The following is a 230,686-nucleotide window of genomic DNA, read 5'->3' on the forward strand; positions in this document are numbered from 1 at the left end:
GAGCGCTCATTGTAAATTGAAATTTTCAAATCTTGTAAGATGGTTTTGACTACCTGTGTTACATGGTTAGTACTTTTATGCTGGACCATACAATCCGACAAATCGATTAACGCATGTGAGTTCATTCCATATAAACCAGCAATTACCTTTTGCTTATCCAAACCGACCTGCAGCTGACTTTTATTTCGATAATTCCAAGGCTCTTCCATCCCAATCGTTTGCCTAACCTCTAGCTGATCCATTGGAATTTTCGTGTAACGTTCAAAGGCTTGGATAACAATGTCTCTTTTCTCACGTAGTTGTCCTTCATATGCAAGATGCTGAAGTTGACATCCGCCACATTGGTCATATATAGGGCATGGTGGAGCTACTCGATCAGGAGACTTTTTACGAATCTTTTTTATTTTAGCTTCAATAAGAGAAGGCAGTACTTTAGTTGCCTCAGCTACAATTTCTTCTCCTGGCAATGCTCCTGGTACAAAAACAACCTTTCTCTTAAAAAAACCCACGCCTTCGCCATTAATTCCTAGTCGTTTTATTGTTAAAGGAAAGGCTTGTCCTAATTCAAGGATGGCGCCTCCTGTTTGTTGCTTATTCTTCAATCCAATCCGCTCCAATTATTTTTCTCTTAGTTACAGTATTTCCTACTGTCATTCAATCATTCTTATGTATAAATGCAATTTCTCCGTATTATATCATGAAAAGTGGTCATTCTAAATTATGGTAGCTTGGTTAATCAACTAGCACTTGGAATCACACAATTATGCATACCTTTTACATATTGAATTAGTGGGTAAGTAAAGCTTATATACAATTTATATCCATAAAAAAATAGGCGCTCTATTACATAGAACGCCACAGGATCATGAATTAATCATATCTGATTCATAACTAAATAACCAAGGGTGTGGAAGGATTTTTTCCATCATTAAATCGTCTAAGCTTTTGAATTCATATCCCTGTGCTTCGAGGTCTGTTATAATTTTTTCTAATGCTTCTGCATTGTCTTTTGAAACGGTATGAAGAAGCAAGATAGATCCAGGATGAATTTGCTTCATTACCTGATCATATGAATATTTCCATCCCTTTTGTTGATCTGTATACCAATCAACAAATGCCAGTGACCAAAAGACATTCGTGTAGCCTAGCTTTTCTGAGAGAGCAAGCGTTCGTTCACTAAATACACCTCTTGGGGCACGCAAATATGTCATACCTTTTTTTCCAGTGAGTGTTTCAAATTCTTCTCTAACTAACTCGAGTTCTTTCTTAAGACGAACATCACTTACCTCGGTTAAATCTGGATGGTGATAGGAATGATTTCCAACAATATGTCCTTCATTGACCATTCGTTTAACTAGCTCTGGCTGATCCTTTAAATAATAGCCTGTTACAAAGAAGGTTGCAGGAACCTTTTTCTTTTTTAAAACATCTAAAATAGGTCCCGTATATCCGTTTTCATAACCGTTATCGAACGTTAAGTAGATTTCTTTTTTGGAGGTATCTCCTAGATAAAAGCTATTGTACTCTGCTAAGAGTTCATCTAATTGTTTCCCAGCAGAAGGAGGCTTATGATCTACGCTTTTCTTAAAGCCCCAATGTGTTTTAGCGTTTGAATAGGTGGTCGCCTGAACTTGCGAGAAGCTCGGAACTAAGATTAATGCAAGCACAAAGAGAATACATCCAGTTTTCTTGATCATGGTTCCATCTCCTTTCTTTCATGGATCATCTATAGTAAATACCATTTATATTTTCTTTACTTGTAGTTTCTGTATTACTTTCAAAATCATGCTGAGAAAGGTTTTCCAAAACAAAGCATTCCTTTTGGTCCCGAACAAGGGAAAGGTAACTTTTAGACACAAAAAAGTCGGAGGTGACAATCACCTTCCGACTTAATGTATCTAGACTTATTTAAATACTGGTTCTTTAAATTCGGCAAGCTTTTCAAGAGAGCTTTTTTCAACATCTTGATGAAGACTATTTCCATGTGAATCCATGGTTACAACTGCTTTAAATTTGTTCACTTTCAGGTGCCACATGGCTTCTGGAATACCAAATTCCATTAAATCTACACCTTCTACTGACTGAATACAGTCTGCATAATATTGTGCTGCACCACCAATTGCGTTTAGGTAAACACCACCATGGTCTTTTAATGCAGCTAGAGTATTAGCACCCATTCCACCTTTTCCAATTACAGCACGAAGTCCAAATTTCTTCATGATGTCACCTTGATATGGCTCTTCACGAATACTAGTTGTTGGTCCTGCAGCTTTTACATGCCATTTACCTTCATCGTCCTTAAGCATAACCGGACCGCAATGGTAAATAATCTGTCCATTTAAATCAATGGGAGCTTCATTTGTAGATAAATGTTTATGAATGGCATCACGACCCGTGTACATCATTCCATTGATTACTACCACGTCGCCAACCTTTAATTCACGGATTTGCTCTTCAGTAATAGGAGCTTCTAATACAACTTCTCTTGTTTCTTCTGTTCCTTCTTCAATTGGTGTTGTCTCTTTCGAGAAGTCAATTTTTTCTCCTTCTTGGTACATCCAGTCTTGGATTGCTCCTGTTTCTGGATCTAGTTTAACTCCTAAGCGACGGAAGGCCCAACAATTATAGGCCACTGATACAAAGAAACTAGCCGGGATTCGGTGCATGACACCAACTTTACAGCCTAGTAAGGTAGTTTCTCCTCCAAAGCCCATTGTTCCAATTCCTAGTTCGTTGGCATTGTCCATTACGTACTCTTCTAACTTGCGAAGATCTTCATTGGGATTAACATCATCAAGCGAACGGAAAAGCTGTTCTTTTGCTAAATCATACCCACTCGAACGATCTCCACCGATTCCAACCCCGATGAAGCCGGCACTACAGCCTTGCCCTTGCGCTTGGTATACAGAATGCATAATACATTTACGAATACCATCAAGATCACGACCTGCACGTCCTAATCCATCTAATTCACATGGTAGGCTGTACTGGATATTTTTATTTTCACATCCGCCACCCTTTAATATAAGGCGAACATCAACATAGTCCTTTTCCCATTGTTCAAACTTAATCACTGGGACTCCATCACCCAGATTATTTCCACTGTTTGCACCTGTTAGTGAATCAACTGAATTTGGGCGCATTTTGCCATCTTTTGTTGCTTCTACCATTGCTTCTTTTATAGCTTCTTTTATCTTTAATTGGTTCACACCAACTGGAGTCTTAACCTTAAATGTTGGCAGACCTGTATCCTGACAGATTGGTGAAACATTTTCATCTGCCATCGTGATATTATTAGTAATCGTGGCAAGAGACATAGCCGCACGAGTACCTGAATTCTCTCTCTCTTTAGCTGCTTTAACCGCACGACGAACGTCCTTAGGTAAGTTTGTAGAGGTTTCAACAATAAGCTTGTACATACTTTCTTTAAGCTGTTGCATGATTTTGGCTCCCTTCCCCCGTAAATCCATATTGGGTGACGCAGTTCCCCTGCGTCTTTATATATATTTACCACTTCTATTATACGACTTATCGTGGTTACAGTCACCATCCTGAATTTAACCAAATTCAAATCAAATAAAAGCACATAGCCTTTTTAGCCATGTGCTTACTTATCTTTTTTGAATTGTTCAACCTTTATTTCCATATCATCTAGTATTTGGATTAATCGATCAATATCATCGACCTCGGCATTTTCAGGATCTAGATGGTCAATGACATCCATGAACATTTCTAATCGGTTTTTCAAGTAAGATAACTGTGATTCCTTATCTGTAGTGGCTTTGCCCATTTTTGTTTCTCCTAACCAATCTATTTTAGTCCATATATAGTATGCCCAATTTTTCACAATGTGTACATAGTTTTAATCAAATTACCCACAATTAAACTATAACATTTGTTAGAAAGAAGAGATAAAAAATGGAAGTACTAAATGCTATATGGGAACACCCTTTATCCCAATTCGTGATTGTTCTAAACTTAACCTTCATAGCAGTCTTTTTTATTAATCGAAGTATTCAGCAGTTTTTCAAGAGAACCAACTTGATTGAAGAACGGAAAGAACGAACAATTGAAAGCATGATTAAATCTCTATTACGATATACGGCAACCATCGGCCTTCTTCTCTATGGCCTTTCCTTTATCGTCGATGACTTTGGCAAAGTACTTGCAGGAGCAGGTATTGTTGGTATTATAGTGGGGTTTGGGGCCCAAAGCTTGATAAAGGATATCCTTTCTGGGCTATTTTTAATTTACGAGAAGCAACTACATAAAGGGGACTTTATAACGGTCAACAATACTTTCAATGGAACAGTTGAGGATATTGGACTTCGCTTTTTAAAGGTCAGAGAATGGAGTGGAAAGCTACTCACAATTAGTAATGGTGAAGTTAAACAGATTCAAAATTACAATATCGATCGGATGAGAGTGATCGAAAGAGTTGTCATTAGCTTTCGAGAGGATCCTGAGCGTGTTTTCACTGTTTTAAACGAGGTAAGCCAAGAGCTCAATCAGCAATTAGCTGCGTATTTAAAAAAGGATATCCATCAACAAATAATCGAACCATTTCAAGTCTTTGGCATTACTTCATTGAATGCCAGCTTCCGAGGACATGAATATACAATTACTGGACTTGTCGATGATCTCCATTATTGGGATGCCTCCAAACTAACTCGAAAAGTAATCGCCCAAGCACTTTTCAATCACCATATTGAATTTGCTGAAGACAGAATCTTTCTAAGCCAGGACTCTTCAACACAGTAAAGCGGTGGGGGCCAGGCCCCCACCGCTTTACTGTGTTAAAGTACTCATTTTTTATCTTGGTTGTTCTGATACGACGAAACCGAATGAGACATGGTCCTGAATCGGTATCCATGCACCAATTCCTTGCGAAGTAATGTTCTTAATGACGAGACTGCGTTTGTTACCCTTTAATACTAGGTACACTTCCCCGAAGGTGACCTTTCCTTTTTCATTAATGGCAGGGGCATACCCATATAGATACCCTAGGCGTTTCGGTGCTACATTGTAGACCTGATCCTTTTTAGTTCCTCCACCAATAATGGTTTGGAATGATAATGGAAGGTTCGTTTTTTGCATTGCCTTAAGCAACATCATTTTCTTCACATCTTCAGCACTTTCAATTTTAGCAGTTAGCCCACCTTTAACATGCTTTTCAGCTTCCTGTTGATAGTGGATTTGATGATTAGCTTTTCCACCACGGTTATCATACATATTGGTGTTAATCTTTTGATACTCCCAGTTTGCACTTGTCTCACTCGATTCATAATGCAAAGGCCACTGTCCCATATAAATGGTTGCCCGGTACCCAAATGCTAAAGGTGCATCGGAAATCGTGGTTTCATTTAGCATTCTAATTAAGTCTGGGTTTTCAATGGGTACATCTGACGTATCAATAAGTTGTTGTGCAAGATCACTTGGCTGTAAATACGGTAAGTCCTGTGTTGGATTAGGATAGGTGTTTTCTTTCGTGATATTCATAACCGAATTCGGAATCTTAAACTTCTCATCTACTTGGTTCTTCTCTTCTTTTTCCTCAGCTTTTTCTTCTGCATAAGAGATGAGTCCATTAGTAAATAGAAGGAGACATGATAATAATGCTGTAAGTACTGCCTTCATGTTTATAAATTGCCCCTTTCAAGATATTATAAATTTGTTCTTAGTCTTCTCATGAAAACAAGATTTATCCAGAAACCGGCTATTTTTATGCAGACTTTACTCAGAAATAATATAATTTGAATATTTACAACATTCAAAATTAATGTTACAATCATCTCAACCCTAAAGCTTTTCATTCCTTAATTCCTAAAGATGAAAATATTAAAGCGCCTTGTCTAATCCACAAGGCGCTTTAATATTTATACTATACCAAGTCAAATGTCTCTTCTATTTCTATACTACCTTTTACCGACTGTGCCATTGGGCAGTTTTTACTAGCTAGATGAATAGCCTTTTCAATTTGCCCCGCATCTAATTGTTCACCCTTAATCGTGTAGTGAATATATATCTTTTCAATCCGGTTTGCCTCTTTCTCGTTTCGATCTACTTTTGCATCAATTGATAGATCCTCGATGACTACTTTTTTCTTACCTAATATAGTCCGCAGAACACCACCACTACAAACAGCAATGGAAGCAACCATAAGCTGATACGGACGAAATCCATACTCCTCATTACCTGAAACGTGCAATTCACCAAATTCTAAGCTTGTCTTAAAGCCTACCTCTTTCATCTCAAACTTCACTACGATCACACCCTCTGTTATTTATATTCTTATTATACCTGCTTACAAAATTATCGACACTTATATGCATGATAATTAATAGTGGAATCCCCTTAAAATCGATGGTACCATCGGATAGGTAAGAACTTAAAAAGCTACTGAAGAATCGAGGAACATAATGAGTAATCGTTTTAGATTTTGGGTGCTAGTTAGCACCATTGCTATTTCTGGCTTTTCACAAGGAATGCTTTTGCCTTTAATTGCTGTAATTTTTGAAAATAACGGAGTTAATTCAACTCTTAATGGCTTAAATGCAACTGCCCTTTATATTGGAATTCTACTAGCCTCACCATTCATGGAAAATCCTTTAAGAAAATATGGTTATAAGCCGATTATCATGACCGGTGGTTTAATGGTTGCTGTTTCTCTAGCTTTATTTCCTATTTGGAGTTCATTTTGGTTTTGGTTTGTGCTTCGATTTATTATAGGAATCGGTGATCATGCTCTCCATTTCGCCACACAAACATGGATTACATCTTTTTCAACAAAACACAATCGAGGACGTAATATTTCATTTTACGGTTTATTTTTTGGAATTGGTTTTGCAGTTGGCCCCTTGATGACTCCTCTTGTTGAGGTTAGCGAGGCATTGCCATTTATGATTTCGTCCCTATTATGCTTAATAGGATGGGGCTTTCTATTCTTCTTAAAAAATGAGCTACCTGAGCAAGATTTACACATGAATTCCTTTTTTGATACGATGAGACGCTTTAAAGAAGCTTGGAAATACGGCTGGGTTGCCTTCCTACCTACATTAGGTTATGGGTTTTTAGAATCCTCAATAAATGGAATCTTCCCAGTTTATGGACTCCGGATTGGCATTGATGTTACAAGTGTTTCAATCCTACTCACATCATTTGCCGTAGGGGGTATTATTACTCAGCTTCCACTTGGAGTGCTAAGCGATCGGCTTGGAAGACGCAATATTCTTCTTATTGTTTTATTCTCCGGAATGAGTGCCTTTTTGGCTGCAAGTTTATTTGAAGACTCTTCAGTCATTGGTTTAGTTATATGCTTTAGCCTTGCTGGAATGATGGTTGGTTCCACCTTCTCCCTTGGAATCAGTTATATGGCAGACTTAATGCCTCAAAAATTGTTACCTACTGGGAATTTGTTATGTGGTGTTTCCTTTAGTCTTGGTAGTTTAGCTGGACCATTTCTAGGTGGAGTTTTCATTCAATGGTTTGAACAAATCAGTTATTTTCACATTATTAGCTTTGTCTTACTAATCATTTTTTTAACCATTTTCCGTTTTGGAAAAAAGGAATTACAAACTATACAGCAAACATAAGGTGGTCAATTGACCTCCTTTTTTTGTTGCAACCACCTATTTTTCAGAATTTTGAAAAACAGTATTGCACATTCAAATTATACTGTTATATAATAATATTAACAAAAACAATAACTGTATTAAAACAGTGAAGGAGGATTATAAAAATGAGTCGTCAAGAACGAAAAAACATGATTGAATTCATTCAAAGAACAAAAGGAATTTCTGAGGGGATGTTACTTTATATGACTGATGTAGAGATTGAGCATATTTACGATAGTGCTTACTACCAATTTGAGCTCGAACGTATTCAGGAATAACCTTATCAAAAAAAAAGGGACCAGTTGCTGGTCCCTTTTTTCAATGATAGTTGTTATGGCCGTTGGCACTACTACTTGTTTTATGCTTAGGGCTATTTCCCTTATGATGATCATTTTTTCGTTTTTTCTTTTTGCTCATGATAAATCCCCCTAAAATACGAAGTAAAGGCTTGTTGCCTTCCTTACTATTGTTTCCGAGTAGCTGAATTCTAGAGGAGGAAATATCATGTAAGCTTCTTTTCACGCTTACAATTAATTATGGCGTTGATTTCGCCTCCAAGCAGGATGATCATACCGGTTAAATAAAACCAAATCATTAATACAATGATTCCACCTAAGCTTCCGTATGTAGCAGAATAGTTACCAAAGTTCCCGACATAATAGGAGAAAGCATAAGAAACTACGATCCATCCTACAGTGGCAAAAGAAGCACCAGTAAAGACTTCCTTCCAGTGTAAATGCTTATTAGGTGCAAAATAATAAAGACAACTAAATACAATTAGTAAAATAAAAAGCTAATTACCCACCTTGCAGCATTCCAGACAAGTAAAAACGTATCGGACAAACCAAGCGCTGAAAAGATAAACACTCCAATTTGTCTCCCAAACACAGGCAATAATAACGCAATAATGATGACAATAATCATAGCTAAAGTTAATAGTATTGACATTAAACGAGCTACGATAAATGATCTAGTTTCCTTCACATCGTACGCTCGATTAAAGGCACGAATGACGGCATTAAGTCCATTTGAGGCAGACCATATGGTAGCGATGATACCAAATGATAAAAGCCCTCCGTTATGTTGTGTAATAATTCCACTCAAGGTATTTTCAATTAAAGCCATTGCTTCCCCCGGGGCATATTGCTCTAAAAATCCAAACACCATTTCTTGATTAATCGGAAGGTACCCTACTAATGTAACCAAGAAAATCAGAAACGGAAAAAGTGATAATAAGAAGAAATAGGCTAATTCTGCCGACAAGCCAGCTACTTCATCTCGTTGGAATCTTTTGAATAGATCCTTTAGACCTGATGGATCTATAATTTTTAGCATCTTTGCATCTCCTCTTCCTCTCTTTTTATTTGACTCTTTTCTTAGCTGTACCAACAGTCTTATAAGTAAATTAAGTATTATTAGAAAAGAGCAACTCCCTTTTTGTACAGCACCATTTTGATACTAAGGTGAAAATCCGTCTTATAGGATATTTACGCAAAGCAACAATCTAACTAAACTATATGAAAACAGCCTTTAATTTAGTTTACCTCCTTTGTGCAGTAATAAACTATATGTAGACAATCTGTCATCCATCCTATTTTTTTTGCTCCTTTAAGCTATTACCTTTTTTCGTGATACAATAAGAAAAAGTACATAGATAAAATTAGGAGGTATTCATATGGATTTAACTGTAAAGAGCACTGAAAATATTGAGTTTATGGTGAACGAAATAATGCAAAAGCTGAAAGTACTAAATATGGGTGTACTAAAATCATCCCATTTTAGTGAAGAAGCTTATGAGGAATTAAAGGATATATACATGCTAGTAAAAAGTAAACCTACTTTTTCAATTAGTGAAATGCAAGCCATTGCTGAAGAATTAGGTAATTTAAAAAAGTAGAAATCAAAAAGAAGCTTCTCCACAATAGGTGGAAAGCTTCTTTTTTTACTCTGCTGTGAGCATGCCCGTAATCATTAGCGTATAGTCCTGTTCAAGCGATACCTCTTCATTATTGTCCAAGTATCTAACAATCGGTCGCTGCATGAGAGAATGAATTTTAGTCACAATGGCTTCCTTGCCATTATTAAGAAGTACCTTTGTCCCAGGTGTATAACTAGGGATACTATTAATAAAAGCCTGTACAATTTCAGGGCTAAAACCACTACCACTTTTGGTCATAATTAATTCCATCGCCATATGGGGGGGAATATTTTCTTTTGAAATCATATTTTCATACAAGTTACAGATTCCACATATCTGTGCAAAGTCATGAAATTCTTTCCCGGTAATTCCTCTTGGAAAGCCTTGTCCGTCTAGCTGTTCATGATGCTGGTAGGCAACATGTGCTGATAAAAGACTGATCTCTCTTTCTTTCCGCAAATACTCAAAACCTTGCTGCGGGTGAAGCTCATCATTAGAAGTAATTGCTTTACCAATATCATGTAGTAAAGAACCTATTGCTAAGTCTTTTAACTGCAATTTATTAATAGTTAGCTTTTTTGATACCTGCAGGGCTAGTAAGGTTACATTTACAGCATGTGCAAATTTTCGTAAATCCTCCGCAATAGAAGTTGTTGGAATAAGAATAATTGCTTTTCGTTTTTCTACTTCCTCTAGAAGCTTTTTTACGATTTGCTTTAACTCCTTTATTTCTAATCCTTTTTTTAATTCTGCTGATTGAAATTCTTTTTGAACCACTTCAATTGCATCCATCCAGGTTGGCATATCGACCATCTCATCTAATGTGATTCCTTCAGAAACAGCATCCTCTACAAATAAATATCGGATATCCATATCCTCTAGTCTCTCTAAATATTTGGGATGAATCGAACGTCCAGCTGCTAACAAAATCCGTTTTTGGCGGTCGTATATAGGTTTTGCTAACTGCATCTTCTTATGGTCATATTCTGAAATACTTATTAATCTCACGCGAGTTACTCCTTTTGCTCTTTGGGATAACTACCTAGTATGATTGTACCACTTTATATAAGTAACCAAAAAAACTAGGTCTTTTTAAAGTCCTAGTCCTACACATTTATGAAAGTTTTTCCCATTTTGTCCATAATTCTTTTGGGTTCAGTTCATATACTGATTCTTCACGGTACATAAATTGGTGCATAATAAACTCTCTTCTTATTGTAGCAAAATCTTCATGAAATTGCTTGATAAATTGATTGATTTCTATTTCCTGATATTTCTTTCCCTTCTCTAATTTCCCAACTAACCATTCTAAGATGATAACCTTTTTCTTCAGCTGTGAAGGGATTTGTTTAATCTTCCCATCCTTTGTAATAAAGTTTTGAATGACTGTATCTCTTACCTTTAGTTGCTCTTCAGTTAACATTTCTTCTCCCACCTCACCCTTAGCTTGTTCAATTAATTTCATAATGGCATGATTACTTTGCTCTATTGTCTTTTCATCTAAAGAAAAATAAATCGTATTCTTTTCTCGACGCTGTTTAAGCAGACTAACTTCTCTTAGTTTATTAGCATGATGGGTTACGGTTGGGGTTGAAATATTCAAATGATCGGCAAGTTCCTGACCATTTAACTGTCCCTTTGCTAATAATAAAATCATTTTAATCCGTGTAGGATCTGCTAATACCTTATAAAATTTTACGACCCTTGATAGTTGCATGATATCTCCCCATCACCTAATTATATATATATCTAATTAGATGATAATTAAATTAGTTGTATTTGTCAATTAGTAGTATCGTGTTAATTTTCGTTCAGTATGTCGGATTGTGTGCATATAAGTGATTAAGGGGGGATTCAAATGGTTCAGTTATGGCTTACTTTAATTGGATTATTCGTCATGCTTTTATTAGGGATTGGCGTATTTCTATATGTTATTCGAATTGGGGTTCACTCGGAGGATGCAGAAACAATTGATCCGCTTCCTAAGGATGTTGATGATAAATAACGAACCTTTACTTTCCAACCTATTAAAAAACAGCTACCACTAGAGGGTAGCTGTTTTAGACTATATAATTGGTTTGACCCTCAGGGCCTTTTTTCTACTTTAACCGATCGTATATTTTATTCCCATAATCCTTGAATGCAGAGGAATTATTGATTTGACGTTTCTTAATGATACTATTTAAGCGGATTGTTTTTTCATTAAGCTGTTTTCTAAACAGACCAATTTGATGTTCATCCTTACTAACCTCAATTAAATCCTCAATCGTTTTAATCTCACTCTTTAGCTTTACCTCTTCTGGATCATAACCACCGTTTTTTAACATTTTATAAGCCATCCGAAGCTCCTGTGGAATAGCAGATAAATCTTCTAACACTAGTGGCTTACCTAAACCAGGAAGAGCTTTAAACTCTCCATCTTCATATGCTTTACGAATCTTATCCTCTGAGGCCACATAAGAAAAGTCCATTCTTTCCTACCTCTTCTCTATTAGATTTCAGTTATATCTCTAGTATACCGTAAAATCACAACCTAATTTCTTACAGTTTTTTGAATTCTTTTGGAAAAATCACTTATAACGTTTTGTACATAAAAAAACTAAAAAGAATAGAATCCTTTTTAGCTTTTACGTGTTACATTATTTTATATTCTGCAATTCTTCAGAAATGTCTTCAAAGGTTTGATCTAATTGCTCTCCCCAATGATCATTTTGTTTAGTTAAGACCACATTGCCTTCCTGGTCTAAAATTGCGTAACCTCGGTAAGCAACCTCATTGTTTTTCATACCCATATTATCGATTAAAACCAATTCCGGGTCAGCAATGAATGTTACAACATCATCATAACTTTCTGCTAATGCATTATATAACTCTTTTTGCTGTGCAGGTTGATCCGCACTGACAATGTACAAGTTAACACCTAGATCCCTAAATTGTTCAAGGTTTTCATGCAGCTGAACCAGCTGCTGTTGACACAATGTTCAGGTATAGGTTGTCATAAAAAAGAACACAACAGGCTTATCAGACGGGAAAGTAACCTCTTCACCAGTTTGATTTTGCAAGGTAATGGATTCATCTATTGATGGGTTTCCGCAAGCAGCTAATAATAGAAAACAAACACTAAGTATACATGCATATAGTTTTTTCAGATTAATCACCCCAGCTCTTTTTGCTCCCATTATATCCTTAATTAAGTGTCTTTCCTAATAATTACACTTCACGATATTAGTATTTTTTTATAGGTTCCCTTAACCACACTGATATTCCAATTCGTTGACATATCGTTAAATAGTGAAGCATCATGATTAACATGGCCCCAAAATTCATTCCGATAATAACTCCTTGCATTTGCAAGTGTGTCGAGCCTAAAAGGTACATTAAAATAAATTGAAAGACTGTTGCCCAAACTGAATGGAAAAAGGCATCCTTTACAAGACCTAACCCAATTAAATAGGCTTGCATTGGAATAACAAAAAAATGAAGCAAGAAATAAGGCCATAAAATCTGCAAATAAAGAGTAGCAGATGATGATTGGAAGAATATATGGGTTAGCGGTTCCGCAAAGAAATAAAACAAACAAACCGCCGGAATCCCATATAATGCCGTGATTAGAATCACCTGCTGTAGTATTTTCTGTAGTCTACCAAATTCCTTCTTCTCGTAAGCCTCTGAGACGGTTGGAATGAGGGCAATCAATAAAGAATGAGCAATAAAGGCAGGGAAAAACCCGATACTCATAGCAACCCCCGTCATTAATCCAAATTGTTCTGTTGCCATCTCTTCTGTTACTCCAGAGCGCAATAATGCTGCCTTTATAAGAAAGGGCTGATATGCATGCGTTAATGCATGAAATAGTCTCATTCCTGTAGTAGGTAGAGAGACGGACAGCAAATTCTTATGAACCTCTTTTTTCGTAAGAACGGTATATTTCCCTTGTTTAACAACCTGCCATTGTATATAGAATGCATGTAATAAATAGATACAGACGACAAGCTCGCTACCTATAAATGTGCAAAGCGCAATTAGAATGGCGGTATTGAGGTCAAATGAAAACAACTGATAAATAACAACTAATAACAGTAATTGCACTGCTTTTCTCATAAAATTAGAAAGGGCAATTTTACTCATATCTTGCTTGCCCATAAAATAACCCCTAGTTAAGGAGGTAAACGCAACAATCGGAATCAACGCAATAAACAACCATTTTACCATGGGATGATAAAGTGCAAATATGGGTACATTCGGCACAATAAAAATACCAATTGCAATAAACACAAACATCAGCTTAATGACAAACCTTGCAGCATGTTTCATCATACTTTGGTGATATTGCTCTTTTTTCTCTGCAATAAATTTTGAAATGGAAATGGGTAGCTCTAAACTTGCTAGAATGACGACCAGAAAAATGGAAGGCAAAATGGTCATATATAAACCCATACCATGTTCACCTAGCTGCCTTGCAAGTACTAGGTTTATAAAAAACTCAACACATTCACCGATGAAAGCTGCTATCACAAGAAAAATTAATCCCTTTAAAAACGTATTCATGTACTAAGTCTCCTTGTCCTCACATGTTTTGTACTATATACATATGAGACAAGACCTTAGAATATCTATGAAAGAAAAGAAAACCATAATTTCAACAAAAAAAAATGATCCACTAGAGTTTCTAGTGAATCGCTGAAATATATAATAAGGGGGAATACCTTACATTCTCCATGATTGCCAGGTTCATGTAAATTTATACATTTATTTTGTTTAAGATGCTTGTTTTTCTACCTCAGGCTTCTTTTTACCTGATAAGAACCATCCACCCACTGCAATTAGAATTAACACAACATAGAAGCTTATTTTCCATTCTGGTGATTTAGCAAACGTATATGGTAGAACTCCTAATTCTGGGTGTGACAGAGTATAAACAGCAAGCTTTACACCTACCCAACCTACAATCATAAATGCTGCAATCTCTAATCCTGGACGAGACTGTAATAGACGTACAAAGTAGTTTGCCGCAAATCTCATAATGATTAACCCAATTAACCCACCCGCAAAAATGACTAGGAACTTCCCACCATCAAGCCCACCAATTGTCGGAAGATTAGTATTCGGTAAAGTCACAGCTAACGCGACAGCCGCTAAAATAGAATCAATCGCAAATGCAATATCCGCTAATTCTACTTTCAATACAGTCATCCAAAAACCTGATTTCTTCTTTTCTTTTTCTTGTTTTGGTGTTTTCTTAACAATCAATTTTCTGGTAATATGGTTAATTGCAATAAACAGTAAATAAAGGGCCCCAAGCGCCTGAACTTGCCACACATCAACGAGGAAGGAAATCGCAAAAAGGGATGCAAATCTAAATACAAAGGCACCCGCTAAGCCGTAAAATAATGCTCTTTTTCTTTCTTCCTCAGGTAAATGCTTAACCATAATAGCTAGTACTAACGCATTATCAGCAGCAAGTAATCCTTCTAATGCTATTAATAATAGGAGAACCCAACCGTATTCAAATAATATTGATAACTCCATTCCATAATAACCTCCTCATACCATTACTCTTAGTTTTATTAGGTTTTGTTATACTTGTTATTCCTTACCTAGTTTGCCAATATCGTGATGATATCTTGGTCTAGGCTTTTTGCGCCTTCTTGGAAGACGAGTCTCGTTTTAAAACGGTAGGTTAAACCTTCTGACGAAGGGTGTATATCAAGTGGAATATAGAAAGAAAACGGAATCTCCCTCTGATCCTCAGAGTCAATACTATTACTGGTTAAGATAGTTGTCGTTTCTACTACTTCTTCTTGTACCTTGTCAGTTTTGACCAAATCACATTCAATTCTTTTGATTTGCTGTTCAATGGTTCCACCATTTATATAAATTGCTCCACTTATACTTTCTCCAAGCTTCGCCTCTGTTTTTTCAAGAACTAAATCAACCTTTGCTGAGCCAATTCCTAGTAAGGACATATATTTCCTTAACAGCATTTCTTCTCTCCCTTTCGTATTTATTAGGTTCTTTTTTCTTCAATTTTCTTTTCTATTTTTTCAAGTTCTTCTCTTGACTTTAGTATCTCTTCTTTATTCTTTAAAATTAAATCTCTAAAAGAAAGTCGCTCTTTTTTTACGTTTTTGATTCGATTCACTTTCATCCCTCTTTTCCCTTACAAACAAAAGACCTCTACCGGAATCGGTAAAGGTCTAAGAAAAATAAATAAAAGACCTTTACGATTGGTAAAGGTCTTGCTAACAACGTACGTTGCCACTATAGCCGAGGGATTTGTACCCTGAAATGACGACTATAATGTAAAAGCTACTCCCCTTTAGGAGATCTATTCGTTTTTGATATCCTTATTCTATAAGATTATAGCCAGAAGTCAATAGGCAATTTATTAATTATCTCCATTTAGAAAACTTCCTAAAATTCCTCCTTCACCAGTAGAGCGACCTCCACCTTGTGGAGCATTCGCATAAATTCGATCAGCCAATCGGCTGAATGGAAGCGATTGTACCCATACTGTTCCAGGACCTTTGACTGTCGCAAAGAACAGGCCCTCTCCTCCGAAAAGAGCTGTTTTCACCTTACCAACATATTCGATGTCATAGTCAACATGTCGCGTCATTGCAACTAAACACCCTGTATCAATACGTAGCTTTTCTCCTGGTTGTAAGTCCTTTCTATAAATAGTTCCTCCTGCATGAAGAAAGGCTAGACCATCACCTTCTAATTTCTGCATGATAAACCCTTCACCACCAAAAAAGCCTGCTCCTAGCTTTCGCTGAAAATCAATTCCAATCGAAACCCCTTTTGCCGCACAAAGAAAAGAATCTTTTTGACAAATGACCTTACCATCTAACTCACTCAAATCCATTGGTATAATTTTCCCAGGGTATGGAGCAGCAAAAGAGATATGCTTTTTACCATATCCTTTGTTAGTGAAAACCGTCATAAATAAACTCTCACCCGTAACAATTCGTTTTCCTGCCCCTACAAGCTTGCCAAGTAATCCTTTACTTTGAGAGGTCCCATCTCCGAAGATAGTTTCAAGATCAACACCATCCTCCATCATCATCATTGCTCCTGCTTCCGCAATTGCACTCTCTTCAGGATCCAATTCAATCTCAACAAATTGCATATCATCACCATAAAGCTTAAATTCAATCTCGTGTGAATTTTTCATTATGCCCCATCCTTTTGTTCAAATTTTATCTACAAAATCATATACGAATGAATTATCTAATTAGTTTCAAAAATTCCTTTCTAGCTTGCGTTAAGAATAAAATAAACTAACATGGTTACCAAAATCCCACCAAATAATAAAATCGATAAAATAATATGTACCAGGTGTAACCATTTAGGTTGTTCTTGGTTTTTAGGCTTCATGAAAACCACTCCACTCAGATTTTTTATATTAGACGAAAAAAACTGATTAATTGTTTCAAATTTTTGGAAAATATTCCGTATGATAAAGGATAAAGTGACGGTATCAATTTTCAAAGGTGTCCATCTAAAATATTGAACATTGTGTATACAACAATTAATAAAGTTGGACAAAAATGGAGGTTTTAATAAATTTCATATTTTAAAATAAACGAAAATGCATTATGTTTAATTTAGTACTTTATTCGAGGTGGGATTTTATGGAAAAGGAAATGATTAAGTCCATTCGTGTGCACTATAATATGACCCAACGAGAATTTGCAAAAGCCATTAATTGCAGTTATTCCCTCATTGCCTTGGTAGAACTAGGGAAAAGAAGAATTACAGATAATTTAGAGAATAAAGTAAAAGAGAAGTTCCGTTTGAATGATGACCAGATTTCTTATATAACATTTTTAGTTGAAGAAATCGGAAAAGGCATGACACCTTTTATATAAAATTGCTGCCATAATCTATTGAATAAAAGCCATTTTTCTTTAGTTTAGCCAAAATAAAAAAGCTAGCCTAAACTAGCTTTTTACTAAATCCTGTGTGGAATCTAAGAGTGCATCTATATCAATCGTAAATAGGCGTTCCTTTTCTACTAGCTCTTTCTCAATCTCTCTAGTTGCTTCAAGCATCTTATCAATATCTTTAAAAAGGCTTTTCATGTATTATCCTCCCCATTGATGCTACCAAGCACCTGCTTTTGCAAGGTCCTGTCTTCTATACACTTCGCAAAAGGATTAGTTTATCTGGGGGTATTTTGATTACTCCTACTCACTCATTATTTTTATACTCTTATCAATTAACTCTTTTCCTGAGATCATATTTTCACCTCCACCTTGTGATAATCGCTCATTCCCGCCACCTTTTCCGTTAATGTACGGAAGTACTTCCCTGATAAGAACATTCATTTTTACATTCGTGTTTTCACCAGAAGAAAAAACAAGTTGAAGTCGATCATCGTTCTCTGTCACAAGAAGTGCAATAACTCCCTGATCAGCAGAAGTTAACATTTTAGCCATTTGCTGAAGCTCTTGAATACTTCGATTTTGAAAAACATAAGCAATAATTCCTGAGTCTTGCTTATTCTTCAAGAGCTCACTTACTTCATATTCCGTTAACTTATCCTTCATCTCTTTGATTGTTCGATCAAGTTCACCGTTTCTCAAAAGTAAATTTTGAATAGTCTCTACCATTAATTGCTCGGAAGAACTAATCATCTTTCCTACTTCTTTAAGGACCTGGTTTTTTTGATGAAGCTGCTTCCTTACTCGATTCCCGCATACAAATTGGACACGTGTTTTACTTTTTTGACGCTCCCAATCCAAAATTTTAATTGATGCTACCTCGCCAGTCGATATAGGATGCGTTCCTCCACAGCCGTTATAATCAAAATCAGGTATGATCACCAGTCTAATATTTTCTGTTACGGAGGTTTTTTTCCTTAAGGGGTACTGTTCAATTTCACCTTCTGTTACCCATTTTATTTCGATTCGTCGGTTTTCTAAGATAATTGCATTAGCTAGCTCCTCAACTTTCTCCACCTCTTCTAGACTAAGCTCTTCAGTATCAAGATCAATAGTTAGAATGTCCTTCCCTAAATGGAAGCTAACGGTTTCATAGCCTGTTACCTCAACAAAAGCAGCAGATAAAATATGTTGACCTGCATGCTGTTGCATATGGTCATAACGTCTATTCCAGTCAACTCGTCCCTTTATCGTTCCTTGATGATTTTCCATTCTTAAATTCAGATAGTGACGGATTTCCCCATTTACTTCTTCTACATTCAAGACAGGGCTACTATTTAGAAAGCCCATATCATTAGGTTGTCCACCCCCTGTAGGATAGAAAGCAGTTTGATTGAGAATTACATACCAATTCCCAGCCTCATCCTGGTTTTGACTTATAACATTTGCAGTAAATTCAGTTATGTATGCATCCTGATAATATAGCTTATTTTCTTTCATCACTTTACCTCATTTCTCCAATTACTATTACTAGTTTAACTAATTCCATGTTGAAAGAGAAATGATGAATCACAAAAATAGAGACCCTATTGACAGGGTCCCTTTTGCTATTCTTGATCATCATCTTGATCTTCTTGATCTTCTTGATCATCTTGATCTTCTTCATTTTCATCATCATCATCTTCTTCTTCGTCATCCTTATCTTTCTTACCCTTTTGACGATTTTCCTCTGCTGCTTTTTTAGCAGCTTCACGCTTTTCTTCTGCTGCCTTCTTAGCCGCTTTACGTTTTTCTTCTGCTTCTTTCTTTGCAGCTTCACGCTTCTCTTCTGCTTCTTTCTTTGCAGTTTCACGTTTTTCCTCTGCTGCTTTTTTAGCTACTTCACTTTTAAGATTTTCTTCCGTTTCTTCATGATCATCTTCTTCTGTAGCTTCAGTGATTTCTTCTTCTATCTCTTCAATTTCTTCTTCAACTTCCTCTACCACTTCTTCATTACTTTCTTCAAGCTCTTCTTGAAGCTCTTCCATTTCCTCTTCAGCCTCTTCCTGGGAAAGTTTCCCTTCGTTAAGCTTAGTTTGGATTTCAAGTATTTTTGCTTCAATCTTTTCTACCTTTTCATTTCTCTTACCTAATTTTTTATTTAATTTTTCAAATGACTTTTGGATGTTCTTTGCAAGTGCTTCTTGTGCTTTTGGATTTTCAACCTTCTCTAAAGCCATTAACAAAGCATCTATATTAGCTGCAAGCTTTCCTTGAACTAGATCAACAGTCGGCAGAGTTTCTTCCTCTTCTTTTGTTTCTGTTTGAATTACATTCTCTGTTGATTCAGTTGGTTCCTTACCCTCATCTTCTAGTTCCACTTCAGGTAGCTTTTCCTCTGCTAGTTCTTGAGTAGTAATAGCTTCTTGTAGTAGCTCCTCCGCTTCCTCTGACTTGCCATCAGCAATTAAGGCATTTGCCTCTTTAATCCGTTCAGCTGCAAATTCTGCTAACAGGGCTGCTTCCTTATATTCATCAAAAGTTACAGCTAATCTAATTTTTTCAGCCATTAGTTTAACGAAATAAAAGAAATCTCCAGGAATTAAGGAAAGTTTTTCTTTTTGTTCATCCTCACCGTCTTCAGTTGACCCTACTTCTGGTGATGTTACTGTAGCGTCTGTTGTCTCTTCTGTGACAGGAACTGTAGTCAGTTCTGTTGAATCTGTTGATGTCTCTTCATTTACAACCGGATCCGTCACTTCAGTATTAGCAGACGCATGAGTGGTTCCACTTGCAAAAACTAAAGTAGTCGCTAAGGCTCCACTAGTTAATAGAGTAATAAGTTTATTAGTACTTTTCATTCATTTCTCTCCCTTTGATGGTTAATGTATTTTTCTGGCTGCTAAATGTTTCGACAGTTCTTTTACTTTTATGTCCCTATTATAATTTTTTGAAATTTTAAGAAGATTACTCGTTAACTGTTTGAAAATTCTAAAAAATTTACTGTTAATTAAAAGGAAATTATTGCTTATTTTACAATTGGTTACTACAATAGGAGTAGATAGTAAGAGTAGGGAGTATTGACAAACAGTAGATCTTGTAGTTTACCAATATAATAAATATCGTTGGAACACCGTAGACGCTGCTAAGGGAAAATTGGCTTGGCCAATGATAGTTTGACGGGGAAAGGGACTGATTAGAAAGAGATGAGCAGTTCAAATACTATAAATCATGATGAAAAACGTGTCCTCTTACAACAGCATATTGAAGAGATTTTACCTAAGTATGAAAAACTTTATAACTCAAATATGGATGCATTATTTATACTAGATTTACAAGGCTTCTTCGTTAAGGCAAATACTGCTTTTCAAGAGCTCTCCGGATATACAGAAGAAGAATTAACACGACTTACATATAATCAATTACTATCTAAAGATGATCAAAATGAAATAGAACTTTATTTTTCGCGTTCCATAAAAGGAGAGTTTAAAAATTTTGACTGCAGCTTTATTAAGAAGTCAGGGGGGAACATCAACCTAAATATTTCCAATATACCTCTTTGTAGAAACAGTGAAATGGTTGGAATAGCTTGGGCTGTGAAGGATGTTACCCATTTTAAACGTCAACGGGAAAAATACAAAAGGGATCAAGAAATATTCCAGATTGTTACAGAACATTCTTTAGATATAATTATCCGAGCTACTACAAATGGGGAGATTCTCTATATTTCTCCGGCATGCGAAAAGATACTAAACTATACGGCTAGTGAATTAGTTGGTAAAAACATATCAACCTTAATTCATAATTATGATGCTAATAGAGTAGAAAAGTTCCGTGATGACATTCTAAAGCAAAGAAAAAATAGTAGAGAGTTGTTTAAGATGCTGAATAAGCATCAAGGCTACGTTTGGGTTGAAGCCCTTTGCAAGCCCATTTTAAGTGAGACAACAAGCGAAGTGACGGAAGTTGTTTGTACCATTCGTGACATATCCGAACAGAAAAAAGCTGAACTTGAACTAAAAGGAAGAGAAGAAACCTATCGTAACCTTGTTGAGTATTCACCAGATGCCGTAATGGTCGTTCGAGGAAATGAGATATTATTTATTAACGACACTGGAATGAAGCTACTTGGTGCACAATCAAAAGAAGAAATTTATCAAAGAAAGATAAGTGATTTTGTACATTCGGACTACATAGAGCTTGCCTTCAGGAGAATTAACATTGTTAAATCTGGTTCGGCTACTCAATTTACAGAATATAAGCTATTTCGATTAGATGGATCAACGGTTGAAGTTGAAATTATGGGAATTCCAACAATTTTTGAGAATCAACCTGCCAATCATGTCATCATCAGAAGTGTAGAAGAAAAAAGAAAAACCCAAGAGCTCATTCTCCATTCTGAAAAGCTAGCAACAGCTGGAAAACTAGCGGCTGGTATTGCGCATGAAGTAAGAAATCCGCTTACTGCTATAAAAGGCTTTCATCAGCTAATGCAATCTGAATCCGATACGAATAAAAAATATTACGAAATCATCAATGCAGAAATAGATAGAATTGAACTTATTTTAAATGAGTTATTAGTCCTCTCTAAACCACAGGAGCTGAAGGTTGCTAATATTGAGCTCATTAGGCTTGTAGAAGATATCAAAACCTTGATTGAAACAGAAGCTAATATGAAGGGGATTCAAATAAGGACGCATTATGATTATAAAAAACTAGCTTTAAAAGCTGATAAGAATCAGTTAAAACAGGTCTTCATCAATATCCTTAAAAATTCTATTGAAGCCCTTGAAAAAAATGGGGAGATTACACTCGAGGTTAGAAGTCATGGTACTTCAAAAATTAAGTTATTATTTAAGGATAATGGATGTGGAATACCAGAGCATCTATTAAAGAGAATCGGTGAGCCGTTTTTCACAACAAAGGAAAATGGTACTGGCTTAGGAATTATGATTTCTAAACAAATTATTGAAAACCATAATGGGAATTTTTACATTTGGAGTGACCCAAAAGGTACAATTATTGAAATCATCCTACCTGTTACAATTTAACTCACTGTGGACCTCGAACCTAAGTCTCTATATCAAATAGCAATCATTTTACTAATCCTATACATTCTAAACTTTATAATTTCTTTTGCACTAAATATATAATCCTTACTAAAAAAATGGATCCAAAATGGATCCATTTTTTTATTTCGCTAACGTATTTGTTAATACTGGTACTACCTGTTTTTTCCTTGAAACAACACCTTTTAGTGTCGCAGTTTGATCTACTAACTTCACGTTAAATGCTTCTTCAACAGCGGAAGTCTTTTCACCTAATGCTAAACCAACCGAATCATTTGTTAAAATATCAGTGACAACTAATAAAAATAAGTCTAGTCCTTTTGCATGAATAACCCCAGTTAATGCTTCTACAATTTCAGCTTTACGTGCTAAAACATCATTTGTATCAACCGCATTAACCTGTGCGATTTCGACCTTATAGCTTCCCATTTCAAATTCCTTCGAATCTAATGATATCAGTTCCTGTACAGTTTTATCACTTAAGTTGGCTCCTGCTTTCAGCATATCAAGACCATATTGATCTACATCAACCCCTGCTATTGCAGTAAGCTCACGTGCTGCTGCAATATCTTCTTCTGTACAAGTTGGTGACTTAAACAACAAGGAATCTGAGATAATTGCAGATAACATAAGTCCCGCAATCTCCTTACGTATGGTCACCCCTTTTTCCTTGTATAGCTTGTTAAGGATAGTAGCTGTACATCCTACAGGCTCTGCACGGAAATATAAAGGATCACTTGTTTCAAAGTTTGCAATTCGGTGATGATCAATTACTTCTAGCACTCTTACTTGGTCAAGATCATTAGCACTTTGTTGACGCTCATTGTGGTCAACTAGTATAACTCCATTTACTTCATTCGCTACCGTTTCAACAAGCCGAGGTGCATCAGCATTAAAGTAATTAAGTGCAAATTGAGTTTCCTCATTAATCGCACCTAACCGTACTGGCTCAACCTCTTGTCCTAAAGCCTTCTTGAGCTCCGCATAGGCAATTGCTGAACAAATTGAATCTGTGTCAGGGTTTTTGTGTCCAAAAATAAGTACCTTTTCCATATTCAAACTCCTTTTACTATGTAATCAATCATCTAATTATAAGGCTGTTTTTGTTGACATGAATTTTAGTAAAACAACCAATTACAAAATGAGCATATTCCATAAGTCAGTATATCAAAAAATGACTATAAATATCTATATGTCCGTATAGGTTGTATAGGCTCTTTTCGGAAATATTGTTGCCAGGCATTAAAAAAGGAAAGCTTATCGCTTTCCTTTTTGTACTCTTACCAGAATGGACGGCGTACAGGTCCCAGTGGTCCAGGTCCTGGAGCATGAACATGTTGATGTGTAACAAAATTCTGAGCCGAAGTAGTATGAGGGTAATAATGAACATGAACAAATTTTTGATGGTGATTAAAAACGGTGTGAGAAGGATGAATATGTGGTACCTTCACTACGTTTGCTGTATTTACCGGATTTACTTGCGTTGGATAAACTACTGGACGTACAGGCTTTCTGCAAAATGACATACACTCTTCCTCCTTTTTTTATGATTACGTAATATCATATGTAAAGTGAATCATAAAGGAATAGACATCTATCTTATTTCTAAAAGCCTAATCGTTGCTGGTTTCTTACCACTTTATAGAAAAAACAAACAAAACAAAAAACCCTGATCCTATAATCAGAGTTTCTCATGAATTATATTTTTAATGGCCATTAAGTAGCAATGGGCTAAGGAAACCTACTAAAACCATTAAAAGCCCACCAAGAGTAAATAAGCCAGGGAAAAACGGTAAATAGGAGCCTGCTCTTTTCTCATCTGCTTCATTAAGATGTGACCAGATTAATGTCATAAGACCGAATGCCATTAGCAATGCACCTAACATTACGATAAGTTCATAGTTCAAAAGTTCCACCTACCCTTCATGCCTATTTTAACATATTTCGACAGATTGATAGAATTATTTAATCTCCATTTTTACCAACATACTCCTTATGGAATGAATAAAAGGCTGTGTTAAATCATGGTGTTGATTTTCGTTACAGGACACTCGCTTTCCGCGGGGCGTGCGGTGAGCCTCCTCAGCTTCGCTTCCGGGGTCTCACCTGTCACGCTGCTCCCGCAGGAGTCTCGCATCCTTCCACTACAATCAACTCTGCTAAAAATTAACATTGTACTTTAACAGGCCAAATTAAAAAGCCCCTCGTAGCCGAGGAGCTTGGTGTTATCGATTATAGTACTTCGATCTCATTATCATTTCTAAGCTGTTCGATAATTTCACTGATCTTTTCTTGTCTCTTTTCTAAAATTGCTTGTTGTTCTAACTGAGCTTTAATTACATCAAGTTCTTGTACTTCTTGCTCCTGTGATTCCATTGCTTGTTTATATTGATCATAAACCGCATTAACTTCTTCGTCAGAAACGGTGATTTCACCCATTGATGTTTCTAAATATGAGGTGATTTGTAATTCGTCTTTAATTCTTGCTTTCAAGCTTGCTTCAGTTAGATTATTTTCCTCAAGTGCTTGAGTAAATTTCTCTTCATCCTCAAATTGCGCCTTCATTTCATCGAATTGCTCATTTACCGTTGCTTCTTCAGCCTCAACACCTTCGTTTTTAGCCTGCTGTAAAAGAAGCTCCGTATTTATAAGTTGATCTAAAATTTGAGTTTTCAGCTGTTCTTTCATCGTATCATCAAGGGTCTCAATATCGACTCCCTGCTGAGCATAAGATGCTTTAGTATCTTCAAATAATAAATCATATTCAGACTGAAGAATTTCTTCTCCATTTACTGTTGCCAGTACTTTACCTTCTTCTGTATTTTCTGTTGTTTCATTACTTTCGCTATCATTATTACAAGCACCTAATATCATTAGGCAGGTTAGAGCTAACATCATTACTAGAAATCGTTGCTTCATTTGCTATCATTCCTTTCCATTTGCTCGTCCACCATTCTAACATAACTTGTATAAAGAATAATAGCCAAAACCCTACCTGTTACAGGATTGACATAAAAAGCTTTTCGACAAAAATCGGGTGATGACAGGGATCACCCGATTTATTTATATTTCAATTAGCTCAATTACCTCTTGGTTTAGACCTTTGTAAAATACGATTTTCCAACCATTCTCTGTAGAATACGGACCTTCAGTAGCTACCATTCCTTTAGTTGCTAAAGAATCGATGACATGCTCTAGACAATCAACGGACCAAGCAAGGTGGATAAATTCCTGATGCTGTATGATTCCTTCAGCCTGAATCAGTTCAAGTCGAGTATCTCCTTTTTTCATAAAAGTAATCATTTCTCCACATGCACTGATTCTTTGTTCAACTGAAAATCCAAACATATTTTCATAAAACAATTCTGTTTGTTTTAAATCTGTAACATATAGACCAATATGATGCATCTTCATAGAGGGTTCCTCATGGGTAGAATTAAGTTCATATCACCAAACTCATGCCAGAGATATCCTTTTTCAATAGCAAGATGATAAGCCTTAAATAATAATTTTTTTTCTATAAAGGCACTTAGTAAATCTAAATGGCTTGCTTCTGGCTCATGAAGACCTGTTAATAGTCCATCTACGGTCTTAACTCTTGTATCCTCGTTAATATAAAGTGTCGTTACTCCACTACCTGGATTGATATTTCCACTTTCATCTGCAACTGTCTCTAGTGCACGGACGACTGTTGTTCCGACAGCTATTATTCTTTTTCCGTTTTGTTTTGCTTTATTAATCTTATTAGCTACATTTACTGGGACATGGTAAGGTTCTGGATGCTGACTTGGGTTTGGCCATTGGTCGTTTCCATAATAGCTTAAACCTGCATGGAGTTGTAGGAAGGCAAGTTCAATACCCTTCTCCTTTAACAGATTTAACAATTTCCAAGAAAAAGCTCTGCCTGCGGATGCCATCTCAACCGAACCTGGAATAGACGCATAAACAGTTTGGTAGGAGTCTAGAGTCCATGGCTCTTTTATATATTCATAACGGATGGGCTCACCATATTCATATATAAAATCAAAAAGCTCCTGACCCTTTATTGAGAAATGAAGTTTAACTAATGGTTTTTCATTCCCACTGCCCGCTACTTTTGCCTTTATTCCATTGGGAAGTGAAATACATTCTAAACTAGAGAATAAACCACCCACTATTAAAGCTTCCCAATGATTTTCATTTATTTGTCTTGATAATCGTATCTCCACATCACGGTTACTTTGTGTACCTTTTAATACAGCTGGAATGGTTCGACTATTATTTAAGACCAGTACGTCCCCTGGCTCTAAGAAATGAAGTAGATCCAAAAATTCCCCATGAACGGTATTTCCTGTAGTTCGATCTAATACCATTAATCTAACATCATCCCGCTTCTTACCCAAATGTTCAATGGGCTGATCAGCATTTAAATAGTTAGGTACTTGAAAGGCTTGAGGTGCAGAACTCATAAACCATCCACCTCCTCTTTATTAAAACGTTGAGCCTCAAATCGTCTTCCGTTTATATGAGAAGATTGGTCAGAGCCTAGATACAAAAAGACATCCACCACTTCCTCAGGCTTCGTTAAAGAATAATCACATTCTGGTACGGCAATTTTATGCATACCTGTATCCATCTCCCCTGGATCCACCATGTTCATTCGAACTCCAGATTCACTTAATTCATCTGCCCATGTTTGTGTTAACCCTTCCACCGCAAATTTGGATATTCCATAAGCTCCCCATTCTGCGTAACCAGTACGCCCTGCTTCTGACGTAACATTTATAATTGAGCCAGAACTTTTCGTTAACATACCAGGTAAAACCCTTTTCGTGACTAGGAACGGATTCATCAGATTGACTTTTAGAACCTCTTCAAATTGTTGATTGGAAAAATCAAGTAGCAGGGAAGGTCCAGGACCAAAGATAGAAGCATTATTGATAAGAATATCAACTTTACCGAACATATTCTCCACGACTGAAACAAACCGGTCTACATCTTTTTCATTAGCTACATCTGCATTGACAGCAACTACTTCCGCACCCGTTTGTTCAAGTTCAACTTTGATTTTCTGTATTTCTTCTTCATTTCGAGCACATATGGCAATTTGGTAGTCCTCCTTTGCAAACGCAAAGGCTAAAGCCTTTCCTAACCCTCTTGTTCCACCTGTAATCATAACCACCTTTTTAGTATTCATAGGTACATCTCTCCTCATCTCTTTTAATCTGCCTTCATTATAAAAAAGATAAGTACCTAATCCATCGTATACACGATGGATTTCTATATCCTAAAAATGGAGGAGCATTCTCTACAACTTTAGACTGAGAAAATGGCAATTTGATCCTTTTGAATGTGCTTATTATTGGTTTAAGTAGCAAGGGACAAGCGTATTGGTATAAACTAAATAAAAAAAATCGTTTCACCCGTATCCTTTTCGGATTGCTATTCGTTATAAGGGTAGAGACGTGTAAAGGAGTGTTTGTGGTGCAGAGTAAGGTAAGGAAAATTGAAGTAAAGGAAGCGAATGATATAGAGAAGGATATAGAAGAGCTGTATCCGAAGATTCAACGGTATTGTCAGATTCTTACTCAAAACTGTTGGGATCGTGATGACCTTTCACAGGAAGCCTTGTTAAAACTTTGGTCTCATTATCGTCATGCTCCCGTTGTGAATCCCGCCCTTTTAAACAAGATGGCTCATAATAAGTGGATGGATATACTTCGAAAACAACAACGGGAAACCATTGATGAAAGACCAATTAATGAAAAAGCTATCGATGACTCTGAAAATATTCACGCTCGAATGGAAGTGATTGATCTACTTACCAGTAGACTTACTCCAAAGCAGGCTGTCATCTTTACGCTAAAAGAAGGCTTTCAATATCAAATAAATGAAATTGCACAGGTTCTCCACACAACAGAAGAAGCGGTAAAAGCAGGACTTATTCGTGCAAAACAGAGACTGGAAAAATATCATCAACAAATTAATGAAAATCAGCGTGGTCAATATTGGGATGAGGGAGAGCGTGATTTCTTTTCTACCTTATTATACAAAAGCCTAATGGAACAAGACCCTTCTGAGTTAATTCAAGCTCTTCCATTCCTTCCATCACTTATTTCTAAATCAAAAAGCTCGCATTCACACACACGTCATAACATCACTCCTTCTAACACTGTCTACATGGCGGCTTAAAAGCCAAGGAGGTAGGTTTTATGGTAACAATTCCTTATGTCATCGAACAATCCAGTCGTGGAGAACGGTCGTACGATATCTACTCTAGACTATTAAAGGATCGAATTATTATGGTCGGTGATGAGATTAATGATACGGTAGCCAATAGCGTCGTTGCTCAACTTCTTTTTCTTGCTGCAGATGATCCTGATAAAGATATCTCACTTTATATTAACAGTCCTGGGGGCTCAACTACTGCAGGCTTTGCTATTTTTGATACGATGCAATACATCAAGCCAGACATACGAACTATTTGCACGGGGATGGCTGCATCTTTTGGAGCCATGCTCTTACTTGCAGGAACAAAGGGGAAGCGATTTGCTTTACCTAATAGTGAAATCATGATTCATCAGCCACTTGGTGGAGCCAGAGGGCAAGCCACGGAAATTGAAATCTCTGCCAAAAGAATACTCAAGCTCCGAGAGCATATTAATGAAATTATTTCAGAGAGAACAGGTCAGGCTGTAGAAAAAGTAGCGATGGACACAGATCGTGATTACTTTTTGAATGCTGAAGAGGCAAAAGAGTACGGCATTATTGATGAAGTCATCAAGACTAGTTAGTAAACGGATATTCGACTTCTTAACAAGTATACGTTAAAATAAAAAAGGTCATGTGGTATAAGCCACATGACTTTTTTGTAGAAGTCAACAAACTACTTACCATATAGACACGATAAAGGAGTAATTTTGATGATTTTATATGCCACACTTTTATTAACGATACTGGCGACACTTTCGATTATTTTAACTTCCATGATGAATAGGATTTCACCTACACCTACCCCTTACATGGTTAAAAAGTCTCTGTTAAAACTATTAGAACAGGAGGCCCCTAAAAAGATTGTTGATTTAGGTGCAGGCTGGGGAACTCTTGTGTTCCCTATTGCGCGGCAACACCCAGATGCAAAAGTTGTAGCCTATGAAAACTCCCTTATTCCTTTTTTATTTATGAAGCTTAGACAGTTGATTACACGAGCACCAAATTTATCTATTGAGAGAGCAAATTTCTATAAAGAGGATCTTTCTTCTTTTGACCTAGTTGTTTGTTACTTATTTTCACGGGGAATGAAGAAACTTAAAGGTAAATTTGCAGAGGAACTTGCCCCTGAGTCTAAAATATATACCCATACCTTTGCGATCCCAGGTTGGGAGCCTGCTCAAAAATGGAAGGCCAAGGACTTGTTTAGATCTCCTATCTACAAATATGTAATTTCCCAAAAAAACATCAAAAAAAACCACTAATCTATTAAGGGTGTGGACCATTTATCGGTACCTCGTCCATACCCCACTATCTTTAAAACCCTATTGTTTATAGCTTTTCCCTTTCTCGGGATTTGCATAAGACAAGCATTAGCTTTTACCTCTTCCTTACCTCTTCTTCAGTTAACACCTTATTAACTAACCCTATTTAACAATTTAAAAAAATCATCACCATCATAATCATTCCACATAGGCTATCATGTAAAAGCCATTAGGAGGTTTGTAATGAGAAATGTAAACTGGAATCCATATCAAAGTAATCCAGCTGGAACAAATTATGTAAATGGAATGATGAACTCTGGTTATCCAGGTTCCTTAAATCCATATTCAACACCGTCTTTTCCTGGTTACCCGAATTTTGAAGGGCCTCTACCTGGGCCAAACCATAACATGCCTTATCCAGGTTACCCGAACTTTGAAGGGCCTCTACCTGGACCAAACCATAACAACCCTTATCCAGGTTACCCGAACTTTGAAGGGCCTCTACCTGGACCAAACCATAACAACCCTTATCCAGGTTACCCAAACTTTGAAGGGCCACTGCCTGGACCAAACCATAACAACCCTTATCCAGGTTACCCAAACTTTGAAGGGCCACTGCCTGGACCAAACCATAACAACCCTTATCCAGGTTACCCGAACTTTGAAGGGCCACTGCCTGGGCCAAACTCTAACTTTTCTTATCCAGGTTGGTCCCAAAATATTGGTGACTAACACAGCATATATGGGTAGATTCTCAGCCAACAATTTCTGTTGGCTGGAGATCAACCATAATATGTTAAAATTAATGCCCCTAATAACCCCAAAGCAGAAATAAAACCTACCATAGGCCCACCTTCCTCAAATGCTTCAGGGAGCATTGTTGAAGATACCATTGCAAAGATTCCTCCAGCAGCGAAAGCACCAATGGTGGTAATTAGGACCTGAGAGGATACATCGATTAACACATATCCTAAAAAAGAGCTAATTGAGGATAGAGCCATTACAATTAACCACAATAATAATATTCTCCCCTTTGAATACCCATCCTTTTTCATTCCTATACTACTGGAAAGACCCTCAGGGAAATTACTTATGAAAATCGCAATTACAATTAACCAACTGACAGAATGATTTTCAAGAAGACTAACCCCAATTATGACAGACTCAGGGATTGCATCAATGATTGTTCCTATAAAAATAGCTAGTCCAGAGTGACCAACAGGGCTAGTTTTTGATCGTTTCCTTTCATGGCCACCTTTTCTCATAATTAATAGTTCAGCTATAATAAATGCCGAAGCACCTAATAAAAAACCGATGGAAGGATATAGAATTCCGCCATCTCTTACAGCATCGGTTAGTAGCTCAAAGGTAGCTGCCCCAATAAGAACGCCAGTACCAAACGCCATAATAAAGGCAGAAATCTTATCAGGTATATTCTTATAGATACCTAGGACTGCTCCTAGTAATAAAGATGAACCAGCAATGCCACCCCAAAATAACGCTTGTAACATTTAATATAACTCCCGCTTTTTTATGGTTAATATACCCAACTAATATCTTTTAATAAGCCTACATTTCAACCTAACCGGTCTTTCTATGTGAAAATTAATGTAAAAGACCCCTCGACCGCCTTTTCGTTCCTACGAATTTTCTATTGTAATATTATCCAACTTTGATAAAATTTTCTTATATGCATTTCAAGGGGGGACGTCATTGTCAATTATAGCTAAGGATATCATTGTTAATCTGTTCCTTTTTATCAGTCTCCTTTTCATTTATATTATTAAAGTCAATATTACTTCTAGATTTAAAAGTTACTCTAATTACCGTAAGACACTACTGGTAAGCATCTGTATTTTAGGCCTATTTCTTTGCTATTTTTTCCCTATGCAAAAAACAAATGGCATTACAATAAATCTCGGATTAATTCCCATTATGATTGCTGGTCTTTATGGTGGGTGGATTGGTTATATCGCATTGTTAGCATGCACTAGTCTGCTCGTGCTTATCGCTAACCAAACAATTTCCCTTTTCATATTATTTCTTAGTGTTTTACTTATAGTTTTCTTTTATTTTTTCTCACCTATTTACTTAAAAATGAGATTAAGAATTAAGCTTCTCACATCTGTTTGCTTAGGCTCCCTTCTAATGGGAGTATTATTGTGGAATCAGGGGATATTTTCATTCTCTTGGACTACAAGTTTACTATTCTTATTTGCTATTTCTTTTGGGACAGGCCTAATTGTTTATACATTAGAATTCTCCCATAATCATTTTTTAATATTAAATCAATTGCAGCGAGCCGAAAAAATGAATGTAGTAAGTCATTTGGCAGCTTCTATCTCACATGAAATTAGAAATCCCCTCACATCGTCTCGGGGATTCCTACAATTGTTACAGCAAGGCTCCGTGACTGATGAACAAAGAAAATCTTATTCAGAGATCGCGATTAAAGAGCTTGATCAGGCAGAGCGAATTATTAGAGACTACCTAACATTTGCTAAGCCGGCTCCTGAAAAAAGTGAAAAACTTAATGTGCAGGATGAGATTTTAAATGTCGTATCACTAGTGAATCCTCTAGCTAAAAACACGAATGTACAAATTAACGTTAGTATGACACAAGGATGGATTGAGGGTGAAAAGTCTAAGTTTCAACAATGCCTTATTAACTTAGTGAAAAATGGAATTGAATCCATGCCAAAAGGTGGATATTTATTTATTAATGTTAGTAAACAAAAGGATTCAATGATTATCCAAATTGAAGATCAGGGTTACGGAATGAATCCTGCTCAGATAGCCAGGATTGGGGAGCCCTATTTCTCAACAAAGGTTAAAGGCACAGGTCTTGGGATGATGGTAGTTTATCGTATAGTAGAGTCAATGAGAGGAACTATTTCAGTAAAAAGTGAAGTAGGAAAAGGGACACTCTTCAGGTTGTCCTTTCCTTCTATATAAATACTATTCTTGTATGTAAGGGCCAGTTATGGTCCTTTTTTATATTCCATTTAATATGTTCAATCAACGGGAACTAAGAACCTCAGGACGCAATTAAATCCACAAAAGATCCTATGAATACAATTATAATCGTTAAAGTAAAATGGTATTTTTTTACTTCATACTACCTTCCTATCAAAAATAAGATATATTCGCCTAATTTACATGATTTTCATGACATCTATATCTTATTACCCAAGCTTTATAAAAAACATCTCGACATTTAATTTAAAAAACTTACATGATATTACTTCAGTCCATATACCCACATCCTTTAATACCCTACAAAACTACTGTATTCAGGAGTTTATAGGACTTTTTTAACATTTCTACTAACAATCATTCATATTAAATTGAAATATTTGTAAGATTATAGGGTATTTTAATTCGTTTCTCTCGACATCCTTCAACACCTAGTTTTTAAATGTTTTCATATAATTCAGACATAGGACATTCGTAATATATTTTTCTATACATAAAGTTATATACATAGAGTTTTACACATATAAATTTTATCAGAAAAAGGCAAACCTATTGAAAAATAGGGACGCAAAGTCACGGGTCTAAAATTGGATTTTTTTCTAATGATGACGGCTGGTCTGCCTGAAATACGACTAGTATTTTAGGAGGGTATATGATGATTACAGATCTTACAAAAGGGTTAGAAAAGCTTGACCAAGAGTGGGTAGACCTTATTTTAGCCGCGTTGGATATGGGACTTAGTGTGCAGGAAATCCAAGCCTTTTTAAGAGAACCTCTTACTTTTGAAAAATAATTCTGTCTTCAACGTTCTTCAAATGGAACATTTTCTTCGTTATATGTTATAATCATAGCGAAGGAAGGTGACAAAAGTGATTGGGCAACGCATAAAACAATACCGTCTTCGTAAACATCTGTCTTTATCAGAGTTAGCTGAGCGTGCAGGAATTGCGAAATCATATCTAAGTTCGATAGAAAGAAATCTTCAATCTAATCCTTCAATACAATTTTTAGAGAAGATTTCAGTAGTACTAGGTGTCTCCGTTAATACTTTATTGAATGACCAGGAATCCGAATTTTCAACTGATCGATCACTAGATTCAGATTGGGAGAATTTAGTTCGGGATGCTATGAATTCAGGAGTATCCAAGGAGCAGTTTCGAGAGTTTTTAGAATTTAATAAATGGAAGCAACAAAAATAAAAGCGTTTAGATGGCTAAACAGTCATCTTAAACGCTTATTTTCATTTTTTACAAGTCACTGGTACTTCTTATAAATGCGAATTTAAATATAAGTTAAAAACCTTATCTTTCTTTTCTTGAGACCTTCTTTGTTTTCTTGATAAATAGGAATTACCTTCTCTATTTTATGAACTTCAGCCTGTCTGTGTCTTAGATGAGAAATATCTTTATAGCAAGATGGACATATCCACTTACCTGTCTCACTACTACTATAAGAAGGCCTTATACAACGATCACATGTTTTTTTATACATTTTCATATCCTCCAGAAAATTGTTAGTAATCCACAAAACAAATCTAGTTTATTTATATGACTGTGATCTTGCATTTAGAATTTGCTAGACATTAATTCTTTATAAAGAACAACTAGAGAAAGTAGTTCCTAATATATGTAATTTATTTTAGAATCTTGATTAATTGTCGAAGCTTTTCTTTATCAATTTTAGATTGGCTCATCTCTAGTGCTAAATCTATGATTTCTTTATCTATTAATGTTACATCTCGATCATCATCATTTTTCCCAGATATTAAAAAGTGCACCTCGATTTTTAGTGCATGGGCTAGCTTTTCCATTACTTCAATACTTGGATTATTTTGTTTTCCTCTTTCTATGAAGCTTAAATATGATTTTGAAACTCCTGATACATTTGATAGTTCTGTTAATGACATTCCCCTTTTTAAACGAAGTTCCTTAATTCTTTTACCATCCATAGTATGATCTCCTTTTCCGCTTAGATAAATCCCCCTTACTTATGTAAAGAATAAATGTTTTCAAATGATCCATTGGTTCTTTATTGAGAACGTGTATTTATAGTATACTAAGCTTATTCTAAAAAGTAAAGCAAGCGCAACTGTAAGGGAAGACAATCTCAATTAGTTGAAAATAATAGACCTATACAATTAGGAAAATAAATTAACCTTATCGACATTATTTAACACATTTTTCCAAATAAGTTCCATATAATATGAATATTGAAATGACAAATGGCTCACCAATTATTATTAATGCCGAAATAAAATTAGGCATATGGACTTATTTTAACTAATTGATTGAGCAATTGAATCGGAGGGTCAATATGAATAAAATCGAGAAGCTGCAAACCAAGAATTCTTTAGAGGATGAGTTAGATTTAGAATGGGTTGAACTTATTTTAGAAGCAATACAGCTAGGGTTAACTCAGCAGGAGATTCGTGAATATTTATTAGCTAATGGCCCCTTCTTTCAAGCATTGTAAATTTTCTTTTATAATTCTTACTAGTTGTAGCTACTACATAAATAACATGACTTAAGGACCTATTCGTATTCACGACAGGTCCTTAAGTCAATACTCCGTATTCTTTATAAACAACTATTTAAGCCTTCCCCTTGCATCTACCCTCCAAGAGTCAATCACAATCCCATCTTTATGAACCACATATTCCTCGAACATATTTGCTACTGTACATGCATGGTTCGGTATGATTTGAACCTGATCATTCACTTTTAAAATGGGTACTTCTTCAAATACTCCTACTCCATGCTCTTCAGATAAACGTTCAATTGTTAACTCTTGATGGTTCTTTACAATTCCAAAGCCTTTAACGGTTTCATTCCCATGAGCACCTTTATCTAGGCAAAGTGATTTACTGCCAGTATCAAAAACGATCCGATTCGTATAAACACCTACTACTGAAGCTAAAACAGTTAGAGCACACTGCTCAATAGTTGTTACACCTAATCCTACTTGGATGGCATCATAAAAGACCGCATTTCCCGATCTAACCTCAGTTATACCTTTTATACTGCCAGCTTTTTTATAGGTAGGTGTTGAACCAACACTTCTTACTACTATCGGTATACCCGCTTTTTCACAAGCATTTGCACTTTCCAAAACTGCGTTAGCCTCTTCAACAGCTATTGTTTCAATTTCATCCAATGATTCGGCTGCATAGGAATGACCAGCATGGGTGAAGATGCCTCCGAGCTTTAATTTCGGCCGGTTAAGGATTGCTTTCGCTAAGGTTAACGCAGCTTCACCAGGTTCTACTCCACAACGATTTAAACCTGAGTTCACCTTAATCCACACCTCGAGCTGAAAAGGGGTGTTCATCAGTTCTTTAGTTAAACAATCAAGCTGAATTTCTTGGTCAACCGCAATCTTTAAGTGAATTCCTTGTTCAAGCAAATGTATCAGTCGTTTAATTTTCAACTTACTAGAAATCGGATAAGCAATTAAAATATCTTTTATTCCGCCTTCGGCCATCACCTCAGCCTCACCAACTTTTGCAACAGTAATTCCGACTGCCCCTGCGTCTATCTGCATTTGTGCAATTTTAATAGATTTATGTGTTTTGATATGGGGACGTACCGAAACTCCCATTTCGTTTGCAAACCTTGCTACCTCATTTATGTTTCTATTTAATTGATGATAGTCTAGTAGGAGAGTAGGCGTGTCTAAATCTTGTATTAAGGTCATCTTTGGCCTCCACATTAAAAAATAAGACAAGCCTATAAAAATAGGCTCGTCATTCTTTACATTATTCTATATATCTAATGATTTATCCTTTTTTGAAGGTTTAGAATCGGGCTCATATTGATAATCATTAACCCAATAGTCTGCATTTTTAATACCTAGTTTTTCTGGATTAAAGACAGGATCAACTCCCTGTTTCAATTGCATTTCATAATCCTTAAACACTGCTAGTGCTGGCTTCGCTAAAATTAGTATGGCGATCATGTTTAACCATACCATCAATCCTAGACCAATATCACCAAATGCCCATGCTAGCTTTGCTTCTTCAACTGCTCCGTAATAGGTAGCAGCCAGTAAAACAAGCTTCAGGATAAACATGGCTTGCTTAGCAAACCTACCTTTTGTTAAATAGGCTATATTAGTTTCAGCGATATAATAGTATGCCATTATTGTTGTAAAAGCAAAGAAGAAAAGGGCAACTGCTACAAATGCTGCTCCAAATCCAGGTAAAACGGATTCAATTGCAGCCTGTGTGTATTCTGCTCCTGCTTCTACCCCTTGAAGGTTATTAACAATAAATGTACCATCTGGTGCTTCCGTATTATACATTCCTGTGAAAAGAATCATGAAGGCTGTAGCTGAACAAACTAGTAATGTATCAATATACACAGAAGCTGCTTGAACTAAGCCTTGTTTTGCAGGATGAGAAACCTCTGCTGCAGCTGCTGCGTGTGGACCTGTACCTTGACCCGCTTCGTTTGAATAAATTCCACGCTTAACGCCCCACGCAATGGCCATCCCGATAATTCCACCAAATGCAGAATCGAATGCAAATGCACTTCTAAAGATTAATCCAAGTACAGCTGGAAGCTGATCTATATTCATTCCAATAATAATGAGGGATAATAGAATATACGCTATCGCCATGAAAGGAACAATATAAGAAGCTGCTTTGGCAATCCGTTTTACCCCACCAAAAATAATAAGTGCAATTAAAACAATAATAATAATAGCTGTAATATTAGTACTTAAACCAAATGCATTCTCCACCGCAACTGCGATTGAATTTGATTGAATACCAGGCATTAGTATACCAACTGCTAAAAGAGCAGAAAGTGCAAAAAGTACAGCATACCATTTCCAGCCAATCCCTTTTTCTATGTAATAGGCTGGACCACCACGGTACTCTCCGTCCTGCTTTGTTTTATAAACCTGCGCAAGAGTCGATTCAATAAATGCACTCGAAGCACCTATGAAAGCAATTGCCCACATCCAAAATACAGCCCCAGGACCACCAAAAGCAATAGCAGTTGCAGTCCCCGCAATATTACCGGTACCTACACGACCTGAAAGGGATAATGCCAAAGCCTGAAAAGAAGAGACCCCTGCATCTGAGCTTTTCCCTTTAAACATTAAAGAAAACATCTCTTTGATATACCTTACCTGTAAAAACCTAGTTAATATTGAGAACAATAATCCAACAGCCAAGCACCCATAAATCATTGGAGAGCTCCAAAGTATTCCCACTAACCAATTAACAAATTCCTCCATAATTTACCTCCCGTTTTCAGAATTTTTTAAACAGTACAAGAAAATTATATGTTAATATCACCAAGCTTACAATACAATTTTTACCAAACGACAAACAAAAAGGAAATACTCTTCCTCTATCATTAGACATCGCTCTGTCACAATTACTAACTTTATTTTAGAGAACTAATTGACTTTATACTTTTGAGATTTACAATGGTAATCATATACAGCGCTAAAATAAGCCCTGCTATAATGCAGAGAATCAAACCGTATATTTTATTTAATTATTACCCTTGGTTTTTTCGGGAATAATAATAGCAACGTCCCTTTGTATTGTGAGAGTAAGGATTAAAAGGAGAGAATGTAAGGATGAAAGACAAAGTATATGTACCTGTCACTGTTGGGATTCTTAAAATTATGGTTACGGTATACGGATTTGTATTAGCTGCTGGAATCATCATTAACATCATGAAAGAAGAAGGTTTAGAAGGCATTTTATCTCTAATTGGTTTTAGTAGTCTCTATATTATTGCTTGTACCCTTCTTTATTTTGCAATTAAGAGTCAAAGAATCATATTAACGAACAAGGGTTTTATTTTAAAACAGCTCGGGATGGTTCGCCATCGGATTAACTACAAAGATATACATGAAATCCGTAAAGGGAAAATGAGCGGCTCACCCATTATGCATATTGAAGTTAATATAAATGACAAAAAGAAGGTCTATCCTGTCCCCTTCCTTCCATTTGAAAAGGATTGGAACGAAATACTTCTTCATTTAGAAACAGAATGCGGAAGGCCGATAGTCGGAGAAATGACATTGAAGAGGGCGCCAGGAGAGCTTAGAACCTGGGTTAACACATAAAATAAGGAGAGCTACTCTAACTGAGTAGCTCTCCTTTTCCTTTCACACTTAAACTGCATCATCCTCTACCTTACTATGATACATTTCATAGTAGAAGCCATTTGCATCTAATAGCTCCTGATGTGTTCCTTTTTCGATGATCGTTCCGTCCTTTAACACTAGAATGACATCCGCATTTTGAATGGTATTAAGCCTATGGGCAATGACAAAGCTTGTTCTTCCCTTCATAAGTCTTTGTAAGGCCTCTTGGATTTTCAATTCTGTAATAGTATCAATACTACTAGTTGCTTCATCTAAGATAAGAATAGTCGGGTCAGCAAGAATCGCTCTAGCGATAGAAAGTAACTGTCGTTGACCTTGGCTAATTCCGCTTCCATCTTGCTTCAGAAACATATGATACTGATTAGGGAGCTTCTTAATAAAGGAATGGGCATTAGCAAGCTTTGCCGCCTCAATTACTTCTTCATCAGTTGCATCCAATCTACCATACCGGATGTTTTCTAAAACCGTTCCTTCGAATAAAAAAGAATCCTGTAATACAAACCCCATATGCTGACGAAGACTAGAACGTTTGATTGAAGAAATATCTTTTCCATCAACTAGAATACTTCCATGGTCTAGCTCATAAAACCTAGATAATAGGTTTATGACAGTTGTTTTTCCTGCACCTGTTGGTCCTACTAACGCCACTGATTGACCTGGCTGTACATAGAAGGATAGTCCACTAACCGTATCCTCACCTTTTTCGTAGGAGAATGAAGCATCCTTAAATTCTACCTGTCCTCTTACATCTGTAAGCTCTCCTGCATTCTTTTCGTCGTTCTCTTCTTCTTCATGATCTAGAATTTCAAATACACGCTCAGCTCCTGCAACTGCTGATAATAATGTGTTAAATTGGTTGGCCAGATCATTTAATGGCCTTGTAAATTGTCTAGAGTATTCAGCAAAGATCACAATGGCTCCAATCGTAATCCAACCATTTAAGGCAAAAATTCCCCCAATCCCAGCAATGATCGCAAAACTAAGGTTATTTAGAACATTCATGACTTTTGGAATAAAGCCAGTAAAGGTTTGTGCCCAAAAAGCAGATCCTTTCAGTCGCTCACTTTTCACCATAAACTCTGAGATTACCTTTTCTTCCCGAGAAAAGGTTTTTACAATTCGTTGTCCTGAAACTGTCTCTTCAATAAAGCCATTAAGGTCACCCAGATTCTTTTGGGTTTCTTTAAATAGACTCCCAGTTCTTCTTGTAATCCACCGAATTCCCCAAAACATTGCTGGTATGATAGTTAGTGTAATAAACGTTAATAAAGGACTCAACCAAAGCATGACCGATATGGTCCCTACTAACGTAAGAATACTAGAGAATATTTGAATAACTGAGCTATTCAAGGTCGTACTAACATTTTCAATATCATTGGTAATTCTACTCATCAGTTCCCCGTGCTGACGCTTATCGAAAAACGGGATAGGCAATCGGTGTAAATGGCGGAATAGCTGATTCCTCATCGTTTCAACGGTCCGTTGCGCAATACCAATCATCCAAACATTTTGTAGCCAAAGGGAAATGGAATAAAAGATATAGATGACAACTAAGCCTATTAATAATTGAACCAATCCATTAGGATCTTGATTGACAATATAATCATCGATTGCCATCCCAATGAGAAAGGGTCCTAATAAACCTAACCCGGAGCTAATAAACACCATGAGTAAAACAAGCGACAAAAGACCTTTCCGTTCGGATAAATAATGCCATATTCGCTTAATTGTCCCCGACCAGTTTTTAGCTTTAGGTTTCTTTTTTGAAGGTTCATTTTGTGGGTCTAGTTGAATATTTAGTTTCTTGTAACGGAATGGCTTAGTCAGCTGCTCGAACATGGTCTTTTACCTCCTCTCCGTACTGAGAGAAATAGATCTTTTGATATAATGATGAATGTTCTAAAAGCTCTTCATGGCTACCTTCTGCCAACAGTGTTCCTTCATCTAAAAGAAGAATTTTATCAGCTTCAATAGCTGTGCTAATCTTTTGGGTGATAATTAAGGTCGTACATGTATACCCTCTAATTGCCTTTAAGAGTTTTGCTTCTGTTTTAAGATCCAAGGCACTGGTACTATCATCTAATAAGAGGATTTTCGGCTTTCTAATAAGTGCTCTAGCAATCGAAAGTCGTTGCTTCTGTCCACCTGATAAATTGACCCCTTTTTGCCCTAGCTTTGTTTCATATTGTTTAGGAAGCTTTTCAATCGTCTGATGAATTTGAGCGTCCTCCGCTGCCTTTATAACTTCTTCCATCGTTGGATGATCTTTTCCCCACTCAATATTCTCTTTGACTGAACCGGTGAAAAGCAAAGCTTCCTGCGGGACATACCCAATTTTTTTGCGGACTGTTTCCATCTTCATGGAAGCTACATCCTGCCCATCAATTAAGACTTGCCCTGAGGTCACATCATACAGTCTTGGAATAAGTTGGAAAAGGGAAGTCTTCCCTGATCCAGTTGCACCTAAAATGGCTACTGTTTCACCTGATTTTACTTTAAACGATAAATCCTCTAACACAGTGGCTTCTGTTCCTGGATATTTGAAAAATACATTCTTGAATTCAATTTCACCTGCGGCTACTTTTACGGATTCATTCGTCTCTTTTGCATCATTTAGATCAATTTCTGTATCTAATACGTCCACGATCCGATCCGCCGAAGCTCTTGCTCTAGAGAACGCCATGACAATCCATGAAAAGACAGATAAAGCAGATGTAATTCTCATTGAATAGTTGACAATCGCAACCACCTCTCCGACCTGTGCATTACCATTATTGACATCTACACTACCTACCCAGAGAACTGCTATAATACTTGCATTCATCAGCAATAATAGAAGAGGCATCGTCGTTTCCATAAGACGTAAGGCTGAAACGGTCTTTTCACGAAGAGCTTCGTTAGCTTTTGTAAATCGTTTTACTTCATGAGTTCTTCTCATAAAAGCTTTAATGAGTCTCATCCCAATTAAGTTTTCACGCATTACACTATTTACCGCATCCAATCGCCCTTGTACTAAACTGAAAAAGGCACCTCCCTTATTCATCACCCAAATTAGGAAGAAAAATAGAACAGGGACAGTTACCACTAAAAATAGTGCGAGCTTGACGTTCACAACTAGTGCCATTATCACTCCACCAATAATTAAGAGGGGAGCTCTTAGCATGATTCGCAGACCCATAAAAATAGTGTTTTGAAGCTGGGTGACGTCGTTCGTCATCCTTGTAATAAGCGATGACGTTGGGAATTTGTTAAAATTAGCAAACGAAAACATTTGGGTCTTTTCAAACAGACTTTTCCTTATGTCAAATCCATAGCTTTGACTAACATGGGCTGCATAAAAGGAATTCGTGATCCCTGCTAAAAATGCTAGCAAAGACATTCCGACCATTACGCCTCCCCACATCATTACGACTCCCATATCTTCTTGCAAAATGCCATCGTCAATGATCTTTGCCATCAGTAATGGATGAAGTAATTCTACAACTAACTCAGTTAACATTAAGATGAGTGCAATGGTTACTTGAACACGATATGGTTTTAGAAACGATAATACTTTCAACATCACTATGCCTCCAAACATGCTGTAACAAATCTTTAGTTAAACTAATATCTCGAACTGAATCTACTTATCTAGTATTATAATACTCTTTTTGTTTATATTTTCAATTAAATTACAGAACATTCTTATTTTTACTACACTACTTAGAAAAAAGAAGTCTCCTATTGGAGACCTTCTTTAAGATGCAGCTTGATGCTCCCCAACTCTGTTTTTGCGCCCCTCTATTATGGTCAATACAACTGCAATAAGAAGAAAGAAGCTAGAGATTTGAAACAAGGTTCCGATTTCAAGAAATTGGGCAAGAATCCCGAATACTAATCCACCTAATCCAATTCCAAGATCTATGGATGAATAGAACATCCCATTTGCTACGCCTCTTCTGTTCATTGGGGTTTTTGATAGTGTCCATGATTGTAGAGTAGGGAGTAATGAACCAAATCCAATCCCAAACAACGCACCTGCGATGATAATAAATAAATCAGAGTGAGCAAATGATAAAACCCACATTCCAATAAACGTAATGCATGAACAAAGTAAAATTAGTCCTTTAGGTCCTTTCTCATCAAACCATTTTCCAGCAATGGGTCTTGCTAAGGAAGCCATAATTGCATTACTTAAATAAAATAAAAAGATGTGTTCTATTCCTCGCTCTTCACCGAAAATGACGATAAAGGTAGCGATCGACCCATATCCAAAGGTTGCCATCATCGTAATAAATGCTGGATACCAACCGGCTCTTTCGACTAGTGAACCAATATATGAAAACTTTAAATCTTTTTTATTTGTCTTCTGTACTACTTCGGGTGTGATGTAATTAACGAGTGCAAATAAAATAATCGCAATAACTCCTAGGATTCCCGAGAAGATGATGAGATTTGAAAATGTCGTGACTTGATACAGATAAATTCCAAGACTTGGTGCAATGATCATCCCAAGTGTTACCGAAAGGCCGAAATAGCCCATTCCTTCACCTAATCTTGAATTAGGTACAACATCGACTGCAGCAGTTCCGTTAACAGTTGTTGACCATCCCCAAGCCAATCCATGAATAAATCGAAATGCTAAAAAGAGAATGACTATTTGTGAAATAGGATATGTAAAAGTGACTGCCAATAACGCGACAGCCCCAATTAATACTAGTGGTTTTCTGCTCCTGTACTCAAGCATATATCCTATAAAAGGGCGGCTTAAAATGGCTCCAATAGAAAACAGGCTTGTCACTAGTCCTATCTCTAAACCAGTTGCCCCTAGTGATTTTATATATGGAGGCAGAGTTGGAATCAGCATCTGAAATGACATAAATATAAATAAATTTCCAACCATTAACAAAATAAAGGACTTACTCCATAATGCTTCCTTCATTTATAGCTCCTCCTCTACTAAACCCGTTACTTAATTAATATTTCGTCTTACTAAATAATACCACAAATTTATAGGTCCTGGTGCTCTTTCTTTCATTAGTTTTTGCTAAGCCTTTTAGGTTTTTGAATACAGTTATAATAGATATTTTGGGTAATAGGTTGTTTCTGAGGAGTTTCTGCATTCATTAGGACATTTATTCTATTGTGGAGTAGTAGATTATTTACACAATCTAAAAAAGCCAACATATAGTTGGCGAATTTCATGCGGCCCATGAATTAGAGACCACCTAATCTTGTCGTAGCTTGTGCTCCCATTTGATTTGCATACTGTAAATACTCGGTGAGTGTTACCACACTATTAGGATACCCTTGCTTATGAAAGCAATACAAGATTGCCGCCATAAAGGCATCGCCAGCCCCAGTTGTATCTACCACATTTACCTTAACCCCTGGAACTGTAATCCTTGAACCTTCCCAAACGGCCATTGCCCCCTTTGCTCCCAAGGTGATCAAGAGGTAAGGAATATTCAAATCCTCCACTCTCTGAAGTGCCTCTTCTAAGTAAGAAGAGTTGGTTAAGAACAAAAGCTCCTCCTCACTCATTTTCACAATGTCAGCTTTTTTAAAGAAGGACATGATGGTTGTTCTACACTCTTCTTCCGATCCCCAACGCTTTATCCGGATATTAGCATCAAACGCTATCATTAAATTAGACTGCCTGGCCATCTCCAAAGCTTTAATAGTTGTTGATTTAGCTAGATGGTGAAACAATGTACCCGAACCAAAATAAAACAATTTGGCATGATTAAAGACATTCTGATTTAGCTCTTCAGCCATCAACCATTCATCAGGAGTTTCATTCAGATATGAATGAAAAACTCTTTCTCCATTTTCATCTAACTGAATCGTCACCTTACATAATTTCTTATTTAAAGATTGACTACTGTAAGTGAGATCGACTTTCTGCTTTACTAATTCCTCTTTTGCAAACTGACTCGTTTCATCTACTCCTATTTTACAAAGGTAGTAGGATGGAATCCCTTGTTTACTAACACCAACAGCAACATTAATAGTAGCCCCACCAAGATATGGTTGGTAATTTAAATTCTGCCTATCTACAGATATTAAATCCACCATAACCTCTCCAAACGATATGACCCCATCCTTTTTCAAAAGTTCACATCCGTTTCATTTGTACTTTTCCTCATCTTAAAGAAAAAAGTATGTAATTTATAAACTACATACTTTCTTTTATACAGTCTCAACAATTGGGAACTCAATCACAAACACGGTCCCTTCTTCTGAGCTTGATTTTAATATAATGGCTCCATCATGATTTTCTAAAATTCGATGAACAATTGTTAAACCTAGGCCGGTTCCTTTTTCTTTAGTACTCGAAAATGGCTCAAAAATAGAATGTTGGAATTCCATCGGTATTCCAGGACCTGTATCCTTAATATATACCCTGTAAATGGATCCCTCCACTTCTGAATAAATCGAAATCATGCCTTTTTCACCAATTGCTTCTAGACTATTTCGAATTAGATTATGAAAAACTTGTTTAATCTGAATAGAATCAACATATAGCGGAACCCTTTCCAGTTTAACGGAGAGCTCGATTTCTTCTGGACAGATGGTTTGTGTTATTAATGGTTTAATTTCCTCCACAATATCCTTGAGGTAGCTTTCCTTCTTTATAGGAGCTCCTGGTTTGGATAATAGAAGCATTTCTTCAATTATTAAATTGATTCTCTCTATTTCTTTTAAAAGTAGTTCTAGTTGAAATTGTCCCTGATCACTTTTTGATAAGGATTGATTCATAAGTGTAATAAATCCATGAATGACAGTTAATGGATTTCTAATTTCATGAGCTGCTCCAGCTGCAATCTCACCAACTACCGCTAGTTTTTCAGTTTGATGCATTCTATTCTCGAGTTTTTCTGTTTCAGTTATATCCACAAAGTAAAAGATACTTCCAATTACCATCCCAAACTGATCTACTAATTCAGATTGTGAGATTAAGAGCTGTTTTACATCTCCATCTGCAGTAGTAAATGCCAGCTTTATATTTCGGACATTTTCTCTTTTAACGAGTAGTTTCCAAAATTCCTGGTTACCAATTTCAGAAACGACTTTCTCTAAATCATGTAAGTTTCTCTCCTTCAGCTTTAATAACTTATCAGCCGAACTGTTAAGCGAAATATCAGATGTACGATTATCAATGGTGATAATTCCAACCGGCAGTGAATTCAAAATCTGTTCCCGATAATTTTTATCTAAAGTAATTAGCTTAAACGAATCTTCTAAACGAATGGACATTTTATTAATGGCTGTCGTTAATGATTGAAGTTCTACTTGGTTTGCTTTTTCAATCGTTAAACCGTACTTACCACCCGCAATTAAATCGACCTTTCGAATCATATTCTCAATTGGTTTCGTTAAGCTTGCACTCATTCGATAAGAGAAAAGAACAGATAAAATAATGGCGATTGCTACTAGCGACAGTAGTAGCCATAGAGATTCCTTTATAATCATGTTGAACTGATTAGAGTGATGGTTTAAAGTCGTTAAGCTTTCTCTCTTATAACCAGAAACCTTTTCCTGTAACTCCACAAGTCTTGGTAAATATACTTCAGTAATATACTTTTTGGCTGCTTCTTGATCTCCGAAGTAAACTAAGCCTTGGACATTATTTAAAATAATAAAGTCTAGGAGTTCTATTTCACGATTTAACTGCTCTAATGTTTCTGGTAAATCACCATGATGCTTTATTTGATTATGATAGCTTGTTGAATACGTATTATACTCTTCTATAAAATCACAACAAAATTCACCTTTTAAATCGTGGTTAATAATATACTTCTTGAAATGAAGCTCTTCCTCCCAATGTGAAAGCCAAACCATTTCTGGGATGGAGGTTTCTTCTATGGCTTTACTTACCCCGTTAATCTCTTCAATAGATTGCACTAGGAAAAACGAATAACTGGTAAGAAGCATAGTAATAAGTAGAAGGATGGTTAGTATTTTACTGCGGAATGACATCCTATTTAACAGATTTTTCATAAGCCTTCACACACCACTTTACTTACCAAATTGTAATTCTCCTTTTTCAAACTTCTGTATCTCAGATTCGATATAAGCAATTTCCTTTTTAGAAAACATTGGGCCAAAGGGTGCTAATTTATACACACCATCCTCTTTTGTTAAAAGCACTTTACCCGAGGGAATTCCTTCCTCACTAAAATAATCTTCCATGATTGATACATACACTTGAGGAACATCATTTAACACACTGGTCAGGACTACATCATGTCCCATATATGATTGATCATCCAAATAACCTATTACATAAACCCCTTTTTCCTTTGCTAAATCAATGACATTTTGATTATAGGCATTGCCTCTTGAATAAATAACATCCACTCCCAATGTTAATAATTCCTTCATTAATTGCGTGGCTTTTTCTCCATCATCTCTAGTTCCTACAGCACGGTAATGGAATGTTGCTTCAGGTAGGTAATACATTAATGCACTTGAAAATTCTATTAAATCCTCTTCCTGTGGCTTTGAGTCTATAACTGCAACCTGCTTACTTGTTGTTTTTAAGGCTGCTGTTAATCCTGCAAAATGCTCTATGACACCTTGATCAAACGTATATACAGTTTGATTTGATTGTGTTGAATGACCGTGGACGGTAATGAATCTGACATCCTTATACTGAGAGGCTAAGGTCGAAAACATTTCTGAAAATTCTCGTCCATGTCCTATAATTAGTTTAGATTCCGATTCAATCGCAGTTTCCACAGTTTCTTTAATCGCCTCATCCGTTTTAACTTCACTAAATAAGAAGACGTCAACTGGAAAGCGTTCCTCTATTTTTAACATTCCTTTATATGCAAGACTTCCCCAACTTTGGTCATTAAGATGATCAGCAGTTAAAATGGTTACCTTTTCCTTAACAGATACATCCGCATCCTTCTGTCCCTTTAATATTCCTATCACTTCAGTAGAAATAGCGAATAACAAAACACCTACAACGAAAATAGTAATATATAAAATGAAACGAGCTTGTTTGAATTGTTGCATACATTCGGCCCCTAACCTTGTAAGCTTGTACTCTCATTATATGAAACTATGTCCATCATTGATATAGAAAAATCTACAAAAACCACGATGAATCGACAAAATCCCCACCAGTTATAGGTCATTAGTCCTTATCCGGATAACCCAAGCAAAAGATAACTTAAAAAAATAGAAAAAATGGCAAATTTGTGAACGAAAAAGTTTGACAAATTTGTGAACAAAATTAAAATAGAAGTAAGGGGATGATATAAATGAACGAAAAGCAAATGAAGACATTAACGTTTGGTAGAAAAATGACAGCTATTGGGCTATTAGTGGGCTTTCTTGTATTTTTAACAGGGTTAGTTGTAAACGGTCCCAACCAAGATAACTACACCTTGTTTATTGGCCTTAGTGTAATGGTTACCTCTATGCTGCTTTTTGGATTCGGCCTTTTCTTAATGCTCTTACAGGATGTAACTCACCAAAACTCAATCTCAAAAATTAATCATTAATTAAATATGAAAAGACAAAAACTCCGACCAAATGGCCGGAGTTTTTATTATTAGTGAGCTGCGTGCCCCGATGTAAGAACCCAAATCGATCCTACTACAATAACCACGGCACAAAACACTCCATATGCAATATTAATAATTTGAGTTTTATTATCTTCTCCTTCATTCACGTGCATGAACATGAATAGCTGTAAACCCGCTTGAACGACAGCTAGTGTTCCAATAATCCACATAACAACGGTAAATGATAATGATGTTTTTAGTGCAATCCATGCTGCAACGAAGGTAAGCACCAATGACATCACAAATCCAAAGACATGACTTAAAGGGAAGCTATCTGGATTCTTATTTGCTTGCATCTATAACACCATCCCTTTTAGATAAACGAATGTGAAGATAAAGATCCAAACGACATCAAGAAAGTGCCAGTATAGACCAATAATAAATACTTTACGAGCCGTAACAGGTGTTAACCCTCTTTTTAGTAATTGCATAATAATCAAAACAGCCCAACCAATCCCCATTGCGACGTGCAATCCATGCGTACCTAACAGAACAAAGAAGCTTGATAGGAATGCACTCGTCTGCATGGTTGCTCCTAAATGAACATAATGAATAAACTCATTAATCTCCATGATCAGGAACCCTAAACCTAACAATAGCGTAATAACTAACCAAGTAATTAAGCCTTTTAAATTATTGCGGCGCATTTGCCAAATGGCTACACCGCATGTAAAGCTACTAGTTAATAGTAAAACTGTCTGGATCATTACTTCTTTTATCAAGATGATATCTTGGTGAGTTGGTCCACCTGCATAATTCTGACCTAACACCCCGTATACTGCAAACAAGGTAGCAAATAATACAATCTCAGCACCTAGGAAGATCCAGAATCCCAATATATTCATACGACTTTGCTCTGATTGATACTCTAATGGCAGTGACGTATTTAAACTAGCTGACATGATTATGCACCTCACCCTCTACATTTCTCCAAGCACGCTCACGTTCACTAATCTCATCAACATGAATATGATATCCATCGTTATAATCAAATGAGCGGACGATTAAGCAGGCAATGATTCCAATACCAAACACTAGCGCTGCAATGTGCGCTTCAAATACTAGGAAGAAACCAGCGACAGTAAAGATTCCTGCCATGATTATTGGTAGTCCTGAGTTACTTGGCATATGAATCTCTTCTAGTTCACTTTCTTTTATCGTTAATCCTTCATTATTCTTTTTCATATACCAGAAAGCATCAATACCTTTTACTTCTGGTAGCTTTGCAAAGTTATAATATTGTACTGGTGTAGCCGTTGCCCATTCAAGTGTTCTAGCATCCCAAGGATCACTAGAAATATTACGATCTGCATAACGAATACTCCAGTAGATGTTGTAACAGAATACTGCGAATCCGATCGCTAAAACGACAGAACCAATAGCAGATAATAAGAATAAGCTAGCAAATCCTGATTCTTCAGAATACGTGTGAGCCCGACGTACAGCTCCGTCTAATCCAAGGAAGAACATCGGCATAAACGTTACTTTAAAGCCGATTACAAATAACCAGAAATGCCACTTTCCAAGCTTTTCGTTCAGCATATGACCGAACATTTTTGGCCACCAGTAGTAAAGTCCTGCAAATACGGCGAACACAACACCTGGAATTAATACGTAGTGGAAGTGTGCAACTAGGAACAACGTGTTATGGTACTGATAGTCTGCAGCACCCATCGCAAGCATTACCCCTGTAACTCCACCAATCGTAAAGCATGGTACGAACGCCAGTGACCATAGCATGGCAGTACTAAATTTAATTCGCCCTTTCCTCATTGTAAATAACCAGTTGAACATCTTTACCCCGGTTGGTACTGCAATTAACATGGTTGTGATTGAGAAGAATGAATTGACTAAAGGTCCAGATCCCATTGTATAGAAATGGTGAACCCAAACAATCATACTTAGGAATGCTATTCCTACAATTGCATACACCATCGATTTATAACCATATAATGTCTTTCGAGCAAATGTAGCAATAACTTCTGAGAAAATACCGAATGCAGGTAAAGCTACAATATATACTTCAGGGTGTCCCCATAACCAGAAGAGGTTAGCCCAAAGCATGTCACTTCCTCCAGCAGATACTGTAAAGAAATGTGTTCCATATAGTCGGTCAAATGTCATTAAAGCAAGTGCAACTGTGAAGATTGGGAAAGCCGCAACGATGATGACAGACGTAACTAAAGTCGTCCACGTAAACATCGGCATTCTCATTAATGTCAAACCTTTAGTGCGCATTTTTAATATCGTGACGATAAAGTTAATCCCTGTCATCAAGGTACCGATTCCGGCAATCTGAAGGGCAATTGCATAATAGTTGTTCGCAATACTTGGACTAAATTCCTTACCTGCTAGTGGAAAGTAAGACGTCCAACCAGCATCAGGAGATCCACCAATAACGAAAGAGATATTAAATAACATCGCACCACTCATAAATAACCAAAAGCTAAGTGCATTTAACTGAGGGAACGCTACATCTCTCGCCCCAATTTGAAGTGGAATGACCACGTTCATTAAACCAATAAGGAATGGCATTGCCATGAATAGAATCATGATGACACCATGAGTTGTGAAAATTTCATTATAATGCTGAGAAGATAGTAGCTCCATCTCAGGTCTTGAAGTTTGAGCCTTCATTAATAATCCATCTATACCACCACGGAAAAACATTAATACCGCAGCTATGATATACATAATCCCAATTCGCTTATGATCAACAGTGGTTAACCATTCTCTCCAAAGGTAACCCCACTTCTTTAAATAGGTGACTCCAAAAAGAATTCCAATCATTGATAGTGCAATAGATATTTGTGCTCCAAGTATTAACGGATCACCTGTAATTAACATTTCATCCCATCTAATGCCCACTGTGGTCACCTCCGTGTTCCTCGTGTTCGTCATGATTTTCATGCTCATCGTGGTGATGATCATGCTCATCAGCCTCTGAGTCATTCTTATAATTGTCTTCCTCTTCAAACGTTCTACCTTGGTAGCCATGGTATTCATACAACTCTGGGTTCGTATAAGATTTTGAGTTGACGTCCGCATGGTTTACCCACTCAAGATGAGTATTAGAGAAGGTTAATCTACCTAAATGTGTTGGTTTAAGAAGTTCTTCATATTCGTCTTCTGTTAATTTAGGTGCAGTATCCTTAACCTCATTCACCCACTCATCAAATTCTTGATGTGTTTGAGCAAGTACTTCAAATTCCATTCCTGTATAACCACGACCATTAAAGTTCGTGTTTCTCCCAAAATAAGACCCTGGATTATCAGCAACTAGATACATTTGAGTTTCCATCTTATTCATGGTGTATTTTTGTCCACCAAGAGCTGGCACCCAGAATGACTGCATCGTCCCTGCAGAAGTTAGTCGGAAATCAATTGGTCGATCTTCAGGGATATTCACATAGTTAATAGTCTCAATATCATGCTCAGGATAACTAAAGATCCATTTCCAATCTGCTGAAGTAACATGTATAACAAGCGGCTCATGATTCTCAAATCCTTTAGGCACTTCCTCAAGTGCGTATAGGGTTTTAACCGTTGGAATCGTAAGAGCAATTACAATTAAAATAGGAATTGCTGTCCAGACAATTTCAAGCACCGTACTACCATGCTCTTCTGGTGGCTCATAGTCCATATTCTCTGGTCTTTCTCTGTACTTCCAAACGATGTAACCAAATAAACCGAATACAACAACCACAACAAGAAGCATCCACATAATTGACCAATTTATTAGTTCAGCAATGCTTCTTGCAACTGGACCTTGTGGCTCTAAAACAACTAAATTTGTCTCACACCCACTTAGCAAAAGCGCTACTGTAACCATTAGTAAAATCGAAAGAAAACCTTTTCGTTTCACGCTCTCATCTCCTTAAAATAGAGGGAATTTATAATTGTAAAGCTAGTATTAAGTTTGTGCACCTTTTCACATAAGTGTCACATTTGAACCAAAGTTTGCTCAGAACTTCACAAACTTGTCACAAACGAACCCTTTTGCTTTTAATTTCAAGGGACGTTGTAATCGAATTCTTTTCTCGCATCATACATGCAGCTCCCTTGTAAATGAATTGTATCACAGCCACCAAAGAAAGGCTGTGACAGAATTAGGAACAGAATGTGACAAAAATAAGAAGGAAACAAATAACACATTATAGGATAAGCACATTTAATGTTGGGATTGGCATTGAATGGAACTTGCTATTTTTAAAATGGATTATAAGAGGATTTACTTATATGTGAAGATTGATGGACTGAGGGATTCCTGGGTGTGGTGAGTTTGGAATGGAAATAAAAGGATTATCGTTGATAAAATTTACAGTTTCGTTGATAAAACAGAAAAAGTGTTAGTTAAGCATTGAGAATTAGTTGATATATCTATAATTTCGTTGATAAACAACTTCTTTTCGTTGATAAAATGGATTTCACCAACAAGTACCGTTAAGATCAATCCTTTTCAAACTAAGAAATGTTTTATTTATCTCAAAAACTCCAAAAGTTATAGTTCATCTTGTCCTTTCAGATTACAGTTATTATAAACTCGCTTTAATATAACCATTTTTTAAAAAAAGTGCCTGATTCCGGATCTATTTTAGTCCATGAAGTAACAGACACCCCGAACATCAAGCTTAATCCTCATCCTTTATATCAATATCTTCAGGAATGGGTTCATTCATTAACTCTTCCACTACCTTTTTGTATTTCTCAACTTGCTTTAAGTGTGTATCGAATTGATCCTTATTTATTAAGTATTGCTCACCATCGTGGATGCATCTTATTTGCTTTTGGTGGATTAAATTTAAAATCTCATTTTCTTGAAGTGATAAATAATCGGCTGTTTCTTTTACAGATAAATACATGGTTTCACTCTTTTCCTAATATAGTCAGCTTTAATTATGAAAGATAGGGTGAGATTTTTGCAAACTAATTATTAAAATAGGCTGTTTTCGTATAGATTGTTGTTTTTATAAAAATCCCAAAAGCCGGATTTTTACCTTAGTATTAAGATCTTGCTTTACAGAAAGAGAGTCACTCTTTTCTAATCTCTACTCAATTTACTTATAATACTGGTTGTACAGCCAAAATTAATGTCACGAAAGCAACAAAGATTTAGAAAAGAGCCTTAAAATTAGTTTGCTATCACACCTTCGCATCTCTTAATAAAGCTTTATATAAGAATTCTTCAATAAAACAACCCAAAATAACGAAGAAAACCCTTTCATGTAATAAAATCTAACATAATATATAAAATTTTCAGATTTTTCATTGACTTTTCAAGTGTGATGACATAAATTATAGATATCAAGTAATCATGTTAGTTTTTCTAACATATAGCGTAATATGAACTAACAATAAAACCATAAGGGGGAAAAAGATTTGGATACTACTTTCTTACTCAATAGTGTTTGGGTCATGCTCAGTGCAATCTTAGTTATTTTTATGTTAGGTGGATTTATTCTATTAGAAGCAGGTTCTACTCGAATGAAGAATGCAGGTCATATTGCCGGTAAGACGATTTTCACTTACGGATTGGCATCATTAGTATTCTGGGCAGTTGGATATGGATTTATCTTTGGCGGAAATGCAAACTTCTTAGTTGGAATGTCTGATTTCTTCTACTCAGGTTATGACGCAGAAGGAGCATCATTATCTGGTGCAGTCTTCTTCTTATTCCAATTAGCCTTTGCAGGAATTGCGATTACGATTGCTCTAGGCGGTTTCGCAGAGCGTGCCAAATTATCTGTCTATATTTTATTCACAATCCTTTTCTCAGCACTTGTTTATCCAGTAGTTGCCCATTGGATTTGGGGTGGCGGTTGGTTAGCCGAGCACGGAAAGCAAGACTTCGCTGGGTCAACGGTTGTTCACTTAACCGGTGCCATGGCAGCATTAGCTGCAACTATTCTTTTAAAGCCACGTATCGGGAAATACAATAAAGACGGCTCAGCTAATAACATTTTTGGTCATAACCAAGTATATACTGCATTAGGGGTTTTAATCCTTTGGATCGGATGGTTTGGTTTCAATGCAGGTAGTACAGTTTCAGTTGATGGTGCATTCTTCGGATTTGTTGCCCTTAACACAAATCTTGCAGCTGGTGCTGGAGCAGTCGCTGCATTATTAATCTCTTGGTTAGTATTAGGTAAGTCAGATGTTCCTACGATTCTAAATGGTGCGTTAGCAGGTCTAGTAGCCATTACAGCATCTTGTGCTTTCGTCGACACATGGGCAGCAGTGCTAATTGGATTTATCGCTGGAGTATTAGTATTCTATAGTGCAAGATTCTTTGAAAAGAGAAAAATTGATGATCCAATTTTCGCTCTATCTGTTCACGGTGCTGCAGGGATTTGGGGAACATTATCGACTGGATTCTTCGCTACACCAGAGCTAGCAACTGTTGGTCAACCTGGCCTATTCTATAATGGCGGTTTTACTCAGCTAGGCGTACAATTAATGGGAGTTGTTTCAGCAGGAGCTTATGCATTTATCGTTTCCTTCGTCCTACTGTTAATTTGTAAGGCTGTACTAAAGGGTCTTCGCGTAACAGAAGAAGAGGAAATCATGGGATTAGATGTTAGTGAACATGGAAGCTACGGTTATCCAGAAGTGTTCTTAGATTCTAAAGGTGAAAAAATAAGTTCATAAGCAATAGGAAGAAACACAAAAGACACCCTTTTGTGTTTCTTTATTTAGAGGAAGTGACCTATGTCTACGAACAAAGAAGTCTACACATCAATTAATGAGTGGAGGAATCAGCATGTCTATTCCTCACAATCTTCTATCCAATTAAATAAAAATCACGACCAAATTTTTATAGAGGTATTTCATAAGGCTTATCAAATAATGGTTGAGCAGCACGGTGAAGCACCCTGTGAATTTAGTTGGTTTGTCTTAGGAAGTGCGGGACGATTTGAGCAAGGTTATAAAAGTGATCAGGATCACGGGATTGTCTATGAAACAAATACACAAGAAGCAGCTAGCTATTTTTTGGATTTTGGCGAGGAAATTGCTAACGGATTATTCCAAGTAGGATATCCATATTGTGACGGCAGGGTAATGAGCTCAAACCCTACCTGGTGCAAATCTTTTACTGAATGGAAAGACCAACTGCATCAATGGGCTTTAGAAGAAACCCTTGACTCAATTCGTTATTTGCAAATCTTTTATGATGCCAGAGTGCTGGTTGGAAATAACAATGCCATTTCATTATTAAAAAAGGAAATGCTTCATGATCATCTTGAGCATCCACATCTTTTACAGCGCTTCCTCGATAATATTAAGCATATAAAAAAATCAGTAGGAGTTTTTGGCCAGCTTTATGTTCAACAAACCGGTCCTTATGCTGGATCAATTGACTTAAAGCATGCAACCTTCCTCCCCTATGTAAATGCCGTCCGTCTATTGGCAATTAAAGAAGGGATTGTCGAAAGCTCTACTCTCGAAAGATTCAATCGACTCCGAGAGCAAGAACGATATCAGCAGACGTTAAAACCTTATCAGGACAGCTTTAAGCTATTATTGGACTTCCGTCTTTCTTCTTTTCATCAAAACGATTCGTATTCTGATACACACCATCTTTCCGTTAAAAACTTGACGCATGAAGAAAAAAAATTGATTAAGCAGATTCTTAAAGATGGAGAAAAGCTACATCATTTTGTACAAAACTGCATTGAAAAAGGGTGTTAAACAGTGAGCAACAATCCAATTACTCATCTTCTTAAAGGTATTCACGGAAAATTGAATAGTGGAATCCTTAGCGGAATGCAAGGACAGCAATCTGCTCAAAATATCGCTTTTCTCAGGGAGCTTCAGAGGGATATTCGTAAGGACCAGGTAATGTATGAACCATTATCAAATCTTAGATTCATCATTTTCGATATTGAAACAACTGGTTTTCACCCCGACAAAGGGGATGTGATTCTTTCTATCGGTGCAATAAAAGTAATTGGTGGGGTCATACAGGAAGATGATGTTTTTTATTCCCTTGTTTACCACAACGAGGAATTATCGGAGGAGTTGTCGGAGTTAACAGGAATCAAACAAGAGGATCTATTGGCTGCACCTAACTTATCAACTGTTCTACTTCAATTCTTTGAATTCACACAAGATGCTGTTTTAGTAGCACATCATGCAAATCACGAAAAAGCATTTCTTCAGCACACAAGCTGGAAGTTATTCCGCACTCCTCTAAAGCACCGAATTATTGATACTTCATTCTTATTCAAAATCGCGGACCCTACTCTTACACTCGTCCGTTTAGAGGATTTATGTGAACACCATGATATCCCTGTTATTGATCGACATCACGCACTCGGGGATGCTAAATTAACGGCAAAGCTATGGGCCATTTATTTAGAGAAGATCATCAATCTCGGAATTGTAACAATGACAGACTTATATGAAGCACTTTCAAAAACAAGATAAGTAGAGAATTGTAATTAGGCATAATTAAAAAGCAAAGGCTTGGATTTTCTAAAATCCAAGCCTTTATTTATGAGTAGATTTCTTTATTCTCCTAATACCTATCAACTATTTTACCCGGATTTAACAGACAATATGGATCTAGCATTCTCTTAATACCTTTCATCACCTCAAAGGAACCACCGTGCTCAAGTTGTTGGTATTTCTTTTTCCCAATACCCACTCCGTGCTCACCCGTGCAGGTACCTCCTCTTGCTAGAGCATAGCTCACTATATGCTCGTTATATTGTTCAGCCTTTTCTATATCTTCTTGCTTTGTTTTATCAATCATTAGTAAGGTATGAAAATTCCCATCTCCTACATGCCCAAGAATTGCTCCGTCTAGTCCAGTCTCTTTAATCGCCTGTTGTGCGTCGATGATCGCCCCTGCAAGCTCTGAAATCGGCACACATACATCCGTAATCATCATATCCAGAGTGGGAAAGCCATGAAGAAAAGCATAGGCAAGATGGTGGCGTGCCTCCCATAATTGAAGGATAGCCTTAGAATCAGTTTCAAAAATAAAACCACTACATTCATGATCACCTAAAAGCTCCTGTGTAAACTCTACATCTTGGGCTAATCCCGCCTCATTTCCATGAAACTCTAAAAACAAAGTCGCCTGCTCAGGATAATTCGTTTTGCTATAGTGATTAACCTGTTTAATAGAACGTGCATCTAACAGCTCACATCTAGCAATTGGGATTCCTGCTTGTTGGATAGATACAACTGCATTTACTGCTTGCTCTATACTAGGAAATACCGCTCTTGCCGCAGTCACTCGTTCTGGGATTCCATACACCTTTAGAGTGAGTTCAGAAAAAACACCCAATGTTCCTTCAGAGCCTACAAACATTGAGTTTAGATGATATCCTGAAGAGGATTTTGCCGCTAAATTACCTGTATGTATAATGGATCCATCTACCAAAACCACTTCCAAATCTCGAACCTGATCACGCATAATTCCGTAACGAACAGATGTAGTACCACTAGCATTTGTCGCTGCCATCCCACCAAGTGTCGCATCGGCACCAGGGTCAACCGGAAAGAAAACCCCATACTTCTTTAACTCTTTATTCAACTTCGACCTTGTCACTCCAGGCTGAACTTTTACTAAAAAATCCTTTGCCCTAACTTCAAGAATTTGATCCATTAATGATAGATTGATTGTGATTCCACCCTCGTACGGAATCACATGTCCTTCTAAGCTAGAACCGACTCCAAATGGAATAACCGGCGCTTTATACGTAGTAGCAATTTTCATAATCTCACTTATTTCCTCAGATGTAAGAGGAAAAACAACTACCTGTGGAAGTGCAGGCTGGTGGTGAGATTCATCCTTACTATGCTGCTCTAGTATCGTTTCATTTATCGATATTCGTTCATTAGGTAGCACCTGTCGTAATGCATCAATTAAATCCATCAAAATTCCCCCGCATCTCTACTATTAGATTGCCCCGCTGACTGGATAGTGACTAAGATCTAGCACCGTTTCTCTTTTTAACGCTAATCTCGCAAGCTCAGCTCCTAGAAAAGGTCCACTTGTTAACCCAGATGCTCCTAAACCATTGGCTACTAGTAAGCCCTCTATCCCAGGGACATTTCCGATTACAGGTAGGAAGCCCGGAGTAAATGGACGAAAACCAACTCTCGCTTCAAGTATCGTACAATCCCCGAGGCCAGGAGCCATACGCAAAGCCTTTTCTAAGATTTCATTCATCCCAGCTGCAGTAACTCTCGTATCTAGTCCAGCCTCATCCTCATGTGTGGCTCCAATCACAATTCGTCCCTCTTCAAAAGAAAGCATATATTGATCATTTGGAGGCATTACGACTGGCCAACTCCCTGTATCTTGATGGGACCATTGTAAATGTAGAATCTGTGCCTTTTGCGCAGTAACTGTAAAATTTATTCCCACCGGATCCAACAATTGCTTCGCCCATACACCACCAGTAACGATTACCTGATCAGCTACCAGGAGCTGATGATCTACTTTCACACCCTTTACATAGCCACTTTCATAGATTAAATCTGCAGTTCCTTTAATAAAGGCTGCCCCAAGCTTTCTTGCTCCACTAATCAGTGAATCCCTAAGTGCTCTTCCATTTACACGGGCACCTCCACTAACAAAGACGGATCCAATTCCCTCAACTAACGGAGGGAACAACTGCTTTGTTTCTGCTGGTGAAAGGATACTAATACTCCCGATTTCAGGAGCATCCTCGTGCCTTTTTCTTGCTCTTTCTGCCATTTTTTCTAACTTTTCTTCATCTGTATGTAAACTAATGGCCCCCACTTGGCTGTAACCTGTTTCTTTTTCATCTAGGTCACCTAATTGACGAATTAATTCCGGATAATAACGTGCCCCATTCTTAACCATTTGGTACCATGCTTGATTACGTCGCTGAGAAAGCCATGGACACACAATACCTGCTGCTGCATCTGTAGCCTGTCCACGGTCATCACGATCAATAAGCGTCACTTCCGCTCCCATTTTTGCTAGGTGGAAGGCAGTCGATGCCCCCAGAATTCCCGCTCCCACTACAATTATTTTTTCCATCGTCCACATCTCTTCCTATTTAATCTTTTTATCTATTTTACAGGACATCTATTGGGTACTCAATTTTTTACATGATTGATCATGCTACCTAAAAGCTGTAATTTGAACCTTACTCTGCATTGGCCAAAATATCGCCCAAATTATTAATCGAAAATTCTACTTTCCGGCTAAAATACTCTTCACTGTTTAGTATCAACATGATGTAGAGAACTAAACAACTAAGGAAAAACGACAAGCCCCCGTTCACTTGTCGTTTTTATTTTTATGCCACATAGTTATTTCCAGTTTGGAGATGATATGGAAATATGATGAAATTTTGAAAGGACGAATCAACATGGATGATTTATTAATTGCACGCTCTCTTTTCGGAACAACAATGGCCTTTCATATTATCTTTGCTACGATTGGCGTAGGATTACCATTCATGATTTTAGTCGCTGAGCTTCTTTATCAAAAGACAAAAGATCAAGATTACGTTGTCATGGCGAAACGTTGGACAAAAGCATTTGCAGTATTACTCGGTGTAGGAATACCAACAGGAACCATCGCTGGTGTTCAGCTCTCTTTACTATGGCCAGGATTCTTAGAAGTGGTCGCACGTGTTATGCCTCTTCCATTTCAAATTGAGATCTATGCCTTCTTCGTTGAAGCTCTGTTTATGTCAATTTACGTATATGCAGCAGAGCGAATAGCACCATGGATGAGAATTGTTAGTCTAGTCCTTGTTGCATTAGGGGCTCTAGCCTCTGCTGTTCTCATCACAAATGTCCATGCATGGCAAGGGACCCCCGCCGGATTCAATTACGTAGATGGACAGTATGTTGACATTGATCCATGGGCAGCCTTCTTTAACCCAAGCTTTTTTGTCACAGCTACTCATGTTGCACTTTCAGCCTATGTCGTAGGTGCCTTTGTCGTCGCATCAGTAGCCTCATTTAAGATGCTACGAAACGAGTATGGGTCTAGAGTATATCGATTCCACCAAAAAGCATTAACACTTAGCCTTATAGTTGGAGGGATTTTTGCCTTTTTAACTGCGACTAACGGTCATGAATCTGCTCAGTATCTACATAAGTATCAACCCGAAAAACTAGCTGCTGCTGAGGGTCTTTTTGAAACACAATCACACGCCCCACTAGCCATCGGCGGATTCACCGACCGTGAAACCCAAACCATAAAATGGGGTATTGAGATTCCTTGGGCTTTAAGCTATTTGGCCGGCGATAGCTTCGATACGGTAGTCGTAGGGCTTAATGACTTTCCCGAGGAGCTGTGGCCACCTTTATTTGTCCATACTTTATTTAATGTAATGGTCATAATTGGTTCATTATTGATTTTCATTCCAATTGCAGGGCTTGTATGGCGAAAAGTATTAAAAAAAGACCGTTTTCCAAAGCTCTTCCTGTGGTTATTGGTTACGACAGGTCCACTTGCGATTAGTGCGATAGAATCAGGTTGGATTCTTGCTTGTTCTGGTCGCCAGCCTTGGGTGATATATCGCATTCTATCTACAGCTGACGCCTCCACAACCGCAACTGATTTAGGCGTGCTGTTTATGTTATTTATCGGAGTTTATATCATCTTAGGATTTGCCGTGGTTTTTGTTCTACTCTATTTCTTTAGAAAGAATACCGAATTGGATGACCTTGAACGTGCTGCAAATAAGTCAAAACCTTTATTTAGCTCAAATTCATAGGAGGCATTAGAGAATGACAGATGTGCTCATTGCAATTACAGTCCTTTGGGGATTTGTATTTATTTACGCAGTCATGGCAACCATGGACTTCGGGGCAGGGTTTTGGTCCATGGTGTATATCAATCGTGAAAAAACAAAAGCGACCAACATCGCAAACCGTTATTTATCACCGACCTGGGAGGTTACCAACACCTTTATCGTTGCGCTAGTGGTTGCCGTTTACAGCCTCTTCCCGGCTGCAGCAAACACACTAGGAACCATCCTTCTGATCCCAGGTAGTTTAATTCTATTATTACTTGCCTTACGAAGCGCCTTTTTAGTTTTCTCAAATGTAGCAACTGAGTATAAAAAGCCATTAACCTATATATCAGGAATTACCGGGATTATCATTCCAGGCTTATTAATAAGTGTTTTACCGATTACTCACGGTGAATTCGTTGATTATACGAACGGAATCCCAAGCCTAAATTTGCAAAGGCTTTTTACAAGTCCAAATGAATACGCCTTTATTGGATTCGCGATTACGAGCTCCCTTTTTCTATCCTCCCTTTTACTCGCGGATTACTCTAAAGCTTCAAGAGAAATGGATGCTTACCGAGTCTATTTACGAGACGGGATGATTCTTGGACCCATTTCCTTATTAATGGCCTTTTTAATTATGTTTACATTAAGAAATGAAGCAGCCTGGCTTTATAACAGAATGATGGAGGATTTCCACCTATTATTTATTTCTGTAGGCTTCTTCTTAATTGTCGGAATTGGACTATATTTTCGGAATCCATTTAAGAAGGGAGAGAATGTTCGGGGAATGCCAAGGCTATCGGTGATTGCTGTCACCGTCCAGTATTTAATCGCAAGCTATGTATATGGAAAAGCTCATTTACCATACATCGTCTACCCTGAAGTAACGATTCAGAATTCCTTTACAGACCCTAATTCCTTTAGAGCTGTGTTTATCACATATATTATTGGCTTTGCGATTCTGTTTCCTGGATTCATCTATTTTTGGAGCTTATTTATGAATGACAAGCGCTATTTAAGACAGAAAGGATAACTTACTACACCCATTATTTGATGGGTGTTTTTTTACTTTGACTTCTTCTAAATGGTCTTAGTTATAGATGACTCACCTTTTTCAGGAAAAATGACCAGGTTTTCTGGAAAAACCTCGGATTGATCGTCAAATGACTAATTCCAGCGACTCCTAGCCTGTTTTGGGCAGGCACAAATAGGTCGGAACGATCACCATCACTTATAAAATTAGCCTCTTTAAACCATATATCAGCGACTTATTTCGTTTATCGATCATGATTGAAATTTTATCGGCCAGTTCCGAGAATATATCGGCGAGTTTTCAGTTTTATCGGCCAAACCGAGCATTATATCGGCAAGTTACAAAATTACAAATATTCCCCACTCCCAATACATCAGCCATAAGCAGAATAGAACCCCCATACCAGCACTTTTCACCTCATAAAAAAGACTGGCGAATCAAACTATCGCCAGTCTTTCCTTTACACCATAATCTTACATATATCATTCGTGAACTCTACTGGATCATGAATAGGTAATCCTTCAATTAATAATGCCTGATTGTAGAGAAGGTTTGTATATAAATGTAATTTGTCTTGATCGTTCTCAAATGCCGCCTTTAATGTTTGGTAGACCTCGTGATTGATATTGATCTCTAATATTTTATCTGCCTTCACATTCTCATTGTTTGGCATCGCACTTAGGATTTTTTCCATCTCTATGGAAACTTCCCCTTCTGTTGTTAGACAAACTGGATGAGAACGTAGTCTCTTTGATGCTCTAACATCCTTGACCTTACCAGATAAGCTATTCTTCATCTTCTCAAATAGCTCTTTGTTTTCATTCTTTTCTTCATCCGTCTGTTGATCATTCTCTTCAATCCCAAGATCACCACTTGATACGGACTTGAAATCCTTCTCTTTGTAGTTCATCAGCATTTTGATGGCAAATTCATCAATATCCTCAGTGAAGTATAAAATCTCAAAACCCTTTTCAGCAACAAGCTCCGTTTGCGGTAGTCTTTCAATTCTCTCATACGATTCCCCTGATGCATAATAGATGTACTTCTGGTCTTCAGGCATTCTAGACACATACTCATCTAATGTAACAAGCTTCTTTTCTTTTGATGAATAGAACATTAAGAGGTTTTGGAGAGTATCTTTATTGCTTCCAAAATCACTGTACACTCCGTATTTAAGCTGTCTACCAAATGACTTATAGAATTGATCGTACTTCTCTCGGTCTTCCTTTAATAAGCTTTGTAGGTTGCTCGCAATTTTGTTCTTAATATTTTTTGCAATCAATTTCAGCTGTTTATCCTGCTGTAAAATCTCTCTAGAAATATTAAGTGAGAGGTCCTCAGAGTCTACCATTCCTTTTACAAAGCTAAAATAATCTGGAAGCAGCTCTGAGCATTTTTCCATAATTAAAACTCCATTTGAATACAGCTCAAGACCTTTTTCAAATTCCTTTGAATAGTAATCAAACGGGATATTTTCTGGGATATATAAAATTGCATTGTATCGAATAGCCCCATCCACACTAATATGAATATGCTTTAAAGGCTGATCAAAACCATAGTGCTTTTCTTTATAGAAATTTACGTAATCCTCGTCTGTTAACTCATTCTTATTCTTACGCCAAATCGGAACCATACTATTAATGGTTTGTTCTTCGGTGAAATCCTCAAACTCCGATTCACTGCCCTCCACTTTTCTACTGCTAGTTACATCCATCTTGATTGGATAGCGAATGAAATCAGAGTACTTTTTGATAATCGCCTTTAAGCGGTATTCCTCTAAATACTCATCGTAGGTATCGTCTTCTGTGTTTTCCTTGATATGTAAGGTAATTTCCGTACCAACTTCACTTTTCTCAACCGGTTCAATGGTATAGCCGTCAGCACCCTTAGATTCCCATTTATAAGCCTCATCACTACCTAACGCCTTACTGATTACAGTAACCACATCAGCGACCATGAATGCCGAATAAAAACCTACCCCAAACTGACCAATAATATCATGGCCATCCTTAGATTCATTTTCTTTCTTAAAAGCCAATGAACCACTTTTAGCAATTGTACCTAGATTTTTCTCAAGCTCTTCCTTTGTCATACCAATACCAGTATCAATAAGTGTTAATGTTCTTTTTTCCTGATCAGCGGTAACTTTAATATAATAGTCTTCCTTATTAAAACTAAGCGCCTCATCTGTTAGTGCCTTATAGTAGATTTTATCGATTGCGTCACTTGAATTAGAGATCAACTCTCTTAAAAAAATCTCTTTTTGAGAGTAAATGGAGTTAATCATCATCTCTAGCAGTCGTTTAGATTCTGCCTTAAATTGCTTTTTTGCCATTTTTATTTTCTCCCTTCAATTATGTAGCATCTTATTCTTTAGCACTCTAACAACAAGAGTGCTAACCACTATTTTAATACCATAAAATTAACATCCTTGTCAACATTGTTAACCCTCGATTGAAAAACAAGTAGTTAATTTCCGGTTAATATTCCCAACCTTACACATAATTCAAAAAGCTGTTTCGCATACTGCGGAAATAATTGACCGGTTTCATGTTTCGTTAATCGTAAAATTTCTCTCACCGTTCGCTTTCCATCCATCCAGTATAAGAGGAAATCAGCGTAACCAAGTGGAACATTCGCTTCCGTATTCTTCAGCCAATCATATCTTTCATTAAGGGTTAATCCTCTAATCTCATCACCAATACGGATGGGACCCTTAAAATTCCTAGAATAGATCACATCTAACCAAGCATCCTCTTCAGTCCGGGTACTAAAATCGTCCGGAGAGACTACAAGCTCAAGCTCAGCCAGCTCCCCAACTAACTCTACTTGCTTTTTCAATAATTCTCCAAGCTTACCGATAGAATCTTCTAGTCTTTGAAACTCACGAATTCTCGCGTATGAAAGTAGTTGAGATAGAGCTTCACCCTCATAGCTTTGATAAAGACCTAAGGCTGCTGTCACTTCATCCGTTGAGGTTCCCCCTTGCAGCAGCCACTCCTTCGCTTTCGTAAGATGAGATCCCGCTTTACTTACATGGTCATAGGCGTAGGTGATCCAGTCTGCTTCCTCACCGTTTGCCAATCCATAGCTATATAAGGCAGTAACAGTACCAACTAACTTCATCATACCCTCATCTAAGTGATTCGTTGAGTCTGCAGTCGTATGATAGTGCTTATCCGGCCACTGGATCAGCATTGGACATGGAATACCAATCGTAGGATCTGAGATAATGTAATGATCACTTCCACCTGAGAACCGTGTGTTTACATAATGGACCGTGCTATATTGTGTAGTACCCGTGAAATTGGAGGTGTTATTCGCCACTGTTTCTACTAGTTTATAAGCAAAACGATCCACAAAGGTCGGGGTGGCCATCGGTGGTTGTTCAATACATAAAGGCCCTCCTCCTTTTGCTTGGTTTGCTCCGACCATATCTAAATTTAAAGCAGCTACTGTTAATGCGATTCTCTCTGGATGCTGATGAAAATAGGCAGCTGTTCCGGTCATTTCTGGCATCATTAAAAATCGGATTCCTAATTCAGGTTTAGGCAGGCTTCCGTTATTAATCAATAAAGTTAATGATCTCGTAACTTCCATAAGTGTCCCAGGGCCTGAAGCATTATCCTGCCCGCCTGGATATGGATGGCATAAATGACTAACTACTAATATCTCTTGATCGCGTTGTCCTGGGATCAAATACTCAATATTCTCAAATTGACCTTCCTTCAGCTCTGCTTGAACAAGAGCTTTTAACTGGACCTTTTGTTGCCTCGCAAGATTCCTAAGCTCCTCCCCGATCCGCGGAGAAACGACAAAGCCAAATGACTTTACTTCATCCTCACGATACCACCAGTAAGAAGTGTACTGCCTTGCATCGGGTATGTCCATGCGAGTCCTGATTGGTTTAAATTCTGCTAGATTATCAAAAATAAGCCCAGCACACTTATACTTTTCCACTGCCAAAGCATGTACAATAAATTGATTTCCCCTTACAAGAGCAATTTTCCCCTCTAAATCCAGTCCCTGATAGCTATTTTCATCCTCAGCATTTTCAATCACGATCAGTTCGGCATTCAAGCCTGCCTCTGGTGTGGATATACTTCTTTGGATCAACGATATCTCTTCTTCTTGAAACCTTGCTATTCTTCTCCTGACAGGTGCTTCAATCCATAGCTCTGCTCCCTTACATTCCCATTCCTTGAAGGATGAATGCGATAAGAAGCGTTCACCAAATCGAGCAGGGTATGTAACAAGCTCAGCTTCTACACCATCACGCTTTAAAAGCTGAAGAACCTCATTCGCCGCCATTCTATAACCAGGCGAAGCTTGAATGCGATGGTACTGAGCAATTCGATCTGCATATCGAAAAGCCTGCCTTCCCGAAAGCTCTTCTTCAATGACTGTTTTCCACTTATTGAACATAAAACAACCTCCATCATGTTTTTATGACTACTTCTATTTTTATAGATGAAAACCTTTATTTCACTTAGAGATTCTCCTTAATAAACACAGGGAAAAAGAAAACTGCTTACTTATCATCTATAAAACTCATAATTTAAAAAGGGTTTATGGAAGATAAATGGAATACTTAAATTAGATTGTATATTCACTAGAATTTTTTAGGGAGTGAGATTGATTTGTTTCATTCTATTGAACAGGTTTCTTATCATATGTTGATCGTACTTCTTCCTTTAATTATTTATCATCTTTTTATTAAAGAAGAAAAGCATCATAGAGAAAAGGTTTTTTCCATGTTGATGTGTGTATCGCTTATCACTCTCTTATTAACCATGTCCAATCCGATAGAATTTTCAGAAGGATATCTCTACGACTTTAGAGTCATACCGATTGCGTTTATTTTTTTATACGGTGGGATCAAACCTGGAATCATACTAATTCTCATTATGTTATTTTATAGATTTTCATTTGGTGGAGATGGTTTTTTTATCAGCATCATTAATTATTCCTTTGCTGTAATTTTCTTTATTCTTGTAAAGAATAGGTTTAAACCAGATACATTAAAAAGAAGAATTTTTACGATTAGCTTCTTTTTTTGCCTAGTAGGTGGTACAAAAATTATTTCTTTAATTAAAATGGGACAGATTAGCCAAGTCTCTTATATGCTTTTATTCACCCTGCTAACCTGGTGTACTCTCATTATGTTAATCTTCATTATTGATAATTTAGATAAACAGCTTATTTTTTACAGACAAATTCAACAGGCAGAACGATTAAATATCGTCAGTCAATTAGCTGCTTCGGTTGCTCATGAAGTACGAAATCCAATGACATCTATTAAAGGCTTTCTACAATTAATTAAAAAGGATAAAAACCTAAATGATCACCAGTTTAAATATATTGAAATTTCACTATCTGAGTTAGAACGAGCTGAGGCCGTGATTAATGATTATTTGTCATTAGCTAAGCCTACAACTGCAGAGGTCATTACTGATTTACACGTTACGGAAGAACTACACTCCATGATTGATATTATGACTTCCTACACCAATACACATAATATCCTCATTCATTCTTCCATACAGGATCATATATTTACAAAAGGCAAAAAGAACGAATTTAAACAAGCCCTCTTAAATATCATGAAAAACAGTGTCGAATCCATGCACACCAATGGTATCTTAACCATTTCCGCCTACCAAAAACCAAGCAAAATCTTCATAGAAATTAAAGATACAGGGATTGGAATGACACCTAGACAGGTAGAACAGATCGGGTCACCCTACTATTCCACGAAAGATAAAGGGACAGGAGTAGGACTAACGATCACCTACAGAATAATTCGTAATATGAACGGCAAAATCTCTGTTCAAAGTGAAAAAGGCATGGGTACTTCTTTTACCATCGAGTTACCTTCAACAATAAAAAATATTGAAAATAAAGATCATTATTAACAAAAGGCAACGCTCAGAGTCTATCTCTGGGCGTTTAATTTATTTAATCATCCATCTTCTGAACTACTTGAAAAATTAAGTTCTAGAATTATTGTACTAAGTACAATAAAATGAAAATGTAGAAATTTGGCGTATAGTGGTATATAGGAGGTGGAAGAAAACATGATGAAGTCAGTACTGAAAAACGGAACTCCTTTTGTTACAATTATTTCACTGATCACATTAAGCCTTTATTACTTCTCTCGTTTTTCAACTTTACCTACACCTACAATTACTGTTCTTCCTTACATTCTGTTAGGATTGATCATTATGTTGTTCGGTTTCGGATATGCTTTTAATAGATTAAAAGTTTTCTATTTAGGGCTACATCTGTTCATTCTCTTCCTTTTACAGAACGTCACCCTATTCCATACTCTACCTGGTTTCACAGATACCCTTTTTCCCTATGTATTAGCGGCTAATATTGGTATCATCCTACTTGTTAGGGACGGGGCCGTTCTATCAAGCCAAGGAAAAATTATGGTTACCTTATTAATAGCGGAAGTAATCTTCCTATATATTTTTTATGATGAAATAGTCAGGTCTTTATCAAGTATCACTTTTCCCATTCAATTGAGTATATATGACATTCCAGAAATTCCTGTACTAATGTTCCTTTTAATTTTTGTTGGTTCTATATTCAACATTTTAAGATCCTTCACAAATGATAAAGTATTTCTGCTTGGTTCTGTTCTCTCTATTTTTCTTGGGTTACGATATCTCCAAGAAGGTGCAGGTGTAGAACTCTTCTTGCTTTCTAGTGCCGTCCTTTTGTTACTAGCTGTTGTGTTTAGGACCTATTCAATGGCGTATATCGACGAGTTAACCGGTATTCCATCAAGACGCATGTTAAAAGTAGATGTCGGAAAGCTTGGCAGTAAATATTCAATTGCCATGTTAGACATTGATTTCTTTAAAAAGTTTAATGATAAATATGGTCATGATGTTGGAGACGATGTGCTAATACTTGTTGCTAAGGGGTTGGAAAGAGTAACAGGGGGTGGTAAAGCATACCGATACGGAGGAGAGGAATTCACCATTGTTTTTCCAAAAAAGGACATGGATGATGTACTACCTCATTTGGAAAGCCTCAGGGAGAAAATTTCTAAGAAAGAATATGTTTATAAGAAAAAAAATAGAAGTGGAGAGTCCGTCACTCAAAAACTAAAAGTAACGATTAGTATTGGTATTTCTGAAAGACAATCAAAGACTAAGTCACCAGATGATGTGATTAAACAAGCTGATCAAGCTTTATATCGAGCTAAGAAGAAAGGAAGGAACTGCGTAAGCACCTGACTTACATACTTGAAGCTCAATATCCACTTAACTATTAATATAGTGAACCACAGCCCTTCAAATACATTTGACGCCACTCTCAACTTATAGTAGTATAATATCACAGCGTTATGAGAACGCTGTCTATAATTTGATACTCCAAAGGGGAGTAGCTAACAGTTATGTCGTCATTCCGTGATGAGTAAATCACCGGCTTAACTGGCAACGATTTGTTGTTTGCGAGACCTTTGCCATATAGGTAAAGGAATAAATAGTAGAATTTTTCAGCCTTTACCATGTTTGTGGTAGAGGCTTTTTATAAATAAAGGAGGAATCACGCGAAGCAATAAACCCCTAATAGATGAATCCACTATCCCAACAACAAATAAATTATTACATCATAACGGAGGAAGAAAATGAAAAAATTTACAGCAGTCCTTATTGCGGTAGCTCTATTACTAACACCCTTAGGAAATTTTGTATTCCAAGACGATGTTTCAATAGTTGAAGCAAAACGATATAAGTCAGGTAAAAAGAACTTTAATAATAACAATAATACAAATGATTCAACAGTCGAAAAGAAAGAAAATTCTTCTGTAAATTCAAGCACTGCTACTCCAACTAATAAGGGTGGATTCATGTCTGGTGGCCTCATGAAGGGCTTAATGCTAGGCGGATTAGCTGGTCTTCTATTTGGTAGTATTTTTGCAAATATGGGGATTTTGGGATCTATTCTAGGATTTATGATTAATGTCCTAGCTATCATTGTTCTCTTTGTAGTGATTCGGAAGATTTTCAAACTGTTTACAGATAAGAAGAAAAAGGATCCTAATCCATGGAGAAGCTAAAAATATCTGAGCAAGATATTATTAATGCCATTTGTATTTATACCTCTCGTAAAAAACAGGTTAAGCCTGAAGAGGTTGAAGTGGAGCTATTTTATGATGATGATCATGGTGGTTTTTCTGCCGAATCATATGTAGATGGACGTAAACAAGTCCTGATTACAGCGAATATTATTGAAGCCCTTCGCTTATGGTTAGAAGAATTCCTTAACAGAGATCCTTACTCTGGAATTAAACTTGAGCTCGACGATGACGAAGGGATTATTGCCATCATTTCATAATGTAAAGCCCTCAATGCTAATTTGCGTTGAGGGCCTATTTATTGATTGGATATTATATTAGTTCCCTGATAAGATATAAAGCAGCTATAATGGTAAGCCTTACATTGTTTTTTGACCTCAGCCACAAGTTTACTCACTTCATCCAGAGATTGAAATACTAGATATTCATTTGTTAGAACTGCTATTGATAAAGAAACTAGTGGTATATTCCCATGTTTTCCATCTCTTCCTTTTGTATAGACGTATTGATTGTCCCAATCGGATTCATCGTAATATTGCCTTATTCTTTTTTGAAAATCATTAATTAGTGATTTACAAATGCCTTCATACTGATAATGAGGGAGGATTGCAACAAAATCATCTCCACCGATATGCCCTACAAAGGACCCTCCATATTGATCAAATAAAGCATGTTCTCTCAAGAGATTAGCCACTTCTTTTAGCAGTAAATCACCCTTATTAAAACCATAGGTATCATTATATTCCTTGAAATGATCTAAGTCTAAATAAAGGAGAGAAAAAGGACTGTTCTCAGAATTTAAATACTCGATTATCTTCTCATCAATCAAAACATTCCCAGGGAGGCCTGAAAGTGGATTGCTAAACATTGCTTGGTTCACTTGGACTTCAGCCAACTTAATTAATAAATTTTTTATACTTACAATCCCTACTAATTGATTGTTTTTTGTAACAATTACATAGTCATACAGATTTTTTTGACTCCTTGCCATTGCTAGGGAGCTAACAGAAATGACTGTCTCGAAATAATCCACAATTAAAGGAGAATCATCCATCACTAAATGGATCGGTCTTCCCATAAAAAGATCGAAACCATATTTCGCTGATATCTTTTGATAGAATTGCCCCTTCATCACAAGTCCAACAGGGGTTTCACCCTCGATAACAAGGATTCCCTCGAGATCAGGGTCTTCTTCAAAAAGAAGATTTACCTCTGAACTTTTCGTAGTTAATGAAACCACTGGGACTTTTTCTGAAATTTCTCCTATAGCTAACATATAACCACGACTCCATTAATAGGATTTTATACACCCTCCAATTTTACTATATTCTTCTATTATTTGGTTATTTAAAGGATGAAAAATTAGAAATATTTAATTATTTCACAAGTCTGTAATATTTTTGTAATACTTCTAGATTAGGCTATGTTAAAGTTTGTTGTTGAATTTCCGTTCCAGGACACTCGCTTTCCGCGGGCGGGTTCGGGAGCCTCCTCGGCGTTACCGCCTGCGGGGTCTCCTTCACCACGCTTCTCCCGCCGGAGTCTCGCGTCCTTCCACTTCATTCAACTCTACTAATATCAACACTGTACTTTAACTCAGCTTATTATTAAAAAAAGGAGACCGATTAAGTCCCCTTTAAAAGTCAATCTTCTCTAAGTATAATCCGTTTGCTTCTGCTAGCATCCCTGTTTGGACTCGTTCTTTTGAATGGAGTATTTCAGGAATATTACTTGCATCAATTTTCCCCAAACCTACTTCTATTAAAGTGCCGACGATTTTTCTAACCATATTATATAAAAACCCATTCCCACTGATTCTTATGTCGAGGAATCCTTTATTCTCTGCAAACGAGATCGAATAAATTTCACGGACCATCGACTTCTTCTTAGATTTTGCATTTGAGTAAGCTGTAAAGTCATGCTCACCGATAAAATGCTGGGCAGCATTCTTCATCTTCACTAGGTCTAGCTTTTCCTCTACATGCATACTAAATTTCCTCATGAAAGGATTCGTGTAGGTCTCATTCCAAATCTTATATAAATAGGTTTTACCTTTAGCATTATATCTAGCATGAAACCGTTCTGAGGTAAGACTGACATCTATAATACTTATATCCTGCGGTAGATAGTGATTCAAGTAACTCATCACTTCTGACTCAGTCTTGTTTTCACTTATTTTAAAATTAGCAACTTGTGCGAGGGCATGCACCCCAGCATCTGTTCTACCACTCCCAATGATTTCAATTGGTTTCCCTACCATTTCTGAAATGACATTTTCAATTTTTGCTTGAATGGTTTGATCGCTATCTCCAAGTCGCTGCCATCCTTTATACCGTCCACCATCATATTGAATCGTTAATCTGTAATTATTCATTAATATCTCCTTATCGAAGCTTACTGTTCTATTTTTTCTACTAGTATTCCAAGCTTTTCCTTATTTATATCAGCCATGCCACTCTCTTTTTGAATAAAACCTTATTAAACGCTAAGTTTATTTTAGCATAGATTTCCAAAGATGATTTCTCCAGCAGAAAATGACCCTTTTTTCGAGTTTATAACTGCTCAACCAAGTACAAGAAGATCACAAAAAAATAATCAATCGGAATAACTACCAATGGGTTATAGTCAATTAGTCTAAGAAGCAAAAAAAATGCTTAGTAATCTCACTAAGCATTTTCATCCACTAAATGAAAACGTCCTACCGCCCTTTATATTCATCTTAATTCTAAATAACCCACCTGCTTTTGGGTATTGATCTAAATCCTCTTTGCTGGTTCCAATTCTTGCCGTCGTGATGTATAGTTCATTCAGCTCGTCTCCGCCAAATGAACAAGACGTGACGTTGGCTGAAGGAACTGAAATAAACTCAAGCTGCTTTCCTAGCTCAGGATTCCATCTAGAGATACCATGACCTCCCCAATGAGCAATCCAAAGCATGCCTTCTTCATCAATTGTCATTCCATCGGGTGATCCAATTTCTTTTGGAAACGTAATAACCGGTTTAGGGTCGGTAATCTCACCCGTCTTGATATCATAGCTAAACCGCACCACCTGCTGAGTTGGCGTGTCAATAAAATACATAGATGAAAAATCTGGAGACCAAGCTATACCATTTGAAATACTTACATTTTCTAGTACTCTAGCTACCTCTAAATTAGAATTCATTACATATAATGACCCTTTACCTTTTTCACCATCGATATCCATCGTTCCTGCCCAGAACCTACCTGCAGGATCACACTTCCCATCATTAAACCTATTATTTGGTTGATCACTCTCAGGATCATGTATTTTCATTAATTGATCCGAATCCCAGTCATAGACGTGCAAACCATTTTGGAGAGCCATGATGACCCCTCCGCTCGCCTTAGGTGCAATAGCTCCAACCAATTGATCTGTTAAGACAGCCCTATTTCCTCCTGTTAGTGGATCATACTTATAAAATGTCTTCCCTATAATGTCCACCCAATACAGCTTTTTACTCTTTTCATCCCAGCTAGGGCCTTCCCCTAAAATAGACTGGCTATCTACTACCAATTCTACTGTCATCTTCGTTCCTCCTACAAAGGATTCTTCTTATTTTTCACATACAATCACTTGCCTAGTAAGCTTCCCTTTAGTCAGTTCACACCGATCCTTTATTTTAAAGCCCACCTCTTTTATGATTGGATCAATTGGTTCAACCGTAATAACCACGAGTTTATCAGCAAATCGATAGGCACTTTGAAGCATTTCAAGTTGCTCCTCCCTTGTGATTACTGAACATAGATTATAAGGTAAGTCGATAATCGCAACATCATAGTGGTCTGTAACCTCTCGAATATCTCTTGTCTCCACTTCTCCTACTAACCCAAAATGGGCAATATTCTCCCTAGCCCCTGGTAGCACAAGTCGATTAACATCACTACCAACTATATTGATTCCCATTGATAATGCTTCTACTAAGACCGTCCCAATTCCACAGCAAGGATCGATTGCCTTAACCCCTTCAGGATTTGGTACAGCAATATTCGCAACAGCTCTTGCAACACGAGTATTAAGTGCTGTCGAATAGTCATTTGGCTTCTTTTGATGAAGTAACCATATAGCTTCACTTTTATGATAGTCACCAAAGAACCATCGTCCATCTACCCGTATCACAGCATATAATTTTTCCGGCTGCAATAGATCGGGATCACCGTTTATATGTAAACCAACTTCCCTCTCAATTCTGCGTCTCTCCATTAAATCCTTTTTTTCAGACTCAATCGGATCTACTTCTCTTATATAAATAACCTTAAAGGTTTTATTCGAAATGGATAAACCTTTAACCTGCTCGATTATATCCTGTAATTGATTACCTTCATATATCACATCGATTCGATCCCTTATAAAAGGACTTCTACTGGGATCTATCTTCAAGCCACTCTCTATTATATGTGGCAGTTTTAATGAATCAGCTCCAAAGAAAGAACGCAATTCCAATCCACATAGTTCAGCTTCCTCGGTGCGAAAGGCATATGTATATATATATTTTGTATTATTCATTTTAAAACCTCCACCCTTATTATACCCCAGACATGCAATAAGGCGATTACGACAATGCATAAAAGCTTTTTTCCAAAGAAAAAAGGACCCGGTTAGGGGTCCTTTTTCTACAAATTATAATTTGTTAACGTTAGTAGCTTGAAGTCCACGTTGACCTTGTTCTGTGTCAAATGAAACTTTTTGACCTTCGTCTAAAGATTTAAATCCTTCGCCTTGGATAGCTGAGAAATGTACGAATACATCGTCTCCACCTTCAACTTCGATAAATCCGAAACCTTTTTCTGCGTTAAACCATTTTACTGTACCTTGTTGCATGTTGTTTTCCTCCCGGGGTGGATCTATAGTCCACATTTTGTTACTATAATTGCTCAATTAGTTATCAAAGGCGAAAAGTTTAAATACTTTATTCATCCCTACCACACCGAACAAAAATAATTCTTACTAAGCATAACAGATATGGTTCAGATTAGCAAACTGGGATTTGATGGAGCATAGAAATTCATAAGTAATCTCCCTCGAACATAGATGGTTTTTTTCTCCAAAAACATAAGAGTACCAAGGGTTTTATCATTTTTTATAAAGATATATTCACGAATAAATATTTTTAAAATATTTATAAGCTATGGACTTTTTCATGGAAAGGAAGACTCTCACATGGATAACTTGGAGAAATATTTCTATACTTACTACGATCAGATTATCGGTAATCAAGACATCTTTCATTCACCATACGGAAAAAAGAAAATTCTTTATGCAGATTGGACGGCAAGCGGTAGGTTATATCGTCCAATTGAGGATAAGATTTCACAACAATTTGGTCCATATGTAGCCAACACACATACAGAATCAAATATTACAGGCAAGCTCATGACCATATTTTATCATGAAGCAAGGCAGTTAATAAAAAGACACCTCAACGCTGATGATTCACATATCCTGTTATTTGAAGGAACCGGAATGACTGGTGCTCTCTGTAAGCTACAAAGGATTCTTGGCCTCTCCCTCCATGAATCATACAAAAAACAGTTTTCATTATCTGAAGAGGATCGCCCTGTTGTGTTTATTACCCATATGGAACATCATTCTAATCAAACGACCTGGGAGGAAACCATTGCTGATATCGTAATAGTTCCCCCTAATGAAGACGGGGATGTTTGTCCCCATTCATTAGAACGCTGTCTTGAGAAACACAAAAACAGAAAGCGAAAAATAGGTGCATTTACTGCTTGCTCTAATGTAACAGGTATTCAGCCTGATTACCATCAACTAGCAGCTATAATGCATAAACACGGTGGAGTATGCTTTTTGGATTTTGCGGCTTCAGCTCCTTATATAAAGATAGACCTTCAACCCGATGACCCGAAACAAAAACCGGATGCAATTTATTTTTCTCCACATAAGTTTCTAGGTGGCCCTAGCTCGACCGGTGTAGTTGTTTTCTCTAAGGATTTGTACGAGAATATGATTCCAGATCAACCAGGTGGAGGAACAGTCAACTGGACAAATCCATGGGGTGGAAAATCATATATTGAAAATATAGAAGGCAGAGAGGATGGAGGAACCCCCGGCTTTTTGCAGGCAATACGAATTGCTCTTTCCATCAAATTAAAGGAAATGATGGGAATCGAAAATATTTTAGCAAGGGATAAAGAACTACTTAGTCTTTTATTTGAACGATTAGAGGAGATTAAGAGGATTAAGATTTTAGAAGGACATAAAAAAGAAAGACTTCCGATTGTGTCCTTTTATGTAGAGGGTATCCATTTTAATCTCATGGTTAAGTTATTAAATGATGTACATGGGATTCAAGTAAGAGGAGGCTGTGCATGTGCAGGCACATATGGTCATCATTTATTAAACATTAGTAAGGAACACTCGAAACTAATTACAGATGAAGTGGATCACGGTAATTTTTATAATAAACCTGGCTGGGTGAGAGTATCTCTGCATCCTACAATGAAAACACATGAAGTTCATGAAATTGCCAACGGAATTCATGATGTTATTACTAATATTGAGCGTTATCAAAAAGACTATTACTATGATGCAAGCTCCAATGAATTTAAACATAGAAAATATGAAACTTTTATCATGGCTGGAGGATGGTTCGACCTTTAACAGTCCTACACATACTAAGTAGGTCATTATCCCAAAAATACCCAATAAAAAAAATCGAAAACAAGTAGTGTTTTCGATTTTTTAACTTATATAGAGAGCTTGGTTACGTTAGTAATGACCTTTTTGTCCTTGCCTGTCATCTTTTTAGGCTTTTTAGGTGTCACTACACTGTACTCTTTCTGTAGCTCAACCAAATTTATTTGAAGATAGAACGCCTTCGATTCTTTGTCGCCAGCAAGGTAGCCTTTTAATATTTTAAGCTTATTCTTTGAGTTTTGGATTTTACTATTGTAATCCCACTCAATTTTATTCTTGTAGGTTGAGTCCATTTTTTCTTTTAATGCTAAAGCTTCTGATACAGCTTCTTCAAGTGTGTTAAAAAAGGAGTTCGGTCTTTTTAATGATTTCTCCTTCACTCCGTCACCTGCTTTAGCCTGATATACCATACTTGTCATAATTGGTCTCCCTTCCTTATCGGTCTCGCCTTCTGCTTAATGAGAATGAGCGCCAGAAGACCCAGGGTATATCCCCTTCTTACTAGTATATCCTATAATTCCAATTCCTACTAATTTTTTCTTAGAAATACTTTTTCTCAAGCTGTTTTCACAAGCATTTTTGTCTATTTAAACAAAGGCTGTTGTTGATTTTTTCTGAATGAATTTATCTTCTGCTCCTAATAACTCTTGGTCTTTGACAAATTTTACACTGTCGAAAAAAGCCCTTTATTTACATAAAGGGCTTTTCACAATTAAATGTCTAATAGGTATTCAATCTCATAATCAGCTGTTTTTTCCTCTAACCAGACTGTGTATTCTTCTTCAACTTTCGATTCAAATATAGCTGTTCTAATCTCTTCTTTTACTTCTTCATAGTTTGCTTCCGCAGCAGCTATTCGATCAACCAGATTAATCACATGATATCCATACTCCGTTTGTACCGGCTCACTTATTTCGCCAACTTCCATAGCAAAAGCAACATCTTCAAATTCCTGTACCATCTGTCCTGTACTGAAGTACCCGAGATCTCCTCCTGCTTCCACGGTTGCTTCATCAGTCGAATACTCCGTTACTAACGATGCAAAATCCTCTCCTGCTTCAATCTTTGCCACTACTTCTTGTGCAGTCGCTTCGTCTTCCACTAAAATATGACTCGCCTGTACTTGTTCTTGTTGTGCAAAGCTATCCTTATTTTCTTCAAAATACGTTTCCATTTCTTCATCCGTCACGGAAATACGTTCTTCTAGCAACTTATTTACAGCAATTGAGGTTTCAATATTATTTAATACTGTAGAAAGTGCCACCCCATTTAAGTCAAGAACCTCTTGAAAGGCCTCTTCCCCACCATAATACTCCTTAAATTCTAAAAGCTCTGTATCTATTTCTTCCTTGCTAATCTCAACTTCTTCTTTTTCAATTTCCATTTCGATGATTTTTTCTGTAATGAGTTGGTCTACAGCATCTGCTCCATATTGAGAAACAAGGAACTCATGTAACTCAGATTCACTAATTTTCATTCCATCAATAGTAGCTACATACGTTTCTTTATTAATTAAAACAAATGAAATGATTAAAACAGCGATCCCCACAGAACCTATTAAACAATATAAAACCTTCTTATTTAGATTTTTCATTTCATGCTCCTTTTGTTATGTATTATTTGTTGATTACTATTAGCGTGACAGTAATGGCTTGTAATAGATCTTCACGAAAGAAACCAATTTAAAAGACCATTAGATTTGGTCTTCTCGATATTCCATTAACCTATCTCCCCTTTATAAAAGGAGGCCATGCCACTCTTCTGATCATTCACATTATCTTTTATGAACCTTAACAAAACCTTAAAAAAGAATTAGATTTTCATGAGAAATTAGGGAGGATACACTTATTTATTGGATTCTAGCAATTACAGAATAGGGAGTTTTTTGAGTTTTTTGAGTTGTTATGATTGGAAGACTTATTACGGGGAGTAAAAGCGACCAAATAGAATAAAGCCACCACATTAACTGCAGTGACTAGATTTCTCTTAGTTTTTATATAAAGGTAAATTAATTAAATCTACTGTTATATCTAAAACTGATGCTCGGACCATACTCAATTTTTCTAGCTCCGCAAGTTGATGAGGATGTCTGCATATAGTCTTCCTGGTATTGGATACTCACCTGCAAAGTCGAATTTCTCATAAGTAACCTTGACTTGCTTTTTCTCCTTCCGACAAACGTCATAGTAAAGGTTGAAAGCAACACGAAGTAACCAACTGAACGCTCTATTCTTTATCCACATTCTCTATAAATAGAAAAAGACGAGGTTCTTCACCTCGTCGTTAGTTGCTTTTGAAAAAAGACCGGTCCACTTTCAATATCCTTAAGCCAAATCTTCGGCTTTGCATTTAATCCGTATTTGATCCACACATCTCCTAAACCTTGACTATGACTTCTATACCATGTGATATACGAATCAACTACAAGGGGATCTCTATCCATTTCATCTGTGTTTGGAAATGTTAGTTGAGTTTGGTCTCCGGATTTTAAGTTAATCAAATGTAGACTTGTATGCATAGTTGGTACAGGACCTTCATCCCAGTTTTTTTTCTCCTCTGCCCTTGCCACAATCATCTCATCCCTAGAGAACCATTCTAGATCTAGATCAACAAATCCCTTCGGTGTATACTCCTTTTGCTGTTTAGATATAGGGATATCTGCAATTTTGGTTTTCTTATCCTCGACATAAAACCTTCCTTCGCCAGATATGTATGCTAATTTATTTTCAAATGAAGACCATTTAAACCAATCTTCATTAATAAGCATTTTTCCAATTGGTTGAAAATGAGTTCCTTCTTTTGATAGGACACAAAGCGTATTGCTGTCAGTTGACCATGATGCTGTTGGAATTGCCAAAAAGCTCACCCAGTTTTGATTCGAACTCCACTTAAAAAAAGCAGCATCAATCGCAAATAGATCCGTCTCATTCGTTTGAATGGTATAAAAGGGCTTTACTTTACTTCCATCAAGGTTTGCGTCAGCAGGTACCTTATAGAGATGAACCGGCCCCCAGCCGGTAGGCCTGATACTTGCTTGGGTTGAAACAATAAATTCTTTGCCATTTGGAAACCAAGTAAAATCTCCCGTTCCTAATGATACGTTTTGAAATCCTTCCGGACGACCATTTTTCGTTTTAGTTACATTTAGTACACCACCTGCATTATAAGCAATTTGATTTGCAACAGGTGACCATTCAAAATTTCTAGTTTCAATGGTTTCATATGGCTGATAGCTTTCTTTGTTTATAGTGTCGTATACATGTAAGTACGTCGTTTCAAAATTTTCATCACCATCTAAATAAGCAATAAAACGCCCATCATGTGACCACTTGGGTCGAAAAATATGTCTACCTTCAGTTAATTGGGTTTCCTGATTTCCTTCTACCATCCATAATTGACCATTTCGTATAAAGGCTGCCTTAAGTGGTACTTCAGCTGAAACAATCGAAGTATTCATACACAAGCTCATTAAAAAAACTAAACAGAAACAAAATCTCATCAGAACACCTCCTGTTAATAGGTTGTCCGGATTTTGAGCTATCATTTAATCTTTTTGAATTGGGATAGGTTACAACGGGAACCTGTAAGATTGAATACTTCTCCATTACAATTTATATTAAAATAGCCTGAAATAGGCTTTCGTTTGAAATCATTGTTATTACATAAATAACGCAATTTCCTAAATACTATGTAGAGACCGACTATAAGAGCTAATCTATAAGCTGAAAGGAGAAATTAAAAATAGGACAAGATCAGCAAATACTAAAAGCGATAAATTCTGTTCGTCAACTTAATCTGATGATCCACGAGAATCAACCCCAAACTAGTGAAGATAAGATCAACGAAAATAAAAATATCCTTACCCGAAATTTAATATCTCCGGATGATTTACTCGCATGGGAAAGAACTCGTCTTGCCATGGAACGCACCATATTAGCCAATAAACGAACGCTATTGGCTTTTATCCGAACCTCTGTCACATTCTTCGCAGGAGCAGCTGCTCTAATTGAGTTTTTTGGCGAGAATAAAAAGTTAGAATTCACAGCCTATATCTCATTATCAATAGGACTTATTATTTTATTTATTGGTGTACATAATTACTTCCGTTCTAAAAAAGCAATGAAATCGATGGAATATATAAAGTAATAGAGAAACCTCCTTTATATTATCAAAATGGTTTTTACTTTTAATTACTTGGGCTCTGGGCATTCATAAAAGGCGTTGAACGACCGAATGAAGGGAAAACAACTGGAAAAGGGCGTTCATAAAGGCGATGAACGACCGAATGTAGTGAAAACAGCTGGTAAAGGGAGTTCATAAAGGCGATGAACGACCAAGTAAGGTGAAACCAGTGGAAATAGGGCGTTCATTAAGGCGATGAACGACCGAATGTAGTGAAAACAGCTGGTAAAGGGAGTTCATTAAGGCGATGAACGACCGAATGAGGTGAAAACTGCTGGTAAAGGGCGTTCATTAAGGCGATGAACGACCGAGTGAGGTGAAAACTGCTGGTAAAGGGCGTTCATTAAGGCGATGAACGACCGAATGAAGTGAAAACAACTGGATAAGGTCGTTCATAAGGTTGATGAACGACCGAGTGAAGTGAAAACAACTGGATAAGGTCGTTCATAAGGTAAAATGTATCGAAATACAATCATTTAAAAAAGACCTAGAGGATCTTACCCTCTAGGTCTAGCTTAATTAATTATGTTCTTTCACTAAATAAACCCCGGACTTAGTTATATCTGCTACAACCTTCCCTTTCTGAACCTTTGATACAACAGGGACAGTCTCTTCTGTTGGTGAAACATACAATACACTAAATCGGTCCTTTTTACCTTTTACTTTTAACTCAAGCTTAACGGGAGAGTTATACTCCTCTAACAAAATTTCTGTATCATCTTTTGTGATCGCAGATAGTTTAAAGGAGTAGTTGTAATCAGCCTGTTTGCCCTTCTTCTGGTTTGGTACCATCTCTTCAAAAGCAGTAACTGCAAGATACGATTCTTCTTCCTCTCCATTAGGAATTAGTTCCGTTAACTCTGCAATTACCTCAGGAGAGATTGAAGCAGTTACACCTTGACTAGTAACATTGATCGAATTTTCCCCATTTAATGTTGATGAATTTGCATGAACTAATACTTGTTTATTGTCTCCTTCAAGCTCAAGTTGAAGCGATCCACTTTCCACAATTGGTTCTGACACATATTGACGCTCATCTTGTGGTATAGGGTTCGCTGGATAATTAAAAAATCTAACATTATCAACATACATTCTACCGGCAAAATCACTTTGTGCATCTGCAACAACTAATGTTATATCACGAAGGACCGTGTCAGGAGTCACAACTTTATTATCTCTGATTTGGTCAAGGTCAAACATAACTTCAAAATGATATAATCCATCAGCTGTTTTAGGTAAACTTTCAAAAGAATCCAATGCAATATCATATGTTTCCACTGCTTGTGCCCAATAACCTAGACTTGGAGGAGCCAATGCCAGATTAATAGATAGTGCTCCTTCACTTGCACGATCAGGTTCAAGGTAGAAATCAAAGGCTAAGTATTTTTGATCACCACGGGTCGCATTGATTCCACTTAGCATTAAACGTGGTGCAGAAACCCAGCCGTCTTCAGGCTTTGCCTCTGGATAAGCCGTTTCCCAAGATATTGCCTTAGATCCATTTGCTTCTAAAATCTTTAATTCTGATTTAACTCCAGATTCACCACCCCAAATCCAACCTTGACGAGTAAGGTCCTCAAAATCAGAAGGGAGTGTTGCGGTACCAATTGGGTCGTGAACGACTGGTTGTTCTACAATTGCTCTCGTGCCCGAGAACGTGATATTATCTAAAGTTACTGTATTAGCGTTTGTTGTCCCTACAAATAATACAAGATTACTCAGTATATTAGATTCAGGATGCTCCGCTATTAATTTCAGTGAAGGTGATTCTGCATGTGTAATCGTTAGGACTGCTTTATACGTTTCATCGGATTGTTCAACGAAGTCTTCTGGATTGACAACAACATTAACTGGATCTCCCCACCAAACATTAGCTCCTGCGCTTTGTGGGATCGCAGCAATAGCCACTGTATCTAATGCATCTACAATTACATCAATTTTAATTTCTTTAGCTCCTAGAATATCAGTACCCGGATTTCTCCCATCTGAGGAAATACGAAGATTATTCCATATATCCCCTGATGAAACACCATCACTTGTATCCAATCCTGAAATTCTTAACCGATTCCCATCATTACTTAAAACAACATTTTCTACGGGATTATCTCCATTTAGCCCAAACCCCTGAGTCGTCCCATCATCAAAATCCCAAACGATCTCAGTATAGTCTTCACGCGGTGTACGATCAATGGGTTCATATGCAATTCCTTTAATACGAGCTCTCACATATTCACCAGATACACTAAGTTCCTTTGGAGCCCAAACTTGATCTTCACCCGGGTCAAGATTGGTTGCTTCTGACTTGTTTAATACGTAAGGAATAAACGCAGCAGAAGTCTCATTTTTATTCGTTAATGACCAGTTTACCCAGCTAATATTATTAGCGTTTAAGAAGTCTAGCCATACATCTGCCTCAGCTAGGTAGGGGCCGTGATTTCCATTTGCCTCACTCGTACCCCATTCAGAAGCAAACACGGAAACACCGTTTTCTAGTGCATAAATTGCATTACTCATAACATTATTTCGATCCGAACTATCTGTTGCAGGAGCGTGTGTTCCAGAATAAAAGTGAACGGTATAAATGGTATTATCATCATCAATCGGATTATCTGCAGCCAGGTCAGGTCGCTGACTCCAGTTTGGACTTCCGACAATCACAAGGTTTTCATTTCCTGTTTCACGTAGCATTTGAATGATAGGCTCAGCATAAGACTTTACTGCCTGCCAACCTTCCTCATCATTAGTTACCCCAGGTGCATTCGAGCTTGGTTCATTTGCTACCTCATAAATAATATTTGGATCATTTGGATATAGTGATGAAATCTCTTTAAAGAAATCCATTGCTCCACTATATACCTCAGCATTTGGGTCACCAGGAGCATGAACATGCCAATCGACGATCACATACATATCGTTGGCTTTAGCTAATTCAATTCCATCAATGACTCTTTGTTTTATTGTTTCGGGGTTTGAAGCATAACCATTTTCTCCGACATACATAGCAAGACGTACAACATTTGAGTCCCAATCATTCGCTAACGCTTTAAAAGCATTGTCATTTATAATTTCTGGGAACCACTGTAGTCCGTGTGTACTCATTCCCCGCAGTTGGATGGGTTCACCATTTTGATCTCCCAAAGTTTTTAGTCCATCTACATCAATAATTTTAAGGGCACCTGCCTCACTTGGCTTTTTTCCTGGTTGCTGTAGTAAATACTGATAATCAGATTCAACTGCTCCTGCCATTGCTGGTAGAAGTGATGCTAATAGTCCTACTATGATCATTAAAGATAATGTTCGTTTAATAGATTTCCTTCTCACATATATTCCTCCTTAATGTTTATTGGACAAAGTACAAATTTAATATGTAAATCTTTCTAAGATAGAAACCGCTTTCGAAATTAAGAAATCGGTTTCTTAATACGGAAAAATAAAAGACCAGCTAAATTAAACTTTTCACCGCCCCCTTCTTAATAAAGCGCTTTCATAATTACCTCGTTCTCATTATAGTTCTTTTAATTTATTAATTCTAGATAAAAATAATAAATAATATGACTTTTTAGAAAAATAAGTCAATAGTCGTATGTCATGCTCCTTCTTTTGAACTAAAAAAAGGTGGCGAGAATCAAACTCTCGCCACCACTGTTTTATATATTCTTTTTCAATACCAACCTTGCAACAGCTTCAACATGAACAGTATGTGGGAACAAGTCAACAGGCTGAACAACTTCTAGGATATATCCGAACTGTTCAAGCTCTTTAATATCCGTTGCAAAAGTATCAGGATTACAGGAAACATATACAATTCTCTCTGGCTGCGCACGGCCAATTCTTCTCATTACTTTTCCGCCCGCTCCTGATCGAGGTGGATCAAGTAATAATAATTCTGGTTTCCCGAAGCTCTCTAGAATTTCGTCAATTCCAGTTCGAGCATCCTTTGCCAAAAAGGTGGTATTATCAATTCCGTTATCTAATGCATTTCGTTTTGCTGACTCAATGGAACTCTCGACAATTTCGATTCCTGCCAGCTTGCCTACTTTACTAGCAAAAGGTAGAGAGAACGTACCGACACCACAGAATAAATCAATCATCTTTTCTGACTTTGTAGGTTGTCCCATTTCAATCGCTAAGTCTACTAGTTTTTGTGCCTGGGTCGGATTTGTTTGGAAAAAGGTATCAAACCATAGACGGAAACGATAACCATCCATTTCATCGTATATAAAATCTCGACCAGCTAATACGTGAGTCTTTTCAGATTGAGTTCGGTCAGCCCAGTTCGTATTCTCTAGCCATAGTAAGCTTTTCACTTGTGGGATTTTCTGGCTGATTCGTTCTACTAGGTTTTCTGCTGCCTCTTGAAGATGTGCAGTAGGTCCTTCGGTTGCAAAAAGGGCCAACATGATTTCACCAGTTGCAAAGGATTGTCTAACCATCAAATGACGTAATAACCCTTCATGGAGGTCCTTGTCATACCCTTTTAATTCATATTCAGTTGCCCAGCTTGCGACTTCCATTGCTGCTTCTACCATTTCTTTTCCTGCAATTAAACAGGTTTCAAGTGAAATGATCTTACGGAAATTACCTTGTTCATGCAGGCCCAGCTCTCCCGCCGGTGAAAAGGTAAACTCCATTTTGTTACGGTAATGCCATGGATCATCCATACCGATTGTATCTAATACTAGATTTGGATCAAATCCTTCTGCTTCAATTGCATGTTTGACATGATCCGTTTTTTGTTTTAATTGACCAGTGTATTGCCAATGCTGCCAAACACATCCCCCACACTTTTCAAAATGAGGACAGGGCGAATCCATTCTCTCTGGATGCAGTTCTACTATTTCTTCGGCTGCTGTCTTTCTCAATTTACGCCAGTGGTGTTCAACCGTTACCTTTACCTTTTCTCCTGGAAGAGTTTGCGGAATAATCAGCTTGAGCTTTTTAGGATTCCCTAGCTCATTATCTCTCCAAACTTCCGCATACCCTGAACCCTTTTGATCTAAATGGCGTACTTGTGCCACCATTGTTTCTCCTTTTGTTCCAGTCATTATCGTCTCTCCTTACATCTTTCACTTATCTCGTATATTAATTATAGATAAAGTTTCATTTTAAAGCATACCTACCTAGTATAAAGGACATAGAAACAATTTGGAATTATTTCAAAGCTTGTAGATATTACCTTAATGAATACAGGAACTTGTTCTTTATCACCCAGCAGTTATATGTCTCTATTCTAAATCTAAAATTCTAAACCTAAAAAAGCCTAAACCCCAATAGATTTAGACTTTTTTTATTAATATAATCAAGTACCACAATAGGTTCGATAAGGACGATCCGTTTGTTCTGGAAGTTCACAATAATCAGCCTGTGCTGGAGAATGTTCGAATGGTGTTGATAGAACCTCTACTAATTGCTCCATCACAGAGTAATCTCCTATTAAGGCTGCTTCTAATGCCTCTTCCACTCGGTGATTACGTGGTATTACTCCTGGATTACTCTTTTTCATTAATTCAACAGAGGATTCCTTTGACTCTTGTTGCCTGCTGAGTCTAGACATCCACTTTTCCTGCCACTCCTTAAATTCTGGTGTTCTAAATAAGTCTATATCTTCCATGGTGTCGAAGGTAAGAGCATTGAAGGTATTTGTAAAATCTGCCTGATGTTTATGCATCAAACCGAGTAGCTCTTCAATCAAGGCTTCATCTTGACTCTCTTCGTTAAAAATACCAAGCTTTGCTCTCATTCCTTCTAGCCAATAGCCTTTAAAAATCGTTGGGAATTCAGTTACAGCGTCCTGTGCTATTTTTACAGCCTCATCGATATCGTCATGTAAAAGAGCTAATAGGCTTTCGGCAAACCGAGCAAGATTCCATCCGGCAAGCTGTGGCTGGTTTCCATAGGAATAGCGACCGTTTCGATCAATAGAACTAAAAACTGTTTCCGGGTCGTACTGATTCATAAATGCACACGGACCATAATCAATCGTTTCCCCACTAATAGTCATATTATCAGTATTCATAACTCCGTGGATAAAACCAACAAGCTGCCATTGAGCAATAAGCTTTGCCTGTCTGTTCATTACTGCTTTAAGCAGAGAAAGATATCGCTCCTCATGATTTTCAATCTCTGGATAATGACGTTTTATGGCATAGTCTGCAAGAGTCTTAAGCTCTTCATCTGTTCCCCATTTCGCCGCGTATTGAAAAGTACCCACTCGTAAATGACTTGCTGCCACACGCGTCAGAATCGCACCTGGTAATTCTGTTTCTCGCATTACCGGTTCACCTGTTGTAACTACCGCTAAACTTCGAGTAGTTGGAATACCAAGGGCATTCATTGCTTCACTAATTATGTATTCCCTTAGCATTGGACCAAGTGTAGCTCGACCGTCACCACCACGTGAGTATGGAGTTCTCCCTGATCCTTTCAATTGAATATCAAATCGTTCATCATTTTGACTAATTTGCTCTCCGAGTAAGATTGCCCTTCCGTCTCCTAACATATTAAAGTGACCAAACTGATGTCCTGCATACGCTTCAGCAAGAGGTGCGGAACCTTCAGGAATTTTGTTACCTGCAAACACCTCCACACTTTCTTTCTCTGACAGTTGACTCGAGTCAAATCCAAGTGCTCTTGCTAACGGTTCGTTTAACACAATAAGTTCCGGTGAACTTACAGGAGTTGGCTTCTGACTGGTATAAAACGTCTTTGGCAACCTGGCATAACTATTATCTAAGTGCCAGCCCGCTTCTATTCCTGCTTTTTCCTCTGTCATTTCATATCACCTTTTATATTTTGATTTTATGTACCCAGTTTCCACACGATCGCTTGATTATTTTCTTCTTCTTGCCTGTTATTATACTCTGTCACATACTGATAGGTCATTCATTTACTATGAGCCAACAGGTTTTACACCATCAGCGTTATCAATTGCTTAATACATTATACGAATTTTAGAAATAGAGTATTAATTTAGACAATTTTACCATAAATATGCTAATATTATATTTCAAAGCCCTGGCAAATTGGGTGGCCTTTCTTATATGGAAAAAAATGCGTGGTTATATAAAGAATATCTGAATAGTAAGTTAACCAGTAAAGCCTACCCGGCCGAAAGCTAATTAGAAGGTGAGGAATTAATTATGAAAAGTGAAGAATTACGCGGACTTCAAGCCCCTTTAAAGGAAAAATATCGTGAGGATCCGAATCAAGCTATGATTACATTACAAGCTGAAGGTACAATTGGTGAAGGAGTAAGCTGCAGTGTTAAAACTGGAAAAGCATTAGTTGAAGCTGGTCTTCACCCAGCTACTGGTGGAACAGGAATGGCAGCATGCTCTGGTGATATGCTTCTTGAAGCACTAGTTGCTTGTGCGGGAGTTACTCTTAAAGCTGTCGCAACCTCTCTTGAAATTGAGTTGCGTGGTGGAACTATTACAGCTGAAGGAGATTTAGATTTCCGCGGAACTTTAGGTGTATCCAAAGAAGCTCCAGTCGGCTTTTCAGATATTAGATTAAAATTTGATCTTGATACAGATGCCTCTGAGGAACAATTAGCAACACTTCTTAAATTAACTGATCGTTATTGTGTTGTAAAACAGACGATTTCAAATGCAACAAAAGTTGATGTTTTACATAGTGTTGCAAAGTAAAGATTGTCGTTGAATAAATAAGGGTGAGGAGAACTTCTCTAGTTGTAAAGTTCTCCTCACCCTTTTTGTTTTTATACCTTACCAATTCTCCCGAATACCCTCAATCCCATCTACTACGTGATCTACGACCTTTAAAATCACTGCATCGATCTTCTCTTTCCATCCAGGAGCTTCTTCTTTTATTTTTTCTCCCACTTTTTTTACTGACTCTTTTACCTCTTCATATTTATCTTCCTTCTTTGAATGTCCCGCTAATCTTGCATTAACACTGACTACATCAAATTCTTGATACTCAACATGCTGGGTAGCCTGTTCCATCATAGCTCGAAAAATGGGTACAACATTCTCCGCCGTACTGTTTGGTAGGTAGTGCTCTCGATCTGTTTTGTCATAACCAAGCCAAACTACCCCTACCAGATTAGGCGTATAACCAGCAAACCATTGATCTTTCGTCCCCTTAATATCACTATACGGGAGCTGCGTGGAACCAGTTTTTCCTGCTAGTTCTACTCCCTTTAGCTGAGTTCCTTTCCCTGTTCCTGTTTCCACTACATTTAACAACATAGAGGTGATTTCGTTGGCTGTTACCTCAGAGGTCACTCTACCATTAACAGGGTCATGCTCTGCTATAACATTTCCGGTCGGTCCCACAATTTTAACAATGAGATGACTATCCTTTTTTATTCCTTTGTTAGGAAAAACAGAGTATGCCTCTGCTAATTGAAGTGGAGATACGCCTTTATGCATGCCCCCAAGTGCAATTCCTAAATATTCATCTTCCTTTTCAAGTGGGATTCCAAACTTCTTTAAAGAAGCTATCCCTTTTTGTAAGCCAATTTGATCTAATAGCCACACGGCCGGGACATTTTGCGAACGCTCTAATGCTTGATACATAGGCATTTCACCCGTAAATTCTCTAGATGCATTCTGAGGCTGATAGTCTCCAAAAGTAAGAGGTTCATCCACTAACATAGAGGTTGTCAAATAGCCTTCCTCAATCGCTGGGCTGTATACGGCCATTGGCTTAAGCGTTGATCCCGGCTGAGCCTTCATATGGGTTGCACGGTTAAAACCTCTAAACACATACTCTCCTCTACCTCCAACAAGTCCACGTACACCACCAGATTCGGGATCAAGAATGACCGCACCACTTTGAACCAGTGTCCCCTTTTTTCCTTTTGGAAAGAGCGAGTCCTTCGCATAAACTTTTTCAAGATCAGCCTGTATCAATTGATCCATCTCCGTATATATTCGGTACCCTCTAGTTAAAATCTCCTCTTGAGTAAGTCCATATCGAGTTATCGCTTCATCAATTACAGCATCACTATAATAAGGATATTGCCGTTTAATTGCACTTCCTCCACCATCTACTAATGCGATTGACTCTTTAATAGCCAGGTCATATTCATCCTTCGTAATATACCCCTGCTCCTCCATCTTTTTTAATACAACATTTCTTCTTTCCATAGCCCGATCATAATGTTGATATGGATTTCTAGCGGAAGGTGCCTGTAATAATCCAGCGAGCATGGCAGCTTCACTAATCGTTACCTCAGTAATTGGTTTGTTAAAGTACTTTTTAGATGCTTGATTTATCCCCCAAGCACCACTTCCAAAGTACACTTGGTTAACATACATCTCTAAGATTTCTTCTTTTTTATAATTCTTCTCTATTTCTACAGCTAGAAAGAGCTCTTCTATTTTACGTCGATAGGTTTTCTGAGGCGATAGTAGTGCATTTTTCGTTAGCTGTTGAGTGATCGTACTCCCTCCGCCTGTAATCCTTCCAGATACTAAGTTATTAAAAAAGGCTCTAGTCATGCCTCTTATATCAAAACCATTATGCTCATAAAAACGTTGATCTTCTATGGAAATAACAGCTTGCTCAACATGTTTAGGTATATCCTGATAGTCTACACCCTCCGTACGACTTGTTATTATCGTACTTGCTACCTCTTCATCTTTATCATATATAATCGTCGACTGATTAAGTCCATCTTTTAGGCTCTGCACGTTTGCTGTTGCAGCAACAAAGGTGAAATAGGCCATCGTAAATAGTATGAATAAAAGAAAGAGTAATAGAAGAATTTTGGTAACTTTCTTTTCTCTCCAAAATCGCCTTACATATTGTAAGAATATATAACTATGTTTTTTAACTTTTTCCATGACATCCTCACTTCTTTAACAGAAAAATCTATGTATCTATTATATCACCTGCCTGTTAGGTAAAGACCAAATGTTTCCTCGTTCACTCTTTACTAATAAATTGGCTTAATTCAATAAGTTAATACTCATTAATTGAAACAATCCACCTTTCAATTAAGGTGGATTGTCTGCTATATATGGAAATCTGTTTATTAGTACAATTAAAATTCATACCACTATTTTATAATAAACACCGGGCATTTTGCCGTTTGGACAACATTATGGCTTACACTTCCTAAGAATAACTCTCTCACTTTACCTAATCCTCGGCTACCAATCACAATGAGATCAACATTCTTTTCTTCGGCATATTTAGTAATTTCAATAGCAGGGTCTCCTTCAAGAAGCTCGACTCCCGTTTTGTTAGGGATGGTTTGTAACATTTTCTTTACTTCTATAATTTTTTCATTTGCTTCAGCTACTACAGCTTTTTTTAATTCATTAAAGGAGTATGTTTCATAAGCTCGTAAAAATTGAATGACTGTTACGATTACAAGTTCTGAATTTTCATTTTGTAATACCAGCATCTTTGCATATTCTAATGCCTTTTCACTTAAATCAGATCCATCATAAGCAACCAAAATCCTGGAAGATTTCATCATGTTACACATCCTCTTCTCCATCAATCTGTGAAGGAAACCCTCACCTATTTTATAATAAACACAGGACATTTGGCCATTTGAACAACATTATGGCTTACACTTCCTAGGAAGAATTCTCTAACTTTACCTAATCCCCTGCTTCCCATTACAATCACATCAATACTCTTTTCCTCAGCATACTTGATAAGCTGATCAGCCGGATTCCCTTCAAGGAGTTTTACTTCGGTGTGATTAGGGATAGTCTTCAATAGCTCCTGTACTTCCTCTAATCTAGACTTTGCTACTGCCTCAGCGTTTTTTCGAATTTCCATATAAGAATAAGCTTCATAGGCACCTAAAAATGCACCAACAGTCATCACCGTGACGACCTCTAACTCTGCTTGTTTATCCTGTAAGACTAGCATTTTAGCATATTCTAAAGCTTTTTTACTTAACTCTGACCCATCATAGGCAACTAAAATCTTAGAAGGTTTGTTCATCATTAACACACATCCTCTTCTGATTTTCACTTTTTTAAAGGAAAATATTTCATCCTTCACTTATTATGATAATAGAGGTGGGTTGACTTTGAATGTGATGATTATCACTTATCCAATAACATTTACTCGACAGGTGAAAGGCTGATTTGTCGAATACAAGAATCTTCTCGTAATCTGTTGGGATTTCATTCTCTCCTTAACAATGGTAAAGTTAAGTGAAAGACATAATAAACAAGCAGGTGAATAATATGATTGAAGTAAGGACCTCTCCATTAAGTAAAGGTGAATTCAACAGAGGAGTATTTGCGACTCAGGATATTAAAAAAGGAGAGCTTTTCCACGAAGCTCCTGTTGTCCCCTACCCTAACGATCAGCATAAATATATCGAGAAGACCGTTCTTGATGACTACGTATATGAGTATGGCATTAACCATAGTGCCATTGTTCTAGGTTATGGCATGCTGTTCAATCACTCATATAAGCCAAATGCAACCTATGATATTAGTTTTGAAAAACACACGTTTGATTATTTCGCTCTAAGGGATATAAAAGCGGGAGAAGAAATTCTCATAAATTATAATGGTGATATCGATGACGATACTCCTCTGTGGTTTAATAAATAAATCTTTTTCTCAAATAAGTAAAGACGGGATTTTATCTATAAAATCCCGTCTTTCTTTTCTTTTATATGTATCTAGGAAGTTCTCCTACAAAAAAGCCCGGTCAACCCGTAATGGGTGGACCAGGCTTTAAATTCTTGACTAACTCTTAACCTTTATAGTTGAACTTAAATCTCGTAGAAATGTTTGACAAGCTTCAAGCTTCAATGGAGGACTAATTAGATAGCCCTGAATTTCATCACAATCAATGTTTGTAAGAAAGGACCTTTGACTTTCCGTTTCCACACCTTCGGCTATAACCTTGAAATGTAATCCTTTTGCCATCATAACAATTAGCTTAACAATCGCGTCATTTTTTTCACTTGAATTTAATAAAGAAATAAATGAACGATCGATCTTCAGACGGTCTATTGGAAGTTTACTCAAATATTGTAAAGAAGAATAGCCTGTTCCAAAATCATCCATTGCAATATAAAATCCCATTTTCTTCAATTGCGACAATTTAAAGATGGTATCATCAATAAAATCTAATGCTACACTTTCAGTAATCTCTAATTCAATGTTATTTGGATTGGCTTTTGTTTCTTTGATGATTTTAGCTACTGTGTCAATAAAGTTGCTTTGCTGAAACTGAATGGAAGAAATATTCACTGCTATCCTAATCGAGCTAAGTCCCAGCTTCTCCCATTTAACAGATTGGTGGCAAGCCTCCCTCAATACCCATTCACCAATAGGGAGAATCAGCCCTGTTTCCTCTGCAATTGGTATAAAATCAGACGGAGGAATCATACCTTGAGTCGGTGACTGCCATCGAAGTAATGCTTCGACACCAGACAACTGCCCACTTTCCAATAAAATCTGAGGCTGGTAAAACAACTCAAACTCATCTCTTTCAAGACCTTTTCTTAATGAGTTTTCTAAGGCTAGCTTGGATTGGTTATCCATCGTTTCGTCATAAATTCTAAAATGATTTTTTCCGTTTTCCTTTACTTTATACATAGCCATATCAGCTTTCATAAGGAGTGCTTCAAAATCTTTACCATGATCTGGATAAATAGAGATTCCAATACTAGGAGTGACGTGAAGGTCAATCCCAGAAATGTCATAAGCCTCACGTAAAACTTGTAATATTTTTTCAGCTCTTCTTTCAATTTTAGATTTATTTACATTTTCTAGTAATATGGCATATTCATCGCCACCGATACGACATACTAGTTCATTGGGTTCCATTGAAAGGCTCAACCTATTCCCGACTTCCTTTAATAAAAGATCTCCATATGAGTGGCCAAGACTATCATTTATTTGTTTAAATCTATCAAGATCCAATAATAAAAAGGCAATTTTTCTTTCCCTTTTGGAATTACTAGTTTGGATAGCACGGCTTAATCTTTTTTCAATAAAACGTCTATTAGGAAGGCCTGTTACAACGTCATGAAAGGCCAAATGTTCCATCTGGTTAATAGTTTCTACTAGCCGGTCTGTTCTCTCTTTTACTTTGATTTCTAATTCTTCATTTAAATTATTTAAGTCCGATACTAATTTATCATTATCAAGCAATGTAAAGACCTGTCTTAGGATTACTAGTAATATACTTAGAAACAAGCCTATTACAATTGGGGTACTATGCTGAATTTGTATAATTACGTAAATAGAAAGCAGGATTACACCTATATACGGAAAACTGTGTTTTAAGAACAGACCCTTTTTTTCCATAGATGGAGAGCCCTGTTTATCTTCCTGCTTTTCTCCCATTTCATGGTGTAGTCCTGCTAATCCAATAACTAGGATTGATATAATCCATAATGTATCGGATATACTTCCTACAGAATACAGGTTTTTAATGGTTAAATAAGAAAAATTTAAATCCGCAATAATTTGAATTAATAATCCAATAACTAATAAGTAAGATGTAGTCTTCGTAAAAATACTATTAGAGGCAATTATAAGACTAAGGACTCCTGCCAACACACCTAAATCTAATACTGGGTACAATAAATCAATAATTAAAAATGAGTGCTCATTAATATTGTTAATCAAAGGATTTATAATAAAAAACCAAATAAAAGTTCCCGCAACAGACATAACAATTAAAATATCAAATACGAAACGGATGGTTAAAATGTTATTTTTTTTCATAACATCCATCATAATTAAAAGTGCCACAAAATAAGAAACGTTCTGAAATATGAAGAGAATCTTTGGGATAAGTGCCTCTGCAGAATTATTAAGAACGAGATGGTAAAAAGACCATGTTAAAACCCCTGCTAAATAACATATAAATCCAACCCCAAGGCACACCCAAAATCTTCTCGATTCACCTGTATCTTTTTTAAAAGTACTTATTAGCCAACAAAAGGCTGTTATAGTAGCCACTATTTGGAATATCATTCTTCCTGAATCCAAGTATACCCGGTTCGATTGAAACAACAGATTCCAAACAATAGTTAGAACTATAAAACTAGTGAAAAATATATACGCTGTCTTTTTCTGTCTTTTGTCAAACATCTTGAAGTATTCTCCTTAACTAATAACATAGCTAGTACTTTTTTCAGCTTTAGCAACAATATTGTCCAATTTATATTTTTTCTTGAGTTCACCATCAAGTTTACTCGGAAACAGTATCGTAGGAATGACGTAATCTCCTTTATAGTAGATTTGGTCACCAACTGCTTCTAACGGAATCTTATAAACATTTTTAAGGGCCTTATAGAAAAGTCTCTCTAAAAGAACTACACAATAATCTATTTGGTTAGATTGAGTATAATTGATACACAATGAGATTAATCGTTCTAGATTTTTCCCTCGATGCTGCTTTAAGATTGAGGCCTTATCAACTTCCACTACTTTCATTGGATTTTTTTCAATAAATTCAATTCTATGGAAAGGAAAGACTGTATTGATATTATTATCTGTAGTAGGAAAATAAGGCTTAAACTCTATTGTTCCTACTTTCTTATTAGAATCATTAAGGATGATGAACCGATCTGATATCTCAGCAACTGGTTCCAACATATACCCCTTTTCAAGCCAACAATCCATCCAGATTTGGTTGAAAGCGTTCATTTCTGCAACTGTCTTTACTTTAATATAAATGATAAACAACCCCTGCTCGTTAATTTTCTATCAGTTTTAACGGGAAAGCTTGCATTCTATTATCCAAACAAAGACAAAATTTAAAAGTCTCTTCAGTTTGAAGATTTTCTTCAAGTCTATTATATCAAAGTTTCTTCAAAAAATTACAAATTCTTTCAATAATCGATTTATAATTATTATGAAATAATTATTTCAGAGTGATGATATAGAAACTGCTACGTTCTTGAAGGTTTTTATCATATATACAATTGTTGCTCAAAAAAAAAGGATGGTCCAACTGCACCATCCCGGATCAACTAGTAAAAAATTCTCTCGCAAAATCAACCATTGTCTTTTGATTTAATAGCTTACAAGTGGCTAATCCAATCGTTCCGGAATTCCAAGAGCTTGCTTCTTCAAATGCTTTGCCAATCTCCTCAAATACATCTGAGTCGTATTCTATTTCTTCGTAAGTTTTCCAAACTCTCTTACCATCCTCTATAATGGCTGCCCCCTTTTGAACCTTGTTACGGTTTTGGATCACATGTTCTGCAAAATGTAAGGAGGTGTTACTATCGTGGGATACTCCTATCAATAATATTGATCCGTCTAACTGATAAATCTTTCCTAACGGAGAATCAGAGCCAAAACCTGCTTCAAGGGGTTGTTCTGCAAGAATGTAATCCGCATACTTTCCCCATGCGGCGAAGGAATACACCGGATGTATACTTCTTTTTACTCCAGGCATTGTTCTGAATGCTTCAACTATTTTCCCCATTGCTCTAGTTGGTGTAACTAAGGGATCATAAGCAGGCGTCTCCTCACGAATAATTGGCCACCATCTCTCTGGTACCGGAGGATTTTGCCAACTTGCTGGGTCAGAGTTATCAGCAGTTTGAGTTGGCATAACAATGGTCCCTTCTTCTCCAACCGTATCCATCAAAGCCTGAACAACCGCTACTGGCCCACCGCAAACCCAGCCTATAGATTTAAGTGATGAATGAACGATTACCACCATCCCTTTTTCTACCCCAAGCTTTTGTAAATCTTCTTGTAAACTCATTCTAGTATTTGGTTTACTTTGTAACTCTATTGATTTTAACTCACTCATTATTTTCACCTCTCATGTATAACTAAAAGTTTATTGTAGTATTTTCTTTATTTTACCAGTAATTAAAACTCAAACATAGACTATTTTAAGGCAGAGATTTCGCATATTTAAATTGGGATATATGAGTCACTTTATTTATATATCTATTAAAAAGAAGAATTCATACTTGCTTATTCCTTATGACAGGGCCTATCCAGATTTCTTTCTAAGGATGTATACTTCATAGAATAGTATGAAAATAATAAAATTAGGAAGTGTAGCTATTTTGAAAGGACATACTAAAACTGTTTTTTCATTCTCACATAACATATTTATTTTGGCACTAGCATCTTTTATTTTATTGTACCTGCTATCTACCATATGGGAACATCCGTTTATTATGGTCCTTCAGTCCATAATGGCCCTCTTAATGCTCGTTACTACACTAATTGTCTTTCCTAAACGAAGCCTTTTGCTTCCTATCCTATTAATAACAATTTCTATTATAATCGTAGCATTTACCGGTTCATCTCCAATTGCTTTGTGGATCGGTCTTAGAGAGATGAACGCGATTATTACCCTGGTGATTTTAATTGGCCTTGTTAGCTGGATGATTAATCATCGCCCCTATGTAAAAGCGCTTATGTTACTAGGCGCAAAAAGGGATTACTACACCTACCCGGTTTTATATGCTTGTCACTTCTCTAACGCACTTTATTTCTTCCTTTATGACCGTTGGAGGCATTCCTTTTACCTATCAAATGTTTAAAAACACGAAAAGACCAATCGTTTCCCATTTTCCATGGGATTATACGTTGAGTACCGCTGTGATAAGAGGATTCTCTTTAACCGTACTTTGGACAGCTGTTCACCCAGCATTTGCCTATGTAGTCGGGGGAACAAACGCACCCTTATTTCCTACCATGCTAAAGGGATTAGGGTTAGCTTTAATTGGAATGCTATTAAGCATTTTCATCTACCGAATCCAGATGAAACAAAATGGAGTTACATCGGAATTAATCCCTGATTTGACCCTATCATCTGATGAACAATTAAAGGGTCTAGTCTGGAAATTTCTATTTTGGGTTTCTCTACTTATGGGTGGAATTTTCTTAACCAATCAGTGGCTACAGCTCGATATTTTATTAGCAGTACCACTTGTGATTGTAGTAGTTTCTGCCCTTTATTTTCTTAGTCACCGGGCACTATCTGAATACAAACAATTATGGGTTAGCTTTGTGACCGTAGACTTTGGAAAAAAGAAAAGGGAGATCTTCCTTATGTTATCAGCAGGAATATTAGTTGGTACATTAAAGGAGACAGGTTATGGTTATGAGCTTTTTCTCTATTTTTTAACAATGATTGAATGGCTAAACCTAAACATACTGATTGGATTAACACTCATAGTCATCCTGCTCGGCTTCTGTGGTTTTCCACCTATTCCAGCTATGGTGTTACTTTCAGGCATATTGGTAGATATCCCAGGTGGTTACACACCTGATATAGTAGCTCTTTCCTTACTACTCGGAGTGTCTGTGACATTGTTTGTTGCACCAGTCACCGTGCCTCTCTTGTTACTTAGTAGCTTGAACGGTCGTGGCTTATCTGAAAATGGCTTTAAACCAAATATATTATTTGGAGCAGTTTTTCTTGTGATTGGGGTTTTGTATATACAGATTATTGCCAAGTTATAAGATTCAGCCAAGAGCTGCTTGTTATGAAAAATCACTAAGCATATTATAAATAAAAAGGTGGTTCTATATCTTCCTAGCCGGAAAAGTAGAACCACCTTTTATTTTATAAACGATAAACTCTTGCTTCATATGGCTGAAGCTTGAACTCCGTTATACTTTCATTTTGCTCAACCTGATAATTACTGATTAATAGTTCTTTTGAATCACTATTTAACCCTTCTGGTAAACGGAATGTAGGCGTTCCACCAAAGAAGTTCAGGATCACAAGTAGCTTCTCGTCCCCTAAAGTACGAGTATAAGCGTAGATTTCTGTATCATCCTCTAAAAGAAGCTGATAATCACCGTAGACAATAACCTCATGCTGCTTTCTCAGTTGTATGAGTTTTTTGTAATAGTTTAAAATCGAATCTGAATCTTGAACTTGCTGCTCTACATTAATATCGGTAAAGTTTTCGTTTACCTTAATCCACGGAGTTCCGCTAGTAAAGCCAGCTTGAGCATTGGAATTCCAGTGCATCGGTGTTCTTGCGTTGTCGCGACCTTTGTGATGAATTCTCTTCATAATTTCATCGTGATCCAGACCCTGCTCTTCCACTTTCTCTCTATAATAATTTAAGATTTCAACATCACGATAGTCATCAATTGAATCAAACGCCACATTGGTCATCCCAATTTCTTCACCCTGATAGACGTAAGGTGTTCCGGATAATGTATGGATATAGGTTGCCAGTAACTTTGCAGATTCCGACCAGTACTTTCCGTCATCACCAAAGCGAGAGACTGCTCTAGGCTGATCATGATTATTAAAGAATAAAGCATTCCATCCTTTTTGGTATAGTTCCGTCTGCCATTTACTCATAAGAGTCTTTAAGTTTAGTAAACTCCAAGGCTCCACGCCCCATTTACCATTAGTACCGCAATCAATTGACATGTGTTCAAATTGGAACACCATATTAAACTCATTACGGTCTTCCCCTACATAAAGAAGGGCTTCCTCTGGTCCTACCCCTGATGTCTCACCAACTGTCATAATGTCATAATGACTTAACACTTCACGGTTTAGCTTTTGAAGCTCATCATGTACTTGCGGGAGGTTAGCAAACATTTTATAGCCAGTGTTATACCTTTGATCTTCAGGATGAGGATCATCTGGGAATCCTTCTGCCTTACCCATATGGTTAATGGCATCTACACGGAATCCATCAATTCCTTTATCAAGCCACCATTTAATCATGTCATAAATATCTTTTACAACCTCAGGGTTATTCCAGTTTAAATCCGGCTGCTTTTTCGTAAACAAGTGTAAATAATATTCTTCCGTTTCCTCATCGTATTCCCATGTTGATCCACTAAAGAATGATTCCCAATTGTTCGGTGGACCCCCATTTTTACCTGGTTTCCAAATATAATAGTCACGCTTCGGATTATCTTTAGAAGAACGAGATTCAATAAACCATGGATGTTCATCTGAAGTATGGTTTACAACTAAATCCATAATCAGTTTCATTCCTCTTGCATGAACCTCATTTAAGAGTTGGTCAAAATCCTCCATCGTACCGAACTCGGACATAATCTTAAAATAATCACTGATATCATATCCATTATCATCATTAGGAGATTCATATATAGGTGATAGCCAAATGACATCAATCCCAAGATCCTTTAAATAATCTAACTTTGACAAGATCCCTTGTAGATCTCCAATTCCATCGCCATTACTATCCATAAAACTTCGCGGATAGATTTGATAAGCAACCGCTTCTTTCCACCAAACTTTATTCATATTAAAAACTCCTTTAAATTTCAGTTTCTACTATATGGCTCTGTTAATGTATAGTGTCGTTTTTAGCAGGGTTGATTGAAGTGGAAGGACGCGAGACTCCTGCGGGATAAGCGTGGTAAGGGAGACCCCACAGGCGTAAACGCCGAGGAGGCTCCCGAACCCGCCCGCGGAAAGCGAGTGTCCTGAAACGAAAATCAACAATTAATTTTAACAGAGGGTACTATTTAATAGATCCCTGCATAACTCCATTAATAATCGAACGTTGACCAATTATATAAAGAATTAATATTGGTAAAACAGTTAATAGTATGGCTGGAATTAATAACTCCCAGTTATTCATATAGGTTCCGTTAAATACCTTCATCATAACTGGCATTGTATAAACTGCCTCATTATTTAATACTAAAGAAGGTAATAAGTAGTCATTCCAAATCCATAAAACATTAAGAATTGACACTGTAACAGCAATTGGTTTTAACATCGGGAACACGATGATAAAGAATGTTTGAATGGTGTTACATCCATCAATCCTTGCAGCTTCTTCAATTTCAACGGGAATGGATTTAATAAACCCGTGAAAAATAAAGATAGAAAGTGCACTACCGAAGCCAATATAAAAGAAAATTAGTAGCGGGATCGGTATCGCATCGATTAATTGTAGCTTTGCTCCATAAATATAGATTAATGGGATCATCAATGATTGAAATGGAATAACCATTGAAGCTACTAGAATAGCGAATAAGACTTTATTATATTTCGTTGGTCTTCTTACCATGTGGTAAGCAGCCATTGCTGAGAAAATAACTATAAATAAGGTACTTAATGTTGTAATGACAAACGTATTTCTAAATGTCACTAGGAAGTTCATAGCATCAATAACTTGAATAAATTGATCGAAATCCCAGCTCGTTGGTAACGCGAATGGATTTGTTAATATCTCTCCATTGTCCTTAAACGAGTTGATGACTAATAACAGAAAAGGGAAGATAAATGTTACTAGTGCGATAATTGCTAAGATATATGCGAAGGTAGAAGTCACGATACGTTGTGCTCTCATTATGCCTCAACCTCCATTTTCTTACTCGAGTAAACCTGAATACCTGTAATTACTGCCACGATCACGAAAAGGATAATCCCCTGAGCTTGCCCCATTCCATAGTTCGCTTCAACAAATGCTTTATTAACAACATGCATGGAGACCATTTCTGTACTACCAAAAGGGCCACCTTTTGTTAAGGAGTAGTTCATGTCGTATACCATAAATGCATTTTTTAACGATAAGAAAACCGTTACAACAAATGATGGAACCATAAGAGGTATTGTTACATTCATGAGCCTTCTGAAAGCACTCGCCCCATCAATTTTAGAAGCCTCGATTAACTCCTTAGGGATGCTGATTAATCCTGCTATAAAGATAATCATCATGTATCCAGATGTTTGCCACACCATTACAATAACCATTGACCAGAATGCCATAGTAGGGTCACCTAGCCACCCTAGTTCTAACCATTCGATGCCAAACCTCTGGCCGAATGCAGGTAATGATTGTACAAAAATAAACTGCCAGATATATCCGAGAACAAGCCCACCAATCAGGTTCGGTGTAAAGTAAGCCGTTCTCAATGAATTTTGAATTCTTAAACCCGATGTTACTAAGTATGCAAGACCAAATCCAACGAGGTTTACAAAGAATACAGTTGCCACCACAAACTTCATGGTTAGCCACATAGACTCCCAGAATTTTGTATCTTTAAAAGCATTTACATAGTTTTCAAATCCTGCAAACACCATCGGATCAACGGGAGTATCCATTCGATTTAGTGTGATATAAATTCCATAAATAAAGGGGATTGCAACGGTTATCGCAAAAAATAATGTAGTTGGCCCCAAGAACAAAAACGAATTACCCCAATTAGCCAAACTCTTTTTCCGATCCTTCATTTTCTTCACTTCCTACTATATATTTATAAAAACTTAGCTATACCAAGTTCGTATTTTCAATTATCAAATGGATTAGTAACAGAAAGCTAAAATAAGTGGGCAGAGTAGAAAATTTTCTACTCGCCCACTTTTTGAGTTATCTAAGATCAACTATTATTGTTGGTTTTTAAAGTACTCTGTCATGAACTTTGCAAGGTCTTCTTTGCTTGATTGTCCAGCAATCAGCTTTTGCACTTCTGGTCCAACTGTTGTTGGCCAATCAGCTGCGTTGATAAAGTTTGTAGTAAATGCCATTGTTTGATCATTTGCAATTGCATCAGCAATAGCTACCCCAAGTGGGTTAGTAACAGTGTTCGGGTTATTTTTGAATGCAGAAATGATTTGTGCTTTATTTACCACAAAGTCTTGACCTGCTTCATCATATACTAACCAATCAAGAAACTTCTTAGCTGCCTCTTGCTCAGCTTCAGATGCTTTTTTGTTAATTACAAATACTTGCGTAGGACCAACTGCAATTTTATTGTTTACTGGGTTGTCAGCATTGTTGTCTACTGGTACAGGCATGAATCCGAATGTGTCACCAGCAACAGCCTTTAATGAATCATAAGCCCAGTTACCATTGAATAGAAATGCTGATTCACCTTTACCTACCGCTAAGTGAGCTGCATCATAGTATTGACCGATTGGACGCTCACCGAATTGATTGTATTCTTTAGAAGTTAATAGTTGAAGAGTATCATAGTAACCATTCCATACATCGTTAGAAGCAAGGTCTACGTTACCTGCCTTTAAGTCATTTACTAGAGTAGCAGGGTCTTCTTCTTGGTTAAGGAATAATGAGCTATAGTGATTTCCAACAGACCATGCTTCTGTTTGGTAAGCTACAGGGAATTCAACATCAGTTTCCTTAACTTGGTTAAGTACTTCTTCTAATTTTTCAACAGTGTTAACAGTGTAAGGATCAAATGTTCCACCAACTGCCTCATCTAATACCTTTTGGTTATAAACAAGTCCCATACCTTCAACTGCAAATGGGAATCCAACTACTTGACCTTCTTCATTTTTAAGAGCTGAAGTAGTTTCTTCTACCCACTTTTCACCAGATAGGTCGATCCCAACATCACCGTATTTATTTAAAGCTGCATAAGGTTCAAACATTGCTAATGTAACAACTTTTCCTGAAGCAGTAAGCTTATCGAATACGTTTAATGTATCACCAACTGCAGTTGTGTTTACTTCTACTTTAATATCAGGGTTAGCATCCATAAATGTTTGTGCTGCTTCCTTGAATTGAGTATCGATTTCACCTTTACTGTTTGTTAAAATAATAGTAACAGGTGAATCAGATGAACCAGAATCGGTTGTTTCAGATGTATTTTCCTCTGTGTTTCCTGAGCAAGCTGCTAATGATAAAGCTAATGCGCCAGCCATACCAAACATCGCTGTCTTTTTAAGCGTTTTCATAAAGTTCATTTTGTTTCTTCCCCCTTTTTTCACAAGAAAGTTTTTTCCTCGTCAGGAAATTTTCTTGCCTACGAGCTGATTATATGACAATATATTACCTAGGTCAATTAAAAAAATAGCGCTTCCAATTAAAAATTTAATTCTATCAATTTATATATCTTTTAAACGAGGTTGTGATTATATTGAAAATAACTCTTAAAGAGATTGCTAAAATGGCTGATGTATCAACGGCGACGGTCTCCAGAGTCATCAATAATAGTAAGCATGTTAATGAGGATTTAAGGAAACGTGTACTGTCTGTTCTTAAGGAAACAAATTACCTACCATTCGTGGCCCAAAATATGACCATCCAACACGATCAACTTTTAATTGGGGTCATTTGTCCTCAATATAGCAATACCGTACTTGACGATTTAATTGTTGGCATTAATAAGGTTTGTAAATTATACGGATATGATACAGTGATTGGATTAACAGATGGATCCTATGAGAATGAACTTCACTATATTGATCTATTTAGTAATAAATTAACGGTACAAGGTATGATTTTTATGGGGAATCAGTGGGAACAAGAACATTCAGAACTTACTATGAAGAACCTTACACCAGTCGTCTTAGTGGGTCAGGTATCCACCTACCCTCCTATACCATCTGTCCATGTTGATAATATTACTGCTTCCTACGAGGCGGTAACCTATCTTTTACAAAATGGCCATCGTCAAATTGCGATGATTAGGGGAAATACCGGGCAAACCGTTCGTGAAGATCGATATAAAGGCTATGAAAAGGCTTTAACTGAGGCTGGAATATCGATACAGGAAAAATGGTTGGTCGATAGTGAGTTATCAGTTGAAGGTGGGCGTCAAGCAATGGCAGCAATCCTACAACAGAGCTCATTGCCTACCGCTGTATTTTGTTCGACTGACTCTATAGCAATTGGCGCCATGACCTGTTTGATTGATCATGGTTATCAGATACCAGAAGATATATCCGTTTTTGGATTTGATGGAATAGAACTATCCAACTTGATTCGTCCTAGGCTGTCTACAATAGAATATTCCGCAGTAGAAATAGGTATGACTGCAACTAGAAACTTAATTAAACTATGTAAGGGTGAGCAAGAGGACATTGCCCCTCACTTGAATGTCATGCATGACCTCGTAATCCGGGAAAGTACAGGTGAAAAGAATAAACCGGTTTCCTAATAAGTGCAACTAAATTATTTCATGATAAACGGGGATTCTTTCTAAGTTAGTTAGAATCCCTGTTTATTTTTTTCTCCAGGAAATGGTGTTTCCTTCCAATTTATATTATAAATTGGGACATTACTGTTGTTTTTATACTCAACAACAGTAATGTCCCTTCATTTCTTGATTATTTTAAATAATGATCTACAAACTCTAAAATAGCTTTATAACCTGTGATTCTATTTTCTTTTTTTGAAAAGCCATGACCCTCATCTGGAAACACAATATACTCCACTGGTATATTATTTTCCCGGAGTGCCGCCACTACATCATCTGATTCGACCTGTAGAACCCGCGGATCATTTGCCCCTTGAAGAACAATTACTGGCTTATTTATTTTATCCGCATGGAAAAGAGGAGAAATACTACGAATGTATTCTACATTCTCATAAGGATTACCGAGCTTCTGATACAGAGCATCTCGCATAGATTCCCACCATGATGGAATACTCTTTAACGTTCTTTCCCAGTTGGTCACTCCAAAAATATCGACCCCAACTTTAAATTCATCGGGTCGGAAGGCTAGGGCTGCTAGTACCATGTAGCCACCGTAGCTTCCACCTATAATCCCAATTTTATCTGGATCAATAGAAGCTAGTGTTCTTAAGTAATTCTTTCCTTCTACACAATCTGCCAAATCCACTTCTCCATGCTGTAAGTCTGCAGCTTTAAAAAAGGTTTTTCCATATCCAGAGCTTCCGCGATTATTAACAGCTAGAATCGCATAACCGTGGTTTGCTAGATATTGAAGCAGTGGATTATAGTCTACAGTCGACTGCCCACCTGGTCCTCCATGCACCCATACTAGAGCAGGAACCTTTTCATTTGAGGAGTTATGGGGTAAATATAATATTGTCGGAATTTCAAGATTATCAAATGAAGCAAACCTAACAATTTCTGCTTTGACGAGATCTTCCTCATGAACATCTGGATGAAGAGTATCCGTTAATTTTGATACCTTTTGTGTTTCCACCTCGTAAATATATATATTTTTAGGTGAGGTTGAGCTGTTGATAGAAAGACTAATTAGCTTTTCATCTCCTGAAACCGTTACTTCTGTAATTTGCCCATCCGGTAAGCCCTCGATAGAAAGTGATTCCCCACTTTGCACCTCTACTACCTTCACCTCGGTTTTAGAATCATTGTTAACTGAATAAATCAGATAACGATGATTCTTAGAGAAAAATGCTTTTACGATATCCCAGGATTCGCTTGCAACTAATTCCTTTTGACCTGAAGAAAGCTTTACTTTTTTCAACTCTAAAAACTCTGAGCTTTCATCTGTTAAATAGTACAGATAGCTAGAAGTTTCATCAAAAATCTCTGGAGAATAATTTATTTCACCTACATGCTCACTAATATGCTTCATTTCTTTAGTTTGGCGGTTAAACACATACATATTGGAATTATTTGCGTTCACAACTTTTTGAAAGGCAAGATAGTTTTTATCTTGTGAGATTGCCCCGAAGTTATACCCATCCTTGTTTTCAAATAGTAATGTAGATTGATAGTTTTCAGTCTCCATTTCATAGACATCCATATACTTAGCATCCCGTTTATTCGAACCATAAAAAAAGCTCCTACCATCATGGGCCCATCCATAAAATTGGGCACGTTCATTCTCAGAAGTAGTAAGCTCTCTTGCAGAACCATCTTCTTCTCTCACAAAAATATGTAAAATTTCATTTCCACCCTTATCCTGTAAATAAAGAAAACGGTCATCGTTTGGGAAATAAGAAATAGCGTGGATGGCATCATCTTTTGATTGGGTTAGCATCACTGGGTCCCCACCTATCGCAGGAACTGCATAAGCATTATAAACACCACTTTTATCACTAGAATATAATACCTTGCTTCCATCAAACGAAATCGAATTATAGTTAATCGCCTCAGAGTTCAACAACTCTTCTATTCGATACTGCTTCACTGTTCTGTTTTTAGTAGACATCCCCAACCACTCCCTTTTATATTCATCATTCTATATATTCTACAAGAACAGCAAAAAGACTTCTGAATATTTAAATTTATTTTAATACTTTAACCCCATAATAGAAATGTGATTTTGTTCATGAAGGGTGATGACGGAACTTTCACCGCAAATTTTGATAGCAATTGTCCTTCATGAGGCTGATGACGGACTTTTCATCCCACTTTTAGAAAGTAATTGTCCTTCATAACGCTGTTGAAGGACATTTCATTCCACTTTTAGAAAGTAATTGTCCTTCATAACGCTGTTGAAGGACATTCCACCGCACATTTAGAAAGTAATTGTCCTTCATAACGCTGTTGAAGGACATTCCACCGCACATTTAGAAAGTAATTGTCCTTCATAACGCTGTTGAAGGACATTCCACCGCACATTTAGAAAATAATTGTCCTTCATAACGCTGTTGAAGGACATTCCACCGCACATTTAGAAAATAATTGTCCTTCATAACTCTGTTGAAGGACATTCCACCGCACATTTAGAAAGTAATTGTCCTTCATGAGGCAGGTCACAGCACAATTGGATTATTACTGGGCTCAAAAAAACCACTTGGATCACGTTTCATTGTGATTCAAGTGGTTTTTAAATGTAAAAATTTTATAAAAAATAGAACAATAAAATACTTTCAAGTAGTTTACTTCTACATGGTAAGTGAATGACATTTTTTTATTATGCTTTAACCTGGTTTACTTGATTTTGGTCATTCACATGTTCTTCATTTAGCTCGTTATGATTTGGAATGAAATATGACTTATGTCTGGATATATACCATATCGCCAGCGCAAATGATAGAATATCTGCGACCGGAAAAGCCAACCATACCCCAGTTACACCAAACATTAACGGAAGAGTAAGTAGTAATGGAATCATAAATAACACCTGACGTGACATTGACAAAACAAGGGCCGCTCTTGCTTTTCCTAATGCCTGGAACACTCCTCCAGTTACCATCTGCACACCAATTAAGATAGCTAACGAGAACATAATCCGAAGGGCAACAACTCCCATTTCTAAGGCTGCTGGATCATTTGTAAAGATGAGTAAAATTTGTTTCGGGAAAATCATAATCACTATACATGTCAAAATAGCAAGTGCCGTCGCGGACTTCATTGCTAGCATAATCGTTTCACTTACGCGCTTTGGTTGCTTAGCTCCGTAATTATAACCGACAATTGGAAGTATTCCTTGAACGATCCCAAACATAGGCATGAGCGTGAACATTATTATACGATGAACAATCCCAAACACCGCTACACCTAAAACGCCCCCATATTGAATCAGCATATGGTTGGCAATAATGAACATGATACTTCCCGAAACCTGTCTTGTAAATGCTGACGAACCAATCGCTAAAATTTGTTTGATTAATGAGAGATTCGGCCGTAAATATTTGAATTTAAATGTTAAACTACTCTTTCCTCTTAGAAAATAAATCACTAGATAAACAACTGTTACAGCCTGTGAAATAACAGTAGCAGTTGCCGCACCCTTTATCCCCCAACCAAGGGCAAAGATAAAAATCGGAGTTAACGCAATGTTTAAACCTGCTGAAATCATCATCGTTGACATTGCCATTTTGGCATTTCCTTCTGAACGGATAATATTGTTCATCGTAAAAGCAAACGCGAAGAAGATAGTTCCGTATAAGATGATTCCTAAATAATCACTAGCATAAGGTAGAATTTCCTCATTTGCTCCGAATAATAATAAAACAGGCTCTAGCAGACTAATTCCTAACAAGGCCCCTATTAGACTGACAATCAGGACCAGTCCTACCACGTTACCAAAAACTTCATTGGCTTCTTCACTTTTTTGTGCCCCAAGTAATCGTGAAATGACTGAAGCGCCACCAATTCCTACTGCACCTGCAACAGCCATAATAATCAGCTGAACAGGAAACGCTACTGATGTGGCCGCAACCCCCACTGTTCCGACACTTCTTGCAATAAAAATCGTATCTACTACATTATATAAAGCCATCACAAACATCCCTACCATTGCAGGAACGGATAACTTAACGAGAAGCTTAGGTATGGGTTCTTTGCCCAGACGTTCACTTTGTGCTTTCATCTGAATTCCCCCTTTTCAGTTCTTTTTTAATATGGGTTGCCGCATTTTGTGACATCCTTTCTAGCAGGTTGAATGCCGTGCTCACTTCCTCTTTCGTTAAACCTTGGCTTAACACTTCTGTCCAACCATCTAAAACATTAAAAAATTCATCTTTAAATTTTTGGGCCTTTTCTGTTAAACAAACTCGGTTTAAGCGACGATCTAGTTCACTTGTTTGACGGAAAACATATCCTTCCTCTTCAAGCTTTCCAATTGCTCTTGCGGTCGTACCCTTATCTATAGTAAGCCGTCTAGCCATCTCATCCTGAGATAGCCCATTTTCATGATACAACACAAGTAAAAACATAAATTGACCCTTGCCAATTCCATATGGTTCTAACTCCCTTGAAACATATACATGACCATAACGATATAAAATGGAGATCCATTTACCTAAAGATTTAGTTTCCAACCTTCCACCCCATTAGTTGCGCTTGCAACTATTCTTTTGCTTCATTATATCCTCCAATTAGTTGTTAACGCAACTATACTCAGATGAAGTTGATTATCCTAACATCATGAAAACTTGGAAAAAAGCCCATAAATAAAGAGACCGTTCTGTTAAGAACGGTCTCTCTTTAAATTTTACATATATTAGATCTGCTTAAATTCCACCCAGTCAATTTGTAACCCAGGCTTAATAAATTCAAGCTTCAACTCATATAAACCTTCTTCTAATTGGATTTTCACAAGCTTTTGAGTAATCCATTTACCATCTGTTCCATTCGTTTGGACAGTTGTTACTAGTTTATCGTTAAGAATGAGATTACAAGCCGTTTGAGCTAAATCCGTTCCAGGTGATGAAACATTAACAAACACTCTGTACTCACCCGCTGTTGCTACTTTCAACAATACTGAACCTGATTCTACTGGTTGTACTTTAGAACCTTCTAACAGGTTTTGTACATTTTCTTCTACCAGTGATGGATTGGCAGAAAATGTATTTACTTCTTCTTCAATTACTTGATTTCTTGAGAATACAGGAGCATTCATTAAAAAGTTACAAATATTCATCGCATTTCGTTGTAGCTCTCCACGGGTTAACGTTCCATTTGATAAAGACTCCATAGTATTGTCATTGGAAGCATTTACTTCTGCTCCGTAATTAGCAACGACCATATATAAATCGTTTTGCGCGCGGGCCATGAAGTTGGTATTTCTTTTATCAGCAGCGCCGCCTTCTATGACATCATTCATTTGTGCCCACCAATCGGTCATGACAATTCCATCATAGCCCCATTCCTTGCGCAGAACCGTTGTATTTAAATCATAATTGGAAGGTGCCCAGTGACCATTAATCGGATTATAAGAAGTCATAATTCCTTTAGCGCCACCTTCTTTAACCGCCATTTCAAACCCTTTTAAGTAAATCTCTCTAAGCGCACGTTCTGAAACTGCCGCATCCACCTTGGTACGAGCTTGTTCCTGGCTATTACAAGCAAAATGCTTAAGTGTAGCATGAGCTCCACCCTTCATTATTCCGCGAGTGTTAGCGATTGCAAATGTACCTGTAATATATGGATCCTCTGAGAAGTATTCAAAGTTACGACCATTTAACGGACTACGTCTTAAGTTCATACCAGGTCCAAGCAACATATCAATATTATTGCTGATTAACTCTCGACCTTCTAGTTCATATAATTCTTCCACTAAATCAAGGTCCCATGTTGCTGCTAATAATGTACCGATTGGAACTTGAGTTGCCTTGTGTCCACTATCCATACGAATACCAGAAGGACCATCTGCACAACAACCAACTGGGATTCCAAATTGAGTAAATAAACGATCACTGACTCCACCAAATGCCGAAGCAGTTCCAGGAGTAACAAGCGGACTACTCATCCCTTCTCCTCTTATAATAGTCGCAAGGTCTTCATCCGAAAGCTGAGCAATAAATGTTTCCATACTTACTTTCTGGTCATATACATCTCTTAATGTATATCCTTGATCTCCTGTTTGTTCAAAAGTAGTAGGAAGATTCTTTTCAATTCGTTCTGCCAATGAAATCGTACGTGTAGGAACCTCAACATAAGTTAATTCATACGTTCCATCCTCTTTACGAACTCCTGGCTTCATAATCTTAAAGCTTTCTGTTGGAGCTAGGGCTTCATCAAGCTGCTCAATCACTTGTAAATCTTCTACTTCGAAGCCATTTTTCCCATCAACTGCTACCTTTTCAACATTTTTCACACTGTTTCCAACATAAATTTGATACAAGCCACTTTCTAATACATAAGCGGACTTATGTCCTGTAACTCCACTATCATCATAGGAAGCCATACCGTTTACTGGGAAACTAACAGTCAGTGTTTCCGCTTCTCCCGGTTGTAGTAAGCCAGTTTTAGAAAATGCGACTAGCGCTTTGACTGGTTGACCAAGCTTTCCTTGTGGTGCCTCATAATAAACTTGAACAACTTCTTTACCTGCAAAAGCTGAACCTGTATTGGTTATATTTACTGCTAATTCAATAAAGGTTTCTCCACCCATGTTGACAACGGTTGCATCCTTTCGTTCTATATTAAATTCAGTATAAGATAAACCAAAACCAAATTCATATTGAACCTTCTCCGGACAAAATGTTTCAAAATAACGGTAACCCACATAAATATCTTCTTGATAAAAGTTACGATCCTCATTTCCATAGTTAGGAGTAGAAGGGTAATCCTGAATGGAATAGGCAATCGTATCGGTCAACTTACCACTTGGTGTTACCTCGCCAACTAACACATCAGCAGCAGCATTTCCACCTTCCATACCACCTTGCCATGTGTAAATGACACTTTGAATCGGATAACGGTAATTGTCATTATACATCCATGACATGTCAATTATATTTGGTACATTAAGAACAACGACTACTTGTTCAAAATGATTTGTAACAAATGTTAGCATTTCTTTTTCTGAGTCAGTCAACTGGTAGCTACCTGGAGCGTCAGCATTATCCTGATCTTCTCCCGCTGTACGACCTATCACAACTATCGCCTTGTCAGATTTAGCTTTTGCCTCGGATACAAGATCATCTGATATAGGCATTTCCTTTTGATGCCAAGGTTCTGCAGCCCAACCGCCACCGCCATTATCAAATGGATTTTCTTCCAACCACTTTTCATATGTAGCTGCTAATTCCTCATTTACAACGACCCCGTCCTTACTTCTAAGACCGTCTAACAGGTTAGTTGTATATTCAACATTTACACTACCACCTGAGCCTGTTCCACTTCTGTAATAGTTTATTTGCGATCTTCCAAAAACTGAAACACGTTCACCCTTCTTTATAGGTAGAACTTCTCCATCATTTTTTAATAAAACTGCACCCTCTGCAGCCACTTTCCTACTAAATTCAGCAAAACCTTCTAATGGTATTCCAATTGTGTATGTACTCATTTGCTTCCTCCAACATTTTTATAATTTATCAATTAATCTTTACATCTTCTTGTAAAAAAACACCCTCCAAACTAATTGTTCAGTTAAATATAATTTTTAGGAAAGCGGTTTCGTAATCCGTTTTATTATAGCATAAACGTTTCAAAAAAGAAGAATGAAACTTCCTAAACTTTATACAAAAACCCTCTCTCCTTAGACAAAGTAAATCTCTTTGACACCTTTTTAGGATAAAAACCTGGTTACTGCAGAAAATGATTAGTAATGAAAATAAATGGAGGACCTTTATGAATAGAATTTACCTACTCCTATTGATATTTATTTTAGTTAGCCTAGTCGGCTGTAATGGTGCTGCCAGTGATGAAGCAGGCAAAAGAAATGATCTTATGACAGGTCAGCAAGTCAATCATCATCCAGCACAGGATACAAACAATACCGAAACTAGTCAGCTAGGAACTGTAAGAAATGTCGGAAATGCAGGTCCTAGAGGTCTAGGTGACGTATTAGAACCCAACCCAATGAGTGATTTTTTTATAGCAGATGTCATTGATCTAACAAATGAAGAAAGAAGAAGACATGGATTATCACAACTCACAGCAGATTTGGATTTACAAAAGGCAGCTCAACTAAAAGCAGAGGACATGTCCAACCAGCATGAACTAAGCTATCATTCACAAGTTTATGGCTCACCTTTTGATATGCTGCGTAGCTTAGGAATCAACTATAAAGAAGCTTCGGAAAATATCGCACAAGGCCCACAATCTGCTAGAGAGGTCATGGATGCTTGGATGAATCATCCCGAGTATCGTGAAAACATTTTAAACCCTGATATTACTCATATTGGAGTCGGGTATGATACATCAGGAGATTATTGGACACAGATACTTGTTGGTAAATAACTTACTACCTGAAGGGACGGTGTTTCTTGCAACTATAGCAGAAACCCTCCCTTTTATTTTTCTTTCGATTATTTAACGGAAGAAAAAACTGAAATATCGAAAAATATTATTTTGCTTCGACTCTCGAAATGTTAAACTAGACTTATAGTTTGCTAATTATGGAGGAATGCACAATGACAAAACGTCCTATTACAGCCGAAGATTTATGTGAATTTAAATTTGTAGGAGATCCTCAAGTATCCCCTAACAAAGACAAAGTAGCCTATGTCTTAACTCATGTCGATCAAGAGAAAGATGGTTACTATTCTTATATCTATGTAACGGATTTAAATGGAGAAAATAGACAATTCACCTCTCATTATTCAAAGGAAAATTTAGTAAAAGATGCTGCTCCTAAGTGGTCTCCAGATGGGAAGAAGATTGCATTCCGTTCAAACCGTACCGGAAAAAATCAAGTTTGGCTCTTACATACAGATGGTGGTGAAGCCGTCCAACTTACAGATGTAAAACAAGGAATTGGTGACTTCACCTGGTCTCCAGATGGTAGTCAGCTCGCCCTTACCTTTAACGGAGAATTAAAGCTTACAACTGATAAAGAAGAAGAGAAGAAGGAAGAAAAAAGCGACGTGAAAGTGATTACTAGACTTCGTTATAAAGGAGACGGAGTTGGTATTTATAATGAGGATCGCAAGCATGTTTATTTATTTGACATTAACACAAAAGCTTATACCAAGATTACGGAAGGAGACCATGATTTCTCTCAGCCTCGCTTCTCCATTGACGGAAAAGAATTATTCTATATAGGAACAAAGGCAGAGGATAAAGAGTGGGGCTACCTACCTGCTATTTGGAAATTCGATATCGCGTCAAAAGAAGAAGTTTTATTCTACCAAGGAAATGGATATCTTCATTCACCAGCCCTTTCTCCAGATGGTAAATGGCTAGCAGCTGCGGGACATACTCGTGGTGAGAGAAGTCAAGGTAATGCAAATGTTCTCTTGTTCTCATTAGAAACAGGTGAATTAACTAATTTAACGGAAAGCTTTGATTATACAGTTGGCAATCTTGTAGGTGTTGACGCTAGATATGACACAGCAGAGTCACGTTTAATTTGGGATACAACAAGCTCTAACATCTATTTTAATGCTACTGTCGGGGGAGATTGTCAGGTATTTAAGGTAAATGTAAATGGCGAAGTTTCAAAAGCACTTTCTCCATCGGTTGCATCCGTAACTTCTTTTGATATCGTATCTGATGATCAAGCCGTTCTTGTGCTCGAAACTCCTCACTCTGTAGCAGATTTAGTGGCTCAGGATTTAAATAATGTGGATAATATTACTGCACTTACAGCGTGGAACCAAGAGCTGTATGATGAGGTACATGTAAGCACTCCTGAGAACTTCCATTACAAGAGCACGGATGGCGGGGATGTTGAAGGCTGGATGTTAAAGCCTTATGGATATGAAGAAGGAAGGAAATATCCGATGATTCTTCAAATTCACGGTGGTCCAGCAACTGCCTATGGAAATGGTTTACATCATGAAATGCAGTTAATGGCTGCTAAAGGATATGCGGTCCTTTATACAAACCCAAGAGGAAGTCACGGATATGGTCATGACTTTGTAAATGCAGTCATCGGTGATTACGGTGGAATGGATTATGAGGATATCATGGCTGGTGTAGATTATGCCTTAGCTAACTTTAACTATATCGATACGGACCAACTATTTGTAACGGGAGGAAGCTACGGTGGATACATGACCAATGTCATCGTTACACGTACGGATCGTTTCAAAGCAGCTGTTACACAGCGTAGTATTTGTAACTGGCACAGCTTCTACGGAACAAGTGATATTGGTTTCTTCTTTACAGAATGGCAGCATGGACATGCAGATTTATGGGATGATGTAGAAGAGCTATTAAAGCGTTCTCCGCTTACCTATGCTCGTAACGTTAAAACGCCTACACTAATCCTACACAGTGAGCAAGACTTACGCTGTCCAATGGAGCAAGCAGAACAGTGGTACATCGCCCTTAAGCGATTAGGTGTAGAAACCAAGCTTGTTCGCTTCCCAGATGAGAATCACGATCTTTCACGTTCTGGCAAGCCAAAGCACCGCCTAGAACGTCTACAGCATCTAATCGGCTGGTTTGATGATCGTTGTAATTAAAGCTAGTTAAGAAAGGATCCTATGGATTCTTTCTTTTTTTATGGCTCTTTTCGTAAAGTTTGTGGTTTTTAAAACGTTGGATAATGATAAAGGTTTATATTACTTTTAGTATTATCACAGTAATAAGCCTAATAGTATAATTCCAATCAAGTTATATAATTTAAGTAACTTTTATACATGTCTAGCGTCTAATTTTTTTAAAGGGGTGAATTCTTGAAAAGGTATATATGTTTTTTATTCTGTATGGTAATAGGTTTTACACTTTTATCAGGGTGCCAAAGTGACAATTCTGACCAATCTATTAAAACGACAGACTGGAAGCCTACAACTTATGAAACTGTCAACAACCTAGACGGTGTAACTATGATTGCAAAGGAAGGAACGGTCTCCTCTACAGGAATGACTGTGATATTTGAGAATAGCTCTGACAAACAATGTACCTATGGTGAGCAATTCTTATTGGAAAAGAAAATTGAAGGTAAATGGTATCAAGTTCCTGTTGTCATTGATGGTAACTATGGGTTTAATGATATTGGTTATGGCTTGGCTTCTTCGGATGTTAGTGAATGGGACGTTGATTGGAGCTGGCTTTACGGAAATTTGGATAATGGTGAATACCGTATAGTAAAATACATCCTGGACTTTAGAAAAGCGGGGGACTTTGATAAGTACCATTTAACGGCGGAGTTTACAGTTGATTAACAACCCAAGATTAGCATTGGTGAATTTTACATAAGTAAAAGTCTTAGAAAGTCATATCATTGATATGGCTTTTTGTGCTATTTTCAAATATGTTTATACCTCTCGCAAATAATTAGCGGCAAGGTAATTAGCCTTTTGACATGCACTCAAGAGAAAACCCTTCCCCTCTCGTAACTAAAAACACACAAACGAGTAAAAGGACAACCTTCATACTCTCAGAATATGAAAGCCGAAAATTGTCCCACTTATTGAATAATTGAATCAACTAATTATCCTTACTCATTTACACTCAACCATAATGCCATGGCTTCTTCTAGCTCATTACTTAACACGAGTTTCCTATTATACAGTCTATTCAATTCTTCATATTCCAATTGAGCTGTCTCCATTGTTAGATTCACTTCATTTATATCCTTCTCAAGTCGCTCAATTTTTTGTAATACCTCTGTTTGATCAGTTTCCTTCTTCCTAGGAACCTCTCTTTTTTGTTTACTAGATTTTTCATGAGGAACAGTAGATCTTTTCGTTTCGTTAAGACTCCGTTTTTCCTTTTCACCTTTATAGTAATCATAATTGCCTAGATAGCTATTTAATGAAAAATCCTCAATCGCAATTACTCGTTCAGCAAATTTATTGATAAAATAACGGTCGTGAGAAATAAAGAAGATCGTACCTTTAAAGTCATCTAGTGCTTCCTCTAAAGTTTCTATTGAATCAATATCGAGATGGTTAGTAGGTTCATCCAGAATAATTAGATTAATATCTTGATAAAGCAGCATGCTTAACTTTAATCTAATTTTTTCTCCTCCTGATAAATGTTTTACTTTTTTGAAGACGCTCCCTTTATAAAACATGAATTTTGCTAAATACTCTCGTGCTTTACCTTCAAGGATTGTAATATCCTCTCTAAAGCATTGCAAAACCGTTAGCTCCTCATTAGGAAATTGTATCTTTTGAGGGAGATAGGCCGCTAATACACTAGCCCCTAATTGAATCGTCCCTTGATCGGGTTGATCCTCACCTAAAAGCATCTTTAAAAACGTGGTTTTTCCACTACCATTAGGCCCAATTAACCCTACTCTTTCTCCGTAATGAACCATTACATCTGAATCTCTGAAAATCACTTTGTCTTGATAGGTTTTAGATAGTCCAACCGCCTTAACGGTTTCGTTTCCAGAACGCCCAGATGCCTGTAATGATAATTTCATATTTTTCTTCTCAAAAATGGGTTGGTCAATTCGATCTAACTTATCAAGCTTTTTTTGAATACTAGCTGCCCTTCTAAAAAACTTGTCATTCCCACCTCTCATGGCCCAATCTCTAAGAGTCAATACCTGTTTTTCCATGTTGGTAATCTTCTTCTGTTGCTCTCTAAAATGTTCATATTGAATTCTTAAATTCTCTTCCTTTTGACTAACGTAAGATGAATAGTTACCCTTATACGAAATGGATTCCATGTCCTCCACCTCAACAATTTTAGTTACCACATTATCGAGAAAATAACGATCATGAGATACGATGATTACGATTCCCTTATAATGCTTTAGAAAACCTTCAAGCCATTCAACCGAATCCATATCGAGATGATTGGTTGGCTCATCAAGTAACAAGATGTCCGGATTATGAATTAACAGCTTCCCAAGCACCACAGTCGTTTTTTCGCCACCGCTTAATAAATCAAACCCCCTGTTCAAAAAATCTTCCGTAAATTTTAACCCCGTGCAAACCTTACTTAGCTTCTCTTCTCTTTCATATCCGCCTTTTACTTCAAATAGTTGAATGAGGTTACTATATTTTTGAAGGGCTCTATCTAATTCAACGTCTTCAAGTATTTTCATTTGTTCTTCTAATGCCCGCATTTCATCATGAATAGCGTCAATCTCTTCAAAGGCTAAATTCAATACGTCTAAAACTTTTAGTCCTTCCGGGAAAGTTGGTGACTGCTCAAGATAAGCTATAGTCGCATCCTTAGGCTTATGAATTAATCCTTCATCATACCCCGGACTTGACGTTTGTGGATATCCTGGCCAATAGTTCATAGGAATAATCCCTGCAATTAACTTAAGAATTGTACTCTTTCCGCTTCCATTAACACCAACAATTCCTATTTTTTCTCCTTGATAAGCTTCAAGTGATATATTTTTAAGAACAAGTGTAGCATCCATATATTTTTTAATCCCATGTAATTTTAACTCAAACATATATTTTCCTTCTTTCATCCATATTTTACGTTATGCAAATTTATGGACAGCATGAAGAGGAACTCCGTTACTATTTAGTTATAAACAAAAAAGACTATAAGAAGATGGTTTCTTCTTACAGTCTTAAATCCGATCCAAATATAATTTATACAGAGAAAAGCAAGGAAGCCTTTGCTTAAAGCATATATCCATTTGCTATCTCATTCCCGGTTCAAACTGGGCGGATTATTTCAAAGAATCCTTGAAACATCCAATAAATTATAATCTCGATTTCAGTAAAGTAAGTTAACCTTCTAATTGCCGAATTCCATAAGAGCATAACAAATAAACCTATCAACAGTAGGTAAATTCCATACTCAGAGTAAATTCATCATTAATTTTAAAAATTAATAGTAGCAATTAGTTTGTTGGGGTCATGAGCTTACTTTCCTCCTTCAAGATTTTCTTTATTATCTCATATTTTCTATTTTTTGTAAATAATTTACTAAATAAAAAAACTCCCCTATAAAGGGAAGCCTTTGTCTACTCAGTTATCGGTATTTTTAAGTCATCACCTACTTCAAGTATAGTACCTTGGCTATCCTTAACAGGCGCAAACACCAACACATACTCACCTAGTGGTCCTGGTAACTCATTTTTATTAAAGATTGGTTCTATTTTTTCACCACCGGCTATTAAGAAGACACCAGATTTAGATTCATCCACAAAATATCCGTATCCTTTTTCAAACTTTCTTGCGTTTAAGAATTGATTTTCTAATTTACTCATTACATCAAATTTCTCTCCAGTATTTTCTTCGATGTAAGGCCCTGTATCTGTTCCAGTAACAACAACTCTTGTATCAAACGCTGAGAATTCCACTTGCCTGATCGTGTAAGTCTCGTTATCGAACGTAAATTGTTTATTTAACTCAATGGTTTCTCTTTCAGCAATATAAGAGTTAGTCAGGTTAAATGTAAGTGGCCATGTTGTATCTATTTTGATAAACGGAGTACTACCGGTATTACTGTAATCATACTGAGTCAAGTTACGCATTTCCAACGTAATGCTCTGACCTTCAAATTCTTCAATAGAATCAAACGCCATGGCTTGAGCGACCTTATTTTCTTTCTTATCATAATACCTACTTCCCCAGCCAACGTGATTTAACTTCTTCTCCCCACCATCTTGATCAACTACATAAACCTCGGTATGCCCTTCAAATATATTGAGGGAATAGTTTTCTAAGTCTGTTTTCTCACTTTGATAGGTCACTAACAGCTTTGTTTCTTTAGAATCTGTTAAGATACTCTGGAATTCTACTGTTATATCATTTTCTTCATCATAGAATGTCTGGTTAATGGCTTGGCCATGTCCTTCTTCTAACACAGCCTGTAATCCGCGATCATCGATATGTTCACTAGAAAAGATTTTATCATACATTTCTTGTATGGCTGCCAAAGCAGGCGTAAACGTCAGTGCAGAAACAGAAATGATACAAACAGCTGCAGCTATAGATATCCTTTTATAAAGTGTCGGATTCTTATGGTTACCATAATTCATACCACTTTGTTCAGACTTCGCTTGTTGCACACCTATTTTTGCTCGTTTATGTAAATCTTTTGGAATGGAAATTTTCTGTAACTCCTCTTTTAGATGACTCATTTTATTTCAGCCCCCTTAAGTTTAGTTCGAAGCTTGCCAAGCGCACGGTATAAAACAGATTTAGTTGTACCTAATGGCATCTCCAGTGAATCTGAAATTTCTTTAAACGAATAACCCTCATAATATTTTAAAAGTATGATACTTTTTTCTTCCTCATTTAACTGATTCATTAAATCTTGAAGTGTTATAGAAAGAGAAACGTCTTCATCTTCTACTCCTATGTTTTCTTCAAATTCGGGAATAAGCTGAACAACCTTTTTGTTTTTCCTCACTAAATCAATCGAGCAAGTAATCGCTATTCTGATCAGCCATGATTTAAAGTACTCAGGGTATTTTAAAGTTCCAATCTTTTTAAATGATCGATATGCCACTTCCTGAACCACATCTAAGGCATCTCCTTCATTTTTCACATAGACATAAGCCATTCTATAGATATCTTCTTCATATTGTTGGAAAAGCTTTAAAAAAGCTTGATCATCACCTTGTTGAGCTTTCTTTACTAATTTCAACATCCATTTTCACCCTCTCCTTTATGACCTACACTTATTAGACTAAACTGATCGCATATTGGCTTAAAGTTTTTCAAAAAAATTAGGAAGGTTTTATACTTCATCAATAGAAGTACAAAACCTTCCCATATAAAGATTCATTACATATATTTTTTCACAGGTTCATATTCAAATAATTTACCTTCATAAACTTGATGTAATCTTTGGTTATTGCGAAAATCATCAGGAGTTATAAGTACAGGTAGTTTATCCCAAAGCCTAATTCCTGAGCGATGGAGAATTTCTGCAACAAATTGCGAGCAAAAGTAAGAGTTGCTAAACTCGACAGGCTCATTCAATGAAACACCTATTACACCTAGTATGTTATATAAAAATTTACTTTGATTTTTTTTAAAGACATTTAATACTCGTTTCATTTTTTTTATATCTCGATCTGTTACGTCTAGTTTATAAATAACACATGTAGTTTCTGGATATTTGCTATAAGTCCCCTTGAATATATCTTCCTTCACAAAGCCTCCATTAATGGGGTTGCTCGGGTTTTTCCGACCAAAACTATATAACTCTTGTAAGTCTGCATCAAAGGAGATTGAGGCATGGTTATAGGGAGCCTTTGTATATTTCTTTATCGATTTTGTAAACAAAGTTCCAGTATCTGAAAGCATAATATACACGGTTCGGTTCATTTCCATCTTATTCCCTCTTTTAAAGTTTACAATTTTATCCTATAGTAAATTATACATGATTCCTGAAGAAAATTGCTCTGGTAAAATTAGTTGTTGATTTTCGTTCTAAGATCAATAATGTTCTTTAACAAGTCTAAAAAACAGACAAAAAGTTGGTGACAAATTGAATAGTACACTTTTGACACAGTTTATTATATTTAGTGGTTTACTATCCGTAAGTTTATTAGTGATGATTATTAGGAGAATCCAGCCTAATAAAGATTTTTCTACCCTCTTGGTTCGCGTTAAAACGTGGTGGGGTATGTTTTTAATTTTTATGTTCGCCACCTTATTCAATCCAATCGTTTCACTGATTTCCTTAATGGTACTATGCTTCTTTGCACTGAAAGAATATTATTCTATGATGAAGACAAGGAAGGTTGATCGAAGGGCCTTTTTGTGGGCCTATTTATCCATTCCGGTTCAATTTTATTGGATATATATAGAGTGGTATGGGATGTTTATTGTTTTTATTCCGATTTATGTGTTCTTATTCTTACCCTTACCACGGATACTTGGAAACAAAGGTACAGTTGGACTATTGAGATCCGTCAGTTCTACCCAATGGGGGCTAATGCTCATGGTCTTTGGGTTAAGTCATCTAGCATACTTCCAATTTGCCTCTCCAGTTTACGGAGCTAATCTTGTATTGTTCTTGGTTTTACTCACACAACTTAATGATGCAATCCACTTTTTAATTTCCTTATATTTCGGAAAGTCAAAAGTAATTCCAACAGCTAATCCTCATATATCATGGGAAGGCTTTATTGGAGCTACCATCGTCACAACAATAGTCGCCTATTTGGTCTACCCGGTCTTAACCCCGTTTGATGTGAAGTTTGGCATTATATCCGGATTGCTTATTGCCGTTGGAGGATTTTTTGGGGCCCTTACCATATCAGTATTAAAACGAGATTTATCACTTGGAGAAAATGGTAAACCTACGATGTCAAAAGAAAGCTACCTTAGTCGCGTCGATAGTTTGACCTATACTGCACCGTTGTTTTTTCATGTGATTCGGTACTTTTTTGATTTTATGTAAATAAAGGCTGTGTTAGTTAGGTTAGACACTACTGTTCATTTAACACAACCGATATAAAAAGAGCCACCGACACAAAGAGTCAGTGGCTTTTTTCGACTAAATGTTGCGCTGGATGGATTGATTACATGGGACCTGGTATCCTAGTTTATGCACCGGTTGTGATTACAAGGGACCCTCTGTCCTCTATTTCTCCTAAACTAGTTGATTTTGACTCTCTTGAGGACCCTCTGTCCTTTATTTGACCATTTCCCTTCACTTTTCGTCGGTTTTGCTTCAAATAGAGGACTGATTGTCCGCTTCTACCTCTTAAAGCTATAAATTCATGAAAATAGAGGACCAGATGTCCTCTTCCCGCACTTCTTCATATGCCAAATGGATCACAAGGGACCCTCTGTCCTCTATTTCTCCTAAACTAGTTGATTTTGACTCTCTTGCGGACCCTCTGCAACTTTATTTGACCATTTCCCTTCACTTTTCATCGGTTTTCCTTCAAATAGAGGACTGGTTGTCCGCTTCTTCCCCTTAAACCTATTAATTCTTGAAAATAGAGGACCAGATGTCCTCTTCCCGCACTTCTTCATATGCCAAATGGATCACAAGGGACCCTCTGTCCTCTATTTCTCCTAAACTAGTAACTTTTGACTCTCTTACGGACCCTCTGTCCTTTATTTGACCATTTTCCTTCACTTTTCATCTATTTTGCACCGAATAGAGGACTGGATGTCCGCTTCTTCCCCTTATACCTATAAATTCTTGAAAATAGAGGACCAGATGTCCCCAAACTCACTAAGCAACACTAGGCATGATTCCCCAAAATCCCTATCCTATCTCATTTTAAGTTTATACGAACGTGCACGCTCTGTTCCACTTGCAATGATTAGCAAATCCTTGGCGAGTAGATGAGGTAAAATCCTTCTTACATGTCTTGTTGAAATGTTTAGGTGTTGTGATATTTCCTTTGGGGTTATTGGGTGTAAGGAGCGGCGGGCGTATCTGATGATCTCAGCCTCTAGCCAAGATAATTGCGGTGGAGTTTGTTGAGAGGTGAATTTTCCGATTAGAGCCAGTACTAGCTGCTGGCATTTCTTCGGTTCTTCCTTAATAGACAAATAGGCGATGGGCAGTATTGTCCATCCTTCGAGTGCAAGTAACGAATGACGCCAGCACAAGTCTTTAAATCGTCTAACGTCCAAATCTCGTGCATGTGGACCAAAACCTTGAATTTCAATACAACCTTTTGCATCTTTCGGCATATAAGCCAAATCTAAGTAGCGATAATTATTGTTAAAATCATGAATTTCCCATTCGGGATATAAATCGTTAAAGTTACCAACTGCCGGAAACCATACATGTCTCAAAAATTCAACCGTACCATGGCCCAGCCCTTTTTCAAGTAGTTCAACTCTCCGAGGATTCTCCTCCCTTTTAATGTTTTCTTGGATCCATTCATCATAAATCACTTCAAATTTTAACAGTGAATTCACTCTCCTTTCATTTCATTTATTATAGCGACTTATGAGTGAGGAAAACCAGCAAAAAGATCAGTTCCCTCATCCATACTGGAATTAAAAACTGACCTTATCTCTTCTATATACTAATTACTTTTCCTGTTTCAGCGGATTGTTCAATTCCGAGTATCACCTTCAACGAAGCTAAGGCCTCTTCGCCAGTAACGGGTGGAGTCGTATTATTTCTCACACACTCAATAAACTCATCAATAATACCACTATTGGTTTGGTTATCATTGGTTTGGATACTTTCGAGCTGGTAATTAGTCACTTCACCATTTTTCATCATCACTTCTAGTTGATAGTCCTTACTATGGTAGATTTTCAGAATGCCTTTCTCACAATAAATGATTGTGCTGTTATCCTCCTCACCATAATACGTCCATGAAAATGCTGCTGTTCCTAAATAACCATTACTCGTCCTAAGACTTGCAACAATATTATCGGAGACCTCAATTGGTTCTCCATTTTCACCAACCTTATCCAATGCTCCGTGAAAAGCGCTAACCTGAGTAATTTCATCATCTAAAAGAAAGTGGAGTAGGTCTATTTTATGAATTCCTAAATCACCTGCAACTCCAAGACCAGAGCGTTCTTTTTTGAAGAACCATGTAGAGTTTGTTTTATTAACACCCCAGCTTTCTGGTCCAGAATGACCGAAAGTGGTTTGAAAAGTTAAGATTTTACCAAGTTCTTGGCTCTGTAAAAGCTCTTTCGCCTTTTGATGCGCTCTCGTAAAACGTTGGTTATGTCCAACCATCAGCTGCTTCCCAGATTTTTTTTGCGCTTCAATAATCTCCTCAGCATGCTCAACTGTTAGCGAGATTGGCTTCTCACATAAGACATGCTTTCCATGTTCTAACGCTTTTGTTGAAAAATAGTGATGAGATTCGTTTGATGAACAATCACTAATCGCATCTATACTTGGATTCTGTAACAATTCTTCTATCGTTTCAGCGACACTTCCACCAAACATCTCCGCTAAAGCTCGTGATCGTTCTATATTCCGGTCAAAAAAGACAATTTCATCTACATACGGATTTTCTTTATATTCCGGCGCATGTCTAAATTTAGAAATAGATCCACAGCCGATAATACCTACTTTTAATCCCACGTTAAATCTCCCCCTATTCTCTCTTTTGGAATACGACAGCAATGATAATAATTAGTCCTTTTACAAAACCTTGAAGGTGTGGAGACACGTTCATTAAGTTCATCATATTATTTAAAATACCTAAAATAAGGATCCCAAAGAATGTTCCAATAATTTTCCCACGTCCACCTGTCATTCTTGTTCCACCAATAATAACCGCAGCAATTGCATCTAACTCATATTGAACACCTGAGCTAGAAGAAGAAATTGAATTTAATCGTGAAGTTTCAATAATGGCAGCTACACTGACTAGTAAGCCAGCCAAACTATAGACCGCAATTTTAATTCGATCTACACGAATAGCCGAAAGGAGAGCTGCCTTTTCATTACTTCCTAAAGCATAAACATAACGGCCGAAACGGGTTTTATGCATTAAAACATAAACAAGTGCAGTCATAATAAGAAAGATAATAATTGGAAAATCAATAATCCATAGGTCACTATTAGCGATAGCTGTAAATCCAGTGACCTCCCCAGAAATACTTCCACCCTCTGCTATGTATAAGGCGATTGAGCGAGCACCTGCCATCATCCCCAAGGTGGCTATAAATGAGGCAATTCTTCCCTTTGCTACCATTAGACCATTTAAAAAACCGGCAGAAGTACCTACAGCTAATGCTGTTAAAATTGCAACAAAAATACTCCCCGATGCATTAAGAGCTAATACCGAAATAACTCCTACTAATACCAGTACAGAACCCACTGATAAATCAATACCACCTGAAAGCATGACAACCGTCATTCCTAAAGCAATGATTCCAATAATAGATACCTGCATTAAAATATTAAGCTGGTTATTGAGATCAAGAAATCTAGGATTTAGAACAGAAGCTAAAATGAAAATAACAACGAATGCGATTATGACGCTATACTCTGACCAAAGCCAAGAGAGGCGACTATTTTTTGATGTATTAACGTTTACCTTACTTAAATCCATATTAGCCATTTGTTAGGCCCCCCTTTTTGAACCAGTAGCATAACTCATAATTTCATCCTCAGTTACTTCCGCACCTTTAAACCGGGCAGTAATCTCACCTTGGTACATGACATTAATATTGTGACAAACTTTTAAAACTTCTGGTGCTTCTGATGATAGGATAATAATTGCTTTTCCTTGTTTTGCTAACGAGATAATATGTTGATAGATTTCTTGTTTTGCTCCCACATCAATTCCTTGTGTTGGATTATCAAAAATGATGAGATCTGTGTCGACTTCAAGCCATTTCGCAATAATAACTTTCTGCTGATTTCCTCCACTGAGCTTATCAATGGTAATAGAAGGATTGTGAACTTTTATATTCAATTTATCCTTATAATATTGGAATCGATCCTTTTCTACCTTACCATGGATAAAACCGCTTTTTTCAAAATTGCCTATTGAGGATATGCTCATATTATGAATAACACTCAAGTCTTTAATAATTGCATTTTCTTTTCGATCCTTTGGTACAAGCCCCACTCCTGCTTTGATTGCTTTTTGTGGGTGATCTATTTTCACCAACTGGTTATTAATCTTAATTTCCCCAGTGTATTTTTTTCGATAGCCAAATAAACTTTCAAAGAGCTCCGTTCTCCCGTCTCCAGCTAAACCAGTAAAACCTAAGATTTCGCCTTTTCTAACAGAAAAATGGATGTTTTTAAATATACCTTCACTGGATAAGTCATTTACTTCTAGTAAGACTGGACCAAATGATTCCTTATCTACTAGTCTTTCTTCGGAAATAGACTTACCTACCATTAGTTTTGTTATAGAATCAAGGTCTTCATTTTGTATATCCCCTGTTCCAACAAGTTCTCCATCACGCAATACCGTGTACCGGTCACAAATCTCTTTAATTTCCTTTAATTTATGGGAAATATATATAATTGAAACACCTGATTTTTTTAGGTTTCTCATTAATTCAAATAAACGATTTACTTCATGTTCGGCTAGCGATGCCGTCGGTTCATCCATAATAATTAATTTAGATTCTTGAAGTAAGGATTTTGCAATTTCAATTAACTGTTTATACGATGTATCTAGATTGCGAACATATTCCTTTGGGTCAATGTCTACACCAAGCTTTGCTAGAATCTCGGAAGTTCTTTTACACATTTCATCGACTTTTAAAAAGCCTATCTTATTACGAAGCTCTGAGCCTAAAAACATATTTTCATAGACTCTTAAATCTGCTACAACATTAAGCTCCTGATGGATAAAGCTGATTCCATTTTGCTGTGATATTCTTGGATTCATCATCTTTACTTCATTACCATGGATTTGAATAGAACCACCATCTGGTTGATGAACACCACCTAGAATATTCATTAAGGTCGACTTTCCTGCACCATTCTCACCTAATAGTGCATGGATTTCTCCTTCTTGAACCTGTAGAGTAACTTTTTTTAATACAGATACCCCATTAAATGATTTTTCAATTTGACTCATTAGCATGAAAGGACTTGTAGACATTTGATTAATCCCCCCTATATAGGAAAAGAGGAAATACAATAATTGCATGATGAACTATTGTATCCCCTTACAACTTATTTAGAATTTGGACTCTGGATCGTAATACTCATCAACATTTTCTTTTGTAACCTGAGTAGCTTCCTTTACTACCATTGTTTCTGCAGGGTCATTACCCTTTGCAATATCAGCAGCAATTTTCACTGCATCTTCAACCATAGTTGGTGAATAAAGGAATGTAGCTGTGATTAAGCCATCTTCTTTGATGTTTTCGAATACTCCTTTACCTCCACCAGCACCTGTTACAAACTTAATGTCTGTACGACCTGCTTCTTTAATAGCTTGTAATACACCTAAAGCCATACCATCGTCTTGAGTAAAGACAGCATCAATATGAGGGTGTGCTTGTAGGATATTTTGCATAACTTCTAATGATTTTTCAGTTGAGAAATCTCCACTTTGAGAAGCGACAATCTCAATACCAGATTCACTATCCATTGCTTCTTTAAAACCTGCTCCACGTTGTTCTGTAACTGAACTTGGTGGTCCTGTAATTTCAACAACCTTACCACTTCCACCTAGCTTTTCCACAAAGTATTTACCTGCATTTACACCAATACCTTCGTTGTCACCTTTTACAACAACAGTTGCTGCATCATTTTCAAGCTCACGGTCAACAATTACTAACGGAATTCCAGCATCCTTAATTTTCTGTCCTACTGGAGTAAGGGCTGCTGATTCAATTGGAAGCATGACAATTACGTCAACACCTTGAGCGATAAGGTCATCCACATCATTCGCCTGCTTATTCGGATCAGCTGCATTTGTCATGACATAGTTAATGCCTTCACTTTCTTCAAGTGCCTTTGCTTGCTTTTCTGCAGAATCAATTAGGGCTCCCATCCAACCATGAGTGGCAGAAGGTAAAGAAATACCAATTGTTAGCTGATCATCCTCACTTCCACTACTTCCTTCGCTACTACAAGCTACCAAACCAAATACAGTCACTAATGATAAACATAAGACTAGAAACTTCTTCAACATAATTCCCCCTTTAGTATCATGTTTTAATGATGACCTCCTATGTAATCGATTACATTTTACATCTAAGGTCAGCGCTCTATTATTAACTACTAATGATTAATAACAGAGCGCTGATCTTAGTTGCATTTACCCTATCGTTGACTCACGCACCACTAATTCATGATTTAAAATGACACTTTCAACTTTCTCATCCTTGATTCGATCAATTAACATTTTGGCTGCAATGGTTCCCATTTGATACATAGGCTGCGCTATCGTTGTTAATGTAGGGTTTGTCATATTAGAAAAGTCAATATTATCAAAGCCTACAACAGCTACATCTTCTGGAGCCTTTAATCCTTTTGCATTTACTTCCTTCAACGCCCCAATCGCTAATAAATCTGATACTGCAAAGACTGCGGTTGGACGATCTTGCAAGTTTAAAATCTTTTTCATCGCTTGTTGACCATACTCAAAACCAAGTTGTTGGGTATGAATGATATACTCATCCTTAACATCAACACCAAATTCTTCAAGAGCTTTTTGGTAGCCTAACTTCCTTTGCCTTGCATATAAATACTTCTCATCTGAATTAATTAAGGCAATCTTTTCATGACCAAGCTTTAATAAATGTTTAACTGCCTGATAAGATGCCTCCTCATTATCTATTGTAATATAAGGAATATCACTCTCTTCAGCATATTCACTGCACTGGATGATTGCATGCTTTTCAGCTAGTTTCTTTAAGGTCTCTACATTAACCGCTGGATCCATTGAGATAATTCCATCCGCCATTTTCTTTCTAACAAGATCAAAATAGATATTCTCTCTTTCAGGATTAGAATCTGTTTCACATAGAAGGATATTGTAATTCTGACTAATCGCGATGTTTTCTATCCCTTTAATAATCTCCTGATAAAAAGGATTAGTAATGGTTGGGATTAAAATTAACAAGATCCGACTTTCGGAAGTTCTTAAGTTTCTTCCTAGCATATTGGGCTCATAATTTAATTTTTTGATTGCATCTTCTACTTTAATTCTTGTTCTAGCAGAAACGGTATTTTGACCATTTAAGACTCTAGAGACTGTTGCTACAGAAACTCCTGCTTGTTTGGCAACATGCTGGATGTTAGTCATATTTTAGTCCCACTTTCTGTGTTTCAAATGAACGATACTCTGTAATCGTTTACAACATCATGTTAATATTTCTAGTATATTCTGTCAATACAAAAAATATAATCAAATTAAATAGTTGATTTATCAAGGAATTTTTTATATGTTAGTAAATGTAACGGATTACATTTTTATATATTCAGATAACTAATAAAGGAGGGGCTTTTATTGAAATTAGGTGTTTTTACAGTATTATTCTCCGATAAAAACTTTGATGACATGTTAGAATATGTTTCTTCAAAAGGTATAGAAGCAATTGAATTAGGAACTGGTGGTTATCCTGGTGATGCTCACTGTAAACTGGACGAATTATTGAACGATGAAAATACACGAAGAGATTTTTCACAAAAAATCCAGAATCACGGACTAACTGTAAGCGCTTTAAGCTGTCACGGTAATCCACTTCATCCTCAAAAGAAGATTGCCGAACCAGCTGATGAAGTTTTAACAAAAACAATTAAACTTGCTTCCATGCTAGGTGTTCCAGTTGTTAATACCTTTTCCGGATGTCCAGGTGATCATGAAAATGCACTATACCCAAACTGGCCGGTAACACCGTGGCCTCATGATTTCCAGGAGGTTTTAAAGTGGCAATGGGAGGAAAAACTGATTCCGTATTGGAAAGAAAAGAATGATTTCGCTGTTGCCCATCATGTAAAGATTGGATTAGAGTTACATGGTGGCTTTTCCGTACATACCCCCGCTACTATGCTAAGACTAAGAGAAGCATGTGGTCCAGCAATCGGAGCAAATCTTGATCCAAGCCATCTTTGGTGGCAAGGTATCGATCCTATTGAAGCTATAAAAATACTAGGTCGCGAGGATGCCATACACCATTTCCATGCTAAGGATACGATTATTGATCAGCCTAACATGAATAGAAATGGTCTTACAGACATGACCGACTATTCCGAAATGCGCGATCGCTCTTGGTATTTTAGATCAGTTGGATTTGGACATGAGCAAAAAGTTTGGGCTGATATGATTAGTACACTTAGACTTTATGGTTACGATTATGTAGTTAGTATTGAACATGAAGATGGATTAATGTCAATTGATGAAGGATTCACAAAGGCAGTTGAAACTTTAAAGCCTGTTATGGTTAAAGAGTCTGTCGGTAAGATGTGGTGGACATAAGGGGATATTTTATTTCCACTCTTTGAGTTTAACTTGATACATTAATCAATAAAAAAGGATAGACAAGATCGCAAGGCAATTGTGCTATCCTTTTTTATTCTTATAACAGGAAACTCTTTGTTTTGTGGTTGATCGGTCTTCTCCTCCCCCACCTATACCCTACCAATATAACGAGAATCCCTCATAAAACCTCTTTGGCCAGGTACCCAATTTGCCGGGACCACTTCATCTGTTTCTCTTTCATACTGAATACCTTGGATCAACCTAACCATTTCGTAAATATTACGACCGACTTCTAAAGGGTAAACGCACTTTGACTCGATGACTCCCTCAGGATTCACTATAATAGTAGCCCTGTAACTGGCTCCTGTCTTTTCATTTAATACTCGGTACGCTTTACTTATTTTATGGGTTCGGTCACTTAATAGTGGGTATGTCACGTTCTTAACTAAAGGAGACTCTTCTGTAAAAACTTTATGGGAAAAAACACTATCTGTACTAATGGCAAGTACTTCTGTATTCAACGCTTTTAACTGATCATAAGTAGCAGCGACCGCTGCCAATTCTGTTGGTCAAACAAAGGTAAAATCACTGGGATAAAAAAATAAGATTACCCATTGCCCTCGGTAGCTTTCTAGACTAACCTGCTTAATCTTCTTTTCTACATTATCAAATGCTTCAGCGACAAACAGAGGAGCAACATCGGTTGTCTGTGCGCAAAATGAGTGCTCATTATCCTCTAAACCTACGTGATGTTTATTATTCATCATTCTTCACCTCACTCTATCTAAGAGGTAGTATATGTTTAGGTTTTTGTCCTATTGAGCCTAATTCGGTGTATTTTTCATGTAGGTTGTTATGACCTGGAGTGAAAAGATATCCCTAATTTGTTCTTGTTGTGTTCACATCCAAATACTGTGGTTAGAAGATAAGGTTAATATTAGGTCACCAATTGAAGAAACAACAATATATTTACCAATACCCATCCAGCAACTTTGTATAGTCCACAATGTCACTTTGCCTCTACACATCATGAAAATATATAAACTGAATAAGAGCAATGGCTAAATAATCTACATTTAATCATTCATTTCCTGTTCGTACCATCGTCATGTAATTCTTGTATTGATTTTTAATACAAAAAAACCCTCTTCTAGAAATTAAGAAGAGAGGAAATCTATGCTCTTATATTGAACCAAGGACCGCCCTTAATCCTCTAAACCTTAAAACGTTTAAGCAAACCTTTTAATTCTTCAACGAATTGAGCAGTTTCTTCTATTAAAGTGGTGATATCATGGATTGAATGTAACTGTTCTTCTGATGAAGAAGCAACTTCACTAATATACTTAGTAGATTCTTTAAACTTCAAGGAATTTTCTTTAATTACTTTTTCTACTTCTTCTACCTTAGAAAGTAAGTGGTCGATTTCTCCAAATATTTTCTCTACTTCAAATGATGATTCTTGCGACAAATGGTAGACAGTCTTTAAACTTTCATTTACATCTTTTAAGTTCTCCATACCCCCGCCAAATTGATTGGTACCAGATTCAATCTGCACTACTGCGTCTTTAGTCTCTGCTTGAATCACATTCACAAGTTTTGATATTTGTTTAGCTGAATGAGCGGATTGCTCTGCTAATTTTTGAACTTCATTAGCAACAACAGCAAAGCCTTTTCCGTGCTCACCTGCTCTAGCTGCCTCAATCGCAGCATTCAAGGATAATAAGTTTGTTTGTTCCGTAATATTTGTAATGAGGTGAACGATATTTCCGATCTCTGAGGAGCGATTACCTAATATTTTCACCGTATCAGTTGAATTTTTTAAAGAATCTTGTATATCTGACATTTGATTCAATAATGAACTGATTTTATCATTTGCTCTTTCTGCCTCTGTAAATACATTTTTAGTTTTCTCAGACACTAGTAAGGAATGATCTTTAATCTCCTCGACACTTTTGGTAATGTCCGTGATTGAGTCTAAATTCTTATGGTTTCCACCTTCTTGTGTCTTGGAAATTTCGGCTGCGGTTTGAACATTATTTGTAACAACCCCTGATAGCTGAACCATTTCTTCTGCATGGTTGGTTAAGAATGTCGTATTATCGGCAACTACTTCCCCTTTTTGAAGGATCCCACCAATCAAATCCTGCAAGCTATCGAGCAGAGAATTAAAGTTACTCGCTAATTCTCCAACCTCATCTTTTCTATTAATTGTTAATCTTTGTGTTAAATCCCCTTCATTATTTACTAGCTCTTTAATTTTTCCGTTAACCTCTTGAATAGGTTTTATTAATCTTTTGTTGACAATATAACTTATGACGGCACTTATAATAATAAATATCACGGTTATTATTACAAAGTATTGTAATAAGGAGTTCGCATCCGCATATGCCTCGTTTGTAGGAACTGAAATCATAATTCCCCAATCCATTTCTGCTGCTTTACTATAAAAAATTAAATTATTCTCTCCATTAAAGTTTGTTTCAATTACACCGGTCTCACCATTTATACTATTAGTAACAACTCCATCCAAATCACTATTTTGATAATCCGAGATCTTCTTAGAAAGAATATCCTCTTTAGATTGTCCGGCAACAATGGTTCCATCGTTTGTAAAGACAGTCACATACCCACTGTCTCCCAGTTTTATGTTAGAGATAATGTTAATTAAACTATCAATCTGATTTCCTCCTGAAGCTACTCCTACAACCTCACCATTATATCCATAAATGGGTGATGAAGATAAAACGATTGGTGCTCCATTTAAGCTTGGTGTTGCAGAAGGAACTGGATCATATGTTTTGGTTACTTCATTCATACCACCCTGAAAATGTTCAAATTCACTAACTGGTATTTTAGCTCCACCTAAGTAAAGGAACCCTTCATGGTCCATAAATCCAAAAGCATCAGGGTTTTCCATTCTCTCTGCTATTCTAATTCCTAAATCATCCGCTTTTTTAACATCTTGAACCTTTAATTCATCTGCTTCAGCAATGTATTGCATGATATCTTGTTTCCCTTTAATCCAAATATCAATATTTGCTGTTACTGACTGGAGTTGACTAAAGGCTTGATCTTCAAACCTTTCATATAAGAAGTCCTTTGCTTTCATATAACCAATAGCGGACAGGCAAATCAAAGAAATTGTAATTAATAAGCTGATAACTAATGTATTTTTGACAACCAATTTCATAAGTCACACTCCATGTTGTTATTTCATCCTTAGGTAACACCCTATAAATATTTTTTCACCATTAGCTTCTAAGCAAGTAAAGAACTTAGTGATATTCTCTATCAAACTCCTTTATCAGCGCATTAAAAAACCACCTAAAAAAGGCGGGCATTAATCCAGCTTTTTTCGGTAACCCAGCCACCTTTGCAAATGATTGCATTAGGCCTGTAGGCTTTGCGTCCTTACCTTTCGATAAGTTTGCCATTATCGTTAGACTAGTTTTATTTTACTAGGATAATTGTATCAGTTTTATTTATGTTTTTCTACGATAATATTAAATTAAATGAATGATGTAATAACCATAACTAGAATAGCTACATTTCAAATTTCTGCATTTCTTGTTAGATAAATATTTTTCTAACTATATTGATTTTTCTCAAAAAATAATAAATAATTATCCTAGTAAAATAAGGAAAATAATGGTTAAAAGTGATCTATAGATTCCATTTAGATTATAAATAGATTATTTTTACTTACTTTATCAAATAAATTTAAGGGGGAATAACATGCTGCAAACAAATAAACCAGCAGAACAAAATCTTGATTTAAAAAAGTCTTCCATATTAGGGCCCGGGTTAATTGTTGCCGCTACCGGAGTCGGTGCAGGTGATCTAGTTGCTGCTCTAGTAGCTGGTACAAATTATGGATTAGTATTTCTTTGGGCAATTCTAATAGGGTCTATTCTAAAATTCACTTTAAATGAAGGGGTTGGCCGCTGGCACTTAACAAGTGGGAAAACGATATTAGAAGGCTGGCACATAATGGGTAAATGGGCAACAGGCTACTTTGGTGTATACTCTATTATTTGGGGCTTTGTTTATGGGGCTGCCGGTACAGCTTCCTGTGCTCTAGCAATGGCTGCATTATTCCCTCAACTTTCGCTAACTCAATGGGCTATAATCCATGGATTAATTGGATTTATCTTGGTCTGGTGGGGGAAATATAAAACGTTTGAAAAAGTAATGAATGTGTTGGTCGGACTTATGTTTATTACAGTTGTTGGGTCTGCATTACTAGTCATTCCACAACTAAATGATATTTGGGGGACTGCTGTACCGACACTTCCAGAAGGGTCTTTATTATATGCACTCGGATTAATCGGGGGTGTTGGCGGCTCTTTAACAATGGCTTCTTACGGCTATTGGTTACAAGAAAACAAATGGACAGGTCCATCGTTTATCCGTGCCGTTCGCTATGACTCCGCGGTTGCGTATATCGTTACCGGATTATTTACCATCTCACTGCTTATATTAGGGGCAGGGCTATTGTATGGTACAAATGTTGATATAAGTGGAGAAAAGGGATTAGTAGAGTTTGCTTCAATACTAGGAAACGAGCTCAATCCAGCTGTTCGCTATTTATTCCTTATTGGATTCTGGTCTGCATCTCTAACCTCTGTCCTCGGAGTTTGGAATGGTGTTCCTTATTTATTTGCTGACTTCATCCGAACCATTCGTCACCAAGATATTAGTAGGGAAGATTTAAGTAAAACAAAGGCATATCGTTTCTATGTACTATGGTTGACTTTCCCTCCTATGTTATTACATTTTATTGGGAAACCAGTTGGATTAATTATTGCCTATGGGGCATTAGGATCAATCTTTATGCCTTTTCTCGCCATTACTTTAATCTATCTATTAAATAAAAAAGAATATGTTGGTACGATTGATCGTCATCAGTCAATATCGAATATTGGACTAAGCGTTAGTATTTTGTTATTCATCGTTTTGACCATTAATGAATTAAAAAATATGTTCCTATAAACCTTAAGGGGACGGTTCTCTTACTTCCAAATGAAGCAATGAACTGTCCCCTTTAGTGTTACACACCAAGATTTATTGATTCTTTTCTTCTAAGTAAAGCAATTGCTCTTTCTGGATAGTCTGTAATGATCGCATTGACTTGTAGATCAAGTAACCGCTGAATTTCTTCAGGCTCGTTGACTGTCCAAATCCGAAGCTGATCACTTAGTAACCTTATTTGTTGTGCTAATTCAGGTCTTGTCATAATAAGCTGTTTGTTTATATGTAATGCTTCCAATTGTAAAGTTTGTATATAATCATGGGGTAGAGAGATTGCATCATTTAAAAGCCAAGCAATGTTTGAATCTGGGTCTATTTTTTTCATTCGTAGGAGTGAAGGCAAATGGAAGGATGAATACACAACCTTGCGACCATTTCCGTATTTCTTGACTATTTCATGAACCTTCTCCTCAATTCCTTCATAAGGAACCGCATAGGTCTTTAACTCAATATTCAATTCTATGGGGTCGGCAGCTAATAATTCCAGAACTTCCTTTAGTGTTGGAACCCGCTCTGTGTCCCACTCTTTGTCGTATTCAGTCAAATAAGTAAATGGGCTTCCTGCACTAACCTGCTTAATTTCTGCTAAAGAAAGATCCTTAATCCACCCTGTACCGTTTGTAGTACGTTCAAGTGTTTCATCATGAATGACTACCACTTCACCGTCTTTTGTCAGATGAACATCTATCTCAAGACCATCAACACCTTGTTCAATTGCTTTAGAAAAGCTTAGTAACGTGTTTTCTGGATAGGTGCCTTTTGCTCCGCGGTGACCATAGATTTTTGTCATACAGATCCCTTCCTTCTTATAGTTTACCAGTATCTATTCCTTACTCTACGTCAATCATGTAAAAAAGAAAAGCATGGTTATCCCATACTTTTCTCTTGTGGTAGTACATTACTTCCCTCTCGCTCTGTTAGCTTGTTCAATTGCTCTATTAAACTGATCTACTGCAGTTTGATAAGCTTCATCAACATCCCCACCATTATATACAGACTCAAGTGCAGTTTCCATCACTTTACGACCTTGAGGTAGCATATCCATTAAAGCACCTTGTGTTGCAGCAGATGATTTTGTTGCTTGTAATTGTTCTACTGTTACTTGTAATTGTGGTTTTTCAGCCCAAGCATCTTTCACCAATTGTTCATCATAAGCAGCTGGGTTAATAGCAAAATATCCTGTTCCAACATGCCATTTTGCTTGTACTTCAGCAGTTTGAAGGTACTTCATAAATTCCCAAGCAGCCTTTGTTTCAGCTTCAGGCTTTCCATCGATCATCCATAGACTTGCTCCTCCGATTACTACTCCTTCACGTTCCTTCTCTTCAGGGTGTGGAAGGAATGCAATCCCTACTTCAAATGGAGCATTGTCAATAACATTTCTAGCACTTGCAGATGATTGGATAAACATTGATACATCTCCAGCTAAAAATCCAGCAACCATGTTATCACCATTTGTACCGTAGTTAGCAAAAGTACCATCATCCGTCATACGTTTTACCCATTCAAAAATGGATTTTCCTTCTTCTTCTGTCCAACCAATTTCAGTTGGTGTATCGCCACGACCATTTTCGTTATTTAATAATAATGCGCCTTGGTTTGCTAATAATTGCTCCCATAACCAACCATAAGCTTGAAGAGCAAAACCTTTCATTTCTGGGTTAGATTTCACAATTGCTTTACTTGCTTCTTCTACACCTTCATAAGTTGCTGGTGCTGCTTCAGGGTCTAGACCTGCTGCTTTAAACGCATCCTTGTTATAGTACATTACCGGTGTAGAAGAGTTAAATGGCATTGAATAGAACTTATCATCTAATGAATAGTAATTAATGATGTTTTCTTCTAATCCACTCATATCATATCCATCTGCATCAACAAATTCTTGAATTGGAATAATGTTTCCACTATTGATCATGGACATTGTACCAATTTCAAACGTTTGAATCATTGTAGGTGCACTGTCAGTTCCAGCAACCGCATTAAACTTTGTTAATGATTCATCATATGTACCTTGGAATTCAGCATTTACTTGAATCTTATCCTGAGATTTATTATAGTCTGCGACAATTGCATCTAGGGCTTCTTGACCTGCTCCACCCATAGAATGCCAGAATGTTACGACTTGCTTTTCGTCACTTTCTTCTGATGCTGTGTTTTCAGAGCTTGTATTCTCTGTACTTTCTGATGCTGTTTGAGTTTCCTCACCAGAAGTCGTTTCCCCTCCACCAGAACATGCAGCTAAAAGTAATGCCATACCTAATGCAAGAATCGTCATGAGTTTCTTCATTTTTTCTTCTCCCTTTATTCATAGTTTGTATAATTTAACGAAGTAGCTGTTATTTTACAGCCCCTTCGGTTAAACCTGTTTGTAATTTCTTTTGACCTAAGAAAAGTAGAATTAGTGTAGGGATAATAACAATGACAGCACCTGCCATAATGACACCCCAGTCGTTTAATTGTTCTTGTGACTGCAATTGCCTTAGTCCAATTTGGACCGTTCGAACTGTATCATTTGTGGTAGCTAGAAGTGGCCATAAGTACATGTTCCACGATGTTAAAAATCCATAAATCCCTAACGTTACTAAACTAGCTTTTGAAACAGGTAATACGACTGTTAGGAAAAATTTAAAATCACCGATACCGGCAATTTGACTTGCTTCTCTTAATTCTTTTGGAATCTGCTTAAAATTTTGACGTAACAAGAAGGTTCCAAATGTTGTTGCGAAAAAAGGTACTGACAAACCAGCATATTGATCAATCCAACCTAAATCTCGAATGAGGTGAAAGCTTGGTATAACAGATACCTCAAATGGAACCATCATGGTTGCAATGAATAAGTAGAATAGCAAGTCTCTACCTTTGAATTCCAGAAATACGAAAGCATAGGCTGCTAGACTTGATAACAATAGTTGCCCCAGCGTAATTGCTATTGAAACTACTAAACTATTAATTAAGAAGTTAATTAACGGAAAACGCTCAAACGCTGCCACATAATTATCTAAAGATAGCGTGGTAGGCATACTAGCCGTTAAAATATCCTGGTTGGTCATAAAGCTCATCATAATGGCCATGAGAGCAGGACCAGCTAAAAGTAAGGCTGAAACAATCAGCAATACATAAAAGGTAATCTTCCTTCCAATTGGCATCATCATTGATAATGAACCTTCCTTTCACCAAGCTTAAATTGAAGTGCTGTCATCAATAAGATTAAAATGAATAACACTATTGCCTGGGCACTGGCCGATCCAAACTGGTAATTCACAAAAGCCTCTCGATAAATCGAATACACAATTAAATTAGTTTCATTTGCTGGTCCACCTTGAGTTAAAATATCAATTTGACCAAACGTTTGGAATGCATTGATAATCGATACCGTAATGACAAAAAATAATGTTGGAGAAAGCATCGGAATGGTAATTCTTCTAAGTTGATAGAAATAACCAGACCCTTCAATATCAGCACTCTCATAAAGTGAACTATCAATAGACTGTAGCCCACCTAATAGAATTAAAAAAGTAAACCCTATATTCATCCAAATGGTCGTAATGGCAATGGCGAACATTGCCCACTTTGGATCCGTTAACCAGCCAATTGATTCAAATCCAAAGGCTTCCACAATTTGATTTAATAACCCCATCGTTGGATTAAACAAATACAGCCAAAAGACAGAAGCTGCCGCAACTGATACTCCCATTGTGGAAGAGAAGATCGTTCGGAAAAAGCCAACTCCCTTTAATTTTTCATTGGCAATCACTGCTAAAAATATGCTGATGATAATCGTTGCTGGTACCGTATAAAGTACAAATAGGAAGGTGTTCTTTATACTTTTTAGAAAAATAGGATCGGTAAAAATATATAAATAGTTTTCTAAACCTACAAAAACGGTTGTCGCCCCTTTTGCATCAGTCAGAAAGAAGCTCAAGTAAATGGTCCTAAACATTGGATAGAACACAAAAGCACCGAATAAAATAATCGAAGGTAGTAAGAATAATAGACCTTTGAATAAACTAGTGATTCGCTTTTGCTTTTTAGCTTGCTCGAATTGAACAGCAAATGTTTCTTCAGATTCGATTACTAGACTTGGATTACTCATACTCATATCGCAACAACCTCTTGTCTTTTTCCAAGTTCAGCTGATTTGAGCAAATTCCCCGTATCTCCATCGAAGAATAATAAGTATTCAGGCATTATTTTTACAGGTACTTTTTGACCATATTGGATGGTCCATTGTCCAGGCCATTTGGCTGTCCATAGTTCAGAACCAACGTCAAAGGCAATAGAGGTCTCATTCCCCAGTTGCTCAACATTGACAGCTTCTACATACTGAGCCTGCTCTTCTTTTGCCTGGCCTGCAAATAAATGCTCTGCACGAATCCCCACCACTAGATTCATATTTCTTGGTATGCTTCTTGCCATCACAGGATCAACTGGTATGTGAATTTGGTTTTCTATAATTAATGTTGTCCCATCTTCAGAAAACACTGCTTTACCTGTGTTCATTTTGGGAGAACCGATAAAAGAAGCTACAAATAGATTTGCCGGTTCATTATACAGGGTAATGGGTTTACCTACCTGTTGAATCTTCCCATCATTTAACACCATAATTCGATCACCCATAGTCATCGCTTCAACTTGGTCATGGGTTACATATACCATCGTTAAGCCTAAACGTTTTTGTAGCCTCCGAATTTGCACCCTCATATTAGCCCGAAGCTTTGCATCCAGGTTAGATAATGGTTCATCCATTAAGCATAGAGGAGCATGACTCACCACTGACCGACCAAGTGCTACCCGTTGGCGTTGGCCACCTGATAATTCTCTTGGTTTACGCTTCAAAAGTTCAGTAAGTCCTAACATTTCCGAAGCTTCTATTAGTCTTCTTTGTTGTTCTTGTTTACTAACTTTCCTTGCTTTTAATCCAAACAGAATATTTTGCTCAACTGTTAAATGAGGATACAAAGCATAATTTTGAAACACCATGGATAAATCCCGATCCTTAGGTGCTAGGTGATTCACCGTTTGTTCATTTATTTTTAAAATACCTCCAGAAATATCTTCAAGCCCTGCAATCATTCGAAGCAGCGTACTTTTCCCAGATCCTGAAGGACCAACAAGAACAAAAAACTCACCTTCTTCGATGGATACGTTGATACCATCTAATACATCCTTTTGTTTATCATAAGATTTTGAGATGTTAACCAACTCTACCTGACTCATAAACTTACCTCCTTACTGTTTCACAAACCTATTTAACCATAAACTTTTCCATAAAAAAGCAAATTTTCATATTCTTGACAATCCTTTACATTCTCCTAAAATATGTCCCAAAAAGATATAAAATATTAAACAAGCGTTTACATAGTTTACATATGGAAGATTACTTTTTATAAGTTTAGGAGACAGAGATGTACTCACATCTAATATGGAAACTACCTAGTTGCTGGACAATACTAGAATCTTCTATTTCAAAAAATAGAAAAAGCCCCTCAAATTAGGGGCTTTCATTTTTTAACTTTTTATTATACTTAACCTCGAACTAATTTTGAACGAAGCTTTGTGGAGAAAAACTCAATAAGCAAAATTAGGATCACTAACCCAATTAGAATAGAACCCACTTGATCCCATTTATAACCACGCATTGCAAAAATAAGCGGTGCACCAATTCCACCTGCTCCAACAAGACCTAGCACAGAAGCATCTCTCATGTTCATATCAAAACGATAAATCATAACTGACATAAAAATGGATAATAATTGAGGGATAATACCAAATCGGATTTTTTCAAATGTCGTACAGCCGATCGAAGTCATCGATTCTAGTACTTTTACATCTAACTCTTCTATGGCGTCCACATATAATTTAGCTAGCATTCCTATTGAAGTTAACCCAATGGTCAATACTCCTGCAAAGGGGCCTGGGCCGGTAACACGAATAAACATTAATCCATATACCAGAGCTGGAATCGTACGAATGAATATAAGTAAAAGTCTAGTTAACCATGACACAGGTTTAGGAACTATATTGGACGCTGCTAAAAATGCCAAAGGAACAGCCAATACGGAACCAACGATTGTCCCTAAGAAAGCAATTGCAAGCGTTTCTACTAGAAGATAGAGTACACTCTGCTTTGAAAAATTGAATAATAGATTTAAATCCGGATGTGTTAAACCATAAATAATATTGGATGCAACTTTTAGTCCTGCTTCGTCCATCGCTTTGATACTTACAGTTGTCATCGACCAAGTAAATAAAGCTAGGACAATAAACGTAACCGTAAGGACGTACCGATGATTACGTGGTGCAGCAAGAAACTGCTTTTCTACTACTGTCATCATGCATGTATGACTCCTTTATATTAACTTTTTCCTAAAATGCTCACTAACTGTTTCTATTAAATAGACTGTAATGACTAAGGTAACAACAATCATTCCTACACTTTGATAATCACGCCAACCAAGCCCCTCATTAATTAGGAGGCCGATTCCTCCAGCGCCTACATATCCTAGAATGGCTGCATATCTAACGTTCCCTTCGAAGCAGAAAAGCGATGTAGACAAATAACTAGGTAGCACTTGGGGAATGATCGCGTAACGGAACGATTGGATTCTTGTCATTCCGATTGATTCCATCGCTTCAAAGGCACCCATATCTACATTCTCTATTTGCTCGTACAATAATTTCCCAACATATGAGATAGTGAAAAGGAAAATGGCCACTGTTCCCGCCATAGGACCAAGCCCAAATACGAAGGTAGCAATTAAAGCTGTAACAAGAGATGGTAATGTTCTAAGGAGACTTAGCAAAACTTTAAACACAGACACTACTATTGGATTTTTAATAATATTGTTAGATGATAGTACAGCCACCGGCATTGCTACTAATGCACCAAGAATGGATCCAAGTAGAGACATCTTGATCGTGTCCATGAGTGGCGACCATATTTGAGAGAGATAGCTCCAATTTGGAGGAATCATATCTCCAAGAATCGAGAAAAAATAACTAATCCGAGTGAAAAATACTTCTATGCTAAACCCTGTGAATTTTACAGATACATATGTGGCGATTAAGACCGCTATCACAATGAGAGGTGTTCGGGATCTCTTTTCTAGCACCACTTTTCCATTTGGTAATAACAATTTCTTTGGAGGAAAAAGTTTATCATACATTATGCCAATCTCTCCTCTAAAGAAGATTCAAATTCTTCTATATTACCACCATAAATTTCAGATAGTATTCCTTTTGTTACTCCTTCTGATGGGCCATCAAACACAACTTCCCCTTTACGAATCCCGATGATTCGATCAGCGTACTCTAAAGCAACCTCTACATGATGGATATTCATAACAACCGAGATTTTCATATCCTTGTTAATTCGCTTAAAGTCATCCATAACAATCCTTGATGTAACAGGATCTAAAGAAGCTATAGGTTCATCTGCTAGAATAATATCTGGGTTTTGGGCAAGAGTACGCGCAAGTGCGACACGTTGTTGCTGACCACCTGAAAGTTGGTCCACACGGATATATGCCTTATCAAGTATTCCTACTTTATCAAGCGCTTCTAGTGCTTTAATTTTTTGTTCCTTCGTATAAATCCCTGTTAACTTTCTCCAAAATGGGTTATCAGGGACAAAAGAAACAAGTACATTCTTTATAACCGTAGTTCTTGTCACAAGATTGAATGATTGAAAGATCATGCCGATTCTTCTACGTAATTGACGAACTTGCTTACCTTTTAAGGTTGTTACATCCACATCATCTACCATTAATTTTCCACTTGTAATTTCATGCATACGGTTCACGCACCGAATCAGGGTAGATTTCCCTGCTCCCGATAGACCAATTACAGCAACAAATTCACCTTGTTCTATTTTCAAATTGATGTTCTGCAATGCTTTTGTTCCATTTGCATATGTTTTTTCTACATTGATAAACTGGATCATGGTATTACCCCAATCTTTATAAACTAAGATTCTTAAAGTCTAGTTTCACTTTCATTTTCCACACATTTATAAACACGTGAAAAAATGAGAACTTACCTAATGAAGGCTGTTCTCATTTTTCATAATGGATCGTACTGTTATCGTAAATTTTTATTTCTTTAATTCTCTAAGAAGATCTTGTGCTTTTCTTTCATTATCATAGTCAGAAGCTTTTGCCTTTTGGTATCCTTCATGACTATAAATCGCAATTACTTCCTTACCTTCGTCTGTTTTAGCAATGTTAATGAATGCATCTTGAATCGCTGCTTTTAACTCGTCATTCATAATTTTAGAATTTTTGCTAACGCTCACCGTATCATTGTAAATTGGGTTTGTTACACCAATTACGTTTGTCTCATCCCAAATTGAAGCCGAGCGTCCTAATTCAGTTGTCCACTTGTCTTCATTGTCTCTTCTTGCATCTGCATAAGCTACAATAACGTCAGCTTGCCCTGCTGCTAAACGTGCAAATGAGCTACCATATGAATCAGATTGAACAAGCTTAGAAAGGTCAGTTAAGCTCTTCTTATATTTGTCTTGCATCCATAGAGTTGGATAGATATACCCTGCTGATGAAGATGAAGACATAACTGCCCAGTTTGCGCTATCTAAATCTTCCCAAGTTAATTCCTCACCTTTGTTAACTTTTGCAGCTAACTCTTGCCCTTTTTCAGAAGGACCTGCAATGATGATACTTTTGTAGTATGTTGCTTGCTTATCTGTTAAACCTTCAGTAGGCTTGTTGTCATTCCAATCTTTTGCATTTTCTGAGTCATTAGATAGTGCTGCACGTGTTGCAGTTAAAACTACTTCCGCACCATCTTCATAAAGTACATAAGTTCCACCAGGAATTAACCCAACATCCGTTGTACCAGCAGAAAGAGCTTCTCCAACTGCCTCATATGTAGTACCTACATCAATAGATACACTTCCAATATCAAATCCTAGCTTTGCTAATTCCTCTTTTAAAAGTCCTTTTAATGGTTCAGTTGCGGTAATAATTTGCTCTGGATCCTTTGAAGGAACAAAGCTAACTTTAAGTTCATCTATTTTTTCATTTTCTTCTTCAGTAGCTCCTGTTTCTGTTTCTGTTTCGGTTGTTTCTGTAGCAGTTTCTTTCTCTGTAGTTGCTGTTTCCTCAGATGATCCACAGGCAGCCACAACAACAGCTAGTGTAAGAATCATAAATAATGTAAGCCATTTTTTTAACATGATCTTTCCTCCTAATTTTGAAAACAATGATTAACCTAGTAAAATATAACATTCAATATTTAATAGAAATACCATATAAATGTAAAAAATATGTAAATTATGTAAATCTGGTGTTTTTATTTCAAATGGTTATTTTAGTAATGGAAGAGGATTTAAATGATATTTATGTACATATTGTTGTTTTAACAGACTAATTGAATTGGTTTTCACTATAATTAGTATGAAGACTTTTACTACTCCTTAAAATTTGTGAATTTAAAAAGGCAACACTCCCTATGTTCGGGATTGTTGCCTTACTTCTAATATTATTTACCTAGGGTGAGTAATTGTGTAATTTTTAAAGCGATCTGCAACTGCCTCACCATGGGGTTCTACTTAAGCACCAGCTGCGCCACGCACTCAACATGTGTGGTATGAGGGAACATGTCTACCGGTTGTACCTCTATCGTTTTAAATCCACCATCCTCCAACACTCGTAAATCACGAGCAAGAGTCGCAGGATTACAGGACACGTACACTACCTTCTTGGGCTTCATTTCAATGATCGTTTGTAACAAAGCCTCATCACAGCCTTTACGTGGTGGATCGACCACTAACACATCCGCTCGGATTCCTTGTGCATACCACCAAGGGATTACTTTTTCTGCTTCACCTACTGCAAAGTCTACGTTTTCAATTCCATTAATTTCTGCATTGCGTTTCGCATCCGAAATAGCCTCTGGTACGATTTCTACTCCATATACCTGCTTAGCCCTTTGTGCTAAAAATAACGAGATCGTTCCAATTCCACAGTAGGCATCAATCACAGACTCACTACCATTTAACTCAGCATATTTTAATGCTTGATCATAAAGTACTTTTGTCTGTTTTGGATTTACTTGATAGAATGACCTTGCTGAAATGGCAAATTTGATATCACCGATTAAGTCGTAGATATACTCCTCGCCCCAAAGGATCTTTGTTTTGTCACCCATAATGACGTTGGTTTTTTTGTTGTTCACGTTTTGGACGATTGATTTTATAGTCGTGGAAATTTTGCTAATCTCTTCAATCATTCTTTCTTTGTTCGGAAGCTTGTCTTCCTTCGTAACTAGGACAACCATCGCTTCACCTGTAACTTGTCCGTAACGAACCATAATATGACGGAGGTTCCCACTATGACGTTCCTCATTATAGGCACGAACCCCATACTTTTCACATATTTTTTTTGCTGCCTGTACAATATCATCATTGATTTGCTCTTGAATCAGACATTCATCCATATCGATAATGTCATGGGAACGTTGCTGATAGAAGCCTGCTACTAAGCCACCTTCACGTTCCCCTACTGGTACTTGTGCTTTGTTTCGATAGCGCCAAGGCTCGTCCATCCCTAAAACAGGATGTACAATTACACCCTGTAACTGGCCAATTCGAGCAAGGACCTCTACTACTTGTTTATGTTTAGCTTCAAGCTGGCCTTCATAGCTCATGTGCTGAAGCTGACAGCCTCCACAACTTTTATAGATTGGACAGGCTGGTTCCACTCGATGCTCGCTTTTTGTTTCAAGCTCCATTAATCGACCGAATGCATAGCCTTTCTTCACCTTTACGATCTTAATTGTCCCTATTTCACCTGGAAGAGCTCCTCCAACAAAGATTGGAAATCCCTCAACTTTTGCTACTCCTGCCCCATCATGTGTTAAATCATGAAAGGTAACCTGGTAGGTCTCATTTTTTTCTATTGGTGCTGTACCCTTTGACATATTCTACTTCCTTTTCCGCTAGATTGACTGCCGTCATTTTAACATAGATGTGGTAGTAAAAGCTATTTACTTCAGGAGTTCATCAAGATCCGTAATTATTTGATTTAGATCTACTTTTTCAGTTGGGTTTGCCATATCGTATAGTGCTCGAATGTTATTGTCAGCATCGACGAGGAACATTGTTGTACGATGGGCAATAAAGTTCTCCTCTTTTTTAAAACTCATCTGAAAATCAGCTGCAATCTCTTCTGTGTGACTTAGAGATGTACGCACTACCTTCCAGCCTGTAGCATCGACCTCAAATGCTTCTGCATATTGTACTAAACGTTCCTTTGTATCAAACTCCGGATCCATTGTGATGGCCACAAATTCCACTTTCGTACCAAATATACCTCTTTCTTTGAGCTGATTTTGAAGTAGCTTTAGATCCACAAATGTCATAGGACATATATCAGGACAATTCGTATAAAAGAAAACTACAATTTTCACCTTATTACTTTCAAAATCATAGGTAGTATCCTGCATCGTCTCAACCTGAAAAGGTTCTACACTTTTCATTACAGGTAAACTCTCTTCATTTGGCCAAACTAGATAGACCAGGACTGAACCAGCCAACACAAGTAATACCCAAATCCAATATTTCATTTTACACCTCCTTATACCCGAAGTGAAAATCTAACAAGCCACATCGTAATTGAAAGGACAACTGTCCCAAAAACAGAAAAAAGCATAATATTTCCTACTAAATCACGAGCAGCCACACCTGGTAATCCGCATAATGCGGGATCTAACACAACTAGCCCAAGCATACTTCCCATTAGTCCACCAATCCCGCCATTCCAAATCCCTAGCAGGACTGTTTGCATCCTATATAAAGAACCAAATAATGCTCCCATTAAGCAACCCAGAAGGATTGCTCCTACGACAACTAGATGGCTACCTGTAAAAAGAAAAACCAGCATCATACTGACGATGAATCCACTAACCCCAGTAGAGGCAAACGTGAAGGTTTTTCCAAACCGTTCATCAAATAGTTCCTTTCGCTGTAATAGAATATGGTACGTAAAAAGAATTGTAACAAGCTGGATTAGCAACAAAAAAATAATCATTCATTCACTTCCTTATGTTCCTTTTACAGAGATGGCTACAAATCCATAGGCAGCAAGTAGCGCTAGCTCCATAAACCATAAAAACAAGGTCGATCCATCCGTAACTGCCCCAATCATTGGCGCCATTAATCCCATCATTAAACCATTTGCCCATCCTGTAAGCATCGTCTGATAATCAAATAGCAACCCAAAAGCACTGCCGACAATCATTCCTAAAATAGATGTTGCTATCGTAACAGGGGCAAACTGTAAAGGAAATTGGGCAATAAGAAGTACTCCTGTTGATATAGCAATCATCCCTCCTGCAATCATGGATATATTCATGCCGAGTTGAAAACCAATCAGCCTACGACATTTATATATATATAGAAATAACAGGATGGTAAAAATTAAGTTCGCATATAAAAATAACCCTTCATGAACCACATTCTTCACCTCTTTACTAAAATATGCAGCCATTTTAAAAGAGGTCAATAAAAGCTTCCTATTGATTATTGCTTTGCGTAAAAATCCCCAAAGTCGAATTTTTTCCGTAGTATCAGAAACTTGCTATACATAAAGAGAGTTACTCTTTTCTAATTGATACTTAATTTCCTTAAAATATTGGTTTTACAGCCAAAAAATAAAATAACGAATCAACAGAGTTTTAGAAAAGAGCAAAAAAAAAGCAAACCCAGAAAGGGTCCACTTTTATCCTTGAAGTTGCTTTGCTTTTTCCATTGAAACAAATACGTCTAAATGCTGATAATAATTAATAAATTCACTTGGCACCACTCCACCATATTCACCGTCTAAGTTAAGCTGAAGTTTTTCTTGAGAGCTTACTTTAATTCGGTTAGCTTTCGTATAGATGATGTGCGGATCACTTAAGTGGTCACCTTTTAAAGCAAGTGAAGCAATTTTGATAAAATCAGCAAGGTTCGCTTTCTTGAGGATGATTAAATCAAACATACCATCACTAAAATTAGCATCTGGAGCCAGCTTCTCAAATCCACCAACTGAATTTGTGTTACAAACGAGAAATAGCATGATCTCTCCTTCAAAAGATTTACCGTCATATTCAATCTCGACCGGGGTTGGTTTAATGGATGGGAGAATTTCCATTCCTTTTAAGTAATAGGCTAGCTGACCTAGCATTGTTTTAAGCTTGCTAGGAACCTCATAGGTAAGCTCCGTCAATCGTCCGCCACCTGCAATATTGATGAAGAATTGGCCATTTACTTTTCCAAGATCAATCGGAATTGTAGCACCCTCACATATGATATTGGTCGCATCTTCAATCGTTCTAGGCACCCCAACTGCGCGAGCAAAATCATTAGTTGTTCCAACAGGAATAATTCCTAGGGTTGGACGATATTCCTGCTCAGCTAATCCGTTTACCACCTCATTAATTGTCCCGTCTCCGCCAGCCGCGATGACAACATCAAATCTGCGCTCCACAGCAAATGCTGCTGCTTTTGTCGCATCACCAGCACCTGTTGTTGCATGACAAGAGGTTTCGTAACCAGCCTTTTCAAGCTTCTGTAATACTTCGGGAAGATGTTTTTTAAAAAGTTCTCTCCCTGAAGTTGGATTATAGATTATTCTAGCACGTTTCATTTTTCATCATCCTGTATCATTTGAATAGACTGTTTGATTATAAATTCCGTTTTCCACTGCAGGCGCTTGCTTTCCGCTCCAACCAACTACAGGTTTATACAAAGCTCTCAAAAGCAACATATTTTACGAAAACAGCCTTTGAATAAAAGACAAGTGTTCTGATTATATTCTGTATGGAGTAAGTCTATACCTTTTTTAAATTCTAAACCTTTTATATTATACCGGAAAATTTATACATTTCCAATATTTACACTTTAGCAGTATACCCTACTTTCTATAATGAGAAACCTTAAATAACTTAGAAGCCTTCTTCGTATACTAATAAAATCCTTGAATGCACTGGAGGATGACCATGGAGATTTGGGAGAAGAATTTTAGTAATTGGAAGGCTACCAATGAACTTATTTATGTAGATTTAATGAAACAAAAAAAGGGTCGTGTCCGGCTATATGGTAGGCTACTTGCTTATGACATGCATGAACGATATGTCCAACTTTATAACGACGATGAAAAATCAGTTTATAAGGTTTCCTTTGGTGAGATTGATCATATTTCTTCTACAAGGCATTAAAAAGCACTCTTAAAAATGTAAGAGTGCTTCCCGTTTTTTAACGAGCTTTAATTTCTTCTAATAATATTTTATTAACTAACGGTGGGTTCGCTTGACCCTTTGTCGCTTTCATAATCTGTCCTACTAGGAAGCCAATTGCACGTTCCTTCCCACTTTTAAAATCATCAATCGATTGGGGATTTGCGTCCAACGTATCAGTGACAATCTTACGTAATGTACCTTCGTCGGAAATTTGCACAAGACCTTTTTCCTTGACGATTTTCTCTGGATCTCCGCCTTTTTCTAATAGCTCTTGGAATACTTTTTTCGCAAGCTTAGAAGAAAGTGTCCCATCTTGAATAAGTGTGATCGTTTTTGCAAGGCTTTCGGGAGTTAATGCAATTTCATCTAGCTCTTTATTAGCAGAATTTAGATAAGCAGATACATCCCCCATTAACCAGTTTGACGCTTGTTTTGGATCTGCTCCATTTTTGACGGTAGACTCAAAGAAATCAGACATCTCCTTCGTATTGGTAAGAACTTCTGCATCATAAGCTGGTAACTTTAGTTCCTCAATATATCGTTTTTTTCGAGCATCTGGTAATTCCGAAATTTCCGCACGAATTCTTGCCTTCCATTCATCATCAATATAAAGCTGAACAAGGTCTGGCTCAGGGAAATAACGATAGTCATCAGAACCTTCTTTTACACGCATCAATATGGTTTCTTTCTTGGCTTCATCATAACGACGTGTTTCCTGTTCGATAATTCCACCAGCTAAAAGCACCTTTTCTTGACGCTTTTCTTCAAATTCCAGCCCCTTTTGAACAAAGGCAAATGAATTTAAATTTTTGAGCTCTGTTTTTGTACCGAATTTTTCTTGACCAATTGGACGAAGTGAAATGTTTGCATCACAACGTAGGGAGCCTTCCTCCATTTTACAATCAGAAACGCCTGTGTATTGAATAATCGACTTTAGCTTTTCAAGATACGCGTATGCTTCCTCAGGAGTACGAATATCCGGCTCTGACACTATTTCGACTAAAGGTGTTCCTTGACGATTAAAGTCAACAAGTGAATAGCCATCACCAGAGTGAGTTAGCTTTCCAGCATCTTCTTCAAGGTGCAGACGAGTAATTCCGATTCGCTTCTTATTCCCATTTACTTCAATATCAATCCATCCATTTTCTCCAATCGGTTGATCAAATTGGGAGATTTGATATGCCTTTGGATTATCTGGGTAAAAGTAGTTTTTTCGATCGAATTTCGTATCAGTTGCCACTTCACAATTTAATGCCATGGCTGCTTTCATCGCAAATTCAACCGCACGCTTATTTAATACAGGTAAAACACCTGGATACCCTAATTCGATGACACTTGTTTGTGTATTAGGGGCAGCTCCAAAATGGTTAGGACTATTAGAAAATATTTTAGAGTCCGTTTTTAGCTCGACATGGACTTCAAGTCCAATAATTGTTTCAAAGTTCATCGTCTAACCCCCTTACAAATTTGGTTTTTGCTTATGATAGTCGGTTGCTTGCTCAAACGCGTAAGCTACGCGGTATAGGGTTGATTCATCAAAGTGCTTACCAATGATTTGTAAGCCCAGCGGTAGCCCATCTGAGAACCCACAAGGGACTGAGATTCCTGGTACACCTGCTAGGTTCACTGGAATGGTTAATATATCATTTGCATACATGGTCATTGGGTCCTTTGTTTTTTCGCCTATTTTGAAAGCATGGGACGGTGCTGTTGGTCCAATAATGACATCATATTTTTTAAATATATCTTCAAAATCTTTTTTAATTAGAGTACGTACTTTTTGCGCCTTAATATAATAGGCATCATAATAGCCTGAGCTTAATGCAAAGGTTCCAAGCATGATTCGGCGCTTCACTTCATTACCAAAACCTTCACTTCTAGTTTGCTTGTATAAGTCCAGAAGGTTTTTTGGATTTTCCGAACGAACTCCATAGCGGACTCCATCAAAACGTGCAAGATTTGCAGATGCTTCTGAAGAGGATAATAGGTAATAGGTACCTAGTGCATATTTTGAATGTGGAAGGGATACCTCTTCCCATGTTGCTCCTAATCCTTCTAATACCTTTAAAGCATCTAAGACTGACTGGCGAACGTAGTCTTGGACTCCTTCTCCGAGGTACTCTTTAGGCACAGCAATTTTTAATCCTTTAACATCTCCAGTTAAAGATGATAGGAAGTCCGGCACTTCTACATTAGCAGACGTTGAATCCATTGGATCAAGTCCAGAAATTGCTTGGAGCAGATAAGCATTGTCTTCTACTGTATTAGTAATGGGTCCAATTTGATCAAGTGAAGAAGCAAATGCGATGAGTCCATAACGCGATACTCTTCCATATGTAGGCTTTAATCCAACCACACCGCAATAAGATGCTGGCTGACGGATTGAGCCTCCTGTATCAGAACCTAGAGAGAACAAAACTTCACCCGCTGCAACAGCGGCGGCTGAACCACCACTAGAACCACCTGGTACATAGTCTGTATTCCATGGATTTTTCGTTGGAACGAAGCCAGAGTTTTCATTAGACGATCCCATCGCAAATTCATCCATGTTTAGTTTACCAATTGTGATAGTTTCTGCTGATTTTAGCTTCTCCACAACTGTAGCATCGTAGATTGGATCAAAGTTCGCTAAGATTTGGCTTCCGGATGTTGTACGAAGACCCTTTGTTACGATATTATCCTTTAGTCCAATTGGTAGCCCGAATAGTAAACCAAACTCATCTCTATTATTAAGTCCATTATCTAGCTCTTTTGCCTGAGCACGAGCATTTTCTTCATTTAGAGTAAGAAAAGCATTTATTTTGTTATCAACAGCAGCGATTCTCTTGTAGGAAGCATCCACTAGGTCTGTTGCACTGATTTCTTTCTTATGTAATTTACTATGTAATTCTGATATTTTATGGTCAAATAATGACATATATATCCCTCCCCTACTCTAGAATCGCTGGAACGCGAACCTGTCCATCCTTATGATCTGGTGCATTCTTTAATACTTCCTCAATCGGAAGTCCTTTTTCTGCCTTGTCCTCCCTTAATACATTCCTCATGTTTAGCACATGAGAGGTAGGCTCCACATCATCTGTATTCAATTCATTTAATTGCTCTGCATATGTAATAATTGAATCTAACTGCTTCTGAAATACTTCCGCCTCTTCTTCTGTGATCGCTAAACGAGCTAAGTGAGCCACATGCTTCACCTGATCTTTAGAAATACGTGACATTTCCCTTCACCTCCGTAGATTCGTACACTAACAATATACTGATAATACCAAAGTTTTCGTGCTTTAATCAACTAGCGACCTGCACTTCAACACTTTAAAGGAGTGGGGGCCTGTCCCCCACTCCTTTAAAGTGCTAAAAGAAAAGATAGCTGTTCGGTTGAACAAGCTATCTTTTCGGTCATTATATTTATTTTAAGTCTTCGATTGAATCAACATCCATGTATGCTGGTACAACTAAGCCTAACTTTGTTCCTGTTAGATTTGCACCTAGGTCTTCAAACTTCCCATCGTATTCTGCATAGTAGTCAGCATGTGTAGTTGGTAACCATGCACCAACCGTTACGTCACCACTTCCGTCTGCTACACCCGCCCACATTGGACCTGCGTCAACTTGAATTAAGTTAACTTCATAGCCAACACTCTCAAGTACATTTGCTACTACATGTGAGCTTGCAATTACATCATCCCACGCTACGTAAAGAACCTTAATTTCTTCACCATTAGCTGTGTTTACACCTTCTGTCCAAGTGCTTACTACATCTTCATTTTCACTTACCCATTGTTCAGCTGCTTCAGCTGGTTCTGCTCCACCTTGGATTAAGTTCATAACTGTCTCGATATGTTCTGGTTCCCAGTTAAATTGGTCTAATAGTAAATGTGCATCAGGATGATCTTCTTTTAAACCTTGACGTACAATTGTATTAACATCCTCAGCACCACCGTAGATTCCCTTTGGATCTTCTAAGTACTTAAGATCATAGCTTGCGAATTTCCAGTGTGGGCTCCAACCTGTTACAATGATTGGCTCCTCTGCATCATATGCCTTTTTAAGGGCAGCTGCCATTGCAGCACTTGAACCTTCTACTACTTCCCACTCATCAAGGCCATATTCAGGTATAACTTCCTCAATAGTTAGTTTCATAAGTCCTGCACCAGGGTCAATTCCGACAATCTCATAATCCACTTGTTCTCCTACACTTGCTGTGGATTCTGTAGATTCATCAGATGATCCTCCTGTTTCTGTACCTCCACAGGCTGCTAAACCAAGTGTTAACGTTAGTGCTGATGTAATTCCTACTAATTTTTTTAGCATTATACTGTTCCCCCTTGTTTTTTCTTGCCTATATTTTGAGTGATGCGATCTAGAAGAATAGCTATAACTACAATTGCTAGACCAGCCTCAAACCCAATACCTGTTTTAATTTGCGTAACGGCACGATAAACCTCTGTACCGAGTCCTGGAGCCCCAACCATTGATGCAATAACGACCATAGAAAGAGCAAGCATAATACTTTGGTTAATACCTGCCATAATCGTTGGCATTGCAAGTGGTAGCTGAACTTTTAACAGCTTTTGCTTGGTTGTAGAGCCAAATGCCTCTGTAGCTTCAATTAAATCTGCTGGGACTTGCTTAATCCCAAGAATCGTTAAACGAATTGTTGGTGGCATCGCAAAGATTACGGAAGCAACCACCCCCGGCACAACCCCAATACTAAAGAAGAAGATTGCTGGTAGTAAGTAAACGAATGCCGGCATCGTTTGCATAAAGTCTAAAATAGGTGTAACAACCTGTCTTGCTCTTTCACTTTGAGACGCCCAAATTCCCGCTGGTATTCCAATTATGATTGAAATTAACACGGAGGTTAAAACAAGAGCGAGTGTTTCAAGCATATCCTCCCAGTATCCCAAGTTATCAATTAGGAATAATCCTAATAAAGCAAACAGTGCAATTCTTTTATTACAAATCTTCCAAGCTAGTAAACTAACAAGAATGATTAATACAAAGGATGGAATAAATCCTAATCCTGCTACGATTCCATCAACAAACATTTCGACTCCAGTGGAGATTCCATCAAATAATCCTCCAAAGGTAGCTGTCATCCAATCTACTAAGAGGTCAATCCAGTCTGCTAAGGGTAGCCTTGGTAACAATCCTTCCATTTACATTACCTCCTTAGCTATATCAACATCTGTTAACTGAACCCCGTTAATGTATTGTTCATTTCCAGTTAATGCACCGATGACTGCCCCTCTAATGAGAATTCCCTTTAGACGGTTATTTTCATCTGTGACTGCAACTGGAATGGATGCTGCTGATACTTTTTCAAATAAATCAATCAGTAAAGTTTCTGTTCCAACCGCTGTAATATCTTTTTCTATAAATCCTTCGATTGGTTGATTAGCTTCCGCTGCCTTTGATGCATCCTTCGCTGTGATCGCACCAAGAAGCTTTTGTTGCTTGTCAACTACGTATATAGAAGAAATCCCAAGATCCTTCATTAATTTAAGGGCAACACGAGGTCCCTTATCGATTTGAACCGTTTCAGCACGCTTCATCACATGATGGGCAGTAAGTACCTTTGATAGATCCACATCCTCTACGAATCTTTCAACATATTCATTAGATGGATTCATTAAGATTTCTTCAGGTGTCCCGATTTGTACGATGCTTCCATCCTTCATAAGGGCAATTCGGTCTCCGATACGAAGTGCTTCATCTAAATCATGGGTAATAAAGACAATCGTTTTCTCCATGGTAGATTGTAATTCTAGCAACTCATCCTGCATATCTTTCCGAATTAACGGATCTAATGCGCTAAATGCTTCATCCATTAAAAGAACATCAGGATCATTTGCTAGTGCTCTCGCTAGTCCGACACGTTGCTGCATTCCACCACTCAACTGACTTGGGTACTGATTTTCATACCCCTTTAATCCAACTAATTCCAAAGCTTCTACTGCTTTTTTACTTCTTTCAGTCTTTTCAACACCTTGAATTTCTAATCCATATTCAGTGTTTTCAAGTACCGTTTTATGTGGGAATAAGGCGAATTTCTGAAAGACCATCGAGATTTTCTTTCTTCTTACCTCTCGTAGTTCTTCTTTATTCATCTTCACCACATCTTTACCATCAATCTGGACCTGGCCAAGTGTTGGCTCAATAAGACGATTTAGTAATCGAACTAAGGTGGATTTTCCACTTCCGGATAATCCCATGATGACAAAAATCTCACCTGACTTCACTTCAAAGGATGCACGGTTAACCCCAACTGTTGAGCCCGTTTCCTTTAAAATTTGATCCTTAGACTTTCCTTCTTTAAGTAACTGTAGAGCTTTTTTTGATGATTTTCCGAATATTTTGGTCACATCATTTACCTGTATTTTTATATTTTCTTCCATTCTTTCACCTCTTTATAGGTTGTCGCTTCTGGACTTTCTAATTATATATCGGTTTCAAAATTGGTTCAAACTGCATAATCCGTTATTATCGTATGTATAGTACGTTCAGAAAAAACTGTACGTTCTAAATAGTAAAAATACTTATAAATACTCCCAAATCCTCACTTTTCCATATTGACTGACAACTTTACATTTTTTTCTTGAATAGGTAGTCTATAGAGGTAAACAGTTTTAGAAGTAGATAACTGTTACAGCATAATAGATAAAATAAAAAGATCAACACCTAAATTAGGATGTGATTTAGTTGAAAGAAATAGAAATCTTAGAACGATCTAGATCAAGAGTTATAGATGCGATTGCTCAAAATATGAATCTATATGGAGTGACTCCGTCGATCGGACGATTATACGGCTTACTCTTCTTCTCAGATAAACCGCTTACTCTAGATGAAATGAAAGAAGAGCTTGGGATGAGCAAAACGAGCATGAGTACTTCCGTCAGAAGTTTACTCGATATAAATATGGTGGAAAAGGTATGGGTAAAAGGAGTTAGGAAGGATTTGTATTCAGTCGAGGAAGACTGGTACCAATCATTCTTCGATTTCTTTACAATTAAGTGGCGTACTGGGATTTCCATGAATATAAGTGCTATTGAGAAATCAATTATTGAGCTTACTGACCTACTTGCTAATCCCTCAATCGACGATGAGATTAAACAGATTGCGGAGACCGATATTGCTAAGCTTAATAACAGTTTGGAATACTATGATTGGTTAAATCGCTTGGTGGATAGCTTTGAGTCAAGGGAGATTTTAGATTTTATTCCTATACAAAAAAGAGATGATGATCAGAATTAGGTAAGTAAACAAAGGACCAACGCAAAAATTGCGTTGGTCCTTTCTCGTTGATTTTTTCTTAAAAAAGGGTTGTGCATCTCTGCAACAACCCTTTTTGATATTATGCTTTTGCTTCTTCAAACTCATCTAAGATTTCTTGTTCTGGCTCTTTATCAATTGAACTGAAGATTAAGATCGCAATCCAAGCAAGGACGAATCCTGGAACGATTTCGTATAGGTCGAAAAATCCACCTGAAATATTGCTCCAAATTACAACCGTTAAAGCACCAACAATCATACCTGCTAATGCACCCTTACCCGTCATACGCTTCCAGAATAGTGAAAGGATAATGACCGGACCAAATGCTGCTCCAAATCCTGCCCAAGCATAGCTAACTAAATCTAATACTGAGCTATCTGGATTACTAGCTAATCCAATTGCGATTAGCGCAATTACAATTACTGCAGCACGACTGACCCATACAAGTTCCTTATCGCCAGCTTCTTTCTTGAATAAAGAACGATAAATATCCTCTGCAACAGCACTTGAAGAAACAAGTAACTGTGAGTCAATTGTACTCATAATCGCTGCTAGAATTGCAGCAAGTAAAATTCCCGATACCCAAGGATTGAATAGAACCTGTGTAAACTGGATAAATACTTGCTCACCGTCTGGTAATCCTCCGTTAGAGAAGTAAGCAATTCCTGCAAAACCTGTGAAGATCGCTCCAAATAGTCCAAATACCATCCAAATCATACCGATTAAACGAGCCTTTGGAACATCCTTCACTGATTTAATTGCCATAAAACGTGTAATGATATGTGGTTGACCAAAGTAACCTAATCCCCATGCTAATAGTGAGATAATACCAAGAGCTGTCATACCAGCAAATGCATCTAGGTAGGTTGGATCAATGCTACCAACCTGCTCAACCGTTTCACCCCAACCACCAAGCTCAATAACTGCAACAATTGGGACAATAATTAAAGCTAGGAACATTAAAATACCTTGAATAAAATCTGTCCAACTTACTGCAAGGAATCCACCTAGGAAGGTGTATGAAATAATTACAATTGCACCAATCCAGAGTGCAGCACTATAAGATAATCCAAATGAAGCTTCAAATAATTTCGCTCCACCAACCATACCAGAAGCTGTGTAGAACGTGAAGAATAATAAAATTACTAGTGCCGAGATCACACGTAACAGCTTTGTTTTATCACGGAAACGATTTTCTAAGAAATCTGGAATTGTTATTGAATCATTTGCTTTTTCAGTGTAACTACGTAAGCGCTTAGCTACAAATTGCCAATTTAAGTATGCACCGATTGTTAAACCAACTGCGAGCCAAATCTGATTCATCCCACCTGACGCATAAACAGCACCTGGTAATCCAAGGAGTAACCAACTACTCATATCTGAAGCACCTGCACTTAATGCTGCTACTCCTGGCCCTAATCTCCTTCCACCTAATACATAGTCTGAAAGATTACTAGTAATTCTGTATGCCACAATTCCTATTACAAGCATACCAATTAAATAAACAATAAACGTTATTAACGTTGCGGTTTCCATCTACTCTCTCCCCTCTTTTACATAAGATCCTATTGATAAGACAACCGTGGCTAACATAGGTACAAGTAACCAAAATAATGTTGCACCTGAAATTGACAAGCATATCACCTCCATTACCATTCGTATGCAACCATATGCACCTGTATTCATTACCCTGTTAATTCCTGTTTGAAACCTGTTTTTTTAAAAAAGGCGTCAAATCAGAAAATTTACATTGTCTAATATAACACATAAATTAATTACCATCATTTTTACAGTAATTTTTATAGACTTAAAATGTATAAATATGCAATTTTAAAACGAAGCCATGGGCTTCATCGTGTCTATTCACGATATCTATTCATGAAAATTCATAAAATTAATTTTTACTTTTTTCATTATTTAGACACAATTTAGTCGGTTTAGTAGTTGATTTTTTATCTGTTTTAATGGTTTAAATCGAGGTAGTTTTTAGGTTTATTTAATTTTTTATTTCGAAGCTTTATAACGCAAACTTTTTTGTGTTATAAGTTAAGTGAAGTTCGGTTCTAAGTTGCAAATTTCTGTTCAAAATCAAATCTATAAATCTAAGATTCTTTACTAACCTTTTTTCATACAAAAAAGAAGCTTGTCATAAAAACAACAAACCCCTCTCGATATCTATCTATATAGTCTTTACAACTACTTGTCCAATTAGCATGAAAATAATTGAAATCAATAATGTTCTTGCCATTTTCAATGGTATTTTTGGTAATGCTAATAGACCAATTTGTGTTCCAAGAGCTGATCCAATAGCTAAAGCAATCGCATAATTCCAATTGATATAGCCCGTTTGGTAAAAGATAATAAATGCTCCTACACAGCTACCAAAATTTAAAACTCTTGAAAGCTGAGCTGATTTTACATAAGAATATTGTTCACGCATATAGTGAATAATGCTAAATGTTGCCGATCCTGGTCCAAAGCCACCATCGTAAATCCCAATAAAAAATGGAATGAATTTTGCTAATCTTCCTGGTTTTTGGGTTGGAGTTGAATCCTTTATTTCAGCTACCCATTTTTTATTTCTGATGGTAACGAACAGAGCAAATACAAGTAAGACCAGCGCTACTAGATTCATCACCTGCTCTGACACACTAGTCGTTGCAATGGCCCCTACCATACCACCCAACACTGAGATGAAGACCACTGGTAGTAACCCTCTAACCGTGAAAATTTTATGTCTTAGAATATAGATAATACTCGTAAACGAAGCAATTCCTGAAGAAAACTTATTCGTCGCAATCCCATATTGAATTGGAATTCCAATTAACATCATTGCCGGCAACGTTATAATTCCACCACCACCAGCGAGTGTTCCAATAAACGAAGAAACCATTCCTAACCCCATCAACAACAAAAAAACTTCCATCTCTCTCATCTCCACAACAAACTAACTTCCACCATCCATCATAAAGCATATCCCACAAAATGAACATCCCCACAAACACTTTATCCCTTTAAAGCATCGGGGGCCTGGCCCCCGATGCTTTAAAGCGTTAAAAACCCCACTTAAAAAAGTGGGGTTTGGTAGATCTATTTTTAGTCTATTTTTTGATTTTTTTGCTATATATTTATAGAACTAACTTCCTTGTTAGCCTGCTCTTACAGCATTTCTGAAGTTGTTTTAGCTTGCATGTGTAGAACTAGGTAGTCAGGTCCACCAGCTTTTGAGTCTGTTCCTGACATGTTGAATCCACCAAATGGTTGGTATCCAACGATTGCACCTGTACATCCACGGTTGAAGTATAGGTTACCTACATGGAAATCTTCACGAGCTTTTTCAATGTTTGTGCGGTTATTTGAGATAACAGCACCTGTTAAGCCGTATTCTGTGTTGTTTGCAATTTCAATTGCATGATCAAAGTCACGTGCTTTTGAGAATGCAACCACAGGTCCGAAAATTTCTTCCTTCATAAGGCGAGCATCTTCATGTACGTCAGCGAAGATTGTAGGTTGGATAAACCATCCTTTAGAATCGTCCCCTTCTCCACCATGTACAAGTCTACCTTCTTGCTTACCAATTTCGACATAGCTCATGATCTTGTCATATGCACCTTGATCAATAACTGGGCCTACATTAACTGAAGAAGATGTTGCTTCAGAAACAGTTAATTCTTTTGTTAGTTCGATTGCACGATTTAATACTTGCTCGTAAACATCTTCTACTATGACAGCACGTGAACATGCTGAACACTTTTGACCAGAGAAGCCAAATGAAGATGCGACAATTGCTGTCGCAGCTAATTCAAGGTCTGCTTCTTTATCAACAACAATTGTATCCTTACCACCCATTTCGGCAATAACACGCTTTAGCCAGATTTGGCCTTCACTTAACTTAGAAGCACGCTCATAAATACGAAGACCTACATCACGAGATCCAGTAAAGCTAATAAAACGGGTACGAGGGTGATCTACTAAATAGTCTCCAACTTCTGCTCCACTACCTGGGATAAAGTTTACAACGCCTGCTGGTAATCCAGCTTCTTCTAAAACTTCAATAAATTTCGCTGCTACAACTGGTGTTGTACTAGCTGGCTTTAATAATACTGTGTTACCAGCTACTAGGGCAGCTGTTGTCATACCTGCCATAATGGCAAATGGGAAATTCCACGGCGAAATGATTACGCCTACTCCAAGTGGAATATAATTAAAACGGTTATATTCGATTGGACGGCTTTCTACTGGAATACCATCTTTTAACTTAAGCATTTGACGGCCATAGTATTCCAAGAAATCGATTGCTTCTGCTGTTTCTACATCTGCTTCGTTCCAAGGCTTTCCAGCTTCTTTTACTAAAATTGCAGAGAATTCATGCTTACGACGACGGATAATTGCTGCGGAACGGAATAAGATATCCGCGCGTACTTCCGGCTTCACTTTACGCCATGTTTTAAATGTTTCATCAGCAACTTGCATAGCTTTTTCAGCTAGATCCTGGTCTGCTTTTGATACTTTCCCTACTACTTCAGCACGGTTTGCTGGATTGACAGATACAATCTTCTGCTCAGTTGAGATACGCTCTCCACCGATAACAAGATCATAATCCTTCCCTAAATAAGATTCCACAGTAGCAAGACCTGCTTCTAAAGCCTTCTTGTTTGCTTCTACTGAAAAATCTGTAAATGGTTCATGTTTGTAAGGTACTACCATCGATTTCTGCCTCCCTTTAATCAAGTAAAAACAGCAAAAATCAAGATCAGATACAATATCCCATCTTGACATAAAGCTTCCTACTTCCCCCTTATTCTATCGAAGAAGTTTGTGGATTTCAAACCTTTCATCTAAAAAAATTATTGATAAATATGAACATAGGGTTCTTCTTCATTGATTTCCCGTATAATAACAGCCTCCGGACCATCAATAGATGAGATATAACATTTTACTGAAAAATAATTCGGGAAATGCTCCATAATCAATCCAGTTAAATATTGAGTAAACCCAACAACCTCTGCTTTTCCATAAAACTGCATGGGAATCTCAATGGTTAGCTCTGTTAATTGTTCATCACGATAAAAGCCTCGACCAATCACACCTGTGTAATTTGGAAAATATTCATCAATATCGGCTTTAAAATTAAGCATTCGAGTGTGGTCATCACGGTAGTCTCGTTGAGCATCTGTCGATGGGAGAAGATAATAATCTTCCCTAACTACACTCCACTTTTCAATGCTAGTAGAATTTCCACTTACCTCAGCTATTGCAAAAAAGCTTCCTGGTACGACAGATGATTTAGCCTCCTGTTTAAACAATCCAATCACAACTGGAATACTCTCAAGGCCTTCTATTGCACGAATTCTGCTAAGGATCTCATCTGCCATTCTTTTACCCTGCTGCTCAATTTCAGCATCAGGAATCGGATATTCTCTTGGATAACCATCCTCTTGATTATAATAATGGACAGAGTTAAGTGCTAATCCAATGGAAATCCCACCAAGCTCAGCTTTTCCTTCATTGTCCTTTATTAAGTAATTCTGTTCAAGCAAATGTGATAAATAAATAGGACTCGCTTCATTCTGCTCTTTAAGCGTTCCAGTCGTCACAGGAGCAGGATTTAAGCCAATGTTCTTACCAGCTATATCATCTTCCTCTATTTCAGCTATTTCTGCATCTGTTAACTTTCGTTGGAGCCATCCTGCTATGGTATCACGGTCTAAATACTGCCCATCCTGATAAAGGTAATTTTCCGAGGAAAAAGTATTTTGCGTTAATCTCATTAGTCCTGTTTCAAACTCATCTATATCTAAACGGTTACTAATTCTATTAACGACTAACCCCCTAGACTCACTCGCTTTAAACGGAAGGACCGTTCGATAATATTGGTCTGAAATCTGGAAGTTCGGGACAATCGCAGTCTCTTGTGTTTCTTCTGTTTCTTGTACGATTTCCTCATCCTTCTCAAAATTCGGTATACACCCACTAATAAAGAGGATGCTCACTAAAAAGTATACCCCAAGTCTCCTCACTCTTCTCCCCCCTTTATTTGTTCAACTCTTCAATCAATCTCTCCTCATTCCAAATCTCCACACCATGTTTTTCAGCCTGATCGAGCTTCGATCCCGCTGCTTCACCAGCGATAAGGAGATCCGTTTTCTTACTAACACTACCAGATACTTTTCCACCAAGCAGTTCGATTTTCTCTTTAGCTTCATTCCTACTCAATATCTCAAGCTTTCCAGTTAATACAATTGTTTTCCCAGCAAAATAGGAATCAATATCTTCCACATTTATCCTCTTAGGTCCAATATATTCTGTATTTACTCCTAGCACTTTCAATTCTTCTAAAAGGTTGATCACTTCAGGCTTATGAAAATAAGTAACAACTGCTTCTGCCATTTTTTCACCAATTTCATTGATTGCTATAAGATCTTCAACGGAAGCCTTTTGTAACCCTTCAATGGATTCAAACTGTTGAGCTAATGTTTTCGCTGCCTTAGCTCCTACATGACGAATACCAAGCCCAAACAATAGCTTTTCTAATGAATTTTTCTTAGAAGCAGTAATTGCTTCAACAAGATTAGTAGCAGATTTCTCTCCCATTCGTTCTAGCGCAACAAGTTGTTCCTTTTGAAGACGATAAAGATCAGCAACATTGTGAATGAGCTTCTCCTGGAAGAGTTGAGCAATCACTCGTTCACCAAGCCCATCTATATTCATCGCATTCCTTGATACAAAATGAATAAGTCCCTCGCGAATTTGTGCAGGGCATTCTGGGTTAATACAACGAAGTGCCACTTCTTCATCCAATCTTACTAATTCACTTCCACACTCAGGACATTCTGTCGGCATGTGGAACTCCTTCTCCTCACCTGTTCTTTTCTCTAAAAGAACATTTACCACCTCAGGAATAATATCTCCAGCCTTTTTAACAACCACATAGTCCCCAAGCTTAATATCCTTTTCCCGAATTAAATCTTCATTATGTAAAGAAGCTCTTTTCACAACAGTTCCAGCTACTCTAACTGGCTCTAATAAAGCAGTGGGTGTAATCACACCTGTTCTACCCACATTTAGCTCGATATCAAGCAGTCTTGTTACGACCTCTTCAGCCGGAAACTTGTATGCGATTGCCCAGCGTGGACTTTTAGCGGTAAACCCAAGCTCGTCTTGTTGTTGGAACGAATCTACCTTAATAACAATCCCGTCAATTTCATAGGGTAGGTCCGGTCTCTTTTCAACCCATCCAGAGATATACTCAATAACTTCATCAATGCCTTGGCATGTCTTTCGTTCATTATTCGTCTTAAAGCCAAGATCATCTAATAGATCTAAGCCCTCACTATGACTTCCGATTCCTGTTGTACCGGGATTGGCAATCCCATAGACAAATATATCTAAATTGCGTTTTGCCGCAAGCTTCGGATCTAACTGTCTAAGTGATCCAGCAGCAGCGTTTCTAGGGTTTGCAAAAGGTTCTTCGCCTAGTTCTTCCTTTTGCTCATTAAGCTTCATAAAAGATTTCTTTGGCATATAGGCTTCACCACGGACTTCAATCGTAGCCGATTGTGATAATCGAAGTGGGATAGAGCGAATTGTTTTAAGGTTTTGCGTAATGTCCTCGCCAATAGTTCCGTCTCCACGTGTAGCTCCTTGAATAAATAGACCGTCCTCATATCTTAGTGATACAGCTAGACCATCTATTTTTAACTCACACACGTAGGCAACTTCATTTCCTACCCCTTGTCTAACTCGGCGATCAAAATCACGTAAATCCTCTTCATTAAATGCATTACCAAGACTTAGCATAGGAGTCGTATGCTCAACCTTTTCAAAAACTGATAAAGGAGCACCACCCACCCGCTGAGAGGGTGAATCTGCTGATTGGAGGCTTGGATTTTCCTCCTCAAGGCGAATCAGCTCATGTAGGGCTTGATCATATTCTGCATCAGATACGGTCGGTTGATCTAATACATGGTACTCATAATTCCATTTATGTAATAAAAGACGGAGTTCTTCAACCCTAGCTAGAATTTCTTCAGGCATTCTTTCATCTCCTTTAATTGTCTAGGCTCGTTTCTAAAACTTTGTTGTTTTCGATACATTTTGTTTTGGCTGTAAAACCAGTATTATAAGCAAGGTTAAGTATCGGTTAGAAAAGAGCAACTCTCTTTATGTATACCATGATTCTGATACTAGATAAAAATACTGCTTTTGGGATTTTTACGTAAAGCAACAATCTATATGAAAACAGCCATTGTCTAAAACTAACGACAGCGCCACGTCTTTGAGACGAGGCGGCTGTCATACTATCTTTACACTAATTTTAGTGATTATAAAAATGAAAATCCTTTACATCTTTTCAATCGGAGCAAACTTTGCAAGTAGTCGCTTTATGCCGGTTGGACTTGGGAAAGCAATGTCTAATTCCTTAGACTCTCCTTCACCTTTTACACTAACCACTGTTCCAACTCCCCACTTTTTATGCTGGGCCTTATCCCCAACCTGCCAGCCAATCGACTCACCGCCTGTAGTCGTTGCAGCTGGTCGCATCACAGGTGCACGACGCTGCTCGGTTACTCTTGTTCCTGCTCCTGATGACGAAAACGGAGATGGCTTCGCCTTTTCTTCATGTGCTTTCTCAAGGATATCCTCAGGAATTTCCGATATAAATCTTGATACCGGATTCATATTGGTACGTCCGAATAAAGTTCTCATTTCAGCATTTGATATATATAACTTTTCTTCCGCACGGGTAATCCCAACATAGGCAAGACGACGTTCTTCCTCCATCTCCTCTTCCTCAAAAAGAGAACGACTATGTGGAAATACACCCTCTTCCATCCCCATTAAGAAAACAACAGGAAACTCAAGTCCTTTTGCAGCATGCAGGGTCATTAAGATTACCGTGCCTTGATCCTTTTGTTCTTCTTCATCCACCTGATCAATATCAGCAACTAGTGCTAAGTCAGTTAGAAATGAGATTAACGTCTTATCATCATTTTTCTCTTCAAAGTTTTTTGTAACAGATAGGAATTCATCGATATTTTCTAATCGACTTTGAGCTTCAATGGTTTTCTCATTTTTTAGCATGTCTCGATAGCCAGTTTTAGTTAAAACCTCTTCCACTAACTCCGTAACTGACAGAAATTCCTGCATTTGGACCCAGTTACGTAATTGGTCTCTAAACTCAACAAGCGCATTCGTCACTTTTCCACTAAGACCGACAAGCTCTACCATTTGAAGAGCTTCAAATATCGATACTTCATGTAAAGCAGCATAATTAGCTAGCTTATCAAAAGTAGTCGCACCAATTCCCCGCTTTGGCACATTAATTATACGAGCCAAGCTAATATCATCGTCAGGGTTTGAAATCAAACGAAGATACGCCAGAATATCCTTGATTTCTCTACGATCATAGAACTTTGTTCCTCCGACAATACTGTAGGAAATATTAGATTTTAATAACACTTCCTCCATCGCACGAGATTGAGCATTGGTACGATATAAAATCGCGAAATCGGAATTCTTTTTCTTTTCATCTACTAGAATCTGCTTAATCATCCCAGCTACATAGTAACATTCGTCTTGTTCCGTAGTACCACGGTAATAGACAATCTTATTTCCTTCTGGATTTTCGGTCCAAAGCTTTTTCGGTTTACGGTTTTTATTATTCTCGATCACCTGATTTGCGGCTTGTAAAATATTCTTCGAAGATCGATAGTTTTGCTCTAAAAACACAACCTTCGCTCTCGGATAGTCTTTCTCAAATGAAAGAATATTACCAATATCCGCTCCACGCCAGCGATAAATGGACTGATCCGAATCCCCTACCACACATAGGTTTTGGAAACGGCTAGCCATTTGTTTGACTAGCATATACTGAGCACGGTTCGTATCCTGATACTCGTCCACATGAATATATTGAAATTTTCGTTGATAGTATTCCAATACCTCTGGAACTCGCATAAACAAATGAATCGTTGTCATAATTAAATCATCAAAATCGAGCGCCTGATTTTTACGAAGGCGTCTCTGATATTCTTCATAAACCTTAGCCACGACCGACTCATATGGTCCTGTTGCCGATTTGTTATATTCCTCAGGAGTTACGAGTTCATTTTTTGCACCACTAATCGACCCTAGTAAACTTCTTGGTTCAAATTTCTTCGTATCTACATTTTGATCCTTTAACACATTCTTAATCACTGATAACTGATCCGTTGTATCAAGAATGGTAAAATTACGACTAAATCCTAGTCGATCAATATCACGGCGAAGAATTCTTACACACATCGAGTGAAAGGTTGAAATCCAAATCTCATCAGCTGCCCCACCAACAATCTTGGCGACACGATCCTTCATTTCACGCGCTGCTTTATTCGTAAACGTAATCGCTAGTATATTCCAAGGCGCTATTTCCTTTTCCGCCATTAAGTAAGCAATCCGGTGGGTCAGCACTCTTGTCTTTCCACTTCCCGCACCCGCCATGATGAGTAAAGGTCCATCAGTTTGCTTAACTGCTTCCTGTTGCGCAGGATTTAATCCTGATAAAAGTTTATTTGATAAAAATTGCATATGCTCACCGCCTACTCTATTTAAAACGAACAAGTGTTCTTTAATCTCTATTTTACTATACTCTACAAGTAAAATCTATTGGCATTCTTTCACTGCTTTTACTGTTTTTAAAGCCTGTCCAATATTATCGTAAATGAGGTTCCCAATTATAACAGTATCAGCTGCTGCACCCATTTCCTTTGCTTGCTCCACCGTTTCAATGCCACCACCATAGAATAGTCTGCTAGTGTCTAGAACATCATTCACCTTTTGAACCAAGCTTGGATTCCCATATACACCGCTATATTCCATATAAAAAATAGGCAAGTGTAAAAGTTTATCAGCCATTCTTGCATAAGCAATGACTTCTTCCTCATTTAGATTCGTCTTTGCATTCGTTAGTTCAGCAACCTTCGAATCCGAGTTCAGGACACAATACCCTTCCGCATAGATCTCATCCCAGTTCATAATATCTCCAAATTCCAGTAATGCCTGATGGTGGAGGTCTAAAATCCATTTCCGATCCAGACTATTAAGGACAGTTGGAACAAAATAAAAATCATAACCCGGAGATATCGAATCAACCGTCGAAACCTCCAACACACACGGAACCGAATAACGTCTAATCCGGACAAGCATATTTAAAACATTATCCTCCGTAATGCCATCACTACCACCAATCATCACCGCATCCGTACCCGACTCACACACTCTCTCCAAATCTTCATCACTAATCTCTTTATTTGGGTCAAGCTTAAATATATGCTTCCATTCTTTTATATCGTACATAAGTGATCCTCCAAAATTCATTTCCAGTAACATTATAACAAAATAAACAACAAAACACCTTTCCAATTCAGTCACTACCCACTGGTAATATTTTTACCACGTTAAAGCAATGGGGGCCTGGCCCCCACTGCTGTGCTGCGTTACCGTGATGGGGGACAGGCCCCCGCTGCTGTGAAGTGTTAAAGTGGTTATGGTACGTGGGGACTAAAACCGGGTTTTGTGGTTGTTTTATGTCAGTAGGGAGTGAATTTGGGTCTAGAGCGAGCAGGTGGTCTTGCTTAGGATCTATTTTAGAACGGATATCGGCACATTATTTCAGTTTATCGGCGAAACCTGGAGATATATCGGCGACTTCTTTCATGTTATCAGCCACTTCTGACAGGATATCGGCGACTATTGAATTTATATCGGCGCACTTAACCAAGGCACCAAATGTCAAGGAACTCCCGCAACGTCCAAAAGCTCACTATAAGCTTAACCGCAAAAAACAAAAAAAGTTCCCAAACCAACTAGGAACTTTTCCTTCTTCACAGGTAGTAAATATTTATATAATTTTAGGCTCGGTCTTGACCATTTCTTCCTTAATTTTTTCATCTAACTTATGGAAGGTAATTTCACTTAAAGAGAGGACTGTATGTTCTTGCTTTCTTGTATATGTATTCATAAAAGGCGCGGTAATGGTATGTAGTTTCCAATCTTTATAGTGAGCGGTTAAAACTAGATTGCTTTCACAAATAGAGAAGTGAATCCTCTTGATAATTGGGTAGTGGTCCCACAGCACTTCTTCCACTTGCTTAAACGTGAAGGGTTGGGCTTCCCACATTTTCACCTTAATCTGTTCTTCTATATGACGTTTTTCTTCCGGATGGATTAGTAGATTAAATACTCGATTTGTTATAAAAATAGAAATTTCACCTAGGTGCCCATGCTCATCTAATGTAAAAAATATTTCTTGGTTATGATTTACACTGTCTGAAACAAACATGCCTCCCTCGGCATCGTATTCCATCACTTTATTCACCTTTACATAGCGTTTCTGCATATGAGTTCCCCTATCTCTATATTTATATAATATATCTAGTATGAAACTATTTCTCGAAGTTTAATCCAAACAAATACCAACAAATTTCGCGCACATTCCAAGCTTTAGAAAAAAATTATATCCCAAACTCTCACTGAGGCATCCTAGTAGATTAAGCTAACTGCCTCTCAATCAACCACCCAAAAAACACAAAAAGACAACGAGCACAGTTCCACTCGTTGCCTTTTTATATCATCATTTATTTTATAACGATTATTTTTCTTCTTTTTCATACACACGATCTAGTGCCATTTGGTAGGCGTCGTTTCCATAGTTCAAACAACGCTTTACACGGGAAATTGTCGCCGTGCTTGCACCAGTTTCGGTTTCAATCTTGTGATACGTAAATCCTTCTCTCAGCATTCTTGCCACTTCTAGTCGTTGGGCTAGTGATTGTATTTCGTTTACCGTACAAAGGTCATCAAAAAAGCGGTAACACTCTTCAAGATCTTGTAGAGACAGAATCGACTGGAATAACTGATCTAATTCTTTTCCACGTAGTTTTTCAATTTGCATATATCCTTACCCCTTTATCATTACGAAATTTAATTCGTGGTTTCCGAGAACGTAACATCTGCAAGACTTGGCACAATATTAATCCAAGTTTTACCTGGCACAAATCCTACTGGCTGATCATTAACATATGGTAGGATTCGTCCATCGACATTTTCCCATTGCACCTCTTGCTTTTTCCCTTTTTGAAGGAGGTAGGCGTTACCACCAGACACTAGGTCAATTTCACGACGCCCTGCACTATCCAACACTTTATGTGAGGTTTCTATAATAAATACATTATCCAATAGTACCCGCTCTTTTGAATCTAAATCCTCAGTAAGATCCCCGCCTGCGTAGCGATAATACTTCTCTTGATTTGTATCATACTCATAATCTACAATTGAAAAATCCGACTTGGAATAGGCAACTTTCACATTTTCTGCAGGATCACCAGAGATACTTGCAATCTCGTCCTCTGTTAAAAACTTTAACGGCTCTTGATCATGAGTGGTGGCATAATTATTTTCCGTTGCACCCTTCATGATGTTTTCAAACGTTATATAGGAATTATGTGGAGCTTTTCTGAAGTCAGCTCTCTTAAACAGTGTTCCGTCATATTCCATTCCATTAATATTATCAACTTCTCCTGCTTGTAGCATTTGTTGAGCCTCCGGACTAAATCCGTGAGCTACATAGAAGGCATCATATCCTTTACTAAGCTCGATATAGTAATCCCGCGCACTTCTCACAGGGCCAATCTTCTCTGGAGCTTCACTTTGAAAAACCGCTAAAAATCTTGTAATATTTCCTTCTGCTAGAACCTCATATACGATATCAGCTCTATGTAGGCCTGACTGTGGTCTAGCCTTTGGATCATTATTAACCATAACTGCAACTGTTCGTTGATCAACTAACTTATCCGTTCCGATACCTGTTAATGGATAGGTATTAGCAAAAGCTTGTTTTTCTGTTTCTTCTGTCACTTCCGACTCGACTTCTTCTTCAATCTCTTCAGGATCTATACTAACAGGCTTTGCCTCTTGCTGTGAACAACCTGCACCTAGTAATAATAGAAACATTAGTGAGATCACAAAAATGATTCGATTCATAAAAGACACAACCTTTTCCGCATTTTATTCTAGATTCCCTATTTTGGAAGAAGAATATTCTTTTTTATTTTAACGCATTATCGTAGGAAAGAGTACCATTTTCTTCATTACATCATAGATTCCCATTGGCGTCACTCTTATATATGGTAAATGAGTAGATGATAAAAATAGCAGGCTATAAACAGGATCCAGATATAAATATCCTCGCTCCTTCATGAGTACCTTAAATTGCTTTTCTAACGGAATCAGCTGTTCAAGTGGAAGCTCAGACATTCTACCTGCTAATGGAAGAGCAAGTTCAAAGATAATTTCACCATTTTCAACAAGGACAATTCCACCACCTAACTCCTTCATTCGATTAAAGGCTAGTAGCATATCATCCTTCCGTTTTCCAATCACGATAAAATCACCTGTACTAGAGTACGAGCTTGCTAACCCGTGAATTCTTTTTGCAAAGCCCTTGATAATCGTGTTAATTCTCCATTTGCCATCCTGATCAACTAATAAAAGAAAGCTTTCATCATGTTCAACGGATAGCTCATCTACAGAAGTATCTAGTTGAACCGAATAAGGTTTCATAATAACCGCATTTTCCATTTTCATCCCTAAAGCCATCGAATATTGAAGGTCGTCATTCGTCAATTCCCAAGAAATATTCAAAGGATTAAAACCACTCTGATCCCAAGAATAAGTGGAATTGCTATAATTCGGTTGACTATCACGTCTTAACCACTGACCTTTTGCCATAACATGAACAGGCTTTGGGTTATCCTTACTTGTTAGAAAGTTGATATTCGCTACTTTCCCTGTTGCAATATGTCCCATGTAATGATCGAGTCTATAATATTTCGCCACATTGTAAGATCCCATATGATAAGAATCGATAAGTGGAATGCCACTTTCGATCGCCATTTTAATCATTGCATCAATAAACCCTTGCTCGTGGAATGAAGGTGTGGAGCCATCCGTTGTAAACATTAAAGAATCATAGCTCTGCAAATTTAATGTCTTCATTTCTTCTAATAAGTATGGCAAGTCAGGTCTAATTGATGAATAACGAAGGGCAACCGAATAGCCGTGCATTAGTCTATTGTATATATCTTTACCTGAAATGGATTCATGGTCAGCATCTGCTCCTAACAGCTTTAGCTTCATTAAAGTTCGATCAGATGCACCTGGAAAATGTCCTTCAATTAGTTTATTGTGATGCTTCGCTTCTTGAATCCAATGTAGCATCATATCATCACCGTCAAGAAGTCTTGGCCAACCTGTGAGCTCTCCACCTTGTAAAACATCATCTCTTTCTAACCATGCTTTAATGTTAGCTGAAGAAAACAACTCCTCTTCATTTGCAAGCTCAGACTGGGAGTCAAACCGACACCACCAGAAGATGGTTTGTGGTAGCTTTTGAAAATCATCCATTAACGAAAACGCTTTCTTTTTTTGCAACTCAGAAAACAGAACTAGATTATCGTTTATAAGTGTTGTTGTCCCAAACTGTGATGAATATTGAGCAATAGAGTGGGGATTATAAACTTGAAACGGATGTGAATGTGGTTCAATATAACCTGGCACAAGATATAGCTCTGAGCAATCAACAACTTCAGTTTTCAGTTCTATTTTAGGCAATAAATCGCCAATATACACAATACGGTCCTCATAAATCCAAATATTGGCCGTTAGCCATTGCTTTAGACCTGAGTGAAGAAAGGTGGCATTTTTTAATACCAGTGTCGGTGGATATTTACCATCCAAGACATCAAGATGCCTACGTAATTGGAGATTTCTCCAGCGATATCGGTGATCGTTCATCCACTTTCCTCCTTTCCACAACTTCTTTTTACCATCCTACCATATTTCACAGAGTAAAGCATTAAAGAAAGGTAGAATGAGTAGTAAATAATTGAGGTGAAAACATGAAACCCAATATTGGAATAATTAACGCTTTAGTGCGCTTATCCTGTGGCTTTACGATGCTTGCTTGGGCAACAGCGAGAATGGCTAGAAAACCTCATAGAGAACGTTATTTCCTAGTCGCTATGCTTGCTTCAATGAAGATTGGTATGGGAATTTTACGCTTTTGTCCTTTTACCTATCTTTATCAAAATTCTCAGCAACAACAGGACTCAAGCCAACAAGAACAACGTGAAGATTTCACAAGTAATCCAACGTAAAAAGCTCCCCTTGCTAAGCAAGGGGATATAAAGGAGTGATCATATGTTTTGGGAATTTGTCACTGACATGTCCTTTGTACTTATTTCAGTTATAGGCGGCATTATTGCAATCAGTTATGTTTATATTAAACGGAAGCGTGTGCGTTAGCCTTTTCTGCAATATCTTTACGGTAAAACAAATGCTGTGTATTAATATGCTGTAGCTCCAGGTAAACAATAGCTTGAGCTTCCTTAATTGTTTTACCCGCTGAAGTGAGTAATAGAACTCGTCCCCCATCCGTTACAAGCTGCTCACCAGATAGAGTAGTTCCTGCATGGAAAACATTTGCTTCTTTGATTTGATCAAGTCCATGAATAGGGTGTCCTTTTTCATATTCACCAGGATATCCTTTAGAAGCAACCACCACGCCAACTACTGCCTCTTCAGACCATTCAATGACTGGCACTTCATTAGCTAAAATATCTAATAAGTTTTTGACTAAATCACTTTTAAGTCTTGATAACACAACCTGCGTTTCTGGATCACCAAATCTTGCATTAAACTCTATCACCTTAGGTCCTTCTGCAGTAAGCATTAAGCCTGCATATAAGATTCCTGTAAATGGAGTTCCATCCTGGATCATTCCATTTGCAGTAGGTTTTAAAATTGTTTCAACAGATAGTTGGATAATATCCTCACTAATTTGTGGAACTGGTGAGTAAGCACCCATTCCTCCTGTATTTGGACCTTGATCTCCATCAAACGCACGCTTATGGTCCTGAGCAATGACCATAGGATAAACCTTATTGCCGTTCACAAACGCCATCAATGAAAACTCTTCACCTTCTAGGTACTCCTCAATGACTACCTGACGGCTAGCGCTTCCAAACCTTTCGTTTAGCATCATTGATTCTATACTTGTTAATGCCTCTTCGTTTGTCATTGCGACTACAACACCCTTACCTGCTGCAAGGCCATCTGCTTTAATGACAATCGGCGCACCCACTTTTTCGATATAAGCTTTTGCAGCCTCATACTCTGTAAAAACCTCATATGCAGCTGTAGGTATTTTATATTTTTTCATTAAGTCTTTTGCAAAGCCTTTACTACCTTCAATCACTGCTGCGTTTTGGCGAGGACCAAATACAGCTAGCTGTTCCTTTTCAAAACGGTCCACAATACCATTCACTAATGGTCCCTCAGGCCCTATAATCGTTAAGGCAATCTCCTGTTCCTTTGCAAAAGCGACTAATGCTTCATGATCCGTTTCATCAATAGACACAAGTGTTGCTACATCTGCCATCCCTGGATTTCCAGGAGCAACATACACCTGTTCAACAAGAGGGCTTTGGGCAGCCTTCCAAGCAATCGCATGCTCTCTTCCACCACGACCTACCACTAATACGTTCATTATAAAACCCTCCTATTAATGTTTAAAGTGACGGACTCCTGTAAATACCATTGTGATTCCATATTCATCGGCCTTTTTAATGGAATCCTCATCACGAATTGAACCGCCTGGTTGGATGATTGCCGTAACTCCTGCTTTTGCAGCTGCTTCTACGGTATCATCCATTGGGAAAAATGCATCAGAGCCTAATGCTGAACCAACAGCTTTTTCACCAGCCTGTTCAATTGCAATTTTTGCAGCACCAACACGGTTCATTTGTCCCGCTCCCACGCCAATCGTCATATCATCCTTAGCAAGCACGATTGCATTAGATTTCACATGCTTCACAACTTGCCATGCAAGCCTTAAATCCTTCCACTCTGAATCAGTTGGCTGACGTTTCGTTGGAACAGTAATCGTAGCATCATCAAACGAAAGATAATCTGTTTCCTGAACAAGAACCCCACCACTTACTGTCGTGATACGATTTTGAATTTGTTGGTTGGCATCTACCGCAACCTTTAGTAATCGTAAGTTTTTCTTTGTCATAAGTATTTCTAAAGCGTCTTCTGTAAAGTCAGGAGCGATAATAATTTCTAGGAAGATTTCTTTCAATAGAATCGCTGTATCTGCGTCAATTGTACGGTTTGCTGCTACAATTCCACCAAAGATAGACACCGGATCCGCTTCAAATGCCTTTTGATAAGCTGCTTGAATGGTCTCTCCAACACCAACACCACAAGGGTTCATATGTTTCACAGCAACTACTGCTGGGTCATTGAATTCCTTTACGATGGTTAATGCAGCATCTGCATCATTGATATTGTTATAAGATAATTCCTTACCGTGTAATTGCATAGCTGATGAAATCGTGCCATCGACTGGTAGCGAATTTTGGTAAAAGGCTGCCTTCTGATGAGGATTTTCTCCATAACGTAAAGCCTGCTTCTTCTCATAAGTGACCGTTAGTAATTCAGGTGACTCTTCGCCTACCTGTTTTGTTAAATAATCAGCAATTAACGCATCATAGGCTGCTGTATGACGGAACACCTTTGCTGCTAAGCGCTGTTTTGTCTCAAAAGCAACCTCTCCAGAAGCTGTAAGCTCTTCAAGAACCACATCGTAGTCAATCGGGTCTACAACAACTGTTACAAAACGATGATTTTTTGCTGCTGAACGAAGCATCGATGGTCCACCAATGTCAATGTTCTCAATGGCATCCTCATATGTCACATCCGGCTTTTGAATCGTTTCTTTAAACGGATATAGATTAACAACCACTAAATCAATAGGTGCAATACCATGGGCTTCCATCGTTTGCTTGTGCTCTTCATTATCTCGTACACCTAAAAGACCACCATGAATCATCGGATGTAGGGTTTTTACACGTCCGTCTAGCATTTCTGGGAAATTAGTTACTTCTTGAATCCCAATCACATTAATTCCATTTTGTTCCAACAACTTACTAGTACCCCCTGTAGAAATAATTTCTACCCCATGTTCCACTAAGCTTTTTACAAAAGGAACTAAGCCCGCTTTATCAGATACACTTATGAGTGCACGTTTGATCGTCATGAATGATTACCTCCAGTTACCAATGCCTGTATTGTTTTTGGATATAAAATATGTTCGATAATTTGAATCTTTTTTTGTAAGCTTTCAGTCGTGTCTTGCGGATCGACTCGTAACGCCTCTTGGTCGATAATGTTCCCAGTGTCCATCCCTTGATCCACGAAATGAACGGTCACACCTGTTATTCTAACATTTGCCTGAAGCGCTTGACCAATGGCATCCTTGCCAGGAAAAGCTGGTAAGAGGGAAGGGTGAATATTGACGATTCTACCTTCATAGGCGTGTAAAAGTGTTTCTCCTACCAATCGCATGTAGCCAGCTAGGATGAGCCATTCAACCTGTTGGTCCTTTAATTTCTCTAGGATTGCCTCTTCGTATTGTTTTTTCGTCTCATAGGATTTTGGCGAGGTAACAAAAGTTGGAATACCTTCATTGTTAGCTCTTTCAATCACCTTTGCGCCTTCTTTGTCACAGACCAGTAAGCATACCTCAGCATGAAGCGCTCCATTGTTAACAGAGTCCACGATTGCTTGAAAATTACTACCCGAACCTGAAGCAAAAATAGCTAATCGCTTCACGCCTTTGAGCCTCCGTCAATAGTAACGCCAGTTCCCTCTTTTACACGACCGATAATATAAGGTTGCTCACCTTGAGCTTCTAACTCACGAATCACTGAGATTAAGTCATCTTCGCTTACCGCAAGTACCATCCCAATACCCATATTGAAGATGTTAAACATTTCGTCCTGTGAAAGCTCACCTTCTCTTTCCAATACATTGAAAATAGCTGGGATCGGCCATGAACCGTTATCAATCTCTGCTCCACAATTTTCAGGTAACATTCTTGGGATATTTTCAATAAAGCCCCCACCTGTAATATGAGCCATTCCTTTAATTTGGAATTTCTTCATGACATGTAGAAGTGGTTTTACATAGATTTTAGTTGGCTTTAGTAATTCCTCACCTAGCTTACCCTCTAAACCTTCTACTTCTTGATCTAACTGGAAACCAGCTTTTTCTAAAAGGATTTTTCGAACGAGTGAAAAGCCATTGCTATGAAGACCACTAGAAGTCAGACCAATTAAGCAATCTCCTGGCGTAATATTAGCACCTGTAATAATGTTTGATTTTTCAACAGCCCCAACAGCAAAGCCAGCTAGATCATATTCCTGTTCATCATACATTCCTGGCATTTCAGCAGTTTCTCCACCTACTAATGCGCAACCTGCCTGCTCACAGCCATCTGAGATTCCTTTTACAATCGCCTCAATTTTTTCAGGCAATGCCTTGCCACAAGCGATATAATCTAAGAAAAATAACGGCTCTGCCCCTTGAACGACGATATCGTTCACACACATTGCCACTGCATCAATCCCTATTGTGTCATGCTGATCCATCATGAACGCAAGCATAAGCTTTGTCCCCACTCCATCTGTTCCTGAAACTAGAACTGGTTCTTTTAGCTGTAGGCTAGATAAATCAAACATCCCACCAAAGCCACCAATACTACTAAACACACCATTACGCTTTGTACGCTCCACATGCTTCTTCATTCGTGCTACTGCTTCATATCCTGCCTCTATGTCAACTCCAGCTTCCTTATACGAGTTTGCCATCGTCCATCCCCCAATAGCCATAAAGCGACGTCCCCGTCGCTTCATGTTGTAATGTTTTCATCTATCGAATACCTATAGTCACTTTGCCACTTTAAAGCAGTGGGGGCCTGGCCCCCACTGCTTTAAAGTGCTAAACCGATGTTATGCCTTTTCGTGCGGATGCACGGTATCAGGGTAGATCTCTGTTGGGTATTTGCCTGTAAAGCATGCTAGACATTGCCCTTTGTTTTCGTCATCATCTGGTCTGCCGATTGCTTTTAGTAATCCTTCATTGCTTATAAATGATAAAGAGTCTGCACCGATAATTTGACGAATTTCTTCCACTGATCTTGATGATGCAATTAGCTCTTCTCTAGTGGAAGTATCGATTCCGTAATAACAAGGATTTTTAATAGGCGGTGAACTAATACGTACATGCACCTCGGTTGCCCCCGCGTGTCGTAGCATATTAACGATTCGACGACTTGTCGTTCCACGAACGATTGAGTCATCAACCATAACAACACGCTTACCCTCTACAATTCCACGAACTGGTGAAAGCTTCATTTTTACACCTTGTTCACGAAGGGATTGTGAAGGTTGAATAAACGTACGTCCTACATAACGGTTTTTAATCAAACCAATTTCATATGGAATCCCCATTGCTTCTGCATAGCCGATTGCTGCTGAAATACTTGAATCAGGAACACCTGTTACCACATCTGCTTCTGCTGGTGCTTCAAGTGCCAGCCATCTACCTAAGTTTTTACGTGCACTGTGAACATTGATTCGGTCCACATTGCTGTCAGGACGAGCGAAATAAATATATTCCATACTACAAATGGCACGACTTTGAAATCCTGAGAAACGTTCTGAACGAATCCCTTCATCTGAAATAATGATTAACTCACCTGGTTCTACTTCACGCTCATAAGTCGCACCAACCACATCAAATGCACAGGTCTCAGAAGCAACAACATAAGCATCACCTAAGCGACCAAGTGAAAGTGGACGCATTCCAAGTGGATCAAGTGCAATCATCATTTCATTCTCTGTCATAACTAAAAATGCATAAGCACCTTTCACCATAGACAAAGCATTTTTTACTCGTTCATTCAGCGGAAGATTCCCTCCACGTTTAATTAAATGAGCTAATACCTCTGTATCAGAAGTTGTTTGAAAAATACTTCCCTGCCCTTCAAGCTGATGCTTAAGCGCATTAGCATTTACTAAGTTTCCATTATGTGCAAGAGCTAGACCACCACTTTGAGAACGGAATAATAACGGCTGAACATTTTCATAACCGCCACCACCAGCTGTTGCATAACGAACGTGACCAATTGCAGCCTTACCATATAAGTCATTCATTTGCTCTTGTTTAAAAACCTCGGTTACTAAACCAGTGCCCTTAACCGTGTTTAACTTTTCCCCGTCTGTTACGACAATCCCTGCACCTTCTTGTCCACGGTGTTGGAGACTATGAAGACCGTAATACGTAATCTGGGCAGAATCTGGGTGACCCCAGATTCCAAATATCCCACATTCTTCATTTAAGCCTTTGAGTTCAGCAAGCATGGGATCGCCCCTTTCCAAGCCTGTTGTAATACTTCCATAGATGTATCAATGGAAACAGCTCCATCAACTGTTACTACTAACTTACCTTCATTTGTTACATTTCCTACCAAAGTAGCCACAACTAGCTCCTCAAAACGCTCCTGGTTCTCAGGACTTACAGTCACTACAAAACGAGATTGTGTTTCACTGAATAACATGACAGTTGCATCACCAAATAATTCAACAGATGCTCCAAGCTCAGTACCCATTACTGATTCTGCTAAAGCAACCCCAAGTCCACCCTCAGAAACATCATGTGCCGATTGAACAAGACCTGCACGAATGGCACCTAATAAAGAAGATTGTCTTTCTGCTTCTACCTCTAAATCTAAAGCAGGAGCCTTACCAAAAATACGACCATATGTCAGCTTTTGAAGTTCACTTCCGCCAAACTCTGCTGCTGTTTCACCAATTACATAAACTAAATCCCCAGCCTGTTTAAAGCTTTGAGTGGTAATATGATCAAGATCCGTAATCAGCCCAACCATACCCACTGTTGGAGTTGGATAAATTGCCGTACCATTTGTTTCGTTATATAAAGATACATTTCCACTAATAACAGGTGCATTTAACTTCGTACAAGCTGCACTCATTCCATCTACTGCTTTTTCAAGCTGCCAGAAAATCTCTGGCTTTTCAGGGTTACCGAAGTTTAAGCAGTCTGTAATGGCAATTGGCTCTCCACCAGAACAAACCACATTACGAGCTGCTTCAGCAACTGCAATCTTTCCTCCAACCTCTGGATCTAAGTAGATATAGCGAGAATTACAGTCAGTAGTCATTGCTAATGCTTTTCTAGTCCCACGAATACGAACAACTGCCGCATCTGACCCTGGAGAAACAACCGTATTTGTTCTAACCATATAATCGTACTGATTGTAAACCCATTCCTTACTTGCAATAGTTGGTTGAGAAAGTAGGTTCACTAATGTTTCCTGTACATCATCCACTGCTGGAATATCATTTTCCATCGCTTGGAATTCACGATAATAAGCAGGCTCTGCAGAAGGTTTATGATAAACTGGTGCATCCTCAGCTAACGCATCAACCGGAACATCAGCCACTACTTCGCCTTTATGAACAAGGCGTAAACGCTTATCATCCGTTACAACACCTACCGCTACCGCTTCTAAGTCATACTTTTCCACGATATCTTGAATTTCTCTTTCTCTTCCTTTTTCAACAACAATTAGCATACGTTCTTGTGATTCAGAAAGCATCATTTCGTAAGCTGTCATTCCTGTTTCACGTTGAGGAATTAAATCAAGATTCATTTCAATCCCTGATCCACCCTTACTTGCCATTTCAGCAGATGAAGAAGTTAGACCTGCTGCACCCATGTCCTGAATTCCAACAAGGGCATCACTTTGGATAATTTCTAAACTAGCCTCAAGTAAAAGCTTCTCCATGAATGGATCGCCTACTTGAACAGCTGGACGCTTCGCTTCTGAAGCCTCGGATAACTCTTCAGATGCAAACGTCGCACCATGGATTCCGTCACGACCTGTTTTCGCTCCAACATACATCACTGTATTGCCAATCCCAGTCGCCACACCTTTTTTAATATCTTTATGGTCAATTAACCCGACACACATTGCATTTACTAGTGGATTACCATCATAAGAAGGATCGAACTGAATCTCCCCTCCAACTGTTGGAATCCCGACACAGTTACCATAGCCGGCAATACCTGCTACTACATTTTCAAATAAATATCTCATACGAGGAGTCGTTAACTCACCGAAACGTAACGAGTTTAATAAAGCAACCGGACGAGCCCCCATTGAAAATACATCACGAATGATTCCACCTACACCAGTAGCTGCCCCTTGGTACGGTTCAATTGCTGAAGGATGGTTATGACTCTCCATCTTGAAAACAACCGCTTGTTCATCACCGATATCCACAATCCCTGCACCCTCACCAGGACCTTGAAGAACACGCTCGCCCTTAGTTGGGAATTTACGAAGAACAGGCTTAGAATTTTTATAGCTACAATGCTCTGACCACATAACAGAGAATAATCCTAATTCTGTATAGTTAGGTAGACGCCCAATAATCTCCTCAACCAGGGCAAACTCCTCGTCACTTAGTCCCATTTCACGGTAGATTTTCTCACTTTTAATTTGTTCAGCTGTTGGTTCAAGCAGTAACGACATGAGTGTTCCTCCAATTCTTCAAGATTGATTTAAAAAGCTTAAGTCCATCATCACTACCTAATAGCGAATCGACTGCACGCTCAGGGTGTGGCATCATTCCAAGAACATTTCCTTTTTCATTCACTATCCCTGCAATATTTGAAAGGCTTCCGTTTAGATCATCCTCATAACGGAAAACGATTTGATTTCCTTCTTCAAGCTTTTGTAAAGTCTTTTCATCACAGTAGTAATTTCCTTCACCGTGAGCTACTGGGATACTAATGACTTCACCCGCTTCATAGCCTGAGCTAAACATAGACTCAGCATTTTCAACTACTAGATTAACAGGCTGGCAAATAAACTTTAAATCTTTATTTCTTCTTAAAGCCCCTGGTAGTAATCCAGCTTCTAATAAAATTTGGAATCCGTTACATACACCCATTACAGGCTTTCCTTCTTCAGCCGCCTTAATCACAGCTGCCATCACCTTAGAAAATCGTGCAATGGCTCCACAGCGTAAATAATCTCCGTATGAAAAACCACCTGGTAAAAGAATACCATCATATGAATCTAGTGATTCCGTATCGTGCCAAACGTATTCTACTTCTTCACCTAACTCATCTTTAATCGCATGGTACATATCAACATCACAGTTCGAACCTGGGAAGACAATTACTGCAAATTTCACTTTGCAACAACCTCCTCAACTTCATAAGTAAAGTCTTCAATAACCGTATTCGTTAAAAGACGCTCACACATTTCTTTCACAAGCTCATCAATTGAGCGATCCGATTTCTCAATTGTTAACTCTAAAAACTTACCAATACGAACATCTTGTACCTCTGTATATGACAAGCTATGAAGTGATCCTTTTACCGCTGAACCTTGTGGATCTAAAACACTTTCTCTTAACGTAACGAATACCTTAACTTTATACATGAGTTGCTCCCCCTAATCGCTCTAATAGTTTTTCATATGTCTCTGTTAAATTTCCTAAGTCTCTTCTGAATACATCTTTATCCAGCTTTTCATTTGTATCCTTATCCCATAAACGACAAGTATCTGGAGAAATCTCATCTGCTAGCAGCACTGTACCTGCACTTGTTACACCAAACTCCAGCTTAAAATCTATTAACCTTACATTTCTTTCATCAAAATAAGGAAGAAGGACTTCATTAACACCTAATGCCTTTTCCTTTAATTCCTGCACCTGCTCTTCAGTTGCAAGGTTCAATACCTTAATGTGATCTTCATTAATTAACGGATCACCAAGGTCATCGTTTTTGTAATAAAGTTCAATAATCGGGAATGGAAGTGCCTGGCCCTCAACAAAACCTAGACGTTTAGCTAATGAACCTGCTGCAATATTTCGAACCACTACTTCTAAAGGAATAATGCTTACTCGTTTAACGAGCTGTTCAGTATCAGATAACTGATCTACTAAATGAGTAGGAATTCCCTTTTCATGAAGCATCTCAAATAACAAGCAAGTAATCGTATTATTTAGACGCCCTTTACCGGTGATGGTAGCCTTTTTCTCACCATTAAAGGCTGTTGCGCTATCTTTATACTCTACCCACACAACTTCTGGATCATTAGTTTGATAGATTCTTTTTGCTTTTCCTTCGTATAGTAACCCTAGCTTTTCCACTCCAAATCCCCCTAATCGTTGTTCAAAAAGTCCGGGAGGCTTCGAACTAAATCCTCCCTCATTGAACCTTAGCTTATAATCCTACTCGTTCAAAAATCGTATCAACCTGTGATAGATGATAGCTATAGTCAAAGCAATTATCAATTTCTTCCTGAGTAAGTCTTGACGTGATTTTCTCTTCCGCCATCACAATTTCCTTAAATGACGTTTGTTTTTCCCAAGCCTCCATTGCTTTTGGTTGAACCGTGTCATATGCCTCTTCACGAGATAATCCAGCATCAATTAGAGCTAATAACACACGCTGAGAATAAATTAAGCCAAATGTACGATCCATATTACGCTTCATGTTTTCAGGGAAAACTGTTAAGTTCTTAATGATATTTCCGAAACGATTTAACATATAGTTAAGAGCAATCGTTGCATCCGGTAAAATGATTCTCTCCGCTGATGAATGAGAAATATCACGCTCATGCCATAAAGACACATTTTCATAGGCTGTTACCATATGACCACGAATCACTCTTGCTAGACCCGTCATATTTTCTGAACCAATCGGGTTACGTTTATGTGGCATAGCCGATGATCCCTTTTGACCTTTAGCAAAGAATTCCTCTACTTCTCTTGTTTCACTCTTCTGAAGTCCACGAACTTCCGTTGCAAATTTTTCAATGGAAGTCGCAATCAGTGCAAGCGTTGACATATAGTGTGCATGACGATCACGTTGCAAAGTTTGAGTTGAAATAGGTGCTGCTTGTAGCCCTAGCTTTTCACAAACATAGCTTTCAACAAATGGATTAATGTTTGCATACGTTCCAACTGCACCTGAAATCTTACCGAACTCTATTCCTTTTGACGCCGCCTCAAATCGCTCTACATTTCGCTTCATTTCCTCATACCAAAGAGCAAGCTTTAATCCGAAAGTAGTAGGTTCCGCATGAACACCATGAGTTCTTCCCATCATGACCGTGTATTTATGCTCTAGTGCTTTTTCCTTTAAAATATCTACAAAACGTGCAAGGTCCTGCTTTAAAATATCATTTGCTTGTCTTAGTAAATAAGAAAGTGCAGTATCAACAACGTCCGTCGAAGTTAATCCGTAATGTACCCATTTCTTTTCTTCCCCAAGCGTTTCAGAAACGGCACGGGTGAATGCCACCACATCATGTCTAGTTTCCTCTTCAATTTCTAGTATTCTTCCAATATTGAAGGAGGCATTTTGACGAATTAACGCCACGTCCTCCTTAGGGATGTCTCCTAGCTCTGCCCATGCCTCACATGCTAAGATTTCAACCTCAAGCCAAGCATTATAACGATTTTCCTCTGTCCAAATCGCTCCCATTTCTGGTCTCGTATAACGTTCAATCATCCTGTTCCCCCCGCTTTTTCATTCCATATTGTTAGTTTAGATAGATCTGTTAATATTTCTTCAACATTGTCACCTAAAAAAGTAATGTGACCCATTTTCCTTTTAAGTTTCGCATCTTTCTTTCCGTATAAATGAACCTTACCGGTTATGATCTGTTCATATTGCTCAATAGTAGATTCCACATGCTCACCTAGTAAATTAACCATAACGGTTGGCTTTAATAAACTCGCGTCTCCAAGCGGAAGATTACATACCGCTCTAATATGCTGCTCAAATTGAGAGGTTACACAGCCCTCAATTGAATAGTGTCCAGAATTATGAGGCCTTGGTGCTAACTCATTTACAAAGATTTCATTACCTACTAAAAACATCTCTACAGCTAGTGTACCCACTAGACCAAGTCCATCAGCTATCACCTTAGCTACTGAGTATGCCTTTTCTGCTGCTTCGTTCCCCACTCTTGCTGGAACAATTGTTTGATGAAGGATATTGTTTACATGAATATTTTCAGCAAGTGGTAGGGTCTTCGTCTCTCCATTTGGGTTTCTAGCAATAATAACAGAAAGCTCCTTTTCAAAAGAGACCCACCCCTCTACGATACATTTACTTTCTTGTAATAATTCGTAGGCAGCAATAACGTCCTCACGCTCTCTTACAACATGCTGACCTTTCCCGTCATAACCGCCGCGACAGGTCTTGACCACACAAGGGATCCCGATTTTTTCTACTGCTTCTTCAAGTTCACTCTTCGTTTTGACAATCGCAAATGGAGCTACCGGTACTCCCAAAGCTTTAATTGATTCTTTCTCTGTTTCACGATCCTGGGTAATTCGTAAAAGCTCTGTTCCCTGTGGTAAGTAAGTATGTTCATGTAGCCAAGTAAGCGCCTCATGATCAATATTTTCAAATTCATAAGTGATGACATCACTTACTTTTGCTAATTCTTTTATTGCTGTTAAGTCATGGTAGGCCGCTGTAATTTCAATATCAGCAATTTGTCCACAAGGACTATCAGGAGTTGGGTCTAGGACAGCAATTCTATATCCCATCTCTCTTGCGGACAATGCCATCATTCTCCCCAATTGCCCTCCACCAATTATTCCAATTGTGCTTCCGGGTAGAATATTCTTATACAAGTTGATCACTCATTTCTAACGCCATCTGCTTCATCTTTTCTCTTCTCACTTGAAGCTTATCGGCAATCTCAACGTTAGCGATACTCAATATTTGTGTTGCTAATAATCCTGCGTTGGTTGCCCCTGCTTTTCCAATTGCAACAGTTGCTACCGGAACTCCGCCAGGCATTTGAACAATTGATAATAATGAGTCCAAACCATTTAAAGCCTTTGATTGTACAGGTACTCCAATAACCGGTAAAGTTGTTTTAGCAGCTACCATCCCTGGTAAATGGGCAGCCCCACCTGCTCCCGCAATGATCACTTGAATTCCTCGTTCTCTTGCCTGCTCTGCATATTCAAACATTAAGTCAGGTGTACGATGTGCAGAAACAACCTTTTTTTCATAAGATACTTCTAGTTCATCAAGTATTTCACATGCATGCTTCATCGTTTCCCAATCAGATGAACTCCCCATAATTACTCCAACTATTGGCTTCAAATTAATCCCCCTTTACCTCTTTTGGGCGAAAAAAAGTACCCAAAGTAAATTCCTCCCTATAAAGAGAAAGCAATTTACTTGGGCACTGTATTGCTCCAAGTATATAGGAGCTCCCCGTATCACTTTCCCTCATAGTCCAATAAATTAACGGTTATTGGGTAGAAACTTATGGGCCATAATCCCAAAATTATATGAGGCAAACTAATCTATATATATATCTAATTCTTCATTTTCCAATCTTATAATATCAGCTAAAGCTACCATTTGTAAACAAAAATTCGAACAATTACTAGAAAGTTCACAATTAATGTTCGGATTTACTAACTAACTTCCCCTCAAAAATAATCATTCTTCCACATGGTTGAATATCCTTTACACCATCAGTCTCGGTTTCCTCGAACACAGGCTCCTCCATGCGGCGAACCGGTTTATATCCTTCCTGTTCCATCCTTAGTAAACAAGCGTCAATCGTTTCATTTTCAGCCACCTGAAATTTCTTTTTAGAAGGTTTATTAGCCATTCTTCAACTTCCCTTTCCGCACATTCTTAACCCAGAAGCCACCATGAATTGCTTTGGGCTCATACGAGATAATAAAAGCCCCTGGATCGAGCTCTTTAATGGTGGTATATAATGTAAGCTCATATTTTCGTGGCGTTAATATCTGTAAAGACATACGGTCTCCTTCAAGACCATGTGCTTCCCAAGTGGTTACTCCATAACCCTTTTCTCGAAGCTGTCTAGGAAGGTCCACATTATAATCCTTTGTAATCACATTCGCAGTAATATAACCTAGCGCTAATTTCTCCTCAATCTTCATTCCAACTATAACACCAATCCCGTAACCAACTGCATAAGCGATTAAATTCTGAATTTGATTTAAATTGTCCAACACCAAGCCTAATCCGACCACATAAATAACAACCTCAACCATACTTAACATGGCAGCTAAATACCGATGTCCTTTTAATGTTAAAATCATTCGTATTGTAAAAAAAGTAACATACACGATATTAATTAGTAAAATGATGACTACCATAGCCAGTCCATTTTCTATCATCATTCTCACCTCATCTTCTTTAGTATTACTATACCCAGTTCTTACCCCATATTGTATCAAAGATTGACAACCCATGAACAGGATAAAGGGAATAGACACATAACTATAGCCCCTTCATATAATATAAAAGCTTTTGACACTAACTGTTTAAGCTTTGGAGGTGGACTTTATGTTAAATAATCATCCGTACTTAAAGGATTTTTCCAATTGGAAAGATCAATTCCAAGGATTTTTTGGTGATGATTTTTGGAAAAACTTTGATGGCATTTTTCAAAACCAACTGACTAACTACAATTTATATCAAGCGGACAACGAACTCTTATGCGTCTTAAATGTGCCTGGTATTGATAAGCTCGATGATATTAATGTGTATGTAAACCAAAACATACTGGAAGTAGAAGGACTGATTAATCTAAATTACAAAGGCTTTAAGCTAGTTCAAGAGGGAATCTTTCAAGGAAAGTTTAAACGAGAAATAGATCTCCCTTACCATGTAAGAGATGACCGAGTAGAGGCAAACTATCAGCAGGGCCTGTTGATTATCCATTTACACAAGCAAATCCCATCTGATGCTAAAAAAAATAAAGTGGCTATCAAAAAAATTGGGGATTAGCACGAAAAAAGATGTAACAAAATGGTAAAACCTTCGTCTATCTAAGATGAAGGAGTGAAAATTATGAAATTAATCAAATATATATGTCTATTGGTATTTGTTCTAACCTTAACTTTAATTGTAAAACCAATTCCATCGTATGCTTGTTCATGCGTTCCCTCACCACCGGTGGAGGAAGAGCTAGAACGTGCAAATTCTGTATTCTCAGGTAAGGTGTTATCCATTGAGGAAGATACCTCAAATGAATTCGAACCAATTAAAGTTACATTTCAGGTAAATGAAATTTGGAAGGGTGAAAATACATCTCAGATTTCAGTATATACGGCTCGAGACTCTGCCAGCTGTGGTTTCAACTTTTCCAAAGATGAATCCTATTTAGTCTATGCCATACAAAATGAGGGCATATTAAAAACAGGAATTTGTTCCTTAACAAAAGAACTCTCACGAGCAAATGATGATCTAACTATACTGGGTGAAGGAGAAGTGCTAACAAATAAAGCAAGTGATAATACCACTTCTTCCCTCACTACTTGGATTATTCTATCTACTATGTTTATCCTTGGATTAGTCCTTCTTTATCTTAAAACAAGAAAAAAAGCATAAATACTCGTAAAACATGGTTCTTAAAGGACCATGTTTTTTATGGATAAATATATAAGTTTTGTATAACCTAGTACTATCTTATTTGTCCTTAAAAGGAAGGTGTGTCCGATATATGCGAAACGTAATGTTAACAACCTCTGAAATGGCTAACCTCTGGACTACCTATCATAATGATACGTTAGCAACAGCAGTAATCCCCTACTTCATCAATAATGTAGATGACGCGCAAATCAAAGAGGTACTCCAGTATGCACTTTCACTTTCAGAGCAACATTTAATCTTTTTAACAAATCTCTTTACGGAAGAGAAATTCCCAATCCCCGTTAGTTTTTCAGAGAATGACTATAATCATACAGCACCTAAATTATTTTCAGACGCCTTTTACCTATATTATTTAAAGAATATGGCATTCATCGGTGGAAATGGCTATAGCCTAGCACTAGGTAACTCGGCGAGACAAGATATAAGAACATTCTTTACAAACTGCATTTCAGAATCTTCAACTTTATACAATAAGAGTGTGGAAGTTTTACTCGAGAAAGGTCTCTTTATCAGACCTCCTCAAATTAATATCCCAAAAGAAGTTGATTTTGTTTCAAAGCAAGGTTTTCTGTCAGGATGGTTCGGAGAAAGACGTCCTTTAACCTCTATCGAAATTATGAATTTATTTTTTAACATTGAGCGAAATGATCTAGGAAGAGCTTTGTTAACTGGTTTTAAACAGGTTGTAAAATCAGATGAGGTAAGGGAATTTTTATCCAATGGTATTCAGATCGCATCAAAGCATATCGAAGTCTTCGGCTCAGTTCTTAGTGAATCAAAGCTTCCTACACCAATGGTATGGAATACTTTACCGACAGATTCAACAACTGCCCCCTTCTCTGATAAACTCATTATGTTCCACTCAGCAGCATTAACAGCTGCAAGTACAAGTCACTACGGGACAAGCTTGGGTTCAAGTCCTAGACGTGATTTGGGTTCTCACTACACTAGACTAATTGCCGAGATCCTTAAATTTGCAGAGGATGGGGCAAATATAATGATAAACAATGGTTGGCTTGAGCAGCCACCAACTGCTTTAGACCGTGATAAACTAGCAAAAGGAAAAACTACGTATTAGCTAAAGGGGAGACTTTATAAGGTTTCCTCTTTTACATCATAATGTAATATCATAATTTTCCACTTTGGTGCGAAGTAGCTCTTCATATATAATATGGCCCTTCCCCAACTACCATCATTGCTCCAATTCTGCCTTGTTGGGATCATTTTAAGACATAAATAATTATTATAGAGATTAAATTTATTTTTTTCCTCAAAAGATCACTCTAGAAGATAATTATTGTTACTAGAAGTAGCTGATACACATGCGGATCTATGACGAACATAAATTTATTCCTGTAGTTTTATGATAATTCCACGAGAAGTATATCTAATTCCGTAGTTTTTAAGTTATTTCCATGAAAAAATACGTTAATTCCACGATTTTTTCATTTATTTCACGATTTCTTATTATAATTCCGCAAATACTAATTTGCGGAATCGTTGAAAATAGTGAGTAGCTATATACTCTACTTTTTGCAGTTTAACGCCCAATTACCTAGCTTTTTCACAATCATTAAGCATTATTTAGTAAACGACAGACTTCCAAACGAACTGGACTTCTTCTTACATATATGCGAGTCATTTATAATAGAAAACAAAAAAGCACAGCTACAATAGCTACGCATCTTCTCTTTGCTTGGCGACGTCCTACTCTCACAGGGCAATGCCCAACTACCATCGGCGCGCGAGCTTAACTTTTGTGTTCGGGTTCGGACTAAAAAACTATTTGTATTTCATGCTATATAAAAATAGAGGACTGGTTGTCCGCTCACCAATCAAAATGAACGTTTATGTAACCTCTTGCCTCGACTCAATCCCTCCGCGGACACTGAGTCCTCTATTTGACCGGTTCTTACCGATTTCCTAGGGTTTGCGGACCCTCTGTCCTCTATTTGCCTCTATTACTGACAAAACACACTCTTTTCCTAACAATAGAGGACTATATGTCCGCTCAGCCCTCACAATATGCCATTTTGACTAAAATAGAGGACTATATGTCCTCTAACCAGTTCTTTTCTTTATAGTCGTCAAAATAGAATTTCTTGAAAACGAAAACACTTCTTTTAACCACAAAAAAAGCGCAGCTACAATAGCTACGCTTTTTCTCTTTGCTTGGCGACGTCCTACTCTCACAGGGGCAATGCCCCAACTACCATCGGCGCTGAAGAGCTTAACTTCCGTGTTCGGAATGGGAACGGGTGTATCCTCTTCGCCATCATCACCAGACAATAAGGGAATAATAATTGTTCCCTCAAAACTAGATAATATCGTATGCAAGATTGTCGTTTAAATATGGTTAAGTCCTCGACCTATTAGTATCTGTCAGCTCCACGTGTCGCCACGCTTCCACCTCAGACCTATCAACCTGATCGTCTTTCAGGGGTCTTACTTCAAAGAATGGGAAATCTCATCTTGAGGGGGGCTTCATGCTTAGATGCTTTCAGCACTTATCCCGTCCACACATAGCTACCCAGCGATGCCCTTGGCAGAACAACTGGTACACCAGCGGTGTGTCCATCCCGGTCCTCTCGTACTAAGGACAGCTCCTCTCAAATTTCCTACGCCCACGACGGATAGGGACCGAACTGTCTCACGACGTTCTGAACCCAGCTCGCGTACCGCTTTAATGGGCGAACAGCCCAACCCTTGGGACCGACTACAGCCCCAGGATGCGATGAGCCGACATCGAGGTGCCAAACCTCCCCGTCGATGTGGACTCTTGGGGGAGATAAGCCTGTTATCCCCGGGGTAGCTTTTATCCGTTGAGCGATGGCCCTTCCATGCGGAACCACCGGATCACTAAGCCCGACTTTCGTCCCTGCTCGACTTGTAGGTCTCGCAGTCAAGCTCCCTTGTGCCTTTACACTCTACGAATGATTTCCAACCATTCTGAGGGAACCTTTGGGCGCCTCCGTTACATTTTAGGAGGCGACCGCCCCAGTCAAACTGCCCACCTGACACTGTCTCCCAGCTCGATCAGAGCTGCGGGTTAGAATTTCAATACAGCCAGGGTAGTATCCCACCGACGCCTCCACCGAAGCTGGCGCTCCGGCTTCTCAGGCTCCTACCTATCCTGTACAAGCTGTACCAAAATTCAATATCAGGCTACAGTAAAGCTCCACGGGGTCTTTCCGTCCTGTCGCGGGTAACCTGCATCTTCACAGGTACTATAATTTCACCGAGTCTCTCGTTGAGACAGTGCCCAAATCGTTACACCTTTCGTGCGGGTCAGAACTTACCTGACAAGGAATTTCGCTACCTTAGGACCGTTATAGTTACGGCCGCCGTTTACTGGGGCTTCAATTCAAAGCTTCGCTTGCGCTAACCTCTCCTCTTAACCTTCCAGCACCGGGCAGGTGTCAGCCCCTATACTTCGCCTTACGGCTTCGCAGAGACCTGTGTTTTTGCTAAACAGTCGCTTGGGCCTTTTCACTGCGGCTCTCTCGGGCTTTCACCCTACCAGAGCACCCCTTCTCCCGAAGTTACGGGGTCATTTTGCCGAGTTCCTTAACGAGAGTTCTCTCGATCACCTTAGGATTCTCTCCTCGCCTACCTGTGTCGGTTTGCGGTACAGGCACCTCTCACCTCGCTAGAGGCTTTTCTTGGCAGTGTGGAATCAAGAACTTCGGTACTATATTTCCCTCGCCATCACAGCTCAGCCTTATGGTAAGCGGATTTGCCTACTTACCAGCCTAACTGCTTGGACGCGCACTTCCAATCGCGCGATTCTCTATCCTCCTGCGTCCCCCCATTGCTCAAACGGTGAGGAGGTGGTACAGGAATATCAACCTGTTGTCCATCGCCTACGCCTTTCGGCCTCGGCTTAGGTCCTGACTAACCCTGAGCGGACGAGCCTTCCTCAGGAAACCTTAGGCATTCGGTGGACAAGATTCTCACTTGTCTTTCGCTACTCATACCGGCATTCTCACTTCTAAGCGCTCCACCAGTCCTTACGGTCTAGCTTCAACGCCCTTAGAACGCTCTCCTACCAATGTCGTTAGACATTCCACAGCTTCGGTGATACGTTTAGCCCCGGTACATTTTCGGCGCAGAGTCACTCGACCAGTGAGCTATTACGCACTCTTTAAATGGTGGCTGCTTCTAAGCCAACATCCTGGTTGTCTGGGCAACTCCACATCCTTTTCCACTTAACGTATACTTTGGGACCTTAGCTGGTGGTCTGGGCTGTTTCCCTTTCGACTACGGATCTTATCACTCGCAGTCTGACTCCCAAGTATAAGTCTTTGGCATTCGGAGTTTGACTGAATTCGGTAACCCGATGAGGGCCCCTAGTCCAATCAGTGCTCTACCTCCAAGACTCTCAAACTCGAGGCTAGCCCTAAAGCTATTTCGGAGAGAACCAGCTATCTCCAGGTTCGATTGGAATTTCTCCGCTACCCACACCTCATCCCCGCACTTTTCAACGTGCGTGGGTTCGGGCCTCCATTCAGTGTTACCTGAACTTCACCCTGGACATGGGTAGATCACCTGGTTTCGGGTCTACGACCACGTACTCAATCGCCCTATTCAGACTCGCTTTCGCTGCGGCTCCGTCTTCTCAACTTAACCTTGCACGGGATCGTAACTCGCCGGTTCATTCTACAAAAGGCACGCCATCACCCGTTAACGGGCTCTGACTACTTGTAGGCACACGGTTTCAGGATCTGTTTCACTCCCCTTCCGGGGTGCTTTTCACCTTTCCCTCACGGTACTGGTTCACTATCGGTCACTAGGGAGTATTTAGCCTTGGGAGATGGTCCTCCCTGCTTCCGACGGGATTTCTCGTGTCCCGCCGTACTCAGGATCCACTCAGGAGGGAACGAAGTTTCAGCTACAGGGCTGTTACCTTCTATGGCTGGCCTTTCCAGACCGCTTCACTTACCTCGTTCCTTTGTAACTCCATGTTGAGTGTCCTACAACCCCAAGAGGCAAGCCTCTTGGTTTGGGCTTCTTCCGTTTCGCTCGCCGCTACTCAGGAAATCGCGAATTGCTTTCTCTTCCTCCGGGTACTAAGATGTTTCAGTTCCCCGGGTCTGCCATCATCACCCTATGTATTCAGGTGAAGATACTACCCCATTACGAGCAGTGGGTTTCCCCATTCGGAAATCTCCGGATCAAAGCTTACTTACAGCTCCCCGAAGCATATCGTTGTTAGTCACGTCCTTCATCGGCTCCTAGTGCCAAGGCATCCACCGTGCGCCCTTAACAACTTAACCGTTGTTAAAGATCATTCGATCAATTTCTTGACTTTCTTACATACGAATTATTATCTAGTTTTCAAGGAACAAGCTTTTTTGCCGTTAGGCAAAATAAGCATCCATCAAGTCACTTGGACAAGATGCTGAGAGATCATTCTCTCAAAACTAAACAAAACGTTCAAGCGCTATTTTATGGAAACGAAAGTTTCCACTTATCCTTAGAAAGGAGGTGATCCAGCCGCACCTTCCGATACGGCTACCTTGTTACGACTTCACCCCAATCATCTGTCCCACCTTCGGCGGCTGGCCCCCTAAGGTTACCTCACCGACTTCGGGTGTTACAAACTCTCGTGGTGTGACGGGCGGTGTGTACAAGGCCCGGGAACGTATTCACCGCGGCATGCTGATCCGCGATTACTAGCGATTCCGGCTTCATGCAGGCGAGTTGCAGCCTGCAATCCGAACTGAGAATGGTTTTATGGGATTTGCTCAACCTCGCGGTTTTGCTGCCCTTTGTACCATCCATTGTAGCACGTGTGTAGCCCAGGTCATAAGGGGCATGATGATTTGACGTCATCCCCACCTTCCTCCGGTTTGTCACCGGCAGTCACCTTAGAGTGCCCAACTGAATGCTGGCAACTAAGATCAAGGGTTGCGCTCGTTGCGGGACTTAACCCAACATCTCACGACACGAGCTGACGACAACCATGCACCACCTGTCACCTTTGTCCCCGAAGGGAAATTCCTATCTCTAGGAAGGTCAAAGGGATGTCAAGACCTGGTAAGGTTCTTCGCGTTGCTTCGAATTAAACCACATGCTCCACCGCTTGTGCGGGCCCCCGTCAATTCCTTTGAGTTTCAGTCTTGCGACCGTACTCCCCAGGCGGAGTGCTTAATGCGTTAACTTCAGCACTAAAGGGCGGAAACCCTCTAACACTTAGCACTCATCGTTTACGGCGTGGACTACCAGGGTATCTAATCCTGTTTGCTCCCCACGCTTTCGCGCCTCAGCGTCAGTTACAGACCAGAAAGTCGCCTTCGCCACTGGTGTTCCTCCACATCTCTACGCATTTCACCGCTACACGTGGAATTCCACTTTCCTCTTCTGTACTCAAGTCCCCCAGTTTCCAATGACCCTCCACGGTTGAGCCGTGGGCTTTCACATCAGACTTAAAGGACCGCCTGCGCGCGCTTTACGCCCAATAATTCCGGACAACGCTTGCCACCTACGTATTACCGCGGCTGCTGGCACGTAGTTAGCCGTGGCTTTCTGGTTAGGTACCGTCAAGGTACCGCCCTATTCGAACGGTACTTGTTCTTCCCTAACAACAGAGCTTTACGACCCGAAGGCCTTCATCGCTCACGCGGCGTTGCTCCGTCAGACTTTCGTCCATTGCGGAAGATTCCCTACTGCTGCCTCCCGTAGGAGTCTGGGCCGTGTCTCAGTCCCAGTGTGGCCGATCACCCTCTCAGGTCGGCTACGCATCGTCGCCTTGGTGAGCCGTTACCTCACCAACTAGCTAATGCGCCGCGGGCCCATCTGTAAGTGATAGCCGAAGCCATCTTTTATTCAGTCACCAGGAGGTGTCTGAAGTTATCCGGTATTAGCTCCGGTTTCCCGAAGTTATCCCAGTCTTACAGGCAGGTTGCCCACGTGTTACTCACCCGTCCGCCGCTAATCTCCGAAGAGATTCGCTCGACTTGCATGTATTAGGCACGCCGCCAGCGTTCGTCCTGAGCCAGGATCAAACTCTCCAATAAAGTGTTTGATTGCTCAAATACACCGGCAATCTACTAAGTTTATTCCACATAAGTGAGAATAACTATATAGTAGACTTTTTAAAAATTTAAAACTTTGCGTCGGTTTTCAAAACCAACACGCTTGACGTTTTGTTTAGTTTTCAAAGAACTTGTCTGCCGCTTCAATCAAGCAGCTTAATAAATATATCAGATTCACCAATCACTGTCAACAACCTTTTCCAAAATGTTTTTTTCAAAGTTGGTTTATGTCAGCAGCGACTTTTCTTATAATACATGGATTATCTTTATATGTCAACACCTTATTCGAGTTAATAAATAGAAAAGACCTAGTCAATGTTGACCAGGCCTTTATATATATAGAATCTATTCTACTAAGAAAACAAAATATAGAACAAAAATGATAAACATACCATACATGATTGGGTGTATTTCTTTTGTACGACCCTTCATAATCATCGTGATTGGATAAAAGATGAATCCAATCGCAATTCCTGTAGCAATACTATACGTTAAAGGCATTGCCACAATAGTTAGGAAAGCCGGTACAGCTATCTCAAACTTCTTCCAATCAATTTCTCCTAACGCCGACACCATTAGAATTCCTACAATAATTAATGCAGGAGCTGTTACTGCCGGAGTGACAACACCTAATAATGGAGAGAAGAATAAAGCTAGTAAGAAAAATCCAGCTGTTACCACTGAAGCAAATCCTGATCTACCACCAGCTGCAACACCGGCAGATGATTCAATATAAGAAGTAGTAGTAGAAGTTCCTAAAGTTGCACCTACAACTGTTGCAGCAGAATCTGCAAATAAGGCTTTACCTGCACGTGGCAGTTTATTGTTTTTCATTAAACCTGCTTGATTTGCTACAGCTACTAGAGTTCCAGCTGTATCGAAGAAATCTACGAACAAGAACGTTAGAATAACGACAAGCATTTGAATCGTGAAGATTTCACCTAGGTGTGTAAATGCTACTCCAAATGTTGGCTCTAAGCTTGGGATACTTCCTACAACCGCAGTTGGGATACCAATTAATCCAAAGATCATTCCAGCAATTGCCGTTATAACCATCCCAATGAAGATCCCACCATTCACACCTTTAACCATTAAGATAACTGTAATTAACACTCCAAATACCGCTAAAAGTGTTGCACCATTCGTTAAATCACCTAAACTCACTAGTGTCGCATCATCGTTTACGATAATTCCTGCATTTTGAAACCCGATAAATGCAATGAATAGACCGATACCTGCTCCAACCGCGAATTTTAGTTCAGATGGAATTGCATTTATAATTTTTTCACGAACACCTGTTAATGTAAGAATAATAAAGAAGATACCAGAAACTAATACACCAGATAGAGCTGTCTCCCAAGGAATCCCCATACCTAGAACAACTGTAAATGCAAAGAATGCATTTAATCCCATACCAGGTGCTAATGCAATAGGATATTTCGCAATAATCCCCATTAACAATGAACCGACTGCAGCAGCAATAGCAGTTGCTGTAAAGATTGCTTCTTTAGGCATTCTTAAATCATCTGGTAAGTCTGTTATAACCGCTAGGCTTAGTACATCTGGATTAACGAATAAAATATATGCCATGGATAAAAATGTTGTTAAACCTGCGATGAATTCTCTCTTATAATTTGTGCCCAATTCCTCAAACTGAAAATAACGTTTCATCTACTTTACCCCTTTTCCTTTATAACTCTTTAATAAAATAAAAAAACTCCGGTCCTTTTAGACCACGAGTTTCAAAGGTAATGTATAGGTAAGCAGAAGAAAAGTTTCTCCAGTGCCTCTGTACAATCACCTCGTAGTCAAGCTGTTTACGGTAGCTTGGTAGAAACTTTCGGGCCATATTCCCAATTTTATACGAGTTTCGACAAAAAATATGATAATTACAACTGAATTGTACCAAGCTACTTACTCTTCGTCAATAGAAAAAACGAACATTCCATAAGTTATTTTTTGGAATGTTCGTTTTTCACTTTTATTCCCACTCAATTGTTGCTGGTGGCTTACTTGTAATATCGTACACTACGCGATTAATATGATTAACTTCATTAACAATTCTTGTCGAGATTTTCTCAAGAACCTCCCAAGGGATTCGTGCCCAATCAGAGGTCATCCCATCAATAGAAGTTACTGCTCGAATTCCAATTGTGTAATCGTATGTTCTAGCATCTCCCATAACCCCTACACTTCTTATGTCAGGGAGCACTGTGAAGTATTGCCAAATGTCACGATCAAGGCCTGCAAGCCTAATCTCGTCACGGAGAATAGCATCAGATTCGCGGACAATTTCTAGCTTCTCTTCTGTAATTTCTCCTAGCACACGAATACCAAGACCTGGACCTGGGAATGGTTGTCTCCAAACAATCTCGTCAGGAATTCCTAATTCCGTTCCTAATGCACGTACTTCATCTTTAAACAATGTATTTAAAGGCTCGATTAGTTTAAATTTCATGTCCTTCGGTAGTCCACCTACATTATGGTGTGACTTGATTGTTTGGGCAGTTAATGTTCCACTTTCAATAATATCAGTATACAAAGTACCTTGAGCAAGGAAGTCAATTCCTTCTAATCTTGTAGCCTCATCATCAAAAACATAAATAAATTCATTCCCGATAATTTTACGTTTTTGCTCTGGATCACTAACACCCTTAAGCTTGGACATAAAACGATCCTTCGCATCAATCTTAATCACGTTCATATTAAAGCCTTCACTAAAGGTTTTCATAACCCCTTCAGCCTCACCTTTACGAAGTAGGCCATGATCAACGAACATACAAGTTAACTGGTCACCGATAGCCTTATGAATTAACACCGCGACTACAGAAGAGTCAACTCCACCACTTAGAGCGCAAAGAACCTTTTTATTACCAACAAGCTGACGGATCTTCTCTAACTCAATCTCAATGAAGTTTTCCATCGTCCATTTTTCCTTGCATTCACATACCTCAAATACAAAGTTCTTTAATAAATCATTTCCGTATTCAGAATGTCTAACTTCAGGATGGAATTGTACCCCATAGAATTTTTTATCAGGATTGCTCATCCCCGCAATTGGACATGAAGCACTTGTTGCATCAACCGTAAACCCAGTTGGTATCTCTTTTACTAGGTCACCATGGCTCATCCACACAATTTGTTCAGTCGGTAATGATTGATAGAGTAATGATTCATTCTCAACCTTTAATACAGCTTTTCCATATTCACGATGTGTCGCCTTTTCTACCACTCCATCAAATAAATACGTCATAAGCTGCATCCCATAGCAAATTCCTAGTACTGGTATTCCTAAATTGAAAATTTCACGATCACAATGGAATGCATTTTCACCATACACACTGTTTGGACCACCTGACAAAATAATCCCCTTTGGGTTCATCTGCTTAATTTCTTCTGCTGTTAATGTATGAGGATGAAGCTCACTATACACTCCGAATTCTCTAATTCTACGTGTAATAAGCTGATTATATTGACTTCCAAAATCTAATACGACAATCTTTTCCTGACTTTTAATCAATGCTATTCACCCCTACTGAAATATTTAGAAAGATTAGCCTTTGCCAAGCATTTGATTGCTAGACGATTGAATAATCTTTCAGATGCGTTAAATATTACATTTTCTACTATTTTAAATACAAAAAAACTAGAATTACTGTCCCTAAATGAATAGAAGACAGAATCCTAGTTTTATACAAAGTTCCCCAAATGTATAGATCTCGGTCCTGTCTTCATAGTCAGGTTTTTTACGGCAACCCGGTAGAGACTCTCGAACCATATTTTCGAGGATATATGAAGATCTTTATGATATTGAACCTATTCTATCAATGGCTTTTCATTAGGTCAAGATACTACCTTTTTAATTAAATTTTCCCACAATTCTCTTAAAGTATCTAAGTCCTTTTGTTCAAGAACTCGGTCTTTCTTATATTGAAGTCCTTCTAGCTTTATGGTTAGATACCTCATATCTCTAGAGTAAAAAAACGAATCAACATAATCAGCAAATTCACGTAATGTCTGACTATCTTGTTTTTTAATACCATAGCCCTTTAGTGCCTTTATTAGGATAAAATATGAGGTCTCAAACGAATGAGCATCCTTAAATTTACCGTAACGTTGTAGCACATACCTAGGGTACCATGCTCTTTTAGTGAAAAACAGGATTGCTCCTATAGCCACAAGAATCCCTAATGCTAGTAAAACATCATTGATTCCAATATCAATGGACCATGAAGAACTACTATTGGATTCTTCTGTTGTATCTCCTTCTTCTAAAAGGTCATCTGCTGGTTGCTGAGGTTGTTGCTCCGTTTCTGGTACAGTTAGGTTATCATCCTGCACTTCTAGCTCCGAGATGAAGTTGTACGGGTTCGAGAAACCTGAAGTTGGTTCGAAAGGAACCCAACCAATCCCCGCAAAATATACCTCAACCCAGGAATGGGCGTCTGCATTCCTAACCTCATATACCCGATTATCATTATCTAATGTGCTTACATACTCTCCACCTGTATATCCCTTCACCCATCTTGCTGGTATACCAACAGAACGAAGAAGAACGATCATAGATGTAGAGAAGTTATCGCAATATCCGATTTTTGTTTCAAATAGAAATTGATCTACGTAATCATCATTTCGGCCTGGCACCGCAACATCAGTCGTGTCATATACAAATCCATTCATTCTAAAATAACTTTCCACGGCTTTTACCTGGTCATAACGATTATTATATGGAGCTATAATTTCAGTAGCTAAATCTCTTACACGATCAGGTAAATCATTAGGAAGCTGTGTAAATCGGTCTAATATCTCATTATTATATTCGAAACTTGAAGCTCTTAAATCCTCGTACACAAAATTCGGGTCATGATAGGTTACCTCATATTGCTGTAATGGGTATGGTTGACCTTCTCTTTCCGTCATGATCTTTTCTGTGTCTGTATTAAATTGATAGAGTATATCTGTCCCTGAGTCCACATCTTGAAGTTCAACAGGATAAACGACGTGTGGATATTCAAGACTTACATTCACCACTGCTGTAGATGGGGTTGTTTCCACATTTCCCACTAAAGCTTTAACCATTACTCCTTCATCTTCTTCAATTGGAATAATCGTATTATTTGATGCTTCCCACCCTTTACCTGTATAAACATCCTTTGTTTCAACCTTCCAATATTCCCTACCTTGACCTTCCACTGTGAAGACCAACGTATCATCACCAATAAAAGGTCCTCCCAAATTTGAGTCGTTCGTACCGTACCCAATCCGCTTCACACCATTTCCCGGACCAGTCCCTTCACCATAACCTTTTAAGTACGGTACTGGGTCTGGCCATTGAGGTGCTGCCTTTGGTGCTAAATAACCTAAAGAGGTAGTTAACAATGTTACTAGTATAAGAGGAGTAAGCCATTTCACCCATTGCTTATTATCAATCGAGATCGATTCTTTCTCTTTAATTCGCTCGAGCTTTAAAAGTCCAAGAATAAGGAATCCTAAAACTACCATTCTAATCATCGCTAAATCTGCATTATAAGGAGTAAACGTATCTAATATCGCTAAATACGTAATCGTCATAATTAAAAACATGAAAATCTTTTTTAACTGAACAATCCAATATTCCATTAAATAAGCTAATAACCATAACAAAATAAAAAACAATAAGCTTCTAAACGAATTGGTCATCTCCCACCAGCTACCTGTGGCAACATAGGAAAGATTCGCTTGGAGACTAACGAGAAAATCCTTAATCCAGCCTAGACTAAAGAAAGAGCCTTCAAAAAATATGCTCTGAAGAACATACACGATATACAAAATCTTAATAGAGAAAGAAATGAAAAAATGTACTTTCAAATAGGCCAGTAAATATGAAATACCGACAAAAATCAAAAATAATTGAATATGACCAGTATCAGTAATTTGATCTAGCGGTCGAATCCATTCCCATAGTACGAGAAAACCATATACATAAAAGATGACCTTATGAAACTGTTCGTGAATCATGTTCATCTACTCACCTCATGAAACGCATCTGCATATTGACCTTCCATGACAGCTTTTATAAAAATATGCTTATGCTTTAAAATCTCAATTTTCCTTATAATGTCTTTTGAAGGATTTCTCCTTGGAAGGATGACAAATACAACTAAATGATATTGTCTATGTGATAGATACTCAATGGTCCTGATAAAGGCATCAGTTAAATGGCTTGTTACGAAAATTAATGTCATTCCCTGCTGCCACTTATTTACCTCTGATTCTATAGATGCCTCAAAATATTGATTATCAGGCTGAACCTTAGCAAGATGATGAAAAATTTGTTGTTGATGTGCCTCTGAATTCTTCACATCTGTAACAAATCGCTCGGGTCCTACCGAAACAAAACTTAACTGGGCACCATGCCTAATAATCGCTCGAACAATGGACGCTGAAAGAACAACCACTTGCTCAAACAACGGTAAATTCTGTTTGTCTGACCGGTCCATAATCACGAGTACATTATGACTTTGCTGCTGTTCAAATTCTTTTGTCATAAAGGTGTTTCTTCTTGCACTTGCCTTCCAATCAATCCAGGAAAACCGGTCGCCCGGTTGATACTCACGGACACCGACTGCCATCGTGGTGTCTCGGATTAACTTAGTACGCGATGAGGTTGCCCCTTGATCATATCGATTCTCGAGCTGACGGTATGAAAGATCAACATGTTGTGGATATACCAAGTATGTCTTCTTTAATTCATATAGCCCCTCTTTTTCAATTAATCCGAATAAATCACCTGTTTTTACTTTTATCGTCGTAAAACGATGCTCCCCTCGTGGAATTGAATCTAGAATATAATCAACTTGTAAGGTTTTTCGAAACCAAGGGAACAACATGACCTTTGATCGCTTCGACTGTCTACAATATCTAAGCGTAGGTGGAATCTCTTCTTCAACAATAATATATAAAAGCGGTAGGAAACGAAGTCGTCTTTCTACCGTGATGGTTGCTATAAATTTCTCTCCAGCTGTAAATTGACTTTGATTAACCTGCCTATTCACCGTAAAAAAGCTCATTGGATAAAGGCTGACTAATAGTGAGTAAAGTCCAAATGGCAAAAAACTATACAAAATAAACCAGCTTACAAAGCCCCCTTGAAACATCGCAAATATGAAGGTAACGGCTAGTAGTAAGAGAACAACACTTACACGTCCCGCTAATTTAGCATATAATTTCTTTGTCTTCATATGGATCAGCGCCTTACTAATGGAACCCTAGTCTGTTCAAGTAGACCTTTGACAATCTTCTCTGCTGTAACACCTTCAAATTTAGCTTCAGATTTCAAGATAATTCGGTGTGATAGTGTATAAGGAGCTAAATATTTCACATCATCCGGCACTACATAATCACGTCCGTGGATCAATGCATATGCTTGAGCAGCTCTCATCAAAGCAATCGCTCCACGAGGGCTAGCTCCTAAATAAATAGAAGGATGATTACGTGTTTGTTTAACAATCGTCACAATATATTCTCTAATCGATTCGTCAACAGAAACGTTTTTTGCCTCTCTTTGTAAATCGATTAATTCCTCTTTTGAGATAACTGGTCTTAGTTCTTCAATCGGTTGACCGGATTCCATTCGAGCAAGCATATTCATTTCTTCATCTGCAGTTGGATATCCCATCCGAAGTTTTAGAATGAATCGATCAAGTTGAGCTTCAGGCAACGGATACGTCCCTTCATATTCAATAGGATTTTGAGTGGCCATAACAAAGAATGGTCTCGCTAACGATCTTGTAACTCCATCAACCGTTACACTCGCCTCTTCCATCCCTTCCAACAACGCAGCCTGTGTTTTCGGAGAAGTTCTATTAATCTCGTCAGCTAGTACAATATTTCCCATGATTGGCCCTGGACGAAATTCAAATTGTAGTTCCTTCGGATTATATATAGAGACACCTGTAACGTCAGATGGCAATAGGTCAGGTGTAAATTGTATACGCTTAAAATCAGCACTTACTGATTTTGCTAAAGCACGAACCATCATTGTTTTACCAACACCAGGAACATCCTCAAGCAAAACATGACCATCTGCTAATAAAGCAACGAGGCTTAATGTGGCCACTTCCCGCTTACCAATCATTACCTTACCAATATTATCTATTACATTTCCCAAAACCGGATGTAGAGTATCAATTTTTTGTACCATGACTTTCTCCTTTTCTCTTGTTTTATGGAAGGCCCTTTTCTAAAACATTGTTGCTTTTTAACCCTTTAGTTAAGATGTCTTTCTTCGTTAATCGTACCAATTGGTTTATACATCGAAAAGAGCGGTTCTCGTCGTGTAAAAGAAATCTTACTATCTAGGGTAAAAATCCGGCTTCTAGGATTTTTACAAAAACAACAATTTATACAAACAACCTTATGGAAAAACTAGTGAGCACCCTTTATTTGACGTAATGAACCAGTAAAAGTTACAAAAACTTTAAAGATATATACGTTTTCATTCTATTATACAGTTTATACTTTTACCTTCCTATTATTTTACAGTGGAAATATATGTATCTATAAGAATAATACTTCTTGTCATTATATTCTTCTTCTTTTTTAAATTACCTCCATATTATGTAATAATTTTCTATTAAGAATATGATTGTTCCTCATGCTGAACTATATAACTCTTCGCCCTGTTTACTCGAATGCACAAAAAAAAGACTACCTTAAAGTAGCCTGATAAAATGACATGTTAAGCCTCATAAGAAAACGGTACTCATATAACTAAACATCTCCCTCAACTACTACAACCGCCTCCGCAGCTTGAGCAGCTGGAGCCCCCTGAATCTCCTCCACCATCCGAATCACTACTACATGCAAAGCCAGAACAAGATGATCCCCCACTAGAATGCTGCTCTTTATAATATTCATTCGGAATTACTTCACTCATACTTTCATGAAACTGATCCTCTTCATATAGTGAATAAAAAATTGCCGCACCTGCTGCGTATGAAAAGATAGTAGCCTCATTCGTTGAAATTGAGGAAGGAAATTTCTTGGACCCTAGATTAACCCGATCAGCATCATTGATTTCTCTTTTCATTTTATTAATCAAATGTTTTTTAACGTCAAGCCACTCTTCATTTTTCCTAAAGTATTTAGTAAGTAACTCATCTTCTGATAATAACCTAAAATCATCGAGAATCTCGCGCTTAATTGGATTCTGGAGGAAACTCCCCCAAACCAGACGGCTATTCGGAGTGATCTCAAATAAACTGATATACACCCAATCAAAAAATGCGCGTTCCCCTGGAATTGGAGTACTGTCCATATTAGGAGTATGATGCAATGTATCATGATAAAATTCCTTTGAAAACTTCTCATAGTCTCTAGTAAACATGAGCATCTCATGCCAAATTTCATCAACATGAGAACTAAACATCGGAACTGTTTTTAAAAGACTATTCATGACAAAATACCGTTTTAATTCGAACATCCCCCACTCAAACTCATGGTCCTTCCATTTCGGGTGACTTTGTAGAACTCTATTTTTCACATTGTCTATATACGATGATGATAAAGCCTTATCTAATTTTTGAACAATAGGTATCCCATCTTCAAGCTGTATTCCTAGTTGTTCCGGGACAGGGTAATTCTTTAATGGCGTTTTCTTGCCTGAACCAAAAAGAGAAGCACCCACCAGAATTATAAATGCTACAACACCAAACCCAACAAAATAACCTACCATACCCTCTCCCCTTTTCATATCAAATTTATAGTAAAAATTCCTTTTTATTACAATCTATATACAAGTATATACGAATGAGAAATGATTAGGTTTCTTATTAAGCATAATTTCCTTAAGACTGAAAACCACTTCCTAACTCTTTAAACCAAAATAAAGGGAAATCCATACCCATGTAGAACGTATAGGGATGTAAAATAGGAGGTCTTACTTTTGAATAAACAACAATTACTTGATATTTATACAAAGGAACAAAGAATAGAAGTGGAACATCCTGGGTGGAGAAAAATCGTTACTGAACATACCGTACGAAATGTTTCTACCACCGGAGAGAAAGGCTTTGTTATCTACTCTAATTTAAATGAAGGAAACGTACATACCATTGTCGATCAAGAACTGGAATTCTTCCACAGCATCCCTCAACCCTTTGAATGGAAGTACTATGACTATGATCAACCGTCTAACTTAAAGGAAATATTAATCGAAAAAGGCTTTACAGTTGAAGATCCTGAAGCCCTACTCGTTTTAGATATTGAGTCTAAACCAAAATTAATAGAAAAGAATATTGCTCCAGAAATTGTAAGAGTGTTTGATGACGAAGGTATTGCTGGAATTGTCGAGCTGGAAGATTTCATTTGGAATGAGTCACATGCTGATCTTGGGGAAAGATTGAAACGCGACTTGAAGGATGATCCTGATCATCTACTTATCTACGCTGCCATTATAGAAGGAAAAGTTGTAAGTGGTGCATGGATGTATTTGCACGAAGGTACATCATTTGGAAGTCTTTGGGGCGGATCTACACTTCCAGAGTACCGCGGCAGAGGAATATACACTTCATTAATCGCCATCCGAGCTCAGGAAGCACTGAAAAAAGGCTACAAATTACTAACAGTCGATGCTAGCCCGATGAGTGCACCTATTCTTCAGAAGCACGGTTTTGATTTATTGGCCTATTCTTTTCCTTGTAACTCACCAACATAAGGTCCAAAGATTTCCCACGGAATAGAAATGAAACCATACTGACTGGAATATGATTTAAAAGTATAAACACCCTTTATAAAAATGAGGAGGTACATGATGACAGCCATTAAGGAAAGCTATATTGAAGTGGAACCAGGAATTGAATTATTTGTTCAAGATATCGGGACTGGGGAAGTGCTTGTTTTTATCCCGGGCTTCACATTTACGACAGAAGTCTTTTCTGAGCAACTCCGACATTTCTCCAAAACGCATCGTACAATCGTGATTGATCCTAGAAGTCATGGTCGATCTACGATTACCGTTCATGGAAATGACTACGTGACCCATGGTACTGATTTAAAAAAAGTCCTTGAGGCATTAAAGATTAACAATGCAACACTTGTCGGATGGTCATTCGGCTGTTTAACGGTGTGGGAATATATTCGTCAGTTTGGAACGGAGAATGTTCAATCTCTTGTTATGATCGATATGCCACCAAAATCACTATCACTTCAACAAGAGCAGGATTGGGTGGAAGGACCTCTTGATGACCTTGCTTTAGCTTATACGAACTACCTTCGGAATCCAAAAGGTCAGCGAGAATTTATTTCTGGATATGCTACAGGGGTAATGGTCCAACGAGAGTTAAAGGCAGAAGAATTGACGTGGATTGTGGAGCAATCACTTAAAACACCATACTATATCGCTGCCAACTTGTTCTCTTCAGGACTTTTCTCTGATTACCGTGAAGAGGCAACACATAGCAGTAATTCTGTGCCAACTCTATTTATAGTTGCCGAGCATTGGGCAGAAACTGCAACGAACTACCTACATAAGCTAACACCACAAGCTTCTGTGAAAGCCTTAGGTGGGCATCTTATGTTTTGGGAGCATAGTGAACAGTTTAATAAGATTGTTAATCAGTTTTTAGAAGAGAATAGGTAATAAGGGGAACGGTTTTGTTTTTCTAAATGAAGGCAGAACTTCCCTATTCTCCTGCTTTTAGTTAAAGGATTTGAAATCTGAACTTTTGAGAAAAAGTGCGTATCGTTTAAAATATAGCAACACATAATGTGAAAAAGAGGCATCTCGAGTATTCAGTAGAATACATTGAGATGCCTCCGTTTATTTACCTCACGAAAATTAATATATAAGATCATCCACGATTTTTCTGCTTTTCTTCAACTTTTTGACACAGATTAAAATACTCTCCGTCTAATTAGTGAATTCAAATATCGGGGGAACCAGAATTTATGACGAATGTTAAAGAAATTATTTCAGAGTGGTTTTACCTATACAGCAACGATGTGTACAATTTTTTGGTTTACTACACCGGTACAACCGATGTGGAGGATCTAGTTCAAGAGGTTTTCATTAAAGCTGGACGAGGGCTTAAATCTTATAAAAATGAGGCTTCGCCCAAGACGTGGCTCTTTACCATTGCACGTAATACAGCAATCGATGAAGCAAGAAAAACTGAGAATAAAATTAGTAAAAACAGTACACCTTTCGATCAGCATGCTTGGGACCAACAAACAATAAACTCGCCCGAACAGATCCTTCTAGAAAAAGAGGAGCAGAAAGAACTTTATCACGCAATATTAAAGCAAAAAAAGAAATTTCGTGAAGTATTGCTACTTAGGGGCATTCAAGGATTGTCCATAAAGGAAACAGCCGAAATTTTAAATTGGAAGGAAACTGAGGTACGAACAAATTACCATCGTGCGATAAAATCATTACGGTTACAAACTAGGCAGGAGGATATCAAATGAAAGATAATCAAAATAATTTTGAGGATAAGCTTAACCAATTTCCAACTCATCGCATGAGTAAATCTAATCAAGACCATATTCATAATGAAGTTATGAGTGCCTTAGAAGCTGTAGAGTTTCAACATCCAGGAAGGAGCAGAATGCTCATGAAAAGAATACAAATAGGAATCTCGTCCGCAGTAGCGGTTGTTTTATTAGGAATTTTGGGAGTAAGCTTTGGATTAGATGGTGGTAATCAAGCTGTAGAGCCCGGGGTAGAGCAAACTCAACCAACTAATGAGGAAGAACAAATACCGAATGAACAAATAACAGTTGAACAAAAAGCAACCGAAATATATCAAGCACTTCACAACCGCGATATGGATACACTATCAAACTACGTACACTCAGAAAAAGGTCTAACTTTATCAATCTTGTTCTACCTGGAAGAATACTCCGTTGTTTATGAAAAAAATGAAGTACCGACACTTTTACAGGATAACACAGAGTATATGTGGGGCATTGGAGAAGCCACTTCGGAAATAAAATTAACGACTAGTGCCTATGTAGAAAGATATCTTAAACCCGATACTTTCCTCAACGAGAGTAATCAACTTTTTGACACAGAGTCACAGCGCAGCGATATGAATGAATATATAAAAACTGTTTTCCCTGATTCAAAAATCGTCGAGTATTATAATGATATCGAATATGAGGATTGGAAAAGTGTACATCTTGTATTTGAACCTAACGAACAAGCAGTCTGGGAACTCGTAGCAGTTCTAAGTAGTGAGTGGACACCTTAATATAGTAAAAAGGACTTTCCTAATTTCCTAAGAGAGGCTGGGACATAAGTATTCCAGCCAATGATAAACCCGAACAATTTGGTGATATTTTGATGTATCTTTCACCTACTAGTTCGGGTTTTTATTTGTTACATTCAATCGTTTGTTAATTTGCATACTATTTTTAAAACCTAGTGGAATGGAGCGGAAGACACTTGACTCCTGCGGGAGATGGAGGAAAGGTCGAGACCCCGCAGGCGCAGCCGAGGAGGCTCGACTTCCTCCCCGCGGAAAGCAAGTGTCTGCAGCGCAATGGAACGACTTTGTTTTCTAGCTTACTTAGTTAATTAGAAACAAGTAAACGAATGCAGTACTATATTTGATAGGTAGACTAATTTAGAGATTATTCGGCTTTGGGACTGGTGTATTAGGTTTTGTCCAAGTCTCTTTTTTTGGGCTGAAATAAGAGTAACAGAGTTAGATTCAATAATGGTTTATTTAGTTACGAATGAGATAATCAAATGCGGCGAGAGCAGCAGTCGCTCCAGATCCCATAGAGATAATTATCTGATTATATGTACTATCCGTGCAATCTCCTGCTCCAAACACACCCGGTAATGAAGTAGCTCCACGCTTATCCACGATGATTTCACCCATCTTATTGCGCTCTAATGTTCCCTCTAGCCATTCGGTGTTTGGTACAAGTCCGATTTGTACAAACACTCCTTCTATTTCAACATTATGTTCTTCTCCCGTTTCCCGGTCCGTATAAATAAGCCCTTTGACATTGTCAGTTCCGGTAATTTCCTTTGTTGCAGCATTTGTTATAACACTAACATTTGACAAGCTTTCAAGGCGCTTCTGAAGCACTTGATCGGCTTTAATTTCAGGTGCAAACTCGAGAACGGTAACATGTTTTGCAATTCCAGCAAGATCAATTGCAGCTTCAATACCAGAGTTCCCGCCTCCAATAACCGCAACAGGTTTACCTGCGTACAATGGTCCATCACAATGTGGACAATAGGCTACGCCTTTGTTTTTAAACTCCTGTTCACCAGGTACATTCACATTTCTCCAGCGTGCTCCTGTTGAAATAATGACAGATTTACTCTTTAAAACAGCACCGTTTTCAAGTTCAATTTCAATCAGATCTTTCTTTTCTAAACGCTTCGCACGTTGTAAATCCATCACGTCAATATTGTACTCTTTTACATGCTCTTCAAGAGCCTGTGCCAGTTTAGGGCCCTCAGTAGCTTTTACACTAATAAAGTTTTCGATACTGAGCGTTTCGAGTACTTGACCACCAAAGCGTTCTGCTACAATGCCTGTGCGAATCCCTTTACGCGCTGCATATATGGCAGCACTTGCACCTGCTGGTCCACCACCAATAATAAGAACATCATATGGATCTTTATCTGCAAAATCTTCTGCACTTGGACCTTCACCCATTTTAGCAAGAATTTCTTGGATAGAGATACGACCACCGTTCCAAAACTCTCCATTTAAGTAAACAGCTGGTACGGCTCTTATATTTCGGGTTTCGACTTCCTCCTTATGTGCAGCACCATCTATCATTGTATGGGTGATAGTAGGATTTAACACACTCATGATGTTAAGTGCTTGTACCACATCAGGACAGTTGTGGCAGCTTAAACTTACGAACGTCTCAAAATGGAACTCGCCTTTGATATTCTTTATTTGATCAATAATAGATTGATCGACTTTAGGTGCTCTTCCACTCACCTGTAATAGAGCTAACACAAGTGAAGTAAATTCATGACCTAAAGGAATACCAGCAAATTCAATCCCAGTATCTTCTCCAATTCGATTTACACTAAAGCTAGGAGTACGCTTTAATTCAGTTTGCTCGATTGTAATTTTTGATGACATGGATGCAATTTCATTTACAAGTTCTAAAAGATCCATAGATACCTTATCTGAACCAGCACTCACTTTAAGAACAATATCACTCTCTAATAGTTCTAGGTATTGCTGTAACTGAGCTTTAACATCATTTTCAAGCATTCTTGGTTACACTCCTTAAATTTTGCCTACAAGATCGATACTTGGCTTAAGAGTTTCGCTTCCCTCTTTCCATTTTGCTGGACAAACTTCACCAGGATTCTTATATACATACTGTGCTGCTTTTAACTTATCAATAAGTCCACTTGCGTCACGGCCAATGCCTTCTGCATGAACTTCAGCAACTTGGATTACACCATCTGGATCAATAATAAATGTCCCGCGGTCAGCAAGTCCTTGCTCTACACGTAAAACTTCAAAGTGACTAGGAAGGGTTAAGGAAGGATCACCAATCATGGTATACGTTACTTTTCCAATTGCTTCTGATGTTTCATGCCATGCTTTATGAGTGAAGTGAGTATCTGTTGAGCAAGAGTATACATCTGCCCCTAATTCTTTTAAATTTGAATATTCATTCTCAAGATCTTCAAGCTCGGTTGGACATACAAAAGTGAAATCCGCTGGATAGAAACAAAGAACGGTCCATTGGCCTTTAAAGTTTTCTTCAGATACCTCTAAGAAATCTCCATTTTTAAAAGCTTGTGCTTTGAATGGTTTTACTTTAGTTCCGATTACAGACATTATGATTCCTCCTAAATTTAATCTACTAATAAATTATTGCCAGTAGCAATCATTCGTAAACAATTTTAATCATGTAATTATTGTTAATAATATGTAGGCCCCTTACGAAAGAAAAAAAGCCTCTCGAAAGTTCAAGTGAACTTTGAGAGGCTTATGTCATTATCGTTAATGTTAGCAAACTTTATTATATTTTTGCTTAGAGTAATACCTAGAACCAGTTAATTGGTTTAGGATGAAGGTTATGGAAGATATGCTTGGTTTCTGTATATTCTTCTATACCTAATTTCCCTAGTTCGCGTCCAATACCCGATTGTTTAAATCCACCCCATGGCGCATGTGGGAAATACGTATTGAAATCATTAATCCAAACCGTACCCATGCGCATCTTGGCAACACAACGTTCTGCTTTTACGATATCGTTAGTCCATACACCACCAGCAAGTCCGTAGATTGAGTCATTAGCTAGCTTGACTGCTTCCTCTTCTGTATGGAATTTCTCAACCGTGATTATTGGCCCAAAAGCTTCCTCTTGAACAATGCTCATGTCTGTTTTGCAGTCTGTAAAAATCGTCGGTAAGAAGAAAAAGCCCTTTTGTAGTTCCGGCTCCAGAGGACGGCTACCCCCAACTACTAATGTAGCACCTTCTTTAATACCTGCTTCTACATACTTTTCTACTTTCGCAAGGTGCTCTGCTGAAATAAGAGGACCCATCTGAGTATCTTCATCAAATCCGCTACCAAGCTTAAATTTCTTCACTCTTTCAACAAGCGCGTTAACGAACTCATCGTGAATACTTTCCTCTACAATCAATCTTGTACCAGCTGAACAAATTTGTCCCGCATGGAAGAACACCCCGTTTAACGCTTGATCGACGGCTGTATCAAAATCAGCATCTGCAAAGATGATGTTAGGGTTTTTCCCACCAAGCTCAAGTGCAAGCTTCTTCACATTGCTGCTAGCTGCTTGCATAATTTTCTTCCCCGTAACAAGTCCACCTGTAAAGGAAATAAGATCTACATCCACGTTGCTAGCTAGTTCTGCACCAACTGTATGTCCGGCACCAAGTACTAGGTTTACAACACCAGGAGGCATTCCTGCTTCTTCCATTAGTTCGAATACTTTTATGGTAGTAAGTGGTGTAATTTCACTTGGCTTCATAACTAATGTGTTACCTGTAGCTAAGGCAGGAGCTAATTTCCAAGATGCTTGTAGTAAAGGATAATTCCAGGGAGTAATTTGACCGCATACGCCTACAGGTTCACGAACGACCTTACTAATTGAATTTGGCACAGGTGAAGCAATCAGTTCACCACCATCTTTATCTGCAAGATCTGCATAATAACGGAATACTCCAGCGATATCATCCATGTCCGCGCGGCTTTCCTCTACTGTTTTACCTGTATCTAAAGATTCCAATCTAGCAAGTTCTTCTTTATCTCTTTCTATTAATTCAGCAATTTTCCTAACAATATTCCCTCGTTCTGTTGCCGGAGTTGAAGACCAGTCTCCCTTGTCAAATGCTACTCTTGCTGCAGCAATTGCAGTTTTAGTATCTGATTCATCACTTTCTGGAACAGTCGCAATCACTTCTTGATTAAATGGATTGATAATATCACGCGTATTACCCGAAATCGCACTTACCCATTCACCATTAATGTATTGTTGTTTTTGATTTATGCCCAATTTTATCAGCTCCAATATGAACAAAAGTTAAGTTTGTTAAAAATTTATTTAATATTATAAGAATATTAACATGTCTTTTTAAGACTGTCAAAAATAAGGGTAACTACAATACTTTAGAATATTTAAGTTAACTAGAATGCTTGATTCTACTGTGATACTCCACATTTTAAACTGGTTAGGTTATCTTTTTTCATTTGACATTTAATCTAAACACGGTATCATAAAGTTTGTGTAGAAGATTTAAAAAATATTTAACAGGCTTTACTTTTATATTGGAGGAGCTACTTTATGAGTGATTCTACTGAAAGATCAAGAATTAAAATAGAAGAGGCCAAAGATAAAGTCATTGGCGCTATCGCAGAAACCATGGACTTGTATGGTGTAACACCAGCAGCCGCAAACCTATATGCAACCATGTACTTTAAAGAACAGATGACGCTTGATGAAATGCGTACGGAGCTCGAAATGAGTAAACCCAGTATGAGTACTAGTGTCCGTAAGCTTCAAGAAATCGAAATGGTGAAAAAGACATTTACACGCGGTTCGAGAAAACATACCTATATAGCTGAGAAAAACTTCTTCCGTTCCTTTATGGTATTTTATTGCCAGATGTGGGAACGAGAGGTGAAAACGAACATGGAAGCAATTGAGGAAGCACAAGAAGATTTTATAAATGTCATTAAAGACTCCACTAGCACGCCAGAAATTGTGGCAGAAGCAAAAAGATTCTATGATCAATTAGAAGAATCTAAAACCTACTATCATTGGTTGGAAGACTTAGTTGCAAGTATAAAAAGTGGTAAAATCTTTGAGTATTTACCTAAGGAACAGCAAGATTAATTAAGCAGTTATTAGATAGTGTATAGAGAGGTTGCTAAGACTAACCATATCAAATGCTTTACTTATCTCTTTAAAATAAGGGATAGGTTAGTATGGTGTTTTCGTTAAAAATATTCTTAACTAATTAAATATTATAAGGTATTTTTAACTTAACATAGAGATAAAAAATAAAGGGGAGTTTTACATGAACAAATGGAAAAAAGAACTTAGTTTTATCTTAGTATTACTAATGGTTACCATTCTGACAGCATGCGGAAGCACGACTGAATCAACTAATAGTGCATCTGAGGCAAGCGATGAAGAAATAACGATTGGTCAAATTAACTGGGCAGAAAATATTGCAGTTACAAATATGTGGAAAGCCATTCTAGAAGATAAAGGTTACAACGTAAAGTTAACTGTATTGGACATGGGTGCTACAATGAAGGCTTTAGAAAGTGGCGATTTGGATGCTAGTTTAGAAGTGTGGTTACCGGTCCAAGATGCTCTTTATCTGGAAAAGTTTCAAGATAGTATCAATTTCTCAGAATCTACTTGGTTTGATCAAGCAAAAGTAGGCCTTGTCGTTCCAACCTATTTAGAAGAAGTTAATAGTGTAGAAGACTTAAATGCAAATAAAGAACTGTTTAATGGAGAGATTGTCGGTTTCGATCCTGGTGCGGGTACGATGGAGGTTACAGAACAATTAATCAAGGATTATAATCTTGAATTTGAACTACTAGCAAGCTCTGAGCCTGCAATGCTGTCTGAGATTGCTAAAGCAGTTAGCAATGAAGAACCGATTGTGGCACCACTATGGAGCCCTCACTCGGTATTCTCCAAGCATGATTTGAAATTCCTAGAAGATCCACAAAATACGTTCGGTGGTGTAGAAAAAATTCACCATGCTACAAGACTTGGATTTGAAGATGATTATCCAGAAGTAAGTGAATGGTTGAAAAATTGGAAGATGGAAGATGACCAAATTGGAGAGCTTATTGACTACGTTGAAACTGCCGAAGACCCTCTTGACGGAGCTAAGAAATGGATTGAGGAAAATCAAGAATTAGTTGATGAATGGGTGAAATAAAGACTACGCCGAAAAAGCTTACCCGGTTCTCTTTTGAAGTGAAAAGCATTAATAACAGTACAAAATAACGTAGTAAAAAGCATGGTGATTTTCATCATGCTTTTTCGCTTCCTACTATTATCCGTTTGGAGATCAGATAAACACACGATTTGATCATTAAGCGGAATAACTCCGCTTAAATAGAAAATACCATTAAAATTAGCCTAAATAGCCGGAGCGATTCCGCCTAAGACTTAAAAAAAATATGATATAGGAGTTGCTGGCATAACCGGAAATCCTTCCCCTTATATAGCCTCAAAAGAGCTTCATTCCGAATTAAACAGGGGTATCTCCGTTTATTTTACTATCTTTGGATACTTAATTAAGTTCAAGGCAGTTTATTGGTAAAATATCAGCATAGTAATTCGCTCATTAACAAATTAAATTCACTTCACTAGCAAAGCCTATCCCCAGCACCGAATATGGGCCAGTTCAATTTAGCTAGGTTTCATTCCCTTACACACCAAAAAGAGAAGGCTCTAATCACTTATGTATACTATTTAGAGTAAATACATTTTTGATAGAGGCCTTCTCATTTTATTATAAGTTACCCGTTTATTGTTCCTGCGTCAGCCGGATGAACTCCATGACGGTAAAAGTCAGCATGGATAGGTTCAAGCGGTTTACGTCCAAGGATTAGATCCGCTGCCTTTTCTGCTAACATCAACACAGGGGCATGGATATTCCCGTTCGTAACATAAGGCATAGCAGACGCATCTACCACTCGGACATTGTCGAGACCATGGACCTTCATGGTTAGAGGGTCTACCACTGCCATTGGGTCTGATGCAGGTCCCATTTTTGCCGTACAACTCGGATGAAGCGCAGTCTCGGCATCATTTGCTACCCATTCCAAAATCTCCTTATCTGTACGAACAGAAGGACCTGGTGAAATTTCTCCTGAATTATAAGGTGCCATAGCAGATTGAGACAGAATTTCCCGAGAAACTTTTATTGCTTCAATCCACTCACGGCGGTCCTGTTCAGTAGAAAGATAATTGAAAACCATACTTGGGTGCTGGGTAGGATCACTTGAACGAATCTTCAATTTCCCACGAGCATCGGAATACATTGGTCCGACGTGAACCTGGAATCCATGAGCAGTGTCGGCCTTCTTTCCATCATATCGAACTGCAACCGGAAGGAAATGAAACATCAGATTAGGATATTTAACATCATCGTTCGAACGGACGAATCCTCCACCTTCGAAATGGTTAGTCGCTGCTGGACCTTTACGTCCAAGTAGCCATTGCAACCCAATCCATGGCATCTTCAATTTATTTAAATTAGGTTGTTCTGAAACAGGTAATGGACAAGCATGTTGTATATAGACTTCGAGGTGATCCTGAAGGTTTTCTCCAACACCAGGAAGATTAACTTTAGGTTCAATTCCAACTGAGCGCAGATGTTCTGGATCACCTACACCTGACAATTGAAGTAGCTGGGGTGTATTGATCGCACCGCCAGCAAGTATAACTTCACCCGCAGTAACATAATGAGTTTTACCGTCTTTTCGATATGTCAAACCGTTCGCTCTATTACCATCGATATCGATGCTTGTTACAAAAGCACGAGTTTTCACAGTGAGGTTCTCACGCTCCATAGCCGGATGTAAATATGCCCGTGATGGTCCAAATCGTTGCCCTTTGTATACATGCTTATCAAACGGACCGAACCCCTCTTGTCGGAAACCGTTCACATCGGGCGTACGTGAATAGCCTGCCTCGACTGCTGATTCAAAGAAGGCTTGGAATAGAGGATTAGTAGCAGGTCCTCGTTCCAATTTAAGAGGACCATCGTGACCGCGTAATTCATCTTGGGCATCTGAAGCTAAAGCATTTTCCATGCGCTTAAAATACGGGAGACAGTGAGCAAAATCCCATGTTTCCATACCTGAGTCTGCTCCCCATCGTTCATAGTCCAACGGATTCCCTCGTTGAAAAATCATCCCATTAATTGAGCCCGAACCACCAAGTACCTTTCCTCTAGCATGCTTGATACGACGCCCGTTCATAAAAGGTTCCGGGTCAGATTCGTATCTCCAATCGTATAATGCTTTCCCTGCAGGAAACGGCAAAGCTGCCGGCATTTGGATCAATAAATCCCATGAAAAATCCTTTCGTCCTGCCTCTAATACAAGAACAGTTCGTGTTCCATCTTCACTTAGACGATTGCCTAGTACTGAACCCGCACTACCGCCACCTATAACTACAATATCATATGTTTCTTTCATCTTAATAACCTCCCTAGGATGTAAATGTTCAAATTAATGAATAATCCGGTATAGGATTTAAAACTCTACATTAATAAAGGATACCGGTTTTACAGTTTGCTAGTTTCTTATTTATGATTCACCTAAACCGATTAGTGGTTTAGGTTCGATATCAGCTCTATGTATCTACCAAATAACCTAAAAAAATGTGAATCGCAACCTTAGTTTTTTCTCAATTAACATAGGCCTCAACTTCAATCAACAGTGATTATTTTCATGTTTGTTAACTTTGTTAAATTTTTTCTTAACATAATTAATAAAATTAATATAACACAGTGCTTTTTTTTTGTAAACCGTAATGCGATTCAATTCCCTTATATATTCTTCAGGCTTCTTAAGTAATTACTCCTTTTGTTATCCTAGGTACTCTTGCACATTACAAAGAGCTATTAGCTGTGGTCCACCATATAACTAATACAACAAACAAAAGCAGAAAGCGTATTAATCGGCGCTTCCTGCTTTTGGATATCATTAAACCCCTATTAAAAAGCTAACCCTTGTTTAAGAAGAGATTAGCTTTTTTATATTTTATCCCAGGGCTCTATTTACTTATCTACTTGAAGATATAATTCTGTACAACTGAATCACAACAAGTGGAATTATAGACAACATATAAATGGTTCCAAATTGTGCAGCATTCAGGCTTGCAACTTCAAATACACCCATTAGTGTCGGTGTTAATAAAACCACGTGTAGCAATATTACTCCGATGATGACGGCGTACCATAGATACTTATTCGAAAAGACACCTATTTTAAATAATGACTGACTACTTCTAGAGTTAAATCCATGAAATAGTCTGGCTAAGCATAATGTAGCAAAGGCCATTGTACTAGCTACCATCGCATCTCCTGTTGATAAGCCAATGTGAAAGGCAAGTAAGGTTGAGACCGCGATGATTACACCTTCAACAGAAACCCGCTTAGCAAAAGATTTATTCAAAAGTGGAATATTAATATCTCTAGGCTTTTCCTTCATAATGTTTTTGTTATGGGGTTCTAGGCCAATCGCTATGGCTGGTAAACTATCCGTCAGAAGGTTTATAAAAAGTAAATGTACAGCCGCAAATGGTACTGGTAACGCAAGTATGGAAGCGTAAAGAACAGCCAAAACTCCACCAGTATTTCCCGCTAATAAAAATTTAATGGAATTTTGAATGTTAGCATAGATACTTCTACCATTTGAAATTGCTTTTACAATGGTGGAAAAGTTATCATCGGTCAGAACCATAGAAGAAGCTTCTTTGGCAACCTCTGTTCCTGTTATCCCCATTGCAATACCAACGTCAGCCTGTTTCAATGCAGGTCCATCATTTACACCGTCTCCGGTCATTGCCACAACATTTCCTTTTTCCTGCCATGCTTTGACAATTCTAATCTTATGTTCTGGAGACACCCTAGCATAGACCGAGATGTTAGCAACCTTTTCTTTAAGTTCTTGGTCACTCCATTTCTCAATTTCCGCTCCTTCTACTGCTTCGGTATCATTCTTTAGAATCCCAATTTGCTTGGCAATTGCTGAAGCGGTAATCTTATGGTCTCCAGTAATCATAACCGGCTTAATACCTGCCTCGATACAAGAAGCAACAGCTCCAGCCGACTCTTCTCTTGGAGGATCCATCATCGAAATTAATCCTACAAATGTTAGGTCATTCTCATCTTCAAAACTAATCGTTTTACCTTCTTCCACTTCCTTATAGGCAAGCCCAAGAACTCGCAAACCGCTCATTGAGAATTCCTTATTGACTCTTTCTATTTCAAGTTTATGTTTTTCTGTAAAATCAATGACTCCATCAGACGTCTCATACCTTGATACTCTTGAGAGAAGGACATCCAATGCCCCTTTTGTAATCATCAAATTTTTGCCTTCATAATGGTTAATTGTGCTCATCATTTTTCGATCTGAATCAAAAGGCAATTCCTTAATCCTTGAGTACTCGTCTCTAACCCTAAGTTCATCTAGTTGGTACTTCTCACCTAGGTCAACTAATGCAATCTCAGTTGGATCGCCAATTTCTTTTTTATCAGTGGTCACAGAATCATTACAAAGTAGGGACATAATTAGGGCTCTTTTTTGAATCGGATTTTCCAGTTGTAGCTGATCATGCTCAATTACCTGTTGATTTAGATATAATTTTTGGACAGTCATCTTGTTTTGAGTTAATGTACCTGTTTTATCAGAACAGATGACAGAGATACTTCCTAGACTTTCTACCGCATGAAGCTTTCGCATGATTGCATTTTCTTTTGCCATTTTCTGCGTTCCAAAAGCTAAAACAATCGTTACAATCGAGCTCAGTGCCTCAGGTATCGCCGCAACTGCAAGTGCTACGGCAAACATGAACGAATCCGCAATCTCATTCCCTCTTATGATATCAATAGCAAAAATTATAATGGCAATTGCTATGATAATAACCGCAAGCCTTTTTCCAAATTGATCAAGACTTTCCTGAAGCGGAGTCTTTTTCTCCTTAGCTGACTCTAGTAAGTCTGCAATCCTTCCAATCTCTGTGTTCATACCGGTGTTAGTTACTACGACAACACCACGACCATATGTAACAAAACTACCAGAGAAAACCATATTTATTCGATCACCAATAGGGACATCCTTTTCAGCAATTGGGCTAGTGTCCTTCTCAACACTTAATGACTCCCCTGTTAAAGAGCTTTCATTTATTTGTAGACTGTGGTTTTCAATAATCCGCCCATCTGCACTTACAAAATCACCTGCATCAAGAAATAGAATATCACCAACAAGTAATTCCCTAGAAGGAATCTCAACCTTTTGCCCATCTCTTAAGACCTTTGCAGTTGGCGAAGACAATGCTTTTAAACTATTTAAACTCTGTTCTGCTTTAAGATGCTGAACAGTTCCTAAAATGGCATTGATGATAACCACGACCAGGATGACAATCGTACTTTCAAATTTTCCTAAAAAAGCTGAGATAATGGCTGCTGCAATTAGAATAAGGACAAGAAAATCCTTAAACTGTTCGAGAAAAACCGCAATGGCTGTTTTCCTTTTTCCTTCAGCTAACTCATTATAGCCATATTGTTCACGGCGTTTTTCTACATCAGCTGAAACTAATCCTTTTTCGGTAACCTTTAGTTCTTCTAAGACTTCTTTAGATGTTTTCATAAAAAACTGGCTCATATTGTTCATGCCTCCTTTAGGATAGGAATCTTTTATAGATTGATATCATTTACCTAACATATCTTCATTCTAACTATAGATGGATTTCTCTTATATATGATTGTTCTTTATTTAAATTCTTTTACACTTTATTGAAAAAACTAAAAAGAGTCTTTGCAAATAGCATGACTCTTTTTGTTATACCCGTTATAAGGTGGCAGTATCCTTTTATATTAATATTATTGAGAAATACCGACAATATCCCATTCCTTTAGACTCTATCATTTAGGGTTATTAACCCTTTCTCTTCTTGGGGATGAAACACGGAAACTAGCTCCAACTCTAAAACATCACCTATATTCCCCGCTTTAACACATTCGTTTATAAATTTAGCTAATGGATTAAATTTCATCCACACTGCCCGTAAGATTTGCTTTTTTTATTCTTTGCTCTTTTCGCTTTTTGGCATTCATGAATAACTGTCTCTCTACTTCTGTTTCAGGTCTAACCCCTGGAACAGGAACTGGTTTACCATCTTCATTAATAGCAACCATTGTTAGAATGGATGTAGTTGTTAAATTCTTTTCTCCTGTCCTATACTTTTCGCACTCTACTTTTACAAATACCTCCATAGAAGTTCTTCCTGTAGAAGTGACAAAACCTTCTAACGTTAAAATATCTCCAACTCTTGCAGAGCTTATAAAATTCACAGTATCTATAGAAGCAGTAACAACAACGTTTTTACTATGCTTCATTGCCGCAATTGCAGCTATTTCATCAATATATGCTAAAACAGTCCCACCAAAAATCGTGCCCATATGGTTCGTATCAGGGGGTAATACAAGCTTTGTTTGAATAGTACGTGACACATTAGTAGATAATTCGATCATCATTTCCCTTCTTTCCTTTAATCTAAAATTTAGAACATAAAAATCCATTACTTCTTGAGTAATGGATTTAGTAGAATTACACGATACAATTAAACATGGAAAAAAAGTCGGATTCCCCACTATTAATATACCTTCATTCTACCTTCCCAACTCCCGAAGAAGATAATACGATATAAAGATGGCAGGTCTCCTGACTTGTGCTTCAACCTACTATAAGTCCTTCCCATCATATTGACAGTGGATACACTTATTTCGTCTGCACATACAGTTGCGGGGACAGTTCTGGATTCTCACCAGATTCCCTATTAAGTCTACTTAAACACCATATTTATTGGTAATGCACAATATGTAGTTATTAATCACAGAAAATATATCAATACATCGATAGTTTATGGTATGTTTCATTTTTTGACAACTGTTTTATTTTTATAAGTATAGCTAAGTGTTATTTCTAGCTTGCTAGAGTCAAATATTTCGTCCATTCATGAAAAAACTTCTCCTCCTGATCATGAATAACAACTAGTTACCAAACTATCTATGCATAAGGAGAATTAAAAAGGCTTCTCATTGTCGTTATCAACGAATGAGAAGCCTTATATTACTTCGAAAAAAATGGAATTACAATAACTCAGCTTCAAGCATTTTTGGACAAATCAAATGATAAAAAATCATTCAAGTGTTGTTCATGCTTATCAAGCATAATCTGTTCCGCCTTGATGCCCTGCTCAAGCAGCACTTCAATATTCTGTTTGAGGAATTCATCACTGCCGACAACATAGTAAATTCCATCGTTATCTGTAGCAAGATTTTTCACTTCTTCATAATAGTCTTTACGGTTATCAACAAACTGTGATGTAAACTTTTTATCAGGTGCTAATACAAAAACATCTTTAAATAAGAATTCTTTTGAGGAATCGATGTTTAAAGAATGAATTTTATTCACGTTTTCAGCTCGTTTAAAATAATCAAGTACAAGCGGTCTAAAAGTTGCTAAGCCGACACCTGATGACAACAGATAGACATTCTTCCCTTCTCTTTTCAGCGGTACATTTGAATGGGTTTTAAATATTGCAACTTCATCGCCGACTTTAAGATTTTTTAATATCGTTTTAAACTCAGAACATTGCTCTTTGATGCGTGTTGTGATTCCAATCGCATCTTCATGGGGTAAAGTGGAGATTGACATATGGCGAATCAGGCTACGATTTGGTTTATCTCCGACATTAAAGCCCTCAAGTGCGAAGTGAGTATGAGAACCTTCTTCCCATGTAAAATCCTGTGGACGATCGAGCAGGTATGTTCTAATTTCAGACGTTTCTTGAATAATCTTATTAATTTTAGTCCAATATATTTGCATTATAAATCCTCCTCAATTATATGTAGCCTTAGAAAGTACCAAATAGGCGATTGAAACTTCTACCCACTGCAAAAGTAATAACTATCATGATCTGTGCAAACAACAGTAAATAAACTACTTATCTATTAGACTTCTAGAGTATTTTCTTTGAGAAAAGCTCTGTTTTGTAAAACTAGAAAACTAATAAACAGCTATAGGACCATAAGGACCTTCAATAATTTCAATTTTCGTTTCAAAAATATCTGTCAAAAGTTCTGGAACCATAATTTCTTTAACTGTTCCAAATGCAGCAATTTGTCCATCCTTCATTGCACAAATTCGATCAGAATATTTAGCTGCAAAATTTATATCATGCATAACGGTCAGAATCGTTCTTCCAAATTCATTAGCAACATGTCTCAGGTACTCCATCATTTGAACAGAACGAGCAACATCTAGATTGTTTAGAGGCTCATCCAATAGCACATATTCAGTCTCTTGGCATAAAACCATTGCCACATATGCTCTTTGTCTTTGACCGCCTGAAAGCTCATCTAAATATCGATCCTCTAGATTAGTCAAGTCTAAAAAGTCAATATATTTAGAAATAATCTCTTCATCTTCTTTTGTTAATCTCCCCTTTGAATATGGGAAACGTCCAAATCCAGCTAGTTGCCTTACAGTAAGCCTCGTTACAAAATGATTTTCCTGACGCAATATGGTTACAATTTTCGCTAAGTCATTTGATTTAGTAGAAGTAACATCCATATTCGCTATCATAATTTGACCTTCATCCATATTTAAAAGTCTTCCAATCATCAAAAGCGTCGTAGACTTTCCAGCACCGTTAGGTCCAATTAAAGAAGTAAAACCAGCCTTTGGTATTTCAATATCCAAAGGTCCAATTTTCACATCATCCGTATACATCTTTCTAGCATTATCAATTTTTATCATAGAGACCTCTTCCTTAAAATGACAATTAAAAATACGATTCCACCAAACAGTTCAATGAAAACAGAAACAGCTTGAGCATTGAATACATGATACATTAAAAAGTATGCACTTGTTAGGACAAAGAACCCTATAGCAAGAGCCATTGGAAAAATATATCTGTGATCATAAGTCGGCGCCGCTTGATAACTCAAAATGGCTACTAAAAATCCAAAAAAAGTTAGAGGTCCAACTAAAGCCGTCGAAATTGCCATCAAAATAGTAACTAATACAAGTGCATATATAATATTAGGTTGGTATTTAACGCCGAAGGTAGTAGAGACATCTTTCCCAAGTGACAATATATTTAATTTCTTGGAAAAAACAAAAAGTAATAGCGCTAAAATGATGATCATTGGAAGAACAACTGGAAAATATTCTGAATCCGCATTATTGACAGAACCAATCAATCTTGTCTGCAAAAGGTCAAATTCAGATGGCGAAAGGAGTTTCCTCATAAAAGCTGACAGAGTACTCAGCCCAGTTCCCATAATAATTCCAATCAAAAGGACAAGCTGTAAATTTCCATATTTCCCGGAAAGCAACCATCCATAAAGCATCAAGCTTATTAAGACCATAAGACCAACTTGAAGAAAAAATGGTCCAATACCACTAAAACTCACCAATGCAGTAGCACCAAATATATACATGGTACCAGTTTGAATGGTTGAGTAAAGTGATTCGAAGCCTAGTAGAGAAGGCGTGATAATCCTATTATTCGTAATCGATTGAAAAGCAACCGTTGACAAGCTGTGACAGATTGCAGCAATAAACATGGCAACAACAGCTACAATCCTTCTTTCAACCACTGGAATAAATGAAGGTGAATCTACTGGAACTGGATTGTTATAAACTAAAAGGCCACAAGCAAAAAGAAGGCCTAATGCAGTCAATGTAATGAGCAAGATCCAATAGCGTCTCTCGTCTTTCTTAGTACGAAAAGCGCTAGCTGATCTCTTTTCATTGTGCAGATTAAAATCAATTTTAACATTATCATTTTTTCTATATTCTAAAGCGTTCATCTTAGCCTCCTCCTTGGTTTTCTTTGTCTCAATAAGATCGTAATAAATACGACAGAACCTACTGATCCAAGGATTAAAGAGACAGGAACTTCAAAAGGCATAATAATCGTCCTGGAAATGATGTCACAAAGAGTAATCGTACCCATTCCAATCAAACATACCCACGGCAAATTACTTCGCAAATCATCCCCTCTAAACATTGATACAATATTTGGGACAATTAATCCTAGAAAAGGCAAGTTTCCAATAACAGCCGAAACGATTCCAATAGCAACAGCAATAAGTCCGTTAGCCAGTAGAATAAGAGTGTTATAGTTTACTCCAAGACTGGTTGCAATATCTTCTCCTAGACCAGCTAAAGTCAATCTATTTGCGTAAATAAAAATTAGAATCGTCACGATCACAATAATCCATAAATATTCATATCTTCCAACTTGAACAGAAGAAAAAGAACCTACAAACCAGCCTTCAATTACTTGTGACATTTGAAAAAAGAGGCCCATAAAAGTAGAAACTGCAGAAATGACGGCACCAAGCATCAAACCAATAATTGGGACAATTAGAGAGGAACGGAGTCTAACCCTTCTAATAAATAAAAAGAAAATCATTGTTCCTATAAAAGAAAAAATGATTGCACCCGTCATTCTAAGCACTAAAGTGGGTGCAGGAAATAATAAATAAACACAAAGAAGACCCAAACCTGCCCATTCAGTCGTACCTGTTGTGGTAGGTTCCACTAAACGATTTTGGGTAATAAGCTGCATGACGAGCCCAGTCATTGCCAAAGCAGCTCCAGTCAGCATGAGTGCAACTGTTCTGGGAACACGAGTGATAAAAAACATTTCCATTCCATCTTCTTGTCCTCGTATATCATAAACCCCAGTAAACAGTGAAATAATTCCTAAACTAACAACAACAATAATCGCTGTTATAAAAGGTATTGTCCATATTTTGTTTTGGTTATAAAACCGGGATTGAGAATTTCTCTCAATCCCGGCGATCATATTTTTCTGCACTATGTCAAACTCCTTTACCCTACTTAGCTAAAGAATCGGCAATGTTTTCAAATAACTCAATAAAAGTTTGAATTGATTCATTTAGGTAAGTATCAATTGGCGCATATACGATCTGTCCTTCAGAAACAGCTGTTGTGTTTTGAAGAGCAGGTGAATTATCAATTACATCCTGAGCAGGGACTTTTTCATCTGCTGCTATTCCAGAAATTGGCGCATCACGGTCTAAAACGAGGATCCAATCAGGATTGCTTTGTGCGATGGCTTCTACTGAAATTTCATCACCTTGGTGGTCTGTAGATGTAGCGTCAACTTCTAATGCTGGAGTCCAACCAAAAATGTCATACAGTGGTCCAAATACACGTCCAGAGTGAGGAGCTGAAAAACCAATATCTCCACCAGAAACAATCACACTCATGATTGTGTCTGTCCCATTATAAGCAGACTTAGCTTTTTCGATCGCTTGATCTAGTTCAGCTACCAATTGTTCAGCTTCTTCATTTTTATCGAAAATTTTCCCAAGAGTAAGTGTCGTTTCTTTAAATCCATTCACTAAATTTTCTCCTGGCGCAGTAGCTTCCTCAGAAACATCAACATTTAAATCAATAACAACTGCATTTGGTACTAATTTTTTAATATCTTCATAATATCCTGAGAATCTTTGACCAACAATGACAAGTTCAGGGTTTGCAGCAGCTAAAATTTCAAGGTTTGGTTCACGGTGATTCCCAATATCTTGAACGTTTTCATCCGTTACATATGGTGAATCCGATAACATAACCGCTTTTGGAACAGCAGCTAACTCAATATCCCAAGCAGCTAAAGTTTCAAATGTTCTATTATCTAAAGCAACTACATTTTTAGGGTTTACAGGAATTGTAACCGTTCCATGAGCATCAGTGATTTCAACTGTTGTAGGTTCAGTCGATTCCTCTGATTCCTCACTAGTTTCTGATCCTCCAGTAGTTTCAGATTCAACTTCAGGTTCACTAGATACTTCATTCGAGCTTCCACACGCCGCTAACAATAAAACAAAAAGTGCCATAATGATCGTTAATTTAAACTTCCCCATTTCTCATCCTCTTCCCTTATGTATTATAAATTTTTAAAATCTAAAACCTTACTAAACTGATAAACCTGACTATCATGTTTTATCTTATGCCAATTTAAATACGATTTTCTCTATTTAACATAGTGCACAGCTTTAACATAAAACAATGATAATGATTATCATTTTCAACTACATTTTGAATTATAGCAGATATTAAAAAATTATCAACTACAATTTTTACTTAATTTTACTTTTATTAATAAAAGTTATAATCATTATCAACCGAAATAAAATAAAGAAAAATTTAGGGGGTTTTTCAATCGTTTCTATTTAATTGATAATGATTATCAGAGTTTCACAAGTACTATCTTACTACCTATTGATAATGAGTGTCAATATCAACTATAGAAATATTTGTAATAACAAGTAAATATATTCCTTAAAAGACACTTATCCTGCTTACATTTCTTTTAGTTTTTTGGATTATACTTGTTTATACAAGTACTTTAAGAGTAAAAAAACACCTAACCTCGCTTCTTGCATGCTGGTTAGGTGTTTATCAAGCTTAACTTAAATTATTATTTACCTTACTTAGAACCTTCAAAAATATTAACATTTCTTCTGGATCAATACCTTCAGAAATTTCATCTATCGTCTTTATGGCCTGCTCAATTAATCCAACTTGCAGTTTCTTACCTTTTGACGTTAAAAAGATTAAGTTTGTTCTTTTATCAATAGGATGTGGCATTCTAGTTACTAATCCACCTTTTTCAAGGTTATCTACTAATCTTGAGACACTAGGTTGATCCCTTTTAGTTAAGATAGCAAGCTTATTTTGGGTTAATCCATCCTCTTCCCATAAACGGATCATAATTGACCATTGTTCATGTGTAACCGGATAATCGTTATTTCTAAAGTTTAAGTTTAGTCGATTTGTTACCAATCTAGCTGTATCTGTAATTTGGAAACCTACTGAATTAGCCAGCACATAGTTCTTGTAGTCCATAACCTTCTCCTATTCGTACGTTATATTGTAAATCGTACCTTATGGAAGGGGTGGGTTACAAGTAACTATTTATCTTTATCTTTATCTTTACCTTTACATTCATGACAATAACATCTTCGTTATAAGACAGATAAGCAAATTATATGAAACCACCAATGATCTCCTTACGAAAAATGTGCATCTTCATGATACTGAAGAAATAAAAAAAGAAGCCTCTCAAAAGTCCAGTGAACTTTTGAGAGGCCTCCGTTCATTTACCTCAATGTTAGCAAAATGTTAGCAAACCACTCTCATCTTACTACAAACCCCAGTCATATCAAGGGTTCAAGGGGCAGATTACATCATGCCGCCCATTCCACCCATTCCGCCCATGTCTGGCATTCCGCCAGCATTTTCTTCAGGGATGTCCGCTACTACTGCTTCAGTTGTTAAGAACATAGCTGAAACAGATGCTGCGTTTTGAAGTGCATAACGAGTAACCTTAGTTGGGTCAACGATACCAGCTTCAAACATATTTACCCACTCACCAGTAGCAGCATTGTAACCAACGCCTACAGGTTCGCGCTTTAAACGCTCAACAATTACAGATCCTTCAAGACCAGCATTGTGTGCGATTTGACGAACTGGCTCTTCTAATGCACGAAGCACGATGTTGATACCAGTTTGCTCATCACCAACAGCCTCTAGTGAAGATACTTTATTGTATACGTTAACTAGTGCAGTACCACCACCAGAAACGATTCCTTCTTCTACAGCAGCACGTGTTGAGTTAAGTGCATCTTCAATACGTAGCTTACGCTCTTTAAGTTCAGTTTCAGTAGCAGCACCAACTTTGATTACTGCAACTCCACCCGCTAACTTAGCAAGACGCTCTTGTAATTTTTCTTTGTCAAATTCAGAAGTAGTTTCTTCTAATTGAGCACGGATTTGCTTCACGCGAGCTGCAATATTAGCTGCATCTCCGTTACCTTCAACGATTGTTGTATTTTCTTTTGTTACAACAACCTTTGTAGCGCGTCCTAATTGAGTAATGTTTGCAGACTTAAGATCTAATCCTAAATCTTCAGTGATTACTTCACCACCAGTAAGTACTGCGATGTCTTCAAGCATAGCTTTACGACGGTCACCAAATCCAGGAGCCTTAACAGCTACTGCATTGAAAGTTCCACGAAGCTTGTTAACTACAAGAGTAGCTAGAGCTTCACCTTCAACATCTTCAGCAACTAATAATAGTGGCTTACCTTGTTGTACAACTTGCTCTAATACTGGTAAGATTTCTTGGATATTTGTAATCTTCTTATCAGTGATTAAGATATATGGATTTTCAAGGATTGCTTCCATCTTATCTGAATCAGTTACCATATAAGGTGAAGCATATCCACGATCGAACTGCATACCTTCTACTACTTCTAATTCAGTTGTGAAGCCCTTAGATTCTTCGATTGTGATAACTCCGTCGTTACCAACGCGCTCCATTGCTTCAGCAATCAATTGACCTACTTCTTCATCAGCAGCAGAGATTGCAGCAACTTGTGCGATTGAAGATTTACCTTCAATTGGCTTTGAAATAGCTTTAAGCTCTTCAACAGCAGCTACAACAGCCTTTTCAATACCTTTACGAACGCCAACTGGATTTGCACCAGCAGTTACGTTCTTTAGACCTTCACGGATCATTGCTTGAGCAAGAACTGTAGCAGTTGTTGTACCGTCACCAGCAACATCATTTGTTTTGCTAGCAACTTCAGCGACTAGCTTTGCACCCATGTTTTCGAATGCATCTTCTAATTCAATTTCTTTTGCGATTGTTACACCATCGTTAGTAATAAGTGGTGAACCGAACTTCTTTTCTAGAACCACGTTACGTCCTTTTGGTCCAAGAGTTACTTTTACTGCATTTGCTAGAGTATCTACTCCACGAAGCATTGAGCGGCGAGCTTCTTCACTAAATTTAATTTCTTTTGCCATGTCAGTTACCTCCTTGAAATTTATCAATTTTAAGTATGGAAAACTTAGCTATATGCCAAATTAACGTTCTTGCTTGTTCTAAGTATAGGTATTATCCAATAACAGCTAAAATGTCATTTTCACGAAGTACTAAATATTCATTACCTTCATACTTAACTTCAGTACCTGAATATTTTGAGAAGATGATACGATCACCAGTAGATACTTCTAGAGCAACACGCTCACCGTTATCTAGTACACGTCCTGTACCAACTGCTACAACTCTTCCTTCTTGAGGCTTTTCCTTAGCAGAATCTGGTAGTACGATACCGCTAGCAGTTTTTTCTTCAGACTCAACAAGCTCAATAATTACGCGATCTCCTAATGGCTTTAACAAGTGAAACAACCTCCTCTAAATAATAGTGTATTTTAGTCTTTTATTAGCACTCGAATATAATGAGTGCTAACACAATTATTATAATAATGAAACTCCATCTGTAATGCAAGTATTTCGAACTTATTTTTTAAAAAATTCTAGTGTGAAATTCCGACAAATTTCTTATTAAAGAAAGGCTCATACTATGCCT

General features: G+C 37.8%; 200 protein-coding genes, 3 rRNA genes, 1 pseudogene and 6 riboswitches (1 of these 210 cut by a window edge). Of the genes and pseudogenes, 52 read left to right on the plus strand and 152 right to left on the minus strand.

From position 1 onward, the window contains the following. The 4 genes from rlmD (M1D60_RS21095) to M1D60_RS21110 form a co-directional block, all read right to left on the minus strand. Positions 1-602, minus strand: the beginning of a protein-coding gene (gene rlmD / locus M1D60_RS21095; protein ID WP_456276770.1) for a 23S rRNA (uracil(1939)-C(5))-methyltransferase RlmD. It extends 790 nt beyond the left edge of the window; the window shows 602 of its 1,392 coding nt (coding positions 1-602); it begins with the start codon at positions 600-602; its stop codon lies beyond the left edge, outside the window. A gap of 261 nt (positions 603-863) precedes the next feature. After that, on the minus strand, positions 864-1,697 hold the full coding sequence (pdaA, locus tag M1D60_RS21100) for a delta-lactam-biosynthetic de-N-acetylase (protein WP_456276772.1): 834 nt from the start codon (positions 1,695-1,697) through the stop codon (positions 864-866). 207 nt (positions 1,698-1,904) lie between these two features. Next, positions 1,905-3,440 (minus strand): fumarate hydratase, encoded by a 1,536-nt coding sequence (locus M1D60_RS21105; RefSeq protein WP_456276773.1) that lies wholly within the window; start codon positions 3,438-3,440, stop codon positions 1,905-1,907. Positions 3,441-3,607: 167 nt separating this feature from the next. Next, positions 3,608-3,790 carry an SE1561 family protein gene (locus tag M1D60_RS21110; protein WP_456276774.1) on the minus strand — a complete coding sequence of 61 codons (183 nt, stop codon included), beginning with the start codon at positions 3,788-3,790 and terminating at the stop codon, positions 3,608-3,610. A 128-nt stretch (positions 3,791-3,918) separates the two neighbouring features. Between M1D60_RS21110 and M1D60_RS21115 the strand changes: the two genes are divergently transcribed. After that, positions 3,919-4,761: a mechanosensitive ion channel family protein gene (locus M1D60_RS21115; protein WP_456276775.1), complete on the plus strand. Its 843-nt coding sequence runs from the start codon at positions 3,919-3,921 to the stop codon at positions 4,759-4,761. A gap of 51 nt (positions 4,762-4,812) precedes the next feature. Here M1D60_RS21115 and M1D60_RS21120 read toward each other — a convergent pair whose 3' ends face one another. Then, positions 4,813-5,637 (minus strand): YfkD family protein, encoded by an 825-nt coding sequence (locus M1D60_RS21120; RefSeq protein WP_456276776.1) that lies wholly within the window; start codon positions 5,635-5,637, stop codon positions 4,813-4,815. Positions 5,638-5,881: 244 nt separating this feature from the next. Further along, positions 5,882-6,262 (minus strand): OsmC family protein, encoded by a 381-nt coding sequence (locus M1D60_RS21125; protein ID WP_456276777.1) that lies wholly within the window; start codon positions 6,260-6,262, stop codon positions 5,882-5,884. Positions 6,263-6,419: 157 nt separating this feature from the next. Between M1D60_RS21125 and M1D60_RS21130 the strand changes: the two genes are divergently transcribed. After that, positions 6,420-7,592 (plus strand): MFS transporter, encoded by a 1,173-nt coding sequence (locus M1D60_RS21130; protein ID WP_456276778.1) that lies wholly within the window; start codon positions 6,420-6,422, stop codon positions 7,590-7,592. Positions 7,593-7,738: 146 nt separating this feature from the next. Continuing rightward, positions 7,739-7,891 (plus strand): BH0509 family protein, encoded by a 153-nt coding sequence (locus M1D60_RS21135; RefSeq protein WP_456276779.1) that lies wholly within the window; start codon positions 7,739-7,741, stop codon positions 7,889-7,891. A 224-nt stretch (positions 7,892-8,115) separates the two neighbouring features. Here the strand turns inward: M1D60_RS21135 and M1D60_RS21140 are convergent. Beyond that, positions 8,116-8,948 (minus strand): annotated as a pseudogene (locus M1D60_RS21140) (YihY/virulence factor BrkB family protein). A 340-nt stretch (positions 8,949-9,288) separates the two neighbouring features. Between M1D60_RS21140 and M1D60_RS21145 the strand changes: the two are divergent. Next, a complete protein-coding gene (locus M1D60_RS21145) occupies positions 9,289-9,510 on the plus strand; it encodes a DUF1128 domain-containing protein (protein WP_456276780.1) in 222 nt (73 codons plus the stop codon). 45 nt (positions 9,511-9,555) lie between these two features. Here the strand turns inward: M1D60_RS21145 and M1D60_RS21150 are convergent, their stop codons facing one another. Beyond that, positions 9,556-10,539: an HD-GYP domain-containing protein gene (locus M1D60_RS21150; protein WP_456276781.1), complete on the minus strand. Its 984-nt coding sequence runs from the start codon at positions 10,537-10,539 to the stop codon at positions 9,556-9,558. 106 nt (positions 10,540-10,645) lie between these two features. After that, positions 10,646-11,248 (minus strand): DUF2087 domain-containing protein, encoded by a 603-nt coding sequence (locus M1D60_RS21155; protein WP_456276782.1) that lies wholly within the window; start codon positions 11,246-11,248, stop codon positions 10,646-10,648. Positions 11,249-11,389: 141 nt separating this feature from the next. Here M1D60_RS21155 and M1D60_RS21160 point away from each other — a divergent pair, with 141 nt between their 5' ends. Then, positions 11,390-11,536 carry a hypothetical protein gene (locus M1D60_RS21160; RefSeq protein WP_456276783.1) on the plus strand — a complete coding sequence of 49 codons (147 nt, stop codon included), beginning with the start codon at positions 11,390-11,392 and terminating at the stop codon, positions 11,534-11,536. 94 nt (positions 11,537-11,630) lie between these two features. Here M1D60_RS21160 and M1D60_RS21165 read toward each other — a convergent pair whose 3' ends face one another. The 9 genes from M1D60_RS21165 to M1D60_RS21205 all read right to left on the minus strand — a co-directional run bounded on the left by M1D60_RS21165 (position 11,631) and on the right by M1D60_RS21205 (position 16,911). After that, the gene (locus tag M1D60_RS21165; protein WP_456276784.1) at positions 11,631-12,002 is read right to left on the minus strand and encodes a DnaJ family domain-containing protein; all 372 of its coding nucleotides are present in this window, start codon (positions 12,000-12,002) and stop codon (positions 11,631-11,633) included. 168 nt (positions 12,003-12,170) lie between these two features. Further along, complete coding sequence (locus M1D60_RS21170; RefSeq protein ID WP_456276785.1) at positions 12,171-12,509, minus strand: redoxin domain-containing protein; 339 nt, start codon at positions 12,507-12,509, stop codon at positions 12,171-12,173. A gap of 3 nt (positions 12,510-12,512) precedes the next feature. Next, the gene (locus M1D60_RS21175) at positions 12,513-12,710 is read right to left on the minus strand and encodes a hypothetical protein (protein ID WP_456276786.1); all 198 of its coding nucleotides are present in this window, start codon (positions 12,708-12,710) and stop codon (positions 12,513-12,515) included. Between the two features lie 46 nt (positions 12,711-12,756). Continuing rightward, positions 12,757-14,079, minus strand: a complete 1,323-nt coding sequence (locus M1D60_RS21180) for a polysaccharide biosynthesis protein (RefSeq protein ID WP_456276787.1) — start codon at positions 14,077-14,079, stop codon at positions 12,757-12,759. A gap of 210 nt (positions 14,080-14,289) precedes the next feature. Next, positions 14,290-15,060, minus strand: coding sequence for a TerC family protein (locus tag M1D60_RS21185; protein ID WP_456276788.1), 771 nt, complete (start codon positions 15,058-15,060; stop codon positions 14,290-14,292). Between the two features lie 68 nt (positions 15,061-15,128). After that, complete coding sequence (locus M1D60_RS21190; protein ID WP_456276789.1) at positions 15,129-15,515, minus strand: sporulation protein; 387 nt, start codon at positions 15,513-15,515, stop codon at positions 15,129-15,131. Positions 15,516-15,538: 23 nt separating this feature from the next. After that, complete coding sequence (locus M1D60_RS21195) at positions 15,539-15,673, minus strand: FbpB family small basic protein (protein ID WP_456276790.1); 135 nt, start codon at positions 15,671-15,673, stop codon at positions 15,539-15,541. A 246-nt stretch (positions 15,674-15,919) separates the two neighbouring features. Continuing rightward, positions 15,920-16,708: a TIGR00266 family protein gene (locus tag M1D60_RS21200; RefSeq protein WP_456276791.1), complete on the minus strand. Its 789-nt coding sequence runs from the start codon at positions 16,706-16,708 to the stop codon at positions 15,920-15,922. 80 nt (positions 16,709-16,788) lie between these two features. Continuing rightward, positions 16,789-16,911 carry a hypothetical protein gene (locus M1D60_RS21205; protein ID WP_456276792.1) on the minus strand — a complete coding sequence of 41 codons (123 nt, stop codon included), beginning with the start codon at positions 16,909-16,911 and terminating at the stop codon, positions 16,789-16,791. Positions 16,912-17,168: 257 nt separating this feature from the next. Here M1D60_RS21205 and M1D60_RS21210 point away from each other — a divergent pair, with 257 nt between their 5' ends. Further along, complete coding sequence (locus M1D60_RS21210) at positions 17,169-17,405, plus strand: helix-turn-helix domain-containing protein (RefSeq protein ID WP_456276793.1); 237 nt, start codon at positions 17,169-17,171, stop codon at positions 17,403-17,405. 72 nt (positions 17,406-17,477) lie between these two features. On the opposite strand, the gene M1D60_RS21215 is transcribed toward M1D60_RS21210, so the two are convergent. The 3 genes from M1D60_RS21215 to M1D60_RS21225 form a co-directional block, all read right to left on the minus strand. Continuing rightward, positions 17,478-17,618 carry a hypothetical protein gene (locus M1D60_RS21215; protein WP_456276794.1) on the minus strand — a complete coding sequence of 47 codons (141 nt, stop codon included), beginning with the start codon at positions 17,616-17,618 and terminating at the stop codon, positions 17,478-17,480. Between the two features lie 105 nt (positions 17,619-17,723). Then, positions 17,724-18,920, minus strand: coding sequence for an alanyl-tRNA editing protein (locus M1D60_RS21220; RefSeq protein WP_456276795.1), 1,197 nt, complete (start codon positions 18,918-18,920; stop codon positions 17,724-17,726). A 107-nt stretch (positions 18,921-19,027) separates the two neighbouring features. Beyond that, complete coding sequence (locus M1D60_RS21225; RefSeq protein ID WP_456276796.1) at positions 19,028-20,260, minus strand: DUF5667 domain-containing protein; 1,233 nt, start codon at positions 20,258-20,260, stop codon at positions 19,028-19,030. Between the two features lie 345 nt (positions 20,261-20,605). On the opposite strand from M1D60_RS21225, the gene M1D60_RS21230 reads away from it, so the two are divergent. Further along, a complete protein-coding gene (locus M1D60_RS21230) occupies positions 20,606-22,450 on the plus strand; it encodes a PAS domain S-box protein (protein ID WP_456276797.1) in 1,845 nt (614 codons plus the stop codon). A gap of 141 nt (positions 22,451-22,591) precedes the next feature. Here M1D60_RS21230 and M1D60_RS21235 read toward each other — a convergent pair whose 3' ends face one another. The 7 genes from M1D60_RS21235 to M1D60_RS21265 all read right to left on the minus strand — a co-directional run bounded on the left by M1D60_RS21235 (position 22,592) and on the right by M1D60_RS21265 (position 27,644). Beyond that, the gene (locus tag M1D60_RS21235) at positions 22,592-23,521 is read right to left on the minus strand and encodes a manganese-dependent inorganic pyrophosphatase (protein ID WP_456276798.1); all 930 of its coding nucleotides are present in this window, start codon (positions 23,519-23,521) and stop codon (positions 22,592-22,594) included. A gap of 227 nt (positions 23,522-23,748) precedes the next feature. Continuing rightward, the gene (locus M1D60_RS21240; protein ID WP_456276799.1) at positions 23,749-23,994 is read right to left on the minus strand and encodes a CotD family spore coat protein; all 246 of its coding nucleotides are present in this window, start codon (positions 23,992-23,994) and stop codon (positions 23,749-23,751) included. 180 nt (positions 23,995-24,174) lie between these two features. Next, the gene (locus M1D60_RS21245) at positions 24,175-24,375 is read right to left on the minus strand and encodes a hypothetical protein (RefSeq protein ID WP_456276800.1); all 201 of its coding nucleotides are present in this window, start codon (positions 24,373-24,375) and stop codon (positions 24,175-24,177) included. A gap of 325 nt (positions 24,376-24,700) precedes the next feature. After that, complete coding sequence (locus tag M1D60_RS21250; protein WP_456276801.1) at positions 24,701-25,387, minus strand: SurA N-terminal domain-containing protein; 687 nt, start codon at positions 25,385-25,387, stop codon at positions 24,701-24,703. 144 nt (positions 25,388-25,531) lie between these two features. Next, positions 25,532-25,882, minus strand: coding sequence for a VOC family protein (locus M1D60_RS21255; protein WP_456276802.1), 351 nt, complete (start codon positions 25,880-25,882; stop codon positions 25,532-25,534). Further along, positions 25,879-26,916: an S-adenosylmethionine:tRNA ribosyltransferase-isomerase gene (locus M1D60_RS21260; RefSeq protein ID WP_456276803.1), complete on the minus strand. Its 1,038-nt coding sequence runs from the start codon at positions 26,914-26,916 to the stop codon at positions 25,879-25,881. Before M1D60_RS21260 ends, M1D60_RS21255 begins: the two co-directional genes overlap by 4 nt. Beyond that, positions 26,913-27,644, minus strand: coding sequence for an SDR family NAD(P)-dependent oxidoreductase (locus M1D60_RS21265; RefSeq protein ID WP_456276804.1), 732 nt, complete (start codon positions 27,642-27,644; stop codon positions 26,913-26,915). The genes M1D60_RS21260 and M1D60_RS21265 overlap by 4 nt, the downstream gene beginning before the upstream one ends. A 287-nt stretch (positions 27,645-27,931) precedes the next feature. Here M1D60_RS21265 and M1D60_RS21270 point away from each other — a divergent pair, with 287 nt between their 5' ends. The 4 genes from M1D60_RS21270 to M1D60_RS21285 all read left to right on the plus strand — a co-directional run bounded on the left by M1D60_RS21270 (position 27,932) and on the right by M1D60_RS21285 (position 30,654). Next, positions 27,932-28,639: a sigma-70 family RNA polymerase sigma factor gene (locus M1D60_RS21270; protein ID WP_456276805.1), complete on the plus strand. Its 708-nt coding sequence runs from the start codon at positions 27,932-27,934 to the stop codon at positions 28,637-28,639. Positions 28,640-28,659: 20 nt separating this feature from the next. Then, on the plus strand, positions 28,660-29,241 hold the full coding sequence (clpP, locus tag M1D60_RS21275) for an ATP-dependent Clp endopeptidase proteolytic subunit ClpP (RefSeq protein ID WP_456276806.1): 582 nt from the start codon (positions 28,660-28,662) through the stop codon (positions 29,239-29,241). 129 nt (positions 29,242-29,370) lie between these two features. Next, positions 29,371-29,922 carry a methyltransferase gene (locus M1D60_RS21280; RefSeq protein WP_456276807.1) on the plus strand — a complete coding sequence of 184 codons (552 nt, stop codon included), beginning with the start codon at positions 29,371-29,373 and terminating at the stop codon, positions 29,920-29,922. Between the two features lie 243 nt (positions 29,923-30,165). After that, positions 30,166-30,654 (plus strand): hypothetical protein, encoded by a 489-nt coding sequence (locus tag M1D60_RS21285; RefSeq protein ID WP_456276808.1) that lies wholly within the window; start codon positions 30,166-30,168, stop codon positions 30,652-30,654. 50 nt (positions 30,655-30,704) lie between these two features. On the opposite strand, the gene M1D60_RS21290 is transcribed toward M1D60_RS21285, so the two are convergent. Beyond that, positions 30,705-31,433, minus strand: a complete 729-nt coding sequence (locus M1D60_RS21290) for a ZIP family metal transporter (RefSeq protein WP_456276809.1) — start codon at positions 31,431-31,433, stop codon at positions 30,705-30,707. A gap of 202 nt (positions 31,434-31,635) precedes the next feature. Here M1D60_RS21290 and M1D60_RS21295 point away from each other — a divergent pair, with 202 nt between their 5' ends. The 3 genes from M1D60_RS21295 (at position 31,636) to M1D60_RS21305 (ending at position 34,097) form a co-directional block, all read left to right on the plus strand. Then, the gene (locus tag M1D60_RS21295) at positions 31,636-32,877 is read left to right on the plus strand and encodes an ATP-binding protein (protein ID WP_456276810.1); all 1,242 of its coding nucleotides are present in this window, start codon (positions 31,636-31,638) and stop codon (positions 32,875-32,877) included. A gap of 553 nt (positions 32,878-33,430) precedes the next feature. Further along, a riboswitch (cyclic di-GMP riboswitch) is annotated at positions 33,431-33,523 on the plus strand. Positions 33,524-33,553: 30 nt separating this feature from the next. Continuing rightward, positions 33,554-33,691, plus strand: coding sequence for an anti-repressor SinI family protein (locus tag M1D60_RS21300; RefSeq protein ID WP_456279512.1), 138 nt, complete (start codon positions 33,554-33,556; stop codon positions 33,689-33,691). A 76-nt stretch (positions 33,692-33,767) separates the two neighbouring features. Beyond that, positions 33,768-34,097, plus strand: coding sequence for a helix-turn-helix domain-containing protein (locus tag M1D60_RS21305; RefSeq protein WP_456276811.1), 330 nt, complete (start codon positions 33,768-33,770; stop codon positions 34,095-34,097). 434 nt (positions 34,098-34,531) lie between these two features. Here M1D60_RS21305 and M1D60_RS21310 read toward each other — a convergent pair whose 3' ends face one another. Continuing rightward, on the minus strand, positions 34,532-34,846 hold the full coding sequence (locus M1D60_RS21310) for a helix-turn-helix domain-containing protein (protein WP_456276812.1): 315 nt from the start codon (positions 34,844-34,846) through the stop codon (positions 34,532-34,534). A 365-nt stretch (positions 34,847-35,211) separates the two neighbouring features. On the opposite strand from M1D60_RS21310, the gene M1D60_RS21315 reads away from it, so the two are divergent. After that, entirely contained in the window at positions 35,212-35,370 is a 159-nt protein-coding gene (locus tag M1D60_RS21315) for an anti-repressor SinI family protein (RefSeq protein WP_456276813.1), read from the plus strand. 114 nt (positions 35,371-35,484) lie between these two features. Here M1D60_RS21315 and M1D60_RS21320 read toward each other — a convergent pair whose 3' ends face one another. Both M1D60_RS21320 and M1D60_RS21325 read right to left on the minus strand, forming a co-directional pair. Beyond that, on the minus strand, positions 35,485-36,591 hold the full coding sequence (locus M1D60_RS21320) for an alanine racemase (protein WP_456276814.1): 1,107 nt from the start codon (positions 36,589-36,591) through the stop codon (positions 35,485-35,487). Between the two features lie 66 nt (positions 36,592-36,657). After that, on the minus strand, positions 36,658-38,139 hold the full coding sequence (locus tag M1D60_RS21325; protein ID WP_456276815.1) for an alanine/glycine:cation symporter family protein: 1,482 nt from the start codon (positions 38,137-38,139) through the stop codon (positions 36,658-36,660). Positions 38,140-38,490: 351 nt separating this feature from the next. Here M1D60_RS21325 and M1D60_RS21330 point away from each other — a divergent pair, with 351 nt between their 5' ends. Continuing rightward, positions 38,491-38,985, plus strand: coding sequence for a hypothetical protein (locus tag M1D60_RS21330; protein ID WP_456276816.1), 495 nt, complete (start codon positions 38,491-38,493; stop codon positions 38,983-38,985). 48 nt (positions 38,986-39,033) lie between these two features. Here M1D60_RS21330 and M1D60_RS21335 read toward each other — a convergent pair whose 3' ends face one another. The 6 genes from M1D60_RS21335 to M1D60_RS21360 all read right to left on the minus strand — a co-directional run bounded on the left by M1D60_RS21335 (position 39,034) and on the right by M1D60_RS21360 (position 48,033). Then, positions 39,034-40,866: an ABC transporter ATP-binding protein gene (locus M1D60_RS21335; RefSeq protein WP_456276817.1), complete on the minus strand. Its 1,833-nt coding sequence runs from the start codon at positions 40,864-40,866 to the stop codon at positions 39,034-39,036. After that, entirely contained in the window at positions 40,847-42,589 is a 1,743-nt protein-coding gene (locus tag M1D60_RS21340; RefSeq protein WP_456276818.1) for an ABC transporter ATP-binding protein, read from the minus strand. Before M1D60_RS21340 ends, M1D60_RS21335 begins: the two co-directional genes overlap by 20 nt. Positions 42,590-42,763: 174 nt before the next feature. Further along, positions 42,764-43,948: an MFS transporter gene (locus tag M1D60_RS21345; RefSeq protein ID WP_456276819.1), complete on the minus strand. Its 1,185-nt coding sequence runs from the start codon at positions 43,946-43,948 to the stop codon at positions 42,764-42,766. A 275-nt stretch (positions 43,949-44,223) separates the two neighbouring features. Beyond that, positions 44,224-45,120 (minus strand): carbohydrate kinase family protein, encoded by an 897-nt coding sequence (locus M1D60_RS21350; protein ID WP_456276820.1) that lies wholly within the window; start codon positions 45,118-45,120, stop codon positions 44,224-44,226. 78 nt (positions 45,121-45,198) lie between these two features. After that, positions 45,199-47,010, minus strand: coding sequence for a sensor histidine kinase (locus M1D60_RS21355; RefSeq protein WP_456276821.1), 1,812 nt, complete (start codon positions 47,008-47,010; stop codon positions 45,199-45,201). 18 nt (positions 47,011-47,028) lie between these two features. Beyond that, positions 47,029-48,033: a BMP family ABC transporter substrate-binding protein gene (locus M1D60_RS21360; RefSeq protein WP_456276822.1), complete on the minus strand. Its 1,005-nt coding sequence runs from the start codon at positions 48,031-48,033 to the stop codon at positions 47,029-47,031. A 248-nt stretch (positions 48,034-48,281) separates the two neighbouring features. On the opposite strand from M1D60_RS21360, the gene M1D60_RS21365 reads away from it, so the two are divergent. Beyond that, positions 48,282-48,524: a hypothetical protein gene (locus tag M1D60_RS21365; protein ID WP_456276823.1), complete on the plus strand. Its 243-nt coding sequence runs from the start codon at positions 48,282-48,284 to the stop codon at positions 48,522-48,524. A gap of 50 nt (positions 48,525-48,574) precedes the next feature. On the opposite strand, the gene qoxD is transcribed toward M1D60_RS21365, so the two are convergent. From qoxD to M1D60_RS21390, 5 genes are all read right to left on the minus strand, one after another. Further along, positions 48,575-48,883 carry a cytochrome aa3 quinol oxidase subunit IV gene (qoxD, locus tag M1D60_RS21370; protein ID WP_456276824.1) on the minus strand — a complete coding sequence of 103 codons (309 nt, stop codon included), beginning with the start codon at positions 48,881-48,883 and terminating at the stop codon, positions 48,575-48,577. Then, positions 48,884-49,489, minus strand: a complete 606-nt coding sequence (gene qoxC, locus M1D60_RS21375) for a cytochrome aa3 quinol oxidase subunit III (protein WP_456276825.1) — start codon at positions 49,487-49,489, stop codon at positions 48,884-48,886. Next, on the minus strand, positions 49,479-51,455 hold the full coding sequence (gene qoxB / locus M1D60_RS21380) for a cytochrome aa3 quinol oxidase subunit I (RefSeq protein WP_456276826.1): 1,977 nt from the start codon (positions 51,453-51,455) through the stop codon (positions 49,479-49,481). The genes qoxC and qoxB overlap by 11 nt, the downstream gene beginning before the upstream one ends. Then, on the minus strand, positions 51,445-52,419 hold the full coding sequence (gene qoxA, locus M1D60_RS21385; RefSeq protein WP_456279513.1) for a cytochrome aa3 quinol oxidase subunit II: 975 nt from the start codon (positions 52,417-52,419) through the stop codon (positions 51,445-51,447). The genes qoxB and qoxA overlap by 11 nt, the downstream gene beginning before the upstream one ends. A 799-nt stretch (positions 52,420-53,218) precedes the next feature. Beyond that, positions 53,219-53,449: an excisionase family DNA-binding protein gene (locus M1D60_RS21390; RefSeq protein ID WP_456276827.1), complete on the minus strand. Its 231-nt coding sequence runs from the start codon at positions 53,447-53,449 to the stop codon at positions 53,219-53,221. Positions 53,450-53,966: 517 nt separating this feature from the next. On the opposite strand from M1D60_RS21390, the gene M1D60_RS21395 reads away from it, so the two are divergent. The 3 genes from M1D60_RS21395 to M1D60_RS21405 are packed head-to-tail and all read left to right on the plus strand — an operon-like array spanning position 53,967 to position 57,014. Continuing rightward, complete coding sequence (locus M1D60_RS21395; protein ID WP_456276828.1) at positions 53,967-55,235, plus strand: ammonium transporter; 1,269 nt, start codon at positions 53,967-53,969, stop codon at positions 55,233-55,235. Between the two features lie 60 nt (positions 55,236-55,295). Then, complete coding sequence (locus tag M1D60_RS21400; RefSeq protein WP_456276829.1) at positions 55,296-56,276, plus strand: DUF294 nucleotidyltransferase-like domain-containing protein; 981 nt, start codon at positions 55,296-55,298, stop codon at positions 56,274-56,276. Positions 56,277-56,279: 3 nt separating this feature from the next. Further along, complete coding sequence (locus tag M1D60_RS21405) at positions 56,280-57,014, plus strand: exonuclease domain-containing protein (protein ID WP_456276830.1); 735 nt, start codon at positions 56,280-56,282, stop codon at positions 57,012-57,014. Positions 57,015-57,105: 91 nt separating this feature from the next. On the opposite strand, the gene M1D60_RS21410 is transcribed toward M1D60_RS21405, so the two are convergent. Together M1D60_RS21410 and M1D60_RS21415 are read right to left on the minus strand one after the other, a co-directional pair. Continuing rightward, the gene (locus M1D60_RS21410) at positions 57,106-58,473 is read right to left on the minus strand and encodes an FAD-binding oxidoreductase (protein ID WP_456276831.1); all 1,368 of its coding nucleotides are present in this window, start codon (positions 58,471-58,473) and stop codon (positions 57,106-57,108) included. A 24-nt stretch (positions 58,474-58,497) separates the two neighbouring features. Further along, on the minus strand, positions 58,498-59,610 hold the full coding sequence (locus M1D60_RS21415; RefSeq protein WP_456276832.1) for an NAD(P)/FAD-dependent oxidoreductase: 1,113 nt from the start codon (positions 59,608-59,610) through the stop codon (positions 58,498-58,500). 334 nt (positions 59,611-59,944) lie between these two features. Here M1D60_RS21415 and M1D60_RS21420 point away from each other — a divergent pair, with 334 nt between their 5' ends. Together M1D60_RS21420 and M1D60_RS21425 are read left to right on the plus strand one after the other, a co-directional pair. Next, complete coding sequence (locus M1D60_RS21420) at positions 59,945-61,306, plus strand: cytochrome ubiquinol oxidase subunit I (RefSeq protein WP_456276833.1); 1,362 nt, start codon at positions 59,945-59,947, stop codon at positions 61,304-61,306. 13 nt (positions 61,307-61,319) lie between these two features. Continuing rightward, positions 61,320-62,360 carry a cytochrome d ubiquinol oxidase subunit II gene (locus M1D60_RS21425; protein ID WP_456276834.1) on the plus strand — a complete coding sequence of 347 codons (1,041 nt, stop codon included), beginning with the start codon at positions 61,320-61,322 and terminating at the stop codon, positions 62,358-62,360. 460 nt (positions 62,361-62,820) lie between these two features. Here the strand turns inward: M1D60_RS21425 and htpG are convergent, their stop codons facing one another. Both htpG and M1D60_RS21435 read right to left on the minus strand, forming a co-directional pair. After that, positions 62,821-64,695: a molecular chaperone HtpG gene (htpG, locus tag M1D60_RS21430; protein ID WP_456276835.1), complete on the minus strand. Its 1,875-nt coding sequence runs from the start codon at positions 64,693-64,695 to the stop codon at positions 62,821-62,823. 134 nt (positions 64,696-64,829) lie between these two features. Then, on the minus strand, positions 64,830-66,785 hold the full coding sequence (locus M1D60_RS21435) for a DUF4910 domain-containing protein (protein ID WP_456276836.1): 1,956 nt from the start codon (positions 66,783-66,785) through the stop codon (positions 64,830-64,832). Between the two features lie 215 nt (positions 66,786-67,000). Between M1D60_RS21435 and M1D60_RS21440 the strand changes: the two genes are divergently transcribed. From M1D60_RS21440 to M1D60_RS21455, 4 genes are all read left to right on the plus strand, one after another. After that, on the plus strand, positions 67,001-68,275 hold the full coding sequence (locus M1D60_RS21440; protein ID WP_456276837.1) for an ATP-binding protein: 1,275 nt from the start codon (positions 67,001-67,003) through the stop codon (positions 68,273-68,275). A 162-nt stretch (positions 68,276-68,437) separates the two neighbouring features. Continuing rightward, positions 68,438-69,610, plus strand: coding sequence for a diguanylate cyclase (locus tag M1D60_RS21445; RefSeq protein ID WP_456276838.1), 1,173 nt, complete (start codon positions 68,438-68,440; stop codon positions 69,608-69,610). Between the two features lie 395 nt (positions 69,611-70,005). Next, positions 70,006-70,437 (plus strand): hypothetical protein, encoded by a 432-nt coding sequence (locus tag M1D60_RS21450; protein ID WP_456276839.1) that lies wholly within the window; start codon positions 70,006-70,008, stop codon positions 70,435-70,437. Then, positions 70,425-70,715 (plus strand): YxcD family protein, encoded by a 291-nt coding sequence (locus M1D60_RS21455; protein WP_456276840.1) that lies wholly within the window; start codon positions 70,425-70,427, stop codon positions 70,713-70,715. Before M1D60_RS21450 ends, M1D60_RS21455 begins: the two co-directional genes overlap by 13 nt. A 38-nt stretch (positions 70,716-70,753) precedes the next feature. Here the strand turns inward: M1D60_RS21455 and M1D60_RS21460 are convergent, their stop codons facing one another. From M1D60_RS21460 to M1D60_RS21480, 5 genes are all read right to left on the minus strand, one after another. Beyond that, positions 70,754-71,731 (minus strand): GGDEF domain-containing protein, encoded by a 978-nt coding sequence (locus M1D60_RS21460; RefSeq protein ID WP_456276841.1) that lies wholly within the window; start codon positions 71,729-71,731, stop codon positions 70,754-70,756. A 360-nt stretch (positions 71,732-72,091) separates the two neighbouring features. Then, positions 72,092-72,829 carry a tRNA pseudouridine(38-40) synthase TruA gene (truA, locus tag M1D60_RS21465; RefSeq protein WP_456276842.1) on the minus strand — a complete coding sequence of 246 codons (738 nt, stop codon included), beginning with the start codon at positions 72,827-72,829 and terminating at the stop codon, positions 72,092-72,094. A gap of 302 nt (positions 72,830-73,131) precedes the next feature. After that, positions 73,132-74,004 carry an SMP-30/gluconolactonase/LRE family protein gene (locus M1D60_RS21470; protein WP_456276843.1) on the minus strand — a complete coding sequence of 291 codons (873 nt, stop codon included), beginning with the start codon at positions 74,002-74,004 and terminating at the stop codon, positions 73,132-73,134. A 27-nt stretch (positions 74,005-74,031) separates the two neighbouring features. After that, positions 74,032-74,982, minus strand: coding sequence for a TRM11 family SAM-dependent methyltransferase (locus tag M1D60_RS21475; RefSeq protein WP_456276844.1), 951 nt, complete (start codon positions 74,980-74,982; stop codon positions 74,032-74,034). 114 nt (positions 74,983-75,096) lie between these two features. Then, positions 75,097-75,297, minus strand: a complete 201-nt coding sequence (locus M1D60_RS21480; RefSeq protein WP_456276845.1) for a cold-shock protein — start codon at positions 75,295-75,297, stop codon at positions 75,097-75,099. 339 nt (positions 75,298-75,636) lie between these two features. On the opposite strand from M1D60_RS21480, the gene M1D60_RS21485 reads away from it, so the two are divergent. Further along, positions 75,637-77,100 carry an aminotransferase class V-fold PLP-dependent enzyme gene (locus M1D60_RS21485; protein ID WP_456276846.1) on the plus strand — a complete coding sequence of 488 codons (1,464 nt, stop codon included), beginning with the start codon at positions 75,637-75,639 and terminating at the stop codon, positions 77,098-77,100. Between the two features lie 86 nt (positions 77,101-77,186). Here M1D60_RS21485 and M1D60_RS21490 read toward each other — a convergent pair whose 3' ends face one another. The 3 genes from M1D60_RS21490 to M1D60_RS21500 form a co-directional block, all read right to left on the minus strand. Beyond that, positions 77,187-77,555, minus strand: a complete 369-nt coding sequence (locus tag M1D60_RS21490) for a hypothetical protein (protein WP_456276847.1) — start codon at positions 77,553-77,555, stop codon at positions 77,187-77,189. 293 nt (positions 77,556-77,848) lie between these two features. Then, entirely contained in the window at positions 77,849-78,730 is an 882-nt protein-coding gene (locus M1D60_RS21495) for a peptidylprolyl isomerase (RefSeq protein ID WP_456276848.1), read from the minus strand. Between the two features lie 678 nt (positions 78,731-79,408). Next, positions 79,409-80,635, minus strand: a complete 1,227-nt coding sequence (locus tag M1D60_RS21500) for a TolB family protein (protein WP_456276849.1) — start codon at positions 80,633-80,635, stop codon at positions 79,409-79,411. A gap of 419 nt (positions 80,636-81,054) precedes the next feature. Between M1D60_RS21500 and M1D60_RS21505 the strand changes: the two genes are divergently transcribed. Then, positions 81,055-81,282 (plus strand): DUF202 domain-containing protein, encoded by a 228-nt coding sequence (locus M1D60_RS21505; RefSeq protein ID WP_456276850.1) that lies wholly within the window; start codon positions 81,055-81,057, stop codon positions 81,280-81,282. A 555-nt stretch (positions 81,283-81,837) separates the two neighbouring features. Here the strand turns inward: M1D60_RS21505 and M1D60_RS21510 are convergent. The 3 genes from M1D60_RS21510 to M1D60_RS21520 form a co-directional block, all read right to left on the minus strand. Then, a complete protein-coding gene (locus M1D60_RS21510) occupies positions 81,838-84,639 on the minus strand; it encodes a carbohydrate-binding domain-containing protein (RefSeq protein ID WP_456276851.1) in 2,802 nt (933 codons plus the stop codon). A gap of 326 nt (positions 84,640-84,965) precedes the next feature. Then, positions 84,966-86,363: a 23S rRNA (uracil(1939)-C(5))-methyltransferase RlmD gene (gene rlmD / locus M1D60_RS21515; RefSeq protein ID WP_456276852.1), complete on the minus strand. Its 1,398-nt coding sequence runs from the start codon at positions 86,361-86,363 to the stop codon at positions 84,966-84,968. 254 nt (positions 86,364-86,617) lie between these two features. Continuing rightward, the gene (locus tag M1D60_RS21520; RefSeq protein ID WP_456276853.1) at positions 86,618-88,090 is read right to left on the minus strand and encodes a protein adenylyltransferase SelO; all 1,473 of its coding nucleotides are present in this window, start codon (positions 88,088-88,090) and stop codon (positions 86,618-86,620) included. 367 nt (positions 88,091-88,457) lie between these two features. Here M1D60_RS21520 and M1D60_RS21525 point away from each other — a divergent pair, with 367 nt between their 5' ends. Continuing rightward, positions 88,458-88,967 carry an OsmC family protein gene (locus M1D60_RS21525; protein WP_456276854.1) on the plus strand — a complete coding sequence of 170 codons (510 nt, stop codon included), beginning with the start codon at positions 88,458-88,460 and terminating at the stop codon, positions 88,965-88,967. Between the two features lie 78 nt (positions 88,968-89,045). Here M1D60_RS21525 and M1D60_RS21530 read toward each other — a convergent pair whose 3' ends face one another. The 3 genes from M1D60_RS21530 to M1D60_RS21540 all read right to left on the minus strand — a co-directional run bounded on the left by M1D60_RS21530 (position 89,046) and on the right by M1D60_RS21540 (position 92,256). Continuing rightward, positions 89,046-91,133: a transglycosylase domain-containing protein gene (locus M1D60_RS21530; protein ID WP_456276855.1), complete on the minus strand. Its 2,088-nt coding sequence runs from the start codon at positions 91,131-91,133 to the stop codon at positions 89,046-89,048. Positions 91,134-91,348: 215 nt separating this feature from the next. Beyond that, positions 91,349-91,774 (minus strand): universal stress protein, encoded by a 426-nt coding sequence (locus M1D60_RS21535; protein ID WP_456276856.1) that lies wholly within the window; start codon positions 91,772-91,774, stop codon positions 91,349-91,351. 44 nt (positions 91,775-91,818) lie between these two features. Then, positions 91,819-92,256, minus strand: a complete 438-nt coding sequence (locus tag M1D60_RS21540) for a universal stress protein (RefSeq protein ID WP_456276857.1) — start codon at positions 92,254-92,256, stop codon at positions 91,819-91,821. A 245-nt stretch (positions 92,257-92,501) separates the two neighbouring features. Here M1D60_RS21540 and M1D60_RS21545 point away from each other — a divergent pair, with 245 nt between their 5' ends. Then, positions 92,502-92,876, plus strand: a complete 375-nt coding sequence (locus M1D60_RS21545; protein ID WP_456276858.1) for an SET domain-containing protein — start codon at positions 92,502-92,504, stop codon at positions 92,874-92,876. A 138-nt stretch (positions 92,877-93,014) separates the two neighbouring features. On the opposite strand, the gene M1D60_RS21550 is transcribed toward M1D60_RS21545, so the two are convergent. The 3 genes from M1D60_RS21550 to M1D60_RS21560 form a co-directional block, all read right to left on the minus strand. Continuing rightward, complete coding sequence (locus M1D60_RS21550) at positions 93,015-95,009, minus strand: putative bifunctional diguanylate cyclase/phosphodiesterase (RefSeq protein ID WP_456276859.1); 1,995 nt, start codon at positions 95,007-95,009, stop codon at positions 93,015-93,017. Positions 95,010-95,393: 384 nt separating this feature from the next. Continuing rightward, positions 95,394-95,975: a hypothetical protein gene (locus M1D60_RS21555; protein WP_456276860.1), complete on the minus strand. Its 582-nt coding sequence runs from the start codon at positions 95,973-95,975 to the stop codon at positions 95,394-95,396. 283 nt (positions 95,976-96,258) lie between these two features. Beyond that, entirely contained in the window at positions 96,259-97,056 is a 798-nt protein-coding gene (locus M1D60_RS21560) for an aminoglycoside N(3)-acetyltransferase (RefSeq protein ID WP_456276861.1), read from the minus strand. A gap of 265 nt (positions 97,057-97,321) precedes the next feature. Between M1D60_RS21560 and M1D60_RS21565 the strand changes: the two genes are divergently transcribed. After that, a complete protein-coding gene (locus M1D60_RS21565; protein WP_456276862.1) occupies positions 97,322-97,804 on the plus strand; it encodes a hypothetical protein in 483 nt (160 codons plus the stop codon). A gap of 46 nt (positions 97,805-97,850) precedes the next feature. Beyond that, positions 97,851-98,729 (plus strand): hypothetical protein, encoded by an 879-nt coding sequence (locus M1D60_RS21570; RefSeq protein ID WP_456276863.1) that lies wholly within the window; start codon positions 97,851-97,853, stop codon positions 98,727-98,729. Positions 98,730-98,832: 103 nt separating this feature from the next. Here the strand turns inward: M1D60_RS21570 and M1D60_RS21575 are convergent, their stop codons facing one another. From M1D60_RS21575 to M1D60_RS21590, 4 genes are all read right to left on the minus strand, one after another. Continuing rightward, entirely contained in the window at positions 98,833-100,512 is a 1,680-nt protein-coding gene (locus M1D60_RS21575) for a glycoside hydrolase family 13 protein (RefSeq protein WP_456276864.1), read from the minus strand. Positions 100,513-100,732: 220 nt separating this feature from the next. Beyond that, positions 100,733-101,569, minus strand: a complete 837-nt coding sequence (locus M1D60_RS21580) for a carbohydrate ABC transporter permease (protein WP_456276865.1) — start codon at positions 101,567-101,569, stop codon at positions 100,733-100,735. Next, positions 101,569-102,453 (minus strand): carbohydrate ABC transporter permease, encoded by an 885-nt coding sequence (locus M1D60_RS21585; protein ID WP_456276866.1) that lies wholly within the window; start codon positions 102,451-102,453, stop codon positions 101,569-101,571. Before M1D60_RS21585 ends, M1D60_RS21580 begins: the two co-directional genes overlap by 1 nt. A 153-nt stretch (positions 102,454-102,606) precedes the next feature. Beyond that, the gene (locus M1D60_RS21590; protein WP_456276867.1) at positions 102,607-103,926 is read right to left on the minus strand and encodes an ABC transporter substrate-binding protein; all 1,320 of its coding nucleotides are present in this window, start codon (positions 103,924-103,926) and stop codon (positions 102,607-102,609) included. A 173-nt stretch (positions 103,927-104,099) separates the two neighbouring features. Here M1D60_RS21590 and M1D60_RS21595 point away from each other — a divergent pair, with 173 nt between their 5' ends. Then, the gene (locus M1D60_RS21595; RefSeq protein ID WP_456276868.1) at positions 104,100-105,122 is read left to right on the plus strand and encodes a LacI family DNA-binding transcriptional regulator; all 1,023 of its coding nucleotides are present in this window, start codon (positions 104,100-104,102) and stop codon (positions 105,120-105,122) included. A gap of 169 nt (positions 105,123-105,291) precedes the next feature. Here M1D60_RS21595 and M1D60_RS21600 read toward each other — a convergent pair whose 3' ends face one another. The 4 genes from M1D60_RS21600 to M1D60_RS21615 all read right to left on the minus strand — a co-directional run bounded on the left by M1D60_RS21600 (position 105,292) and on the right by M1D60_RS21615 (position 112,644). Continuing rightward, positions 105,292-107,112 carry an alpha/beta fold hydrolase gene (locus M1D60_RS21600; protein WP_456276869.1) on the minus strand — a complete coding sequence of 607 codons (1,821 nt, stop codon included), beginning with the start codon at positions 107,110-107,112 and terminating at the stop codon, positions 105,292-105,294. A 708-nt stretch (positions 107,113-107,820) separates the two neighbouring features. Further along, positions 107,821-109,221: an MATE family efflux transporter gene (locus tag M1D60_RS21605; RefSeq protein ID WP_456276870.1), complete on the minus strand. Its 1,401-nt coding sequence runs from the start codon at positions 109,219-109,221 to the stop codon at positions 107,821-107,823. Then, positions 109,205-109,672 carry a MarR family winged helix-turn-helix transcriptional regulator gene (locus M1D60_RS21610; protein ID WP_456276871.1) on the minus strand — a complete coding sequence of 156 codons (468 nt, stop codon included), beginning with the start codon at positions 109,670-109,672 and terminating at the stop codon, positions 109,205-109,207. Before M1D60_RS21610 ends, M1D60_RS21605 begins: the two co-directional genes overlap by 17 nt. 182 nt (positions 109,673-109,854) lie before the next feature. Then, positions 109,855-112,644 carry a glycoside hydrolase family 3 C-terminal domain-containing protein gene (locus tag M1D60_RS21615; protein WP_456276872.1) on the minus strand — a complete coding sequence of 930 codons (2,790 nt, stop codon included), beginning with the start codon at positions 112,642-112,644 and terminating at the stop codon, positions 109,855-109,857. Between the two features lie 284 nt (positions 112,645-112,928). On the opposite strand from M1D60_RS21615, the gene M1D60_RS21620 reads away from it, so the two are divergent. The 3 genes from M1D60_RS21620 (at position 112,929) to M1D60_RS21630 (ending at position 116,413) form a co-directional block, all read left to right on the plus strand. Continuing rightward, positions 112,929-113,540, plus strand: coding sequence for a CAP domain-containing protein (locus tag M1D60_RS21620; protein WP_456276873.1), 612 nt, complete (start codon positions 112,929-112,931; stop codon positions 113,538-113,540). Between the two features lie 173 nt (positions 113,541-113,713). Next, positions 113,714-115,711, plus strand: coding sequence for a S9 family peptidase (locus tag M1D60_RS21625; protein WP_456276874.1), 1,998 nt, complete (start codon positions 113,714-113,716; stop codon positions 115,709-115,711). Positions 115,712-115,924: 213 nt separating this feature from the next. Continuing rightward, complete coding sequence (locus M1D60_RS21630) at positions 115,925-116,413, plus strand: immunoglobulin-like domain-containing protein (protein ID WP_456276875.1); 489 nt, start codon at positions 115,925-115,927, stop codon at positions 116,411-116,413. A 275-nt stretch (positions 116,414-116,688) separates the two neighbouring features. Here the strand turns inward: M1D60_RS21630 and abc-f are convergent, their stop codons facing one another. From abc-f to M1D60_RS21650, 4 genes are all read right to left on the minus strand, one after another. Then, entirely contained in the window at positions 116,689-118,614 is a 1,926-nt protein-coding gene (gene abc-f / locus M1D60_RS21635; protein ID WP_456276876.1) for a ribosomal protection-like ABC-F family protein, read from the minus strand. Between the two features lie 522 nt (positions 118,615-119,136). Continuing rightward, entirely contained in the window at positions 119,137-120,258 is a 1,122-nt protein-coding gene (locus tag M1D60_RS21640; RefSeq protein ID WP_456276877.1) for a DUF4179 domain-containing protein, read from the minus strand. Further along, positions 120,255-120,770, minus strand: a complete 516-nt coding sequence (locus M1D60_RS21645; protein ID WP_456276878.1) for an RNA polymerase sigma factor — start codon at positions 120,768-120,770, stop codon at positions 120,255-120,257. The genes M1D60_RS21640 and M1D60_RS21645 overlap by 4 nt, the downstream gene beginning before the upstream one ends. A 137-nt stretch (positions 120,771-120,907) precedes the next feature. Then, complete coding sequence (locus M1D60_RS21650; RefSeq protein ID WP_456276879.1) at positions 120,908-121,459, minus strand: hypothetical protein; 552 nt, start codon at positions 121,457-121,459, stop codon at positions 120,908-120,910. Positions 121,460-121,616: 157 nt separating this feature from the next. Between M1D60_RS21650 and M1D60_RS21655 the strand changes: the two genes are divergently transcribed. Beyond that, positions 121,617-122,534 carry a phosphatidate cytidylyltransferase gene (locus M1D60_RS21655; RefSeq protein ID WP_456276880.1) on the plus strand — a complete coding sequence of 306 codons (918 nt, stop codon included), beginning with the start codon at positions 121,617-121,619 and terminating at the stop codon, positions 122,532-122,534. A gap of 824 nt (positions 122,535-123,358) precedes the next feature. Here the strand turns inward: M1D60_RS21655 and M1D60_RS21660 are convergent. The 6 genes from M1D60_RS21660 to M1D60_RS21685 all read right to left on the minus strand — a co-directional run bounded on the left by M1D60_RS21660 (position 123,359) and on the right by M1D60_RS21685 (position 129,804). Then, positions 123,359-124,009, minus strand: a complete 651-nt coding sequence (locus M1D60_RS21660) for a transcriptional regulator (RefSeq protein WP_456279514.1) — start codon at positions 124,007-124,009, stop codon at positions 123,359-123,361. A gap of 112 nt (positions 124,010-124,121) precedes the next feature. Beyond that, positions 124,122-125,156 carry a Gfo/Idh/MocA family protein gene (locus tag M1D60_RS21665; RefSeq protein WP_456276881.1) on the minus strand — a complete coding sequence of 345 codons (1,035 nt, stop codon included), beginning with the start codon at positions 125,154-125,156 and terminating at the stop codon, positions 124,122-124,124. Positions 125,157-125,169: 13 nt separating this feature from the next. Beyond that, on the minus strand, positions 125,170-126,141 hold the full coding sequence (locus tag M1D60_RS21670; protein WP_456276882.1) for an ABC transporter permease: 972 nt from the start codon (positions 126,139-126,141) through the stop codon (positions 125,170-125,172). Between the two features lie 3 nt (positions 126,142-126,144). After that, on the minus strand, positions 126,145-127,647 hold the full coding sequence (locus M1D60_RS21675; protein ID WP_456276883.1) for a sugar ABC transporter ATP-binding protein: 1,503 nt from the start codon (positions 127,645-127,647) through the stop codon (positions 126,145-126,147). Positions 127,648-127,725: 78 nt separating this feature from the next. Next, the gene (locus M1D60_RS21680; protein WP_456276884.1) at positions 127,726-128,688 is read right to left on the minus strand and encodes a substrate-binding domain-containing protein; all 963 of its coding nucleotides are present in this window, start codon (positions 128,686-128,688) and stop codon (positions 127,726-127,728) included. Positions 128,689-128,814: 126 nt separating this feature from the next. Continuing rightward, entirely contained in the window at positions 128,815-129,804 is a 990-nt protein-coding gene (locus M1D60_RS21685; protein WP_456276885.1) for a LacI family DNA-binding transcriptional regulator, read from the minus strand. 204 nt (positions 129,805-130,008) lie between these two features. Between M1D60_RS21685 and M1D60_RS21690 the strand changes: the two genes are divergently transcribed. Next, positions 130,009-130,977, plus strand: a complete 969-nt coding sequence (locus tag M1D60_RS21690) for a sugar phosphate isomerase/epimerase family protein (protein ID WP_456276886.1) — start codon at positions 130,009-130,011, stop codon at positions 130,975-130,977. A gap of 152 nt (positions 130,978-131,129) precedes the next feature. Here the strand turns inward: M1D60_RS21690 and M1D60_RS21695 are convergent, their stop codons facing one another. Further along, positions 131,130-131,747 (minus strand): redoxin domain-containing protein, encoded by a 618-nt coding sequence (locus M1D60_RS21695; protein ID WP_456276887.1) that lies wholly within the window; start codon positions 131,745-131,747, stop codon positions 131,130-131,132. A 446-nt stretch (positions 131,748-132,193) separates the two neighbouring features. Next, positions 132,194-134,170 (minus strand): methyl-accepting chemotaxis protein, encoded by a 1,977-nt coding sequence (locus tag M1D60_RS21700; RefSeq protein WP_456276888.1) that lies wholly within the window; start codon positions 134,168-134,170, stop codon positions 132,194-132,196. Between the two features lie 164 nt (positions 134,171-134,334). Beyond that, a riboswitch (cyclic di-GMP riboswitch) is annotated at positions 134,335-134,422 on the minus strand. 293 nt (positions 134,423-134,715) lie between these two features. Here M1D60_RS21700 and M1D60_RS21705 point away from each other — a divergent pair. After that, a complete protein-coding gene (locus tag M1D60_RS21705) occupies positions 134,716-135,972 on the plus strand; it encodes an Nramp family divalent metal transporter (RefSeq protein WP_456276889.1) in 1,257 nt (418 codons plus the stop codon). A 58-nt stretch (positions 135,973-136,030) separates the two neighbouring features. On the opposite strand, the gene M1D60_RS21710 is transcribed toward M1D60_RS21705, so the two are convergent. The 14 genes from M1D60_RS21710 to M1D60_RS21775 form a co-directional block, all read right to left on the minus strand. Beyond that, positions 136,031-136,801 (minus strand): glycerophosphodiester phosphodiesterase, encoded by a 771-nt coding sequence (locus tag M1D60_RS21710; protein ID WP_456276890.1) that lies wholly within the window; start codon positions 136,799-136,801, stop codon positions 136,031-136,033. A 108-nt stretch (positions 136,802-136,909) separates the two neighbouring features. Next, positions 136,910-138,298 carry an ABC transporter substrate-binding protein gene (locus tag M1D60_RS21715; RefSeq protein WP_456276891.1) on the minus strand — a complete coding sequence of 463 codons (1,389 nt, stop codon included), beginning with the start codon at positions 138,296-138,298 and terminating at the stop codon, positions 136,910-136,912. Positions 138,299-138,347: 49 nt separating this feature from the next. After that, entirely contained in the window at positions 138,348-139,157 is an 810-nt protein-coding gene (locus tag M1D60_RS21720; protein WP_456279515.1) for a carbohydrate ABC transporter permease, read from the minus strand. A 2-nt stretch (positions 139,158-139,159) separates the two neighbouring features. Next, on the minus strand, positions 139,160-140,110 hold the full coding sequence (locus M1D60_RS21725) for a carbohydrate ABC transporter permease (protein ID WP_456276892.1): 951 nt from the start codon (positions 140,108-140,110) through the stop codon (positions 139,160-139,162). Further along, entirely contained in the window at positions 140,107-141,228 is a 1,122-nt protein-coding gene (locus tag M1D60_RS21730) for an ABC transporter ATP-binding protein (protein WP_456276893.1), read from the minus strand. Before M1D60_RS21730 ends, M1D60_RS21725 begins: the two co-directional genes overlap by 4 nt. Positions 141,229-141,536: 308 nt before the next feature. Next, entirely contained in the window at positions 141,537-142,343 is an 807-nt protein-coding gene (gene phnE / locus M1D60_RS21735) for a phosphonate ABC transporter, permease protein PhnE (RefSeq protein WP_456279516.1), read from the minus strand. An 18-nt stretch (positions 142,344-142,361) separates the two neighbouring features. Continuing rightward, positions 142,362-143,177 carry a phosphonate ABC transporter, permease protein PhnE gene (gene phnE / locus M1D60_RS21740; protein WP_456276894.1) on the minus strand — a complete coding sequence of 272 codons (816 nt, stop codon included), beginning with the start codon at positions 143,175-143,177 and terminating at the stop codon, positions 142,362-142,364. Further along, positions 143,177-143,953, minus strand: coding sequence for a phosphonate ABC transporter ATP-binding protein (gene phnC, locus M1D60_RS21745; RefSeq protein WP_456276895.1), 777 nt, complete (start codon positions 143,951-143,953; stop codon positions 143,177-143,179). The genes phnE (M1D60_RS21740) and phnC overlap by 1 nt, the downstream gene beginning before the upstream one ends. 150 nt (positions 143,954-144,103) lie before the next feature. Then, on the minus strand, positions 144,104-145,204 hold the full coding sequence (locus tag M1D60_RS21750; protein WP_456276896.1) for a phosphate/phosphite/phosphonate ABC transporter substrate-binding protein: 1,101 nt from the start codon (positions 145,202-145,204) through the stop codon (positions 144,104-144,106). Between the two features lie 371 nt (positions 145,205-145,575). Then, entirely contained in the window at positions 145,576-146,949 is a 1,374-nt protein-coding gene (gene rlmD / locus M1D60_RS21755) for a 23S rRNA (uracil(1939)-C(5))-methyltransferase RlmD (protein WP_456276897.1), read from the minus strand. A gap of 66 nt (positions 146,950-147,015) precedes the next feature. Continuing rightward, the gene (locus tag M1D60_RS21760; protein WP_456276898.1) at positions 147,016-147,594 is read right to left on the minus strand and encodes an SCO family protein; all 579 of its coding nucleotides are present in this window, start codon (positions 147,592-147,594) and stop codon (positions 147,016-147,018) included. An 11-nt stretch (positions 147,595-147,605) separates the two neighbouring features. Further along, positions 147,606-148,058, minus strand: coding sequence for a hypothetical protein (locus M1D60_RS21765; RefSeq protein ID WP_456276899.1), 453 nt, complete (start codon positions 148,056-148,058; stop codon positions 147,606-147,608). A 12-nt stretch (positions 148,059-148,070) separates the two neighbouring features. Beyond that, positions 148,071-148,532 carry a hypothetical protein gene (locus tag M1D60_RS21770; protein WP_456276900.1) on the minus strand — a complete coding sequence of 154 codons (462 nt, stop codon included), beginning with the start codon at positions 148,530-148,532 and terminating at the stop codon, positions 148,071-148,073. A 216-nt stretch (positions 148,533-148,748) separates the two neighbouring features. Continuing rightward, entirely contained in the window at positions 148,749-149,657 is a 909-nt protein-coding gene (locus tag M1D60_RS21775; RefSeq protein WP_456276901.1) for a diacylglycerol kinase, read from the minus strand. A gap of 352 nt (positions 149,658-150,009) precedes the next feature. On the opposite strand from M1D60_RS21775, the gene M1D60_RS21780 reads away from it, so the two are divergent. Further along, the gene (locus tag M1D60_RS21780) at positions 150,010-150,228 is read left to right on the plus strand and encodes a hypothetical protein (RefSeq protein WP_456276902.1); all 219 of its coding nucleotides are present in this window, start codon (positions 150,010-150,012) and stop codon (positions 150,226-150,228) included. 37 nt (positions 150,229-150,265) lie between these two features. Here M1D60_RS21780 and gatB read toward each other — a convergent pair whose 3' ends face one another. From gatB to proV, 6 genes are all read right to left on the minus strand, one after another. Beyond that, the gene (gene gatB / locus M1D60_RS21785; RefSeq protein ID WP_456276903.1) at positions 150,266-151,696 is read right to left on the minus strand and encodes an Asp-tRNA(Asn)/Glu-tRNA(Gln) amidotransferase subunit GatB; all 1,431 of its coding nucleotides are present in this window, start codon (positions 151,694-151,696) and stop codon (positions 150,266-150,268) included. A 12-nt stretch (positions 151,697-151,708) separates the two neighbouring features. After that, the gene (gatA, locus tag M1D60_RS21790) at positions 151,709-153,166 is read right to left on the minus strand and encodes an Asp-tRNA(Asn)/Glu-tRNA(Gln) amidotransferase subunit GatA (protein ID WP_456276904.1); all 1,458 of its coding nucleotides are present in this window, start codon (positions 153,164-153,166) and stop codon (positions 151,709-151,711) included. Between the two features lie 13 nt (positions 153,167-153,179). Further along, entirely contained in the window at positions 153,180-153,470 is a 291-nt protein-coding gene (gene gatC / locus M1D60_RS21795; RefSeq protein ID WP_456276905.1) for an Asp-tRNA(Asn)/Glu-tRNA(Gln) amidotransferase subunit GatC, read from the minus strand. Positions 153,471-153,657: 187 nt separating this feature from the next. Then, positions 153,658-154,563: a glycine betaine ABC transporter substrate-binding protein gene (locus M1D60_RS21800; RefSeq protein ID WP_456276906.1), complete on the minus strand. Its 906-nt coding sequence runs from the start codon at positions 154,561-154,563 to the stop codon at positions 153,658-153,660. Continuing rightward, positions 154,563-155,411 (minus strand): ABC transporter permease, encoded by an 849-nt coding sequence (locus M1D60_RS21805; protein WP_456276907.1) that lies wholly within the window; start codon positions 155,409-155,411, stop codon positions 154,563-154,565. Before M1D60_RS21805 ends, M1D60_RS21800 begins: the two co-directional genes overlap by 1 nt. Then, positions 155,412-156,650, minus strand: a complete 1,239-nt coding sequence (gene proV / locus M1D60_RS21810; protein ID WP_456276908.1) for a glycine betaine/L-proline ABC transporter ATP-binding protein ProV — start codon at positions 156,648-156,650, stop codon at positions 155,412-155,414. It lies immediately after the preceding gene. 304 nt (positions 156,651-156,954) lie between these two features. Here proV and M1D60_RS21815 point away from each other — a divergent pair, with 304 nt between their 5' ends. Then, entirely contained in the window at positions 156,955-157,506 is a 552-nt protein-coding gene (locus M1D60_RS21815; RefSeq protein ID WP_456276909.1) for a GbsR/MarR family transcriptional regulator, read from the plus strand. Between the two features lie 100 nt (positions 157,507-157,606). Here the strand turns inward: M1D60_RS21815 and putP are convergent, their stop codons facing one another. From putP to M1D60_RS21870, 11 genes are all read right to left on the minus strand, one after another. Further along, positions 157,607-159,061, minus strand: a complete 1,455-nt coding sequence (putP, locus tag M1D60_RS21820; RefSeq protein WP_456276910.1) for a sodium/proline symporter PutP — start codon at positions 159,059-159,061, stop codon at positions 157,607-157,609. A 643-nt stretch (positions 159,062-159,704) separates the two neighbouring features. After that, positions 159,705-160,451 (minus strand): sulfite exporter TauE/SafE family protein, encoded by a 747-nt coding sequence (locus M1D60_RS21825; RefSeq protein ID WP_456276911.1) that lies wholly within the window; start codon positions 160,449-160,451, stop codon positions 159,705-159,707. Positions 160,452-160,684: 233 nt separating this feature from the next. Beyond that, positions 160,685-162,232 (minus strand): L-glutamate gamma-semialdehyde dehydrogenase, encoded by a 1,548-nt coding sequence (pruA, locus tag M1D60_RS21830; protein WP_456276912.1) that lies wholly within the window; start codon positions 162,230-162,232, stop codon positions 160,685-160,687. Positions 162,233-162,372: 140 nt separating this feature from the next. Then, positions 162,373-163,545: a CamS family sex pheromone protein gene (locus M1D60_RS21835; protein ID WP_456276913.1), complete on the minus strand. Its 1,173-nt coding sequence runs from the start codon at positions 163,543-163,545 to the stop codon at positions 162,373-162,375. A 13-nt stretch (positions 163,546-163,558) separates the two neighbouring features. Then, positions 163,559-165,562 (minus strand): NAD-dependent DNA ligase LigA, encoded by a 2,004-nt coding sequence (gene ligA, locus M1D60_RS21840; RefSeq protein ID WP_456276914.1) that lies wholly within the window; start codon positions 165,560-165,562, stop codon positions 163,559-163,561. Positions 165,563-165,868: 306 nt separating this feature from the next. Further along, entirely contained in the window at positions 165,869-168,094 is a 2,226-nt protein-coding gene (pcrA, locus tag M1D60_RS21845) for a DNA helicase PcrA (protein ID WP_456276915.1), read from the minus strand. 75 nt (positions 168,095-168,169) lie between these two features. Then, the gene (gene pcrB / locus M1D60_RS21850) at positions 168,170-168,862 is read right to left on the minus strand and encodes a heptaprenylglyceryl phosphate synthase (RefSeq protein WP_456276916.1); all 693 of its coding nucleotides are present in this window, start codon (positions 168,860-168,862) and stop codon (positions 168,170-168,172) included. A gap of 544 nt (positions 168,863-169,406) precedes the next feature. Continuing rightward, positions 169,407-169,904: a hypothetical protein gene (locus M1D60_RS21855; protein WP_456276917.1), complete on the minus strand. Its 498-nt coding sequence runs from the start codon at positions 169,902-169,904 to the stop codon at positions 169,407-169,409. 252 nt (positions 169,905-170,156) lie between these two features. Beyond that, positions 170,157-170,459: a YerC/YecD family TrpR-related protein gene (locus M1D60_RS21860; RefSeq protein ID WP_456276918.1), complete on the minus strand. Its 303-nt coding sequence runs from the start codon at positions 170,457-170,459 to the stop codon at positions 170,157-170,159. A 29-nt stretch (positions 170,460-170,488) separates the two neighbouring features. Then, positions 170,489-171,547, minus strand: coding sequence for a DUF3048 domain-containing protein (locus M1D60_RS21865; protein WP_456276919.1), 1,059 nt, complete (start codon positions 171,545-171,547; stop codon positions 170,489-170,491). Between the two features lie 69 nt (positions 171,548-171,616). After that, complete coding sequence (locus tag M1D60_RS21870) at positions 171,617-173,359, minus strand: adenine deaminase C-terminal domain-containing protein (RefSeq protein WP_456276920.1); 1,743 nt, start codon at positions 173,357-173,359, stop codon at positions 171,617-171,619. Between the two features lie 104 nt (positions 173,360-173,463). Here M1D60_RS21870 and M1D60_RS21875 point away from each other — a divergent pair, with 104 nt between their 5' ends. Together M1D60_RS21875 and M1D60_RS21880 are read left to right on the plus strand one after the other, a co-directional pair. Further along, complete coding sequence (locus M1D60_RS21875) at positions 173,464-173,721, plus strand: YgaP family membrane protein (RefSeq protein WP_456276921.1); 258 nt, start codon at positions 173,464-173,466, stop codon at positions 173,719-173,721. A gap of 67 nt (positions 173,722-173,788) precedes the next feature. Continuing rightward, positions 173,789-173,869, plus strand: a complete 81-nt coding sequence (locus M1D60_RS21880; RefSeq protein WP_456279517.1) for an EYxxD motif small membrane protein — start codon at positions 173,789-173,791, stop codon at positions 173,867-173,869. On the opposite strand, the gene purD is transcribed toward M1D60_RS21880, so the two are convergent. The 14 genes from purD to M1D60_RS21950 all read right to left on the minus strand — a co-directional run bounded on the left by purD (position 173,847) and on the right by M1D60_RS21950 (position 187,701). Beyond that, positions 173,847-175,112 (minus strand): phosphoribosylamine--glycine ligase, encoded by a 1,266-nt coding sequence (gene purD, locus M1D60_RS21885; protein ID WP_456276922.1) that lies wholly within the window; start codon positions 175,110-175,112, stop codon positions 173,847-173,849. The genes M1D60_RS21880 and purD overlap by 23 nt on opposite strands. Positions 175,113-175,127: 15 nt before the next feature. Beyond that, positions 175,128-176,666 (minus strand): bifunctional phosphoribosylaminoimidazolecarboxamide formyltransferase/IMP cyclohydrolase, encoded by a 1,539-nt coding sequence (purH, locus tag M1D60_RS21890; RefSeq protein ID WP_456276923.1) that lies wholly within the window; start codon positions 176,664-176,666, stop codon positions 175,128-175,130. Continuing rightward, positions 176,663-177,241, minus strand: coding sequence for a phosphoribosylglycinamide formyltransferase (gene purN / locus M1D60_RS21895; protein ID WP_456276924.1), 579 nt, complete (start codon positions 177,239-177,241; stop codon positions 176,663-176,665). The genes purH and purN overlap by 4 nt, the downstream gene beginning before the upstream one ends. Continuing rightward, on the minus strand, positions 177,238-178,278 hold the full coding sequence (gene purM / locus M1D60_RS21900; protein ID WP_456276925.1) for a phosphoribosylformylglycinamidine cyclo-ligase: 1,041 nt from the start codon (positions 178,276-178,278) through the stop codon (positions 177,238-177,240). The genes purN and purM overlap by 4 nt, the downstream gene beginning before the upstream one ends. A gap of 141 nt (positions 178,279-178,419) precedes the next feature. Then, positions 178,420-179,832 (minus strand): amidophosphoribosyltransferase, encoded by a 1,413-nt coding sequence (gene purF / locus M1D60_RS21905; protein ID WP_456276926.1) that lies wholly within the window; start codon positions 179,830-179,832, stop codon positions 178,420-178,422. Next, positions 179,808-182,030 (minus strand): phosphoribosylformylglycinamidine synthase subunit PurL, encoded by a 2,223-nt coding sequence (purL, locus tag M1D60_RS21910; RefSeq protein ID WP_456276927.1) that lies wholly within the window; start codon positions 182,028-182,030, stop codon positions 179,808-179,810. Before purL ends, purF begins: the two co-directional genes overlap by 25 nt. After that, positions 182,014-182,697, minus strand: a complete 684-nt coding sequence (gene purQ, locus M1D60_RS21915; RefSeq protein ID WP_456276928.1) for a phosphoribosylformylglycinamidine synthase subunit PurQ — start codon at positions 182,695-182,697, stop codon at positions 182,014-182,016. Before purQ ends, purL begins: the two co-directional genes overlap by 17 nt. Next, the gene (gene purS / locus M1D60_RS21920; RefSeq protein ID WP_456276929.1) at positions 182,694-182,948 is read right to left on the minus strand and encodes a phosphoribosylformylglycinamidine synthase subunit PurS; all 255 of its coding nucleotides are present in this window, start codon (positions 182,946-182,948) and stop codon (positions 182,694-182,696) included. Before purS ends, purQ begins: the two co-directional genes overlap by 4 nt. Beyond that, positions 182,941-183,660, minus strand: coding sequence for a phosphoribosylaminoimidazolesuccinocarboxamide synthase (purC, locus tag M1D60_RS21925; protein WP_456276930.1), 720 nt, complete (start codon positions 183,658-183,660; stop codon positions 182,941-182,943). The genes purS and purC overlap by 8 nt, the downstream gene beginning before the upstream one ends. A gap of 73 nt (positions 183,661-183,733) precedes the next feature. Further along, positions 183,734-185,026, minus strand: a complete 1,293-nt coding sequence (purB, locus tag M1D60_RS21930; protein WP_456276931.1) for an adenylosuccinate lyase — start codon at positions 185,024-185,026, stop codon at positions 183,734-183,736. Next, positions 185,023-186,171, minus strand: a complete 1,149-nt coding sequence (gene purK, locus M1D60_RS21935; RefSeq protein ID WP_456276932.1) for a 5-(carboxyamino)imidazole ribonucleotide synthase — start codon at positions 186,169-186,171, stop codon at positions 185,023-185,025. Before purK ends, purB begins: the two co-directional genes overlap by 4 nt. Beyond that, entirely contained in the window at positions 186,155-186,643 is a 489-nt protein-coding gene (gene purE / locus M1D60_RS21940) for a 5-(carboxyamino)imidazole ribonucleotide mutase (protein ID WP_456276933.1), read from the minus strand. Before purE ends, purK begins: the two co-directional genes overlap by 17 nt. Before the next feature lie 112 nt (positions 186,644-186,755). Next, positions 186,756-186,858: riboswitch (purine riboswitch) on the minus strand. An 89-nt stretch (positions 186,859-186,947) separates the two neighbouring features. After that, positions 186,948-187,163 (minus strand): NETI motif-containing protein, encoded by a 216-nt coding sequence (locus tag M1D60_RS21945; RefSeq protein WP_456276934.1) that lies wholly within the window; start codon positions 187,161-187,163, stop codon positions 186,948-186,950. Next, on the minus strand, positions 187,156-187,701 hold the full coding sequence (locus M1D60_RS21950) for a DUF2179 domain-containing protein (RefSeq protein ID WP_456279518.1): 546 nt from the start codon (positions 187,699-187,701) through the stop codon (positions 187,156-187,158). Before M1D60_RS21950 ends, M1D60_RS21945 begins: the two co-directional genes overlap by 8 nt. A gap of 169 nt (positions 187,702-187,870) precedes the next feature. On the opposite strand from M1D60_RS21950, the gene M1D60_RS21955 reads away from it, so the two are divergent. The 3 genes from M1D60_RS21955 (at position 187,871) to M1D60_RS21965 (ending at position 190,037) form a co-directional block, all read left to right on the plus strand. Continuing rightward, positions 187,871-188,314: an Hsp20/alpha crystallin family protein gene (locus M1D60_RS21955; RefSeq protein WP_456276935.1), complete on the plus strand. Its 444-nt coding sequence runs from the start codon at positions 187,871-187,873 to the stop codon at positions 188,312-188,314. A gap of 63 nt (positions 188,315-188,377) precedes the next feature. Continuing rightward, positions 188,378-188,917: a hypothetical protein gene (locus M1D60_RS21960; protein ID WP_456276936.1), complete on the plus strand. Its 540-nt coding sequence runs from the start codon at positions 188,378-188,380 to the stop codon at positions 188,915-188,917. A gap of 112 nt (positions 188,918-189,029) precedes the next feature. Beyond that, entirely contained in the window at positions 189,030-190,037 is a 1,008-nt protein-coding gene (locus tag M1D60_RS21965) for a DUF3231 family protein (RefSeq protein WP_456276937.1), read from the plus strand. Between the two features lie 1,092 nt (positions 190,038-191,129). On the opposite strand, the gene rrf is transcribed toward M1D60_RS21965, so the two are convergent. The 9 genes from rrf to M1D60_RS22010 all read right to left on the minus strand — a co-directional run bounded on the left by rrf (position 191,130) and on the right by M1D60_RS22010 (position 205,711). Further along, positions 191,130-191,245 (minus strand): 5S ribosomal RNA (rrf, locus tag M1D60_RS21970). A gap of 66 nt (positions 191,246-191,311) precedes the next feature. Then, positions 191,312-194,235, minus strand: a 23S ribosomal RNA gene (locus M1D60_RS21975). A gap of 204 nt (positions 194,236-194,439) precedes the next feature. Beyond that, positions 194,440-195,978: ribosomal RNA gene (locus M1D60_RS21980) — 16S ribosomal RNA — on the minus strand. The 16S, 23S and 5S rRNA genes sit together here, the layout of an rRNA operon. Positions 195,979-196,341: 363 nt before the next feature. Further along, on the minus strand, positions 196,342-197,667 hold the full coding sequence (locus M1D60_RS21985; RefSeq protein WP_456276938.1) for an NCS2 family permease: 1,326 nt from the start codon (positions 197,665-197,667) through the stop codon (positions 196,342-196,344). A 114-nt stretch (positions 197,668-197,781) separates the two neighbouring features. Next, positions 197,782-197,883: riboswitch (purine riboswitch) on the minus strand. Positions 197,884-197,977: 94 nt separating this feature from the next. Further along, positions 197,978-199,516 carry a glutamine-hydrolyzing GMP synthase gene (guaA, locus tag M1D60_RS21990; RefSeq protein WP_456276939.1) on the minus strand — a complete coding sequence of 513 codons (1,539 nt, stop codon included), beginning with the start codon at positions 199,514-199,516 and terminating at the stop codon, positions 197,978-197,980. A gap of 194 nt (positions 199,517-199,710) precedes the next feature. Next, a riboswitch (purine riboswitch) is annotated at positions 199,711-199,812 on the minus strand. Between the two features lie 27 nt (positions 199,813-199,839). Beyond that, positions 199,840-201,999: a transglutaminase-like domain-containing protein gene (locus M1D60_RS21995; protein ID WP_456276940.1), complete on the minus strand. Its 2,160-nt coding sequence runs from the start codon at positions 201,997-201,999 to the stop codon at positions 199,840-199,842. Then, positions 201,996-203,216, minus strand: a complete 1,221-nt coding sequence (locus M1D60_RS22000) for a DUF58 domain-containing protein (RefSeq protein WP_456276941.1) — start codon at positions 203,214-203,216, stop codon at positions 201,996-201,998. Before M1D60_RS22000 ends, M1D60_RS21995 begins: the two co-directional genes overlap by 4 nt. A gap of 5 nt (positions 203,217-203,221) precedes the next feature. Beyond that, complete coding sequence (locus tag M1D60_RS22005) at positions 203,222-204,178, minus strand: AAA family ATPase (protein WP_456276942.1); 957 nt, start codon at positions 204,176-204,178, stop codon at positions 203,222-203,224. Positions 204,179-204,760: 582 nt separating this feature from the next. After that, positions 204,761-205,711, minus strand: a complete 951-nt coding sequence (locus tag M1D60_RS22010; RefSeq protein WP_456276943.1) for a hypothetical protein — start codon at positions 205,709-205,711, stop codon at positions 204,761-204,763. Positions 205,712-205,921: 210 nt separating this feature from the next. On the opposite strand from M1D60_RS22010, the gene M1D60_RS22015 reads away from it, so the two are divergent. The 4 genes from M1D60_RS22015 to M1D60_RS22030 all read left to right on the plus strand — a co-directional run bounded on the left by M1D60_RS22015 (position 205,922) and on the right by M1D60_RS22030 (position 209,228). Further along, positions 205,922-206,692 carry a GNAT family N-acetyltransferase gene (locus M1D60_RS22015; RefSeq protein ID WP_456276944.1) on the plus strand — a complete coding sequence of 257 codons (771 nt, stop codon included), beginning with the start codon at positions 205,922-205,924 and terminating at the stop codon, positions 206,690-206,692. Positions 206,693-206,785: 93 nt separating this feature from the next. Then, positions 206,786-207,616, plus strand: a complete 831-nt coding sequence (locus M1D60_RS22020; RefSeq protein WP_456276945.1) for an alpha/beta fold hydrolase — start codon at positions 206,786-206,788, stop codon at positions 207,614-207,616. A gap of 308 nt (positions 207,617-207,924) precedes the next feature. Further along, positions 207,925-208,443 (plus strand): RNA polymerase sigma factor, encoded by a 519-nt coding sequence (locus tag M1D60_RS22025; RefSeq protein ID WP_456276946.1) that lies wholly within the window; start codon positions 207,925-207,927, stop codon positions 208,441-208,443. Further along, on the plus strand, positions 208,440-209,228 hold the full coding sequence (locus M1D60_RS22030) for a hypothetical protein (protein ID WP_456276947.1): 789 nt from the start codon (positions 208,440-208,442) through the stop codon (positions 209,226-209,228). Before M1D60_RS22025 ends, M1D60_RS22030 begins: the two co-directional genes overlap by 4 nt. A 477-nt stretch (positions 209,229-209,705) precedes the next feature. On the opposite strand, the gene ahpF is transcribed toward M1D60_RS22030, so the two are convergent. The 3 genes from ahpF to betB form a co-directional block, all read right to left on the minus strand. Beyond that, positions 209,706-211,232, minus strand: a complete 1,527-nt coding sequence (gene ahpF / locus M1D60_RS22035; protein WP_456276948.1) for an alkyl hydroperoxide reductase subunit F — start codon at positions 211,230-211,232, stop codon at positions 209,706-209,708. 15 nt (positions 211,233-211,247) lie between these two features. Continuing rightward, positions 211,248-211,811: an alkyl hydroperoxide reductase subunit C gene (ahpC, locus tag M1D60_RS22040; protein WP_456276949.1), complete on the minus strand. Its 564-nt coding sequence runs from the start codon at positions 211,809-211,811 to the stop codon at positions 211,248-211,250. Between the two features lie 208 nt (positions 211,812-212,019). Continuing rightward, positions 212,020-213,489, minus strand: a complete 1,470-nt coding sequence (betB, locus tag M1D60_RS22045; RefSeq protein WP_456279519.1) for a betaine-aldehyde dehydrogenase — start codon at positions 213,487-213,489, stop codon at positions 212,020-212,022. Between the two features lie 294 nt (positions 213,490-213,783). Here betB and cudC point away from each other — a divergent pair, with 294 nt between their 5' ends. Beyond that, a complete protein-coding gene (cudC, locus tag M1D60_RS22050) occupies positions 213,784-214,335 on the plus strand; it encodes a choline uptake/conversion transcriptional regulator CudC (RefSeq protein WP_456276950.1) in 552 nt (183 codons plus the stop codon). 184 nt (positions 214,336-214,519) lie between these two features. After that, positions 214,520-215,404, plus strand: coding sequence for a glycine betaine ABC transporter substrate-binding protein (locus M1D60_RS22055; protein ID WP_456276951.1), 885 nt, complete (start codon positions 214,520-214,522; stop codon positions 215,402-215,404). 586 nt (positions 215,405-215,990) lie between these two features. Here the strand turns inward: M1D60_RS22055 and betA are convergent. From betA to groES, 11 genes are all read right to left on the minus strand, one after another. After that, on the minus strand, positions 215,991-217,676 hold the full coding sequence (betA, locus tag M1D60_RS22060) for a choline dehydrogenase (protein ID WP_456276952.1): 1,686 nt from the start codon (positions 217,674-217,676) through the stop codon (positions 215,991-215,993). A gap of 588 nt (positions 217,677-218,264) precedes the next feature. Beyond that, entirely contained in the window at positions 218,265-220,868 is a 2,604-nt protein-coding gene (locus M1D60_RS22065; protein ID WP_456276953.1) for a calcium-translocating P-type ATPase, PMCA-type, read from the minus strand. A 380-nt stretch (positions 220,869-221,248) separates the two neighbouring features. Next, positions 221,249-221,740: an acyl-CoA thioesterase gene (locus M1D60_RS22070; RefSeq protein ID WP_456276954.1), complete on the minus strand. Its 492-nt coding sequence runs from the start codon at positions 221,738-221,740 to the stop codon at positions 221,249-221,251. A 160-nt stretch (positions 221,741-221,900) separates the two neighbouring features. Then, positions 221,901-222,079, minus strand: a riboswitch (cobalamin riboswitch). 292 nt (positions 222,080-222,371) lie between these two features. Beyond that, positions 222,372-223,094 carry a dihydropteridine reductase gene (locus M1D60_RS22075; protein WP_456276955.1) on the minus strand — a complete coding sequence of 241 codons (723 nt, stop codon included), beginning with the start codon at positions 223,092-223,094 and terminating at the stop codon, positions 222,372-222,374. Between the two features lie 180 nt (positions 223,095-223,274). Then, positions 223,275-224,027: an iron ABC transporter ATP-binding protein gene (locus M1D60_RS22080; protein ID WP_456276956.1), complete on the minus strand. Its 753-nt coding sequence runs from the start codon at positions 224,025-224,027 to the stop codon at positions 223,275-223,277. After that, positions 224,024-225,085, minus strand: a complete 1,062-nt coding sequence (locus M1D60_RS22085; protein ID WP_456276957.1) for an iron chelate uptake ABC transporter family permease subunit — start codon at positions 225,083-225,085, stop codon at positions 224,024-224,026. Before M1D60_RS22085 ends, M1D60_RS22080 begins: the two co-directional genes overlap by 4 nt. Then, positions 225,082-226,101 carry an ABC transporter permease gene (locus tag M1D60_RS22090; RefSeq protein WP_456276958.1) on the minus strand — a complete coding sequence of 340 codons (1,020 nt, stop codon included), beginning with the start codon at positions 226,099-226,101 and terminating at the stop codon, positions 225,082-225,084. The genes M1D60_RS22085 and M1D60_RS22090 overlap by 4 nt, the downstream gene beginning before the upstream one ends. A gap of 19 nt (positions 226,102-226,120) precedes the next feature. Then, complete coding sequence (locus tag M1D60_RS22095) at positions 226,121-227,170, minus strand: siderophore ABC transporter substrate-binding protein (RefSeq protein ID WP_456276959.1); 1,050 nt, start codon at positions 227,168-227,170, stop codon at positions 226,121-226,123. A gap of 544 nt (positions 227,171-227,714) precedes the next feature. Beyond that, positions 227,715-228,155 (minus strand): MarR family winged helix-turn-helix transcriptional regulator, encoded by a 441-nt coding sequence (locus M1D60_RS22100; RefSeq protein WP_456276960.1) that lies wholly within the window; start codon positions 228,153-228,155, stop codon positions 227,715-227,717. A gap of 336 nt (positions 228,156-228,491) precedes the next feature. Continuing rightward, positions 228,492-230,120 carry a chaperonin GroEL gene (gene groL, locus M1D60_RS22105; RefSeq protein ID WP_456276961.1) on the minus strand — a complete coding sequence of 543 codons (1,629 nt, stop codon included), beginning with the start codon at positions 230,118-230,120 and terminating at the stop codon, positions 228,492-228,494. A gap of 91 nt (positions 230,121-230,211) precedes the next feature. Further along, a complete protein-coding gene (gene groES, locus M1D60_RS22110; RefSeq protein WP_163181948.1) occupies positions 230,212-230,496 on the minus strand; it encodes a co-chaperone GroES in 285 nt (94 codons plus the stop codon). Between the last annotated feature and the right edge of the window lie 190 nt (positions 230,497-230,686).

The organism is Bacillus sp. AK128 (assembly GCF_053903075.1).

What these genes read in the sequence shown, in the direction of transcription:
- M1D60_RS21575 (WP_456276864.1), bottom strand. Translation starts at nt 100,512, where the DNA reads ATGAATAAAGTTTGGTGGAAAGAAGCGGTTGCTTATCAAATCTATCCG.
- M1D60_RS21455 (WP_456276840.1), top strand. Translation starts at nt 70,425, where the DNA reads ATGGAGAAGCTAAAAATATCTGAGCAAGATATTATTAATGCCATTTGT.
- M1D60_RS22025 (WP_456276946.1), top strand. Translation starts at nt 207,925, where the DNA reads ATGACGAATGTTAAAGAAATTATTTCAGAGTGGTTTTACCTATACAGC.
- M1D60_RS21650 (WP_456276879.1), bottom strand. Translation starts at nt 121,459, where the DNA reads ATGGAAATGAACCGAACCGTGTATATTATGCTTTCAGATACTGGAACT.
- M1D60_RS21320 (WP_456276814.1), bottom strand. Translation starts at nt 36,591, where the DNA reads ATGACCTTAATACAAGATTTAGACACGCCTACTCTCCTACTAGACTAT.
- M1D60_RS21725 (WP_456276892.1), bottom strand. Translation starts at nt 140,110, where the DNA reads ATGAGTATGAGTAATCCAAGTCTAGTAATCGAATCTGAAGAAACATTT.
- qoxA (WP_456279513.1), bottom strand. Translation starts at nt 52,419, where the DNA reads ATGGTTACAGTAGCGCTTTTGCTAAGTGGGTGTGAGACAAATTTAGTT.
- M1D60_RS21310 (WP_456276812.1), bottom strand. Translation starts at nt 34,846, where the DNA reads ATGGATGGTAAAAGAATTAAGGAACTTCGTTTAAAAAGGGGAATGTCA.
- M1D60_RS21145 (WP_456276780.1), top strand. Translation starts at nt 9,289, where the DNA reads ATGGATTTAACTGTAAAGAGCACTGAAAATATTGAGTTTATGGTGAAC.
- M1D60_RS21675 (WP_456276883.1), bottom strand. Translation starts at nt 127,647, where the DNA reads ATGTCTACAAGTCCTTTCATGCTAATGAGTCAAATTGAAAAATCATTT.
- qoxD (WP_456276824.1), bottom strand. Translation starts at nt 48,883, where the DNA reads ATGCAAGCAAATAAGAATCCAGATAGCTTCCCTTTAAGTCATGTCTTT.
- M1D60_RS21490 (WP_456276847.1), bottom strand. Translation starts at nt 77,555, where the DNA reads ATGACAAGTATGGTATATCAGGCTAAAGCAGGTGACGGAGTGAAGGAG.
- M1D60_RS21715 (WP_456276891.1), bottom strand. Translation starts at nt 138,298, where the DNA reads ATGAAGAAACTCATGACGATTCTTGCATTAGGTATGGCATTACTTTTA.
- M1D60_RS21180 (WP_456276787.1), bottom strand. Translation starts at nt 14,079, where the DNA reads ATGAATACGTTTTTAAAGGGATTAATTTTTCTTGTGATAGCAGCTTTC.
- M1D60_RS21365 (WP_456276823.1), top strand. Translation starts at nt 48,282, where the DNA reads ATGAACGAAAAGCAAATGAAGACATTAACGTTTGGTAGAAAAATGACA.
- M1D60_RS21470 (WP_456276843.1), bottom strand. Translation starts at nt 74,004, where the DNA reads ATGACAGTAGAATTGGTAGTAGATAGCCAGTCTATTTTAGGGGAAGGC.
- M1D60_RS22070 (WP_456276954.1), bottom strand. Translation starts at nt 221,740, where the DNA reads ATGATGATCGAATTATCTACTAATGTGTCACGTACTATTCAAACAAAG.
- M1D60_RS21390 (WP_456276827.1), bottom strand. Translation starts at nt 53,449, where the DNA reads ATGTATTTATCTGTAAAAGAAACAGCCGATTATTTATCACTTCAAGAA.
- M1D60_RS21780 (WP_456276902.1), top strand. Translation starts at nt 150,010, where the DNA reads ATGGAGATTTGGGAGAAGAATTTTAGTAATTGGAAGGCTACCAATGAA.
- M1D60_RS21760 (WP_456276898.1), bottom strand. Translation starts at nt 147,594, where the DNA reads ATGAAATATTGGATTTGGGTATTACTTGTGTTGGCTGGTTCAGTCCTG.
- M1D60_RS21110 (WP_456276774.1), bottom strand. Translation starts at nt 3,790, where the DNA reads ATGGGCAAAGCCACTACAGATAAGGAATCACAGTTATCTTACTTGAAA.
- proV (WP_456276908.1), bottom strand. Translation starts at nt 156,650, where the DNA reads ATGGAAGAAAATATAAAAATACAGGTAAATGATGTGACCAAAATATTC.
- M1D60_RS21160 (WP_456276783.1), top strand. Translation starts at nt 11,390, where the DNA reads ATGGTTCAGTTATGGCTTACTTTAATTGGATTATTCGTCATGCTTTTA.
- M1D60_RS21955 (WP_456276935.1), top strand. Translation starts at nt 187,871, where the DNA reads ATGTTAAATAATCATCCGTACTTAAAGGATTTTTCCAATTGGAAAGAT.
- M1D60_RS22080 (WP_456276956.1), bottom strand. Translation starts at nt 224,027, where the DNA reads ATGATAAAAATTGATAATGCTAGAAAGATGTATACGGATGATGTGAAA.
- M1D60_RS21880 (WP_456279517.1), top strand. Translation starts at nt 173,789, where the DNA reads ATGTCCTTTGTACTTATTTCAGTTATAGGCGGCATTATTGCAATCAGT.
- M1D60_RS21115 (WP_456276775.1), top strand. Translation starts at nt 3,919, where the DNA reads ATGGAAGTACTAAATGCTATATGGGAACACCCTTTATCCCAATTCGTG.
- M1D60_RS21360 (WP_456276822.1), bottom strand. Translation starts at nt 48,033, where the DNA reads ATGCAACAATTCAAACAAGCTCGTTTCATTTTATATATTACTATTTTC.
- phnE (WP_456279516.1), bottom strand. Translation starts at nt 142,343, where the DNA reads ATGACAGTAGTAGAAAAGCAGTTTCTTGCTGCACCACGTAATCATCGG.
- M1D60_RS21545 (WP_456276858.1), top strand. Translation starts at nt 92,502, where the DNA reads ATGATTGAAGTAAGGACCTCTCCATTAAGTAAAGGTGAATTCAACAGA.
- M1D60_RS21550 (WP_456276859.1), bottom strand. Translation starts at nt 95,009, where the DNA reads ATGAAAAAAAATAACATTTTAACCATCCGTTTCGTATTTGATATTTTA.
- M1D60_RS22075 (WP_456276955.1), bottom strand. Translation starts at nt 223,094, where the DNA reads ATGCAAATATATTGGACTAAAATTAATAAGATTATTCAAGAAACGTCT.
- M1D60_RS22095 (WP_456276959.1), bottom strand. Translation starts at nt 227,170, where the DNA reads ATGGGGAAGTTTAAATTAACGATCATTATGGCACTTTTTGTTTTATTG.
- M1D60_RS21210 (WP_456276793.1), top strand. Translation starts at nt 17,169, where the DNA reads ATGGAAAAGGAAATGATTAAGTCCATTCGTGTGCACTATAATATGACC.
- M1D60_RS21685 (WP_456276885.1), bottom strand. Translation starts at nt 129,804, where the DNA reads ATGACTAACATCCAGCATGTTGCCAAACAAGCAGGAGTTTCTGTAGCA.
- M1D60_RS21120 (WP_456276776.1), bottom strand. Translation starts at nt 5,637, where the DNA reads ATGAAGGCAGTACTTACAGCATTATTATCATGTCTCCTTCTATTTACT.
- M1D60_RS21670 (WP_456276882.1), bottom strand. Translation starts at nt 126,141, where the DNA reads ATGGCTAATATGGATTTAAGTAAGGTAAACGTTAATACATCAAAAAAT.
- M1D60_RS21315 (WP_456276813.1), top strand. Translation starts at nt 35,212, where the DNA reads ATGAATAAAATCGAGAAGCTGCAAACCAAGAATTCTTTAGAGGATGAG.
- pcrB (WP_456276916.1), bottom strand. Translation starts at nt 168,862, where the DNA reads ATGTACGATATAAAAGAATGGAAGCATATATTTAAGCTTGACCCAAAT.
- M1D60_RS21800 (WP_456276906.1), bottom strand. Translation starts at nt 154,563, where the DNA reads ATGCTAAAAAAATTAGTAGGAATTACATCAGCACTAACGTTAACACTT.
- M1D60_RS21345 (WP_456276819.1), bottom strand. Translation starts at nt 43,948, where the DNA reads ATGAAGGAAGCATTATGGAGTAAGTCCTTTATTTTGTTAATGGTTGGA.
- M1D60_RS21700 (WP_456276888.1), bottom strand. Translation starts at nt 134,170, where the DNA reads ATGAAATTGGTTGTCAAAAATACATTAGTTATCAGCTTATTAATTACA.
- M1D60_RS21535 (WP_456276856.1), bottom strand. Translation starts at nt 91,774, where the DNA reads ATGATGAAATCTTCCAGGATTTTGGTTGCTTATGATGGATCTGATTTA.
- M1D60_RS21495 (WP_456276848.1), bottom strand. Translation starts at nt 78,730, where the DNA reads ATGAAAAATCTAAATAAGAAGGTTTTATATTGTTTAATAGGTTCTGTG.
- M1D60_RS21995 (WP_456276940.1), bottom strand. Translation starts at nt 201,999, where the DNA reads ATGAACATGATTCACGAACAGTTTCATAAGGTCATCTTTTATGTATAT.
- M1D60_RS21825 (WP_456276911.1), bottom strand. Translation starts at nt 160,451, where the DNA reads ATGGAAGTTTTTTTGTTGTTGATGGGGTTAGGAATGGTTTCTTCGTTT.
- M1D60_RS21620 (WP_456276873.1), top strand. Translation starts at nt 112,929, where the DNA reads ATGAATAGAATTTACCTACTCCTATTGATATTTATTTTAGTTAGCCTA.
- M1D60_RS21340 (WP_456276818.1), bottom strand. Translation starts at nt 42,589, where the DNA reads ATGTTGAAAGTATTATCGTTTCTAAAACCATATCGTGTTCAAGTAACC.
- M1D60_RS21185 (WP_456276788.1), bottom strand. Translation starts at nt 15,060, where the DNA reads ATGGAGTTATCAATATTATTTGAATACGGTTGGGTTCTCCTATTATTA.
- phnE (WP_456276894.1), bottom strand. Translation starts at nt 143,177, where the DNA reads ATGTATGATAAACTTTTTCCTCCAAAGAAATTGTTATTACCAAATGGA.
- M1D60_RS21865 (WP_456276919.1), bottom strand. Translation starts at nt 171,547, where the DNA reads ATGAATCGAATCATTTTTGTGATCTCACTAATGTTTCTATTATTACTA.
- ligA (WP_456276914.1), bottom strand. Translation starts at nt 165,562, where the DNA reads ATGCCTGAAGAAATTCTAGCTAGGGTTGAAGAACTCCGTCTTTTATTA.
- phnC (WP_456276895.1), bottom strand. Translation starts at nt 143,953, where the DNA reads ATGATCCAGTTTATCAATGTAGAAAAAACATATGCAAATGGAACAAAA.
- M1D60_RS22010 (WP_456276943.1), bottom strand. Translation starts at nt 205,711, where the DNA reads ATGGTAGGTTATTTTGTTGGGTTTGGTGTTGTAGCATTTATAATTCTG.
- M1D60_RS21260 (WP_456276803.1), bottom strand. Translation starts at nt 26,916, where the DNA reads ATGAGTTCTGCACCTCAAGCCTTTCAAGTACCTAACTATTTAAATGCT.
- M1D60_RS21600 (WP_456276869.1), bottom strand. Translation starts at nt 107,112, where the DNA reads ATGTCTACTAAAAACAGAACAGTGAAGCAGTATCGAATAGAAGAGTTG.
- M1D60_RS21640 (WP_456276877.1), bottom strand. Translation starts at nt 120,258, where the DNA reads ATGAGTCATCTAAAAGAGGAGTTACAGAAAATTTCCATTCCAAAAGAT.
- M1D60_RS21945 (WP_456276934.1), bottom strand. Translation starts at nt 187,163, where the DNA reads ATGGCTAATAAACCTTCTAAAAAGAAATTTCAGGTGGCTGAAAATGAA.
- M1D60_RS21710 (WP_456276890.1), bottom strand. Translation starts at nt 136,801, where the DNA reads ATGACAAAAATCTATGGTCACCGCGGAGCAAAAGGCACCTATCCAGAA.
- M1D60_RS21525 (WP_456276854.1), top strand. Translation starts at nt 88,458, where the DNA reads ATGAAAAGTGAAGAATTACGCGGACTTCAAGCCCCTTTAAAGGAAAAA.
- M1D60_RS21505 (WP_456276850.1), top strand. Translation starts at nt 81,055, where the DNA reads ATGGAACGCACCATATTAGCCAATAAACGAACGCTATTGGCTTTTATC.
- M1D60_RS21730 (WP_456276893.1), bottom strand. Translation starts at nt 141,228, where the DNA reads ATGAGTCAGGTAGAGTTGGTTAACATCTCAAAATCTTATGATAAACAA.
- M1D60_RS21215 (WP_456276794.1), bottom strand. Translation starts at nt 17,618, where the DNA reads ATGAAAAGCCTTTTTAAAGATATTGATAAGATGCTTGAAGCAACTAGA.
- putP (WP_456276910.1), bottom strand. Translation starts at nt 159,061, where the DNA reads ATGGAAACCGCAACGTTAATAACGTTTATTGTTTATTTAATTGGTATG.
- M1D60_RS21475 (WP_456276844.1), bottom strand. Translation starts at nt 74,982, where the DNA reads ATGAATAATACAAAATATATATATACATATGCCTTTCGCACCGAGGAA.
- cudC (WP_456276950.1), top strand. Translation starts at nt 213,784, where the DNA reads ATGAGTGATTCTACTGAAAGATCAAGAATTAAAATAGAAGAGGCCAAA.
- truA (WP_456276842.1), bottom strand. Translation starts at nt 72,829, where the DNA reads ATGAATAATTACAGATTAACGATTCAATATGATGGTGGACGGTATAAA.
- purS (WP_456276929.1), bottom strand. Translation starts at nt 182,948, where the DNA reads ATGTATAAAGTTAAGGTATTCGTTACGTTAAGAGAAAGTGTTTTAGAT.
- gatB (WP_456276903.1), bottom strand. Translation starts at nt 151,696, where the DNA reads ATGAACTTTGAAACAATTATTGGACTTGAAGTCCATGTCGAGCTAAAA.
- M1D60_RS21855 (WP_456276917.1), bottom strand. Translation starts at nt 169,904, where the DNA reads ATGCAGAAACGCTATGTAAAGGTGAATAAAGTGATGGAATACGATGCC.
- M1D60_RS21285 (WP_456276808.1), top strand. Translation starts at nt 30,166, where the DNA reads ATGAGAAATGTAAACTGGAATCCATATCAAAGTAATCCAGCTGGAACA.
- M1D60_RS21435 (WP_456276836.1), bottom strand. Translation starts at nt 66,785, where the DNA reads ATGTTCAATAAGTGGAAAACAGTCATTGAAGAAGAGCTTTCGGGAAGG.
- pdaA (WP_456276772.1), bottom strand. Translation starts at nt 1,697, where the DNA reads ATGATCAAGAAAACTGGATGTATTCTCTTTGTGCTTGCATTAATCTTA.
- M1D60_RS21485 (WP_456276846.1), top strand. Translation starts at nt 75,637, where the DNA reads ATGGATAACTTGGAGAAATATTTCTATACTTACTACGATCAGATTATC.
- M1D60_RS21870 (WP_456276920.1), bottom strand. Translation starts at nt 173,359, where the DNA reads ATGAACGATCACCGATATCGCTGGAGAAATCTCCAATTACGTAGGCAT.
- M1D60_RS22030 (WP_456276947.1), top strand. Translation starts at nt 208,440, where the DNA reads ATGAAAGATAATCAAAATAATTTTGAGGATAAGCTTAACCAATTTCCA.
- M1D60_RS21985 (WP_456276938.1), bottom strand. Translation starts at nt 197,667, where the DNA reads ATGAAACGTTATTTTCAGTTTGAGGAATTGGGCACAAATTATAAGAGA.
- M1D60_RS21540 (WP_456276857.1), bottom strand. Translation starts at nt 92,256, where the DNA reads ATGATGAACAAACCTTCTAAGATTTTAGTTGCCTATGATGGGTCAGAG.
- M1D60_RS21520 (WP_456276853.1), bottom strand. Translation starts at nt 88,090, where the DNA reads ATGACAGAGGAAAAAGCAGGAATAGAAGCGGGCTGGCACTTAGATAAT.
- gatA (WP_456276904.1), bottom strand. Translation starts at nt 153,166, where the DNA reads ATGTCATTATTTGACCATAAAATATCAGAATTACATAGTAAATTACAT.
- M1D60_RS22055 (WP_456276951.1), top strand. Translation starts at nt 214,520, where the DNA reads ATGAACAAATGGAAAAAAGAACTTAGTTTTATCTTAGTATTACTAATG.
- M1D60_RS21805 (WP_456276907.1), bottom strand. Translation starts at nt 155,411, where the DNA reads ATGGAAGGATTGTTACCAAGGCTACCCTTAGCAGACTGGATTGACCTC.
- M1D60_RS21230 (WP_456276797.1), top strand. Translation starts at nt 20,606, where the DNA reads ATGAGCAGTTCAAATACTATAAATCATGATGAAAAACGTGTCCTCTTA.
- M1D60_RS21105 (WP_456276773.1), bottom strand. Translation starts at nt 3,440, where the DNA reads ATGCAACAGCTTAAAGAAAGTATGTACAAGCTTATTGTTGAAACCTCT.
- rlmD (WP_456276852.1), bottom strand. Translation starts at nt 86,363, where the DNA reads ATGACTGGAACAAAAGGAGAAACAATGGTGGCACAAGTACGCCATTTA.
- purH (WP_456276923.1), bottom strand. Translation starts at nt 176,666, where the DNA reads ATGACGATCAAACGTGCACTCATAAGTGTATCTGATAAAGCGGGCTTA.
- M1D60_RS21590 (WP_456276867.1), bottom strand. Translation starts at nt 103,926, where the DNA reads ATGAACTTTATGAAAACGCTTAAAAAGACAGCGATGTTTGGTATGGCT.
- M1D60_RS21425 (WP_456276834.1), top strand. Translation starts at nt 61,320, where the DNA reads ATGACAGATGTGCTCATTGCAATTACAGTCCTTTGGGGATTTGTATTT.
- M1D60_RS22020 (WP_456276945.1), top strand. Translation starts at nt 206,786, where the DNA reads ATGATGACAGCCATTAAGGAAAGCTATATTGAAGTGGAACCAGGAATT.
- M1D60_RS21415 (WP_456276832.1), bottom strand. Translation starts at nt 59,610, where the DNA reads ATGGAAAAAATAATTGTAGTGGGAGCGGGAATTCTGGGGGCATCGACT.
- pruA (WP_456276912.1), bottom strand. Translation starts at nt 162,232, where the DNA reads ATGGTAGTACCTTACAAACATGAACCATTTACAGATTTTTCAGTAGAA.
- M1D60_RS21165 (WP_456276784.1), bottom strand. Translation starts at nt 12,002, where the DNA reads ATGGACTTTTCTTATGTGGCCTCAGAGGATAAGATTCGTAAAGCATAT.
- M1D60_RS21680 (WP_456276884.1), bottom strand. Translation starts at nt 128,688, where the DNA reads ATGTTGAAGAAGTTTCTAGTCTTATGTTTATCATTAGTGACTGTATTT.
- M1D60_RS21500 (WP_456276849.1), bottom strand. Translation starts at nt 80,635, where the DNA reads ATGAGATTTTGTTTCTGTTTAGTTTTTTTAATGAGCTTGTGTATGAAT.
- M1D60_RS21355 (WP_456276821.1), bottom strand. Translation starts at nt 47,010, where the DNA reads ATGAAAAATCTGTTAAATAGGATGTCATTCCGCAGTAAAATACTAACC.
- M1D60_RS21530 (WP_456276855.1), bottom strand. Translation starts at nt 91,133, where the DNA reads ATGGAAAAAGTTAAAAAACATAGTTATATATTCTTACAATATGTAAGG.
- M1D60_RS21720 (WP_456279515.1), bottom strand. Translation starts at nt 139,157, where the DNA reads ATGCCAATTGGAAGGAAGATTACCTTTTATGTATTGCTGATTGTTTCA.
- betA (WP_456276952.1), bottom strand. Translation starts at nt 217,676, where the DNA reads ATGAAAGAAACATATGATATTGTAGTTATAGGTGGCGGTAGTGCGGGT.
- purF (WP_456276926.1), bottom strand. Translation starts at nt 179,832, where the DNA reads ATGCTTGCTGAACTCAAAGGCTTAAATGAAGAATGTGGGATATTTGGA.
- M1D60_RS21765 (WP_456276899.1), bottom strand. Translation starts at nt 148,058, where the DNA reads ATGATTATTTTTTTGTTGCTAATCCAGCTTGTTACAATTCTTTTTACG.
- M1D60_RS21240 (WP_456276799.1), bottom strand. Translation starts at nt 23,994, where the DNA reads ATGTCATTTTGCAGAAAGCCTGTACGTCCAGTAGTTTATCCAACGCAA.
- groL (WP_456276961.1), bottom strand. Translation starts at nt 230,120, where the DNA reads ATGGCAAAAGAAATTAAATTTAGTGAAGAAGCTCGCCGCTCAATGCTT.
- M1D60_RS21750 (WP_456276896.1), bottom strand. Translation starts at nt 145,204, where the DNA reads ATGTTAAAAAAATGGCTTACATTATTTATGATTCTTACACTAGCTGTT.
- purM (WP_456276925.1), bottom strand. Translation starts at nt 178,278, where the DNA reads ATGGCAAACTCGTATAAGGAAGCTGGAGTTGACATAGAGGCAGGATAT.
- M1D60_RS21255 (WP_456276802.1), bottom strand. Translation starts at nt 25,882, where the DNA reads ATGAAGATGCATCATATTGGTCTATATGTTACAGATTTAAAACAAACA.
- purD (WP_456276922.1), bottom strand. Translation starts at nt 175,112, where the DNA reads ATGAACGTATTAGTGGTAGGTCGTGGTGGAAGAGAGCATGCGATTGCT.
- M1D60_RS21585 (WP_456276866.1), bottom strand. Translation starts at nt 102,453, where the DNA reads ATGAAGGATCGGAAAAAGAGTTTGGCTAATTGGGGTAATTCGTTTTTG.
- M1D60_RS21400 (WP_456276829.1), top strand. Translation starts at nt 55,296, where the DNA reads ATGTCTACGAACAAAGAAGTCTACACATCAATTAATGAGTGGAGGAAT.
- M1D60_RS21325 (WP_456276815.1), bottom strand. Translation starts at nt 38,139, where the DNA reads ATGGAGGAATTTGTTAATTGGTTAGTGGGAATACTTTGGAGCTCTCCA.
- M1D60_RS21250 (WP_456276801.1), bottom strand. Translation starts at nt 25,387, where the DNA reads ATGAAGCAACGATTTCTAGTAATGATGTTAGCTCTAACCTGCCTAATG.
- gatC (WP_456276905.1), bottom strand. Translation starts at nt 153,470, where the DNA reads ATGTCACGTATTTCTAAAGATCAGGTGAAGCATGTGGCTCACTTAGCT.
- M1D60_RS21950 (WP_456279518.1), bottom strand. Translation starts at nt 187,701, where the DNA reads ATGATAGAAAATGGACTGGCTATGGTAGTCATCATTTTACTAATTAAT.
- M1D60_RS21300 (WP_456279512.1), top strand. Translation starts at nt 33,554, where the DNA reads ATGATTACAGATCTTACAAAAGGGTTAGAAAAGCTTGACCAAGAGTGG.
- M1D60_RS22100 (WP_456276960.1), bottom strand. Translation starts at nt 228,155, where the DNA reads ATGGACTACAAGAACTATGTGCTGGCTAATTCAGTAGGTTTCCAAATT.
- M1D60_RS21965 (WP_456276937.1), top strand. Translation starts at nt 189,030, where the DNA reads ATGCGAAACGTAATGTTAACAACCTCTGAAATGGCTAACCTCTGGACT.
- M1D60_RS21615 (WP_456276872.1), bottom strand. Translation starts at nt 112,644, where the DNA reads ATGAGTACATACACAATTGGAATACCATTAGAAGGTTTTGCTGAATTT.
- M1D60_RS21135 (WP_456276779.1), top strand. Translation starts at nt 7,739, where the DNA reads ATGAGTCGTCAAGAACGAAAAAACATGATTGAATTCATTCAAAGAACA.
- pcrA (WP_456276915.1), bottom strand. Translation starts at nt 168,094, where the DNA reads ATGCAATTTTTATCAAATAAACTTTTATCAGGATTAAATCCTGCGCAA.
- qoxC (WP_456276825.1), bottom strand. Translation starts at nt 49,489, where the DNA reads ATGTCAGCTAGTTTAAATACGTCACTGCCATTAGAGTATCAATCAGAG.
- purL (WP_456276927.1), bottom strand. Translation starts at nt 182,030, where the DNA reads ATGTCGTTACTGCTTGAACCAACAGCTGAACAAATTAAAAGTGAGAAA.
- abc-f (WP_456276876.1), bottom strand. Translation starts at nt 118,614, where the DNA reads ATGTTTGAGTTAAAATTACATGGGATTAAAAAATATATGGATGCTACA.
- M1D60_RS21875 (WP_456276921.1), top strand. Translation starts at nt 173,464, where the DNA reads ATGAAACCCAATATTGGAATAATTAACGCTTTAGTGCGCTTATCCTGT.
- M1D60_RS22085 (WP_456276957.1), bottom strand. Translation starts at nt 225,085, where the DNA reads ATGAACGCTTTAGAATATAGAAAAAATGATAATGTTAAAATTGATTTT.
- M1D60_RS22005 (WP_456276942.1), bottom strand. Translation starts at nt 204,178, where the DNA reads ATGGTACAAAAAATTGATACTCTACATCCGGTTTTGGGAAATGTAATA.
- M1D60_RS22065 (WP_456276953.1), bottom strand. Translation starts at nt 220,868, where the DNA reads ATGAGCCAGTTTTTTATGAAAACATCTAAAGAAGTCTTAGAAGAACTA.
- purB (WP_456276931.1), bottom strand. Translation starts at nt 185,026, where the DNA reads ATGATTGAACGTTATACGAGACCAGAAATGGGAGCGATTTGGACAGAG.
- M1D60_RS21225 (WP_456276796.1), bottom strand. Translation starts at nt 20,260, where the DNA reads ATGAAAAGTACTAATAAACTTATTACTCTATTAACTAGTGGAGCCTTA.
- clpP (WP_456276806.1), top strand. Translation starts at nt 28,660, where the DNA reads ATGGTAACAATTCCTTATGTCATCGAACAATCCAGTCGTGGAGAACGG.
- M1D60_RS21605 (WP_456276870.1), bottom strand. Translation starts at nt 109,221, where the DNA reads ATGAAAGCACAAAGTGAACGTCTGGGCAAAGAACCCATACCTAAGCTT.
- M1D60_RS21220 (WP_456276795.1), bottom strand. Translation starts at nt 18,920, where the DNA reads ATGAAAGAAAATAAGCTATATTATCAGGATGCATACATAACTGAATTT.
- M1D60_RS21200 (WP_456276791.1), bottom strand. Translation starts at nt 16,708, where the DNA reads ATGAAAAATTCACACGAGATTGAATTTAAGCTTTATGGTGATGATATG.
- M1D60_RS21290 (WP_456276809.1), bottom strand. Translation starts at nt 31,433, where the DNA reads ATGTTACAAGCGTTATTTTGGGGTGGCATTGCTGGTTCATCTTTATTA.
- M1D60_RS21960 (WP_456276936.1), top strand. Translation starts at nt 188,378, where the DNA reads ATGAAATTAATCAAATATATATGTCTATTGGTATTTGTTCTAACCTTA.
- M1D60_RS21450 (WP_456276839.1), top strand. Translation starts at nt 70,006, where the DNA reads ATGAAAAAATTTACAGCAGTCCTTATTGCGGTAGCTCTATTACTAACA.
- M1D60_RS21155 (WP_456276782.1), bottom strand. Translation starts at nt 11,248, where the DNA reads ATGCAACTATCAAGGGTCGTAAAATTTTATAAGGTATTAGCAGATCCT.
- M1D60_RS21775 (WP_456276901.1), bottom strand. Translation starts at nt 149,657, where the DNA reads ATGAAACGTGCTAGAATAATCTATAATCCAACTTCAGGGAGAGAACTT.
- ahpC (WP_456276949.1), bottom strand. Translation starts at nt 211,811, where the DNA reads ATGTCTGTAATCGGAACTAAAGTAAAACCATTCAAAGCACAAGCTTTT.
- M1D60_RS21420 (WP_456276833.1), top strand. Translation starts at nt 59,945, where the DNA reads ATGGATGATTTATTAATTGCACGCTCTCTTTTCGGAACAACAATGGCC.
- M1D60_RS21235 (WP_456276798.1), bottom strand. Translation starts at nt 23,521, where the DNA reads ATGGAAAAGGTACTTATTTTTGGACACAAAAACCCTGACACAGATTCA.
- M1D60_RS21335 (WP_456276817.1), bottom strand. Translation starts at nt 40,866, where the DNA reads ATGTTCGAGCAGCTGACTAAGCCATTCCGTTACAAGAAACTAAATATT.
- ahpF (WP_456276948.1), bottom strand. Translation starts at nt 211,232, where the DNA reads ATGCTTGAAAATGATGTTAAAGCTCAGTTACAGCAATACCTAGAACTA.
- htpG (WP_456276835.1), bottom strand. Translation starts at nt 64,695, where the DNA reads ATGGCAAAAAAGCAATTTAAGGCAGAATCTAAACGACTGCTAGAGATG.
- M1D60_RS21580 (WP_456276865.1), bottom strand. Translation starts at nt 101,569, where the DNA reads ATGAGAGCACAACGTATCGTGACTTCTACCTTCGCATATATCTTAGCA.
- M1D60_RS21175 (WP_456276786.1), bottom strand. Translation starts at nt 12,710, where the DNA reads ATGGGAGCAAAAAGAGCTGGGGTGATTAATCTGAAAAAACTATATGCA.
- M1D60_RS21860 (WP_456276918.1), bottom strand. Translation starts at nt 170,459, where the DNA reads ATGCAAATTGAAAAACTACGTGGAAAAGAATTAGATCAGTTATTCCAG.
- M1D60_RS22000 (WP_456276941.1), bottom strand. Translation starts at nt 203,216, where the DNA reads ATGAAGACAAAGAAATTATATGCTAAATTAGCGGGACGTGTAAGTGTT.
- M1D60_RS21625 (WP_456276874.1), top strand. Translation starts at nt 113,714, where the DNA reads ATGACAAAACGTCCTATTACAGCCGAAGATTTATGTGAATTTAAATTT.
- M1D60_RS21560 (WP_456276861.1), bottom strand. Translation starts at nt 97,056, where the DNA reads ATGAGTGAGTTAAAATCAATAGAGTTACAAAGTAAACCAAATACTAGA.
- M1D60_RS21460 (WP_456276841.1), bottom strand. Translation starts at nt 71,731, where the DNA reads ATGTTAGCTATAGGAGAAATTTCAGAAAAAGTCCCAGTGGTTTCATTA.
- M1D60_RS21645 (WP_456276878.1), bottom strand. Translation starts at nt 120,770, where the DNA reads ATGTTGAAATTAGTAAAGAAAGCTCAACAAGGTGATGATCAAGCTTTT.
- M1D60_RS21130 (WP_456276778.1), top strand. Translation starts at nt 6,420, where the DNA reads ATGAGTAATCGTTTTAGATTTTGGGTGCTAGTTAGCACCATTGCTATT.
- M1D60_RS21480 (WP_456276845.1), bottom strand. Translation starts at nt 75,297, where the DNA reads ATGCAACAAGGTACAGTAAAATGGTTTAACGCAGAAAAAGGTTTCGGA.
- M1D60_RS21205 (WP_456276792.1), bottom strand. Translation starts at nt 16,911, where the DNA reads ATGAAGCCTAAAAACCAAGAACAACCTAAATGGTTACACCTGGTACAT.
- M1D60_RS21705 (WP_456276889.1), top strand. Translation starts at nt 134,716, where the DNA reads ATGCTGCAAACAAATAAACCAGCAGAACAAAATCTTGATTTAAAAAAG.
- M1D60_RS21190 (WP_456276789.1), bottom strand. Translation starts at nt 15,515, where the DNA reads ATGCTGTTAAGGAAATATATGTCCTTACTAGGAATTGGCTCAGCAAAG.
- M1D60_RS21265 (WP_456276804.1), bottom strand. Translation starts at nt 27,644, where the DNA reads ATGAATACTAAAAAGGTGGTTATGATTACAGGTGGAACAAGAGGGTTA.
- rlmD (WP_456276897.1), bottom strand. Translation starts at nt 146,949, where the DNA reads ATGTCAAAGGGTACAGCACCAATAGAAAAAAATGAGACCTACCAGGTT.
- M1D60_RS21330 (WP_456276816.1), top strand. Translation starts at nt 38,491, where the DNA reads ATGAAAGACAAAGTATATGTACCTGTCACTGTTGGGATTCTTAAAATT.
- M1D60_RS21445 (WP_456276838.1), top strand. Translation starts at nt 68,438, where the DNA reads ATGATGAAGTCAGTACTGAAAAACGGAACTCCTTTTGTTACAATTATT.
- M1D60_RS21280 (WP_456276807.1), top strand. Translation starts at nt 29,371, where the DNA reads ATGATTTTATATGCCACACTTTTATTAACGATACTGGCGACACTTTCG.
- M1D60_RS21410 (WP_456276831.1), bottom strand. Translation starts at nt 58,473, where the DNA reads ATGGATTTAATTGATGCATTACGACAGGTGCTACCTAATGAACGAATA.